The organism is Pantoea sp. BL1, assembly GCF_000963985.1.
GTDB classification, from domain to species: domain Bacteria; phylum Pseudomonadota; class Gammaproteobacteria; order Enterobacterales; family Enterobacteriaceae; genus Pantoea; species Pantoea rwandensis_B.
The window spans coordinates 115,343-346,028 of sequence record NZ_JZRH01000003.1 but is presented as its reverse complement, the minus strand read 5'-3'; the positions used below and the strand labels follow the sequence as shown (position 1 = coordinate 346,028).

Sequence of the window (230,686 nt, the reverse complement as noted above, 5' to 3'; positions counted from 1 at the left end):
TACTGGATGAGGCAGCGGTGGTGATGCGCGAATGCGGCACCGAAGGCATTGGCGTGGCGGCGCTGATGAAGCGCGCGGGCTTAACTCACGGCGGCTTCTACGCCCATTTTGATTCGCGAGAAGCGCTGGTTGAAGCGGTGATTGCCGAGATGTTTGCTGATTCGGCGCAGCGCTTTGCGGCCATCACCAGCCTTGCCGATCCCGCCGAGCGACTGACACAACTGATCGATAACTATCTCTCTGAGCATCATCGCAACACGCCGGGAGAAGGCTGTCCGATGCCTGCGCTGGTGAGTGAGATGGCCCATCTGCCGATTGAAACACGCACGCTGTTCTCGCAACGTCGCGATGCGGTGCGGCAACGGCTGGCGCAGGCTCTCAACGAAATGCATCATCCTCAGGCTGATGACGTCGCCGCTAGCATGCTGGCGGAAATGGTCGGTGCGGTGGCGCTGGCGCGTGCCTGTCCGGATGATGAGGAAGCGCGCAATATGCTGGCGGTGAGTCGTCGGTTAGTGAAGCAAAGGGCGGGGCTGGAGAGCGCATGAGCGAGCACGATATTCAGGACATTATTGCGCCGGATTTGCAGGTATTGTTTTGTGGTATCAATCCGGGAAAGTCATCGGCGCACACCGGCTTCCACTTTGCTCATCCGGGTAATCGTTTCTGGAAGGTGATCCATCAGGCCGGTTTTACCCGCGAATTGCTGAAACCAGAACAGGAGCAGCGGCTGCTGGAAACCGGTTGTGGCATCACTATGCTGGTTGAGCGTCCCACCATTCAGGCCAATGAGTTGGCGGGTGATGAGCTGCGCGATGGCGGGGCGCGTTTGCGGGAGAAGATCTTACGCTATCAGCCGCGTGCGTTGGCGGTACTGGGCAAAGATGCGTTCCAGAAGGCGTTCCGACAGCGCAAAGTGGAGTGGGGCGAGCAGCCGCAAACCTTGGGCGAAACGCGTTTGTGGGTGCTGCCCAATCCCAGCGGTTTGAACCGCGCCACGATAGAGGAGATGGCGGCAGCTTATCGCCAACTTCATGATTGGTTACAGAATAACACGTGAGCGTGCTCCGCTTAACGCGGCCCTGAAGTTGTTCAATCTGTGGTTTCTGACTAAACCCAAATCTTTATGGCAAATAAAGAGAGGGAAGATGAAACGCACAATCGCGTTAGCGGCGCTGCTGGTGATGGCGCAACAGACGGCACAAGCGGAAACGCTGAAAGTATTTAGCTCCGGTGGCATGTATCCGGTGATTGAGAGCCTGAAGCAGGATTATCAGCAGCAAACCGGCAATACCCTACAGCTGGAAGCGGCACCCTCAATGGGCGATACGCCACAGGCTATCCCTAATCGTCTGAAGCGTCAGGATAATGCCGATGTGCTGGTGATGGTCGATTACGCCATCAAGCCGCTGGAGCAGGCTAAGTTTGTGGATAGCAACAGCCTTCAGGTGCTGGCGCACTCGTATATCGCGATGGCGGTGAAGCAGGGCATGACGCCGCCGGATATCAGCACGGTGGCGAAATTCAAACAGGTCCTCACGGAAGCCTCCAGCATCGCGATATCAGACAGTGCCAGCGGCAAATATATTCAAGGCAAGATGCTGAGCAAGCTGGAGTTGGGGCCGAAGACCGCCAGCAAAGTGTCAGTGATCCCCGCCACGCCGGTGGGTGAAGCGGTGGCGCAGGGGAAAGCGGAGCTGGGCTTCCAGCAGAACAGCGAATTGCAGGCGGTGAAGGGGATTACCATTGTTGGGTTAATCCCGCCGGCGGTGCAGCAGGATACTTTGTACGGCGCGGTGATTACGCGTAGCACGCAGCAGAAGCAGGCGGCGGCGCAGTTTGTGAAGTATTTGCAGAGCGATAACGCGCGCAAAATGATGCAGGAAAAAGGGCTGACGCCGTTTTAAGGCAATAAAAAACCCCGGCAAGCCGGGGTTTTTCGTCTTAACGAGGATTAATCGTCAAGGAAGCTACGCAGCACTTCGGAGCGGCTTGGGTGACGCAGCTTACGCAGCGCCTTGGCTTCGATCTGACGAATACGCTCACGGGTAACGTCAAACTGTTTGCCAACCTCTTCCAGCGTGTGGTCGGTGTTCATATCGATACCGAAACGCATACGCAGGACTTTCGCTTCACGCGCAGTCAGACCCGCCAGCACGTCGTGGGTGGCTGAACGCAGGCTTTCTGAGGTAGCAGAATCCAGCGGCAGCTCCAGCGTGGTGTCTTCGATAAAATCGCCCAGATGTGAATCTTCATCATCACCAATCGGCGTCTCCATAGAGATCGGCTCTTTAGCAATTTTCAGCACTTTGCGGATCTTATCTTCTGGCATCAGCATACGCTCAGCCAGCTCTTCCGGCGTTGGCTCACGGCCCATCTCTTGCAGCATCTGGCGCGAAATACGGTTGAGTTTGTTGATGGTCTCAATCATATGCACCGGAATACGGATGGTACGTGCCTGGTCGGCGATAGAACGGGTGATAGCCTGACGAATCCACCAGGTCGCATAAGTTGAGAACTTATAACCACGACGGTATTCAAACTTATCAACCGCTTTCATCAGGCCGATGTTACCTTCCTGAATCAGATCGAGGAACTGCAGACCACGGTTGGTGTATTTCTTGGCGATAGAAATAACCAGACGCAAGTTTGCTTCAACCATCTCTTTCTTCGCACGACGCGCTTTGGCTTCGCCGATCGACATGCGACGGTTGATGTCTTTAACCTGCTCGATGGTCAGGCCGGTCTCTTCTTCAATCTGCTGCAATTTCTGCAGTGAACGCGTCACATCATCTTCAACTTCAAGCAGTTTCTCTGACCAGGGCTTATTCATGGCCAGCGCCGCTTTGAACCAGCTTGGGCTGGTTTCGTTGCCGGTGAACAGCGTGATGAAGTTCTTCTTCGGCATTTTGCAGATTTCAATACACAGCTTCATGATCAGGCGCTCTTGCGTACGCACGCGCTCCATCATGACGCGCATACTGTTCACCAGGTAGTCGAATTGCTTCGGCACCAGGCGGAACTGTTTGAACACTTCAGACAGGTTATTGATTTCTGCAACGGCATCAGCGTGGCTGCGGCCTTTGGCTTTGATCACGGTACGGGTGGTTTCGTACTGGGTGCGCAGATCGTTGAACTTCTCGCGCGCCAGTTCTGGATCGATGGAGTTATCATCGTCAGAGCTGTCATCGTCGCCATCTTCGTCTTCTTCATCGTCGTCGTTACGGTCTTCTTCAGACAGTTCAGAACCCACGTGAGTGGCGGTTGGCGCGATATCTTCTTCCGCGTTCGGGTCAACAAAGCCGGTGATCAGGTCAGACAGGCGAGATTCGCCCGCTTCCACACGATCGTACTGATCGAGCAGATAGGTGATGGCTTCCGGATATTCGGCAACCGAGCACTGAACCTGGTTGATACCGTCTTCGATACGCTTAGCGATGTCGATTTCGCCTTCGCGCGTCAGCAGCTCAACGGTACCCATTTCGCGCATATACATACGCACAGGGTCAGTAGTACGGCCAATTTCAGATTCAACGCTAGAGAGTACCTGCGCGGCAGCTTCTGCGGCATCTTCGTCAGTATCAGTACTGTTCTCATTCAGCATCAGATCATCGGCATCAGGTGCTTCTTCAACAACCTGAATACCCATGTCGTTAATCATCTGGATGATGTCTTCGATCTGATCGGAGTCGACGATATCTTCCGGCAGATGGTCATTGACCTCAGCATAGGTCAGATAGCCCTGCTCCTTACCACGGGTGACAAGCAGCTTAAGCTGTGACTGCGGGTTTTGCTCCATAAGACGGTATCCACACTTCTGTTAATTAGATTGGTGTCGGTCGGCAGCGAGCCAACTATAACAGTGAAGGCGTTGTTCTTTTGCCGCTGCCTTCAACGCGGCCAGGGTATCGACCCTTCATATATCGGCACTTAAGCCGCTTGAATTCTTGCTTTGCGGGCCTGGCTTACTTGCCATTTTCGTCCCCGGCAGTGCTCGTAATCCTCACGTACTTCAGTACGCTCCGGTTACTGCGCGCTGGCGGTAACGAAACTGGCTTCGACGCCGACGGCCCTCGTACGGTGCGCTTAAAACCGAACCGAACGATCAAACCAAAACGGCGGCTTTAACAGCCTTCAACGTTCTGGTCTGGTAAAAATCTTATTTTTTCGCTAATGCCTGGCTTAAGGCCCAGAACTCGCGGCGTTCGGCGGCGCTCAGGCCTTCGGTACGATCGCGTGCGATAAGCGCTTCAAGGCGCTGTTCAAGGGCTGAGTCGTAAAGACTCGCCAGTGAATCCTGGAACACGGCTTCTGCTTCTTCATCCACTATCATGTGGTTCCAGGTGGCCAGCGTTTCAAGGGGCTGGCTAAATTCTGTCCCGCGATATAACTCTAGTAGCTGTCCGGTCGTCAGGCCAGGATTCTCAGTACAACGACTGACTAACTCCACAAACAGCGGTAAACCCGCCATTTTTGACTGCTCAAGCCCATCCAGCGTAGGAACGATGGCGGCAAATTGCGGATTCTGCACCAGTAACGCAATCAACACGCGCATGGTGGTGCGCTTCAACGGGGGAGCCGTTGGCGCAGTGCCGATTTCTGCCTGCTTTGGCATCAGCTTGTCTAACTGGTTATCGTCCAGAATGCCGAGTTTATTACCCAGATTCTGACGCATATAAATGCGTAAAGTTTCACCGGGGATCTGGCTAATCAACGGCAGCGCCAGCGTTGCCAGCTTGGTTTTACCGTCACGCGTGCTCAGATCGACCTGTGGCATCAGGCTGTCGAATAAAAACGTGGAGAGCGGTAAAGCCTGCTCCATCCGCGCTTCAAACGCCTCTTTGCCTTCTTTACGCACCAGCGTGTCCGGATCCTCGCCATCAGGCAAAAACATAAAGCGTAGCTGACGACCGTCATTCATGTAAGGCAATGCGGTTTCCAGTGCACGCCATGCGGCTTCGCGCCCCGCGCGGTCGCCGTCGTAACAGCAAATCACCGTGTCGGTAGAGCGGAACAGCAGCTGAATGTGCTCAGCGGTGGTCGAGGTGCCCAGCGAGGCAACGGCATAATCGATGCCAAATTGCGCCAGCGCCACCACGTCCATATAGCCTTCTACAACCAGCAAACGCGCGGGCTGCGGATGATTCTTTTGCGCTTCATACAGGCCATATAACTGACGGCCTTTATGGAAAATCGGTGTTTCCGGCGAGTTCAGGTACTTCGGCGTATCGTTGCCCAGTACACGTCCACCAAAACCAATGACGCGCCCACGCTTATCGCGAATCGGGAACATCACGCGATCACGGAAACGATCATAAGTGCGGCCGGAATCGTTACTGACCAGCATGCCCGCTTCCATTAAGGATTCGCGGTCTTCTTTCTGCTGACCAAAACGTTTCAGCACGTTATCCCAGCCTGCTGGCGCATAACCAATCGCGAAGTGATCGATCACTTGCTGGCTGAGACCGCGTGTGGCGAGATAATTTTGTGCAGATGTCGCTTGCGGGTTACGCAGGCTTTGCTGATAGAAACCGTCGAGGCCTTCCAGCAGCTGATACAGACTTTGACGCTGATGACGTTCCATCGGGCTGGGGCCGTTGCCCGCTTCATACGGCACTTCTAAGCCGTGTTGCGTGGCCAGCTCCTCAACGCTTTCGACGAAATCCAGACGATCGTGATTCATCAGGAAATCGATGGCGTTACCTTTGGCGCCACAGCCGAAGCAGTAATAGAACTGCTTCTCACCGCTTACGGTGAAAGAGGGGGTTTTCTCGTTATGAAAAGGACAGCACGCGTGATAGTTCTTACCCTGCTTTTTCAGCTTAACGCGGGCATCGATAAGATCCACGATATCCGTGCGGGCAAGTAAGTCATTAATAAATACGCGTGGAATTCGTCCAGCCATAAGCCCCGGTTTTTCAGCTCATAAACGGCAACAAGCCGCGCTTCCTTTCGGAAAGCACGGCCTCTTACTTGACTCTGTCTGCGTTTAACACGCGGCGGAAGCGAACTTCCGAAAGAAATTAGTACAGACGAGTGCGGCGTGCGTTTTCGCGAGCCAGTTTCTTGGCGTGACGCTTAACAGCAGACGCTTTAGCGCGCTTACGCTCAGTCGTTGGTTTTTCATAAAACTCACGACGACGAACTTCCGCCAGAACACCTGCTTTCTCGCAAGAACGCTTGAAGCGACGCAGTGCTACGTCGAAAGGCTCGTTTTCACGTACTTTAATTACCGGCATGTAACTCTTACCTCGATAAATTCGGTTTTGCTGCTGACTGCGGCGCCAGCACTTTTAAAATGGTGCAGCATTTTACTCCAGCCGTAGCCGAGTTGTAAAGCACCATGAACAATTTAGAACCAACAGAGACATATGCCATCGCGGCTGCCGGTTTTTTCAGGCCGTGGAGTATAGCGCACTCTTTGTGCGACAGAAAAACACTTTTTCCTGGCAAAGTCGTCCAGCGTGTGATTCGCCTGTGCTACACTGCGCGCCGCAAGAAGAGGGTGATAAAAGCTATGCGAGTTCTGGGTATTGAAACGTCCTGCGATGAAACCGGCATCGCGATTTATGACGATGCGTCCGGTCTGTTGGCGAATCAATTATATAGCCAGGTCAAACTGCACGCCGATTACGGTGGCGTAGTGCCCGAACTGGCCTCACGTGACCACGTGCGCAAAACCGTTCCGCTGATTCAGGCTGCGTTGAAAGAAGCCGGATTAGCCGCAAAAGACATTGATGCCGTGGCCTATACCGCCGGTCCAGGTTTGGTCGGTGCGCTATTGGTCGGGGCGACTGTCGGCCGTGCACTGGCGTTCGCGTGGAATGTGCCTGCCGTGCCAGTCCATCATATGGAAGGCCATCTGCTGGCACCGATGCTGGAAGAGAATCCACCGGAGTTTCCGTTTGTGGCACTGCTGGTCTCCGGCGGTCACACGCAGTTAATCAGCGTCACTGGCATTGGTGAATACACTTTGCTGGGCGAATCGATTGACGATGCGGCGGGTGAAGCTTTCGATAAAACCGCCAAACTGCTCGGTCTGGATTATCCAGGCGGGCCGATGCTGTCACGCATGGCGCAGCAGGGCACGCCGGGTCGCTTCAAATTCCCGCGCCCGATGACCGATCGCCCAGGGCTGGATTTCAGCTTCTCGGGTTTGAAAACCTTCGCCGCTAACACCATTCGTGAACATAACGGCGATGAGCAGGCGCGTGCCGATATCGCTCGTGCGTTTGAGGATGCAGTGGTGGATACGCTGATGATCAAGTGCAAACGCGCGCTGGATCAGACCGGCTTTAAACGCCTGGTGATTGCCGGTGGTGTCAGCGCCAACCGCACGCTGCGTGAGCGCATGGCCGAGATGATGCAAAAACGCGGTGGTGAGGTGTTTTACGCGCGTCCGGAGTTCTGCACCGATAACGGCGCAATGATTGCCTATGCGGGCATGGTGCGGCTGAAAGGCGGTACGCGTGGTGGATTGGGCGTCAGCGTCCGGCCACGTTGGCCACTGGCAGAATTGCCCGCCATTTAAAACGAAAAAACCGGCATCGCGCCGGTTTTTTTATTTCTTCTTCCGCTTCCAGATCTTATTTTCCTGGCCGCGCCACAAGCGCTGGATGTTGTCGTGATGGCGCAACAGAATCAAACAGGAGAGCATCGAAACCGGGAAGGTGAACTGGGGTTTGAACCACCACACGTAAAACGGCGCGATCAGCGCACTGACTATCGCACCCAGCGAGGAGTAGCCGCTCAGCAGTACCGTCAGCAGCCAGGTGCCGGTCATCAATCCCGTCAAATCCCAGCCAATCGGCGCAATCGCACCAAACGCCGTCGCCACGCCTTTACCGCCACGAAAACGGAAGAACACCGGATAGATATGGCCGAGGCAGGCAGCAATCGCGGTCAAGCCGAGATACATCGGCGTGACGTGCAGCAGATAGGCGATCCATACCGGAATCATCCCTTTTGCCACGTCGAAAATCAGTACCGCAGCCGCAGCGGCTTTGCCACCAATGCGCAACACGTTGGTCGCGCCTGGGTTGCCGGAGCCAGCGGTACGCGGATCGGGTAAGCGCGCGAGTTTACAAACCAGGATCGCACTGGAAATCGAGCCGCAAAGATACGCGAAAATAATCATACCAAGCGCGATAGCACTCATAGCGTCGTACCGTTCCTTTTTGGTCGTTTTGTTCTCGATAAGCGTGGATAATACGCATAATCCGCCGGAAGTGGTATCCGGCTTAGCCAAAAACAGAGACTGACATCATGGATATCGTATTTATAGAACAACTCACCGTGTTCACCACCATTGGCGTTTACGACTGGGAACAGGGCATGCAGCAGAAGCTGGTGCTCGATGTCGAAATGGCGTGGGACAACCGTCGTGCCGCGGTGAGTGACGATGTGAACGACTGTCTGAGCTATGCCGATGTCACCGAGGTTATCCTCAATCATCTGCAGGGCCAGCGCTTTGCCTTAGTCGAACGCGTGGCGGAGGAAATTGCCGATCTGTTGATGAATCGTTTCAAAACTCCCGGTGTACGTATCAAGGTCGGGAAACCTGGCGCGGTGGCCCAGGCAGCGACCGTTGGCGTGCGTATTGAGCGCGGGACTATTCCTAAATAAATCATCCGTGATTGCCATCACAATGAAACCAAACCAAATTATGGTGTGTCTCACTTGAGGCCGTTGCGCTAACGGACGCGAAGTTGCCGATTTTCTTAAGGTTTCCTTCAGCGTGGCGCAGGCATAATTTTAGGCGGTAGCACCTTGCGACCGCCTTTTTACTGTTTAAAACGGATAGAGGAAAAATTTTGATGGCAGATATTCACCAGCTTTGGGTTGCTGCAATCCTGGGGGTTGTGGAAGGCCTCACGGAATTCCTGCCGGTCTCTTCTACGGGCCATATGATCATTGTTGGCCATCTGTTGGGTTTTGAGGGTGATAAAGCTGAAACCTTTGAAGTTGTCATTCAGCTGGGTTCAATTTTAGCGGTAGTGGTGATGTTCTGGCGCCGCCTGTTCGGACTGATTGGTATTCACTTCGGTAAGGAGCCGCATGAAGGCACCGGAACCGGGAAACTGACGCTGATTCACATCCTGTTAGGTATGGTTCCCGCGGTGGTGATTGGTCTGGTGCTTCACGATCAAATCAAAAGCCTGTTTAATCCGATTAACGTGATGTACGCGCTGGTCGTTGGTGGCGTGTTGCTGTTGGTCGCGGAGTACTTCAAGCCGAAACAGCCTAAAGCGGTAGGTATCGATGATATCACTTACCGCCAGGCGTTTATGATTGGCTGCTTCCAGTGTCTGGCGCTGTGGCCGGGCTTCTCGCGTTCGGGTGCCACCATTTCTGGCGGTATGCTGATGGGCGTGAGTCGTTATGCCGCATCGGAGTTCTCGTTCATCCTTGCGGTGCCGATGATGATTGGTGCGACCGGCTTGGATCTCTACAAGAGCATGGGCTTCCTGACGATGCAGGATTTCCCGATGTTCGCCGTCGGCTTCGTGACCGCCTTTATCGTTGCGCTGCTGGCCATCAAAGTGTTCCTGGAACTGATTAAGCGTATTTCGTTTGTCTCGTTCGCTATCTATCGCTTTATCGTGGCGGCGGCGGTTTACGCCATCTTCATGTAAGCGCGGCGTGCGGCCAGTTATGCTGGCCGCACGTTGATCAACCCTTCCTGTACCGTCATCACCCGACGACGCGTCAACTCTTCCCGCACGGCTGGGCCTTTAAAACCTGCTGCAACTACCTCCTTCGTCGGCACCGCCTGAGACAGTGCAAACGCCTGACGTAGATAATCGCCTTGTGGATAGGCCAGGCTTTCCATTCCGGTGCGACCGCGCGCATCAGCTTCGCTGGTTAGCGCCATCTTCTCAACGCGATCGGGCTTACGCCAAGCATCAATGCGATCAAACAGAGCCACCAGTGACTCCGCAGACTGACGCTCAATGGTGTGGACGATATCGTGGAATTCGGTGACGATTAACGCCAGGTCGCGCACCTGATTGGGTACGCGCAGCCGCTGGCACAGTGCTTCGACAATCGGGACGCCAGCTAAACCGTGACCATGATGGCTCGGCCATTTTTCCGGCGGCGTCAGCGCCTTACCGACATCGTGGAACAGCGTGGCAAAGCGCACGTCCAACTCATCTGAAAGGGCGGCAGATATCGTCAGCGTCATTAACGCGTGCACGCCGGTATCAATTTCGGGATGCCATTTGATCGGCGCCGGAATGCCGTACAGGTTATCCAGCTCCGGGAACAGCACCTGCAACGCACCGCAGTCACGCAATACCTGAAAATAGACCTGCGGGTTGCGGGTCAGCAGGGCTTTTTCGGTCTCTTTCCACACGCGTTCGGCCGTGAGGTCAGCTAACTCGCCGCTCTCCACCATCTCACGCATTAAGGCCTGAGTTTCATCTGCGACACGGAAATTGAGGTGGGCAAAACGGGCAGCGAAACGCGCCACGCGCAGGACGCGCAGTGGATCTTCGTTAAAGGCGGCGGAGACATGGCGCAGGGTGCGATTCGCCAAATCCTGCTGCCCGCGATAAGGGTCGATTAAGCTGCCGTCGTCGGCCTGCGCAATGGCATTGATGGTGAGATCGCGACGCTGCAAATCCTGCTCCAGCGTCACGTCCGGGGCAAATTGTGTGACAAAACCGGTGTAGCCTTTGCCATTTTTGCGCTCGGTACGCGCCAGTGCATACTCTTCACGACTGCGTGGGTGCAAAAAAACCGGAAAATCCCGGCCCACCTGCTGATAACCTTGTGCCAGCATCGCTTCAGGTGTGGCACCGACCACCACCCAATCTCTATCTTTTACCGGCAAACGCAGTAAGGCATCACGCACCGCGCCACCGACCAGAAACGTCTTCACTCAACCACTCCAGAGGCAATGTATTCTGCGCGCCGTGCACGCATGTTGCGTTATTGTTGCATACTTTGGCTAAATATCGGGCACGCCAAAAGGGGCATCTTACGATCCCCTTGAAGAAAAGAACAAATCGGCGTGGTGGTTTAGTTCATCCAGCGATCGTTTTTGTTACGGCGTGGCACCATGTGCGGCAATACCAAACCAAGCAGCAAGCCGACACCCAACACGCCGCCACCATACATAAACCACTGCATGATGATGGTGCGCTGTTTGTCATCCAGCTGGACGTTCGCGGCGCTGACTTTCTTCTGCGCGACAATCAGCTCATTTTTCAGCTTCTGATTTTCCGCTTTCAGGCCGTCAATGGTGCCGTCGCTGTTCGCCACTTTGCTCTGCATTTCAGAGGTGCGCTGATTCCAGCTGTTGTCGATATTCGCCAGCTTAGCGGTGAGATCTTTGACCTGTTGCTCCAGCTGCGGCACGCGGGTGCGCAGGCTAGGTTCGGCACTCAACTGGGACAGTGGGATCCAGTTGGTTTTCCCTTCGGCATCACGAATCTGACCATATTGGGAATCGTTGTTGACCTGCAACAGGGTGACTTCCTCTCCGGCATTCAGCTTGCCAATCAAGCGATATTGATCGCCCGGACCGCTGCGTACCCAAGTGGATAATTCATCGGAGATATAACGCTTTTCGTCAGCAGCATGAACGGGGGCGATGGCGCTAAATGCCAGCAAAGAAAGGGCAGCAAGTGTGATTTTTTTCATTCGATGTCGTTTTTTCTTAATGGCGTAAAATTACCGGCACAGTCTGGAGACGCTTCTCAAAAATCTGAATGAGAACTATCCTGGTCTCAATCTGGTGCGAAAAGGGTCGTAAAAGCACAAGAAAGCGGAGACAGCGGGCTTCCGGTGCATTACTCTTCGCCAGATTAAACTCGTAAGTGCCAGCAGCGTATTGAATAAAAAATTATGACCATCGAAATCGAATTAAAGTTCATTGCCACACCACAAGCCGCCGAAAAACTCGGTGAAACCCTTGCCGCGTGGCCACATCAGCACTTCGCCGCACGCGAGCTGACTAACATCTATTTTGAGACCGATGACAATCAGCTACGTCGTTGGGATATGGGCCTGCGCATCCGCGGTGTCGATCAGCGTTATGAGATGACGCTGAAGGCCGCCGGAAAAACCGTGGGCGGTCTGCATCAACGCCCGGAATATAACGTCGACCTCGCTGAGCCTACGCTGGATATCGCCCAGCTGCCGGCCGAAATCTGGCCAGAAGGCACCGATGTCGCGGCATTACAGCAGCGCCTGCAACCGCTGTTCAGCACCCATTTCCAGCGTGAAGCCTGGCTGGTGCAGTTTGGTGAGAGCGAAATTGAAGTGGCGTTTGATCGCGGAGACGTCGCCGCAGGCGAATTGAGCGAGCCGTTGTATGAAGTCGAGCTGGAGCTGAAAAGCGGCCAGCGTGCCGACATGCTGCAGTTCGCAGAAGCCTTGATCACCGCTGGCGGCCTGCGCCTGGGCAGTTTGAGCAAAGCGGCGCGCGGTTATCAGCTGGCTCAGGGCAATCCTGCCCGCCCACTGCGTGCGTTAGCGCTGCAAAAAATCGGTGCCAAAGCCACGGTAGAGCAGGGCATGGTCAATGCAATGACCGCCGGTCTTAACCAGTGGCAGTATCACGAAGAAGTCTGGCTGCGCGGAAATGCCGATGCCAAAGAAGCGGTGATGGATGCGCTGGAAACCCTGCGTCAGGCGTTTTCGCTGTTTGGTGCGCTGGTACCGCGCAAGGCGAGCAGCGATCTGCGTCAGAAACTGACGCGTCTGGATGAGCTGTTAGCGGATGCGGAAATTGATGCGGAAACCGCCTGTTTCTCGCCTGTCTCTGTTGGTGCTCAGTTAGCACTTACTCACTGGCTAGTGGAGTCGCAATGGCAGAACTGGCTGGATGATAAGAGCAAAAGCAAGCTGCAGGGTTCGTTCAAACGCTTCAGCGACATCATGCTCAGCCGTATTGCTGCCGATCTGCGTGAGACCTTCGTCGATGTGCAGCTGTTTAACGAATTCCAGGACAAATCCACGCGCCTGAATCGCCAGCTGCTAGCGGTGCATCTGCTGGCAGGGGCTTACCCAGCGGAAGAGGTGAATGTCTGGCTGGCAGGCTGGCAGGAACTGCAGCATGCGATCCGCATCCAGCAGGATCGCGGGTTGATTCAACTGGTTAATCTGGCCATTCGGCCATCGCCGTTCTGGCTGAATAGCGGAGTGAAACGCTAAGCCGGTCGCACAATCGGATCAGGGAGGGAAGATGTTGTTACCGTTACCGGCGCTGATGCAGGCGCAGTTAGCTATCGTGGCCGAGCGCCTGAATATGCCGCCTTCCGCCTTTACGGCAGAGCAGGCGGGCGCGCTGACCTTTAGTGACTTTATCGTTGATAACCTGCAGCAGCATCCGGAGTGGTGGCAACAACTCCAGCAGCAACCGCCTGCACCAGGTGAGTGGCAGCACTACAGCACCTGGCTGAATCAGGCGCTGGCGGGCGTGGAAAATGAAACTTCCCTGATGCGCGAACTGCGTCTGTTCCGCCGCCATATGCTGGTGCGTATGGCGTGGATGCAGGCGCTACAACACGCCAGCACCGAACAGAGCCTGACGCAACTCAGCACGCTGGCGGAGATTCTCATCGCTGCCGCTCGTGATTGGGTGTGGCAGGATTGCAGCCGCGATTTCGGCACGCCGAGCAATGAAGCCGGTGAAGCGCAGCCCATGCTTATCCTCGGCATGGGCAAGCTGGGCGGCGGCGAACTCAACTTCTCTTCCGATATCGACCTGATCTTTGCCTGGCCGGAAAACGGCGTGACGCAAGGTGGCCGTCGTGAACTCGATAACGCCCAATTCTTTACCCGCATGGGCCAGCGCCTGATCAAAGTGCTGGATCAGCCGACCGTGGATGGTTTCGTCTATCGCGTGGATATGCGCCTGCGCCCGTTTGGTGACAGTGGCCCGCTGGTGCTGAGTTTTGCTGCGCTGGAAGATTACTACCAGGAGCAGGGGCGTGACTGGGAGCGCTATGCGATGGTTAAAGCGCGCCTGATGGGCGACGATCAAGGCCGCTGGAGCCAGGAGTTGCAGCAGATGCTGCGTCCGTTCGTCTATCGCCGTTACATCGATTTCAGTGTGATTCAGTCGCTGCGCAACATGAAAGGCATGATTGCCCGTGAAGTGCGGCGTCGTGGCCTGAAAGACAACATCAAACTCGGCGCGGGCGGCATTCGCGAAACCGAATTTATCGTGCAGGTGTTCCAGCTCATTCGTGGTGGACGTGAGCGCTCACTTCAGCTCCGTTCCCTGTTGCCAACGCTGCAGGCGATTGGTGAACTGGCCTTGCTGAGTCCGGCGCAGGTGGAACATTTGCGTGCGGCCTATCTGTTCCTGCGTCGTCTGGAAAATCTGCTGCAAAGCATCAATGATGAGCAGACGCAAACCCTGCCGGAAAACCCGCTTGATCGTCAGCGTTTAGCCTGGGCGATGGGCGCGGCGGATTGGGATGCGCTGATGGTGCAACTTGAACAGCAGATGGCGGGGGTGCGCAGCATCTTTGATGAACTCATTGGTGATGATGCGCCAGACGTGGACGATCAACCGCAGCTGGCAGAATTTGCTGGTCTGTGGCAGGACACGCTGGAGGAGAGCGATCTCATTCCTGTTGTGCCACAGCTGAACGAAGCGCAACGTCATGCGCTCTTCGAATCGCTGAACAGTTTCCGCCAGGATGTCAGCCGCCGTACCATCGGCCCGCGTGGGCGTCTGGCGCTTGATCAACTGATGCCGCGCCTGCTGAGCGAAGTCTGTCCACGTGAAGATGCTGATGTGGTGCTGGGCCGTTTGACACCGCTGCTGCTCGGTGTATTGACGCGTAGCACCTATCTGGAGCTGCTGACAGAATATCACGGGGCACTTCGCCATCTGATCCGCCTGTGTGCCGCCTCGCCGATGGTCGCCAGCCAGCTGGCACGTTATCCGCTGTTGCTGGACGAACTGCTCGATCCCGCCACGCTGTATCAACCCACGGCCACCGATGCGTATCGTGATGAACTGCGTCAGTATCTGCTGCGCATTCCCACCGATGATGAGGAACAGCAGCTGGAAGCGCTGCGGCAGTTCAAGCAGGCGCAGCATCTGCGCATTGCCGCGGCCGATATCGCTGAAACGCTGCCGGTGATGAAAGTGAGCGATCACTTAACCTGGCTGGCAGAAGCCATTATCGAATCGGTGGTGCAGCAAGCGTGGCAAATGATGGTGCAGCGCTATGGTCGTCCTTCGCACCTCACCAGTGACAGCGAGCGTGGTTTTGCCGTGGTCGGCTACGGCAAACTGGGCGGCTGGGAGTTGGGTTACAGCTCGGATCTGGATTTGGTGTTCCTGCATGACTGCCCGGACGATGCGGAAACTGATGGCGAACGCGTGATTGATGGTCGCCAATTCTATCTGCGGCTGGCGCAGCGCGTGATGCATCTGTTTAGCACGCGCACCTCCTCTGGCATCTTGTATGAAGTCGATGCGCGCCTGCGTCCGTCTGGCGCGGCGGGCATGCTGGTGAGTACCTTTGCCGCCTTCGATGATTATCAGCGTAATGAAGCCTGGACCTGGGAACATCAGGCGCTGGTGCGCGCGCGTATTGTGTTTGGTGAGACGTCGCTCTGCGATCGTTTCAATGAGATCCGTCGCGGCATTCTTTGCCTGCCGCGTGAGCGTCCTGCACTGCAAAAAGAAGTGCGAGAGATGCGCGAGAAAATGCGTGCCCATCTGAGCAACAAACACAAAGGACGCTGGGAGATCAAAACCGATGAAGGCGGCATCACCGATATTGAATTCATCGCGCAATATCTTGTCTTAGGCTACGCGGCAGAGCAGCCTGCGTTGACGCGTTGGTCGGACAATGTGCGAATTTTTGAATTGATGGCGCGTCAGGAGATCATGGATGCAGAGGAAGCGCAGGCGCTGACTCACGCATATGTCACGCTGCGTGATGCATTGCATCATCTCGCATTGCAGGAGCTGCCGGGGCACGTCGCGCCGGAATCTTTTGCTATTGAGCGGGCTGCCGTGCATCGCAGCTGGCAACGCTGGCTAGCTGCCACCGAATCTGATAGCGCGGAAGCGTAAAATAACGCTTCGTCCCCTTAGTGACCCGGCATACAGGAAGGCGCGCAGCCCACGCACCTGTGGCTCGAAGTATCATCGGGGTATGTTATTATCCGCGCATAATTTTGACCGTAGTCTGGAGTCTTTGGAATGAAAGTAACGCTGCCCGCTTTTGGCAAAGCCGCTGTGCTGGTTGTTGGCGATGTCATGTTAGATCGCTACTGGTATGGCCCAACCAGCCGTATCTCGCCTGAAGCCCCGGTACCGGTGGTGAAAGTCGATACCATCGAAGAGCGTCCTGGCGGCGCGGCCAACGTGGCGATGAACATTGCTGCACTGGGTGCGGGCTCGCGTTTGATTGGCCTGACGGGTGAAGACGATGCGGCACGTGTGCTGAGCGAGACGCTGGAAAAGGTCAACGTCGATTGTGATTTTGTCGCGGTGAAAAGCCATCCCACCATCACCAAACTGCGTGTGCTTTCGCGCAACCAGCAGCTGATCCGCCTCGATTTCGAAGAGGGTTTCGAGCAGGTTGATCCACAGCCTATCCACGATCGTATGCGTCAATCGCTGGCGCAGGCCGGTGCACTGGTGCTGTCAGATTACGCCAAAGGCGCGTTGAGCAGCGTGCAAACCATGATTCAGCTGGCGCGTGAAGCCAACGTGCCGGTGTTGATCGACCCGAAAGGCACGGATTTTGAGCGCTACCGCGGTGCGACTTTGCTGACGCCTAACCTGTCTGAGTTCGAAGCCGTGGTGGGTAAATGCAAAACCGTGGAAGAGATTGTGAGCCGCGGCATGCAGCTCATCGCCGATTATGAGCTCTCCGCGCTGCTGGTCACCCGCTCTGAAAACGGCATGACGTTACTGCAACCGGGCAAAGCGCCGCTGCATCTGCCGACGCAGGCGCAGGAAGTGTTTGACGTCACCGGTGCAGGTGACACCGTTATTGGCGTGCTGGCCGCCGTGCTGGCGGCCGGAGACAGCCTGGAAGAAGCCTGTTTCCTCGCCAATGCGGCAGCGGGCGTGGTCGTGGGCAAACTCGGAACATCAACCGTGAGCACCGTTGAGCTGGAAAACGCCATTCATGCTCGCCCCGACAGCGGGTTTGGTGTGATGACCGAAGCCGAGCTTAAAGCAGCGGTGGCGCTGGCGCGTCAGCGCGGTGAGAAAGTGGTGATGACCAACGGCGTGTTCGACATCCTGCACGCGGGCCATGTTTCCTATCTTGCCAACGCACGTAAGCTGGGCGACCGTCTGATTGTTGCGGTAAACAGTGATGCTTCCACCAAACGTCTGAAAGGCGAAACCCGTCCGGTTAACCCGCAGGAAAACCGTATGATCGTGCTTGGTGCGCTGGAAGCGGTGGATTGGGTGGTGCTGTTTGAAGAAGACACGCCACAGCGTTTGATTGCGGGTGTGTTACCGGATCTGCTGGTGAAGGGCGGCGATTACAAGCCGGAAGATATTGCGGGCAGTAAAGAGGTTTGGGCCAACGGCGGCGACGTGCGGGTGCTGAATTTCGAAGACGGTATCTCCACCACCAACATCATCAAGACGATTCGCAGCCACTAACGGCGAGCACTGAGATCCCAGATGATTCGCCGTCACTACAAGCGAGCACTGGGATTTCCAATGATTCGCAGCCACTAACGGCAAACTCTGAGAGTTCAGACGATTCGCAGCCACTCACGGCGAGCGTAGGGCAAGTGGATACTAACTCAACAGGCGGCCAAAAGGCCGCCTGTTATTGTCTGCGAGCAATGTATGCTCAACGGGTGCTTGCAAGCGATATACGCCGGCGAGTCAGTGGTTTACTGCGGAGTGTCGATTTTACCCGCCGGATCCGGTGTCACTACCGCGGGTGCCGGTGCGGCTGGGCTCTCACTTTCCAGTTTTGCCAGGCGCTGTTCCAGTGCGGCCAGCTTCTCACGCGTGCGCAGCAGTACCTGCGTCTGCACATCAAACTCTTCACGATTAACTAAATCTATGCGGGTTAACTGCGCCTGCAATACCTGACGAATTTTCTTTTCGACATCGTCGCCAAAGTCGCGAATCCCTTTTGGCATGGCTTCATGGACCTGGCGAGCCAGTTGTTCAATTTTTTTCGTGTCGATCATGATGATTTCCTGGTTGCGGTGGCTGATAACAGCACGTGTTCCGACTCAACAAAGGTTAAGTGTAATGCCTGAAACGAAAAGGTTAAACCTGAATTCCGCATCGCAGTAAATGCAAAAGCATTTGCGCTTTTGTCGATTGCCCGTCCAGATGATTGGCGTTATAGTGACCTCGCTTATTCTCAGGGCGGGGCGAAATTCCCCACCGGCGGTAAATCAGCTTCGGCTGAAAGCCCGCGAGCGCTTTCGCTGCAAAGTGAAAGGTCAGCAGATCCGGTGTAATTCCGGGGCCGACGGTTAGAGTCCGGATGGGAGAGGGTAACGACATCAGCCGGGCTTACGCCCGCGTCACGTTTTTGCCATGTGTATTATTTGCGCACTCCTAAGCACGCCCTGGTTCTGGTAACTCATATATTTTTTATAAGGTTTTTTACCATGAATCAGACGCTTCTTTCTGAATTTGGCACGCCGGAACAGCGTGTAGAACGCGCCATCGATGCGCTGCGTAACGGTCGCGGTGTGATGGTGCTCGACGATGAAAATCGTGAAAACGAAGGTGACATGATCTTTGCCGCCGAAACCATGACCGTAGAGCAAATGGCACTGACTATTCGCCACGGCAGCGGCATTGTCTGCCTGTGCATCACTGAAGAGCGCCGCCAGCAGTTGGATCTGCCGATGATGGTAGAAACCAACACCAGCTCTTATGGCACTGGCTTTACCGTCACCATTGAAGCCGCGGAAGGTGTCACCACCGGTGTTTCTGCCGCTGACCGCGTCACCACGATTCGTGCCGCTGTGGCAGATGGCGCTAAGCCGAGCGATCTCAACCGTCCAGGCCATGTCTTCCCGCTGCGCGCGCGCGAAGGTGGTGTGCTGACGCGTGGTGGTCACACTGAAGCCACCATCGATTTGGTGACGTTAGCAGGTTTCAAACCCGCCGGTGTGCTGTGTGAATTGACCAATGACGACGGCAGCATGGCGCATGCGCCAGAAGCGATTGTGTTTGCCAAACAACACGATATGCCGGTCGTGACGATTGAAGATCTGGTGGCTTATCGCCGCGAGCGTGAAACGCGCCAGGCAAGCTAAGCCTCAGTTATCGTCATCAAAAAATCCGCGGCTTCTCCAGGCTGCGGATTTTTTATAGCGCTAAAGTACGTTTTAAACCCCATTTTCACCGCCCATTCACCGCACAAATTCTTATTCAAATTCCCTGATAGAGATCATCACAGTTATCAGCGTTAATCCCGGCACGAAAGCGCGTATCGTAGCGGCTAATAAAGCGACACTTTCGTCAGAGGAACCATCATGAGCCACAACCGTATGCCCGCCCTGTTTTTAGGTCACGGCAGTCCGATGAACGTACTGGAAGACAATACCTATACCCGCGCATGGCAGCATCTGGGGGCAACATTGCCACGTCCGCGCGCCATTCTCGCAGTGTCGGCACACTGGTACACACGCGGTACGGCGGTGACGGCCATGCATAATCCCCGCACCATCCATGATTTTGGTGGCTTCCCGCAGGCGCTGTTTGATGTGCGTTATCCGGCTCCGGGCTCGCCAGAACTGGCACAGCAAGTGATCGATCTGCTGGCACCGATTGACGTCCATGCCGACCAGGAGTGGGGATTTGATCACGGCTCATGGGGCGTGCTGGCAAAAATGTATCCGCAAGCCGATATCCCGGTGGTGCAGTTAAGTATCGATGGGACGCAATCGGCGCAATGGCACTTCGAATTAGGTCGCAAACTGGCGTCACTGCGTGACGAAGGCGTGATGATCGTCGCCAGCGGTAACGTGGTGCATAACTTGCGGATGCTGCGCTGGCAGGGTGCCGCCACAAGCTATCCATGGGCAGAAAGCTTCAATGAATTTGTGCGTGAGAATTTGAGCTTTGCCGGTGAAGCAGCAGATCATCCGTTGGTGAATTATCTGCAGCACGAAGGTGCAGAGATGTCCAACCCAACGCCAGAACACTATCTGCCGTTGCTGTATATCCTCGGTGCGCGTGCAGCTGAGGAGTCGATCAGCATTCCGGTGGAAGGGATGGAGATGGGCGCAATCAGTATGCTTTCGGTGCAGGTAAGTTAATGAACTGGCCGCCCGCGTCTGACGGGCGGCACAGCATTTATTCGATAAAGGTATGCGGGTAGAAGCGTGACAGATCCTGAGTGATCAGCGCGCGATCTTCACGAATGCCGATACCAGCGGGTTGATCGTCAATCAGCCAGCTGCCGATCAAGGTGTAGCTGTCGCCGAACTTCGGCAACGGATGGAATTGCTGGATGATCATTCCCTCTTCGCCGTACGGACCTTCAGCACGGGCGATCTCCTGACCATTTTCGATGATGCGAATATTGGCACCTTCACGTGAAAACAGCGGTTTCACCACGTACTTGTCCATCTGCGGGGCATTTTTGTCGTCGGCAAAGTAGGCGGGCAGCAGGTTGGGATGGTCAGGGAACATCTCCCACAGCAGCGGCAGCAGCGCTTTATTCGAGATAATGCTTTTCCACGCCGGTTCTAACCAACGCACACCGGCATCTGCTAGCTTGGTGGAGAACACTTCACGCAGCATAAATTCCCACGGATAAAGCTTAAACAGGTTGCTGATCACCTGGTCATGCTGATCGGTAAACTGGCCTCTTTCACCCAACCCAATATCATCGATATACAGGAATTCATTCGGCAGGCCGGCTTCGGTGGCGCAATCCTGCATATACTGCACTGTGGCACGATCTTCTTCGGTGTCACGGCAGCAGGCAAAGTGCAGCCAGTTAAAACCGTGCTCCTGATGCAACGCGGCAAAGCGCTCAATCAGCTTTTCCTGCAGGCTATTAAACTGGTCACTGCCTTGTGGCAGGTTGCCCGCATTGACTTGATCTTCCAGCCAGATCCACTGGAAAAAGGCCGCTTCATACAGAGAGGTCGGCGTGTCGGCGTTATTCTCTAGCAGCTTGGCATCGCCTTTACCGTCCCAGGCTAAATCCAGACGGGAATAGAGCGACGGCTGGTGCAGTTTCCACGAGTCTCGTACGAAGTCCCAGGTGTGTTTGGGGATGCAGAAGCGGGTGAGCAGTTCATCACTGTTCACCACTTTTTCCACCGCCTGCAGACACATCTGATGCAGTTCAGCGGTGGTATCTTCTAATTGCTCAACCTGTGCGAGGGTGAACTGGTAATAAGCGTCTTCACACCAGTAAGGTTCACCGTACATGGTGTGAAACTGGAAGCCATATTCGTTGGCTTTTTCGCGCCAGTCCGGACGTTCGCTGATAGCAATACGTTGCATACTGCGGCTTAGCCTCCCATCGAGCGGCTGCTGCCAGTGCTGCTGCGATTGGTGCTGGTGGCATTGCTGCGCTGCATGGTGTTTTGTTTCGCAACGCTCTCACCGAAGCCACCACGCGTGATGGTGGAGGTGGTCGCTGGCTTAGGTGCCATGGCGGTTTTCGGTACGTTCATGCTGCGGCCTGAGGTCGCGGCACCATAGTTTTTGCCTGAAGCATCGACAAACTGACCGTTAGCCGGGCTGTTCGGGGTTTTCGGTGAGAACAACGGTTGCTGCGCAAAGCCCGCGCCGCCGCCCATCATGCGACCCATCATGTAACCGGCCATCAACGGCATCCAGAAGCTACCGCTCTGCTGCGCTTCGGCATTGTTAGTGGTGCCGACACCGGCCTGAGCAGGTGTTTGCTGGCACTGATTCTCACCGAACTCTGCGACGCAATCTTCGCGCGTGGCGTATTTCGGTGCGGTGCGTTCGGCTTCTTTCTTCGCATTGTTATATGCAGTGGTACATTGTGCGCTCTGGCTAGGGTTAGCTTTCGCACAATCATCCGCGTTTTGGTACAGCGATACTGTCTCATCGCTCTGTTCGCAGCCAGCCAGCATAAACACTGCGGTCACCGCGAGTGCAACTGGCGTTAAATGGCGTGCCTGCCAGCTTTTACGAAAAGCGGCATGACGAATATGTTTAGTCCGTTTCATTATTTTCATCCTGTGCCCAAAGGTGGGGCTTAGGATAGGTGATGAGTGGTGGAAAATGAAGCGAGAAGCCGGATGGCTGGGGGATCTTTACGTTGTTATACGTTTGAATGCGAAAGGGGCCGCAAGCGGCCCCTTAAGGGATTAATTACCGAAAGGATTTCCGCTGCTGTGTGCGGCAGCCGGTCGCGCTTTCGCGGCGGCTGAAGGTGCCGAAGTTTTCGGACCATTATCGACACGTGAAGCCTGCTGGCTGTTTTCCGGTGCCACCACTTCTGGAGCGGTGGTGATTTCCTTGCCCAGTGTGCTGTTCAGCTGCTGCAGGTCCTGCTCATTCAAGGTACCCAGCGCATATTTGATGTTCAGCTGGTTAATCAGGTAGCTGTAACGCGCATCAGAAAGCTGCTGCTTAGAGTTGAACAGGGTCGTGGTCGCATCCAGCACATCAACGATGGTACGGGTACCCACCTGATAACCGGCTTCCATCGCATCCAATGAGCTCTGAGCAGACACAACGGCCTGTTTGTAAGCATCGATGCTGCTGATAGACGCGTTAACGTTGTTGAACGAAGAACGCACGGTCTGGATTGCACTACGATGTGCGCCTTCCAGCTGTTCGCTGGCGGCAACAAAGTTGTACTGCGCCTGTTTCACCTGCGAGGTCACCGAACCACCGCTGTACAGCGGCAGGGAGAAGCTCAGGCCAACCTGGTTGGAACCCGTGATGGAGTCAGTGGTGCCAGCGCTCTGGTTAGCACGGCTGCCGCCATATTTGCTGTTAGACACACCGGTAGAGGCCGTCAGATCCAGCGTTGGCATATGACCCGACTCAGCAGAGCGAATTTGCTCGCGCGCCAGGTCCTGGCTCAAACGTGCAGATAACAGGCTGAGGTTGCGGCTTTCAGCCTGCTTCAGCAAGGAAGCAACGGCATCCGGGCGTGCGGTTTTGAAACGATCGATATTCAGTGAAGCCAGTGCCAGATAATCCATACCGGTGATCTGACGCAGCGATTCCACCGCATTATCGAGGTTGTTACGCGCGGTCACTTCGTTGGCCAGCACGCTGTCGTACTGCGCACGGGCGTTCTGCACGTCAGTGATCGCCACCAGACCCACGTTGAAGCGTTGGGTGGTTTGATCCAATTCGCGGTAAATCGACTGTTTCTGCGCTTCCGTGTAAGAAAGGGTATCAATCGCCTTCAACACGTTGAAATACGCGGTTGCGGTGTTCAGAATCAGATCCTGTTGTGCGACCTGATAGGTGACATCCTGAATCCCGGCGGTTTTTTCCTGCAGCGACAGCGCACGCCATTTCGACATATCGAAAATGGTTTGTGTTAATTGCAGAGAGGCGCTGGTCGTGTTGGAATGAAGACCGCTGCTGTCACGGTAACCATTATTATAGGTATAATCTGCGCCCAGACCGAGCTGTGGTAATAAAGGGCTACGCGCTTCGTTAATTTTCTCAAAGGCTGCATCACGGTCAGCGGCAGAAGCACGCAGATCCGGGTTGCTAAGGCGCGCCTGCTGGTAAACCTGCAACAGGTTCTCTGCCTGGCTGGCAAGGCTAAATCCGCCCAGGCTCAACCCAATAAAAAGTGGGAGCAGTTTTTTCATTTGCATTCCTTTTGTTGCAGCAAATTGCACTGGTAGTGCTGCAGGTAAGCCAAAAAATAATCGCCGATTCTACAGAGGCGGCGTCAGAGATAAGTTGGCTGAACGTGCCTTCTTCCCCTAATTTACGTAAATAATTCAGAAAGAACCACTCGGACGGAGCACAAGGGTTGGCTTTTCTTCGCTCCATCCCAATCTGCATAAGGAACCAGATGATGGCGGGTGAAAAAAAATCCCCTGTGACTTTCACAAAAAACGATGTAGAAATTATTGCACGCGATACACGCTACGATGGTTTTTTTTCCATTGTCCGCTACCGTTTCCGCCATCGCCGCTTTAATGGCGAGATGAGCGGTGAGGTAGTACGCGAAGTTTTTGAGCGCGGACACGCCGCCGTGCTGCTACCCTATGATCCCTTACGCGACGAAGTGGTGCTAATCGAACAGATTCGCATCCCGGCTTATGATTCCAGCCCAACGCCCTGGCTGCTGGAAATGGTGGCCGGTATCATTGAACCCGGTGAAACGCCGGAAGATGTGGCGCGACGTGAAGCAGTAGAAGAAGCAGGCCTCAAGGTCGGGCGTGTGAAACCGATAGTGAATTACTTAGCCAGCCCAGGCGGAACGTCTGAACGTTTGTCGGTGCTGGTGGGCGAAGTGGATGCCAGCCTGGCAGAGGGAAATCACGGGCTGGAGGAAGAGAATGAGGATATTCTTGTCCATGTGGTGAGCCGCGAACAGGCTTATCGCTGGGTGGAAGAGGGGATTATTGATAACGCGGCATCTGTCATCGCCCTGCAATGGCTGGCGTTGCACCATGAAAAACTACGACAAGAGTGGAAGCTAAAATGAAACAGCGCTATACCCCTGACTTTCCCGAAATGATGCGATTGTGCGAAACCAATTTCGCCCAACTGCGTCGCCTGCTGCCGCGTGATGACGAGGCAGGCGCGTCGGTGATCTATCAGGTGAGCGGCGCCCGTTATCAGCTGACTATTCAAGAGTCGACGCGTTATACCACGCTGGTGGAGATTCGCCAGGTGGCCCCGGCAGTGAGTTACTGGAGCCTGCCATCCATGTCCGTTCGGCTGTACCATGATGCGATGGTCGCTGAAGTGTGTTCCACTCAGCAGATCTATCGTTTCAAAGCGCGCTATGATTACCCTAATAAAAAACTGCATCAGCGCGATGAAAAACATCAGATTAACCAGTTTCTTGCAGATTGGTTGCGCTACTGTCTGGCGCACGGTGCTGTAGCAGTGCCGGTCTGCTGATAGCATACAACTATGGCGTGGAGAGAAAGGAAACGCTTTGGATAGCCTGCTTACTCTTCCTGCGGCAAATGGGGCCGATATCAGGATTTTACAAATCACGGACACCCATCTTTTTGCAGGAAAACATCAATCGCTGCTTGGGGTAAATACCTGGTCGAGTTTTGATGCGGTGCTGGACGCCATCATGGCACAACAGCGCGATTATGATTTGATTATCGCCACCGGCGATCTCGCCCAGGATCACACCGTCGAAGCTTATCAACACTTTGTAGCGGGCATTTCACGCCTGCCAAAGCCGTGTGTCTGGCTGCCGGGGAATCACGATTTTCAGCCCGCGATGGTCAATACACTTGCCGATGCCGGAATCGCTTCCGATAAACATGTGCTGCTGGGCGAACACTGGCAGTTGGTGCTGCTGGATAGCCAGGTCTTTGGTGTGCCGCATGGCATGTTGAGCGAATACCAACTCGAGTGGCTCGACAAGGCGCTGCGCCAGCATCCTGAGCGCCATACGCTAGTGCTGCTGCACCATCATCCGCTCGCTTCCGGCTGTACCTGGCTGGATCAGCATAGCCTGCGTAATCCCCATCAATTAGAAGCGGTGCTGCAACACTTCCCGCGTGCGCGTAATCTGGTGTGTGGCCACATTCATCAGGAATTAGATCTCGACTGGCATGGTCGTCGCGTGCTGGCTTCTCCTTCGACCTGCGTGCAGTTCAAACCGCATTGCACCAACTTCGCCATCGATGATGTGGCACCGGGTTGGCGCTGGTTAACCCTGAAGGCCGACGGCGTACTGGAAACTGAAGTGAATCGTTTGCAAAGCGATCTGTTCCGCCCCGATTTAGATTCCGAGGGCTACTAAGCGATGGCGGCGCTGATCTATCTGCACGGATTCAACAGCTCTCCGCAATCGGCCAAAGCCACACAACTGCAGCAGTGGGTAGCGCAACAGCATCCGCACATCAACGTGTTGGTGCCGCAGCTGCCCACATTTCCCGCCGAAGCCGCCAGCATGCTGGAAGAGCTGGTGATGCAGTACGCCGGTGAGCCACTTGGCCTGGTGGGATCGTCGCTCGGGGGCTACTTCGCTACCTGGCTGTCGCAATGCTTTATGCTGCCTGCGGTGGTGGTCAATCCAGCGGTGAGGCCGTTTGAGCTGCTGGTCGATTATCTCGGCGAGAACCGTAATCCCTACACCGGCCAGCAATATGTGTTAGAGTCACGCCACATTTACGATCTGAAAGTCATGCAGATTGACCCTCTCGAAGCGCCCGATTTACTCTGGCTGCTGCAACAGACCGGCGATGAAGTGCTCGATTACCGCCAGGCGCTGGAATACTACAGCGCATGCCGCCAAACGGTCGAAGAGGGTGGCAATCATGCTTATATCGGATTCGAACGCCATTTTGCGCAGATCATTGATTTTCTGGGATTAAATGCTCCCTGATTGCTGCGAGATGGACCCCTATTCCTATTGCTAATCAGACAGTTACGATGAGCCAATCAAGTTATAATGCCGATGCCATTGAGGTCTTAACCGGCCTTGAACCGGTGCGTCGTCGTCCGGGGATGTACACCGATACCACGCGCCCAAACCATCTGGGCCAGGAAGTGATCGATAACAGTGTCGATGAGGCGCTGGCTGGTCACGCCAAACGCGTGGAAGTGATCCTGCATGCCGATCAGTCACTGGAAGTTATCGATGACGGTCGCGGTATGCCGGTGGATATTCACCCGGAAGAGGGTGTACCAGCGGTTGAGCTGATTCTTTGCCGTCTGCATGCAGGCGGTAAATTCTCCAACAAAAACTACCAGTTCTCCGGCGGCCTGCATGGCGTGGGGATTTCGGTGGTCAACGCCCTGTCAAAACGTGTTGAAGTCACCGTGCGCCGTAATGGCGAGGTATACGATATTGCCTTCGAAAATGGCGATAAAGTGCAGGATCTGACGGTGACCGGCACGGTCGGCAAACGTAACACTGGCACGCGCGTGCATTTCTGGCCGGATGAGAGTTTCTTCGATAGCCCACGCTTCTCGGTGTCGCGCCTGACGCATGTGTTGAAAGCCAAAGCGGTGCTGTGTCCGGGCGTGGAGATCGTGTTCAAAGACAAGGTCAATGATACCGAGCAGACCTGGCTCTATCATGGCGGCCTCTCTGATTACTTAGCTGAAGCAGTCAACGGCCTCCCCACCTTGCCGGAAAAACCCTTTGTCGGCAGCTTTGCGGGTGATGTTGAAGCGGTGGATTGGGCGCTGCTGTGGCTGCCTGAGGGTGGCGAGCTGTTGATGGAAAGCTACGTCAACCTGATCCCCACCATGCAAGGCGGGACACACGTCAACGGTCTGCGCCAGGGCTTGCTGGATGCGATGCGTGAGTTCTGCGAGTTCCGTAATATCCTGCCACGCGGTGTAAAACTGTCTGCGGAAGATATCTGGGATCGCTGCGCCTACGTGCTGTCGGTCAAAATGCAGGATCCGCAGTTCGCCGGTCAAACCAAAGAGCGTCTCTCTTCGCGTCAGTGCGCGGCATTTGTCTCGGCTATCGTGAAAGATGCCTTCAGCTTGTGGCTGAACCAGAACGTGCAAGCCGCCGAAATGCTGGCCGAACTGGCAATCTCCAGTGCTCAGCGCCGTATGCGCGCGGCCAAGAAAGTGGTGCGTAAAAAGCTCACCAGCGGACCGGCACTGCCGGGCAAACTGGCAGACTGTAGTGCACAGGATCTGAATCGCACCGAACTGTTCCTGGTGGAAGGGGACTCCGCAGGTGGATCGGCCAAGCAGGCGCGCGATCGTGACTATCAGGCGATCATGCCGCTGAAGGGTAAGATCCTCAATACCTGGGAAGTGTCGTCAGACGAAGTGCTGGCATCGCAGGAAGTGCACGACATCTCGGTGGCGATCGGTATCGATCCCGACAGTGAAGATCTGAGCCAGCTGCGTTACGGCAAGATCTGTATCCTTGCGGATGCGGACTCCGATGGCTTACACATCGCCACCTTGTTGTGTGCGCTGTTTGTGAAGCACTTCCGCTCGCTGGTGCAACATGGCCATGTTTATGTCGCCATGCCACCACTGTATCGCATCGATCTCGGCAAAGAAGTCTTTTACGCGTTAGATGAAGACGAGAAAGAGGGCGTGCTGGAGCAGCTGAAGCGTAAGAAAGGCAAACCGAACGTGCAGCGCTTCAAAGGTCTGGGTGAGATGAACCCGCTGCAGCTGCGTGAAACCACGCTCGACCCTAACACCCGTCGTCTGGTGCAGCTGACGGTCAGCGATGATGATGTTGAGCAGACGCTGCGCGTGATGGACATGCTGCTCGCGAAAAAACGTTCTGAAGACCGCCGTAACTGGCTACAGGAAAAAGGCGACCTCGCCGACCTGGAAGCTTGATGACCTGGGACGCTACGGCGTCCCAGATTATTTAGGCCAAGCCAAATTTTTTTACGGGGAAAGGAACGTGAAAATCACACTGGAAGAACTGCGCGCCTGGGTGGCGGTGGTGGATACTGGCTCAATCACGGCGGCGGCCGAGCAACTCGATCAAACCAGTTCTGGTATCAGCCGGGCGCTGAGTCGGCTGGAAAGCAAATTACAAACCACCCTGATGCACCGCACCACGCGGCGTCTCGCCCTGACTGAGGAAGGGTTAATCTTCCTCGATCATGCGCGCCAGATCCTCTCGTCGGTAGAATTGGCGGAAGAGCAGATTGCCCAGCGCCGCGATATTCCCTCCGGCAGATTGCGCATCAATGCCAACGCCCCCTTTATGCTGCATGTGATTGTGCCGCTGGTGGCGGAATTTCGACAGCGCTACCCGCTGATACAGCTGGAGTTGAACACCGACGACATCATGATCGATTTGCTGGAGCAGCAGACCGATATTGCGATTCGCGTCGGGGAGTTGCGTGATTCCACGCTGCGTGCCCGCGTGCTGGGGAGCAGTGCTACGCGCTTAGTGGCGAGCCCGGCTTATCTGAAACAGCATGGCGAGCCTGAAACGGTTGAGGCGTTGTCAGCCCATCAGCTTTTGGGATTCAGCCAGCTGGATGCGCATAACGTTTGGCCAGTGTGGCAGCGTGAAGGTGAGTTCTTACAAATTAAGCCGACCCTATCGGCCTCCAGCGGAGAAACCTTACGTCAACTGGCGCTGGCAGGGCAGGGTATTGCACGCTTGTCTGATTTTGTCAGCCGCAAAGACCGCGAGCGGGGCGATTTAGTGCAGGTGCTGGAGCAGGAAACGCGCGAATGGCGTCTGCCGGTTCACGCCGTGTATTACCGCAACCAGTCTCTTACCTCGCGCATTACCTGTTTTCTCGATTTTCTGCGCGAAAAGATAGAGCAAGATAGCTTGCTATAAAAAAGCCCCTGCACAGGCAGAGGCTTGGGCGATTAACGCGCTGGCTCTAACACCAGGATTTTCACGTCCACCACATCATCTTTGATCGTGGCGCGATGCGCGTCCATGTGCGGCATCTGCTGATGCTGCTCAAGATGGCGCAGTGATTCCCACTGCTCCAGCATAAAGATCGAATCCGGTGAATTCTGCTTCCACGGCACCTGCGCCTGATGGTCAACCAGCGCGTCGTACTGATGGCAACCCTCCTCTTCCAGCACGGTAGGGATCAGTGTCTTGATGGCTTCCAGCACCACATGACGGCGGCCTGGCTTGACGCAAATTTCTGCAACGACGGTTAACATAGCGCTTCCTCTTTTCCCGGTGTGCTTACAGTTAAGCAAAGATCTGGCTGAGATGAGTCCGATAACGTTCGATATCGCGCGGCACGTCCGGCATCTTGATCACATCGTTACAGATAAAGGTCGGTAAACCTTCCATACCGAGGAACTGGTTGGCTTTGTGGAAGTGCAGATAGAGACCGTCCACGCCTACGCCTTCAAAGAACTGCTCAGGATCGGTAAACGCCTCCAGCGGCGCATTCCACGTCAGCGACAGCATGTATTTTTTGCCCTGAATCAAACCGCCAGAACCGTACTTTTTGCCCGCGTCGCTGCGCGTACGGCCATCGCTGGCATACAGTGAGCCATGACCTTCAGTGAACACGTCATCAATGTATTTTTTCACCGTCCACGGCTCGCCCATCCACCAGCCAGGCATCTGATAGATCACCACATCGCTGTCGAGATATTTCTGCACTTCTTCTGCCACGTTGTAGTCGCTGTCGGCAAGAGTGACCACCACGTTATGGCCCAAATCGCGCAGTTGGCTGGCCGCCACCTCAGTGAGGGTGTGGTTCAGTTCGCCTTTCGAGTGGGCAAAGGTTTTTCCGCCGTCGATGATTAAAATATTGCTCATGGATGATTCGCTCTGTTTCCCGTTGATGGCGCACACTCTACGCGCGCAGGCGGAACAAAAAAATGCGTGATTGATCACAAGACTTTTGCTAATAAAGCAACAATGCGCAGGGCTATGCAACAATCCGCGCGCAAACCGACATCAACATAAAAAAGAAGAAATCATGAAAACCGCGATACTGAGTGCATTACTTCTGGTGAGTGGCGCTGCGTCGGCGCAATCCCACCTCGACGAAATTCGTAGCAGTAAAACCCTGAAAGTCTGTACCACGGGCGACTACAAGCCTTACAGCTATCTGCGCAGCGATGGGCAGTATGAAGGGCTGGATATCAGCATGGCGCAGTCACTGGCGGCCAGTCTGGGCGCCAAAGTGCAGTGGGTGCCAACGACCTGGAAAACCATGAGTGACGATTTCGTGGCGAAGCAGTGTGATATCGCGCTGGGTGGCGTGTCCGTGACCTTAAAACGTCAGCAGATTGCCTGGTTTGCCGAGCCGCTGGGTGTGGATGGCAAGATCCCGCTGGTGCGCTGTGATGATAAAGACAAATACCAAACCGTCGCGCAGATCAACAAGCCGAGCGTGCGGGTGATTGAACCGGCTGGTGGTACCAATGAGGCCTTTGTGCACAGCCACTTGCCGCAGTCGACACTGCAACTGGCCGATAACGTCGGTATTTTCCAGCAGCTGGTGGATAAGAAAGCCGATGTGATGATCACCGATGCGTCCGAAGCATTGTTCCAGATGAAGCACTACCCGACGCTGTGCGCCATTAATCCGGATAAGCCGATGCAGTATGGTGAAAAAGCCTACATGATTCCGCGTGATGATATGAGCTGGAAACTGTATGTCGATCAGTGGCTGCATCTCAGCACCGCCACCGGCGAATATGCGCAAATCGCCTCGCAGTGGCTGGGTGTGATTAAGTAATATCTTCCAGACGGAAGCGCGCCGCTACCCTTCATGGCGATAGCGGCGCGATGGATTACGTCAGGTTAAAGGGGCGCGGTTGCCCCCTTGCTGCCCTCAGCGATACAAACTCGCTTTACCCAATCCACCAAACAGATTCATCTTGTAGCGAATCACTGCTTTGGCGGCAGTAATGGCTTCCGGATAAATCACGTTGGGATCCCACCAGGTTTCACGCGCCAGAATTTCGCGCAGTTTGGCGAAGTAGGCGTACTTCATATCGCTGGAAATATTGATTTTGCCCACGCCGAGGGTCACCGCTTCAGCAATCTCCGCATCCGGGTTAGCAGAACCCCCGTGCAGCACCAGCGGAATATCGGTGCGCTGAGCAATATCTCTCAGAATATGCATCTGCAGTTCCGGCTTCATATCTTTTGGATAGATACCGTGCGCGGTGCCAATCGCTACCGCCAGGGTATCGACGCCGGTGCGCTGGATAAAATCTTCTGCCTGCGCCGGTTCGGTATAGATCACTTTGCTGACGCCGCCTTCCACGGTGGTGCCGGTATCGCCAATGGTGCCGAGTTCACCTTCCACCGACACGCCTACCGAATGCGCCAGCTTTACCACCTCTTTGGTTAGCGCTACGTTCTCTTCGTACGGCAGCAGCGATCCATCGATCATCACCGACGTGAATCCACACTGGATGGCGCGCAGCACCTGCGCAATCGATGCGCCGTGGTCAAGGTGAATGGTGAAGGGCACTTTGCTTTTCAGCGTACGTTCACGCACATAGCCAAAGAATTCATCGGTCACGAACTCCAACTCACTCGGGTGAATCGAGATGATCGCCGGAGTATTGGTGGCCTCGGCTTCCTCCACTACAGCACGAATAAAGCAGCTGTCTGCTACGTTAAATGCGCCGATGGCGAAGCGGTGTTCACGAGTCGGTGCCAACATCTCTTTCATAGAAATCAACATGTTAATATTTCCTCAACGTGAGTTTTACCAGAGCCGACGCGTGCGCCGACCCGATGATGGATAAAAAGGGAAATGCTTCTGCATCCTGTTGCTGCGCGACTTATCGCGCTGTATCTTGCCGCTGCTTTACATCGCGATGATCGAAGCGGCTTTTCAGGTGCGTGTTAATGCGTCAAATCACGAGTGTTCTTTTCCACGCGTACCCTACGGGGCCCCGTAGGGGTGCCATTTATGGCGTCCGCGCCCTACGCTTTGCCAGCCGATCCCGACCAGCTCAGATACTCAATCACCACTTCACGGCAGGCGGATTCCATCAGCCCGAGCAGATCGGCCAGATCCGCGTGCGGATGCTGTTTCAGCGCCTGCTCAACCGCGTTTTTACCGGCATCAAACACTGCGGCGCCGACGTTAATCTTCGCCACACCATGCTGACTGACGCGGCGAATATCCTCGGCGGGTGTGCCCGAACCGCCATGCAGTGCTAATGGGCGTGTTGAGACTGCATGCAGCTCCTGCAAACGCTGGAAGTCGATCTTCGGCTTCACGCCAGCCGGGTAGAGCCCGTGCGCGGTGCCCACCGAAATCGCCAGCAAATCGATATCGGTTTGCTCAATAAACGGCAGCACGTCAGCAACCTGCGTCATTTTCACCGACGCATCCGCCAGCTCATAAGTGGGTGCATCGGCGATATGCCCCAACTCGCCTTCGACGCAAACGCCAGCGGTGTGCGCCATCTTCACTACCGCTGCGGTCTGGCGAATATTTTCGGCTAGCGGATCGGCAGAGGCATCGATCATCAGGCCGGTAAAGCCGGCGCGAAATGCCTGGCCAATCAGCGGAAAGGCCTTGCCGTGGTCCAGCGCCAGCGCAACGGGTACCGTGGCAGCATTCGCCAGTGCCTGCACCAGCGGCACCGCGACGGCAGGTGGGAAGTGCGTGCTGTGGCCCTGATAGACATTTAATATCAGCGGTGCGCGCTGTTGCTCGGCGGCCTGAATCGCCGCCCGCGCGGTTTCAAGGTTGAAGCAGTTGATCGCTAGCACGGCATACTGCTGCTTAGCGGCGGCCTGAATCAGGTCATTCATCATGGCAAACATGGTGGCTCCTTATTCCAGTGTGAATTTGATCTCTTCGTCGCGGACGCCAGGGGCTTCCACGTCATCGAACTCTTCATCTGCCTGCGTCACCGGTTTTTTCATCAGCGACAGCATCACGCCGCACACCACGGTGCCGATTCCCAGCGCCAGACAGAACATCAGTGGTTTGGTGAACAGCGGCACCACAAACATCCCGCCGTGCGGCACCGGTGCTTCTACGCCCCACACCATAATCAGCCCACCGGCGATGGCAGAGGCCACCACGCAGCTGCCGACCACACGCAGCAGGTCACGCGCCGCAATCGGAATCACCCCTTCGGTAATCATGCAGATACCCATCGGGAAGGCGGCTTTCAGCGCCTCTTTCTCCGCTTTGGTGTACTTATGGCGCGTCAGCAGATACGACAGCGTGATGCCAAACGGTGGAATCATTGAGCCGACAAACTTCACTGCTTCCGGGCCATAAATTCCGTCGACCAGCATGCCGTCGGCGAACAGCGACATGGTCTTGTTGATGGGGCCGCCGAAGTCAAAAGTCGCCATCGCGCCCAGCACCGCACCCAGCACAAACTTCGATCCGCCCTGCATCGATTCCAGCAGATGAATCAGCGCCTTTTGCAGCCAGACAATCGGCTGGCCAATAAAGGTCATCATCAACAGCCCGGCGATGATGGTGCTCAACACCGGTAGCACCATAATCGGCATCAACCCCTGCATCGACTGCGGCAGCTTAATGGTGCGGCGCAACAGCAATACCGTGTAACCCACCAGGAAGCCGCCGAGCATACCGCCGATAAAACCGGTGCCGATCTGCCCGCAGATAAAGCCGACGATCAAACCTGGCGCAAAGCCGGGACGATCGGCGATCGAGTAGGCAATCGCCGCGCTGATCAGCGGCACGATCAACCCCATGCCCCAGCCGCCGATCTGATTCAGCATCCAGGCGATAGTGCCGGTTTGCTTGCCGACATCCGGCCCGCCAATCACCTGACCGAGTGCGATACAGATCCCGGCGGCGACGATCAGCGGGATCATCCAGGAGATCCCGGTGAGCAGATGACCTTTGATCTCTTGTCCGTACTGACGTTTGTTGTCGTTCATGATGGATCTCCTCAGGCACGCGCCAGTGAATCCGCCACTTTTTCGAGGAATTTCACCGGTGACTTGATCACCACTTCGGTTTTCACTCGCACAATGGGTTTGCCCTGGAAACGTTCTTCGCCGTTGATCTTCACATCAATGGCGAGGATCACTACGTCAGCGGCGGCGATGTCTTCACGCGTCAGCGCGGTTTCAGTGCCAATGGTGCCCTGGGTTTCAACGTGGATGGTGTGGCCCAGTGCATGAGCGCCTTTGATCAGTTTTTCACGCGCAATATAGGTATGCGCGATGCCTGCCGTGCAGGCCGCTACACAGACGATATTCATGTGTCACCTCAAAGAGTTAGGGGATTAACAGAGGTCGGTTTCGGCGTACTGGCTAAACAGCCGGATGATATTGCTGGGGTCGTTTTCCACCAGCAGTTGGGCAATCACCTCATCATCGGCCAGCGCGCTGGCCACCTGCGACAACAGGCGAATATGGGTGGTGTTCTGATCTTCCAGTCGCACCGCGAACAGGATGATGCAGCGCACCTGGCTGCCATCGAGCGTCTCCCAGGGGATATCCTGCTGGGTACGACCAATGGCTAATGTGGTGTGTTGGACGGCGGAAGACTTGCCGTGCGGAATGGCAACGTGGTTTTCGAACCCGGTTGAGCCTTCAGCTTCACGCAGCCAGACATCTTCAATAAAGGCTGCGCGATCGGTGATGGCGCCGTCCTGATACAGCAGATCGGTCAGTTCGTTGATCACTTCTTCTTTGGTGGTGGCGGTGAGCGCCAGGTTAACGCGGCGTGGCGTCAGAATGCGGGAAATGTCCATGGGTTTTACCTCATTCAATTAATGTTCAGCCAACGCGCAGTGCGCGCCGTCCGGCAGCTGGCTGCCAATCATGGCGTCAGTCACCCGCCGAATATCGTCATCGTTAAAAAATGCACTCACATACACTGCCGGAATAGGCCCGGCGCTGAGATGGATAGTGGTGATCACTAAATCCACCGTCTGGTTCTGACAAAACGCGGCGTGATTGCTGGCAGAGACCACGCCCGCAATTTCCCAGTCAGGGAACGCCCGCAAGATGCGGCTCTTCAGCAGATGCGATGTCCCCACGCCGCTGGAACACACCACCAGAATGCGTTTATGGGCAATTTGCCGCTCCAGCGCGGCCTGGAAATGCACGCAGAGATAACCGATTTCGTCGTCAGCCACTGGCGAAAGCCCATAAGTGCGAGCGGTTAATTGCATCGCCTGTTGCGTTAACGAAAATATTCCCTTCATTTCCTGCTGAATATCCTCCAGCAGCGGATTGCGAATATGAATGTGATATTTGAGTCGATTTAATAGTGGCTTTATATGCACCAGTAAGCCGTCAAATAATAATCGGTCCTGCGTTAAATCTTGCTGAATAAAGGCTGCGAAACGATCAATTAATTCACAGGTTATTTTTACGGACTCTGCGGTGGAGAATTGATTATGCATCGGCGCATTATCGCCGCGCTCTTCCACCACAATGCCGGATGACACAATATATTGATAAATAAACCCCACTTCATCGGCGGGCAGGGCGCAGCACATCCGCTGTTCAATCTGCGTCACCATTTGCTGGGCAATCAGTAAAATGCGCTGATCGAGATCCTGCATTGTGGCCAGCGTTGCCAGTGCCAGCGCATTCCCCTGCGCCATGCGGTGCATCATGATCAGAATATGGGTGCAGAGATTCAGATACCAGGCATCGCCTAGCGGGTAACTGAGTTGCTGCTCCATCTGTTGCAGCAGCGTCTGCACAAAAGCCACATCCTCATCGCCAAAATAATGCACCAGTGCCTGCTGGCTGCCGGGATCGAGGCGCGGTAACAGCGGCGTGCCAGCGACGTTTTGCTGCATCACATCATTGATCAGGGAGACCATTGCCTGACGCAGCGCCTGTTCGTTGCCTTCGATATGGGTGCCACCTGGCCCACGTTGCAGCGTCAAACCCAGCGGCTGCAGCCACTCTTCAATCACCTTCAGGTCATTCACAATCGAGGCGTGGCTGATAAAATAGCGTTCCGACAGCTTACTGATAGAGGTTGCACGCGGCGCGTCACTCAGCAACTGCGAGGCAATTTTTACTCTGCGGCTGTTTTGCCCCAGCGCATCGGCACTGCTTTCATCGCCGTTGAGTTGCTGCTCCAGTTGCAAGCGCTGCTGGATATCATCAACCCGCAAACGCACGCCGCGCCCTGGGGTTTTCTCCAGCGTCAGTGACCAGCTACCAAGCCAGCTTTCCAGCCACTGCAAGTCGCGCTGAATCGTCTTTTCTGACACGCCCAACTGTAGGGCTAATTCTCTGATCGGCTGCGGTGCAGCATGTTGCAACAGCAGTTTGACTAAACGGTGTTGTCGCGAAGTCAGTATTTGCATTCGGTCACCCTTTATTTTGGCAAAGCGTTTTTAAGATTATTTCCTCGTTATCTATTTCTTCATGCCAGAAATCAGGAGCGCAATATTGATGTCTTATGGAGTATAAATTTAGGAAAGGACGGTGTAAGCAACAATACTAAATGTTGTCCATGATTACGGACAGCTTTAATACACCTGAAATCGTTAATAATTAATTGCGATCCTGCTCACATATTAATTGGGATATTCATTGTGATATTGCTCTCATTCCTTTTTCATTTTCCAACCGACATCACGTTATTTAATGCCCTACGATTCTGCCTGCGGCCATTGGCTTCCCTGTGACTAACTCGCACGAATAAGGTACTATCCTCGCCAAATGAGCGCCGGATGCCCCGCCGTTGCGGGCCACGAAGTGAGGATGCGAGCTTAATGAGCGAATTGACGCAGGATGGTGCAGAGCGTCTTGCCCTGCACAAATTTACGGAAAACGCGTACCTGAACTACTCCATGTACGTGATCATGGACCGCGCACTGCCGTATATCGGCGATGGTCTGAAACCGGTGCAGCGTCGTATTGTTTACGCGATGTCGGAACTGGGCCTCAACGCCAGCGCCAAATTCAAAAAATCTGCCCGTACCGTGGGTGACGTATTAGGTAAATACCATCCGCACGGCGACAGCGCCTGCTATGAAGCGATGGTATTGATGGCACAGCCGTTCTCCTATCGCTATCCGCTGGTGGATGGACAGGGTAACTGGGGTGCACCGGACGATCCCAAATCCTTCGCCGCGATGCGTTACACCGAGTCACGCCTGTCCAAATATGCCGAGATTTTGCTGGGCGAGCTGGGACAAGGCACGGTGGATTTTATCCCCAACTTCGACGGTACCATGCAGGAGCCGAAGATGTTGCCGGCGCGTCTGCCGAACATCCTGCTGAACGGCACCACCGGTATCGCCGTGGGCATGGCCACCGATATTCCTCCGCACAACCTGCGTGAAGTGGCGGAAGCGGCGGTGAAGCTGATCGACAAACCCAACACCACGCTGGATGAGTTGCTGGATATTGTGCAGGGCCCGGATTATCCGACCGAAGCCGAGATCATCACGCCGCGCAGCGAGATCCGCAAAATCTACCAAAGCGGGCGCGGTTCGATCCGTCAGCGCGCGGTATGGAAGAAAGAAGACGGCGATGTGGTGATCACGGCACTGCCGCACCAGGTTTCCGGTGCGCGCGTGCTGGAGCAGATCGCCAACCAGATGCGCAATAAAAAGCTGCCGATGGTGGAAGATCTGCGTGATGAATCCAACCATGAGAACCCAACGCGTCTGGTGATTGTGCCGCGCTCCAATCGCGTGGATGTGGAGCAGGTGATGAACCATCTGTTTGCCACCACCGATCTGGAAAAGAGCTATCGCGTTAACCTGAATATGATCGGACTGGATAACCGTCCGGCGGTGAAAAACCTGCTGGAGATCCTGTCTGAATGGCTGGTGTACCGTCGCGATACCGTGACGCGCCGCCTGAACTATCGCTTAGAGCGCGTGCTGCGCCGTCTGCATATCCTCGAAGGTTTGCTGGTGGCGTTCCTCAACATTGATGAAGTGATTCACATCATCCGTACCGAGGACGAGCCTAAGCAAGTACTGATGTCGCGCTTTGAACTCAGCGACACGCAAGCCGAATCCATTCTGGAACTGAAACTGCGCCATCTCGCCAAACTGGAAGAGATGAAGATTCGCGGTGAGCAGGCGGAGCTGGAGAAAGAGCGCGATCAGCTGCAGGCGATTCTGGCGTCCGAACGCAAGATGAGTAACCTGCTGAAGAAAGAATTGCTGGCAGACAGCCAGACCTACGGCGACGATCGCCGTTCACCGCTGCATGAGCGTGAAGAAGCTAAAGCGCTGAGCGAAACCGAGCTGGTGAGTGCCGAGCCGGTGACGATTGTGCTGTCGCAGATGGGCTGGGTGCGCAGCGCCAAAGGCCACGATATCGATCCAACCGGTCTCAGTTACAAAGCCGGTGACAGTTACCTCGCCGCCGCCCGCGGTAAGAGCAATCAGCCCGTGGCCTTTATCGACTCCACCGGCCGGAGCTATACACTGGACCCGACCTCGTTGCCGTCGGCGCGCGGGCAGGGCGAGCCGCTAACCGGCAAACTGACGCCACCGCCAGGTGCCGCGTTTGAACAGGTGCTGATGGAAGCGGACGACCAGAAACTGTTGATGGCCTCCGATGCGGGTTACGGCTTTATCTGTACCTTTGCCGATTTGATTTCGCGCAACCGCGCCGGTAAAGCGCTGCTAACGTTGCCAGACAATGCCAAAGTGATGACGCCAATGGCGGTGCATTCGGGCGATGATATGCTGCTGGCGATTACCCAGGCCGGACGTATGTTGATGTTCCCGGTGGGCGATCTGCCACAGATGTCGAAAGGCAAAGGCAATAAAATCATCTCTATTCCATCAGCGGATGCCGCTGCGGGCGTGGATAAGCTGCAGTGGTTGCTGATTCTGCCGCCGGGCAGTTCGATCACTCTGTATGTCGGCAAACGTAAGCTGATCATGCGTGATGAGGATCTGCAAAAAGTGCGAGCCGATCGCGGTCGTCGTGGCAGCGTGTCGCGTGGCCTGCAGCGCATTGATAGCGTAGAAGTGAATGCGCCAGCGCGCCCGAAAAGTGACGCCAGTAGCGAAGAATAAGACTGACCAGGCAATGGATTGCCCAACTTGAGGAAGCTATGTTACTAATTTTACGCACGATTATTGTTATCGTTTATTCGATTTTGGTGTGCATCTTCGGCAGTATCTGGTGTTTGTTCTCACCGCGTAATCCCCGCCATGTGGCGACGTTCGGCCATATGTTTGGTCGCCTGTCGACGGTGTTTGGCGTCAAAGTCGAACTGCGCAAACCCGCCGACGCGGAGAACTATGGCAATGCGATTTACATTGCCAACCATCAGAACAATTACGACATGATCACGGCGGCGAAGATCGTGCAGCCGACCACGGTCACCGTCGGTAAAAAGAGCCTGCTGTGGATCCCGTTCTTTGGTCAACTCTACTGGCTGACCGGTAATTTGCTGATTGACCGTGATAACCGCGCCAAAGCGCATGGCACCATCGGTGAACTGGTCGAGCAGTTTAATAAAAAGAAGATTTCATTCTGGATGTTCCCGGAAGGCACCCGCAGCCGTGGCCGTGGTTTACTGCCGTTTAAAACCGGTGCGTTTCATGCTGCAGTAGCAGCAGGTGTGCCGATCATCCCTGTGGTGGTGTCGAATACCCACGGCAAAGTGAAACTTAATCGCTGGAACAATGGCCTGGTGATTGTTGAAATGCTGCCGCCAGTGGATACCAGGCAGTTTGAAACCACCTCGGTGCGCAAGTTAGCCACCCACTGCCGCGAATTAATGTCTGCTAAGCTGGAAGAATTGAACGCCGAAGTCGCCGAACGCGAAAAAAACGGTAAACTCTAGCCATCCACGGGGCAGAAACGCTGCCCCGTGCTCATCACAGCAAAAACTCACTAACAAGAACAACATGGACACGGCGTCTTCACGCCCCGCTCAAAAGGTCTGAAGTTTTATGTCTTGCAGCAGACGTCAGTTTATTCAGCTTTCCGCCGGTGTTGCGCTGGCGACCAGTAGCATGCCTTATGCCGCCTACGCTGCGGCCCCGATGGGCGATGTGCCGCTTCCTGTTCCGCCACTGCTTGAATCTCGCCGTGGCCAGCCGCTCTTTCTGACGCTGCAACGCAGCCATTGGTCATTTAGCGGTAATAGCAATAAAGTGCCGGTCTGGGGCATTAATGGCATGTACCTCGGCCCCACGGTGCGCGTCTACAGCGGCGATGATGTGAAGCTGATTTACAGCAACCGTCTCAACGAACCGGTGGCGATGACGGTCAGCGGATTGCAGGTGCCTGGCGCCTTAATGGGCGGTGCGCCGCGCATGATGTCAGCTGGCGTTGACTGGGCGCCGGTATTGCCGGTTCGTCAGGGTGCATCGACCTTGTGGTATCACGCCAATACGCCAAATCGTATGGCGCCACACGTCTACAACGGCCTGGCGGGCATGTGGCTGATTGAAGATGACGTCAGCAAAGCGCTGCCGTTACCTAAGCACTATGGCGTTGATGACTTCCCGCTGATTATTCAGGACAAGCGTCTCGATAACTTTGCCACGCCGGTTTATAACCCACCCTCAGATGGCGGTTTCCTCGGGGATACGTTGCTGGTCAACGGCGTGCAGAATCCTTATGTAGAGGTGTCGCGTGGTTGGGTGCGTCTGCGCCTGTTGAATGCTTCGAACGCGCGTCGCTTTGATTTGAGCTTCTCGGATAATCGTCCGTTTACCGTGATTGCCAGCGATCAAGGCTTCCTGCCTGCGCCCGTTGCGGTGCAAACGCTGTCGCTGGCACCCGGTGAACGCCGTGAAGTGCTGGTGGATATGTCGCAGGGCGATGAAGTCTCGATTACGGCAGGGACTGCGGCGGGCCTGATGGATCGCCTGCGGGGTCTGTTTGAACCTTCCTCAATTCTCGCCAACACGCTGGTTCTGAGCCTGCGTCCGACCGGCTTACTGCCGCTGGTTACCGACAATCTGCCGATGCGCTTATTAGCGGATCAGATTCTGGATGGTGTGGCGGTGCGCACGCGCGAATTCCGCATTGGCGACAGTGTGCCGGGCATCAATGGCGCACTCTGGGACATGAGCCGCATCGACACCACGGTGCAGCAGGGCACCTTTGAACGCTGGATTATCCATGCCGATCGCCCGCAGTCGCTGCATATTCAGGGCGTGATGTTCCTGATCAAGAGCGTCAATGGCGCGCAGCCGATGGGCGAGGATCGCGGCTGGAAAGATACGGTGTGGGTGGATGGTGATGTCGAATTGCTGGTGAGCTTCCCACAGAGTTCGTCGGATCACTTCCCGTTTGTCTACTACAGCCAGACGCTGGAGTTAGCCGATCGCGGTACGGCGGGGCAGCTACAGGTCAATCCCGTCCCTTAAGAAAAAAGGTGCGCAGCGATGCGCACCTTACAAGAGATCGCCAAATGGACAGGGTCACGATGCATAGCGACCCGCACATGACCGCACGACTATTGTGAAGCCAATGCAGGCGAGCACGCGCTAGCCGTATCCGCCTGGCGGTTAAACTGTGCCGGCTTACCCGTTAAAGTTCTCGGGATCCGGCCCCAAACGATTTCCTTTATCGAGCTTAGTAATCTCGCTGATCTCAGGTTTTTCCAGTCTGAAGTCGAACACCTGGAAGTTTTCACGAATACGTTCCGGCGTCACCGATTTAGGAATCACCACTAATCCGCTATCCAGATGCCAGCGAATCACAATCTGCGCTGGCGTCTTACCGTATTTCTTCGCCAGTTCGCGGATGATCTCCTGATCGAATACTCCTTTACCGCCTTGCGCCAGCGGGCTCCAGGATTCGGTCTGAATCTGATGCAGTGCGTTCCAGGCATGCAGCGTGCGCTGTTGCAGCATTGGATGCAGCTCAATCTGATTCACCACCGGCGAGACGCCTGTTTCATCGATCAGGCGTTTGAGATGGGCTTCATGGAAGTTACAGACGCCAATGCTTTTGGTTAAGCCCTGCTGCTGCAGCTCAATCATCTTTTTCCAGGCTTCAACGTAGTGATCTTTTTCCGGGCACGGCCAGTGCATCAGATAGAGATCGACACTCTCCAGTTGCAGCTTCTTCAGGCTGGTCTCTATCGCCTGCTGGCCGTTCTGCTGATCGTCATTCCACAGTTTGGTGGTAATGAAAATGTCTTCGCGTGCGACATCGGTGTCCTGCAGTGCCTGACCGACGGCTTCTTCATTTTTGTAGATGGCGGCGGTATCAATCGAGCGATAGCCTACTTTTAAGGCCTCGACAATCGCCGCCCGGGCATCCTCGATACTCGCTTGCCAGACACCAAGTCCGAGTTGCGGCATCATATTGCCGTCGTGCAGTTTGATAATGGGTTGCTCTGCCATAGTTGCTCCTTATCTGTCGCAGTGACTTACCGTAAAAGCGCTGTGGTTAAGTCTAGTCAACAAACTCAACCGCAGGATCATTGTGGCAATCACCTCGCCCTTTTACCCTGGTCATTTCTGCCAGAATCTTGCCTGATTCTGCTGAAGGGTGGAGCTTTGAGCAGCATTGCGGCACACTGATTTTTTTTGCTGCCTGAGAGTGAACCATGCCGAACGATGCCCTTTGCCGCCAGCTGGCGCAGCGCGTGACCGCGCTAATGAATGATGCGCGTAAACCGCTGTGCGCCGTGGAAAACGTCAAGCTCATCTACGCCTGCGAAACACTTCCGCGCACGCCGATGATGTATCAACCTGGCATTGTGATTCTTTTTCAGGGGCGTAAAACCGGTTATCTCGGCAGCACAGTGTTTCATTACGACGCCACGAAGTATTTGATGCTGACCGTACCGCTGCCGGTGGAATGCGAAACCGAAGCCACCCCGGAAGAGCCGCTGGCCGGCATGTGCCTGAGCGTGGATATCGCCAGCTTGCAGGATCTGTTGATGGATATCGGCGACGACGAACAATTTCAGCCGCAGTTGCATACTTCCGGCATCCATTCGGCGTTTATGAGTGAAGAGATGCTGTGCGCTGCCGAGCGTTTGCTGGATGCGATGAGCCATCCGCGTGATGCGCGCGTGCTGGGACCACAGCTGGTGCGGGAAATTATCTACTATGTGCTCACCGGCCCGATTGGCGGTGCGCTGCTGTCGCTGGTGAATCGTCAGACCCAGTTCAGTCAGATTGCGCGCGCCTTACGCCGCATCGAAAGCCATTTCGCCGAAAGTCTCAGCGTCGATATGCTGGCTGCTGAAGTGAACATGAGCGTTTCGGCGTTCCATCACAACTTCAAAGCCGTCACCCAGACCTCGCCGCTGCAATATCTGAAGCGCTATCGTCTGCATCAGGCACGATTGATGATGTTGCAGGATGGGATGAAAGCCAGTGCGGCAGCGGTGCGCGTGGGCTATGAAAGCCCTTCGCAATTCTCGCGGGAGTTTAAGCGCTATTTCGGCGTGACGCCGGGAGAGGAAGCCAGCCGTGTGCGCCAAACGTTGCCGTTTGACGCTGCCTGAACCAATGCAGATCAATGTGCATTGAAAGAAATGGCACTGCGCTATGGGTTGCTGTTTGACGCCATCTGAACGGCCAAATGTGCATGAATGCGCGCGCGACGAAACGGCACTGAACCCTTGAAGGGTTGCCATTAATGGCAACCCGAACCGAATTAGCTCGTTTTCTGGCTGCGTTTTTTCCAGATCACCACGATGCTGCCGGTCAGACCGACAAACAGCAACACCATCGGCAGCACCATCAGCACTGCCATCACCTGATCTTCGTGACGCTTGATAAACGGCACCTGACTGATGCCATAGCCCATGGCGACCACAATCCCGACCCACAGCGCGCCGCTCAGCCAGTTAAACAGCTGGAAGCGACCATTCTGTAAACCCGAAATACCTGCCATGGTCGGCAGTAATGTGCGAACAAACGCCAGGAAACGCCCGACCAGCAGCGCCATCAAACCGTGGCGGTTAAACAGATTCCAGGCGCGCTGATGATATTGCGCCGGTAAATGCATCAACCAGCTTTTCACCATCCGCGTATTGCCCAGCCATCGCCCCTGTAAATAACTCAACCAGCAGCCCAGGCTGGCGGCAGTGGTCAGAATCACCATGGTGGGCACGAAATCCATCACGCCCTTGGCAATCATGGCACCTGCGAGCAGCAACAGGCTGTCACCCGGCAGAAAAGAGGCAGGCAACAAACCGTTTTCCAGAAACAGCGTTAAAAACATTACGCCGTAGACAATCCACACGACATCCGGATTGGCCAGCGCGGCAAAATCCTGATGCCAGAGCGCGTGAACAATCTCATGTAAAACACCCATCTGCTATCCCATCGAGTCACAAGGATTCTATTTTAACCATCTGTGGCATCGCAGACGTTGATCTCACCGATGCGGCACGAAATGGTTTAGGTTTTGTTTAAATATTTACTGTTTTAAGCGCGCAAAGCCCGCTTTCAGGTCGTTCAGCAGGTCATCAACGTGTTCAAGACCAATGTGCAAACGCACCAGCGTACCGTCGAAATCGACGCCGCCTGCCGGGCGAATCTCCGCCAGCTCTTCCGGCTGGTTGGCCAGAATCAGGGATTCATAGCCACCCCATGAATAAGCCATGCTGAAATGGTGGAAGTGATCGAGGTAATTAGCCAGCTGCTCACGGCTCAATTTTTCATGCAGGATGAAGGAAAACAGTCCACTGCTGCCGTTGAAATCACGCTGCCAGAATTCATGGCCTTTACTCTGTGCCAGCGCCGGATGGTTGACGCGCGCCACTTCCGGTTGTGCTGCCAGCCATTCCGCGACCTGCAAACCGCTTTCTTCATGCTGGCGCAAACGCGTACCAAGTGTGCGCAAGCCGCGGCTGGCCATGTACGCCGTATCGGCATCCACCATCTGGCCCATCAGGTACGAATTCTCTCGCAGCTGCGGCCAGCAACGTTCATTGGCGACGGCGGTGCCAATCATCGCGTCGCTGTGGCCAATAATGTATTTGGTGCCTGCCTGAATCGAAATATCGATGCCATGCTCCAGCGCGTTAAACAACACGCCCGCCGCCCAGGTATTATCGATCATGATGATCGCATCTGGTGCTTTGGCGCGCACAGCGGCCACGATGGCAGGAATATCCTGCACTTCCATGGTGATGGACGCGGGAGATTCGAGGAACACCACGCGAGTATTTGGCTGAATCAGTTCACCGATCTCACTGCCAATGCAGTGATCAAAGAAGGTGGTGGAGACATTCAGCTTACTGAGAATTTTGGTGCAGAAATCCTGCGTTGGCTCATAGACCGCGCCGCTCACCAGAATGTGATCGCCCGCTTCGACAAAAGAGATAATCGCATTGGATACTGCAGCCGCACCACACGGATAAAGCGCGCAACCCGCGCCGCCTTCCAGTTCGGTCATGGCGTCTTGCAGCGAGAAGTGGGTGAGGGTGCCACGGCGGCCATAAAAAAGCTCGCCCGATGCACGACCCGCGGTCGCCCGTTTTTTGTCAGCAACCGTGTCAAAAACCAGTGAAGATGCGCGTTGAATGACGCTGTTAACTGAGCCCTGAGTGTAACGTTTGCTTCGTCCCGCGCTAACCAGCGTGGTATCAATTTTATTAGTTGCCATCACTGCCTTTCCTGACACTTACCACAAAACATCCACGTTACCACGAAACACCGCAGTGGGTTGCGCCTGATTGCGGATTATCAGAGTGACGCCAGTATTCTGTAAATCATTTGCCAAATTGTGGAAATAAAAGACACTTTTGGATTGTAAATAGTAATGAGAACTACTATCACTTCGGTCAATTTTTTTGCTATGATCCGCGCTTCAATCGTGAACTGTGCAACAGAAGTTGGAGACGCAGCGTGGTAGCCAGTGATTTGATGCAAACGGACCTCTCCGTTTGGGGCATGTATCAGCATGCCGATATCGTGGTAAAAGTGGTGATGATTGGCCTGTTACTGGCCTCGGTTGTCACCTGGGCGATTTTCTTCGGCAAGTTTGCTGAGCTGAGCGGGGCGAAACGTCGCCTGAAACGCGAACAGCAGGCGCTGGGCGAAGCACGTTCGCTTAATGATGCTTACCGCGCCGCTGAAAGCTTCAAAAGCAACAGCCACAGTGCGGTGTTGCTGAACGATGCGCAGAACGAGTTGGAACTCTCTGCGGGTACCGAAGACCTTGATGGCATTAAGGAACGTACCAGCTTCCGCCTTGATCGTCGCGTTGCGGCATTCAGCCGTCATGCCGGCCGCGGTAACGGCTTCCTCGCTACCATCGGTTCTGTTGCTCCCTTCATCGGCCTGTTTGGTACCGTGTGGGGCATCATGAACAGCTTTATCGGTATCGCTAAAACTCAGACCACCAACCTCGCTGTTGTGGCGCCGGGCATCGCAGAAGCGTTGCTGGCGACCGCGATTGGTCTGGTTGCCGCTATTCCTGCTGTTGTTATCTACAACGTCTTCGCGCGCATGATTGCCAGCTACAAAGCCTCATTGGGTGATGTTGCGGCGCAGGTGATGCTGCTGCAGAGCCGCGATCTGGATCTCGGGAATGTGGAAACCGCGAAAGAAGCGACCCGTCCGGCGGCGGCACAGAAACTGCGCGTAGGATAAGTATTATGGCGATGCGTTTAAACGATGATTCGGTAGGCGATGGCGAAATGCATGAAATCAACGTGACGCCGTTTATCGACGTTATGCTGGTTCTGCTGATCATCTTTATGGTCGCCGCGCCATTAGCCACGGTGGATGTGCGCGTTAATCTGCCTGCGTCCACCAGCGCACCGCAACCGCGTCCGGAAAAACCGGTTTATCTTTCTATTAAGGAAGATAAGCAGATCTATATCGGCAACGATGCGGTGACCAAAGAGACGCTGGTGAATGCGCTGACGGCGCAGACTGAAGGCAAGAAAGACACTACCATCTTCTTCCAGGCGGATAAGTCAGTGGATTATGAAACGCTGATGAGCGTGATGGATCAATTGCGTGAAGCGGGTTATCTGAAGATTGGTTTGATGGGCATGGAGACGGTGAAGAAATAATTCCCCCTCTGAACGCTCACAAGGGCCGCTATCCATAGCGGCCCTTTTTGTTTGCTCTCGCCGCCAATGTTAATTTCTTGTTACTTTTGGTCTTACTTTTGTAAACTGCAATGGTGAAGCGGATCACATCTATTCCTGGCACAACCCGCTACAACGGAAGAAAAACCCAGGAAGGACAATATGAGCGCGAGTCAATCTTTACAAAAACCATCGCAAGGCGGTGCCAAGACCATCTTTAGCGTTACCAGCGGTAACTTTCTTGAGATGTACGATTTTATGGTGTTTGGCTATTACGCTACGGCGATCGCCAAAACCTTTTTCCCCGGAGATGATCCCTTTGCTTCACTGATGCTCACGCTGATGACCTTTGGCGCGGGCTTCCTGATGCGTCCACTTGGCGCGATTATTCTGGGTGCCTATATTGACCATCACGGACGCCGTAAAGGGCTGTTACTGACATTAGGCTTGATGGCGTTGGGCACACTCACCATCGCTCTGGTTCCGGGCTATGCCACGCTGGGGGCTGCCGCGCCGATTCTGATTCTGCTGGGTCGTTTGCTGCAGGGCTTCTCTGCGGGCGTGGAGTTAGGCGGTGTGTCGGTTTATCTGTCTGAAGTGGCGCCAAAAGGACGCAAAGGTTTCTATGTTAGCTGGCAGTCCGGTAGCCAGCAGGTCGCGGTGATCTTCGCTGCGCTGCTTGGCCTCGGTCTTAATCATCTGCTGGCGAAGGAAGCGGTCACCGAGTGGGGCTGGCGTATTCCGTTCGTTGTCGGTTGTATGATTGTGCCGTTCCTGTTCTGGATCCGTCGCATGCTGGAAGAAACCGAAGCGTTCAGCAAGCGCAAACAACATCCTTCCATGGGACAGATCATGCGCTCGGTCGGTGAGAACTGGGCATTGGTGCTGGCGGGTATGCTGATGGTGGTGACCACCACGGTGATGTTCTACATGATCACCGCCTTCACCCCGACCTTCGGTAAAACCGTGCTGATGATGAGCGATGAGCAGAGTTTTATGGTGACGCTGTTCGTCGGTATCTCTAACCTGATTTGGTTGCCGGTGATGGGCGCGCTGTCAGACCGCATAGGGCGTCGTCCGCTGCTGATCACCTTCACCATCCTGATGATTCTGACCACCTGGCCGGTGCTGCACTGGCTGGTGGGATCACCTACGTTTGCGCATCTGGTGGAAGCGGAGCTGTGGTTATCGTTCCTGTATGCCAGCTATAACGGGGCGATGGTGGTTTACCTGGCGGAAATTATGCCGACTGAAGTGCGCGCCACCGGCTTCTCACTGGCGTACAGCCTGGCGACCGCGCTGTTTGGTGGCTTCACGCCAGCGGTTTCAAGCTACCTGATCCATGCCACGGGCGATAAAGCGATGCCCGGCGTGTGGTTGTCATTCGCGGCGGTGTGTGGATTGATCGGCACGCTGCTGATTGGCCGCATGGTGAAACAGTATCAGGCGCGCCATGGCGGCACGCCGGTGGGGGCTTCGCTGTAACGTCCCGGCTGACAACGGATCACATGTCAGGCCGTTGAGAAGCCATTCAAATAAAGCAGCCTCTTTCTGAAGGGGCTGCTTTTTTGTTTGTGTAGGGGGACTCATTCATCGGGCCCTTATCAACAGACTAGATCGTCGCCAATGTCCTGCCTAAAACGACAGGTCCACCACCACGCTGTCCGTGTAACTCCCCGCCGCTGGCGTATTCTGCGTCGTCAGAATCTGCGCGGTATAGGTGAAGTTGCGCGTCACCAGATCCGCGTTCAGAGAGGTGGCACTGGCGCTGCTCCAGCGGTCGGTGCCGGTCGGTCCCCAGCGTGTTGTGGTGGTGGTGCCCTTGTAGATGTCGTACGCCAGTCGGTTGGTGCCGCTCGCCATCTGGCGCGTGGTGCCGCTGTAGTAACTGCCATTGCTCAACCCCACAGTGAAGGTGCTGCCTTTTGAACACACCACGTTAATGGTCTGCTGCACCGTGGAGAAACTCCCCACCAGCGGCGCGCTGCCAAAACTCACGTTAGGGGCGGTGATGGTGGTGCAGTCATTCGTCACTATCAGGTTAACGGTAATCGGCATCGCGGTGCCGGTACTGGTTTGCACCGTACCTACGCACGCACCTGCAACGTTCAACCCGGCACATACCGTATAACTCACCGTTATGGTTATCGTCGTGGTGTAAGTGCCGGCTGCAATCACTTGCCCCGTCAGGGTGCGGAAGTAGAGCGGAATATTAAAGTTAAGGCTGTTCCCTAGCGCGAGTAGCAAGGCCGAGCTCCAGCGATAGCTGCCGCCCTGCTGCAACTCTGTGGCGCAGGCGCTGTCGATGCACATCTGAATCGGAATGCTGTCGGTGCCGGTGCTCGAACTTTTCAACACCGCGCGTGTGCCGCTGAGATAGGTCGCAGTGGTGAAGGCGTAAGTGACGTTATCGGTGCCCAACAGCGAAAGCGTGCCGGAACCACAGTTGACGTTGGTGGTGCTGGAAGTGTTCTGCACGGTAGAGCCAACCGCGAAGGTGGTCACGGAGCCGAAGGTCGCCGCTGGAGCCGATAAACTACAAAGCGCATAGCTGGTGCCCGGCAAGATAAACAGCGCCAGCAGCAAAAAAATCTTTCTCATGGTGAAATTCCTGACTGTGAATTATTGGCCGTGCTGACCGCCGAACCCGGTGCCGGCGGTGGCAGATCGCACGTCAGCGGACCGTAGGTTTCCAGCGCTTTTGGCTGGCCGTCTGCAATGGTCAGCGTGGTATCACAACTGCGCCCATCAGGCGTCACGACATGAATTGGGTTTTCAGCGCTCAGGTTCTCCATCCAGACAATGCCATCCCATCCGATATATTCCGTACCCTGATTCGGGCGCAACACCTGGCTGGAGATTGGCAACGGTTGCCCCTGTTTATCATGCAGCACCACGCTGGCGGCGCGCAGGCGCTCCACCGGGAAGTTCAGCAGGTAACCACTTTTCCGTTTCACTGCAAAACGCTGTTCCACCTTTGGCGCGGTGCGGTCAGCCGGTAAATCCAGGGTATCGATGTCATATTTCGCGCCGTAGTAACTGCTGATCGAGGGCACCAGCAAATAGCCCTGATGATCGGTGCGTCCCATTGCCTGGTTTTCATAGCGCACCGTGACATCGGGGTAGTCGGTTTTCACCACCACAAACGCATCATTGATATCGTTGGCGGCAAACACGCGGTTATCCATCAGCACCAGCGAACCGGTGAAATCGGCCCACTGCGTGGTGTTATCGTTATCGCCGTAGAATCCGGCGGAGGTGTCAATTTTGTTATTGCGATAGCGCAGGCTCGCCTGACGATAATTACCGCTGTCGCTGCCCTGATTGGCCCAGGCCGCATCGTACGCAAAGCCACCATCCGTCGGCATGGCGCGTGACACATAGAGACGCTGATTGTTGTTGCCCTGCTGATCGCGCTCGTAGCTCACCGAAGCGCTGCTCTGTTCGCCGAACGGGATCACCAGAGAGATAGCACCGCTCCAATCGCCCTGTTCCTGATCGCGGCTGGCGGAAATATACAGGCTACTGTTACCCCACAGGTTTTTACTCCAGGACAGGTTCCATAAACGGGTGCGATCGCCCGATCCTCCGGCAATATCAAAATAGGCCAGACCCAGACTGCCATATTGATTAAGTGACACGCTGGCGGTGTATTGTGCACTGCGTCGCGCCAGTGAATAGCTGGTGTTAGCGCTGTCGCCCCGGCTGCCGACCAGCGCCAGATTGCCGTAATCTGCAGTGCGTAAAATATGCTGCGTGCCGAGGCTGAACCAGCTGTTGTTATATTGATAACCCCAGCTGTATTGCGTGCCGGGTTTTCCCTCCATCTGGCTTTGTGCCAGGGCACCATTCACCACCCCCCAACTGCCGAGCTTCACTAAGCCTCCTGCGCCGCCGGTGGCCACGTTGTCGCTGCCTTCCGCATGGCTCTCCAGCGTCAGCCAGTCGGTTAACCCGTAACGATAAGATCCGCTGGCTGCCGCTGCGCCATAGTCAAAGTTTTCCAGTCCGTAGTTTTCACGCAGGGCACCGGCAGAGAAGGAGTAATCCGACAAACCCTGTCGCAGCAGGCTGCTGGAGACATAAAACGGCAGCGTGGTGGTGACCTGACGCCCCACGGCATTGGTGGTGGTGATCACCGCATCGCCCGCGCCATTGACGAACGGCACATTGGTCAGCGACCACGGACCCGGCTGCACATTGGCTTGCGTACTGCGATAGCCGTTAATAAACAGATCGACGGAAGAGGGCACCGCGGCCTGGCCGGAAAACGCCGGGAGAGGGTAAGTGACCAAATCCGGTCGCACGCTGAAATCACGCGCAATCTGCACGCCACCCAGACGCACGCTGTTACTCCAGCTCAGCGCATCGGTCACCAGGTCTCCGGCACGCCAGCTGATCGCATCGTTCTCATCTTCATGGCTAAACCAGGTGTCGTAGCGAATATATCCCTCTTGCTGACCGCTTACGCCGCCTTCAAGTTGTTGGGTGTAGACGCCATTGGTGGAGAACTGCCCGCTGGGGCCAAACACGCGCAGCTCATTCCAGCTCGACAGGCGGGAACCGGCATTATCGGTACGGGTGGCGTAAAAGTCATAATTGAGCAGCGCACCGTTACTGGCGCGCCCCGGATAGCGTGGGCCGCGCTGATCTTTACCGATCACCTGGCCGGGAAGCCAGGCGGGCGGAACGGTGAGCAACAGGCGCTGACGGCGCTCGTCATATTCGGCTTTCACCTCCGCCAGTTGATTCACATCGATTTGCTCGCCCTGAAGTTTCTCCGCAGGAATACCGGCACGCTGTAAATCGCCACTGCGCAGCCAAAAGTCCCCGTTTTTACGCTCCACCGGCACGATATCGCCGCGAGCGTTCTGATTCACCACCAGCTCCAGCATGTACTGCTGACCGCTGGCGTTGTTCTCCAGCGCAGGGGGCGGTGGTAGCTCGGAAAAGGTCTCCGCGCTACTAATTTGAGGTAACAGGCATAGCACGCTAGTCACTGCCAGCGTGCAGGGATGCAGCGAAAACGTCATCAACGCGCGGCCGCGCTGCTCCAGTGCCCTTTATTCACCTCCGCTGACAACTCTCCGCTCACGCTGCTGGTTAATGGCCAGCGATTGCTGCTGTTTGCCAGTACGTAGCCAAACAGACCATTGCCCAGGCGGCGACCCCCAATGGTGACGTTACTCAGCCGCGCATGGCCGTTGCCATGGTTGGTGAGCTCCAACCAGCGCTTGCCACCACTGTCCACCTGTTGCCAGCTGAGTTGCGGCTTCGCACTGTCGCTGGTAATGCCGTTACCATAAACAAACAGCGGTACCGAATAGCGCATCTGGAAGGTCAATCCCGCCTGATTTTCGCCGGGTGTGCGTGGCGTAGGGATTTCATCCAGCACCACGCGGTAGGACATTTCGCGTCCCGCTTCCGGCGCGCCTTGCTTAATGAGTCGCACCAGCTGTTTCTGACCCGGTTCGAGGCGCACCATCGGTGGACTGGCGACCACTTGCTGTTGGGTTTGATACTGCTCCTGGCCGCCCACTTGCAGCCAGCTAAAGATGCGCACCTGCATCATGGTGGTGACATTCCCACGGTTTTCCAGCCACAGCTCACTGGCTTTATCATCGGGATTGATGGCGGGATCGATGGGCCAAATCATCAGCGAATTGGCGGCATGGGCAGCAGGCATTAGTGCCATGATAAACAACAGTAACAGGGCGCGCAGGTTCATGATTATTCATCCTTATTTATCACTGCCGTCACCAACTAAGCGTAACGGTTAAGGTGTCGGTATAAGTGCCGGCGCGCGTAGGGCCGGGCAGCGTTAACAGGCCATAAATAGGCAAAGTAATGTTATTGGCGTTGCTGTAACTCAGTGCCACGGCGCTATTCACTGGGATAGCCGAGGTGTGTGCCGCGTTGGTGTAAAGGGAATAGGGCACAGTATTGGTGTTGCCCGAGACCTTGAGATTGCGGGTCGTGGAGTAATTGGAGCCGCCATTGATACTCATGCTAACGGCGGTGCCTGGCGTGCAGGCAAGGATGATGGTGGTGCTTTGCACATAGCTGGCGCTCACGATGCTGGAGGACACACCCGATTGCGTACCGAAATTAAGCGTGCCAAAGACCCCGGTATTGGTACCGGAGACCACACAGCCTGCCACTACTGATGCAGAGACCTGGAAGGTTGCGGTTGGCAACCCCCAGGCAGAGACACTCCCTATCAGCAGGGCAACGCCGCCTGCACTGTGCGCCCAACGCTGCACCACGGCCACCCTGATTACCCCACAACTGACCTCAGTAGTTCACCGCAACGTTAATGGTGTCGGTATAAGTCCCTGCCGGGATCAGTGGGTTAAACCCGCCCCCCACGACACGACCGTAAATGGCGTAGTTGGTGCCTAAGGTCGGGTCCGTGGTGCCGCTGGCGGCAATGTTGGTGTTATTGGCGATGGCGGTGGTGAATGCCGCATCGCTATACAGGGTATAGGCAATGCCTTGGGTGTTATTGGAACCGAGGATCAGATAGCGCGGCTGGCCGCTAACGGTGCCGTAAATGGTCGCCGGTGCAGCATTACTGCTGGTGACCTGCACGTTGAAAGTCTGGCCGGTGGTGCAGCGAACATAAATACCGTTGCCCGATGCACCGACCAACGTGGCGTTGAGGGTATCAAAGGTTGCGGCGCTGCTACCAAAGTTCAGGGTACCGAAGTTGACTCCCGTGGTGGCAGACTGACCATTCACCAGGCAACCGGTGGTCAGGGTCAGGGTCGCATTAATGGTTCCCGTTGTGGTGGCGGCAAAAGCCGCGTGAGGGGCGAGCACGACGCTCAGGCTGGACGCCAAAAGAAAAAGCTTGAGTTTCATAATCATTCCTTACTGATTATCCAAGGTCAGTGCTTTTTCACCTGGTGATTCATTTATGTAACGAATCTGAAGTCAAACAAGAGCCACGATCGGCTTTACCGCGTAAGTGCCCGACATCTAGGAATATTCTTAGATGGTGGGTTTAGGATTTATATCAGTTTTCTTTACTATAGATCAGCAAATCACCACTGGAAGCGTTGCGCTTAGATTTTTCATTAATCAATTCACACTTTTCGCCGATAACGCAGTAATCGCAAGGGATGACAACCGGTTAAAAAAACTAAACAGCGAGTGATTTAACCCTCTACCGCGATTAACCGTTCAATGCTATGTTCGTGCATTAATCAGATATTATTAATTTTTCTTACTGCGACTGACCATGAAAAACCAAAAACATAGCGCGGTGTTTCCAGAATTATCTGGATCGGTTACTCCCTCTGCCTCACTGCGTGCGGTCATGACTCACCTTTAATCAATGTTCTCGAACACTTTGAACTTTTTTGACGATACAGCACCTGCTCCGCAGCGGGCTGAGTTTAGGAGCGCACATGCTGCTGGTTACCTGGGATAGCGTTCTGGTCACGGTTTCATTGATCGTGGCCTTCATTGCTGCGTTTACCGCACTGGATACGGCGGGACGCGTCGCGGTTTCACGCGGCTGCCTGGCGAAAATGTGGCTGATTGGCGGTGGCACCGCGATGGGCATTGGCATCTGGGCGATGCACTTCATTGGCATGCTGGCGATGATGATGCCGATGACCATGCGTTATGACATTACCCTCACCACGGTTTCTCTGCTGGTAGCGATCCTCTCTGCCATCTTTGCTTTCGCGCAGGGCGTGCAGGGCAGCCATTTAACTCCACGTCGGCTGGTACGTGGCACACTGATACTCGGCAGCGGTGTCGTGGCGATGCATTACATCGGCATGAATGCCCTGATGATCGAACCGGCGATTCGCTGGGACATGCCGCTGGTCGCGCTCTCCGTGGTGATTGCCTATGCCGCCTCAGGTGCGGCCCTGTGGCTGGCGTTTCATCTGCGCCAGGGCGAAAGCGTGTGGATCATGCGCGTTTGTGCTGCGCTGGTGATGGGCATTGCCATCGCCGGGATGCACTACACCGGCATGGCTGCGGCGGAGTACAGTATGCCGAGCACCATGCAGCAGCATCATGGCATCAGTGAAGATGGATTGGCGGTGTGGGTGACCATTATCACATTGTCCATCCTCGGCCTCACGCTGTTAGTTTCCATGCTGGATGCCCAGCTGCGCGCGGCTCGTCTGGCCGCCAAGCTCAAACGCGCCAACAGCGAACTGCGCCAGCTGGCGATGCATGACAATCTCACCTCGCTGCCCAACCGCGTGCTGCTGGAGCAACAGCTGACGGCGCAGATCAAGCAAGCCACTTTGCAGGATGAACATTTTGCGCTGATGTTTATGGATCTCGACGGCTTCAAGGCGGTCAACGATACCTGGGGCCATCATGTGGGCGATCGTCTGCTCATCGCGGTAGCCGAGCGACTGCGCGTACAACTGGGCGAAGGCGTGTTACTGGCGCGACTTGGAGGCGATGAGTTCGTGTTGCTGTGTCCGCAATACAATGATTTGCAGGCCTCGGCGCTGGCACAACAGCTGGTCAATGCCATCGATGCACCGTTTGAACTGGATCGTTATTCGCTGCGGGTGTCACTCAGTATTGGCATCGTAGTGTTCCCACTGCACGGTCGTAGCCAGCAGGAGATGATGTTCAACGCCGATTCCGCCATGTACCACACCAAACACAGTGGCCGTAACGGCTGGTGCTTGTTTGAACCGGTGATGAGCGCGGTGGCGCAGCATCAGCTGGCGCTGGCGAATGATCTGTGGAATGCGCTGGAGTATCAGGAAATGTGCCTGTTCTATCAGCCAAAATTCCGCGCGGGTGGCACGGTGCTGATGGGCTTCGAAGCGTTGTTGCGCTGGCAGCATCCACGTCGGGGATTGCTGATGCCAGATATGTTCCTGCCGCGCGCGGAGAAAACCGGGCAAATCGTGGCGCTGGGCAATTGGGTGATCAACGAGGCGTGCCGCCAGTTGAAGCAGTGGCACGATGAAGGTCACCGCGACTGGAGCGTGTCCGTCAACCTTTCGGCGTTGCAATTCCATCAGCGTGATCTTATCGACAGCTTACGTCATGCACTGCAGCGTTATCAGCTGCCGGAGGGCGCGCTGATGCTGGAGATCACCGAGAATATCGCGATGCGCGACCCGCAGTTCAGCCAGCAGCGCATTGCTGAATTGCACCAGTTGGGCGTGAAAGTGGCGATCGATAACTTCGGTATCGGTTATGCCAATTTGCTGCATCTGAAACATCTGGAAGCCACCGAACTGAAAATCGACCGCGCCTTTATTAACAGCCTGCGTGCCGACAGCGAGGACGCCACCGTCGTGAGCGCGATGCTGACGCTGGCCCAAAGTCTCAATCTGCGCATGGTCGCCGAAGGGGTGGAAACTGAGGAGCAGCAGCGTTTGCTGACCGGACTCGGTTTTGACACGCTGCAGGGCTATCTGCTCGGCAAGCCGACACCAGCGGAGCGTATCGGTGAATTCACCGCTGCGTTTAATGCACCGCCGCTGTTTGCTGAGCACCCGCTGCCTTTAACCAGCGCCTGATAAACAATTTTTATTTTCTTCCGCATCGGAAGGTTTCATCGTTCAAAGACTCAAATCGGCAGGTTATCTGCCGATAAATCACACAATAAAACCAATGAAATTGACTTTTTCTTTATAACACCACAGCTGAATGACAACGGCTTTAACTTGGGAAATCACTATGTTAGTGACTTCGTACGATTCGTTTACCGTCATCGTTTCCATTCTGGTGGCGATGCTGGCTTCGTTTACCGCGCTGGATATGGCGGGCCGCGTAGCTTCTTCAACCGGCAAGGTGGCGCTGGTTTGGTTATTAGGCGGTGGATTCGCCATGGGCGTGGGCGTCTGGGCGATGCATTTCATCGGCATGCTTTCGATGACCCTGGATATGGTGATGAGTTACGATCCGCTGCTGACGGCGATGTCGATGGCGGTGGCGATCCTGGCATCGATTTTTGCCTTGTGGCTGGTGTGCTCATCCCATGATTTATCCTGGCGGCGTTTAGCGGGTGGGGCTTTTGTGCTGGGTTCCGGCGTGGTCGCCATGCACTATATGGGCATGGCCGCGCTGATGTTTGCGCCCGGCATCGTCTGGAATTGGGGCTGGGTTGCCGCTTCGGTGGTGATTGCGCTGGTGGCATCGGGCGCGGCACTGTGGCTCGCCTTTAACCTGCGCGAAGGACATGGCCGCGTGACGATGCTGCGTCTCGGTGCTTCGGTGGTGATGGGGTGCGCGATTGCCGGCATGCACTACACCGGTATGGCCGCTGCCAGCTTCCCGATGATGAGTCATGCCACGCACATGGGCGTTAACAGCAACTGGCTGGCGATTGTGGTCACCGTGGTGACGCTGGCGATCCTCGGTATCACCTTGCTGGTTTCGATGCTGGATGCGCGACTGCAAGCGCGCACCTCTATTCTTGCGCACTCGCTGGCGGAAGCTAACCGTGAACTGGCGCAGCTGGCCCTGCACGACAACCTGACACGCCTGCCAAACCGTATTTTGCTCGAGGACCGTTTGGAACAATCCATCAATAAGGCCAACCGCGAAAAGTCGCAGTTTGCGCTGATGTTTATGGATTTGGATGGCTTCAAAGCGGTCAACGATGCTTTTGGTCACCATGTCGGTGACAACCTGCTGATTGCCGTGGCCGAGCGTATGATCGGCCAGATGAAAGGTCACCACACGCTGGCGCGCATGGGCGGCGACGAGTTTGTGCTGCTGATCGAAATCGATGAGCCCAATGATGCCGCTGCCGTAGCGGATGCGCTGGTGAAAGCGGTCGATCGCCCGTTCGATATTTCGCGCTATGAACTGATGGTGTCTCTGAGTATAGGCATCGCGGTCTACCCTGGCGACGGGAAAGATGAGCGCGAGCTGATGTTTAACGCCGATGCCGCGATGTACCACACCAAGAACAACGGCCGTAATGGCTACAACTTCTTCCAGCCATCGATGAACACCCTCGCGCAGTCGCAGCTGCAGCTGAATAACGACCTGTGGCAAGCGCTGGATAACGAAGAGTTACGTCTGTTCTATCAGCCTAAATATTGTGCGCCGAGCGGTCCGATTATTGGTTTTGAAGCCCTGTTGCGGTGGGAACATCCTTCGCGCGGTTTGCTGGCACCGGACAAATTCCTGCCGATTGCCGAGAAGACTGGCATGATCATCAACATCGGCAATTGGGTGATCAACGAAGCCTGTCGTCAGTTGCATAGCTGGCATCTGCAGGGCCATCCACACTGGTCGGTAGCGGTGAATCTCTCCGCGCTGCAGTTTGAACAGAGCAACCTGGTGGAAACCGTGACGCAGGCGCTGGCGAAGCACCAGATCCCGGCCGAATTGCTGACGCTGGAAGTGACGGAAACCACCGCGATGCGTGATCCGGAAGAGAGTGTGCGTATCCTGACACAACTGACGGATATGGGCGTGAAAGCCTCGATCGATGATTTTGGTACGGGTTACTCCAGCCTGCTCTATTTGAAACGTTTGCCCGCCAGTGAGTTGAAGATCGACCGAGCGTTCGTCAATGAGCTGCAGGCGAAATCAGAAGATGCCACCATCGTTTCCGCCATTGTGGCACTGGCGCAGTCACTGGATCTCAAAGTGGTCGCAGAAGGGGTGGAAACACAGGATCAGCAAGCGTTCCTTACCGGTCTGGGTTGCGATACGTTGCAGGGTTATCTGCTGGGTAAACCGGTGCCGCCGGAACGCATCCATGAGTTGCCGAATTTTGTCGAAAACGAGCAGCAGCTGGTGCAGCTACCCTAAGGCGAGGGGGCAGTGATTGCCTCCATGCCAACCTCTCCTGCAAGCAGGGAAGGTGCACGCCTGCGCGCGCAGAAAGTGAGTACCTGAGTGTGATTCCCTCCCCTGTATGAGTCTCTCAGCTCAACCCCCCATCTCCCGTCAGCAGGAGATAGGGGGTAAAGCCTGAGTACAGCGTCAATTCCCTGCCCAACGATGCTTTCTCTTGCTTGCGGGACAGGCCCAGGGTGAGGGAAAATAGCCGCTTCTTTCTCCCATATCGGAGCCAGGGTGGCGAAATATCAGCAGTTGGTTGATCAGCTTCGGACGCAGATCGAAGCGCGCATCTGGCCGCCGGGCGAAAAGCTGCCGTCGTTGCGCCAGCAGGCGGAACAGAGCGGCCTCAGCCTGATGACGGTGATGCACGCCTATGAAGTGCTGGAAAGCCAGGGCTGGATCCTGTCAAAACCGCAATCCGGATACTACGTAGCGCCGCGTGCCGCCGAAAGCCGTCCACGTTTGCCCACACAGGCGATTGCCAAAACCGAGCAGGCGGATACCAACAGTTTCGTTTTTGATGTGCTGCAAGCCACGCGTGACCCTGGCATCATGCCGTTTGGCTCTGCCTTTCCCGATCCCGAACTCTTTCCACAGCGTCAGCTGATGCGCTCGCTGGTTAAGGTCTCACACAATCTGAAACCCAGCGATGCCCTGAATAACCTGCCGCCTGGCAACGAAGCGCTGCGTAAAATTCTGGCGCAACGTTATGCCCAGCAGGGCATCACCTTGTCGCCGGACGATATCGTCATCACCAACGGTGCGATGGAAGCGCTGAACCTCAGCCTGCAAGCGGTGACTGAACCCGGTGATTGGGTGGTGATTGAAAATCCTTCGTTTTACGGTGCCTTGCAGGTGATTGAGCGGCTGAAACTGAATGCGATTGCTATCGCCAGCGATGTCGAGCAGGGCATCGATCTCGACGAGCTGGAGCAGGCGCTGCAACGCTGGCCGGTCAAAGCCTGCTGGCTGATGACCAACCGACAAAACCCGCTGGGCTTTACCCTGAGCGCTGAACGAAAACAGCAGTTGGTGTCTTTGCTGGCGCGCTATCAGGTCGCGATGATTGAGGATGATGTTTACAGCGATCTCTACAGCGGCCACGACAAGCCTTTGCCCGCCAAAGCCTTTGATCGCGAGGGGAATGTGCTGCACTGCGGCAGTTTTTCGAAGAATCTGGTGGCGGGATTTCGCGTAGGTTGGGTGGCTGCCGGGCGCTACGCGCAGCGCGTACAGCGTATTCAGCTCATGAGCACGCTCTCCACCAGCGCGCCGATGCAGCTGGCATTGGCTGACTTCCTCAGCACCCGCAGTTACGACACGCACTTAAAGAAACTGCGCCAGACGCTGGCTAAGCGTAAGCAGCTGGCGCAGCAGGCTTTACGTCGCGTGCTGCCTGCTGACGCGCAGATCAGCGATACTCCGGGCGGCTATTTCCTGTGGATTGCGCTGCCGCCGCAGATCAACACCACGCAGCTCTATCATCTGGCGCTAAAAGAGGGCATCAGCATCGCCCCCGGCCAGCTGTTCTCGGGCAGTGAAGGGTTCAGCCACTGCTTCCGCTTCAACACCGCCTGGCCGTGGGATGCCCGCGCTGAGGCGGCGGTGGAGACGTTAGGGAGATTGATTGCTCAGCTGGAGTCGTCCTAAGTGACGACGCTATAAATGCGGCTGACTTTAATCGCGGCATACAGAAGCGGCCTGATAAATGCCGCTGCCGTATTAGGCGAACCAGCACAATCGCGAGAATTTTGTAGGGTGCGCATTAATGCGCACCTCCAATAAATGGCAATGAATCAGATGGATGCCGCCTGCTTATTTCCCCATGTCAGGTAATAAACATCATAAAAATCCACTTCGCCTTTCTGCTTCATCAGGCGATCGATGCCGCTGCGCACGCGGTCAGGCGTGCCGGGATTTTCCACGATTTTATCCAGCGCCTGCTGAGACACAGGCTGCACGTAATACCACTCACCGTTGTAGCACACGCGCAGATCCAGCGTGTCGATATCCTCAAAGCGGTATTTGGGGTTGATATCCATCAGCATCAGGAAGCTCATCACCAATACAAAGGCGGTGGCGAACCAGAACGCGGGCCAGCCGAGCATCTCAGTGGAGAAGATCAGCGCCACGCACAGCGCGTAGCACAGGTACATGATCGCCCACAGCCCCGGATGGGTTTTGAGGAATGAAAAGCTAAAGCGTGGCAGATTATCGCGCTGGCCTTCACGGTTCAGCGTGGCGATTTCATCGAGCAGGATTTGTTTGATCGCTTCCATAGTTCACCTCTAAATGTTACTGCCTGCCAGTTAATCACATAACAGTAAAGCGAATCAGACACAGATCCTGAGTGTTTTTTTATAACAGTTTGCTGGCGGTTTTATCGGCCCCACAAAATGTTAAATATGTTGCTAACTAATTTGGCTTTAGTAAGGTAAATCATTCTTTTATGTGAATTTTGTCGGCGGGCGCACATTGCAATGCCATCGGGGTTTGCCACAATTATGCAACGTGGCTTCCCGGAGAAAGAGTATGACTGCCAACACTTCCAGCCTGCTGTTACTGATGTCTTTCGCCGCCGGTACCTTTTCTGCAGGTTCATCCAATAATCCGCAGCATTTGATGCTGTCGCAGCCCTCAGGCGGCGTGCCTAACAATCTGCTGCCGCTGATCATCTGGCCGGGCATCGCGCCTGACTATGATGAAGAGCTGCAAAGCAATAGCGCCGAATGGTTTGAAAAAACCTTCACTGCCAACGGCTGGCCGGCCGCGTGGCGCGCACCGATCTTTCCTTACACTCATTACCATCCGAATACCCATGAAGTGCTGGGTGTGGCGTCCGGTTGGGCGGAAGTGCTGTTTGGTGGTGATAGCGGCCGCATGGTGACGCTGCGCGAGGGCGATGCGGTGCTGATCCCCGCCGGTGTCGGCCATAAACAGGTGTTCGCCTCAGACGACTTTTTCGCCGTTGGCGCCTATCCTGAAGGCATGTCCCCGGAAACCGTGCGTGATGAACCTTCTCGTTTACGCGCGGGGAAAGATCAAATCGCGCGCGTACCTTTACCGCATCGCGATCCTTTCACGGGGGGCGATGGGGCGATGACGGATATCTGGCTGCCAATTGCGCAGCAGTTGATGCACCAGTAAGGTGCAATCTGAGGGTTATCCGGCGCTGCTCCGCAATCGGGGCGCGTGTGCCGTTTGGGGCGTGAGCCTCTGGCACACTTTGTGCAGGAGAGGATTCAGGTCCTCTGACAAGCGCCGGGTAAATCATGAAAGAAAGCTATCAGATAGCGTCACACTTCTATGATGAGATGTTATTGAGCAACGGCGAACACCGTGCGCACTATCAGCATTACTGGGAGTGGTTACAACAGGCGGACAAAGAGGCCGTGGCGCGTAAGCGCGAAGAAGCGGAACTGTTGTTTCATCGTGTGGGCATCACCTTCAATGTCTATGGTGACGATGGCGGCGCGGAACGGCTCATCCCGTTCGACAGCGTACCGCGTATTATTCCGGCGAGTGAATGGGCGATGCTCGATCGCGGCATCCGCCAGCGCGTGCAGGCGCTGAATGCCTTCCTGCATGACATCTACCATCAACAACACATCCTCAAGGCGGGGATCGTGCCTGCCGAGCAGGTACTGGTAAACGATCAATATCAGCCCTGCATGCAAGGTGTCGATCTGCACCGCAACATCTATGCGCACATCACCGGTGTCGATATGGTGCGCAACAACGACGGTGAGTACTACGTACTGGAGGACAATCTGCGCACGCCTTCTGGCGTCTCCTACATGCTGGAGAACCGCAAGATGATGATGCGCCTCTATCCCGAGTTGTTTGTCGAGCAGCATGTGGCACCGGTAGAACGCTATCCTTCGCATCTGCTGCAAACCCTGCGCGAAAGCTCACCGGTCAACGATCCGGTGGTGGTGGTGCTGACGCCGGGCCGCTTCAACAGCGCCTACTTCGAACACAGTTTCCTGGCGCAGCAGATGGGCGTCGAGCTGGTGGAAAGTGCCGACCTGTTTGTTAAAGACGGTGCGGTGATGATGCGCACCACCGCCGGGCCGTGCAAAGTCGATGTGATCTATCGACGTGTTGATGATGCCTTCCTCGATCCGCTGGCGTTCCGTCCCGATTCAATGCTCGGCGTGCCGGGCCTGCTGTCGGTGTATCGATCCGGCAACGTGGTGCTGGCCAATGCGATTGGCACCGGCGTGGCCGATGACAAATCGATCTATCCTTACGTGCCCGACATGATCCGCTTCTATCTGGATGAAGATCCGATCCTCAACAACGTGCCGACCTGGCAGTGCCGTAAGCCGCAGGATCTAACTTACGTCCTCGCCAATCTCAGTAAAATGGTGGTGAAAGAGGTGCACGGCGCCGGCGGTTACGGCATGTTGATTGGCCCGGTGGCCAGCCAGCAAGAATTGAGTGATTTCCGCGAACGGCTGAAAGCACGCCCGGAAAATTACATCGCGCAGGACACGCTATCGCTCTCCACCTGTCCGACTTTTATCGACAACGGCCTGGCGCCGCGTCATATCGATTTGCGTCCCTTTGCCTTATGCGGAGCGGATATTCGTTTAGTACCGGGTGGCTTAACCCGCGTGGCGCTGACTGAAGGTTCGCTGGTGGTGAACTCGTCGCAGGGCGGTGGCACCAAGGACACCTGGGTTCTGGAGGATGACGCATCATGCTAAGCCGCACGGCCAGTGGCCTCTATTGGATGGCGCGCTATCTGGAGCGCGCAGAACAACTTGCCCGGGTGCTGGATGTCACCAACCGGCTTTCGCTGATGCCGGTGCGTAACAGCCAAACCGATGAGCTGCTGTTGCCGCTCAACCTCACCGGCACGCGCCAGCTGTTTGAAACCCTCAACGGGCGTTTCACCATGCCGCAGCTGTTTAACTTTTTCGCCCTCGACGATCGTAACCCCAGCAGCATTTTTAGCTGCTGGCAGGAGGCGTGGAACAATGCGCACGCGGTGCGCGGCAGTCTGTCGTCTGAGGTGTGGGAGAGCATCAACTCGACGTGGATTGAGATGCGAAACATGCGGCGACGCGGCATCACCAGCGCCAACGCTGACAGCTTTTTTGACTGGGTTAAAGAGCGCTCACACCTGTTTCGCGGCGCGATGTTCGGTACATTGCTGCGTGGCGATGCGATGTGTTTTATCCGTATCGGCACGCTGATGGAGCGCAGCGACGGCACCGCGCGCTTGTTGAGCGTCAACCAGCAACTGCTGGAGCAGAACCCTGATTCGGTGCGGGAATATTACTGCCTCGATACCTTGCTGCGTGCAGTGTCGGCGCGTGAAGCCTATAACGCCATCTTTAAGCAGCAGCTGATGCCGGATCTGGTGAATGAGATGCTGATCCTGCGTAACGAAAGCCCGCGTTCGCTGCACTCCTGCATTGAGGAGATCGCCAACCAGCTGGAACAGATCGGCAGCAGCGGTGAGGATCGTCCACGCTATCTGGTGACGGTGCTGTTGGCTGAAATGCGCTTCAGCACCTGGGAAAGTCTGACGCGTGACGGGTTGTATAGCTGGCTTAATCACTTTCTCTCGCAGACCAACGCGCTGGCAGAAAGCATCAATCAGACCTATCTGGAGGCGAAATGAGACTGAACATCGAGCACAAAACCTGGTATGCCTATGAGCATCAGGTCAAACTCAGCACCCAGTATCTGCGCCTGACGCCGCAAAACTCGGTGCACCAGCAGATTTTGTCATGGGATCTCGATTTACCGTGCGAAGCCACGCGCACCCTGGATGCTTATGGCAACGTGTTGCACGTGCTGACGCTGGATACGCCACATCAGCAACTGGAGATTGCCGCGCGTGGCGTGGTGGAAATTCTGGATGAAGGGGAGTATGCCCCCGATCCTGAATCGATCCTTTCGCCATTGGTGTTTCTGCGCGCCACGCCATTAACCCTGCCTGATGCGGCGATTCGCGATTTCGCACAGCGCCACTGGCACGCAGAAAAACCGCTCGCCAGCCTGGAAAAACTGATGGATGAGCTGCTGTTGAAAATGCCGTACCAGCCTGGCAGCACGCAGGTGAGTGATACCGCAGCGAAAGTATTTGCGGCGGGCAGCGGCGTTTGCCAGGATCACAGCCATGTGTTTCTGGCTTGTTGTCGCAGTCTCGGGATCCCGGCGCGCTATGTCAGCGGCTATCTTTATACGGACAATGTCGAACACGTTGCTACTCACGCCTGGGTTGAAGCCTGGCTGGATGGCAGTTGGCACAGCTTTGATATCACCAACAATACGCGCAGTACGCGCCAGCATTTACGTCTGGCGGTGGGTGTGGATTATCTCGATGCTTGTCCGGTGCGCGGTATGCGGCTGGGCGGCGGCGGTGAGGATATGCTGGCGATGGCCGCGGTGCAGCAGGTGCATGCGCAGCAGTGATATTTTTTTGCAGGCGTGACTATGACTTATTGTGTGGCAATGCGTTTATCGTCAGGGATGATTTTTGTATCGGATTCACGCACCAACGCGGGCGTCGATCATATTTCCTCGTTCCGTAAATTACACGTGTTTCAGGTGGATGATGAACGCACGCTGGTGCTGCAAAGTGCCGGTAATCTGGCGACCACGCAAAGCGTGATGAGTTTGCTACGGCGTAATAACCACGACAGCGATCAGCCCAATCTGCTGAATGGGCGCTCGCTGTATGACATTGCGCTATTGGTGGGGGAAACCCTGCGTGAAGTGATCAAGCGTGATGGCGAAGAGTTTGGTGGCACGCTGCTGTTAGGCGGACAGATTCGCGGTGAAGAGCCGCGCCTGTTCCAGATCTATCCGCAGGGCAACTTCATTGAAGCCAGCGTGGATACGCCTTATTTCCAGATTGGTGAAAGCAAGTACGGCAAGCCGATTATTGATCGCGTATTGCGTTATGAAACCCCGCTTAGCCAGGCAATGCAGTGCGCGCTGATTTCCATGGATTCAACACTGGCGAGTAACATTTCGGTAGGCCTGCCGCTGGATGTGATGGTCTATCACACCGACAGCTTTAAAGATAACGAACAGCATCATATTACCGAACAGCACCCTTACTTTTCGCAGATTCGTCAGCTGTGGAGCAAAGGCTTGTTGAGCGTGTTCTCACAATTGCCGCCGTTAAAACTATAGAGCAACGCCGCGAGAGACATCACGCCGCTACCCTAAAGCGCCCCATTCGGTAGCGGCGTCACTCCTTGCGCATTTTCCCACAATAACGCCGTGTCAGTCCCGCGTGATAAACCGCGTTGCTGCAATGAATTGATCAATTCAGTCGCGGCGCACTGTAGTGCTTCTGCTTTCCGCTCCTGCTTTTTCCGTTCCGCTTCGGTACTGGTCATAAATCTGAAAACAAGCCTGTTTAACTTCGGTGCCATAAACCTCTGCGCACAAAAGGTGAATGATGTTTTCTGTTGATCAGCTTCTCGATACTTACTGGCCAGGCCATCACCCCGCGAACTGGCAAAAAAGCCTGTTGAAATGGGCCGTTCGCGAACATGAATTCCAATCTTTTGCTGATCATTATCGCCACCTGAAAGGGGTGGATATGGTCGAGCAAGTGCTGGAGCACCTGGATGTGCGCTGTGAATTAAGTGAACGCGATTTGGAGCAGATCCCGACCAGCGGCCCGGTGGTGATTGTCGCCAACCATCCGCTCGGTGCGCTCGACGGCCTGGCGCTGCTGGCGGCCGTTTCTCAGGTACGTCGTGATGTGAAAATCGTGGCGAACCGCATGTTGATGATGCTGGAACCGATTAACAACCTGATGTTGCCCGTGGATAACATGGGCAACCGTACCAGTCGCGAACAGCTGACGCGCATGCAACAGCATCTCGACAATCAGGGGGCGCTGATTATCTTCCCGGCAGGTGAAGTGTCCCGTCTCTCCAGCCGTGGTGTGCGCGATAACCGCTGGCATCACAGCTTCCTGCGCCTGGCCGCCCGTGCTCGTGCGCCGATTGTTCCGGCACACGTCGTCGGGCGTAATAGCCTGGCGTTCTATGCCGCCGCCAAAATCGCCTCACCACTGGCGCTGCTGATGCTGGTGCGCGAAATGTTCCGCCAGCGTGGATCGCGCATCAAGCTGCACATTGGCGAGCAGATCCCGTTTGCCAACTGGCACGACGGCCACACGCCGGGCAAAGAGCTGGCGAAACGGCTGCGCAAGCATTTGTATCGCATTGGTCAGGGCCGTCGGGGTCTGTTCCAGACTGAAGCGGCGATTGCGCGTCCGGAAGACCGTGCCGAACTGAAAAAAGCGCTGATGGAGAGTGAGCGTCTGGGCTCGCTGCCGGATGGCAAACAGATCTACCTGTGGCGTCGTAACGGCGCGACCTGGGTGCCGCTGCTGCGTGAACTCGGACGCCTGCGTGAAATCGCCTTCCGCGCCGTGGGCGAGGGCAGCGGTCGCCGTCGTGACCTCGATAAATACGATGACGATTACTATCACCTGATTCTGTGGGATGACGATGCGCTTGAAATTGTTGGCGCTTATCGCTTTATTCCGGGTGCCGAGCAGCTGGAACGTCGTGGTCTGGAAGGCATCTACAGCGATAGCCTGTTCCACTACGACGAGCGCATGCTGCCGATCATCAATCAGGGTCTGGAACTGGGTCGCAGCTTTATCCAGCCCGCCTACTGGGGCAAACGTGGTCTGGATTATCTGTGGATGGGCATTGGTGCCTATATCGCCAAATACCCGGAGACCCGCTATCTGTTTGGCCCGGTATCGATCTCCGGCGGCATGCCGCTGGCGGCACGCGATCTGTTAGTGGCGTTCTACCGCATGTACTTCCCAACCGAGTTGCCGCTGGCGAAGTCGCGTCGTCCCTATCCGGCCTCGCTGCCAGAAGTGCTGGCGCAATTTACCGGTGATAACTACGCGGAAGACTTGCGCCGCCTGAAGCATCTGCTGGCGAACCTCGGCACCGCGATTCCCACGCTCTACAAGCAGTATTCCGAAGTGTGTGAGCCGGGCGGGGTGCAGTTTATCGATTTCGGCAGCGATCCCGATTTCAACAACTGTATCGACGGGCTGGTGCTGGTGGATCTGTCACGCGTGAAGCCATCGCGCTATGAGCGCTATATCGGCATGCATTTGCAGGCTGATCGCGTGGAGTCAGTTGCTGCCGTTGATTACGCAGATTAGAAGGGCTGGGTTGGAGCTTACGCAGGCTGGGGCCGCTTAGGGACGGGCGGTCCTCGCGCCGCTAACGCGGTGCCCTCACGTCATTCGTCTGCCTGACGGACCGGCTCAGACGGGACATTCCCTGTCCCGGCTGAGCCTTTCGCCAGCATCCATGCTGTCTCTCCTGGCATACTCACTCTGTTCGGCGCTGCGGATTACCCGCCCTAAGCGGCCCCAGCCTGCTCCTAACCAACAGTGCGGTGTGTGGGAAAAACAGCGCAATTGCCAAAGAGGATGTGTTTCTAACAAACGTGATAACCACGCATTAGCTTCGGTGAGGTTTGTCAAAAAGGGCACGATGGTGGAGGCCAGGGCGTCTCTGATGCTGCAAGGGCTATCCGCAGCGCTGAGGCTTTTACGTTGGGCCAGGAGCCAGTTGCATGGATGCGACTGGCAGTTCGGGTTGGCCTGGATGGCCTTACCCGAACGGTCCGTAGGCACGACGTGGAAGCCGAAGGCACCGCGTCAGCGGCGCGAGGACGGCCCGGCAGCAGCAGAGACGCCCTGGCCCGCATTCCCGTCCCACCCGCCCGATACCCATGTCATGCAATCGTCATCGACGTGACGTAGGGTCTTAGCCGGACTGTCAGATAAAGGCCAGAAACATGGCAACGATCACACTTCGCGGGTTAAGCAAAGCCTTTGCTGCCCAGCCGGTACTTCAGGATATCTCGCTGCAGATTGCGCAGGGAGAGTTCATCGCCGTTCTGGGTCCTTCGGGCTGCGGAAAAACCACCTTATTACGTCTGCTGGCGGGCTTTGAAACCGCTGATGCCGGTGAAATCCACGTCGGCGAGCGCTGCTTTGCTGCGCCGGGCGTGCACCTGCCGCCAGAAGATCGCCAACTTGGCGTGGTGTTCCAGAGCTATGCGCTGTGGCCACATATGACGGTGGCGGAAAACGTCGCCTACAGCTTGAAGGTCAACGGTGTTGCCCGCCATGAGCGTGACAGCCGCACGCAGCAGGCGCTGGAGCTGGTGGGATTAGAACATTTTGCTTCACGCCGTCCGGCCGATCTTTCAGGCGGCCAACGTCAGCGTGTAGCGTTAGCCCGCTGCCTGGTTGCCAAACCCACGCTGGTGCTGCTCGATGAACCATTGGCCAATCTTGATGTGCACCTGCGCGCCACCATGGAAGAGGAGTTCCGCCGCTTCCATCGCCACAGCCACGCCACCTTGCTCTACATCACCCACGACCAGCACGAAGCGATGGCGCTGGCCGACCGCATTATGGTAATGGACGGCGGCCGCGTGATGCAGTTTGCCACGCCGCAAACCCTGTGGCGTGAACCGGCGAATGCAATGGTGGCGGGTTTTATCGATGACGGCAAAGTACTGCCGGTCAGCGATATCGAACCGACAGGCGAGGGCAAAGCGCTCGCCACGCTGTGCGGTCTGCGCGTCACCTTGCGCTGTGCGGCCGAACAACGCCCGATGCCTCACGGCAAAGCCAGTTTTCATGCGGTGGATTTCCGCCTCGCTGAACCGGATGAACCGCAGTTTGCGGTGCGCGTGCAGCGGGTGATCTATCGCGGCAGCCATTACCAGATTGATGTTGCGCCACTTGATGCGCCAGACCACAGCATCACGCTGCAGCTGGCGGAGACCGCTTTACCCGTTGTGGATGCGACCCTTGGGGTGGCGCTGCGCGACGGTTGGATCCTTCCTTCATAACATTCAGATACTTAGGGAAATTGCTATGCGCACGTCTTTTAACGCTTTGATGTTAGCCAGTGGATTAGTGTTTGCCGCCACCAGCCACGCCGATGATGCCCCGTCCGGCAAGCTGGTGATTTACACCTCACAGGCACCGGAAATCGCGCAGCAAACCGTGGATGCGTTTAAAGCTGCCTATCCGAACGTGCAGGTGGAGTGGACGCGTAACGGCACCACGCAGCTGATGAACGTGCTGCAGACCGAGATGATGAGCGGTGGCGCTAAGCCCGATGTACTGCTGATTGCCGATGCCATCAACCTCGGTGCCCTGAAAAATCAGAACCAGCTCTACAGCTACAACGATGCGCCGTTGAGTCACATCAATCCGTCGTTCTACGACAAAGACAAAACCTTCTTTGGCACCAAAATCATCGCCACGGTGATTGCTTACAACACCCAGCACGCACAGCCGATTGACAGCTGGAACGCACTGGCGGTGGAGGCCAACAAAGGTCAGATCGCCATGCCAAGCCCACTTTACTCCGGTGCGGCACTGTACAAACTGCACACCGATATCAACACGCCAACCATCGGCTGGAATTTCTACAAGAAGCTGGCAGCGATTGGCGTGGCTCCGCAGGGCGGCAACGGTCCGGCGCTGAAAGCGGTCGCCAGCGGGCTGGATAAGTACGGCATCATCACTGACGCTGACGTGATTCTGGCGAAGAAAAAAGGCTCGCCCGTCGATCTGGTGTACCCGAAAGAGGGCGTGTCTTACGTGACGGAACCGGTAGCGATCATGAAGTCGGTGCACAACCTGCCAGCCGCTAAAGCCTTTGTGAACTTTATGCTGTCTGAGGAAGGTCAGAAGCTGGTGGTCGAGCAGGGTAACCGTCCGGTGGACGATCGTGTTTCTGCACCGGCGGGCTTCACACCCATCAATAAAATCAAGCTGCTGACGCCTGACGTCGCGAAAGCCATCAAGGAAGATGCCACGGTGCGCGATCAGTTTACCGCGCTGTTTGGCGGATAAGCATGAGCGTGGTGAGCAACGAGTGGCGTAACGCGACGCGTGGCGGCCAACGCTGGCGTCTCAACAGCGAAAAGCTGATCCTGGCACTGATGGTGCTGCTGATTGGCTTATTGTCGGTGGCGCCACTGCTGCGACTGGTGTGGACGGCGATTGCCCCGCAAGGCGTGCCGGATCTGGCGCGCTTGTCGCGCCTGATAGCCAGCGACCGCGTGCTGATTGCCAGCGGCAATACGTTGCTCATCGCCTTGAGTTCGACCCTGATTTCAGTGCTGCTCGGCACCGCCGCCGCCTGGCTGGTGGCGCTGAGCGATCTGCGCGCCAAAACCGCCTGGGTGTTTGCCTTTATCCTGCCGCTGATGATTCCGCCGCAGGTCACGGCGCTCGCATGGCTACAGGCGCTGGCACCGTCCAGCCCGTTAGCGCTGCTGTTTGGTTCACTCGGCTTGCCATGGTTTGCACCCGGCGAGCAACCGCTTTATTCGCTGAGTGGCATCGTGCTGCTGCTCGGTACACACAACGCGCCACTGGTGTTTCTCACTGTGCGTGCCGGTTTGCGTCGTTTACCGGCTGATTTAGTCGAAGCGGCGCAGATCAGCGGTGCCTCGCGGATGCGCGTGTTGTTGACCATCATTCTGCCGCTGGCGCGCCCGGCGATCTTTGCCGGGGCTGCACTGACCTTTGTTGCGGCCGCCGGTAACTTCGGTATTCAGGCGATGCTGGGCATTCCAGCCCGCGTGCCAACGCTGATTACGCTGGTTTATCAGCAGCTTAACGGCATTGGCCCGAGTGCCTTGCCCAATACCGCCGTTTACGCGCTGCTGATTGCCGTGATCACGCTGGCGGGTATGGCGGCCAGCGCCTGGCTCGGCGGTCGTCACGATGTGCGCGTCAACGGTGCGCCGCGTCTGTGGCAGCAACCATTAGGACGCGGGCGGTTGGCGATTGAAGGCGCGGCCTGGCTGTGGATGGCGCTAACGCTGCTGCTGCCGGTCAGTGCGCTGCTGATCACTGCACTCACCAGCGGATATGGTCAGGCGCTCACCTGGCAAACGCTGACGCTGGAGAACTTCCGCAGCGCGCTATGGGGCTATCCGGCGGTGCGCCATGCCTTTATGACCAGCCTCGGGCTGACTACGCTGGCGGCGATGATTCTGACATCCATCGCGCTGTTCCTGGCGTATTTCCTCAGCTGGCGCCGGACCAAACTGGTGCGCGGCCTGTGGCTGGCAAGTGAACTGACTTATGCCTTGCCGGGCATTGTCACCGGCGTAGCGGCGATGCTGTTCTTCCTGCGCCCGCTGCCGATCATCAATGTGTCGCTGTATGGCACGGTGTGGATCATCCTCGCCGCTTATCTGGCGAACTTCCTTGCGCTGGTGTTGCGTCCAACGCTGGCCGGATTCGCGCAGCTGGAACCGGCGATGGATGAGGCGGCACGCTTGTGTGGTGCCAGCTTTATACGCCGCATGCGCGATATTTTACTGCCGCTGGCGGCGCCTTCTGCCCTGGCGGGTACGGTGCTGGTGTTCCTCACCGCACTGAATGAAATCCAGGTTTCGGTATTGCTGGTGACCTCGCAAACCCAAACCATCGGACCCACCATCGTATTCCTTGACGAAGGGGGCTCCGCCTCGCTGGCGGCCGCGGTAGGCTGCCTGATGATTCTGGTCGTGTGTTTGCTGATGGGACTGGCAACGCGGCTAGCGCGGCGTCTGCCGCAAGGGGTTTTACCATGGCAAGCTTAACGGTTATCAGCGGTGTGGGTGGCAAGCTGCCCGCAGCTTTTTTGGTCGAGATGGAAGGCTATCGCCTGCTGTGGGATCTCGGGGCCGGTCCACAACCCGGCGTGCGCCCGGATATCCGCGCCATTGGCCGCGTTGATGCGTTGTGTTTGACCCACTCGCACATTGACCACGCGGCCTCGCTCGACTGCTGGGCGCAAATCGGCTCGCCGCCGGTGTACGCCACCGAGCAAACCTGGTTACAGTTGGCTAACGTCGCCGTGCCGATGTATGCGCGACGTTTGTTACCGCTGCGCGGGCAAACGGCCATTGGCCCGTTGCATCTGTTTACTGGCCGCAGCGGCCATTCACCGGGCTCGGTGTGGTTCCATCTGCCCATGGCCGGTGGCATCACCTACATGGGCGACTGGAGCCGTGAAGCGCTGCTGTTGCCGTTTGACTGCCCGCCGTCGGCAAAACTATTAATCACAGATGCTTCCTACGGCGACCGCACGCAGCGGTTGCGCGATCAAATGGATGCGCTGGCGATGGCCGCCACCCACGGCGCGGTGATTGCCGTGCCAGAACACGGACGCGGGCCGGAAGTGGCCTTACAGCTCACCGCGCGGGGTCTGGCGGTTCAGCTCTGCCCACAAATTCGCAGTGAGGTCGCGCAACTGCTGGCGATGGACAAGCTGCCCGCCACCACGGCGCTGGAATTGGTGCGCTTGTTGAAACAGCCGCAGCCGCAACAATGGCAACCTGCAGATGTGATTGTGGCGGCTGATGCGGTGGCCGACAGCGGCTTAGCCGCGCAGCTGAGTGCTCAGCCAGGCTTTAAGCTGATCTTCAGCAGTCACGTTGCGCCCGGCACACGCGCAGCCAGGTTGCTGGCCGATCAGCAGGCACAGTGGCTGCCGTGGAATGTTCATCCGCCGATTGACGATCAACTGTGGTTGATCGAGAAAACCGCTGCTCAGCGCGTGATACCAGCCTTTGTTGCGGCGGCGGAGTGCCCGATTTTAGCGGCGCGCGCCCCTTTGTGCTGGCAAGCGCATTTTCCCCTGCAATGCCATCTTGATAGCCCCCGTTTCCCCCACGAGCAGCGTCAACGCAGCAGGATAAATTGAGTATCCCGCTGAATGTTTTTTCGCCATTGCCGATAACCTGACTACCAACTTTTGTCTGTGGACGATTAACGCTTGTCAGCGCTGTGCTTTTGCGTTTAAGTCTCCACAGCAATTAGGATTTTTCTTAAGAAGCAATTTTTACCAGGCCAGCAATAGGCGAACAACAATGAATAATAACTCTGACGTCATGTACCGGCTGCTGGTGCAGAGCGTGGTGGATTATGCCATTTACATGCTCAAACCCGATGGCACCGTCGCCAACTGGAATGCAGGGGCACAACGCGCCAAAGGTTACACGCCCGACGAAATCGTCGGTAAAAACTTTGCGCTGTTCTACAGCGAAGACGATCGTAAAAACGGTGCGCCACAGCGTGGACTTTCCGTCGCGACAGCGGTGGGGCGCTTCGAGACGGAAGGCTGGCGCTATCGCAAAGATGGCAGCGCCTTCTGGGCACATGTGGTGATTGATGCGATTCGTGACGACTTCGGCGAACTGCTCGGCTTCGCCAAAGTCACGCGTGACTGCACGGTTCAGCAGGAGCAGCAGCGTAAGCAACAGGAACAGGAGCAACGTTTCCGTTTATTAGTTGAAGGCGTAACGGACTACGCCATCTACATGCTTGATCTCGACGGCAACGTCGAAAACTGGAATGCCGGCGCGCAGCGTGCCAAAGGCTATGTGGCTGAAGAGATTGTCGGTCAGAACTTTGCACGTTTCTACAGCGCGCAGGATCGTAAAAATCATATTCCGGAAAAGAACCTCAGCACCGCTTTCAAAACCGGCCGCTTCGAAGATGAAGGCTGGCGCTATCGCAAAGATGGCAGTGCGTTCTGGGCACATGTGATTATTGATGCGATTCGTGATGATGCGGGCAAGCTGATTGGCTACGCCAAAATCACCCGTGACTGCACCGAACAGCGTGAGCTGCAGCGCAAGCAGCAGGAGTACGAGAAAACTTTCCGTCTGCTGGTGGAAGGCGTGACTGATTACGCCATCTATATGCTGGATCTGCAGGGCCGCGTAGTGAACTGGAACGCCGGTGCGCAGCGTGCAAAGGGTTACCTTTCTGACGAGATCGTCGGCCAGCACTTTTCGGTGTTCTATGGTTCGCAGGAGCGGCTGGCCAACACGCCGGAAGCCAACCTGGGTATCGCGCTGAAGACCGGTCGCTTCGAGGATGAAGGCTGGCGCTATCGTAAAGATGGCTCGGCGTTCTGGGCGCATGTGGTGATCGATGCCATCCACAATGAAGATGGCAAGATGATCGGCTTCGCTAAAATCACCCGTGATGTAACCGAACGTCGTGAGAATGAACAGCAACTGCTGCGCGCGCGGGATCTGGCGCAGGCGCAGAGTGCCAAAATGTCCGAGCTGTCTGGCTTCCTGGACACCATCATCAGCAATATCCCTTCATGCGTCATTGTGGAAGACGCCATCAGCCGCGAAATCCTGATGGTCAATGACAAAGCCGAACAGCTGTTTGGTGTCAGTAAATCCTTGATTATGCACAAGCGTCCGCACGAATGTATGTCGGCGGAGCTGAGTGACTATTTCAACAGCCTGGCGGATATCGCGCTGCGCAGCGAAGGCATCCATTCACGCGAGCAGCTGCTGCTCACCGCAGGCGGCGACCGTATTCTGCATACCCGCGCCACCACTATCAGTGGCAAAGATATGCGTCAGAACTACGTGATGCTGATTGTCGAAGACGTGACCGACCAGCGTGAAGCCGATGCGCGTATTCATCATATGGCGCACCACGATAACCTCACCAGCCTGCCAAACCGTATTCTGTTCCGGCAGAAGCTGAGTGAAGCGCTGCGTCAGGATAACCAACACCATGCGCTGAGCGCCACGCTGTGTCTCGATCTCGATAACTTCAAGAACGTTAACGATGCGCTGGGTCATCAGATTGGTGACGATCTGCTGCGCGTGGTGGCAAAACGCCTGCGCAGTGCGCTGCGCGACCATGACACGCTGGCGCGGATTGGTGGCGACGAATTTGCTATCGTGCTGCCAAACATCAATAACGCGCAGGAAGCGGCGGTGGTGGCACAGCGCCTGATTGAAGCGATCCGTCCGCCTGTCAATGTTGAAGGGCACAACCTTTCCGTTGGGTTGAGCGTGGGCATTGCGTTGACGTCACAGGTCACCAACACGCCAGAGCACATGCTGCGCTGTGCGGATATGGCGCTGTACGAAGCCAAACGCAACGGGCGCAACCGCTATGAACACTTCACCATGGAAATGGATGATGTGGCGCGCAGCCGCCGCGTGATTGAAAACGATCTGCGTGAGGCGATCACCGGACGTCAGCTGAAACTCTACTATCAGCCGATTACCAATGAGGACGAAATCATTGGTTATGAAGCGCTGATGCGCTGGCACCATCCGGTTAAGGGCTTGATCATGCCAAATGATTTTATCCCGATTGCCGAAGAGACCGGGCTGATCCACATGCTGGGCGCTTATGCGCTGTATGAAGCCTGCCGCGAGGCACAGAGTTGGGGCACCGAGCAGTCAGTGTCGGTTAACCTGTCGCCGCTGCAGTTCAAGAACAGCTCGCTGGTATCGGTGGTAGAAGGCGCATTGCGCGAATCCGGATTGGCTCCACAACGCCTCGAAGTGGAGATCACTGAATCGGTATTGCTGGATGACACGCTGGGCAATATCCGCACCCTGCAAAGCCTGAAGGCGATTGGCGTGCAGATTGCGCTGGATGATTTCGGCACGGGCTACTCGTCGCTCAGCTATCTGCGATCTTTCCCGTTCGACAAGATCAAAATCGACAAGTCGTTTATCAACGATATGGGTGACAGTCGCGAAGCGCTGGCGATTATCCGGGCGATCACCGGCATGAGCCGCAGTCTGGATATTCAGATCACCGCCGAAGGGGTGGAGAGCAGCGAGCAATTCGCCAAGCTGCGTGAAGAGGGTTGTACGCTGTTCCAGGGCTATTTCTTTGGCCGCCCGCAGCCTTCGGAACTGCGTCTGAAAGAGCTGGAATAAGCTCGCCATAAATGGCGACGTTACAACCCAGGGGCGCATTGATACGCTCCTGGTTGTTTATAAGCTCGTCGCAATCCAGGCGTAAGATTTCAGCATAAAAAAACGCCCGGCATTGCCGGGCGTTTTGCTGTTTGCTGTGTGAAATCTTTATTATGACTGGCCGTGGCCTTCGACGTTCATGCGGCCCAGGTCTTTGTCCACCAGGAACAGGCCTTCGCCTTTGTTGCCGACCAGCGCCAGTTTATCCAGTACGGTTTTGAACAGCTTCTCTTCTTCGTGCTGCTCAGCCACATACCATTGCAGGAAGTTGAAGGTTGAGTAGTCCTGAGATATCAACGCGGTGTGTACCAGGTCGTTGATGCGCTGCGTGATCAGCTGCTCATGCTTCAGTGCTTCTTCCAGCACGTCATTCAGTGAGTTCCAGCTAACGGCAGGGGCGGCAATGCTGCCCAGCACCGGCAGAGAACCGGCATCGCTAACGTAATCGAACAGACGCTGCATATGTTCCATTTCTTCGCGAGAGTGCATTTTCAGGAATGAAGCGGCACCTTCAAAACCTTTGTCGCTGCACCATGCGCTCATCTGCAGATACAGGTTGGCAGAGAAGAATTCGAGGTTCAGTTGATCGTTCAGGCGAGAGGTCATTTCAGCAGTTAACATGGCTGAGTCCTTTTTAATTTGTCAGGTGAAGTACGGTGAATTATGCATCAATCTATACTTTTTTGTGAAGGCTTTTTCGTCAAAAAGTTGAAATTATCTTATTGATTGTAAATGGAATTATTTCATTTATTGAATGCGAAGAGTTCTCAGTTTTGACTCATTTTCATTCACGCTGGATTGATTATAGCCGTACATCGGCGGATGCTGTGGCGAGCCTTTACTTGTCAGGAGCTTAGCGGTGTCGAACGTATTAGATCATTACCATTACCTGCATGAAATCCCGGAACTGGGATTCGAAGAATTCAAAACTTCCGCCTACATCGCCGACCAGCTTGAGCAGGCTGGCATCAGCGTGACGCGCGGCATTAATCACACCACCGGCATCGTGGCGGAAATTGACAGCGGCGTGCCGGGACCGGTACTGGCGCTACGTGCAGATATGGATGCACTCGGCCACATCATTAACGGCGTCGCCTGTGCACGCCATACCTGCGGCCACGATGGGCACTCTTCGGTGGTGCTGACGGCGGCACAGGAGTTGCTGAAAGAGGGCGCGATCAAGCGCGGCAAGCTAAAGCTGCTGTTCCAGCCTGCGGAAGAACTCGGTGCGGGCGCGTTATCGATGATTGAGGGCGGTGCGCTGGATGATGTCGAGATGATCCTCGGTTTCCATGTGCGTCCACTGGAAGAGTGCCATGTCGGACAAGCCACGCCAGCCGTGCTCTATTCGGCGTGCAGCACGCTGGAAGCGACAATTAAAGGTGTGCCTGCTCATGCCGCGCGCCCACATTTGGGTGTCAATGCGCTGGATGCCGCAGTACAAGCGGTACAGGCGGTGAACAGTATCCATCTGGCGCCGGGCCTGACATGGAGCGTGAAAGCCACCCGCTTCCTGTGTGATGCTGGTGTCACCAACTCGGTGCCGGATGAGGCGCGCGTGGTATGGGATCTGCGTTCGCAGGAGAACGCGCCGATGGAGGTGCTGAAACAGAAAGTGACGCAGGCGATTCAGCACAGCGTGGCTGCATTGGGTGCGAGCGCTGAAGTGGTGTTACTGAAAGAGATGCCCGCCGCAGAAATCCACGAGGAAGCCACGGCGGTGATCCGGGCTGCGATCGTGGATGTGCTGGGGGAAGAAGGGCTGCTCGACACCAAATCCACGCCAGGCAGTGAAGACTTCTTCTACTACCCGGTGAAAAAACCGCAGGTGAAAGCCGGTTTCTGGGGTTTGGGCACCAATCTGGTGCCGGGCCTGCATCATCCGGATATGCGTTTTGAACTGAGTTCGCTGGAGATCGGGGTGAAGATCTTTAAGGCGGCAGTGGTGCGCGTGCTGGGTTAGCCATGTGTTGTTTCCCACATTCCAGCCTCTCCCGCAAATGGGAGAGGCTGTTACCCTGAATGAAAACCTCGCTCGACCTTCTTACTCCTCACTTGCAGGACAGCGGTCGAGTGAGGCTGTCACCCGGAATGAAAGCCTCACTCAAACACTCCTTTCTGCTCATTTGCAGGAAAGCGGCTGAGTAAGACTGCCAACTGGCATCAAAGCCTCACTCGATAGCCTCTTCTCCTCGCTTGCAGGAAACTGGCAGGGCGAAGGTGCATACAGGTCCCATCCCACGATTTCCCCGCCTGCTGAAATATTGTATGCTATGCCGCCTTAATGCTGACTGGATAACCGGACTGCCGCCAATGTAGATCGCGCACATCTTGCTGTGAACTGACGCCACTGCGTCACCATTGGTTCCGTTATCCCCCGGCTTTGCCCGGAACGATTTATTCGCAGCGCGCCGCCCGCGCGTTGCCCTTGAAGAAGAATTCACACATGTCTATTGCTTCCTTTTTAGATGAAGTGGCGCGCCGCCGTACGTTTGCGATCATCTCGCACCCGGATGCCGGTAAAACCACCATTACCGAAAAAGTGCTGCTGTTCGGGCAGGCGATCCAAACCGCCGGTACCGTCAAAGGCCGCGGCTCCAGCCAGCATGCTAAATCTGACTGGATGGAGATGGAGAAACAACGTGGTATCTCCATCACCACCTCGGTGATGCAATTCCCGTATCGCGACAGTCTGGTGAACCTGCTGGATACCCCAGGGCACGAAGACTTCTCTGAAGATACCTACCGTACGCTGACGGCGGTTGACTGCTGTTTGATGGTGATCGATGCCGCGAAAGGTGTTGAAGATCGTACCCGTAAGCTGATGGAAGTGACCCGTCTGCGCGATACGCCGATCATCACCTTTATGAACAAACTTGACCGTGACATCCGCGATCCGATGGAACTGCTGGATGAAGTTGAGAGCGAGTTGAAGATCGCCTGCGCGCCAATCACCTGGCCGATTGGCTGCGGTAAGCTGTTCAAAGGCGTGTATCACCTCTACAAAGATGAAACTTACCTGTATCAAACCGGTAAGGGCCATACCATTCAGGAAGTGCGCATTGTCAAAGGTCTGGCGAACCCGGACCTCGACGCGGCGGTCGGTGAAGACCTGGCACAGCAACTGCGTGATGAGCTGGAACTGGTGCAGGGCGCGTCCCACGAGTTCGATCAGGAGCTGTTCCTGAGCGGTGAAATTACCCCGGTGTTCTTCGGCACCGCGCTGGGTAACTTCGGCGTCGATCATATGCTCGATGGCTTAGTGGCTTGGGCACCGACGCCGATGCCACGTAAAACTGATGCGCGTCTGGTGGAATCCAGCGAGGAGAAATTCAGCGGCTTCGTGTTTAAGATCCAGGCGAATATGGATCCAAAACACCGTGACCGTGTTGCCTTCATGCGTGTGGTTTCCGGCAAGTACGAGAAAGGCATGAAGTTGCGCCAGGTGCGTACTGGCAAAGACGTGGTGATCTCGGATGCGTTGACCTTTATGGCCGGCGACCGTTCGCACGTAGAAGAAGCCTTCCCCGGTGACATCATTGGTTTGCACAACCACGGCACCATTCAGATCGGCGACACCTTTACCCAGGGTGAAACCATGAAGTTCACCGGTATTCCGAACTTCGCCCCGGAGCTGTTCCGTCGTATTCGTCTGCGCGACCCGCTGAAGCAGAAACAGCTGCTGAAAGGGTTGGTACAACTGTCGGAAGAGGGCGCGGTGCAGGTGTTCCGCCCGGTGCACAACAACGATCTGATCGTGGGTGCGGTCGGTGTGCTGCAGTTTGAAGTGGTTGTGGCGCGTCTGAAAAGCGAATACAACGTTGAAGCGATTTATGAAGCTATCAACGTCGCAACCGCTCGTTGGGTTGAGTGCAGTGATGCGAAGAAATTCGACGACTTCCAACGCAAAAACGAAGTGAACCTGGCGCTGGATGGCGGTGATAACCTCACTTACATCGCCCCGACCATGGTGAACCTCAATATCACGCAGGAACGCTATCCTGACGTGACGTTCCGCAAAACGCGCGAACATTAATCCCGCCTCACAAACAGGGCCAGTGATTTTTACTGGCCCTGTTTTTATCCTACAGACTCCTCCTAATTGCGCTGCGTTTATCGCTTTTTGGCGAGATATCAACCACAAAAGCCAGCAAAACCTGTAATCCCTACTATGATTATCCTGTCGGACGAGAAAAGAGACCCAAGGGTTTCATTACGTCTATAAATGCAGCGACGCCGTTTGTTGCTGGCGCATTCGCGGTTGCGAGTGAGTTAACTGATAGAAGGATGATATCGATGAATAAGACTAAGATTGCTAAAACCCTGATCGCCGCTCTGGCTACCACTGCTCTGATGGGCGGCGCAGCCTACGCTGCGGACACCAGCAGCACGGGTTCTAAAATCGATAGTTCTATGAATAAAGTCGATGGTTTTATGGATGACAGCGGCATCACGGCCAAGGCCAAAGCGGCACTGGTGGATGATGAAGCAATTAAAAGTACGGATATCTCAGTGAAAACGCATCAGGGCGTGGTCACGCTGAGCGGCTTTGTCGCTTCGCAGGATCAGGCGGAAAAAGCCGTGGCGCTGGTGCAAAAAGTTGAGGGTGTGAAATCCGTCAGTGACAAACTGCACGTTAGAGACAGCAAAGAGACCACACTGAAAGGTTATGCGGGGGATACCGCAACCACCAGTGAAATCAAAGCTAAGCTATTAGCAGATGACATTGTGCCATCGCGCAACGTGAAGGTGGAAACCACCGATGGCGTGGTGCAGTTATCAGGAGAAGTGGCGAACCAGGCACAGTCCGACCGTGCTGAGAAAATCGCCAAAGCCATTGAAGGCGTGAAAAGCGTGAAGAATGACCTGAAGGTGAAATCTTAACGCGAGCGAAGCGGTACTGTTTCGGTACCGTTTCGTAATAAAAACAATGTGGTATGAATAAGCAGTTCGATTTTCACTACGGTAAGGAGAGGCTTATGTTTCGTTGGGGTATTATCTTTCTGGTCATCGCTCTGATTGCTGCAGCGTTAGGTTTCGGCGGTCTGGCGGGTACGGCAGCATGGGCAGCTAAAATTGTCTTCATTGTCGGTATTATTCTGTTCCTCGTAAGCCTGTTTACCGGGCGTAAACGACCCTGACCGATTGCGTTAACACAACGCTAACCCGCGAGTCACTAAAGCGGAGACCAGTCATTTGCGGCATAATAGGCAGCCGCACCGATTGCACGATGCAATAGGTCAGGGAATGACAATGACTGGTTCTCCGGGATGCTGCCGTCAGCGGTTCCCTCAGAGCAGGAAAACTGAGGGACATCCATTGGGAATACGCATCCCGGTGTCACTGGACACCTTTGAGCCACTGGCGCTCACCCCATTTAAATCCAAAAAAATTGCCCTGGTCTGTGAAGGCGGCGGTCAACGCGGCATCTTCACCGCAGGCGTCCTTGATGAGTTTCAACGCGCCGGTTTTAACCCATTTCAATTGATGCTGGGCACCTCCGCTGGAGCACAAAACCTGTCTGCGTTTGTTTGCGCCCAACCGGGCTACGCGCGCCGCGTCATCACGCGTTATACCACCAGCAAACTATTTTTTGATCCGTTGCGCTTTGTGCGCGGCGGCCATCTGATCGATCTCGACTGGCTGATTGACATCACCAAACAAGAGTTTCCCTTATCGCTCAGCAACGCCGAAGGGCTGTTTGCCAAAGGCAACGAGTTCTATATGTGCGCCTGCCGGGGAGATGATTACCGCGCCGAATATTTCAATCCCACCAACCTGAACTGGCATGACGTGATCAAAGCTTCCAGCGCCATTCCGGGATTCTATCGCAGCGGCGTGCTGATGGATGGGGTGAACTATCTGGATGGCGGTATCAGCGATGCGATACCGGTGCGCGAAGCGGCACGGCGTGGCGCCGATACCATTGTGGTGATCCGCACCGTGCCGTCACAAATGTCTTATACGCCGAAATGGTTCAAACGCATGGAGCGCTGGCTGGGTGACAGCGCGCTGCAGCCGATGATCAACATCCTGCATCACCATGAAGAGAGCTATCGTGAGATTCAGCAGTTTATCGAACAGCCGCCAGACGACCTGCGCATCATTGAAATTTACCCGCCGAAACCGCTGGCGAGTATGGCGCTGGGCAGTCGTTTGGCTTCATTGAATCAGGATTACCATTTAGGGCGCCGCAGCGGCCGCTATTTCCTCGCGACGCTGGGTCAATGGCTGAGCGATGCCGAACCGTTCCTGCGCCAGACCACCGTGACACCGCCGGCCGCCGTGGCGAATGCGCCAGACAATCGTGCCGTGCATACGCCGCCGCTGGCGGATAATGATGCCGATTTTGATGCAGGATCGCTGGCATGAGATTTATCGACACCCACTGCCATTTCGATTTCCCGCCTTTTGTCGATGACGCCACAGGCAGCATCGCCCGCGCGGCGCAGTCAGGTGTGGAACGCATTATTGTGCCGAGCGTCGATGCCAGTCGCTTTGCACTGGTCAGCCAGCTGGCGCAACAGCACGAGGCGCTGTATGCCGCATTAGGGCTGCATCCGATCAATATTGCCGCGCATCAGGATGCGCACCTGGATCAGCTGGAACAGTGGTTGAAAACGCCGGATAGCAAACGCGTGGCGATCGGCGAGATCGGCCTCGATCTGTACATGCAAGACGCGCAATTTGATAAGCAGACGCGGTTACTGGATGCACAGCTCAAACTGGCGAAACAGTATGATTTGCCGGTGATCCTGCATTCGCGTCGCACCCACGATCAGTTGGCGCTGCATTTGCGTCGCCATGATTTACCGCGCCGTGGTGTGGTACACGGTTTTGCGGGCAGCCAGCAGCAGGCAGAACGTTTTATTCAGCTTGGCTATGCGATCGGCGTGGGCGGCACCATCACCTATGAACGCGCCAGTAAAACCCGCAACACCATTGCTAACCTGCCGCTCACCTCGCTGTTGCTGGAAACCGATGCGCCCGATATGCCGTTGCAGGGTTATCAGGGGCAGCCCAACCGTCCTGAGCGCGCGCGTAACGTGTTTGATGTGCTGTGTCAGTTGCGCAGTGAATCACCCGATATCATTGCCGATACGCTGTGGCAAAACAGCCTGCGCGTGTTTGCCCTGCCTGCCTGATCCCCTCCCGACACAATCTGGATTTCCCGCGGTTTTGGCGGGCATTGGCTACAGTAATAAAATCGGCATTACCCTTTTTTGCCCTGATTTGTGATAATATTCACAACCTGTATTGCGCCTGAAAACGGGTGTGCTGGCGGTTATTTGTGACTTAAATCACTAAATAATTGTATTCATATGACGAATTTTCTTTTTTCATGTGACATGAAGCGCAATTCATTCAGGTGTGGTTTGTTAGAATTATCACATTATCCGGTGGGCACAGTCTGCCGGTCACCTTTTGGAGAGCATCATGACCGATCTTAAAGCGGCCGCACAACGCGCCCTGCAACTGATGGATTTGACCACCCTGAACGACGATGACACCGATGAGAAGGTGATCGCGCTGTGTCATCAGGCGAAGTCGCCAGCCGGTAACACCGCGGCCATTTGCATCTATCCGCGTTTCATCCCTGCGGCACGTAAAGCACTGCGCGAGCAGGGCACGCCTGATATCCGCATCGCCACGGTCACTAACTTCCCGCACGGCAACGATGACGTAGAGATCGCGCTGGCAGAAACCCGTGCGGCGATTGCATACGGTGCAGACGAAGTGGACGTGGTCTTCCCGTATCGCGCGCTGATTGCTGGCAATCGCGACATCGGTTTTGCGCTAGTGAAAGCCTGTAAAGAAGCCTGCGCCGCTGCCAACGTGCTGCTGAAAGTGATCATCGAAACCGGTGAACTGAAAGAAGAAGCGCTGATTCGCGCCGCTTCTGAAATCGCTATCGATGCCGGTGCGGATTTCATCAAAACCTCCACCGGTAAAGTGCCGGTGAACGCCACGCCAGAGGTGGCAGCCATCATGATGCAGGTGATTCACGATAAAGGCGTGCAGCAGCAGGTGGGCTTTAAGCCTGCGGGCGGCGTGCGTACGGCGGAAGATGCCGCGATCTATCTGAAGCTGGCGGATGACATTCTGGGCGAAGGCTGGGCGGATGCACGCCACTTCCGCTTTGGTGCTTCAAGCCTGCTGGCGAGCCTGCTGAACACTCTGGGCCACGCGACTGCGACCAGCAAAGCGGGCTACTGATCCCAGCCTCAGGGTCGCCATCAATGGCGACCCAAAGAATGTTTGGTGCATTTCACAGCAATCCCTCGGGGAGGCAACCTTGTTCCTGCCACAAGAAATTATTCGAAAAAAACGCGACGGCCAGCCACTGAGCGAGGCGGAGATCCGTTTCTTCATCAATGGTGTGCGCGACAACAGCGTATCAGAAGGTCAGATTGCCGCACTGGCAATGACCATCTACTTCCACGATATGAATCTGGAAGAGCGTGTGGCGCTGACCATGGCGATGCGCGATTCCGGTTCGGTGCTTAACTGGAAGTCGTTGAATCTCAACGGCCCGATTGTTGATAAGCACTCCACCGGCGGCGTGGGCGACGTAACATCGCTGATGCTCGGCCCGATGGTGGCCGCGTGTGGCGGTTATGTCCCGATGATCTCCGGGCGCGGCCTCGGTCACACCGGCGGTACGCTGGATAAGCTGGAAGCGATCCCCGGTTTCGATATCTTCCCGAGTGACGATCGTTTCCGCCAAATCATCAAAGATGTGGGTATTGCCATCATTGGCCAGACCAACTCACTGGCGCCTGCCGATAAGCGTTTCTACGCCACGCGTGATATCACCGCTACCGTTGACTCGATCCCGCTGATTACCGCCTCGATCCTCGCCAAGAAACTGGCGGAAGGACTGGATGCGCTGGTGATGGATGTGAAAGTCGGTTCCGGTGCCTTTATGCCGACCTTTGAAGCTTCAGAAAATCTGGCGCAGGCGATTGTTGGCGTGGCGAACGGTGCGGGCTGTAAAACCACCGCGCTGCTCACCGATATGAATCAGGTGCTGGCATCCACCGCCGGTAACGCGCTGGAAGTGCGTGAAGCGGTGCAGTTCCTCACCGGTGAGGCGCGCAATCCACGCCTGCTGGAAGTGACCATGGCGCTGTGCTCGGAAATGCTGATCTCCGGCAAACTGGCAGAGAACGACGCCGAAGCGCGGCAGAAACTGCAAAACGTGCTGGATAACGGTAAAGCGGCGGAAGTGTTCGCGCGCATGGTGGCGGCGCAGAACGGCCCGGTTGATTTTATCGAGCGTATGGATAGCTATCTGCCTGCACCGACCCTGAGCAAAGCGGTGTATGCCGATCGCGCCGGGATTGTCAGCGCCATGGATACCCGTGCGCTGGGTATGGCGGTGGTGTCGTTGGGTGGGGGCCGTCAGCGTGCCAGCGACAGCATTGATTACAGCGTGGGCTTAAGTGACATGACCACGCTCGGCACGCAGGTTGATGCACAGCGCCCGCTGGCGGTGATTCATGCCGCGTCGGAAGCGCAGTGGCAGCAGGCTGCGGAAGCGGTCAAAGCGGCTATCACGTTGAGTGACAGTGCGCCTGCGGAAACGCCGGTGGTCTATCGCCGCGTCAGCGAGTAACGCTTCTTCGTGCCAGGGAGCGGCCATTCGGGTATACTGATCTGATCGCTTTTTTTTGACTTGTCATCGCGCCATTGCGCAGGAGACTTGCATGAAACGTGCTTTTATTATGGTTCTCGACTCCTTCGGGATCGGCTCCAGCAAAGACGCCGATAAATTCGGTGATGAAGGATCGGATACGCTCGGCCATATCGCCGAAGCGTGCTTCGAAGGCCGCGCCAATGAAGGTCGCGAAGGCCCGCTGCATTTGCCAAACCTGACCGCGATCGGTCTGGGTAAAGCCGCTGAACTCTCTACAGGCCGCTTCCCGCCTGGCCTCGACGCCAATGCTGAAATCATTGGTGCCTACGCTTACGCCAGTGAGCTGTCATCCGGTAAAGATACGCCGTCAGGCCACTGGGAAATCGCCGGCGTGCCGGTGCTGTTTGACTGGGGCTACTTCAGCGACAAAGAGAACAGCTTCCCGCAGGAGCTGCTCGACGTGCTGGTAAAACGCGCCGATTTGCCGGGTTATCTTGGTAACTGCCATTCGTCCGGTACGGTGATCCTCGACCAACTGGGCGAAGAGCACATGAAGTCCGGCAAGCCGATTTTCTACACCTCGGCGGACTCGGTATTCCAGATTGCCTGTCACGAAGAGACCTTTGGTCTGGATCGACTGTACGAACTGTGCGAAATCGCGCGTGAAGAGCTGACCAACGGCGGTTACAACATCGGCCGTGTGATTGCGCGTCCGTTTGTCGGCGACAAAGCGGGCAACTTCGAGCGTACCGGCAACCGCCACGATCTCGCCGTGGAACCGCCTGCGCCAACCATGCTGAAAAAGCTGGTGGACGAGAAGGGCGGTGAAGTGATTTCAGTGGGTAAAATTGCGGATATCTACGCCGAGCAGGGCATCACCCAGAAAGTGAAAGCTACCGGGCTGGATGCACTGTTTAACGCCACCATCGAGCAGATGAAAAAGGCGCCGGACAATTCCATCGTCTTCACTAACTTCGTTGATTTTGACTCCACCTGGGGACATCGTCGCGATATCGCCGGTTATGCCGGTGGTTTAGAGTTCTTTGACCGTCGTTTGCCGGAGCTGATGGAGCTGGTGAAAGAGGGGGATATTCTGATCCTCACCGCCGACCACGGTTGTGACCCAAGCTGGAAGGGCACCGAGCACACGCGCGAGCACATCCCGATTTTGATTTATGGTCCAAAAGTGAAGCCAGGATCGCTGGGTTATCGCGATACCTTTGCGGATATCGGCCAGACCATTGCGAAGTATTTTGGCCTGTCCAGCATGGACTACGGCAAAAGCCTGCTGTAAAACAGCCCACCAATTTTAAAAAGGAAAATAACCATGGCAACGCCTCATATTAATGCAGAAATGGGTGACTTCGCGGACGTGGTGCTGATGCCAGGCGATCCGCTGCGCGCTAAGCACATCGCAGAAACCTTCCTGGAAGATGCGGTTGAAGTGAACAACGTGCGCGGCATGCTGGGTTACACCGGGACGTACAAAGGTCGTAAGATTTCGGTCATGGGCCACGGTATGGGTATTCCATCCTGCTCGATCTACACCAAAGAGTTGATCACTGATTTCGGCGTGAAGAAAATCATCCGTGTCGGTTCCTGCGGCGCGGTGCGTGCCGATGTGAAACTGCGTGACGTGGTGATTGGTCTGGGTGCTTGCACCGATTCCAAAGTGAACCGTATGCGTTTCAAGGATCACGACTTCGCGGCGATTGCGGACTTCGACATGGTGCGTAACGCGGTTGATGCCGCCAAAGCGCTGGGTGTGGACGCGCGCGTCGGCAATATCTTCTCTGCTGACCTGTTCTATACGCCAGATCCGCAGATGTTCGATGTGATGGAGAAGTACGGCATTCTGGGCGTGGAAATGGAAGCCGCCGGTATCTACGGTGTGGCAGCGGAGTTCGGGGCTAAAGCGTTGACCATCTGCACCGTGTCGGATCATATCCGCACGCACGAGCAGACCACGGCTGCTGAGCGCCAGACCACCTTCAACGATATGATCAAGATCGCGCTGGAGTCGGTGCTGCTGGGGGATTAATCCCGGCTGTTTTGTTCGGTGCGCTGCAAGGCGCACCTGACGAAACGCATCAGCGCACAGGGTCGTCATTGATGGCGACCTTATTCTTCACCCTGCCATTTATGACGACCTCGTGAGTCACCGCTCGGAATCAGCGATACCACTCAGGGCGACCTGAACCTCTCCTCGTAAACATCTGACACACTTTTACCCAGGCTTGTGCATCTTCGTGCTGGCTCTAAAGCAATCTCTGCTTATCATTAGCGTGATAACAAAGAGACTAAGCCCCCCTGATGAATTTCCGTAATTTCGAAGCTGAAGAAAAACTGTTTGTCCGCCGTGCGCTTGTCGCTTTTGCTCTGGTCGTCATCTGTTTCATTATCCTTGGCGTTAACCTGTATCGTCTGCAGGTGGATCAGCACAGCTATTACCAGACGCGGTCCAACGAAAACGACATCAAAATGATCCCCATCGCGCCGACGCGAGGGTTGATCTACGATCGCAACGGTATTCCGCTGGTGCGTAACGTCACCTGGTACGACATTCTCGTGACGCCGTACAAAATCGACAATATGCAGGAAACGCTGAAGCAGCTGACGCCGATTGTCGACCTGACACCGGAAGAAATTGAAACCTTCGAGCACGAACTCAAACAGAACAGCCGCTATAAGCCGGTCGAGTTAAAAGCAGAACTCACCGATGAGCAGGTGGCGCGCTTCTCCGTCAATCAGTTCCGTTTCACCGGCGTGGCCATCGACACCTATGAGGATCGCGAGTATCCCTATGGCGCCGATTTAGCCCATGTGGTGGGCTATGTTTCCAAGATCAATGATAACGATTTTAAACGCCTGAATGCCGAAGGCGTCGGCGAAAACTATGCTGCCGACCACAACATCGGTAAGCAGGGCATTGAAGGCTATTACGAGTCAATTTTGCACGGCAAAACCGGTTATCAGGAAGTGGAAGTGGATAACCACGGTCGTATTGTGCGCGTGCTGAAAGAAGTGCCGCCGGTTGCCGGGCAGAACGTCTATCTGACGCTGGATCTGCATCTGCAACAGTACGTTGAGAGCCAGCTGGTGGGCCAGCGTGCAGCGGCCTTGATCGAAGATCCGCGCGATGGCAGCGTGCTGGCGATGGTATCTGCACCGAGCTATGACCCGAACCCGTTTGTAAAAGGCATCAGCTACAAAGCCTACAAAACACTGTTGGCGGACAAAAACCTGCCACTGATCAATCGCGTCACGCAAGGCCTGTATCCACCGGCTTCGACGGTCAAACCTTATATGGCGATGTCCGCGCTGCTGACCAAGGTGATCACCCCCAGCTTTACCATCTTCGGCGCACCGACCTGGACACTGCCAGGCACCGATCGTAAATATCGTGACTGGAAAAAATCGGGGCATGGCACGCTGGATGTCACCAAGGCGATTGAGGAGTCGGCGGACAGCTTCTTCTATCAGGTGGCGTTTATGATGGGCATCGATCGTATTCATACCATGCTGAGCCAGTTTGGCTATGGCAAACCGACCGGCATCGATCTCAATGAAGAGTATGCCGGACTGCTGCCAAGCCGTGAGTGGAAGCAGAAAGTACACAAACACGCGTGGTATCAGGGCGATACGGTTTCGGTGGGAATTGGGCAGGGTTACTGGATTGCTACGCCGATTCAGATGGTGAAAGCGCTGGTGGCACTGCTCAACAATGGCCGGGTGATTAATCCGCACCTGCTGGAGAAATCGCAGCGTGGCACTGAGCAGCAGCTATATCAGCCGAAAGACCCGCAGCCGCAGATTGGCGATCCAAAATCACCTTACTGGTCGCTGGTGCGTCATGCGATGTTTGGCATGGCCAATGCACCGAACGGCACCGGTTATAAGTACTTCCACACCGCGCCTTACGGCATTGCGGCGAAGTCGGGGACGTCTCAGGTGTTCAGTCTGAAGCAGAACCAGGTCTACAACGCGAAAATGATCCCGACGCGCCTGCGTGACCACATCTTCTATACCGCCTTCGCACCCTTTAATGATCCGAAAGTGGCGGTGGCGTTGATTCTGGAAAACGGGGGAAGTGAAGGGGTGACGGCCGCGCCGTTGATGCGCAATATTCTCGATCACATCTTCCTGCCGCCACCGTCTGAGCCGCCGGTGGAAACAGCGCAGAAAAATTAATTTGCGCGAGACCGCACCCATCTTTGCGGTGCGATTTATCGCGCGAACTTGATAAAGCAGTATTGCTAATCTCTGCGCTATAAATGGTGCCGCGACAAGGCTCTTCTAGCGGAAGAAAACCCGGTTGCGACCGTGGTTTTTCGCATCATATAGCGCGGCATCAGCATTGTTATACAGGGTTTCGAAATCAGAACCCGGTTTGCCGTAGCTCACGCCGAGGCTGGCCGTGACTAATTGACCCGGCAGCACCGCCAATGGCGAGGCGTTCAGTGAGGCGTGAACTGCGCCCGCGACAATCACCGCGTCTGATAAACGGTAGTGCGGCAACAGCACGGTAAACTCTTCACCGCCAATACGGCCAATGCTGGCTTCTTCCGGACAGTGCGTCTGAATACGCGACACCAGGCCGCAAATCACCTTATCACCCATTGGATGACCGAACTCATCGTTGATCTTCTTGAAGTGGTCGATATCGAGAATGATCAGTGCCGCCGGGCCATTGCTCAACGTATTCGTAATACGCTGAATGATGGCACCGCGGTTCCAGACAGCGGTGAGAGGGTCGTGGCTGGCTTTGTATTCCAGCTCCTGAGCCAGTTGATGCAGCTGCTCATTGACGCGGTTCAGCTCGCGTTCAGCACGGTCACTGCGCGAGATCATGCGATAGGTCTCGCGCATCAGGCGCTGATAGTGGCGATTAACGTTCAGCAACGCATTACGATAATCGTCTGCACTGAGCGAGGTCTGAGCCGCAACATCCTGAGCGCGCGTTAGCACCTCGCTCTCTTCGCGAAACAGCTCATTCAGGTCCATCATGAGGCCATTTCCGCTCGCAGATTGACCTGCAGATCGGTAAAGTCCAGCGCCAGTTCCTGACCGAACTCTTCAGACACATCATCTTCTTCATCAAAGAACCAGTTGAGTTCAACCTTCTGGCCTTTCTGCGCCAGCTGATTGAACAGATCAAACAGGCTGAACAGCATTTTGGTGCTGGAGCTGTTGAAATAGCGTAGGGCAATATTGGCTTCGGTCTGGCCGCTTTGTGCGGGCTGCCAGCTTTCCAGCGCATCCAGCAACGGACGGTAGAAGGCGGCGGCGTTTTCTGGCCAGGACTCTCCGCGCAGGGAAAAATGGCCGCTTTCGAAGTCAAAATTGACCTCGGGAGTGCTTTCTGTGGCAGCAATAACAAGGTTTTGCATAAACAATTCAATCCTGGTGAATGGTGGCTTTGAGCCAAAACGTGGCGTAACCACTGGACTCCAGCGGACGCAGTTCATACTCCAGCGGTTCACTGACATCGCGGGCAAGTGTCAGTAATCCTATGTTGGCCCCTTTGCTTGTGGCAGGGCTCTCAGCTCGCAGACCTACGCGGTAGGCCTGTTTGATCTCTTCATTGCTCATGGTACGCAGCAAATCCAGCCAGTAACGCAGCTGCTCACAGGCGACTTCATCGACCTGATTGCTGCTTTCCAGCACGTAGTTGTCGCCATCTACGCGCAGCGTAACGGTGCCAAAGCGAAAATCCTGCTCGGCGTGGTTCATGACGCGGCTATCCTGCGAATAACGCAGGATATTCTGTACGATTTCAACAAAGCTGGAGAACAAGCGGCGGCGCACTTTTACCGGCGCCTGCTGGTTCTCCAGAAAGACCTTAATCACCTCGCCCATGGCGGTGATGTTCTGCGGCGAGAAGAAGCCAGTATAGTGCAGTGCAACGCTTTCTGGCGGTACGCGGCTAAGGGTTGAACCTGAGTTCATAGGGTGCTCATTCAATAACGGAAGCCAAACCAGGTGACGTCATCGCGTCGCGGCTGGTTGCCTTGCCAGTTGAGAAATTCCCGCTCAAAGGTCGCTGACAGCTCGCCCATCGGCAGGGTTTGATATTGTGTTACCAGCGTCTGAATGCGCTTTTTGCCAAACATAATATGGCGTTCACCGCCGGGCTGATCGGTCACGCCATCGGTCATCACCAACAACATATCGCCGGGATGCAGCGTGCGTTGATGTTCCGGCCAGATGTAATCCTGCGGCGTATCGGTGTAACCCACACCGACGCGATCGGCCTTTAGCGATTCCGCTTCGCCAGCAGCCGGATGTAACAGCGCATGCATGCGTGCGCTGGCCCAGCTGAGTTGATGTTGGTGAGTATCAAGACGCAGCGCGATAGCATCACAGCCGTCGTTGGAGAGCGACGTCTGCTGCGTGGCATTGAGCTGCCCAAGGGTTTGTTTAATATGACGATTCAGTGATTGCAGCAGATCGGACGGTGCCCGACGGTTTTTCTGCAGCGCGTTTTCCAGCGCGGATTGCAGGATCACCGTCATGAAGGCACCCGGAATGCCATGGCCGGTGCAGTCGGCAATCAATGCCAGCCAGCCGTGTTCATCCTGATGGAATGCATAATAGTCGCCGCCCACGCCATCGCGCGGCTGCCAGTGCAGGCACCAGTCATTGAGTTGCTGGGCCATTTGCTGTTTTGAGCGATCAAGCATCGCGTCCTGAATCACGCGTGCATAATCGATACTCTGCAAAATTTGTTGATGCTGTTGCGCCTGCAAATCGGAGACGGTGCGGATCAAATCGATCCCCAAACCGATGCCGATATAGCGGCCTTGTTCGGTCAAAATAAATCCGTCGGTGACCGATTTATCACCGGTTGCCACCACCTGATGCGCCACCTGATCCAACTCGGTATCGGCATCAATCACCAGCGGCTCTTTATCCATAAAAGCGATGCAGCTTTTGCGGTCATAGAGTTCGCGGAAGAACGGGCGCGTCATCTGTGACAGGAAGATATGGCGGTTGATCATGCCAAACGGCGTGCCGTTCTCGATGACCGGCAAACCGATCAAATCTTTGTGCTCGGTAAACAAAGCCATGACCGCTGTGTTGTCCATGGCGGGACTCACAAACGGTACCTCAATGCACAGCGAACGCGCACGGGAACGGCTCGACAGGGAGGTTAATCCTGCGCGTAAATCAGGCAGCTGCATAAGAATTATTCTGGCATTGATTAGGATTTATCCTAGATTACTGCACTGTTATGACAGTTTTATGTCACAGCAGTGCAATAGAAGAAGAGATAAGACAAAAATCACTCTTCTTTCAAGGCTTCAGCCACATGACTGATGGCGCGCACCACTTCGCTGGAGCTGCCGCGAATCTCTGAGATCACGCCACCCGCTTCTTTGGCTAACACGACGCCATGATCGGCACGTTTCAGGTTAGATTCGATGCCCTTCAACGCTTTTTCGGCGAGAGTGTGATTATGTTGCACCATATTCTCAATCTCGGTGGTGGCGCGGTTGATGTTCGCCGCCAGCGTGCGAACCTCGTTAGCGACCACAGCAAAGCTGCGACCATGTTGCCCGGCACGCGCGGCTTCCACCGCGGCGTTGAGCGCCAGCAGATTGGTCTGATCGGCGATGCGGCGAATGCTCTCGACAATCGCACCAATGCGATCTGAGGATTCGCTGAGGTTACTGATATCGCCGGAAATACCGTGCAGTTCGCCCGCTAGCTCATTGATGGTTTGCACACTGTTTTCAATCACCGTGGCACCGAGGCGTGTGCTTTCGCTGGTTTGCAGCGCCGTTTGATACGCCTGCTGTGCCGCCTCGCGCTCCAGATGGTTCTTCTCCACCTGTGCAGTGACATCGGTGGCGAATTTCACCACTTTGTACAGTTCGCCCGCTTCATTGAACACCGGGTTATAAGTGGCACGCAGCCACACGGTGCGTCCCAGTTTGTTAACGCGCTCAAACTGGCCGGAGATATATTCGCCCTGATTCAGCTTGTGCCAGAAGCGGCGATACTCGTCACTGTTGCGCATCTGCGGCGGGCAGAACTGGCTGTGATGAACGCCAATCACTTCATCGCTGCGATAACCCATGGTTTTAAGGAAATTGTCATTGGTCATCAGCACTTCGCCTTTGAGGTTAAAGGCGATGACCGCCATCGAACGCTCAATGGCGGTGGTCATGGCGCGCTGCTCTTGCGCATCAATAATCCGTGCGGTGATATCGCTCGCCAGCTTAACGATTTTAATCACCCGGCCGCTGCGGTCCTGCACCGGCACATAGTTGGCTTCCAGCCAGATTGGGCGGCTGTGTTTTGCCACGCGCAGGAATTTGTCGCTAAAGCCTTCGCCACGGTTCAGGCGGCGCCAGAAATCGCGATACTGCGGAGACTGGACTAAATCAGCCGTGCAAAACATGCTGTGATGCTGGCCAACAATCTCCTTCAGCTTGTATCCCATCCGTTCAAGGAACAGTTCATTGGCGGTGAGTATGTGGCCTTCCGGCGTAAATTCAACCATCGCAATCGCATCCTGCAACGAACTGAGCGTTGCACTGCTGCGAGCGCGTTTTTGCCACGCCAGGCGTGACAGGATTCCCGATGTAATTGTGCTAAACATGGTGGACCTTATTATTGGTATTTGTCGTCACATCGGTTATCGGCGGATGCGGTTAAAAATTCACCGCTAAAGTTGGTAGTTGCAGAAATTTTTTACCGGATGGTCTGAAGGTTGCTGTAAAAGCCAGCAGTCAGCGGATTTTTGCTGAAAAGCGTTTGACGGTGCGGCCTGAGTAGGGTTTAATGCGCCCCGTTGCCCGGATAGCTCAGTCGGTAGAGCAGGGGATTGAAAATCCCCGTGTCCGTGGTTCGATTCCGCGTCCGGGCACCAACATTCTGAAAACCCAGCCTTTATGGCTGGGTTTTTGCTTTTTTGGGTTTCTAAATATCTCCCTGCTTTTACCCCATCAAAATCGTTACTCTTGATTCTTGCGCTTTAATATTAGGCAGATCTACCTGCTAGATTAATTCTCTAAAGCCATGGGCGCTTACCGTGCGGCTTCTTACGCGATTATTTAGCCAACGTCAGTGAGTAAAGTGATTAAGCTGGAACGCCGTGTTGCAGAGCGACTTTCTGATAACCCGACGGTACGCTTTGCATACTGGTTGACGCCACAGAGCTGGCGGCACTCAGCAACAAAGCTACGGTTAGAACGCTGCGATATGCCATCCGCTTTCCCTCTGCTGGAGAAGGACCTGCATAATGCCATTGCCTTAACGCAACCAGCGGCCTCCATCGTGGTTCAGTGTGATGCGGAGTTCGCGGATTTGTTCGGTGGGAATGCGGTGCTGCTGCGCCCAGTTGCGGAGTTTCTGATCGCTGCCTCGCTATCGACAAAGTTGATATCAACGGGGAGTTTATCGGCGAGAACGGCTGAGAGTCTGGCATCGCAGCGCTGGCAATCTGCCTCACGCACGAATAGTGCGAGCCGACCGCCTGAGTCATGCGCGATACCTGCGGAGTTGCCCATGCTAACCGGCAACATGTTGGGCATCAGGCGTTTCCAGGCAGCATCAACTTCGCGCTGGAATTTGAGCTATTTTTCGGTGCGCTCGTATTCCTGTTTTACCCAGAGTTCGGCGTAATGACGGCGTTCAGCGTCGTTGCGGGCTTCAATACCTAATGCTGTGAGTTGATCAATATCTGGTGATAGCTCCCTCTTGATCCTTTCACCAATTTTTCATATCTAAGCGAATCATTGAAATTAGCATGTTGGCTAATTTCAATTGAAGAAAGAGGTTCGGCACCTGAGTATTCAACTTCTAGAGCTTTTGACTCTGCACATAAAATGAACGTTAAAGTATAAAATAACGTACTAAAGGGTTTAATCATTCGTTCCTCCTGAATCATATAGCGAGATGTAAACGCTTTACGCAAACAAGAGAAAGAATTAATAGCTACCACATTAAATAAATTTATTGATTGTGTACTCCGTTTCTTGCCAGTATGTAGGGGGATTGGTATATTGAAGTTCATCTAGTTAACCGACTTTATTTCTATAACCAATTGATAAATATTAAGATCTATGAAATAACGCAGGTGAGTGTTTTTCATAATCAAGGTTATTTTGATTATTTTAAAAAAGTTATTAATTCTTCTTCTTGTGTTGTTGGTATAAATTTATAGGTTTTTTATAAATGGTTAAATGTTTGTTGATTACTTTAAGGAGAAAATTACGTGTCAAGGAGTCAATACACTTTTGAAAGATGGACCCCGCAGTCTAAATCATCTTGGGCATGGTCTGTTTTTAAAAAACATAATAATGAGTTATTAAGAATGTTTACTACATTTGATAACTCATATAGATACACATTTACTAATTTGAAGTCTAACGGTGCGAATTTAACTGATACACCAGAAGTGCATTTTAAATTTCGTGAAAAAAAAGATATCGAAAGGTTTGAGAGCCTCGAGCAGTGGGTTGCTTCGTACAATCAACTTGAAAATTGGGTTAATTTAAATGCTCTCGTTTCAATTATGTCAAACCTTGAAACTTACATGGCGACAATTATACCGTTAGCAATTGAGTCTGACATTGGGGTTTTATATGGCATTTCTAATCGAATAGATGGAATCGAAATACTTAAGCATAATAAAAAGAAACCTCATGGAATTGAAGAAATAGTAACATCATGTACTAAAGGCACCTGGGGTAGTCGTGTAAATTCTTATCAAAAAGTGTTTGATCGGATCCCGAAGTATTTAGAAGGTCATATATCTGAATTGGATAAGATGAGGAACTTAAGAAATAATGTTGCACACGCTTTTGGAAGGGATATTGAGTCTTCGAGAGAAAAAGGAGTTTTATCTATCTTGCCAAGTGAAAAATTGACAAGAGTTAAACTTCTCGAGTATCAAAGTATTGTCTGGAAAGTTACGAAGGCTATCGATGCTCACCTGTATAACTTTCATATTGGTGAGTATTCGCGCGTTCTTTTTTATCATAATTTACAATCAGAAATTGATCCCTCTAGGCACCCGAGCGAAAAAGCTATGTTGCTAAAAAAAGCAATCGGTCGATTTGGTGATGTGGCCGCAGGAAAAGAGTTTTGCAAGGGACTAGTTAATTACTACGAATCAATTTAGTTTAATCAGGAGATGAAAATGAAATACGGATATGTTACAAATGACAATAAATATGACTTCTACTATGATGAGAGTAATAACATAAGGGTGTTCTCCTTGAGAGGCCATAAGTATAATACCGATTACAATCCACAGAACCCCTATTCTCCTATTTTCGTTATAGGTGGAATTGTTACTGATGAGGGTGTCTACGACAATACTCTAAATGAAATGCTTACCGCATTATCTCTGCCAAAAAACATAAATGAAATAAAGTTAAAACACATAATAAAAGGTGACTTCCATGAAATGCTTGACTCAAGGAAGATAGAGGTATTTTTAAATTGGTTATTAAAGAGCAAATATAACATTCATTATTTTGCAGTTAATACTGTTTATTGGTCTTTTCTTGATTTAATTGAAGACGCTGTAGATTATCTTCTGAAAAACAATGCTGCTGAATACATTTTAATAGGAAGTAAAAGTGAGGATGATGTAAGGGCTAAAATTGATTATTTTAAAAGTTGCCTTTACACTTTAATCAGGGTGGATAAAGAAGGGTTTCTTAAATACATAAAAAGCTTTGATTACCCATCGATATCCAACAAAGATGCATCGCGTTTTTTTAGAGGGCTTCATAAACTTGCAAGAAAGAATTCAAACGCATCCCGCTCTATCGAAAATAAACTACCAAAACATGACGATTATAAGCTAATCGACTTAACGCGATTTTTATCAAAGTGTAAAGAGGCTGACAGCATTGAATTAACCTTTGATGATGAAATTGATATGTTAATCGGCTCATTTTCATCTTTTTATATGAATAGAATGATGGGATTTAAAAACTCTCATCATTATTTAGATAAAGAAGACTCGATTGAACCGACTATAGAGGCTTTAGTTAGTTATGAACCAGAGGGAAATGAAGTTAATGAGTTTTCAGAATTAAAATACAGCTTCATAGACTCAGAGAATAAGTTGGAAATTCAACTATCTGACGTTGTTTCTGGAATCATAAGATTGCTATATTCTTATGTTGAGTTTTCAGATCAGCTAGGTATTGAGAGTTTTCTGATGACAGCAAATCAGCAGCAGAAAAAAAACTTGAAATTGTTACACGAAAATATCTTAATGGCAGAGGCCGAGTGTGAAGGGTTTATATATAGAGTTCAGGTGCCAGAGGATGAATACAAAATGAGCGTATTATTTTCTAAGAATGTTTAATTAATTGCCACCCTGAGGTTTTTATCTACAGGCTTCAGGGGGCATTAATAATTAGTCAGAGTTTAAATGAGGTTGATTTTAATATCTCATTAATAAGACTCATTAATGAGATATTAATTTAATTGCTAATTATTGAAAATGATTTCAACAAGATTTCTTTTAGCACTTAAATTATAAAAGGCACTGTCATGGTGTTGAAGAGTGTAGAAGACAAAGCCTTTTAAAAGTGAATGTATATTCATATGGCGGATTGTGATACCCAGAGATTTTCACACTTTTTATTAAAAATGATTTCATTTTAAATGCATCAGGAATTGGACTGGGTTTACCAGTGTTCAATGGTGAGCACATCATTAAATTGAGATGTTTTCAAAGTTAACATGAGGCATCCTTTCACCGTTTAAATATTTATTAAAGGGTTTTCTTAATTTTCACAAGGAGTAAGGCAATGAATGATGTAGAATTTAAAGATCATGCAGTGTTGCATTTTGATGAGTCTGGTTTCACAGGTAACAATTTACTACAAAAGGAACAGAGCGTATTTTGCTATGCTTCTTTAGAATGCCATCATGAAGAAGCCAAGGATTACGTGGAATATATTTTAAAAAAATATAGAATACAAAGCAGTGAAATTAAAGGGAGTAGTTTGTTAAAAGGAATGCGCGGAAAAAAAGCCATTGATGAAATATTAACGAAATTTAAAGGAAGGTTCAAGGTTTCTGTATCAGATAAAAAATATGCCTTGGCCGGAAAGTTTTTCGAGTATATATTTGAACCGGCAATCTCCAGTGCAAACTCAATTTTTTATGAGATTAACTTTCATAAATTTATTAGCAACATCCTTCACCTTGAGCTTTCTACAAGAGGGGAAATGGCTGAGGAGATATTTGAAGACTTTGAAAGATTAATGCGCCAAGGTGATTTTAGTTCTCTTAATACATTATTCTCAAATTCAAATCAAAATGGAATATCACCTGTTTTAGAAAAAATATGCGCTTTCGCAATGTATAATAAAGAATCAGTGATAGCCGAGTTAGATGGATACATTGGGGAAAGATCGGGTAAGTGGGCTCTAGATCTGACTAATACTGCTTTGTTTAGTCTTCTGGCCGCTTGGGGACAAGAATATATTCAATTAACAGCTTATTGTGATCAGTCAAAGCCATTAAGTGAAGACCAGTCAATATTCGAAGCCATGATAAACCGCGAAGACAGGCTTACCTCAAACTTCTCTGGAGTAAATTCCCCAATCACATTCAACTTGAAAGAACCCCTTCACTTAGTTGATTCTAAAGTTGTTCATGGAATACAACTTGCGGATGCAATTGCTGCTGCATTTGCGTACTTGCTCGATAAGGATAATCAAGATGAATACGCGATAAAATGGCGTGACATGATTGAGGAAAGTGTAATTTTTGGTAGTGTTTTCAATGAATATGACTATCTTGATCTAAGTAAGTTAGAAGTTCAACGAAATGCTATTTTACTACAAGAGTTAGTGGAACGTAGTAGAGAAGGAATTAGCTTAACCGAAAACATTGGATCATATATTCAATGGCTTACAATTGAATTAAAAAAATCGCCACTTCAATTAAAATAATTAAATAAAATAAATGAGATTCGATTTTTATCAAGGTGCTTTTTACGACATTATTAACCAATTGATTCTTAAGAGGGGGTGAATGAATAGGTAAGGATAAATTTAAATATCGTTCGTCTAATTTGGGGTATAGCTTGGTAATATTTATTATCTATTGATGAAGTATAAAATCAAGAATTCTAGTCCATGTGATTTAAGATGCATTCTAGTAAAAGCCCTGAAATCTTCAGGGCTATGTTAGTTAAAACGAATTATTCGCATAGTTTTGGCTAGGTTTTGGTTGTGACGGAGGGATAGATTCCACACGTTCAGCCTTATAAACCATCGCCTGACCAATCTTGATCCAATCGACCTTCATCAGTCTGGCTTTCAGGCTAACGCGCTGTTCGCCTGCATGATCACCTTTATTTAGCGTGAAAATGTCAGACGTCAGGTTGCTGAGAGTAAAACCAAGCAGTACTTTCTTGTCCTCGTCTACGGCTTTCTGGCAGCGGCTTATAAGGTCCGTTGCTTCTTTACCGGCGACAGTGACATCAAAGCGCACATAGGTAGGGCTGTAAGTGGGGCCGCTCAGCGCATTAATCACCACGCTGAGGAAGCTGCCAGTGAGGGTTTCAATTCTGCGAATATTGCTCAGATAACCCAGGCCCTTGATGTTGAGAATTAAGTATTCAGCTTTAGCAGAAGTGTTGTTGGTGTTGTTTGCAGCGTTGTTGGTAGTGGTAGCAGTCATGATGTTTACTCCAGGAGTGGGAAAGAGTGACGGAGAAACATTCATCCCTGACGGATTAATGCCTTCCGTCAGGAAGCGCGGATAGCTATGCTGCGCTGGCTGGTCAGTACAAATAACCTCATCGCACAGGTGACATCCGCACTATGATGTTGAGCGGATCGACCACCACTAAAGCAGCGCTTCTCTCAGGTCATGAAGTTTCAGATGGCAACAACGGAAGCGTCTCTCTCAGGTTGCTGAAACATTGGCTGGTTGTTGAGACAACAACAATAATGCCGTTCCAGTGTCCTGCCGCTAAAAGCGGATGTCAGCGATAAAGTGGTTTTGTGGAGATGAACATAAAAAAGCGCCAGCAATTGCCAGCGCTCAGGGCCTGCACGCAGACCGGTGGTGTATTCGTTACTCCGGGAGTTGAAGCTCCGGCGCAGTCCTCACGGAGGGCATGCGGCTTACAGACTAAATCAGATGTGCGGTGATTTGCCTGCAGGACTGATGATTTTCTGTCCCCGTAAAAGACATCCACTCATGCCACAGTTCCTACTGACCTTGCCTTAATTCAGCAGCAGCGCACACAAAGCCCGCGTTAAGCTGTAGGACGTTCGTTCCATGAATCGGCATATTGAATGTTGCCATCTACAATGCGCCAGGTGATCTTCTCATATTGCATACTGACGCTTTCCGAATGATTCATCTTGTCGTTACCAGATAATTTCACATTGGGGACGCCACAATGAACGCTGGTGATCTTCACGTTTTCCAGCAGAACCGTGTAATAGCAGACCTCTTGCCCCGCATCGCTAATATTGTAAAAACGAATTTCAGCACTCTTCAACGTCTGGCCGGTAGCTGACGCTTTATAAAGATAGGGCGTTGAACTATCAACTTCCTTTTCAATACGCATTGATGAGTGCTGGCGTGTGCCGGTTATTTTTCCAGCGGCGGTATCAACCGGAAGGCTGATACCGTGGCTTAATCCGATGATTTCAATACTACCTTCACGGTCATGCACATCAACAGAGCCTCTAATATCTGCGCCGCCATCGTCTTTAAGCCACATGTACGGAGGGATTGGCATTTAACTACTCCTTATTTTTCGTAGTAACTTCATTGTTAAAATGTAAATTGCTGTAGTGATAGAAAATACTGAGATCACGGAGATGTAGAAATATAAATCATAAAAATTGTCTGCTCCAATCTCACCCTCTCCGTAAAAAAAATGTGCAATACGGGTTGCCCATGCATAATTAAACCATATTTCAGGACTACCTAATGTTCGCCCGACGACCAACGATAAAGCGAAATAGAAGATGACTTTAGCTATCTTACGGGCAAGTGTTGTTATTGCCACTGGCAATTACCTCAATCCATCCGCGTGCCATCAATGATTTCATGCAGGGAACTCGTATTAATGAAGTCTGCAATAATGCATTACGGATCAATGCATAATCGGAGTTATGAACTAAGGTGATGCAACCTTCCGATACACGCCCGGGATGAAGTCTGAATAATCCACGTTTGACTCCATCAATCCAAGTGTGATCATCTATAGTCCAGTCATCTCTGAACAAAGCAAACCATTCATCACGGTCAAACTCAGCACCTTCGTACATTCTGTTATAGAAATCCTGGGACTTTGCTTTCAACCTTGATAAGAGGCCGCCGCTACCACGCTCTACAATCCAGTACTTACCCGGTGGTATTGGACCTTCATTGAGAATTGCACCACATGCAGCGTTGTTCATGTAAACACCTTTGCCTGAGAACGCCATAAAAACGCCAACGCCGTAAAGGTTAAAAGGCACATAATCTGCGCCATTTAGAATCAATGTTCCCTGAAGTGCCATTATCTGTCCCTAATTAACAATCATGTAATAACTATGGGTAATGTTACATATGATGAATTTTTAGAGCCAGTAAGAATAATGGCGTGTTTTCATTTTTGCGTAGTCGCCCACATTATATGATGGTCTGAATGCCAGATTCGGTATGGATGCTGCTTAATCCCTAATAACGAAATAACGGTTTAAACACTTGTTTTGTCATTTGCCTAAAATGCTTGTTAACTCTTTAATTGGTGATTAATTTTATCAACCTGAAGGATGTCCTGACATTAATGGAAGTTGTCAGGATTTCACTACAAAAATTTAATCAAAAAATGATAGTAATGAGATGGTTCGTCATGTTGTCTTCAGTTATGTATTTAATTAATAATTTATCGCATAAGCGCTGTAAGGTTCTTATATTCTGTTGCTCGCTATTCTCAGTGATTTTTTGATTTCTAGCTAGTGGGATTGGTGATTCAACCTCTTCGAAATATTTTTAACAAATGGACTCGTTATAATGAATAAACTTATTAAATTTTCAATTGCCGCTGCGGCAATCGCGTTGCTGTCTGGATGTACTGGAAGTGTGTACAACAAAGAAAAGAATTGTGACTACGATTACTTACTTCATCCGGCTGTATCAATATCTAAAATCATCGGTGGTTGTGGGCCGGTTGATAAATAATATTTAGTGTCATGCGCGGCTGGTTTTAACGTCATGCCAGCCGCGATATTTATCATCTTGTTCGGTTTTCTCGCCTTAATTTCACTTCAACTACAATCTCAATGCTCAAACTCAAAAGCATTACGCATGTCGCTAATAGTAATAAACCTCAAGGTAAGCATTATGCGCACCTGTGGCGGGCATACGATGTAAAGTCAGTTGGCCGTGGGTTTCACCGGGTTTACCCCTGGCAGCGGTCATGTCGATCTTCGCTCCATCAGGTGTATAAGCCTGGCGTAATACCGCATTATTTCCCGGCTGGCACTGAAACGTATACGACGTACTGAGTGATGATGCCGAAAGTGTTGGCTGAATGAACTGCGTTTCGCAACCTGACGGTTGAATGACGCCCGTGACGCGTAATTAAACACTTTGCGCGAGGGTCAGCCCGCTCGTGCACATGGATAGTAGTATAATCAATGGTTGCATACGCATCGTACTGCTCCGATTCAGGTGATGATTCTGTTATCGGTTACTGCGCGTTATGACTTTAATTTGAATATCGATCCGTCGTGCACCCTTAAATATCCAGATGAATTTCTTCAATGCCCCCATCCTGCTGGGCGGGAACCGCGCAGCAGATCAGCACCTCATCCTTAGCCACACTGGCACTCGGAAGGGTTGTGTAAGTGACTGCACCTCGCAGCAACCGGGTTTTGCAACTGCCGCAATGCCCTTCACGACAGCTGTACTCCGGGCTTAACCCACGCGCTTCGGCCAGTTCCAGCAGTGAACCACTTTGCGGTGTCCAGCGCGCCTCTTTCAGCGACGTCATAAATTTAATCGGCACGTCATGAGTTGCAACCGCTGGCAGCGCCAGTTCGGGCTCAGCTTCATCTTTGTGGCGCTGCAGTGATGAGGGACCAAAAGCCTCCGCGTGAATGCGCTGGTCGGCGATATTGTAGCTGCGCAGCCCGTCATAAATTGCCTGCGTAAACTGCGGCGGGCCGCACAGGTAAAAGTCGTAGTCGTTGAACGGCAGCACCTGGGAAAGCAGCGCCTTATCGATGCGGCCGGCGATATCGTAATCAAAACCCTGTTCCGCCTCTTCCGTCTGGCTCAGCACACGCACCAGCTTGAATGCGCCCTGTGACGCGGCCAGCAGCGCATCCAACTCTCGTACAAAAGGGCGCTCAGCTTTATGGCGCGCGGACTGAATAAAGTAGGTCGGGCGCATGCGCTGTTTGCGGCGTCCTTCATAAACCAGATGACGCAGCATCGCCAGCATCGGAGTAATGCCGACGCCCGCCGCCATCAAAACGGCTGGGCGCGTCTCTTGTACATCGATGGTGAAATCACCGGCTGGTGCGCGTGTTTCAAGCCGATCGCCAACCTGCAAATGATCGTGCAGATAGCGCGAAACCACGCCATCGCGTTTGACGCTGATGCGATAAAAACCGTCTGACGGCGCGACGGACAGGGTGTAGTGGCGAATAAGTGGTTTCTCAGCATCGGGCAATGGCACACGAATCGGCAGATGTTGTCCGGCCTGGTGCGGCAGCAAACCCGCGCCATCATCTGGCATCAGATGAAATGAGCGAATCGACGCGCTCTCATCAACAATCTTCGTCACTCTGAATGGCCGCCAGCGCTGGGCCAGTTCGCTGGCGCGCAGGCGTTCGGCAGCCGATTGCCAGTCGCCGGTCATTTCTGAAGCCGGTGAGATACCGCCCGCTTCCGTTTCCCAGCGCAAGGCGAGGGCGGCATGACGGCGCACGATGCGGCGCGGGCGGAAGGTCCACAGCCGTTCGGCACCCTGGAATGCAGCGATCTCCGGCGAATCGAGGATCACGCTGGCATCACCGGTCATTTGCAGCGTATCGCCGTTGCGGTAATCGATAAACAGCAGCCCGGCTTTACCGTTCTGGTGGATGTTGCCGAGCGTGGAGAAAAACAGGTTGCCGTTAAAATCGGGAATGGTCAGCAGGCCATCGTCATTCACGCGCACAAAGCCGGGTTTGCCGCCGCGATGCGAGGCATCCACCTGCCGTTCATTGTAGGTAGCAACGTAAAACGCATCTGCGTTGGTAACTGTGGTGAGAGCCGACTGATCCAGCGTGCTAAGTACTTCAATCTCACCTGTCGCAGGCTCATCGGGCGAGCGAGCAAAGCGGAAGTCGCGCAGCTGAATATAGCGCGGGCAGTTGCCGAAACTCTGCTCTACCTGTACCCGAAAGCCACCGCCAATCGCGCTCAGGACGCCGTTCATGCGGTTGCGGCGGCGGGTGTGCAATTCGATGCCGAGCAGGCCAACCGGTGCGCCGTCAGTGAACCCGGCAGCCGCCGGATCGCGGGGATCGGGCTGGGCGGCAATATCCAGCGTGGTGGCGTTGGGCGAGAAAATAAAACCGGGTTGGCCTTCCAGCAGCGTAGCCCAGGCATCGCCTTGCGCGTCCACGCTGCCTGCCACGATAAACGGCAGCTGCGCGTAGAAGTCACGATGCTGATCGGGCATGTAGTCGCGAATCACGCGCTGGCCGACTTCCGCCATGCGTTCGGCTACGCCCGCCTGTTGATGCAGGGCTATTTCACCTGCATGCCATACCGGAAGTTTCTCGCCCATGATGGTTATCTCACGCGATGCTGCGCAGACCGGCAGCGGTTTGTGGGAAGGGAACAAAGCCCGGCAGCGCTTCGATACGGCGTAACAGCGCATTGACCGCCGGATAGCCAGAGAGATCCACGTTGCCTTCCGGCGCGCCGATCAGGTAGCTGTACTGCGCGATATCCGCGATGGTCGGGCGATCACCCACCAGCCATTCACGCCCGGTAAGATGTTGATCCATCAGCGCCAAAATGGTGTGCGCACGGGCGATCACTTCGTCAGGGTTGAACGAGCGGCCAAACACGGTAATCAAGCGTGCCGCGCAAGGGCCATAAGCCAGTTCACCTGCCGCGACAGATAACCAGCGCTGCACCTGCGCCGCACCCAGCGCATCTTCAGGTAACCACTCACTGCGGCCTGATTTTTTCGCCAGATAAACCAGAATGGCGTTGGAGTCGGAGATATACACGCCTTCATCTTCCAGCACCGGCACCTGACCGAACGGGTTGATGGCGAGAAACGCCGGGGATTTGTGTTCACCGTTAGCGAGATCAACATCAATCACCTCGTGCGGCAGGTCGAGCAGGGACAGGAACAGACGTGCACGGTGCGCATGACCAGAAAGCGGGAAGTGGTAGAGTTTCATCATTAATGTCCTTTAGTGGTGGATGGGGTGATCCCAAACGCTGTCTAAAGGTTGTCATAGCCTGTGACGCAGCAGAATAGCCGGGTTTGCGAAGTCATTATTGCGGAAAATGGAAGAATGGCGGGCAGTGCTGAAACACGGCGGCCCTGCAAAATCGTTAAACCTATTTTGCAGTGCGCGCAGTCATGCGTATCGCTATTGCCGAGAGGGGTTGGCCGGGAACGATGAAACCACCGCACTCCCTGTCACGGCCTGAGCCTGCTGTTCGCTTTGCTGTTCTTCGCGCTGTTTCAAACGATCCCATACGCGGAAGAACGGATAATAGATCACCATCGAGATCGCCAGGTTGACCACCTGTAACACCGTGCCGGAAATGTGCCCAACCAGGCTGGATCTGGCGAGTCAGGCCGACATTTGGTTGCCGCTGCCGGATGATCCACAGGCGCGTAGCTATGGCACTCTCTGCGCGCTGGATCGGCTGGAAATGGCGCTTACGTTATTTTAGCGCGTAGATTTCTGACATAAGCGTGCTGCCATCTTGCAGCACCACTTCAACGGGTACACGCTGATAGCCTTCGCCTTCAAACTCATCAAGCATTGACCAGTTTGCCGGAAGATTTTCCGAACTGAAGACAAAGCCGTTGACCTGCGTGCCTTCAGCAGAGAGTTCAATACCTGGAAAACCCATTGCTGCGCCCCAGCCCGCTTCACGCAGGTTGCCCAGCACATAACCTTGCTGCCAGCTTCCACCTATATTTTCCATAATATGTGCATTAGGACGGCCGGGACCGAGCGTGCCGTAAACGAAGAGACTATGCATTAACTACCTCAGTAATAAGGGAAAGGCTTTGAATCTATCGCGGGAGGCGGGGTAAGCCAATGGCGTGTAACGTCTGCCCGTTTCTTGTTGAGTAAAGCAGACGTTACAGTCACTTGATTTACAGGTAATTCAGTATGAAGGTGGCGGTCGCCGTGAATTGTCCATGTCCAATTCGTCGGTTAAGAATGGCATCGGGCTCTCCCTGCACATAGGCCTGGAATGCCAGCACCATATTGCCTGCTTGTAATGCTTTTGCCGGGGCAGGTTTATTAATTTTCACGGCAGATCCATCTAAACCCTCAATGCCGATGGCAACACCGCGTGCTGAGCTTCCTGCATCAAGGCGCAATAATCCAGGCAACGAGGAATTCTCTGTGCCTTGAAACGTTACTTCGACTCCTTTAAATACGCTGACATCGTAGTCCTCTAAATGAATAAGCAACGGACGACTGGGTGTGCGTGTGTAGCGATAAAGAAACTTATCAATGACCTCTTCAAAATCAAGTTTAATTAAGTCGTCACCCGGCCGTATAAAACAAGGTGCATCGACAAGGCTGCCACGCATAATGAGGTTTTCCGCGGCCTTGACCGCAGAGGATGTGAGCATTCCACAGCTTAACGTGAATAGGATGCTTAACAATGTGATGATTCGCTTCATGGTTAATCCTATTGGTAATCTGCAATGATTGTGGCTCGCGACGTAAAGTCACCGGCATCGGGCAACGCTGCTGGATTAGCAACAGGAACAACCGTTAAGGTGGGGGGGCGCAAAAGGTTAATGGCAATATATTGGTTTATACGCAGCGGAGAACCATTCTGCTCAACCCTTATTCCCAAACCACTTTTGTTAGTCACAACAGCGGTATTATCAAAGCTTGCTGGCGTTCCTTGCACGCTTAAACGTACGCTTCCGGTACCCGTGCAGGCCACTGAATAAGGCACGGGACGACGGTATTTATCGCCATCGATACCACGAATAATTAAGGTGTCGAAATCGATGGTAATCGTTCCGCCACTATTTATTTCGCAGGGAATAGATTCCACAAGTGTGCCCTTAAAGGTGACATCTGTTGCTTGTGCTGATGGAAGCGCCATATATAAACAAGCCAATAACATTGCCTGCTGTCCCTTAAGGCATTTGACGTATCTCATTGTTCTTCCCTATTGATACTCAACCAGCAGCGTTGACGTCGCGGTAAATGTCCCACCTGTGACAGCGCCGCTGCGATTTTTGACTAATACCGCGCTAAGTAACGGTCTTGCGGGGTCGGTGAAGTTATGCCAACTGTTAACCGCCATCTTGGTACCGTTGCTTTTTAATTCAATCGCAAGATTGGCTTTACTGGTACCCAGGACAGTGGTGTCGAATGAGGCACCGCCTCCGCGTAATTGCATTTTTAGCGCTTTTGAAGTGGCTGCTGAGCAATCAAGTACATAAGGTATTGAGCGTTCATAAATCCGGCTATCAATTCGCGAAATAATAATGTCATTGCCAAAATCGATCGGTATATCCCGATTACCATTAACGATACAGGGCGGCGCTAATACTTTGACCTTCACCGTGGCGGTGGTTGAAAATGCTTGCACAGAACCGGTCAAAGGAGTAAAGGCGAGTGATATCGCCAACGCGCTGCTCAATAGCAGCGCATTTGTTCTTTTGTTTGAACGTGAATTAATCATAATTCAACCTAAAATTCACATTGGCGGAATAACTTCCGGCGCGCAGATTATCGCGTGTGCGCTCTGGAGCAATGTAATAGATCACTACGTTGCTGGCCGGTTTCAATATCAGCGGTTTACCCTTTTGCCCAAGTACGACGTTTTGGCGAAACGCATCTTTCAAGCGCAATCCCATGCCGTCTACGCCCTGTGCTTTTATCAGCTGCGGGTTCGCATCATCTTCTATTCCGGTAAAAGTGAAGGATACTGCAGGCTGAGAGGCACTCCAGACTAAGTTTCCTCTCACATCACGGTTTGCCGATGACGTGCGCAGGCAGTCATGCAAATAGAGTGCAACGGGGACTAAGTTGCCATTATCACCCGGAAGCTTTAGCTTGCCCGTGGCAATATTACCTAAGTCAACAGACTGATCGGCTGAACGCATATCCAGCCGGCAGGCGCTTTCGGTTAAAGTGCCGTAAGCACGGATGACACCGTAGTTGCCATCCACCAGGCCATCATCAAAACCTGCCTGCGCCATTGAAGAAAATAGCAATGCGCAGGACAGCAATGCGGATCCCTGAATCTTTCTACATTCCGTTACTGAATGTGCAGCGATGATTATTTTTCGCATCTGATCACTTCCCTGATTATTTTGGCGTTGCGCGTTTGCTGGTATCAACAGTGCAAACATTACCGCTGCATTTAAAAGTCAATGCGGTTTGTCCGCCGTAATCATTGACGTAAACCAATACCGGCGTTGGGCCTAACGCCGCGGCGCTCCCGCCTAATTCCGACTGACTCTTTGGTGAAACCATCAATGCATCAAATCCTTTAATAACATCGCCTTCCTTTTTCGCGCTGGCACCAATCAACGTGACGTAATAAGGCGTCGGATTGATAACGGTATATTTATCACCACTTTTACTTAGCGTAATATTTTCCTGGAATGGCGACGCATGTTGTGCCGCCGCCGCTTCTGCTAATGCAGCAGGGCGATAAAACATTTTGATGCGTGTTTGTAGGGCGATTTGTAATACATTGGGCTTATCACTTTTTGGTGGTATCTCTCGCAGGTTGAAATAAAACAGTGATTCCCGATCTTGTGGCAGTTTTTTAAAGGCTTCAGAAGAGGAGAGAGCCTGAATTTTAACCTGGCTTTCTGCTTTAGGCTCGATGCGTTGTACTGGCGGTACCACTGTTAATGGGCTGCTGTTATCCAGTTTTTCACCTTGCTCATCTTCCAGCCAGCCCTGAGCGAGATAAGGTAATTCGGTATTTTGGTTGCTGACGGTCAAACTCACCGATTTCTCTGAGCCGGGAAAAACAACGCGCGTTCTGTCCAATGAAATGGCAGCGGAAACCGAGTGAGCAATAAAGCTCAATGCTGTTGCAGTGAAGACATTAAGTAATATTTTTCTTTTCATTATTAACCTACAAAATAAAATGACTGGTTTAAGTTTATTTATAAGCTTGCGATTTCTTCGCAAGGAAGTAATAGATTGTTCATCATGTTTTCAGGCAGACTCTTTGGCAGAGAAATTTTGCATTGCTCTGCATTATTCCAACGCACCGTCATGCTATCGCCTGCATTGATTCCGCTCAGATACACACTGCCATCATCATTAACGATGCCCGTTTGCTGGTTTTTTATATTCAGCACGGTGGCACCAAACGGCGGTGCACTGCCATCAGCCAGGCGTATCACCGCCATGGCTTTTTCACCGGAGATGACTTTGAAGTTACGATAGCCAATCGCGCCTTCCGTCAACGTACCTTGCACCACGGATTGGCTGGCTTCGACGTTATCTGCCAACTTATCGAGGTTGATTCGCACGCTGTTGCGGTAGTAGCTACTAACATCGCTCACCACAGCGTTACCGTAACGGTTGGTGTAAACCGGATTGCCATAACCGCCGACAGGCACACCGGCAACACCATCGGTATCCACTAACATCCTTGTCCCGCCCATAATATTGCTGCGATGTAATGCACCGCCTTTAGGGGTCAGGGTTGCACCACCCTGCATGGAAACACCTAAGGCGCTATATTGACCTTCGCGATAGCTGGCCGAGGTGTTTACCTGCGCCAGCGTGCCGTTATGGGTGTAGTAGCCACTCAGATCCGCGCCCTGGCGAGCCACTCCAGCACTCACCTGATATGAGTCCGACTCGCCCACGCGGCTGTAGTAACTCGCACTTTGACGGTTATCCCCTTTGGCATAGGAGCCGTTGTAACTCACCGTTCCGGAGGCGCCCCAGGGCAATGACAGCGACATATACATGCCGTCATCATTGGTGTTATTGAATTTGTTGCGATAAGCCGTCAGCGAAAGACTCAGGTTTCTGAAGCGGCCAAGATCGAAATATCGAGAAAGTGATAAGTCATAACGATCGTTAGCTGGCTGGTTCCAGTACGTCTGATGGTTGTAATTCAAATACGCGGTCAAATTCAGCGATTCAAATTGTTGATTCAGCGAGATGGTGTACATCTCTTTGCTGCGCCCAGCGGTGATATCACCATCCAGTGAATCCAGGTATTCGGCCATGGAGCGAAAGCCGCTATCAGAAAAGCGATAGCCAGCGAACGTCACCTGACTTCCGGTTTGATCAAAACGTTTGGCGTAACTCAGGCGATAAGACCCTCCGCGCTGCGTATCCTGAGCCGGTACCTTAGCTTGCGACATCGTGACGTCTGATGAAATGGCGCCAAATGCCAGCAGATCACGGCCCACACCAACGGAAAGGGCATTGTAATCTTCTCCGCCAATGCTGCCGCCATACAGTGACCAGCCATTACTCACCCCCCATGAAAGCTCACCGGTGGCAAACATCGGGCCATCGACACGATGCTTCCAGTCTGATGGTTTACCCACGGCGGTTTTAAAACGCACTTGTCCTGGTCGGGTGAGATAGGGAATGGTGGCAGTACTGACCTGATATTGCTTTACGCTGCCATCCTGCTCTTCAACGCGCACATCAAGATTACCGGACACCGCACTATCAAGATCCTGAATACGGTACGGACCCGCAGCGACCTGAACCTCTTTGATAATGCGGCCTTGCTGGCTGATCGTAATCCTGGCATTACTGTTTGCGACACCGCTGACTTCCGGCGCATAGCCCCGCAAGTTAGGGGGCAACATGTTGTCATCGGATACCAGACTGAATCCGGTGAAACGGAAGCTGTCGAAGATGGCCGAGCTTAGGTAATCCTCACCCATGATAAACCTGGCGCCGAGTTTGCTCAGGGCGCGATAAGCGTAGAATCGGCTCCAGTCCCAGCTTTGCGTTCCCGATTCATGATTATTGCCGCTGCGGCGATCGTAGCGGGCCTGCCAATCTGCGCGTACACGCCAGGCATCAAAGTTGGCGCCCGTCGTGCCGTTACCCGATAAATTGGTGCCGCTTCCGCCTCCAGCCCCGTTTTGCTGCAGAGATTGCAGGCTGAGGTTGTAGTCAAATAACGCTCCGGTAATGCCTTCTTCCCAGCGAGCAGGCGGATCCCAATAGGGGCTGCTGTACTCCAAATAAGCTTGTGGAATACTGACGAACAGCGCTGACTTGCCTAAATCACCACGGGCTTCCATACCCTTTATGCTGTCCAGATTGAGACACTGCTGGTTATGCCACCACGTAAGGCCCGCCAATGCGGTCTCTTTCAGGCCAAACTGTTCCACCATCTCCGGTGAAATGCAGGCTACGGTCTCATTAACGTCATTCTCTGCGGGATAAAAGTGAATCTGACGCTCAGGCAAGGTGTTCGCATTAAGATTAATCGTGAGAGTATAGGCTCCCGGCAAAATAAATCCCTTACGCGAAAACTGGCTTAAATCGATATTGCTTCGATCTTTGAGATCAAGGACATCTGTATTGAACTGCACATCACTGGCAGCTTTAGAGGTCGATAATTCCCCAATGAATAATGTTGTCCCAACTGCGGTGATAAAAAAAAGAGAAACCGCATTGCGCGGAAAACGTAACAGCATGATGGCGTGCCCCGTTAGTTATAATCTATTCTGAAACGGATAGTTAATTGATGATCGCCAGCTTGTAATATTTCCTGGTTACCGACTAAGTTAAGCGTGTACTTAAGGTGCATATTCTCAACGATCAGATCGCCATCAGGAAGATGTACACCTGGCGTTGCAATATTTCCATTAAGATCGCTTATTTTGACGGAAACCCCGCTAGCTGTTCCTGCTGTTTTGAAGTGGCCTTTGTCATTTTCACCATCAAACATGACTTTAAAGTTTTTCCAGTCTGGCTTACTGGGATCCAGGCGGGTCAGGACGCAACCAAATAAACGAATGGAGAACTCTTTTTTCGGCCCTTGCCCATCCCTGATAATTTTACTAATTGGATGGTTTCCCATATACAGGGTCTGATCGCGATCGCCAACTTCAATTGCACAAGGCGTTTCTACAATTGAACCTGACATATTTACACGACCAAAACCTTCGTCATTCGCGAAGGTGAGTTGGGGTGTGCCCAAGGTGCTGCACAATACCAGGAATGGGGCCGCATAACGTAATAATAAGGGCTTCCAATACATCAATATGCTCCAGAATACGGTACAGATTAAAATACCTGCGACAGGCACGCCGCAGGTAAATAGGTCATGCGTTTTATTAGTTGTAATTCAGCACGAAATTAGTCGGTACCTGGAAGCTACCCGGTACGATGGTCGTCGTTGCACCACCACCTTTAAGACGTGCTGCGAAGCTCAGGGTGTTGTTGCCATTGATCACCGTCTGGCCTGAAGAAGCGGTGTTCAGTTTGACCTTAACACCATCGCCATCAGTCAGGACAACGGAGGCACCGCTGGCATCACCACCGACCAGCGCCAGGCTTTCAGAATCATGAGGTGAGGCTGCGCCGGTAAACGTGACAGTTACTTTGTCTTTGGTGCCAGGCGTAGCGATAACACAATCTTCCAATTCAATGTGGAAGGGTTTTGGGCTAGATGAACCTGTATTTCCGTTCGCCGCCAATGCTACGTTGGAAATAGCACCAAGAGATACCGTTTGATCTAATGAACCCGGCGCGATAGAACAAGGTGCATCAATAATCGAGCCAGTAAAGGTTACCTTTCCGGTACCACTTGCAGCATGGGAAGAGGAAACAGCAAACAGGCTTAACATAGATAAGGCAATAATACTCTTTTTCATTTAATGTCTTCCATTTGATTTAGTACCCATATTTTTATTATTGATAAATATGGTGTTCACTAATATTGCATCAGGCGCATGCGTGATGATTTACGCTTTTGATTTGATAAAATATTAGTATTTGCACACTGCTATCAGGTGCTCCTGGAACATGCAAATAAAGATCTGCATGTTTCATTCTGCTCAGCCTTTAATTTATTTTTAGTGGCGTCGTTGGGGAGCATTATGGAGGGAGGGTTGCTTGATGAAAATAAGATTTGTTTTGTGCTGGTGTAGTGAGTGAATGGGCTATTTGTCAGGGATGTATTACATGTGAAGAAATAAGGGGGTTTTCTTAGGGTTTTGAATAAGAGTGAACAATGGAACCCATTGCTAAAAACTATAACATTGCGAAATGAGTGTTACTGTGAGCAGTGTCGTAATTATTACGAGAGTAATTAATGGTTGTTGCTAATAATATAAAAATATCTTCACTTGCTGAATCTTAACAGGAATGCCCACACCCATACCTCGTGTGGGCAGAGTTGCTGTTATCGGCTCAACACCTGCGCACCGGCGTTTTTCTCCAGCCGCCAGACATCGAACAGAGACATCAACACCAACAAAGCCACACCCGCGAAAGCGATACGAATATCACTATGTTGAATGGTGGCATGCTCCTGCCACAGCATCGAACCACGTAAGAACAGAGCGGCTAATGCAATGCCGGCGCTCATGCTGAACTGGAAGAAGATGCTGAACACCACGGAGGCATCACTCATTTTGGCCTGGGGCACATCGGCAAAGCCTAAACTGTTGTAGCAGCTGAACTGAAGCGAGCGCGACAACCCGCCAATAAAAAGAATGGCAGCAATTGCGAAATAGCCGAGGGAAGGGCTGAGCAGCAAGCAGCCAAGCATCGTTACCAGGCTAATGATGCCATTCAACATCAACACCTTGCGGAAACCAAAGCGTCTCATCAGCCAGGTGGTGGCCGGTTTCATTGCCAGATTTCCGGCAAACACCCACAGCACCATGGCACCGGCTTGTGCCGCGCTCCAGCCGAATCCTAATTGGAATAAAAGCGGCAGAAGGAAGGGCACTGCGTTGATCGACGCGCGGAAAAACGAACCACCCACCACCGCGTTGCGGAAGGTGTTAATGGTGAGCGCGTTAAACGGCAGCAATGGTTGCGGATGGCTGAAGCTGTGACGATAGGCCATAACGCTACTCAGTATCCCGACCAACAGCAGCGGGATTCCGAGGCTGAGATGCATTTGGCCGAGTGCTTCCAGCGCGATGATCAACGCCGTACAGGCGGTGGCTGTGAGGACGAAACCCCGCACATCAAAGGGGCGTAACTGCTCTGCTTTGAACTGCGGCACCAGATAGCCAGTGGCGATAATGGCGAGGATACCGAGAGGAATATTCAGCCAGAAGATCCAAGGCCAATGCCCGTAAGTCACAATCAACCCACCCAATGGCGGGCCGAGTACGGGGGCGATCAATCCAGGCCAGGTAATAAAGGCAATGGTTTTCACCATGTCTTTCTTTTCGGTGACAAGCAGCACCACCATGCGCCCCACTGGCACCATCATCGCACCGCCGATACCCTGCAAAATACGGCTCAGGGTGAACATCGTTAAGGTGTCGCTGAGGCCGCACAGCACGGAGGCGAGGGTAAAGATCAAAATGGCGCAGGCAAACACGGTACGTGCGCCGAAGCGCTCCGCCAACCAGCCGCTCATGGGAATACCCACGGCGACAGCCAGTAAATAGGCACTGACTCCCACATTCAGCGCCACCGGGCTTGCCGTAAAATCCCGCGCCATTTGTGGGATCGCGGTGGTAATCACCGTGGCGTCGAGGTTTTCCATAAAGAAGGTCACTGCGACCAGCAGTGCCAGCAGTATTGTGTGATTCGATTTAATGCCACTTTGTGTCATAACGTCATACCCTGGTCTTCCTTGGTTCGTGAGGATGCTGGAGTGTTAGTTTTGAGCACAACTATTTCACATGCAAGGTACAGGTATAGAAAAACCCGGCGATAGCCGGGTTGTGGGAGGTGACTGTGTAAGTGCGAATTAGCACATCTTTAACGTTAGGGAAGATTTATCACAATGGTACCGCTGCCGCTTTTGTCTCCCGCAGTAGGATTGGTCGCTTTAAGCGTGGAAGCCACTCTATGGCTTGAAGTGCCGCTGGGGAGTGAAATCCCTCCAGAGCTTCGGCCATCAAATGTAAGGGTTGATGTCACGCCACCACCTAAGTTGATAGTGCCCCCCAAACTGCTGATCGTGGCTGAAGTCGCGCGGTTGCAGTACACGTTGATGTTGACGCCGTCCTGTTTCCCATTGACCTGTCCAGCCTGCAGTGTGCCGTGGTCTATGTTGGGAGAACCTGAGAAGGAGCAACTGGTTGGGACGGGGGGAACAGATACAGTCCGGCATGAAGTACCGGGTTGATTTCGATATTGTGCGCCTGCGTTATTTGTTGCCCCGCCAACACATACAGAATAAGGTCCTGGCCCAAATACGGAAAACGAAGAATTAAATGAACCGTTAGCAGGATAGTTATTTTGAAAGACAATATTCGCATTTGACCATGTGTCGGTCGGGGGGGTACCGCCACTTCCACCACTAAGCACTATTCGAGCAGGTCTTTCAACCGCACCTGTCGCATTTAATACCCAAATACCAAATTGACAATAACGCGTTGCACATCCGATTGAAGCCGTAGAGTTGCTGCCAGAAGAGCTATAACTAATCTCTAAGGTATTGGTCCCCGCAGGAACATTCGCTCGTGTGATGGTGATGACTGCATTCGCGGTGCTTGATAGGAGTAAAAAAATAAAGGTGGTAAGTAAATATAGTGATTTCATGTTATTCCTGGTGAAAGGATTTATTTGAAGGAAGAATGTGAATGGGTGATCTTGAGTTTTCTTACTGTGATAATCTCAAACTATTATTATCTATTTTAATTGTTAACTTGATTTATATAAGTCAGTTTGGGATAGGTTTGTAGTAATGTTCAACTGCTAACCATGTAATAAATCCCTTACGAATAAATTACATATACTCTTCAGGGTTGATTTTATATTAATTAACGAGGGCCGATGTTTAGCTGACATGGGATGGGGGGGCGGATTATTTTTATTGTACTGGACATGAAACGAGCGTTTACGCCTTTAACTCAGACGCAAAAGCATCAACACCTTACTTCTTATTCACAGCCATCGACTCGCGTACCTTCTTCACCTCTTTTGCCGAAACCGCCGGCGCATTATTGCTCCAGCCGCTGCGCACAAACGTAGCCAGTTGCGCACGGCATCGGCAAACTCCTGCTCGGTGTATTCACCAATACCCGCTTTAGAGTTTGGGGAGATATTGGTGGAGTACATCACCCCCATCGGGCTGGCAATCGCCAGACCCCCGCCTAAGTCTTTCCCACCGTCTGTCTTCCAGACGGTAGCGGCGATATCAGGCTATCAATATGGCGCGAATATCATTCACATTGGTGAGCGTCGGGCCCGTGATCACTAAATCCCCGGTGGAGTGAAAATAGCTGTAGCTGTCATGGGCATCCAGGTAGGCCGAGGCACTTAGGCCGTTGAGCTTGCCGCGCGCCAGCGTATCAGGGAACACCATTGCACCCGCCGCATCTTCGGTGCCATCGATACCATCGGTATCACCCGCCACCGCCCAGATGCCACTTTCACCCTGCAATGCGCAGGCCAGGCTGAGCAGAAACTCGGTATTGCGTCCGCCTTTGCCCGCCCGCCCGTTTGCCACAGTGACCGTGGTTTCACCGCCGGAAAGCAGTACAGCGGGCCCGACAACGGGATGACCGTACTGTTTTACCGATCGGGCAATACCGGCCATCACTACCGCCACTTCACGGCTTTCCCCTTCAATGGCATCGCCGAGAATCAAGGGTGTCAGTCCATGCGCGCGGGCGGTCAAGGCTGCTGCCTGCAACGCGAGCGCAGGTGCCGCAATCAGCCTGACCTCACTGTTTGCGGCATTTTCCACAGGGCGGGTCGGCTGGTTCAGCACCTTACGCACCGCTTCCGGCACCGCGATGCCATAGCGCTCTAACACCCTGAGCGCATCGCGTGGCGTACTCTGGTCGGCAACGGTAGGGCCAGAAGCCACATCCGTCGGGTTATCACCCGGCACATCGCTGATAATCAGTGACACGATGCGCGCCGGTTGGGCCAGCGCCGCCAGCTTGCCGCCTTTCACCGCCGAGAGATGACGGCGAACCAGATTCATCTCTTTGATGTTGGCGCCGCTGTGCAGCAGGGCGCGGGTAATCGTCTGCTTATCGGCCAGCGTTAATCCCGGTGCGGGCAGCGCCATCAGCGCCGATCCTCCACCGGAAATCAATGCCAGCACCAAATCATCTAGGGTTAACCCGCGCAGCGTCTCCACAATCAGCATCGCGGCGGTTTCGCTCATGGCATCTGAAACCGGATGTGCCGCCTCAAGAATACGGATGCGGCCCGCGGGCACGGCGTGGCCATAACGCGTTACCACCACGCCCGAGACATCCACATCTGGCCAGGCCGCATCCACCGCTGCCGCCATCGCAGCGGAGGCTTTACCGGCACCGATCACCACGCAACGTCCGCGTGGCTTTTCCGGCAGGTTGGGGGGGATCACCGGTCCGGCGCGGGCGCTGTCGACAGCGTGCTGAAAGATATCGCGCAGGATCTCTGCGGCCTGTTCATTTCTCATGATTATGCGGTCTCGGCGACGTTGGCTTTGGCTTCGATGAATTGCACGACGGCACGCGTCACGTCAGCGGTATTGGCGGTACCGCCGACATCCGGCGTCAGAATGCCCTGTTCGCACACATACTCAATGCCTTCCATGATCAGCGCAGCTGCATCAGGTTCGCCGAGGTGCTCCAGCATCTGCACCGCAGTCCAGAAGGTGGCAATCGGGTTAGCGATGCCTTTGCCGGTGATATCAAACGCCGAGCCATGAATCGGTTCGAACATGGAAGGGAAACGGCGTTGCGGATCGATATTGGCGGTCGGTGCCACACCCAGACTGCCCGCCAACGCTCCAGCCAGATCGGAAAGAATATCGGCGTGCAGGTTGGTGGCGACAATGGTATCCAGCGTCTGCGGGTGCAGCGTCATGCGGTGCGTCATCGCATCGACCAGCATTTTGTCCCACTGCACATCCGGGAACTCCAGCGCCACTTCAGCGGCAATCTCATCCCACATCACCATGCCGTGACGCTGGGCGTTAGATTTAGTCACCACGGTCAGCAGTTTGCGTGGACGTGACTGTGCAAGTTTAAAGGCATAACGCATGATGCGGGTGACACCAACGCGGGTGAAGATCGCCACTTCGGTGCCCACTTCTTCCGGCAAGCCACGGTGCGCACGACCGCCGTTACCGGAATATTCACCTTCTGAGTTCTCACGTACGATGACCCAATCCAGATCGCCGGGACCACGGTTGCGCAGCGGCGAGGTGACGCCCGGCAGAATTTTGGTTGGACGCACGTTAGCGTACTGGTCGAAGCCCTGGCAAATCGGCAGACGCAGGCCCCACAGCGTAATGTGGTCAGGCACATCCGGTGCACCAACCGCGCCGAAGTAAATCGCATCGAATTTTTTCAGCGTGTTCAGGCCATCTTCCGGCATCATCACGCCATGTTTTTTGTAGTAGTCCGAACCCCAGTCAAACGTTTGCACATCGAACTTCAACTGTGGATTTTGACGCGTCAGCGCATGCAGCACTTCCACGCCCGCTGAAATCACTTCCGGGCCGATACCGTCGGCAGGAATCGCGGCAATTTTGTAGTTACGCATAGTTACTTCTCCAATCAATGAGTATGAGGATGAGGAATCTCTGCCGTTTGCGGTTTATTCGCTTTGGCAGACAGAATCAGAACGACGAGAGCAGAGAGCGCCAGCAGTCCGGCGACGAAATACAGGCCCCAGGTGTAGCTACCGGTTTGCTGGCGGATAACACCGATCATCATCGGGCCGACAAAACCGCCGAGGTTGCCGATGGAGTTAATGGTGGCGATACCCGCTGCGGCGGCCGGGCCGCTGAGGAACAGGGTTGGCATGCTCCACAGTGGCGGTTTCGAAGCGCTGATCCCCACGGTGACCAGCGTCAGGGCGATAATCACGGCAAACAGCGTGCTGACGTTACCGGCGTATATCAGCCCGGCAGCGGCCAGTAAACAGGCACCAATCACGTGCCAGCTGCGCTCTTTGGTGCGATCCGAGTGACGTGCCCACAGGATCATGGCGATGACGCCGATCACTGCCGGGAAAGCGTTAAGGAAACCAATCTCCAGCGAGGAAGCACCAAAGCTGCGAATAATTTGCGGTGACCAGATGCCGAGGGTGTACAAGCCTGCGGACGTGCCGAAGTAGACCAGCGCTAATGCCAATACTCGTTTATCCGCCAGCCCGCGCCAGGCGCTGCTGTGGCTCTGTTTTGCCGCACGCGCCAGCTCCTCAGCCTGCATGGTGTTTTCCAGCCACGCCCGCTCTTCATCAGTCAGCCATTTGGCCTTGGCTGGACGGTCGGTGAGGAAGAACAGCACCACCACGCCAAGCAGCAATGCGGGAATGGCTTCCAGCACAAACATCCACTGCCAGCCTGCGTAGCCCAGGAAGCCATGCATCTCCAGTAAGGCAGCGGAAATCGGCGATCCCAGCGCGGTCGAGAGTGGCGCCGCAGCCATAAAAATGGCCGTGACCTGCGCCCGTTTAGCCGCCGGGAACCAGTAGCTGAGATAGAGGATGATGCCGGGGAAGAAACCGGCTTCTGCCACGCCGAGCAGGAAACGCAGGGTGTAGAAACTGGTGGTACCTTGCACAAAGGCCATGCAGCCGGAGACCAATCCCCAGGTGATCATCACGCGGGCAATCCAGATCCGCGCACCGACTTTATGCAGAATTAAATTCGACGGTACTTCGAACAGGAAATAACCGAGGAAAAAGATTCCCGCACCCAAACCAAATACCGTGGGTGAGAAACCTAAATCCTGATTCATGGTTAACGCGGCAAAACCAATGTTGACGCGATCGAGAAAGGCGATGAAGTAGAGCAGCATGATGAAGGGCACAATGCGTAACGTCACTTTACGCATCACCCTTTTTTCGAGGTGAGAGTTCATATTAAAGTGCTCCAGATTGTGTAGGGTGGTGTTATTTTTTTGTAATCGAGTTCAGTATGCAGTTTTGACTTGGCGGATCATCAAGAGTGGATTATATAAAGTATTTGAATAATCGAATGGCGAGGGAAATGTGGATATAAATCAACTGCGTTGTTTTGTGGCAGTGGGTAAAGAACTCCATTTTGGTCGGGCGGCCCAAAGAATGGAAATGATGCCTGCGTCACTTTCTCGCTTCATTCGATTACTCGAAGAGGACCTTGGCGTACGTTTGTTGAACCGTTCAACACGCAACGTTTCTTTAACGGCAGAGGGCGCGATATTTTTTGACGAAGCCAGCAAATTGATCGATCAATTTGATGCGCTGGCCCTGCGTTTTAAAGTGGGATTAAAAGATGAGCGCCGAACATTACGTATTGGCGCGATAGATAGCGCGGCGCGAGGATTAGTGCCCGCTTTGTTAAACTTATTTATCCCACTGCATCCCACCAGCGATATTCATATTATCGAAGATAAAACCATCAATCTGATTCCGAAATTAAAATCCGGCTGGTTGGATATGATTATTATTCGTGCGCCGCAGGTGATTGATGCCTCACTGGCCATGCGCTTTATTACCCGCGAAAGTTGCGTGCTGGCGGTGCCACGCAATCATCCGCTGGCAAGGAGAACGCAGGTCGCCGTGGAAGATTTTCAGCATGAAGCGATGATTATCCCTGACCGCCGTACCCGACCACACAGTCACGATCTCACCATGAGTTTGTTTAAACAGGCGGGATTAACGCCTCACATCGCGCAGTTCGCTGAAGAGAAACAGACCATTTTAAGTTTGGTTGGGGCGGGATTAGGGCTGGCAGTGGTGCCCGCATCCTATCGCACCATGAACAGCGAAAGCGTCAGCTATATTGCATTGGCCTTGCCAGAGCAAATAAAAGGTCTGCCGCTGAGTATTGCCTGGCAAAAAGGCAATGAAGATGATTATCTGCGTGAGATGCTGCGCCTGTTAAATGACAACAAGCGCGAGCTGACTGAAAAACTGTGATGAATGCTTAACTAAATTCCGATTCCGGCGGGCAGTTCTCGCGAATATAAATATTAAACGGCGTATAGCTGCCCGGACTTTTATCACTTTCCACCCGATTGAAATGCACGGCAATAATTTCCAGCGCACGGCGTGCTTCTTCATGCGGGTTCTGGTCGATAATCACATCGATGACCCCTTCACGCAGCATACGACGACGCTCGGTAGTCAGCTCATGGGTAATTAATACCATTTGCTGTTCCAGTCCAAGGGATTTAATCGCTTGAGTGATATTGGTATTACCTGCTGAAACATTATAAATGCCGCGAATATTCGGATTGTTTTGTAATGCTCTGCGCACCACTTCACCGGCACGGGTTTGATCTTCACCACTCTCCAGTGTTTCGCTGATCGCAAATAACGGGAAGCGCTCACGCAGCACTGAGCGAAACCCCATCTCGCGCTCCTCGTGCCCAATCATGTGCTGCATCCCCAACACCACCAACACCTCTCCGCCCTGACTGCCGCAAAAGCGGCCCATGAGTTCCCCGGCGGCGCGGCCCATTTGGCGGTTGTCCGGCCCCACATAAGCGATTCGCCCGCTGGTGGGAATGTCCGTAACCAGCGTCACCACCGGGGTTTTGGCGGATATCTGTCTTAGCGCCTCTGCAACGTCAGGATCGTTGGGACAGACCACAATCATCGCGTCATTCACCGAGGCAATCTGGTGAATCTGCTTGATGGTGCCCTGCGGTTTAGTCAGGTCGAGATAGTGAATAAAACAGTTAAGACGCATTTCCGACAGCGTGGCGCCGATATCGGCGAAGGCATTACGCAGGCCGCGATAAAAGGGATTCTTCGGCGACTGCATCAGTACCGCCACGCGGAGCATCGGCAAATAGCCGCGAAACAGCACGCGATCCACATTGAGCTTATTGGCCCACTCCAGCACTTTGGCTTCCCGCGCGGGTGAGACACCGCCACGTCGGTTCATCACCCGATCAACGGTACTTAAACTGACGCCTGCGGCGGCAGCTATCTGATCCAACGTGGTTTTTTTGATGTCGCTCACATTAATTATCCGTTTTGAAGGGAAACCATCATTGCGTGAATGTTTACCGCCAATTCAGCATTTGATCAACATTTATGCATCAATTAATTTCAAAGGGTGATGTGCGTAGAGTTTATTTAACGATTCGATGAATTTCGCAGGCCAATAATCAGCGCAGAAACCTGTCTTTATTTAAAAGATAAAGATAAAAGCGCGGGAATTATTCAGCCAATGCCACACTTTTTATTTCAGGAGTTAAACATGACGCAATTAACAGGTATCGCGCTGCTCGGTGCAGGCCGGATGGCGAAAGTACATGCGGCAGCGATTCGCCAGGCGGGTGGGCAGATTGTGGCGGTGTACGATCCAGTTAGCGCCGCAGCAGATGCGATGGCAGCAGAAACCGGGGCGGCAGTAGCATCGAGCGCGGCGGCGGCCATCAGTCACCCTCAGGTCAGCGCCGTGGTAATTGCCACCTCGTCAGATACCCATGTGGAACTGATCATTGCGGCCGTCAATGCCGGTAAACCAGTACTGTGTGAAAAGCCGATCGCCAGCAGCCTGGCGGATGCGCGGCATTGCATTGAGATCATCGGCTGCGAGGCCGCTCAGCGGGTGTTTCTTGGCTTCAATCGCCGTTTTGACCGTGGACATGCCTCGGTGCGCCATGCGGTACAAGCCGGTGAGATTGGTCGTCTTGAGCAACTGACCATCACCAGTCGCGATCCCTTCCCGCCACCGCTGGAATACATTCCACGCTCCGGCGGCCTGTTCCGCGACATGATGATCCACGATTTCGATATGGCACGCGGCATTGTCGGCAAAGAGTTTGTCAGTATCACCGCGCACGGATCGTCGATTATCGATCCCGAAATCGGTCGCCTGGGGGATGTGGATACTGCCAGCGTGACGTTACTGGCGGAGGACGGCACACTCGTCACTATCCTCAACTCCCGCCGCTGCAGCTATGGCTTCGACCAACGCATTGAAGCCTTTGGTGCCAGCGGCATGGTGATGTCCGATAACCCGCGCCAGTCTGGCTTTACCCGCTATGCAACAGATGCGCCGGGCTGTGCCGCACCGATTCTTGAATTCTTTATGGAGCGCTACGGGCCCAGCTATGTGGAAGAGATGCGGCTGTTCCTGGAGTGTGCACAGAGCGGCAAACCGATGCCGGTCAATGCATTGGACGGACTGAAAGCCGCACTGCTCGCAGAAGCTGCCACCGAATCACTCAGACTCGGCAAAACCCTGCACCTCACTGGATTAGATCAGGAGTTCCATCATGCATAACACCGCTGGCCGACATACGAATACCATTGCCATCGTGACCGGTGGCGCACAGGGCGTGGGTTTTGCCATCGCACGTCAACTGGTACGGGAGGGTTGCACACGATTGATCCTTGCCGGACGTGATGCAGAGAAGGGCGCGCGTGCCAGTGCCGAACTGGCTGAACTGGGCGCCACGGCGCAGTTCGTCGCGCTGGACTTGCAGGATGTGGATGCGTGCCTGGCATTAACCGAGCGGGCGGTCGCTGCCTTTGGCGACGTGAACGTGCTGGTGAATGCCGCCGCACTGGGCGCACGCGGCAAACTGGTGGATACCCCAGTGGCACTCTGGGATCAGATGTTCAATACCAACGCGCGCGCACCTTTCTTTCTGATGCAAGGCTTTGTGCGCCATCGGCTGGCTCAGGGCGGCAGTGGGGCGATCGTCAATATCCTGTCGCAGTGCGCGCACTGTGGGCAATCCTATCTGGCACCCTATTCCGCCTCCAAAGGCGCGCTCGCCACGCTGACTAAAAACGTAGCCAACGCCTATCGCGGCAACCGTATTCGCTGCAATGCCATTTTGCCCGGCTGGATGGACACGCCTGGCGAGGATCTCACCCAACGAAAATATCACGGCGCGACAGATGGCTGGCTGGAACGTGCCGAGGCCTCGCAGCCGATGGGACAGCTTTGTAAGCCGCAGCAGTTGGCAAGCCTCGCCAGCTATCTGCTCAGTCAGGAAGCCGGTGTGATGACCGGTGCATTAATCGATTACGACCAGAATGTTGCCGGTGCTTATCCCGAGTAAGGATGCGCCGATTCTGCCCCCTACAAATCAATACAATAAGGTCAGATTATGCAATTGAAAAAACACCTTACCGCGCTGGCACTGCTGTGCGCGTTACCCGTGAGCGTGATGGCGAAAGATCTCAGCATTGGGGTCAGCATGGATCACTTCGACGATAACTTTCAGACCATCCTGCGCCAGGCGATGGCGAGCAAAATGAAACAGCTCGGTGATGTTCAGGGACAGTTTGAGGATGCGAAAGGGGATTCCGCACAGCAGTTGCAGCAGGTGGAATCCTTTATCGGCCAGGGCGTTGACGCCATCATCGTCACGCCTACCGATACCCAGGCAATGAAACCGATTATCGCACTGGCACAGCGATCTAACGTGCCGCTGGTATTCGTTAACCGTCGGCCAGAAACCCCGTTGAGTGATCGCATGGCCTATGTTGGATCGGATCCACGTCTGGCTGGAAAAATGCAGATGGAAGCACTGGCGAAGAAGATGGGGGATAAAGGCAACGTGATGATCCTGATGGGGAATCTGTCGGGCGAAGATACCCGCGAACGCACCAAAGGGGTAGAAGAGGTGATTGCGCAGCATCCGGGTATGAAGGTGCTGGATAAGCAATCCGCGCTGTTCTTCCGCAAAGAAGCCAATGATGTCACCACCAACTGGCTGCTTACCGGCCAGGATATCAACGCCATCGTCGCCAACAATGATGAGATGGCGATCGGTGCCATTCTGGCACTTAAGCAAGCGGGTGCGAAGAACGTGCAGGTGGCGGGCATTGACGGCACACCGGATGCGCTGCAGTTCATCAAGAGTGGTGAGATGAGTCTGACGGTGTTTCAGGATGCCAAAGGTCAGGGCGATGGTGCGGTGCAATCGGCGGTTGCGCTGGTGAAAGGCGATAAGGTGGCGAAGGATACCTTTATTCCTTATCAACTGATTACCCGGGAAAATTACAGTGAGTTTGCGCAGAATAAGGTGCGCTAAATATTAAGGTGCTGCTTCCGGTGCGCACTAATGCGCACCCTGTACGACACCAGACTGCGTTATCACCCGTCGCTTAACTGACGAGCATGACGACCACCACGCAGTTTTTCCCGCAGTGGCTAATTCACGTAACTCTCTCTATGATGGATTTTTTCCCGCGTGATTGTCGGGAACGATCAGTGACTTAGGGAAGTAACCACGCGATGACTCTGTTAAATGACCTTGATCTGCGTCAGCTGGAAGCCTTCTCGGCGGTGATTTCAGCGGGCAGCGTGACGGCGGCCGCCAAAGCGCTCAATCGCTCGCAGCCCGCCGTCTCCCGCCTGATTCAGGAGCTGGAGCAGTCGCTGGGTTATCCGCTGTTTATCCGCAACGGCCCGCGTATTCACCCCTCGGAAGAAGCACTGCAGCTGCATCAGTATGTGCAGAAAGCGCTGCTGTCACTGCAGCAGATCCGCTTACGCGCACAAGAGATTGCCCATCAGCAGCATCGTCCGCTCAGTATTGCCGCCACGCCGGCACTGGCCGCCGGATTGCTGCCCCAGGCGCTGGCGGCATTGAACCTGCAAAACAAAGTGCAGATTATCAGCGAATCGGCGGAGCAGACCGCGCATGCGGTAATCACCGCTGAAGCCGATATTGGATTATGTAGCTTGCCGCTGGAGCATCATGCGGTGGAGTTGCATTGGATTGGGCAATCACAGTGCGTGATTGCCTTGCCGGAAGAGGATGAACTGGCGGCACACAGTACGCTCTCGCTGAGCCAGCTTGCTGGACGCCGTTTGATTGCGCCATGGAGTCCGCAACGCCTGCGTGGTCGTTACGAAAAAGCGCTGAAGAAAGTCAAAGCCCCTCTGCTGGAAACCATCGAAACCAACTCCTCGGCGAATATTCTGGGCTGCGTGCGTGCCGGATTGGGCGTGGCGATCCTCGAACCGGTGACGGGCTGGGGCATGCCACTGGCCGGGGTGGCAATCCGTCCGATTCAAGAAGAGATCCCTTACTTCTTTGGCGTGATCACGCCGCAAGGTCGGCAGATTTCCAGCGCGGCCCAGGCGCTGGTGGAAGCGCTGGCAGACGTTGCGGCCGAGTTGCTGCCAGGATTTGAACGCCTGCCCGCCAGCGAACATCCGCGCATCATGCGAGTGATCAACCAGGAGTCATAGCGGCACGCAACACGGCACGGGATGTTCCTTCCTGATCGTCGCGGCACGATTTATCGTGCATTTAACAGCAGCATCATCGCTTCAACAAGCGCGATAACTCGCGCCGCTACGCATCAGAACGGCATGCAACTCGGCACGGGATGTTCCTACCTAATCGTAGCGGCATAATTTATCGTGCAATTAACAGCGGCATCATCGCTTCATCAACCGCGAAGGATTACCCGCCATTCAACGCTTATAACTTTTTCGGCATAAGATATAAGAAATCCATTGGTCAAATCCTGAGCGAAAATCTTGACTCACATTTAGGGCAAGAGGATTATGCGAAAACTTAGCTCTTACTATGCGTATTGATGATTGTTAGCTACCTATTATGCGTTTTATAGATAATAAAAAAGGTAGGGTCATCGGCGTGTTTTCATCGTTTTCGCTCGCTCTCAACGCGATCGCTGACACCAGGGAAATCTCTCTATGACATATGCCGCCAACGGTCTTGCCGCATTAGAAGCTCAGCTTCAGCAGGATCTGGAATTTCTGGAACTGCCCGCCAAATCCTGGGTACCGGAACGCACCTTTCAGAGTGCGCCGGTCCGCGATGTGGTGGTGATTGGCGCAGGCATGTGCGGTCTGGCGGCACTCGCCAAATTGCAGTTCACCGGCATCAGCAATGTGGTGGCTTATGACGCCGCACCCGCTGGGCTGGAGGGTCCGTGGATCACTTTTGCGCGTATGGAAACCCTGCGCTCACCGAAAACGTTGCACGGCCCGGCACTCGGCCTCGCACAGCTGACCTTCCGCGCCTGGTTCACGGCGCAGTGGGGCAAAGAGGCGTGGCAGGCGCTGGACAAGATCCCTAAAGCGCAGTGGATGGATTACCTGATTTGGTATCGCAAGGTATTGAATCTGCCGGTACAGAACAATGTGCGCGTCACTCACATTGCGCAGGCCGGGGATTTGATTGCGCTGGATCTGGACGGTGCCGAAACCGATCGGGTTTACACGCGTCGCCTGGTGCTCGCCACCGGACGTTCTGGTCTCGGTGGTTTCGCCGTACCGGATTTCCTGCAGGGCATTGATCGTCAGTTCTGGGCACACTCCGCTGATGACATCGATTTCACGGCCTTAAAAGGCAAGCGCATTGCCGTGATTGGCGCAGGCGCATCGTCGATGGACAACGCGGCTACCGCGCTGGAGCAGGGCGCGGGCGCAGTGGATCTGCTGATTCGTCGTAAAGAGATGCCGCGCATCAATAAAATGACCGGGATTGGTAGCCAGGGCGTGGTGCACGGCATGCATCAGTTGCCAGACGCGTGGAAATGGAAATTCGTCGATTACACCGCCGCCACCCAAACGCCACCGCCGCGCTCTTCAACCCTGCGTGTGTCACGCCATGAAAATGCGCGCTTCTTCCTTGACTGTGGGATTAACGCCGTCAAACAGGAAGAAAACGGTCTGGTGATTGAAACCACCCAAGGTGCACTGCACTACGATTTTTTGATCGCCGCGACGGGCTTCACCAACGATTTCCACGGCCGCCCGGAGTTTGCCGCCATTGCGCCGCATATTCGCAGCTGGTCTGACGGTCGCTATCAACCTGAGATGGGCAATCCGCGCCACAGCCTGCTGGAAGCGCCGGATCTCGGCCCTTCGTTCGAGTTCCGCGAACTGACGCCTGATGCCTGCCCAATGTTGGCACACATCTACTGCTTCAACGATGCCGCGATGCTGACGCACGGTAAAGTCTCCGGCGATATTCCTGCGGTGAGCGCCGGGGCCGATCGCCTGGTGCGCGGTATCACTGCCTCACTGTTTGCCGAGGACGTCGAGCAGCACTACGCCAACTTACAAGCTTTTGACACCCCTGAACTACAGGGCGATGAATGGGTGGATTCAACCCCGTTACTAAAACAGGAGAACGCGTTGTGAGCGACGCTATTGATCAAGCAGCCGGATTAACACCAGAAGAGGCGTTGTATCAGACGCGCCGCCTGCGTCCCGAATTTGTTGAGGGTGCGGAAGCGTGCCGTGTGTCTGTACTGACGCCGGAAGACGATCAGGGTTTACCTGCGGATCTGCGTCTGGCACTGGCGCAGCGTATGGCGGTGTTGAACTACGATGCGCCGCTGCAACGTGATTACCAGGCGCAGCTGGCGGCGTTAAATCCGTCTGAAGCCCTGCTGGCGCTGGCCTCGGGTTGCGCCGTAGCGGAAGAGCCGCTGGCCACGATTGCGCGCCATGCCGACATGGTCACGCAACAACCCATTCAGGCTACCGAACAGCATATTCGTTTGCTGGAGCAGGCCGGTTTGAGCAACCCGCAAATTGTTGCGCTCTCTGAGCTGATCGCCTTTGTTAACTTCCAGACGCGCGTGGCGGCTGGCTTACGTTTGATGAGGTCCGCATGATTCCATCGGTAAATCTCAAGCCGCTGCACTGGCATCCGTACATCACACCAGTCGATGTAGAACAGGCGACACCGGCGCAGCTGGATGCGATGAAAGTCACGCCGTCCAACAAGAAAATCTCAGAGTACGTGCGCACGCTGGTGCACGATCCCGAGAGTTACACCGCACGTACCGGGCTGTTCAACGCCATTATGTATGTCGAAGGTGGCCTCGATCGCGCCGATCGTGAGCTGGGCGCGCTGGGGGCTTCGATCGTCAACGGCTGCCGTTATTGCGCGGTGGTGCATGCGCGCCGTCATGCACAGCTGGCCGACAGTGACGCCGTGGTCAGTGCCATCTATTTTGATAGAGCGGATGTATTAGGTGAACGCGATGCGGCGATCTATCGCTTTGCTCGCCGTTTATCGGTTACGCCTTCTGAGGCCACACCGGAAGATGTGGCGGCACTGCGTGCCGTCGGCATGAACGATCAGGAGATTATCGATCTGATCCACGCCATCGCCATTTTCGGCTGGGCCAACCGTCTGATGCATGTGATCGGCCATGCTGACCTGAACAAATAAGGGCTGCACCGGATGTTAGAACTCAACAATATTACGCTCTCTTACGGCAGCAATCCGATCCTGAAAGGGGTTGATCTGTCGGTAAAACGCGGCGATGTGGTATCGATCATCGGGCCAAGCGGCACCGGTAAAACCACGCTGCTGCGCTGCATCAACTATCTGGCGAAGCCATCAGCCGGGACGATTCAGCTGGATCAGATCCGCATGGATTATCAGTCACCGGATAAAGCGGCGATCCAGGCGATCCGCTTGCGCACCGCCATGGTATTCCAGCAGTTCAACGTATTCAAAAACATGACGGTGCTGGAAAACGTGATGGATCCGCTGATCGTCATCCAGCGTAAAACCAAACAGCAAGCGCGCGACATCGCCGTGCAGGAGCTGGAACGCGTGGGTCTGGGTGCCAGGCTCGATCACTATCCGTCGCAACTCTCTGGCGGCCAGTTACAGCGTACCGGTATCGCCCGTGCTTTGGCGGTGCGTCCGGATGTGATGCTGTTTGATGAACCGACCTCATCGCTCGATCCTGAGCTGGTGGGTGAAGTGCTGAAAGTGATTAAAGACGTGGCGTCATCCGGCATTACCTCGCTGCTGGTGACGCATGAGATGCAGTTCGCGAAAAGCATTTCGAATCGCATCGTGTTTATGGATCAGGGTGTCGTGGCCGCGCAGGGCAGTCCGGCAGAGATGTTTGATAACCCAACCCTGCCGCGCCTTGCACAGTTCCTCAGTTCAGAACGAGCATTCTAATAATTAAAGGAATCAAAGACATGCCTGCAATCAAAACCACATTACGTCGCCTGGCCGCGCCTGGCATCATCGCCCTGGCATTGATCAGCGGTAACAGCTTTGCTGACGCGGTTCGTACCATCAAAATTGCCACCGCTGCGGAATCCAAACCGCTGTCATGGGGCGCGATCGGTCACGAACCTGAGGGTTACGAGCCGGACGTGCTCAAAGCCATCAACGCTAAATTGCCACAGTACAAATTTGTGATGGAAGGCGCGGCGGATATCGCGCAGGAAACGGGCCTGGTGACCGGCAAGTACGACATGGCGACCGGCGGTTACTACAAAGCGCCAGCGCGCAGCAAACAGTTCCTGATCCCGGATGCACCGATCGGTGCCAGCCTGATGAAGATCTACAGCCGCAGCGACAGCAATATCAACGGCATGAAGGATCTGGTCGGTAAGAATATCGTACCGGTCACCGCAGGCGGCGGCGTGTATAAATTCGTCACTCAGTGGCAGCAGGATAACCCGAACGACAAAATCACCATCAAAGCGTCCAGCGCGGGCGTGCCTTACCCGGATCGCCTGAAAGAAGTGCAGAACGGGAAATACGATGCGTTGATCCTGCCTTCAAACCTCGGTGAGCAGACGGTGATCGACAACCAGAAACTGGCGATCAAAGCCAGTGAGCCAGTGGTGATTAACAACACCTATGTGCTGATCCACCGTTCTGCCGAAAACCAGGCCCTGAACGATGACGTGAACAAAGCGCTGAAAGAACTGAAAGATGACGGCACGCTGGATAAGCTGGCGCAGAAGTGGTTCGGCGAAGAAGTCACTAAGTACATGAAGTAATAGATTCACTGTGCCCGGTGTTGAGCCGGGCGCATGCTGTCCTTTTAAGCAGGAGTGTTTCACCGTGAATCTATCCTCCATGATTCCAGAACTGCTGTCGGCGCTGCCACTGACGCTCGGCATCATGTTTGTCGCGATGATTGCCGGGTTCTTTCTGGCGCTGATCGCCACCGTTTTTCGCGTGCGCCGTATTCCCGTGATCAGCCAGCTGGCCGATCTCTATGTTTCCTATGCGCGCAGCGTGCCGGTGGTTTTACAGCTGTTTGTCGCGTTTTACGGCATGCCGCTGATCACTGATAACTTTGGTTTTGGCGACTTCTTTACCGCCAACGTGGCGGCGATGATTGGCTTGAGCCTTTACCACGGCGGCTATCTCTCTGAAGTGATGCGCCCGGCGTATCTGGCGGTGGAGCGCGGTCAGCACGATGCCACTGACAGCCTCGGCTACAGCTTCCGCCAGAAAATGCTGCGCGTGATTGGGCCGCAGGCGGTGCATTTTGCACTTCCGGGCTACGGCAATGCGATTATCTATCTGATTCATAACGTGGCGCTGGTGATGTACATCGGGGCGGCGGATGTGATGGCAACCGCGCACCTGATCATGGAACGCGATTACAACCAGTATCAGTTCGGCACCTATCTGGTGTTGGCCGTGCTCTATTCACTGCTGTGCGGTGTGGCGTGGCTGGTGATCCGCTTCTTTGAACAACGCCATGCGAAGTACAGCTCGAAGTCTGCGCCGCGCGTGAAGTTCACTACCAGCGTCTGAGAAGGGGAGACAAACCATGTTTGATGCTGAGGTTTTGCTGCCGGACTTCTGGAGCATTCTCGATGCGGTACCGGTGACGCTGCTGATGGCGGTCACGGTGTTTATTTGTTCGACGCTATTGGGCGGGCTGTTTGCCTTTATTGAGCATCGCCGCATTCCGCTGCTGCGCCAGTTGGTGATCACCTACAAAATCGCTTTCAAAGGCGTGCCAATGGTGGTGGTGATTTTCCTCGCCTATTACGGCTTGCCACCGGCGCTGCACTTTGTTGCCACGCTGTTTGGCGTCGAGGTGAATGCCCACTCACTGCCGAACTGGGTGATCATCATTGTGGCGCTGAGTGCCTGTGTCGCGGCATTCCAGGCCGAAGTGTGGAAAGGCGCACTGAACTCGTTCGACAGCGGACAATCCGATGCGGCTTTATCGCTGGGCTACAGCGGCGGACAGCTGTTCCGTCGGGTGATGTTCCCACAGATTATTGTGGCGGCGATCCCCGATCTGGCGAATGCCTTTATGGTGATCATGAAAGCCCTGTCGCTGGCGTTTGCCATCGAAGTGGTGGATATTTTTGCCCAGGCACAGCTGACGGCGGCACTGAATTTCTACTACCTCGAAGCCTTCCTGATTGCAGTGGTGTTCTATATGGTGATTGCCTATGTGGTCACTAAGATCGCCGACAAGATCGAGGCGGCGCTGCGCGTGCGCACCTAGAGATTGCTCAGTGGTGATGAAACGGCAGCCCAGTGTGGCTGCCGTTTTTTTTGGCAAATTTGCGCGCGCTACCGGGCTTGCTGCTCTCTGATAGCGGCGAAATGTTATGCGTTTCACAATGAACACTCCTTGCTTTCATTTTGCAAGTTACTTGCAAAATGAAAGTCACTCTGCAACAGTACTCCGCATCAGACCTTTGCGGAATACTTCCCATGAAAAACGAACCGCTTTACCACATGCCTTGTCCTATCGCCCGCAGCCTGGGCCGCGTCGGCGATGGCTGGAGCATGCTGATCATGCGCGATGCGCTGGCTGGCTTCACCCGCTTTGATGAGTTCCAAAAAAGCAGCGGCGTGGCACCCAACATCCTGTCACGTCGCCTGAAAGAGCTGGTGGAAGACGGTTTGCTGGAAAAGGTGTGCTACAGCACTACGCCCGCTCGTTACGAATACCATCTCACCCCGGCCGGACGAGATTTTCGCGGTGTGATTCTGGCGCTGGCCGAGTGGGGCAGCAATCACTTCTCGCCGGAAGGACGTCAGATGCAGTTGGTGGAAACCGCCACGCAGCGCCCGGTGAAGCTGCAACTGGTCGACAGTGAAAATGGCCAACCGCTGACGCTCGACAAATACCAAATGGTGCCGGGTCCAGCGGCGGTGCCGATGATGCACTATCGCCATGATTACCTGCAGAAAAAGCGCGCCGGCGATACCACACAGAAATTCGCGCCGCCCGCGCTGTCAGAGAAGCAATCATGACGCTGACACGCAAAAAATCGGCGCTGTTGCTGGCACTGACGATCGGCGGTTTAGCGGCGGCAGGTTATGGCTATTACTGGTGGCACACCGCGCGCTTTATGCCTTCCACCGATGATGCCTATGTCGGCGCCGATATCAGTGCCATCTCGGCGAAAGTCTCCGGCTATATCCACACGCTGGCGGTGCAGGATAACGCATGGGTGAAAAAGGGTGATCTGCTGGTACAACTGGATAACCGGGATTATCTGGCCGCGGTGGATCAGGCCGCAGGAGAAGTGGCGGCACAGCAAGCCGCGTTAAACGACATTGCTGCCACGCGGCAGCTACAGCTCGCGACCATCGCCGGCACGCACGCTTCTCTGCTGGCGGCGCAGGCAGTGACGCTGAAAACCACCTCAGATCAGCGCCGCTACAGTGCGCTGGCCAGCAGTTCAGCGGTCTCACAGCAAATCCGCGATCATGCACAAGCGGACTACCATCAGGCGATGGCGGAAGAGAGCAAAACCCGTGCGGACAAAACCGTCGCCGAGCGTCAGTTGCAGGTGCTGGATGCGCGTGAGCAGCAGGCCAAAGCAGCTTTGGCCCAGGCACAAGCGGGATTGGCGATGGCGAAGCTCAATCTCGAATACACCGAGATCCGCGCCCCTTTTGATGGTGTAGTCGGCAATCGTCGTGCGTGGTCAGGTTCCTTTGTCAGCAGCGGTACACAATTGCTGTCGCTGGTGCCAGCGCAGGGGCTGTGGATCGATGCCAACTTCAAAGAGAGCCAGCTGGCCAATATGCGGCCCGGACAAACGGCGCATATCGTGGCGGACGTTTTACCCGGCCGTACCTTCGACGGTCATGTTGGCAGTTTGTCACCGGCCACCGGCTCGCGTTTTAGCATTCTCCCGGCGGAAAATGCCACCGGCAACTTCACCAAAATCGTCCAACGTGTGCCGGTGCGCATTGTGCTGGACGGTGATGCGGCAGTGCTCGGCCTGTTACGGCCGGGTCTTTCCGTCACGGTGACGGTGGATGAGAGAAGCGCGCGATGAGCAGCGTCACCGCGCTGCTGGCGCCGGCGGAGATGCCGATCAGCAAAAAGGTCTTTGCTTTCGCCACGATGTGCATCGGCATGTTTATCGCCTTACTGGATATCCAGATTGTCTCCGCCTCGTTACGGGATATCGGCGGGGGGCTGTCGGCAGGCGATGATGAAACCGTGTGGGTGCAAACCAGCTATTTGATTGCGGAAATCATCATTATTCCGCTTTCCGGCTGGCTGGCGAGCGTGATGTCTACGCGCTGGCTGTTTGCCGTCTCCGCCTGTGGCTTCACGCTGATGAGTTTACTGTGCGGCTGGGCGTGGAACATCCAGAGCATGATCGCCTTCCGGGCGTTACAGGGATTGGCGGGCGGCTCGATGATCCCGTTGGTGTTCACCACGGCTTTTGCCTTTTTTCAGGGCAAGCAGCGAGTAATTGCGGCCGCCACCGTTGGGGCGTTGGCCTCATTAGCACCGACGCTGGGGCCGACGGTCGGCGGTTGGATCACCGATAACTTCAGCTGGCACTGGCTATTTTATATCAACATCATCCCCGGCATTTATATTGCCATTGCGGTGCCGATCCTGGTGAAGATCGACAGCCCCAACCCTGACCTGCTACGTGGAGCGGATTACTTCAGCATTCTGTTACTGGCACTGTCGCTGGGCTGTCTGGAGTACACGCTGGAAGAGGGGCCGCGCTGGGGCTGGTTTGACGATAGCACCATCAGCACCACAGGCTGGATCGCCTTGGTGTGTGGCGTGCTGTTCGTGATCCGTACCCTGAATCACGCGAAGCCGATCATGGATCTCCGCGCCCTGAAAGATCCGGGCTTTACCCTCGGCTGTTATTTCTCGTTTATGGCTGGCGTGGGGATCTTCGCCACCATCTATCTCACGCCGCTGTTTCTCAGCCAGGTGCGCGGCTTTAGTGCGCTGGAGATCGGTTTAGCGATCTTCTCTACCGGCATCTTTCAGATCCTGTCGATCCCGTTTTATGCCTGGCTGGCGAATCGCGTCGATCTGCGCATTTTGCTGGCGTTTGGCCTGATAAGTTTTGGCGTATCGATGTTTTTCTTTGTGCCGATCACCCATGACTGGGGGGCGAAAGAGCTGCTGTTCCCGCAGGCGTTTCGCGGCATGGCACAGCAATTTGCCGTCGCGCCTACGGTGACGTTGACGCTCGGCAGCTTGCCGCCCGCACGACTAAAATTAGCGTCAGGACTGTTTAATCTGATGCGTAATCTCGGGGGGGCTATCGGCATTGCGCTGTGCGGCACCGTGCTGAATGACCGCACCAATCTGCACTTCAGCCGCCTGGCCGATCACCTCAACAGCGCCAGTTTGTCCTTGGGCGACTATCTGCAATCGCGCACCGCAGCCCTGATTTTCAACGGACTCAGCCCGGATGCGGCGCACACGGCGGCGCTGCAATCGCTGGCTTCACTCACGTTGCGTGAGGCGCGCACCCAGGCCTTTTCGGACGCATTCTGGCTGATTATGGTCGGATTTTGTATCGCTGCGCTGCTGGTCCCTTTTATGAAAAAGCCCGCAGCTTAAGGAGTTATCAATGAAACGTATTGTGATTACAGGTATGGGCATGGTGTCCCCGCTTGGCTGCGGCACAGAAGCCGTGTGGCAGTCACTGTTGGCAGGAAAATCGGGCATCAGCGCCTTACCGGAAGAGACGGTGCAAGACATCAGCTGCAAAGTCGCAGGACAGGTGCCCACGCTGGAGCAAGATCCTCAGCATGGCTTCGATCCCGAACGCGTGATCGCACCGAAAGATCGCAAGAAAGTGGATCGCTTTATTGAGTTCGCGCTGGTGGCGGCGCACGAAGCCCTGACGCAAGCTAACTGGTTCCCTCAGGATGAGACGCTGCGCCAGCGTACCGCCACGGTGATCGCCACTGGAATCGGCGGCTTCAACGAAATTGCCAATGCGGTGGAAACCACCGCCAATCGCGGGCCGCGCCGCTTATCGCCGTTTACCATACCTTCCTTCCTCGCCAATCTGGCGGCGGGGCATGTATCGATTGCCCACGGCTTTCGTGGCCCGATTGGCGCACCCGTCACGGCCTGTGCGGCAGGCGCGCAGGCGATTGGCGATGCGGCACGGTTGATTCGCAGCGGCGAAGCGAATATCGCGCTGTGCGGCGGTACAGAAGCGGCGATCCATCGCGTGAGTCTGGCGGGCTTTGCCGCCGCGAAAGCGATGTCGGGTGGATTTAACGATCATCCCGAACAGGCATCTCGTCCGTTTGATCGCGATCGTGATGGCTTTGTCATGGGAGAAGGCGCTGGCCTGCTGGTGATTGAATCACTGGAGCATGCGCAGGCACGCGGTGCGACACCGCTGGCTGAGTTAGTCGGCTATGGCACCAGCGCTGATGCCTATCATCTCACCGCCGGACCGGAAACCGGTGAGGGTGCTCGTCGTGCAATGGAGACTGCACTGGCGCAGGCGGGCATCACCCCAGCCGAGGTGCAGCATATCAACGCGCATGCCACCTCCACGCCGGTGGGTGACAAGGGCGAGCTGGCGGCCATTCGCACGCTGTTTGCGGACAGTAATGTGGCGATCACCTCGACGAAATCTGCCACCGGGCATTTGCTGGGGGCAGCGGGTGGCGTGGAGGCGATCTTCTCAATCCTTGCGCTGCGCGATCAAATCGCCCCGCCGACGCTCAATCTGCTGCACCCTGACGAAGCCGCAGCAGGGCTGAATTTGGTGGCGTTAAAACCACAGCCGCTGGCGATGCAGTATGTGTTGTCGAACGGTTTTGGTTTTGGTGGCGTGAATGCCAGCCTACTGTTTAAGGGTTGGGATGAGGTTTTCCGTTAACGTGTTGGGAAGACTGACGGCAATAAAATAGGCCGCTGTTAACAGCGGCCAGGAGGGCGGGATGAATTAACGCTTATCCAGTGCTTCCCACAGACCCATCAGGTAAGTGGTGCCGAGTGCACGGTCATACAGACCGTAGCCCGGACGTCCGGTTTCGCCCCAGATAAAGCGGCCATGATCGGAACGGATGTAGCCATCGAAGCCGTTGTCGTGCATCGATTGCAGCACTTTGTACATATCCAGCGAGCCGTATTCGGTCGGGTGTGCACACTCGTAGAAGTCTTTGTCCTGAATAATCTTGATGTTACGCACGTGCGCAAACGGAATGCGTTTGCGGCGCGAGAACTCGGCCAGAATACCGTACACATCATTCTGCGGATCTTCTGCAATCGATCCGGTACACAGCGTGATGCCGTTAGACTCCGAATCCACAACGTTACAGATCCAGTCGAGGTCTTCGCGATTCTTCACAATGCGTGGCAGACCGAAGATCGAGTACGGTGGATCGTCAGGATGGATCGCCATTTTCACGCCCACTTCTTCACACACCGGGATCACCGCTTTCAGGAAGTATGCGAGGTTTTCACGCAGCTTGTTGTCATCAACGTCTTTGTATTGCGCAAACAGATCCTGCACCTTCGCCAGACGCTCTGGCTCCCAACCCGGCAGGGCGAAACCGTTTGAGTTGCCCAACACCTCCTGCACTACTTCGTCGAGGCTCTTATCAATGCCTTTCTTCTCGAACGCCATGGTGAGTGAGCCGTCTGGCAGCACGTAGTTCATGTCGGTCTTCATCCAGTCAAATACCGGCATGAAGTTGTAGCAGATCACTTTCACGCCCACTTCGGCGAGGTTGCGGATGCTCTGCTTGTAGTTCTCGATATATTGATCGCGGCTCGGCAGGCCGATTTTGATGTCGTCGTGAATGTTGACGCTCTCGATCACTTCCACCGTCAGACCGGCGGCATGCACCTGATCAACCAGCGCTTGAATCTTATCTTTCGGCCAGGTTTCCCCGACCGGCACGTCATACAACGCGCCCACCACGCCACGGACACCCGGCACCTGGCGAATATATTCCAGCGAAACTTTATCTTCTTTGGGACCAAACCAACGCATTGTCAGTTGCATAATCTCATCCACCGTCATCGTGTTGCTGCGATAACTGTTAAACTACCATTCTAGTAAACATGATCCCAGCATCGACTCGCGAATATCTGTTGATCCGCGTCACAGAACACAATTTCTTAGTCGAGGCAGGGGAGTGGAGGGTTTATGCGGCCTGACTTTAATGCGGACGCTCACGCAAAGAGAACTATAAGGAGACATGCGTCATTTTAGCAGCGCGTTTTCCACTGCTTTGCAGGAAAAAAGAAAGTTTTGTTAGCTGAAATAACCTCAATGCTTCGCCGTTCCCTCTGAGCTTGATGCAATTTTCCGCTACTGATCGGCTTTTCATTTGTTTTATTTATCAGAAACTTCCTGGCAGGCAGAATAACCCTTATTTCCTCTCCGTCAGCCATCATGTCCGAAGAAGCGCTGCGTCAGCAGATTCAGAACCTGAAAAAGCATAATGCGCGCTTAAAGCGCATAGCGCATGACGCGCGAAACAAGCTGAGTGCGGCGCTGGACGGAACCGGTTTATGTTTGTGGCAGCTGGATATTCCCAGCGGCAAGCTGGTGATTTTCAATCGACGCTGGGGGTCGATGCTGGGTTTTCAGCCGAAAGAGACCAAAGCGCAGTTTGAGGTCTGGCGCGAGCGCCTGCACCCCGAGGACGCCGATGAAGTGCTCAGGGCGTTTTACGATCACATCGAAGGGCGTGCGCCTTACTATGAAGCGCTGCATCGCATGCTGGGTAAGAACGACAAAATTACCTGGGTGTTGGATCGCGGGCGCGTGACCGAGTGGGATGAAGAGGGGAATCCGCTCAAAGTTACCGGCACGCATATCGATATGACCAAAGAGAAGCAGTATGAAGCGCAGCTCTCTTCATTGGCTCATCACGATCCGCTAACCGGTCTGACCAACCGCCATGCGCTGCAAACGCATTTCAGCAAAATGAAAACGCAGGGGCCGCTGTGCGTGGCATTTATCGATCTCGATAATTTTAAGCATGTTAACGATACGCTGGGCCATCGCAGTGGCGATGAAGTGCTGATTCAGCTCAGCCAGCGCATTCTTGACCAGGTGCCGCCAAACGTGGTGGTGGGTCGCCTGGGCGGGGATGAGTTTGTGCTGCTGATGCCGTTCCTGATCGATTTCCCCAAAGTGCGCATCATGATGCAGGCGGTGCTGGATGCCGCACTGACACCGTTCGATGTCGATAACGGCCATGCGCAGATTGGTGCTTCCATCGGCGTGGCGACGGTGCAGCCGCACTTTAGTTTTGATGACGCGCTGACGCGTGCCGATGAAGCGATGTACCAGATTAAGAAGAACGGCAAGCAAGGGTTTGGCCTGGCGGGGTAATCTTTTGCGGTTGGGGAAACAGACCCGCGCCATCGCCAAAGTCGGTGTCCCAATTTGCAGCAAAGCCCTCTCACCAGGAGAGGGCCATAAATCACCTTTAACTCAAAACGCGAAGCACGAACAGCCCAGCGCACCCCAGAAGGCATGGTTATCCGACACCGGCACCGAAGACTGGCGTGCCACATCGTGCGAGTGGCTGTGTACACCACAAGGGCCGCTGCACTGGTGCACTTTCGGCATCATCGCCGCACGACCACTGGCTTGCGGTGGCGCGCTACGGTAGTGGCCCGGCACGGTGACCACCGGAGACCACTCTGGCAACACTGGCACCGGTGGCGGCGACAGCGGCGTGAAGCCACCTGCGGCATACACCACTTCGCCATCGACCAGCGTCAACACCGATTCAATCCCTTTAATCTCCTCTTCCGGCACGCTGAAGAAATCTTTCGACAGCAGCACCAGATCCGCTAACTGACCCACTTTGATTTCACCTTTGGCGTTTTGCTCGCTGGAGAACCAGGCGCTGCCTTTGGTCCACAGCATCAGCGCGGTTTCACGGTCAATACGCGCATTGTCATCGTATAACTGCATGCCGCCGACGGTGCGGCCAGAAACCAGCCAGTAGAGCGCGGTCCACGGGTTGTAGCTGGCGACACGGGTGGCATCCGTGCCCAAACCGACGGGCACTTCCGCATCCAGCATGCGCGCCACTGGCGGCGTCTGTTTGGCGGCTTCTTTGCCGTAGCGATCGATAAAGTATTCACCCTGGAACGCCATACGATGCTGCACGGCCAGCCCGCCACCCAGCGCTTTGACGCGCTCAATATTGGCTTCGGTGATGGTCTCGGCGTGGTCAAAGAACCAGTGCAGGCCGTTAAACGGAATATCTCGGTTTACTTTTTCGAACACGTCCAGCATGCGGCTGATCGATTCGTTGTAGGTGGCATGCAGACGGAACGGCCAGCGATGCTCAACCAGATGGCGCACCACGCGCTCCAGTTCATCTTCCATGCCGGGGGCCAGATCGGGGCGCGGTTCGAGGAAGTCTTCGAAATCTGCCGCCGAGAACACCAGCATCTCGCCCGCACCGTTGTGACGCAGGAAATTGGTGCCCTGGCCCGGCTTCAGCATGTCGGTCCACTTCTCGAAATCTTCCAGCTCATGGCCGGGACGCTGGGTAAACAGATTGTAGGCAATGCGCACCGTCAGCTGCTTTTTGGCGTGCAGTTCCGAAATCACATCGTAATCATCGGGATAGTTCTGGAAGCCGCCGCCCGCATCAATCGCGCTGGTCAGGCCGAGGCGGTTCAGCTCACGCATAAACTGACGTGTGGAGTTAACCTGCTGCTCCAGCGGCAGCTTCGGTCCTTTCGCCAGCGTGGCGTACAGCAGCATGGCATTCGGACGCGCAATCAGCATACCGGTGGGATTACCATTGCTGTCGCGCTGGATTTCACCGCCTGGCGGGTTCGGCGTGTCTTTGGTGTAACCCACCACCCGCAGTGCGGCGCGGTTCAGCAGGGCGCGGTCATACAGGTGCAGAATAAACACCGGAGTATCGGGCGCGGCGGCGTTGATCTCATCCAGCGTTGGCATGCGGCGTTCAGCAAACTGGAATTCGCTCCAGCCGCCGACGACACGGACCCACTGTGGTGAAGGGGTGCGCAGGGCCTGCTCACGCAACATGCGTAGTGCATCGGCCAGCGACGGCACGCCCTCCCAGCGCAGCTCAAGATTGTAGTTGAGGCCGCCACGAATCAGGTGCAGGTGCGAGTCGTTGAGGCCGGGAATACCGGTGTGCCCTTTGGCATCAATAATTTGCGTATCGCTGCCGGCAAAGCGCATCACTTCCGCTTCGCTGCCCACCGCGAGAAACTTGCCGTCTTTGATCGCCACAGCGGTGGCTAAAGGGTTGGCGCGATCCACGGTGTGGAATTTGCCGTTGGTAAAAATCAGTGAGGCCGTTGTCATTATCTCTTCTCCAGTTAGATTACGCGTTGCGGCCAATAAGCCACTGTTTTAAAACACGAGTTACCATCGGCATCCACAAGAACACCACCAGTGCCACCACGCTGGCATCATTCAGTAAGTGGCCCCACAGCGTGCCGTGCGCGGCGGGCAACACCTGATTCCATAACCACGGCACCAGGTTGGTAGAAGGAAAAATGACTCCCAGTGTCAGTAAGTATTGTTTCCATTTCGCCGGTTTGACCTGGCCCTTTTGCGTGGGGGTGAACCAGAACGCGGCGCCAGGACGCACTTCAATATGTTCCGGCTGTGCCAGCATCGTCGGCAGGTCTTGGATTAACGCGTTGCGTTGGTCCGATTTCAGCCAGGCGTACAGCTCATCCAGCCCGGTAAAGCGAATCAGCACGGTGTAAGCGTTGTCGCCGTGCACCGGGCGCAGCACGTTGACGCCGAGATGGCCGGGAAAGCTCGCGGCCTGCGGCATAATGGTGTCGAGCCACAGCTCATAACGGGCCTGCTGTTCTGGCAGGATGCTGTGGGTAATCACCAGCGTCACGTGGTTGGCTTGCTGTGAGTAATTCATCGTAAGTTCCTGAGTTTCCGCTGGTGAAAGTGCTTGCGTCGTTGAGTAAAAAAATACGAAATGAGAGCGTTTATTGATAACGGATAGATTTTGGGTTGTTGTTCAACAATTTTTGGGGAGGCATGGGGAATGCGTTTAAACCTTGAGGCGCTGCTGATTTTGGATGCGTTGGATCGCCACGGCACCTTTGCCGCTGCGGCTGCGCGACTGTTTAAAACCGCATCGGCGTTGAGCTATACCGTGCAGAAGATGGAGAGCGATCTGAAGATCACACTGCTCGATCGTTCCGGCCATCGCGCCACTTTCACCCCAACCGGGCGTTTGATGCTGGAAAAAGGCCGCACTCTGCTTCGCGCGGTCAACGAGTTAGAACAACAGGCGCGCTATGTTGAGAGTGGCTGGGAAAGCCAGCTGGTGATCAGCGTGGATGCCTCACTGCCGTTTCGTATTCTCACGCCGCTGATTGATCGGTTTTATCAGGAGCATCCGCATACTCAGCTGCAATTCCGTCAGGACGTGCTGGCTGGCTGCTGGGAAGCGCTCAACTATGGCGAAGCGGACATTGTCTTTGGCGCGGTGCAGGAACCCGCCACGCGCAAAGAGATTGTCTGCCAATCGCTCGGCTGGCTGGAATATGTGTTTGCTGTCGCGCCGGATCATCCCCTCGCTTCAGCACCGGAACCGCTGCTGCGTGAGCAGATCCGCCAGTACCGCGCCGTTACCGTACACGACTCGTCTCGTCACGGTGCAGGTATCGATTTGCGCGTGCTGGATGAGCAGAAAACCCTGAGCGTGCATGACTTCCCGGCGAAACTGCAGGCGCAGCTGGATGGTTTGGGCTGTGGTTATCTGCCGCTGTATCTGGCGAGACCGCACCTGGAGAGCGGCGCGCTGGTGGCACGCCAGCTGGATAGCGAATGCCGCCGCGATATGGCGTATCTGGCGTGGAATGAGAGTGCTACCGGAAATGCCGCCACCTGGTGGCGTGAGCACCTGCTCACGCTGCCGGGTTTACAGGAGATTTATTCTCCCGCGTAAAGCGTCGTTATATCGCAATGTGGTGACTGACCTGCGGGGCTTCCTCGCCCTGATGATATTGCAAAACCGCTTGCTGCAACTCAGCATCGGCGTGCGACACACGCTGGTGCTGACGCATATGCTCCTGCCAGGACTCCACCATAAACCACTCCAGCAATGCCGTCGGATCGTCGGTTTGTTCCATCAAGCCCCACGAATAGGCGCCATCACGACGGCGTGACTGTGCCAGTTTGTGAATCGCTTTTTTGAAGGCGGCGCGATCTTCCTGCGGTACGCGGTAGCGAATCTGAATCAACACCGGCCCATGCCGCACATCGACATCGTTGTGCACCACCGGTGCGGCCCAATGCTCAGCGGGTTGCAGATCTGCTTCGCCCGCAGGCAGCGCCAGACGTTTCAGCAGTACGCCAGTGATCACCAGACCGGCCCCGGCAATCAGCAAAGTGGTGGCCAGCCCCAGTTGCTGCGCGATCAGGCCCCACGCCAGACTGCCACCGGCCAATGTGCCGTTAAACACCATCAGATACACCGCCAGACCACGACCGCGCACCCAATCCGGCAATACCGCCTGCGCTACGCCGTTCAGTGTGGTCAGCGCAATAATCCAGCCGACGCCCAGCACCAGCATCAACAGCAGCGCCAGCCACTGCGGCGGGCTCATCGCTAATGCCAGCATGACCAGCGCGCTCAGCACCGCAGAGAGCAGCAGCAAACCATCGTTGCTCAGTTTGCTGCGCAGACGCGGCAGCAGCAGCGCACCGGCAATCGCACCAGCGCCCACCGCACCCAACAGCAAGCCGTAAAACCCTGCGGTACCGTGCAGCATGGTGCGTGCCACCAATGGCAACAGCGCCCAGATGGCACTGGCAAAGGCAAAGTACATCGCAGCACGGAGCAACACTCGGTGCAGTTCACGGCTGGCTTTGACATAGCGCAGCCCTGCACGGAAGGCACCAAAGAAGTGCTCATTCAGTTCGGTTTTGGCTTTCGCCGGACGTTTCCAGTACAGCAGGGCAGCAATAACGAAAAAATAACTCGCCACATCGGCACCGTATGCCGCCATGGCGCCTAAACTTGCCAACAGTAAACCGCCGGTAGCGGGGCCAATAGCGCGGGCAATATTTATCCCCAGAGAGTTGAGCGCAACGGCGTTTTTTAGCTCATGGCGCGGCACCAGTTCGGGGACAATCGCCTGCCAGGCCGGGCCAAACAGCGCGGCACCAATGCCACCGACAAAGGTCAGGCCGATCAGCCACTCTACGGTGAGCCAGTGATTGTGCGACAGCACCAGCAGAGTGCCGCTGACGCTGGCCATCAGGATTTGCACCACGATGAGTAATCGGCGGCGATCGACGATATCAGAGAGCACGCCCGCTGGTAGTGCCAGTAAAAACACCGGCAGGGTGGCCGCCGTTTGCATCAACGCCACGGCGGTCGGGTTATCGGATAATCCGGTCACCAGCCAGGCGCTGGCAACGTCGCGGATAAAGCTACCGGTGTTGCCGAGTACTGAGGCCGTCCAGATCAGGGCGAACAGCCCGTAGGCGAAGGGAGAAAAAGCGCCGCCGCGTGGCGTCGTGGGGTTTTGCTGGCTCATCATCGTGTTCCTGTAAATGTGCGATGTATGCACCTTACGAAGCCCGTGAGACGCTTGATAGCGGAAAAAATCGGCCAACTTGTTCAGGCTTTTTTGACAGCCTCGCAGGGCAAAAATCTTTGAACAAGTTGTCAAAATCTCTGCTTTAGGTTTTTCAGTTAGCCCGATGTAGTTTGATTGGCAGACACAACATCACTCACTAACGGAGTTAAAAAAATGAGCACATTCAAAACGAAAGACGGCGTTAACCTCTACTACAAAGATTGGGGCAAAGGTCAGCCAGTCCTGTTCAGCCACGGCTGGCCGCTGGACGCAGATATGTGGGAGAGCCAGCTCAATTTTCTCGCCGAACGTGGCTATCGTGCCATTGCGTTTGACCGTCGCGGCTTTGGTCGCTCTGAACAGCCGTGGGAAGGCTACGATTACGACACCTTCGCCGATGATATCCATGCGCTGATTGAGCATCTGCAACTGGATGACATCACGCTGGTGGGCTTCTCAATGGGCGGCGGTGACGTTTCACGTTATATCGGTCGTTACGGCACGGGGAAAGTGAAAGGGCTGGTGCTATTGGGTGCGGTGACGCCCATCTTGGGCAAAACCGATGATCATCCGGAAGGCGTTGAAAAAGCGGTATTTGATGGCATCAAAGCGGGCCTGCGTAAAGACCGTGCGCAGTTTATTAAAGACTTCGCCACACCGTTTTATGGCGCCAATGCCGGACAGACCATTTCTGAGGGCGTGATGACACAGACGCTGAATATCGCGCTGCTGGCCTCACTGAAAGGCACGATCGATTGTGTCACGGCGTTTGCGGAAACCGATTTCCGCGCTGATATTGCCAAAGTGGATGTGCCAACGCTGGTGATCCACGGCAGCAATGACCAGATCGTGCCGTTTGAAGCCACCGGTAAGCTGGTACACGAGATGATCGAAAGTTCAGAGCTGAAAGTCTACGAGAACGGCCCGCACGGTTTTGCGGTGACGCATCAGGACCAATTGAACGACGACTTGCTGGCGTTCCTGCAGGGAAATAAATAATCGCAGGTTTCGATGCGCCGCGATTGATTGCGCTAACTGGCAGCGGTGTTGCTGCTATCAAATGCGCCATACATTGCGCGGCTGGTCATAAAAAAGGGCGCTGAGGCGCCCTTTGTGTTTTTTAATCCGCCAGCAGATGCCCGTACATGGTCATCAACCGACGCGTCACGCCGTTGGTCCAGCCGAAGCCATCCTGCAGCGGATACTCACCACCGCCACCTGGACGGGCACGATCGCCGCTGATGTCATACTTCTCCACCAGCTTGTGATGCAGTGAATAGAAGTTCTTCACCGTGGTCAGCCAGTTAACGGCAATCTCTGTCGCCAGCGTCTCTTCGCCGTAATGATTCAGGCCGACTATCGCCATCCACTGCAGCGGCGCCCAGGCGTTGGGTTTATCCCACTGTTCGCCGCTTTCCACCATCGATGTCAGCAGTCCGCCCTGGGTCAGCAGCAATTGACGCAGCGCAATAGCTTGCAGATGCGCCTGTTCAGGCGAAGCCAGGCCAAGGAACAGCGGCACCACAGCCGCTGCCGTGAAGGCACCAAAGCGTTCATCGCGCCAGTTGTAATCACGGTACACGCCTGCGGTGTCATCCCACAGGTAACGATGAATCGCCTGCTTACGCGTATCGGCTTTTTTCTGCCATGCCAGCGCCGTTAGCTCTTCACCTTTGGCGTGTGACAGCGTGGAGATCATCAGCTCCAGCTTGTAGAGAAACGCATTCAAATCCACCGGAATAAACTGGGTAGTGCGAATGCTGGCCAGACGCTGCGGATCGCGCAACCAGCGTGAGGAGTAATCCCAACCGGATGCGGCACCGGCACGCAAATCGCGGTACACCTCATTCGCCGGACGGCTGGATTTGCTGGCGGTTTCTACGTCTTCCATCCACGACTCATCACGCGGCGTGTCGCGGTCATCCCAGTAACGGTTGAGCAGTGAGCCATCCGGCATACGCACCACGTGGCGATACGCCTGATGTGGCATCAGCTCGCCCGCGCCATCCATCCAGAACTGATACTCTTTCATCAGCTGGTCGAGATAACGCTTGGCACCGCGAATCCCATCCTCTTCAAACAGCTCAACCATCAGGGCAAACACCGGTGGCTGTGAGCGGCTGAGATAATAAGTCCGGTTGCCGTTTGGCACGTGGCCGTAGTTATCGATCAGCCATGCGAAGTTATCTGCCATGTCGCGCAGCAAATCGTCACGCCCGGCATCGGCAAGGCCGAGCATGCTGAAATAGGAGTCCCAGTAATAGGTCTCACCAAAGCGTCCGCCGGGCACCACATAGGGTTTTGGCAGCGGCAGCAGCGATGAGTGCGGTAAATGCTGTTGCGGCATTTTGGTTAACACCGGCCACAGCTCGTCAATATGTTCCGTCAGCGATTTATCCGGATTGGAAACATAAAAACTTTCATTCACCTGTGGCAAATAAAAATGGTCGTGCACGAATTTTTCGAGATCGAATTCGGCCGAGCGACGCGTGCGACGATAGCGGATTAATATATCCAGCGGATCATATTTTGGCGCGCAGTCCGGGAATGTTTTTCCATCCGGAAATATGCGCGACATCTGCACATGCTCGAACAGTTCAAGATAGCGATCGGCAGGGGTGAGCGCATCTGGCGCGGGCAGACCCTGGATCAGCTCCGGTTCCGGCTCGGAATCCTCCATGCCTTCGCGGATAAATTCGTGAGGATCGTATTGATACCCCAAATCAGCATGGGCTTCGTGTTCCCCGAAAGCTTGACGTTGCTGGTGGTTAGTATTAATAGCGGCCTCCTGAAATTGCCTGGTTGCTCAAAGCACAAATTATAGAGCTTTGAATAGCTGAGACAACAATGCGAAATATCTATGAACGTAATAAATCTTGTCGATTGATCCGGCTTTTTAGTGAATTTACAGCGATTACAACAAGCTATATTTCAGGAAGTGAAAGCAGTGTTTTAAATGGTGGTTCAAATCAGCGCACAGAATTATCTGTAAATAAGAAAATCGCCATTATTTGGCTTAAATAGCGCGCTTTGCTTTGATCATTTGGTGGCATACGAGACGGGAATCAGGCCAGCGTGCGCTGGCCTGATGAGACATTACTTCGCCAGTGTGGCTTTAATCACTTCAGCATAGGGCGTGGTCGGGCGGCCAATCAGTTTGCTCAGTGCATGACTGTCATCGAACAATCCGCCTTGTGCAGCACCGGCATCAGAATCCGCCAGCAGTTCTGCTAATGCATCCGGCAAACCAGCCCCTTTCAATGCTGCCTCGAACTCAGCAGGCGGCAGGTTGATGTAATCCACTTGCTCACCAGACTGTTTAGCAATCTCGGCGCTGAACTCGGCCAGCGTATAGCTCACATCGCCAGCGAGTTCATACACTTTACCTGCCTGATCGTCACGGCTGATCACTTCAGCGGCAGCAGCGGCATAATCCACGCGGGCGGCCGATGAGATGCGGCCTTCACCCACTGCGCCAATAAAGGCGTGATGTGCCAGCGCTGGGGCAATGCTGGCGGCATAGTTCTCGGTGTACCAGCCATTACGCAGCAGGGCATAGGGCACGCCTGAGGCCTTGAGCATCGCTTCCGTGGCGCGGTGCTCGACGCCCAGACCCAGCGTGGTGGTATCTGCATGCAGCAGGCTGGTGTAGGCGATAAACTTCACGCCCGCCGCTTTTGCCGCATCAATCACCGCCTGGTGCTGCGCTTCACGCTGACCCACTTCGCTGGAAGAGATCAGCAGCAGTTTATCGACGCCGCTGAACGCGCTTTTCAGCGTGTCTGGTTTACTGTAATCCGCCGCGCGCAACGTTACGCCCAGCGCTTTGAGATCGTCTGCTTTCTCAGGTGAACGCACTGCCGCAATCACTTCGCTGGCAGGCACTTTTTTCAGTAACTCGTTAATCACCAAACGGCCCAATTGGCCTGTGGCACCGGTAATCGCAATCATGATGTTCTCCTTCAGTTTGAGCTGGAATGAAATCAGCCTAAGGGATAAACTAACTTTTAGTAAGTACTTACAGATTTGTTAGTTTGGGAGAGGCAGCATAAATGTCTGAAAAATTGAGTAATAAATTTATCCGTGGCGAGCTGCTCAATGTAAATTGCCCTTCACGCGACGTGCTCAAGCGCATCACCAGCCGCTGGAGCGTATTGGTATTATTAGCGCTGCGCGAAGAAACGCTGCGTTTTAGTGAACTGCGCCGCAAGATCGGTGGCGTTAGTGAACGCATGCTGGCGCAAACGCTGCGCTATATGGAAGAAGATGGGTTTATCGAACGCATCGCCTATGAAGTGGTGCCACCGCATGTGGAATACCACCTGACGCCACTCGGGCGTGAAGTTGAAGGGCATGTGATTGGCCTGGCCGACTGGCTGGAAAGCAATGTGCACCGTATTGTGAAGGAGACGCCATCCGCCTGATGCGCAAGGTCGGCGCGCGGCGCTGACCCGGTCATTTTTTCACTTCGATCATCCTCACATTTTTTCCTGATCTCACCCTGAATCCCTCGATCCTTCTCACACTTTATGAGCAAAAAACAGCGGTTACCCGTAACCCCGGTGGCGCGCTCTCCAGCCTGTATCTACGTTGTATACAATCCGCATCCAATTTGAATGTGATGCGTTACGCGGCCGAAAACACCACGGCCTAAAGGTTCATGCTGTCGTCATGAGGTACGTCATGCCACAGGGACAATCTAAATCGATAATGCTGGATAAGGCGATCAGTGCACGCAGAACCAACGTGCGCTGGCTGGTGGTCGCCGTGCTGTTTTTTGTCACGCTGATTAACTATGCCGACCGCGCCTCGATCTCGCTGGCGGGGCCGGGGATGGCAAAAGATCTTGGGCTCAACGCCGTAGACATGGGCGTGATCTTTTCGGCATTTGGCTGGGCCTATGTACTGTTTCAGCTGCCGGGTGGTTGGTTGCTGGATCGCTACGGCTCGAAACTGATCTACAGCCTGAGTATCTTTTTCTGGTCGCTGTTCACCCTGATGACCGGCCTCGCGGGCTTTGTCACTGGTGCGGCGGCGGTCGTGGTGGTGTTTTGTCTGCGATTTTTAGTCGGTGCAGCGGAATCACCGTCATTTCCGGCGAACAGTCGCCTGGTGGCAGCGTGGTTCCCGGCTTCTGAGCGCGGCACGGCGGCGGCGATCTTTGCCTCCGCGCAATACGGTGCCACCGTGTTCTTTGCGCCGCTGATGGGCTGGCTGGCACATACTTACGGCTGGCACTCGGTGTTTACCGTGCTGGGCCTGATCGGCATCGCCTTTCTGCCGTTGTTCCGCAAACTGGTGCATGACCCGCTATCGCATCCGATGACGAACCAGGCTGAGCTGGATCATATGCAGCAGGGCGGGGCGCTGGTGAATATGGATGGCGATAAGCATAAGCCGCGCCTCAGCTGGCTGAAGCAACTACTCAGCAGCCGCATGATGCTGGGCATCTACCTTGCGCAATATTGCTTAAACGCGATTGGCTTCTTCTTCATCACCTGGTTTCCGGTTTACCTGGTGCAGGAAAAGCACATGACCATCATGAAAGCGGGGTTTGTCGCTGCCATTCCGGCAGTATGCGGATTCCTTGGCGGCATTATGGGCGGTTTCCTGTCAGATGTGCTGATTCGTCGCGGGATGTCGTTGTCACTGGCGCGCAAACTGCCGATTGTCTGCGGCATGCTGCTGTGTTGCGTAATGGTGTTGTGTAATTACACCGACTCAGAAACCGCAGTCATCGCGATTATGGCGGCCTCTTTCCTCGGCAAAGGCATTGGCGGCATGGGCTGGACGGTCAACGCTGACACCGCGCCAAAAGAGATCGCGGGCTTATCCGGCAGCGTGCTTAACACCTTCAGCAATGCGTCGAGCATCACCACGCCGATCATCATCGGCTTTATCCTGCAACTCACCGGATCTTTCAACGGCGTGTTGTGGTTCGTGATCGCGCATGCGGTGGCGGTGATCCTTTTCTATCTGTTCATGGTCGGCAAGATCAAACGTTTTGAACTGCGCGATGTTGGGGAGGAAGCGTAATGGAGAGTCCTGGCTACAAGCCTTCGCTCAGCGAAATAGCCTATCGGCGTATCAAAGAGATGATTTTGTCACTGACGCTGGCACCGGGTAGCTCATTGACAGAAATGGGATTGATTGACCAGCTGGGCATGAGTCGCACGCCGATTCGTGAAGCGCTGTATCGCCTGCAGCAGGAGCGTTTTGTGGAGTTGACACCGCGCAAAGGCTGGTTCGTCAGTGAAATCAAATTGCAGGATATTCAGCAGCTGTTTGTCATTCGTGAGGCGCTGGAAGGGATTGCCACGCGGCAGGCGACGCAGCGAACGCCCGATCATGAGCTGGCGGTGATGGCAGATAAGCTGGCCGCGCTGGAACAGGGCCTGCGTGATGATGAACTGAATGCCACCGATGCCGGTGATGAGATCCATACGCTGATCTTTGCACACGCCGACAACCCTTACATCAGCAGCATCATGACGCTTTATCTGGATCGTCTTCAGCTGTTTCACGTTATCGCGATGAATCTACCGGGCCGTAAATGGCAATCCTGGCTGGAGCATCGTCAGATTTTAGCGGCCATGCAGTCGCGCGATGCCGATGCGGCCGAACAGGCGATGCGACAACACATCCGCAGTAGTCTGCAAAGTATTCTGGAAGGGCTGATGCAGCAGCCCGGCTTTCCCTCTCCCGGCGTGCGACTCACGCCCTCTCTTTGATAGGAGTCACGATGCGCAAGGCGATTATTTTTGGCGTTGACGGCCTGACGATGCCGCTGCTGCAACGCTATGTGGCACAGGGCGCGCTGCCCCATATTGCCCGTATGCTACAGCAAGGCTCCGCAGCGGAGTTGCTGCCCTTTATCTCGGCATGGGGCGATGTCAACTGGGTGACCTTTCTCGCCGGGCAGAGCCCTGGCACCAGCTGGATTGGCCAGGGATTGCCGCCCGACAACCAGCAAAGCCGCAACTTACTGGCAACGATGCAGGAGGCTGGGCAGCGCGCGGCACTGGTGCATTTTCCGGAAAGCGTCAAAGCCGATGGCGATCACTTCAGCTTTGCGCCCTATTGGGGACGTGCACAGCCGTGGCCGGGCGAGATATTCCGGCCAATGGGACACACCACCCGTCTCACCGAACGTTTAGGCCAGGGCGGTGCGAAGCAACAAACGCTGGGCTGGCCACCCAAAAGTGCGCTGGCGTATCACAACAAAGGCGCCTGGCAGGCACTTGAGGCGAGCGAAGAGGGTTATGTCCTGTGGTTACGCGGCGGACATGGCGATGAGCTGGCGTTAACGCTGCGGGTTGAGCAGGGACAGCCATCCCTGCAATTCGGTGAACAGCGCGTTGTTCTGCCGATCGGGCAGTGGTCTGCCTGGCTGTCTCTGGCTGCTTATGACATTCCCGGCAGCGTGCGTTTTTACTGCGGCGAATGTGATGTGCGGGGCAATATCGAAATTTTGCAAAGCCAGGTGACGCGAACCGATGCCCTGAGCAGCGATGCGCGTTATTTACAGCAGCAATCACCTTTCTTCAGCAAATGGGTGGCAAAAGCGGCGCCGCAAACGCCTTATCTGGCTGCAACCTGGCAGGAGGGCGATGAACAGTCGCAGTGGCTGGTAGATAGCGCGCTGGAACTAACGCAACGCCAGGGCTTTGCGTTATGGGCGACGGTGCATCGGCTGGTGGACGAATCGCACCACAACTGCCTTGGGCAGACCGATCCGGATTCCCCGTTCTTTGATGCACAGCAGGCAGAGCAATATGACGCGGTGATGCGCCGCAGTTATCAAATTCTTGATGACAGCATTGGCCGTTTGCTGGACGAAACGGACGAGGAAACACTGGTGGTGCTCGCATCCGATCACGGCGCTGTGCCCAACAGCTATATGTGCGACATCTATCGTTATCTGCAAAAGCAGTCGCTGGCTGTGCTGGATGCGCAAGGCCTGCCGGATATGGCCCGTTCGCCGCTTTATCTCAAGGCAGAGCGCGGCGGTTTGGAAATCTTCGTGAATCATGACGTCGTTGCGCCACAACAGGTTGACGATCTCTGCGCGCGCACCCTGCAGGCACTGAGCGGCTGGCAGGTGCAGGAGGGCGATGGTGTGCGTAACGCGGTGAGTATCGCGCTGCGACGTGACGATGCAGCGGCTCTGGGATTCTGGGGCGACTGCGCAGGCGACATTGTCTTTGCCTACAACACCGGTTTCGTTTGGGGCGTTAGCCAGACGGGTGAAGATATTTGTGCTGTGGAAGAACCCGGCGCAAATCATGGTCCGCAGAAACCTACCGCAGAAACCGCTCTCGGGTCCAACTATGGCGTGATGCTGGCATCGGGCAAAGGCATTCGACAAGGTTACTACCATCCGCGCCAGCAGCGTGGGCCTTACCGCATGACCGATCCTGCGGCGACGCTGGCGCACTGGCTTGGCCTTAACACACGCGATCTCGATGGACGCATCATGAGTGAAATTTTTGACACCCCGCAGGAGCCCCAATCATGAAAATCACCGCCGTTAACACGCACCTGCTGAGTGCCAAACTTAGCCAACCGTTCGCCTATTCACGTGCCCGTTATGATACCCGCACCGCGATGCTGGTGGAGATAGTGACCGATCAGGGGTTGGTTGGCTGGGGAGAGTGCTACGGTCCGGCGCGCATCACCAAAGCGGTGGTGGATGAACTCGGGCAGATGTTGATGGGCGAAGATGCACTGCGCAGCGAGTTTCTCTGGCAGGAACTTTACGCCAGGCTGCGCGATCACGGCCAGAAAGGCGTGGTGATTCAGGGATTGAGCGGCATTGATATCGCGCTGTGGGATCTGCGTGGCAAATATTTTGGCGTCCCGACTTATCAACTGCTGGGTGGCGCCACGCGAACCGAAGTGCAGGCTTATGCCACTGGATTGTATCGGCGTGACAGTGGCGACCCGCTGCATTATTTGTGCAAAGAAGCAGCGGGTTACATTGAGCAGGGTTTCAAGGCCATGAAGCTTAAAGTGGGATTTGGCGTGCGCGAGGATGCAGCGGTGACTCGGGCCATTCGCGACACCATTGGCGAAGACGCCGCGCTGATGATCGACGCCAATCACGCTTATGACGCGGTTGCTGCCATTCGGCTTGGTCGGGAAGTGGAAGAGCTGGATATTGGCTGGTTTGAAGAGCCGGTGCCGCCAGAAGATTTAGCCGGCTACCGTGCGGTGAAAGCGGCGATCGATATCCCGGTTGCCGGTGGCGAATGCGAGTTCACCCGCTATGGTTTCCGCGAAGTGCTGACACAACAGGCGATGGATATTATCCAACCCGATATCTGTGCGGCCGGGGGCTTATCGGAGTGCAAGAAGATTGCCGATATGGCACAGGCGTTTGGTGTGCGCGTTAATCCGCACGTCTGGGGCAGCGGCATTGGTATTGCCGCTTCGTTACAGTGGATGGCGACAGTGCCGACGCATACGCCCACATCGCTACAGCCGGTTCAGCCTCTGCTTGAATTCGACCAAACCGAGCATCCGATTCGACAGGCCATTATCGCCGAACCTATTGTGCAGCAAAATGGATGGGTGCAAATCCCGAACGGGCCGGGATTAGGCATTGAAATCAATCGCGATGCATTGAGGCATTTCGCACTGTAGAGGTGGCAAGAAGGGCGGTCATAAAGGCCGCCCTCGATGAACATCAGTCGACAGCGCGTATCCCTGCTCAGCCGTGCAGATACTTCTCAAACCACCCCAATGTCCGGCTCCACGCCAGTTCGGCTGCCGCTTTGTCATAACGCGGGGTCGAGTCGTTGTGGAACCCATGATTCACGCCGGGATAGATATAGGCTTCATAGGTTTTGTGGTTGGCCTTCAGCGCCTCTTCATAGGCTGGCCAGCCTTCGTTGATGCCTTTGTCTAACGCGGCATAGTGCAGCAGCAGTGGGGCGTTAATGCGCGGCACGTCTTCCGCTTTAGGCTGGCGGCCATAAAACGGCACCGCACAAGCCAGTTCCGGGAAGGCCACGGCAGCAGCATTCGCCACACCGCCGCCGTAACAGAAACCGGTGATGCCAACTTTGCCGGTGCCCTCTTCGTGGTGCATCAGGAAATCGACGGCGGCAAAAAAGTCGTTCATGAGCTTAGTTGGATCGACTTTGGCCTGCATCGCACGGCCCTCTTCGTCATTGCCGGGATAGCCGCCCATTGAACTCAGGCCGTCCGGTGCCAGCGCAATATATCCGGCTTTCGCCACGCGGCGTGCGACATCCTCTATATAAGGATTCAATCCGCGATTCTCATGCACCACCACCACTGCACCCACTTTGCCGCTGGCTTTGGCCGGGCGCACCAGATAGCCTCGCACCTCACCGTGGCCTTGTGGTGAGGGATAGTGAATGTATTCGGGTTTAATCTCGGGATCGGTGAATTCAACCTGCTGCGCCAGCGCGTAGTTGGGGCTCATGGCGCTGAGCAAGGTGGCACCGGTCATGCCGGCGATGGTGAACTTAGCAGCAAGGGTGATGAACTCACGTTTGCTGATCCTGCCGTGTGCGTAATAGTCATATAACTCAAGCAGTTCCTGGGGAAAATCTTGTGCGGTAAGACGGGTCATAACCTCTCCTTCGCTGATTAACCGATGGCTTTGCTGCTCTAAAAAAGCACAGCGGGTTAACGCTTGCAAACGCTATGCCGCAAAGCGTTAAGCGAGAGAGGAGCGCAATGTGTCTGGCCCAGGCCTGTAAAAAATATATCCTTTGGTTTTAAAAGAGGGCTATTTTAATTAACAATCGAGATAACATCATATTGTCTGGAATTATTGATACGCTATCTGACGAAAGATTTAATTAACCTTCCTGTTATCCGCACTAAAAAATAATCAAATGAGAGAGTCAACGGGTAACGATGAGATCTTAGCGCGAAGGTTAATAACAATATCGCTACAATAACCGAGGGTTGTTAACCTTAGGTCTGTGATATCAATCAATTAGTCTTTGATGAAGACAATGATCGTTATCAACAAACACTGTTATAGTTTTAAAGACTTCCTCTGTTTATTTTCGTTCTGACTGCTTCCTTTTACATTAGTGCGACCTTTCATCCGATAAGACGAAATAGATTCCCGCACGCTGTTGTTCATTATAAGTAAAAATTCCAGTGCACTTTGTGGCAATGAGGTAAGCAATGTTTGGATTAGATGCCTTTCACCTGGCAAGGATACAGTTCGCCTTTACTGTCTCCTTCCATATTATTTTTCCGGCTATCACCATCGGCCTCGCCAGTTTCCTGGCGGTGCTCGAAGGGATGTGGCTGAAAACCCGTAATGAGACCTATCGCGATCTCTATCATTTCTGGTCTAAAGCCTTTGCCGTGAACTTCGGTATGGGCGTGGTCTCCGGGCTGGTAATGGCTTACCAATTCGGGACTAACTGGAGTGGTTTCTCTCAGTTTGCCGGCAGTATCACCGGGCCACTGCTCACTTATGAAGTGTTAACCGCCTTCTTCCTTGAAGCCGGTTTCCTTGGCGTGATGCTATTCGGTTGGAACCGCGTGGGGCCGGGGCTGCACTTCTTTGCTACCTGCATGGTGGCATTGGGCACCATCTTCTCAACGTTCTGGATTCTGGCCTCTAACAGCTGGATGCACACCCCTCAGGGTTACATTATTGAGAATGGGGTCGTGGTGCCGCAGGACTGGTTGAAAATCATCTTCAATCCGTCATTCCCGTTCCGTTTACTGCACATGTCCACCGCGGCTTTTCTGGCCAGTGCCTTCTTTGTCGGCGCCTCTGCGGCCTGGCATCTGCTGCACGGCAATGACAATCCCGCGGTGCGCAAGATGTTCTCCATGGCATTGTGGATGGCATTAATCGTCTCGCCAGTTCAGGCATTTCTCGGCGATGCGCACGGTCTGAATACTCTGGAATACCAGCCTGCGAAAATTGCGGCGATTGAAGGGCACTGGGAAAACAAGCCGGGTGAGCCCACGCCATTGATTTTGTTCGGCGTGCCGGATATGGAGCAGGAGCGCACCAAATATGCGTTGGAGATTCCCTACCTTGGCAGTCTGATTCTGACCCACAGTCTGGAGAAGCAAATTCCGGCACTGAAAACCTTCCCGAAAGAGGATCGCCCAAACTCTACCGTGATTTTCTGGTCGTTCCGCGTGATGGTGGCGCTAGGCCTGTTAATGATCGGCATGGGCGTGATCAGCCTGTGGCTGCGGGTGAAGAAGCGTTTGTATCAGTCGCGACCATTCCTGTGGTTCTGTTTGTTGATGGGGCCATCGGGACTGATCGCCATTCTGGCTGGCTGGATTACCACCGAAATGGGCCGCCAGCCGTGGGTAGTGTATGGCGTGCAGCGCACTATTGATGCGGTCTCTGCCCATGGCAATCTGCACATGAGCATCAGCCTGATGGCCTTCATTTTGGTCTACTGCTCGGTGTTTGGGGTCGGCTATCACTACATGATGCGGCTGATTAAAGAAGGTCCAGTGACCGGAGAAGGCAGAGAAGTAGCGCACGGTGGTCCCGGAGAGCAGCACACTCCAGCTCGCCCGTTATCTGCTGCCAATACTCATAAGCGCGGGGAGCAGTAACCATGATCGACTTTTCTATTATCTGGTTCGCCATCATCGTGTTTGGCACCCTGATGTACATCGTGATGGATGGCTTCGATTTGGGCATTGGTCTGCTACTGCCGTTCAATAAAGATCCGATTGAGCGCGACATGATGGTCAATACTGTGGCTCCCGTTTGGGACGGTAACGAAACCTGGCTGGTACTGGGTGGTGCTGCGCTATTTGGTGCATTCCCACTGGCCTATTCGGTGCTGCTGGATGCGTTATCGATCCCATTAACCACGATGCTAATCGGCTTGATTTTCCGCGGTGTGGCATTTGAGTTCCGATTTAAGGCCACCGAAGAGCATCGTCCGTTCTGGGATAAATCGTTCATAGCCGGTTCGCTGCTGGCGACTTTTAGTCAGGGCGTTGCAGTGGGCGCCATTCTTAATGGCTTCCCGGTATCAGGTCGTGAATATGCCGGTTCAGCAATGAGCTGGCTGGCACCGTTCCCACTGTTCTGCGGTGTTGGTTTAGTGATCGCTTATGCACTGCTGGGCTGCACCTGGCTGATTATGAAAACCGAGCACGACCTGCACCGCAAAATGTCAGCATTGGCTACGCCACTTACCCTGACGTTACTAGTGGTAGTCGGCATTATCAGTATCTGGACGCCGCTCACCCACGCGGATATCGCGCAACGCTGGTTCTCACGGCCAAACCTGTTCTGGTTCCTGCCTGTTCCGCTGCTGGTAGTGCTCTGCTCGTGGGGGATTGTGCGTGCCATCAAACGTGAGGCGCATTACTCACCGTTTCTTTTAACGCTGGCGCTGATTTTCCTCGGCTTCTCCGGCCTGGGCATTAGCATCTGGCCAAACATCGTGCCACCGTCGATCACCATCTGGCAGGCCGCGTCTCCGGCCAGCAGCCAGGCGTTTATGTTGGTGGGCGGTTTACTGATTATCCCGGTGATTCTGGGTTACACCTTCTGGAGTTATTACGTGTTCCGCGGAAAAATCAAAGCCGACGAGGGGTACCATTAATATGCCAATCGAAGTCAGCAAAATGAAAGACGGAGTAACGCCGTCCCCATGGTGGAAGCGGGTGATGTGGCTGGTCATCATTTATGGAGCCAGTGTGCTGGCACTCGCTGTAGTGGCATCACTGTTTCGTATGATGATGAACGCGGCAGGCATGCATACACACTGAGTTTACGGAGTAACAAGATTTACAACAGTGTGCACTCCATTACAAAAATCGCGTGAAGGTCGCCGGTAATGGCGACCTTATACACATTATCGCAGCGTAAAATTGACCTGAAAACGTTAGTAACCTAAGCAATTAATGCTTTTCCCGCCTCGCTGCCTTTACTCTTCCTTACGTTAGTAATACGTTTTTGTTATATTTATGTGACTAATCGCGCAAATTCATTACCTTCACACTTATCACTCGATTGAAAAAATCATGCTCAGCCTGAATCTTAAAAAACAGTACATCAACGATCTGGTGGACTGGATAGAGGCGAATCTGACCGATGAGCTCAATATCGATCTGATTACCCTGAAATCTGGTTACTCCAAGTGGCACATGCAGCGCATGTTCAAAGAGATGACCGGTCAAACGCTGGCCTCATATACGCGTAAGCGTCGCCTGACCATGTCAGCGATGGCGCTGCGTTTGACCAGCATGCCGCTCATCGATATTGCCGTGCGCTTTGGCTTCGATAACCAGCAGAATTTCACGAGGGTATTCAAAAGCCACTTCTCCATGACGCCCGGCGCCTATCGTCGCATCCCGGACATGCTGATGAAGGATTTCCACAGTCGTATTTCCACGCAGCGTTCGTGGGTCAACGCGCGTCTGGCCGAGAAGCCGGAGTTGCAACTGTGTGGTGAAGTGATTGAGTGGGAATGCCGCTTTGGCGAGTACATCGATCATCATAATCAGGTGGTCGCGCAGCATACCCGCGATTTTGTCCGCTTTGCCGGTAAACATGTCAGCCGTGGCTGGCTGGGATTCCAGTTCAGCCCAGGCGTGAATTCTGCCGACCAGCAGCACATTAGCTTGTTCCAGGCGCTGGAAAGCCAGTATGCCGATGTGCTGCCGCGCAATGTGCAGAACTGGACCGGAGAAAGCGGCTTGTATGCCGAGATTGACTGGCATGGCGCACCGGAAGAGATCAATGCATTTACCGCAGAAATTTACTACAACCACTTGCCGGCACTGGGCGTGGCGCGTCGGGCAGGTAAAGATCTGCTTAAACTGGATCTGAAATACAGTACGCCTGATTTGTTGCAGGGCACGTTCTATATCCCGGTCTCCACCTGCTAATGCATAAATCGTGCGGTTAACTGTGACTAACCGCACGATTTTATAAAATATTCGCCGTAACTGGCGTAAAATCCTTCATCGAAACCTGATTGGCCGCGTAAAACACCAGCCGTCATACATCAGGCTGGATAATCACCTGCATTCCTGGTCCGCTCTGGACCGTCAAAGTGAAAAAGAAAAAATTATGCGACTTTTACCGTTGTTCCTCATGACAGCGCTTGTGGCGTTTTCCTCGCTGGCAAGTGCACAGATGGCTGAGCCTTTCTCTCCGCCGGGCGGCCTGCATCCTCATCAGACTCACTGCCAGCAGCATGAAATTTTGGGCGATAACCCGCTGCCGCAGCACAGCCAGGATGACAATAGCTTCGTTAACTGCGGCAATCATCAGGCCTGATTTCCCTCTCGTTTTACCCCGCTTTACCCCATGACTATCGATGACACGCCGCACGTTTGTTGCGGCGCGATCGTTGCCTGCCATTGCCCGCTCATCGAACGCAATCCTCTTTAACTGCATTAACTGCGGATCTCTCCTGAAATTCAGTTGGCGCTAGTCCCTGCTCCAACCGGTGCAAGCCACGCCGAAAATTCTGCCACTTTTCCCAATAGCATTTTTCGGCATTGCATCGAAGATATATCATAACTATGCTAGCCAACGTCAGATGAGAATGATTTTCGATAACGTTTGGCGTGAACGACTCTCAAGCTGCGGTAATCTCAGTTTAGGGGAGGCATCTTGCCACTCAGGATAAGTCATCGCAGGGGCACACTCATTCACGCCTTTGCCTGGAGAGAACACTTGCAAAAAAACATTAACGATCGCGCACCCAAGCGCGTACGCAACGAATTACGCTTCCGCCATATCACCGTGGCGAGCAAAACCTTAATCGCGGGGGAGTTTTGGCGCATTGAGTTTACCGGCAGCGATCTGGCGGGCTTTAATTCACCGTCATTCGACGATCACATTAAAGTTTTCTTCCCGGACAATGCGGGCAGCGCGTTGGATTTGCCGCAAATGACCGAAGAGGGGATCGTCTGGCCGGGCGGCGTTCGCCCGGCAGCTCGCGATTACACCCCGCTGGCGTTCAACGGCACCGATTCACTGACGCTCGATTTCTATATCCATGATGGCGGCGTCGCCAGCAACTGGGCGAATGAGGCGAAGCCAGGCGATCAGATCGCCATGGGCGGCCCGCGTGGCTCCTGCGTAGTGCCCGTGGATTATGCCTGCCAGGTTTACGTGTGCGATGAGACCGGGCTGCCAGCCTTTAAGCGTCGTTACGCTGAGATGCAGGCGCAGCAGATCCATCTGCTGGCCTACGCCGATGAAACCACCGGGCGCGATTACCTCGGTGATCTGCCGAATGTACAGGTGACCTGGCTCGGCAGTGGCAGCATGCAGGTGGATAACCTCGGCCCGCTGATTGCGCAGCTGGATAAGATCTCACTGCCAACAGAAGAGTATTTCATCTGGCTGACGGGTGAAGGTGAGGCGGTAAAACTGCTGAGCGACTACTTCACGCAACGCCGTGGTGCCCACACCGACTTCGTGCGCGCGGTGGCGTACTGGCATCAGAAATAACTGACTTCGCCGCGCCCGCTGCCGCCTGTGTTGAATTTTGCCAGGCGGCAGACTACTATCAACCTCCCTTAATTGACCTCAGGGAAGGCAATGAAACAGCAGCGGGATTTTCCATGGCAGTCCGATAATGCACAACGTGCAATCTGTGCAGGTGCGCGTAAAAAGCGCCGCGAAAGGATGCTGGATGCCAGTGATATTCGCCTGTTAATGATGCACTTCCTCGCCAACGGTTCTGCGCATGGCTATGAGCTGATCAAGTCAGTGGAAGAGCTGTCCAAAGGGGAATACTCTCCCAGCCCTGGCATCATCTATCCTAACCTCACGTTGCTCGAAGAGATGGATGCGATCCGCGTGGTGGATGCGCATGCGTCGCGTAAAGCTTATGCGCTCAATGATGGCGGTCGCGCGTTATTAGCTGAGAACGGCGAGAATATTGCCAATATTATTGAGCGGCTGACTTCGCTGGCGATATTGGTCAATAATCGCAGTATTCCAGAAGTCGAGCAGGCCATTCATCATATTCGCCACACGCTGAATCATCGTTTATCACAGGAAGATATTTCGCCTGAGTCGCTGGAAATTGTGATAAATGCACTGAACGAAGCGACAGAGAAAATCGCGAATAGCTAATCGTACCTGGCCAGCAGAATAAATGCCTTCCGCGCCGATTAGCCATCTCACTTTCTGACATGGCCACGTTAGCCATCGCGAAAAATCGCCCGTCATAACCGCTGAAACAGCAGGCCGATAATTAAGCCATGGATCGCAATAAATCGCCGTTCTGGAATGTTCATTGCCATTCGAATGTGCGCGTCTATCCGCTCTGGGATTAGCCCGGCTTCTTCTTATCCACATGTCCTAACTCGCGGTCCGGCCAGCAGAAATCACGCACGCGCTGTTTCAGCGCCGCTGCATCCGGGAATCCGCCTTCCTGTTTACGCTCCCAAATCACCGTGCCATCAATGCTGATTTCGAACACACCGCCGGTGCCGGGTTTTAGCGTCACTGCGCTCAAATCTTCGGCAAAAGTGTGCAGCAGTTCTTGTGCCATCCACGCCGAACGCAGCAGCCAGTTGCATTGAGTGCAGTAGTAAATGGTCACAGCCGGTTTTTGCGCCATCAGGAGCCTCTTCTTAATTATTGATTATAAACAAGTTAACAAAATGTGCGGTCTAAGATACATCTTAGTGTAAAGTTTATTGATAATGATTACCAATTGCATTACATTCCTGACGAAATTATTTATTACATAAAATAAGTCCACACATTTTACGGTTTATTAACGCACATCGCGTTTTTTTGGCGGCAATCCAGTGAGCGAATACTAACAATTAACCAGGTATTTCGCGCATGTCTTCACTCTTTCAGGGAATGACCCAGCAACGTCTGTTTAAAGTTGCCATTTTGTCTTCCGCTATTCACGCCGCTTGCAGCTACGCGGCCAGCGATAACACGACACTTGCTTTATCTTCTGACAAATCCACCACTGCAGAGTCGGTCATGACGGTCACTGCACCGAAGCTGGAGAAACAAGCCGGTAGCAAAAGCACCATTACCGCCGCCGATATGCAGCGTGATGGCGGCAATGATTTCGGTACCATCATGCGCTACGAACCCGGCGTAACAGCAACCGGTGCCAGCGGTGGTTCTTCTGCGGGTAAAAGTGGCTTCGACCGTGCGGGTTACACTGGCTACAACATCCGTGGTCTGGAAAGTAACCGCGTCGATATCAACGTTGACGGCGTTTCTCTGCCGGATGCTACCGGACGCAGCTACGTCAGCCGCGCCGGTTTAGATACCTTTGGTATTGGCCGCGATTACATCGACCCTTATATGTTTGGTCGCGTGGATATCGATAAAGGCGCGACGTCTGTCTCTCAGCCCAACACCGCGATTGGTGGTGCGGTCTCGTTCCGTAATAAGACGCCAGACGACTACTTACATCCGGGTAAAACCACCTATTTTGGCTACCAGAGCGACTTCGATTCTTCCAATCGCAGCTGGCACAACGGCATCACTGCGGCAGCAGGTGATGAGGAACTGCGCGGTATCTTTGTCTACAGCCGCCGCGATGGTCAGGAAACGCAAAACAACGATGCGAGCCGTGGGGCATATCCAGCCAACTGGCACTCTGACGCACTGCTGGGCAGCGTGGTATGGGAGCCGAATGATGCGCACAAAATCACCGGTACCGCCGACTTCTATCACAAAACCAATCACACCCATTACGACAGCTGGGATACTTCAGGCAATACCGTTTACGGCACGGCACAACAGCAGAGCGATACCCGTCGCTTCGGCCTGAGCCTGGCGGACGAATACACGCCGTACAACGATTTTATCGACAGCCTGACCTCACGTGTCTACTGGCAGCACACCGAAGCGCATGACAATACTTATATGCCTTCAAGCGCGACAGCCTATGAGACGGTCTACTCTGACTACAACACGGACAGCTACGGCTTTGAAACCAATCTGGCTAAAACGCTGGGTCGTCATGAGCTGACTGCCGGTTTGAATGGACGTCTGGAAAAAACCGAACGCCCATTCCGTCAGTCACCAACACCAAGCACATTCAGTGTGATCATGCAGCCTGAAGCAGATAGCCGCAGCTATACGCTCGGCGGTTTTGTGCAGGATAAGATCAACTTCGACCTGGATAGCCACAACTTTGCGGTGGTGCCGGGCGTGCGTGTGGCGTACCAAAATACCAAGCCCGAGAACCTCAGCAGCCTGACCAGCGGCAGCTCCGTGCTGACCGAATCAGGAGTCGATACGCTGTACGGCTCTGGCAACAGCGATACGCAAGTTCTGCCATCGCTGGCATTCCAGTATGAGCTCACGCCAACCCTGATGACTTATCTGCAATACAAACGCGGCGCGCAGTTCCCGAACGCCAGCCAGCTGTATGGTTCATGGAACCTGGGTTCCAGCTATGCGGGTAGAGCGCAATATGCGCTGATTGGTAACGCGGATCTGAACACTGAAACCAGCAACAACTTCGAATGGGGTCTGAAAGGACAGCCGACCGAAGGCGTGGTGATGAACACGGCGGTTTACTACAACGCCTACAAAAACTTCATCGCCTATAACCGTTACACCCGTTCCGGCAACCCGGATAAATTCACTAACGTTCCGAGCAACATTTACACCACTTATCAGGCAGAGAACCGCGATAAAGCCTATATCTATGGTGCAGAGTTGAGTGGAAAAGTGAATTTCGGCACCTGGTATGAAGATGTGCAGGGCCTGAGCGCACGCTTTGCCTTTAGCTATAACGAAGGTAAATCGAAGTCGAGCTACCTCGGCGACCGTTACGTCGATCTGGAAAGCGTACCGCCAATGAAAGCGGTGCTGGGGCTGGGTTGGGATGCGCCACAGAACGAGTATGGTGCAGCGGTGACGGCAACCTTCGTGAAGGGCAAAAAGGCGACGGCGACCAACCGCCAGAGCTATACCAATACCGGTTCTGCACTGACCGATTCCACCACCGATTACGCGCGCGTGCCGGGTTATGGGATGGTCGATCTGACGGCGTACTGGCAGGTGGCGAAGAACGTCAAGCTGAGCGGTGGCGTGTATAACCTGACAGATCGTAAATATTGGGATTACCTGAGCAGCCGCGAAATGACCAGCGATACCGCACAGGATCGCAACGATATCGCACTGGCAACTCAGCCAGGCCGCACCTTCCAGCTCGGTGTGAACGTCGACTTCTAATCACATTTTCGCCCTGCGTTCGCGCAGGGCCTTTTCATGGAGCAAGTGCAATGAACCCACGTTACGATCACTACCTGGCGCTGAAAGGCGAACATCCGAAGAAGTATGCCCGCGATCTGGCGGCCCTGATGGGCATTGGCGAAGCGCAGCTGTGTGAAGCGCGCGTCGACCAGGATGCGCAAGCGTTAAAAGCGGATTTCCCGGCGTTGCTGAAGGCACTGGCAGCCGTCGGCGAAACCAAAAGCATCACCCGCAACGAATATGCGGTGCATGAGCAGGTGGGCAAATATGAAAACCTGCACCTCGGCGAACATGCCGGACTGATCCTTAACCCACGCGCGCTCGACCAGCGTCTGTTCCCGGCACAGTGGCACAGCGCCTTCTTCCTGCGTGAGCAGACCGCGCGCGGTGAGCGTCAAAGCATCCAGATTTTTGATCGCCATGCGGATGCGGTGCTGAAAATCTACACCACCGACAATACCGACATGGCGGCCTGGGATGCGCTGATCGCAGAATTCACCGTCGAAGCCGCTGCGGCACTCGATCCACAACCTGCCGCCGCACCAGAACATAGCCGCGCCATTGATGCCGATAAAGTGGAAGCCGAATGGCGCGCCATGACCGATGTGCATCAGTTCTTTGGCCTACTGAAGCGCCACAATATTTCACGCCAGCAAGCGTTTCACGCGGTGCCCGAAGATCTGGCACGCCAGGTCAGCAACGATTCACTGGCTCAACTGCTGGAGCAGGCGCAGCAGGATGGTAACGAAATCATGATCTTTATCGGCAACCGTGGTTGCACGCAGATCTTCACTGGTGCGGTGGAGAAACTGATGCCGATGGACAATTGGGTCAACATCTTCAACCCAACCTTTACGCTGCACCTGATGGCCGATCACATCGCCGAGAGCTGGGTAACGCGGAAACCGAGTGGCGATGGCTTTGTCACCAGCCTCGAACTGTTTGCCGCCGACGGCACGCAGATCGCGCAACTGTATGGTCAGCGCAGCGAAGGGACGCCAGAGCAGGCGCGCTGGCGTGAACAGGTCACCGCGCTGGGAGCGACAGCATGAAACGTCTGACCCTATTACTGCTGGGCGCGCTGGCGCTGCCGGCATTTGCTGCTGAACGGGTGATCTCCATCGGCGGTGATGTGACACAAATCATTTATGCGCTGGATGGGCAGGCCGATCTGGTGGCGCGCGACAGCACCAGCCAGCATCCGGCGCAGGCTAACAAGCTGCCGGATATCGGCTATATGCGCCAGCTCAATGCCGAAGGCATTCTGGCCATGAAGCCCACGCTGGTATTGACCAGCGAGCTGGCGAAACCGTCGCTGGTGTTGCAGCAGATTGAGAGCGCTGGGGTGAAGGTGGTGGATGTCACCGGCAAAACCAGCCTCGACGCCATCCCGGAAAAGATCGCCACCATCGGCAAAGCGCTGCATCGTGATGCCGAAGCGAAGGCGCTGATCGAGAAAGTGAACAAGCAGCGTGCGCAGATTCCCCAGCAGCCGCTGCCGGTGAAGGTGCTGTTTGTAATGGCGCACGGTGGCATGCGCACTCAGGCAGCAGGCAACCAAACGGGCGCTGATGCCGCAATCCGCAGTGCCGGCCTGGTCAACGCCATGGCGGCGATCCCGCATTATCAGCAGCTGTCACAGGAAGGTGTGGTTGCTGCCGCGCCGGATCTGGTGGTGGTGGGTGAAGATGGCCTGCGCACCCTCGGCGGCGAAGAGAAAATCTGGTCGCTGCCGGGGCTGGCGTTGACGCCAGCGGGCCAGCACCACGCGCTGCTGGTGGTGGATGAGATGGCCATGTTGGGCTTTGGTCTTGATACGCCGGAGACCATCGTGAAGCTGCGCAAAGCCGCCGAAGCGGTAAAACATGACTAACAGTGCCGTGATGCGCTGGCTGCTATTGATGGGCATCAGCATGGTGGTTTGCATGCTGATGGCCGCCAATTTTGGCGCCATGCCGCTGTCGATGCGCACGCTGTTCCATGCGCCACTCAGCGATATGGCGTGGCAAATCTGGCTGAACATCCGCCTGCCGCGCGTGTTGCTGGCGGTGTTGCTCGGTATGGCATTGGCAGTCTCTGGCGCGGTGATGCAGGGCCTGTTCCGCAATCCGCTGGCCGATCCGGGGTTGCTCGGCATCAGCAGCGGAGCCGGCCTGGCCGTCGCGTTTTCTATTATCGTTCCGCTCAGCTTGCCGCCTTTGCTGGCGCTGTGGCTGCCTTCGATTGCCGCGTTTATCGGCAGCCTGATCGTCACACTGCTGATTTTTAGTTTTAGTCGGCTGGCGCTGGGGAATTTGTCACGTTTGCTACTGATCGGTATCGCCATCAACGCCTTGTGCGGTGCGGCGGTGGGCGTGCTCTCCTGGCTCAGTAATGATCAGCAGTTACGCCAGCTGGCGCTGTGGGGCATGGGCAGTTTGAGCGCGGCACAATGGCCGAGTCTGGTGGTGTGTGCTGTACTGATTCTTCCTGCGCTGATTGCCATCCAGACCCGTGCGCGCCGTCTTAATCTGCTGCAACTCGGTGAGGAAGATGCGCATTACATGGGGATTGATGTGAAGCGCACCCAGCGTGAGTTACTGGTACTGAGTGCGCTGCTGGTGGGCACGGCGGTGTCGGTGAGCGGGATTATAGGGTTTGTCGGATTGGTGGTGCCGCACGTGATGCGTTTCTGTGTCGGGAGCGATCATCGCTGGATGTTGCCGGGTTCGGCGCTGGCGGGAGCCATCTTGCTATTGCTGGCGGATACACTGGCGCGCACGGTGGTGATCCCGGCGGAAATGCCGGTGGGATTGATCACCAGCCTGATCGGTGGTCCATGGTTTCTCTGGCTGATTCTGCGCCAGAAAAGGGGGATGAATGAGTGATTCAATGCAGGCTCGCGGCCTGCGCTTTAGTCATGGCACGCGTGCGCTGATTGATGATGTCTCTATCACCTTACAGCCAGGCGAAATGATCGCTTTGATCGGCCCCAACGGCGCGGGTAAATCCACGCTGTTGCGCCTGCTGACTGGATTTCTGGCGCCCGAAGCGGGTGAGTGCTGGCTCGGCGATCGCCCGTTAAGCGATTGGCCGCGTGAACCGCTGGCGCAACGACGTGCGGTGATGCGCCAGCAAAATAGCGTGACTTTCCCGCTGCCTGCTGAAGAAGTGGTGGCGATGGGCCGTGCGCCCTGGCCTGCCAGCAAATCCAAAGCGGTGATTGAGGAAGTGATGCAGATTACTGGCAGTCTGGAACTGGCAAAGCGCGATTATCGTTCGCTTTCTGGCGGGGAACAGCAGCGCGTGCAGCTGGCGCGAGTACTGGCACAGTTATGGCACGATGACGGTCCACGCGGCTGGCTGTTTCTTGATGAGCCGACGTCGGCACTCGATCTGTATTGGCAGCAGTACAGTTTGCGATTGCTGCATAAACTGACGCGTAACGGCCGCTTTAGCGTCTGTACCGTGCTGCACGATCTCAATCTGGCGTCGCTGTGGTCCGATCGCATTCTGCTGTTGCATCAGGGCAAGCTGGTGGCGCAGGGTTCACCGCAAGAGGTGATGACGGAAAATACGCTGACGCGCTGGTATCAGGCTGAGCTGCACGTGGTGATGCCGCAAGAGCAGGGCAGGCCGCAAATTCAGCTGCGGGCTTAAAGCCGATTCAAATCGTAGCGGCGCGATCTATCGCGCATGTCTGAAGCGATGATGCTGCTGACAAACGCGCAATAAATTGCACCGCTATACGTTCTTAACGGCAATCCACAATCAAACGTCCGCGCACATTCCCAGCCAGCAACGCTTCGGCACCTTCACGTGCCTCACTGAGCGGTATCACCTTGGTGAGCTGCTCCAGCAGCGCGCCATCCACTAACTCCGCCAGACGCTGCCACGCTTGCTCACGCAACGGCTTAGCGCACATCACGCTATCCACACCGGCTAACATTACACCGCGCAGAATAAACGGTGCCACGCTGGTGGGCAGATCCAGACCTTGCGCCATGCCGCACGCAGCGACCACGCCATCGCGCTTGATGCCCGCCAGCACATTGGCCAGAGTATGGCTGCCGACGCTATCAATCGCCGCAGCCCAGCGCTCTTTCGCCAGAGGTTTGCCGGGCGCGCTCAGCTCAGCACGATCGATAATCGAGGAGGCGCCGAGGGTATTGATCAGGTAGTCGCTGTCGCTGGCGCGACCGCTGGAGGCCACCACGTCATAGCCTAAACGAGCCAGCAAACTGACGCTGAAGCTGCCCACGCCGCCGCTGGCACCCGTTACCAGCACCGGCCCCTGTTGTGGCGTGATGCCCTGTTTTTCCAGCGCCAATACGCACAGCATGGCGGTGAACCCGGCCGTGCCGATGGCCATGGTTTGTAACGAGCTGAGCGCAGCAGGCACTTTCACCAGCCAGTCACCGGAAACGCTGGCCTTTTGTGCCAATCCGCCCCAATGTTTCTCACCTACGCCCCAACCGGTGAGCAGTGCAACATCGTTCTGCTGCCAATCCGGATGGCGGCTGTTAATCACCCGACCGACAAAATCGATGCCCGGTACCATCGGGAATTGGCGCACAATCGGCCCTTTGTTGCAGATGGCCAGCGCGTCTTTATAGTTGAGCGTGGAGTAACTGACTTTGAGGGTGACATCCTGATCGGGCAGTTGTTGCTCTGTCAAATCCTGCAGAGATGTGCGGTAACCCTGTTCATCATTTTCAATGACCAATGCCTTGAACATGCAGCCTCCGGCTGATTGAGGAAAGTGCGGGTCATATTACTCCTCTGGAAACAGGGAGCAACACGAAGGCGGACACACCTTGCATAAATTCGCATAACACAAGGATATTTAAGCGTTTTTATCAAGCGTTGATTTAATATTAACTTATTAATCAAATGGTTGTTGAATGTTGCTTATGCGTATCAATCTCGTTGCAACGGGTTGTTCCAGCAAAAAAAAGATGCCATCATTGCGCCGCAGTTTTCCACCGATTCCATTCACACTGAGGACGCCGCCATGCTCGGTACAATGCGCTTTTGCACTTGTCTCCGTTCGCTTTACGATAAGCGTCCCTCCGTCATCTGTTGTTCGCATTTCTCGCTCACCATGCGGTGAGGCCAGCTTAACGCGCTATGCTGTTGGACATGACTAAAGACAGACGCGATCTGACTTTACTGATGTCTATCGGTTGCGGCGGTTGATCCGCCCGAAGACGTTATTCGCCGGGGAATTTTCCTCATTGCTGTGCCACTGGCACCCACTCATCCTTCATTACGGGGATTTGTGTTATGAATCCATTGAAAATCGCTGCCAGCGTTGCGGTAGCGCCAAGCCTGAGCCTGAACACCGCGCGTGATGTGGTGACACTCGACAATACTGATTTTACCGATGTGGCGGCTGTGGTCGTCTCACTGGCGGATACACGCAGTGGCGTGTTAACGCTGTTGCGTCAGACCGGCTTTAATCTGCCGGTGTTTGTCGCCAACGCGTTCGATGAAGAAGTGCTGAAGCTGCCGGGCGTGACCGGTGAAATCAACGGTGCACCGGAAGAGTGGGAAGCGCTGGAGGAGGCCGCGCAGGCGTATGAGTCTGACCTGCTGCCGCCGTTCTTCGATACCCTGACGCGCTATGTTGATATGCAGAACAGCACCTTCGCCTGTCCGGGCCATCAGGGCGGGGCGTTCTTCCGTAAGCATCCGGCCGGGCGCCAGTTCTATGAATTCTATGGCGAGAACGTGTTTCGTTCCGACATGTGCAACGCCGACGTCAAGTTGGGCGACCTGCTGATCCACGAAGGTTCAGCGAAAGATGCGCAGAAGTACGCAGCGAAAGTCTTCAACGCCGACAAAACCTATTTCGTGCTGAACGGCACCTCCAGCGCCAACAAAGTGGTGACTAACGCCATGTTAACGCGCGGCGATCTGGTGCTGTTTGACCGCAACAACCATAAATCCAACCATCACGGCGCGCTGATTCAGGCGGGCGCGACGCCGGTGTATCTGGAAGCGGCACGTAACCCGTTCGGCTTTATCGGCGGGATTGATGCGCACTGCTTTGATGAAGCTTACCTGCGCGAACAGGTGCAGAAAGTCGCGCCGCATCGTGCCAAAGATCAGCGCCCGTTCCGCCTGGCAATCATCCAGCTCGGCACCTACGATGGCACCGTCTACAACGCGCGCCAGGTGGTGGATCGCATCGGCCATCTTTGCGACTACATCCTGTTTGATTCTGCGTGGCTGGGCTACGAGCAATTTATCCCGTTAATGGAAGGCTGCTCGCCACTGACGCTGGAGCTGAACGAGAATGATCCCGGTATTTTCGTCACCCAGTCGGTGCACAAACAGCTGGCGGGCTTCTCGCAGACCTCGCAGATTCACAAAAAAGACAACCATATCCGCGGTCAAAAACGCTTCTGTCCGCACAAGCGTCTCAACAACGCTTTCATGCTGCATGCTTCAACCAGCCCGTTCTATCCGCTGTTTGCCGCGCTGGATATCAACGCACGTATGCACAAAGGTGAAGCCGGGCGCAGCATGTGGCACGAATGCGTCACCATCGGCATTGATGCGCGCAAAGCGATTCTGGAACGCTGCGAGATGATTCAGCCGTTCCTGCCGGAGAAGGTGCACGGCAAGCTATGGCAGTCGGCGGAAACTGACGTTATCGCCGCCGATCCGGCTTACTTCAGCCTGGAGCCAGGCGAGAAATGGCACGGCTTTGAGGGGTATGCCAGCGAGCAATATCTGGTCGATCCCTGCAAGCTGCTGCTGACCACGCCCGGCATTGATGCCGCCAGTGGGGAATACACCAGCTTCGGTATTCCGGCAACCATTCTGGCGAACTACCTGCGTGAGAACGGTATCGTGCCGGAGAAGTGCGATCTCAACTCCATCCTGTTCCTGCTGACACCAGCGGAGAATCCGGAGAAGATGGCGCATCTGGTGGCGATGCTCGAGCAGTTTGAACACCATGTGAAAGAGGATGCGCTGCTGGCTGAAGTGCTGCCGAGCGTTTATCGCAAAAACATGGAACGCTACAAAGGCTACACCTTGCGCCGCCTGTGCCAGGAAATGCACGATCTCTACGTCAGCTATGATGTGAAAGATCTGCAGAAAGCGATGTTCCGCGAAGCCTGTTTCCCGAAAGTGGAAGTGAATCCACAGGACGCGCATCAGGCTTACATCCGTGGTGAGGTGGAGCTGGTAGCGATTGCGCAAGCCGAAGGGCGCATTGCTGCTGAAGGTGCGCTGCCCTATCCACCGGGCGTGCTGTGCGTGGTGCCGGGAGAAGTGTGGGGTGGCGCGGTGCAGCGTTACTTCCTCGCGCTGGAGGAGGGCATCAACTTGCTGCCGGGCTTCTCGCCGGAACTGCAAGGGGTTTACACCGAGGAAGATGACAGCGGTCGTAAACACTTAGTGGCGAACATGATGGTGCGCTAATAGACACCATTCATGTGCAGTGATGCCTCTTTTATATCGCCCATGGCAATAAAAAAGAGGCAGTCAGATTCAATCAATATCTCTCTGTCTGCCTCTGCAATAACGGATACGTCATCTCATTCGGAGACGATTAATACCGATGATAACTACGCTGTGCTTGGTTCACCTTATACAGATAGCGGCGTGACTCGCCCGATGGGTGGTTGGTGGTCAGCGTCTGATACACTTCATTCGGCGACATGCCATTAATCAGCGAGAAGGCACGATCTTTATCGCTGGAGAACACGCGCAGTACGCTACCCGCACCGCCGTTGTAGGCGGTGATCACCGCGTAACGGCGTGACACCGGATCCTGAATTCCGCCTAAATAGCTCTTCTGCAGCAGTGACAGATAGGCCGTGCCCGCATCGATGTTATTGGCCGGGTCGAGCAGATAGCTGCGGCTTGGTTTACCCCATTTGCCCTTCATGCGGAACACGTCCACGCCAGCGGTGTGCTGAACCACCTGCATCAAGCCCAGCGCATCAGAGTTGCTGACCGCATAGGGGTTGAAGCTCGATTCTGTCTGCATAATCGCCAGAATCAGGGATGCATCTACGCCGTACTCTTCAGCGGCTTTACGCACCAGCGGCAGATATTTATGCGCACGTTTGTCGAGGTGGTTCGGCACCATCGGAATGGTCACCGACCAGATGACATGCAGGCCAGAAGTGCGTTTTTGCAGTTTGTTCTGAATCAGATAATCGGCAAAGCTGGCAGCACGGCCCTGCCAGCGAATCGGCTGACCGGTGTTATCCAGCACCTGGCCGTAAAGCAGCGGCTCTTTACTGATCTGAATATCATTGGCATCGGAGTAGAGATCGACATTACCGGGATCGTCACCAATCAACAGCGTGGTGATGATCGCCTGACGTAGGCTGGCCATCGGATCGGTGCCGGCAATGGTCTCAATGGTGATGCTACCGCTGTCAAAGTTGATGTGACTGCGGGTGTAATAGCTGTCGCTATATTTGACGTAATCTTTCGGTCCGGCGATCAGGACCTCGTTGATTCCCCAAATATTTTCAATGTTGGCGGCGAACTGCCCCATCAGGATGTCGAAACCGTTGGTGTCCTTGACCCACTCTTCGTGATACTGCGATTTTTTTTGTCCGGAGCAGGAAACCAAAAGTGGGGCAATCACTAACAGCGCTATCAGTTTTTTATTCATTGTAAATGCGTGCCTGATTCGAAAAAGAGGGCCTCAAAGGAAGGCCCTGAACGATTATTTTTCTGGCGGGGTGAAACCTTCGATGTGCACATCTTTGCCTTCAAACAGGAAATTGATCATCTCCTTTTCCAGCACTTTGCGATCTTCCGGATTCATCATGTTGAGCTTTTTCTCGTTGATCAACATGGTCTGCTTGGACATCCACTGCTGCCAGGCTTCTTTGGAAATATCATTGTAGATGCGTTTACCGATCTCACCTGGATAGAGCTGGAAATCCTGCCCTTCAGCGTCGCGTTGCAGAAACGTACAAAAAATGGTGCGGCTCATTACTCTTCCTCTTGGATCACGCGCGTGTGCAGTGCCAGTTGCTGGGGATGGCGCAATTCGTGCAGCAAACGCTCAACGGGCGCTGCCAAACCCACTGACGGTGGTTGCGCTAAGTTATACCAGAGACCGCTCGCTTCATCCATCAGCGACCCGGCAGAAGGCCACGCCAGCCACATAGGCACAATGTCTAAGTGGAAATGGCTGAAGGTATGACGAAACGCCGTTAGCTGCTGCGGTTTAGCGTGAATGCCGCGTTCGGCCAGCCAGTCAGTTAGCGCTTGCTCACTAGTGAACTGCGGGAAACAGAACAGGCCGCCCCATAATCCCACTGGCGGACGTTGCTCCAGAAACACGTCGTCGCCGTGCTGCATCATCAGGAACCAGCCGGTGCGCTCGGGAATCGTTACTTTGGGCTTCTTACCTGGGTACTCCGCCCAACTGCTGTTGGCATACGCTACGCAGCCGTTGCTGACCGGGCAAATCTCACACTTGGGACGTGAGCGAGTGCACACTAACGCACCGAGATCCATCATCGCCTGGTTAAACTGGCTGACGCCTTCGGCAGGCGTCACTTCTTCGCTGATCTGCCACAGACGTTTCTCAACGTCTTTTTTGCCCGGCCAACCGCCGACGGCATAACAACGTGCCAGCACGCGCTTGACATTGCCATCAAGAATCGGGAAATGCAGGCCCAGCGACAGGGACAGCACGGCACCCGCCGTGGAGCGCCCAACGCCGGGCAGCGCGGCGACGTCATCGAAATTGCGCGGGAACTCGCCACCGTGCTTATCGACCACCTGTTTTGCCGCTTTATGCAAATTGCGCGCGCGGGCGTAATAGCCGAGGCCGGTCCACAGATGCAAAACTTCGTCCAGCGGTGCAGCGGCCAGATCGGCAATCGTCGGGAAGCGCGCCATAAAGCGTTCAAAGTAAGGGATAACGGTGGCAACTTGTGTCTGCTGCAGCATCACTTCGGAGAGCCACACCTTATAGGGTGTTTTCTCCTGCTGCCACGGCAGGGTTTTGCGGCCGAAGCGCTGATACCACTCCAGCACCTGTTGCGCGAACTGCGGCGCTTGCATCATTTGAGGAAATATTCCGTGTTTGCTCTACAATCAGGCAGGAATTCCAGCACAGAGACATCGGGGTGTAAACCGGAAGATTGCAAAGGCTTGCTTCTGCTATCTAACTTTGCATAATGCCCGTTTCCCAGAAAAGGCTAACCAGCAGGCTTCAACATGATTAATGACGTCATCACCCCGGAATTTGATGAGAACGGGCGGCCATTACGCCGTATCCGCAGTTTTGTGCGCCGCCAGGGGCGCTTAACGAAAGGACAGCAGCTCGCGCTCGATAATTACTGGCCGGAGATGGGCGTCGAGTTCCAGCAGGAGCCGCTGGATTTAGCTGCACTGTTTGGTCGCGAAGCGCCAGTGGTGCTGGAAATCGGTTTTGGTATGGGCGCCTCACTGGTGACTATGGCGCAAAACAATCCCCATCAGAACTTCCTTGGACTTGAGGTCCATGCGCCGGGCGTGGGCGCTTGCCTGGCTTCGGCAAAAGAAGCTGGCGTGGAAAACCTGCGCGTGATGTGTCACGACGCAGTGGAAGTGTTGCAGCAGATGATTCCGGATAATTCACTGCGCATGGTTCAACTGTTCTTCCCGGATCCATGGCATAAAGCGCGCCACAATAAACGTCGCATTGTGCAGGTACCCTTTGCTGAGCTGGTGATGCGTAAGCTGAAACTGGGCGGCGTGTTCCATATGGCCACCGACTGGGAAGATTACGCGACGCACATGCTGGAAATCATGAGCAGCGTGGATGGGTATAAAAACCTGTCAGAAGCTAACGATTACGTGCCGCGTCCGGAAACGCGCCCGTTAACGAAATTTGAGCAGCGCGGGCAGCGACTGGGCCACGGCGTTTGGGATCTGATGTTTGAGAGGATTAAATAATGGCCGTACAGCGTAGCCGTCGTTTACGTAAAAAACTGCATATCGATGAGTTTCAGGAGTTAGGTTTCTCTGTTGCCTGGCGTTTTGCCGAAGGCACCACCGAGGAGCAAATTGATGCCACGCTGGATCAGTTTATTACTGAAGTGATTGATCCGAATGGCCTGGCGTATGACGGCAGCGGTTATCTGGTGTGGGAAGGCCTGGTTTGCCTGCAGGAAACCGGTAAGTGCACTGATGAGCACCGTGAGCTGGTGCGTAAATGGCTGGAGAAACGCGAGCTGTCAGATGTTCAGGTGACTGAACTCTTTGACGTCTGGTGGGACTAACTATTTTACCAGCCTGAGAGATCGCTTCAGGCTAGCTCACTTGCGCTTTGGGCGCCGGGCAGTGCATGCACAAATTGCGACAGCAATCTGAACGCCCACAGGGCGGCTCCGAAAGGGGCGAGCATCACGAGTCATTCTTATGTACTCCGATGCGCGCCAGTTGCTGTGCGCTGACCGTTTTCCAATTCGCTGCGCCGCCAACGCCTGACCTGTTCTTACAGCAAGGCGTGGGCGGCTTTTCATTTTAGGGAGATTTCATGGTTCGTAAGGCGCTTCTTACCGCACTGCTGCTGGCTGCTGCATCACAGGCCCAGGCTGATTATCAGTGCAGTGTTAATCCTCAGGATGATGTGATCATCAAACCGCAGAGTGTGCAGGTGGTGGGCACTAACGGTAATCTTGAAATCTCACCGCAGGGCGATGTGACCTTTAACGGGCAGAAAGCCAACGTGGATAACGCCACGCGTCAGAAGGCCATCGACTATCAGAATGCGTTACGCCGTGATTTGCCGTGGGTTGATAACGGTGCATCAACGCGTCTGGAGCGCAGCCGTGTAGCGCTGGATAAAGTGATTGTGGAAAAGCTCGGAGCCAACAGCAACGTGCGCAATCGTCTGACCAAACTGGATGGACAGCTAAAGCAGCAGATGAACCGAATCATTGAGCATCGCCCGGATGGTTTGACCTTCCACCATCAGGCGATTGAACAGGTGCGCGCCGATGGCGAAAAGCTGGTGCAGAGCACGCTGGGCGGCATTATGCAGGACAGCCTGAACGAGATGGGCAGCAGCCAGGCCGCGAGCGGCAGCAATCCCCTGCAGGCGATTATGGGCAACCTTGGCGGTTTGCAGCAGGCGGTTCAGGCGGAATGGAATAAGCAGGAACAGGACTTCCAGAATTTCGGTCATGAGGTGTGTAATCGCGTGACGGATCTGGAAGCACAGCGTAAAGGTTTGGTGCAGAACGTAAAGTAAGTTGTGTCGCGGCCTTCGAAAAGGCCTCGCCGTGAGGACAGCGAATGTCTTCGGGAACGGGTCACTACAGCAGGTGCGCCGCTGTGCACAGGCGGCTTAGCTGCTTTGATTGCCTGGTTGCGATGCCGTTTTGAATTAGCCGCCGCCTTGAATGTCAGGGGGGCGGCTAAGCCGTTTCGAATTAGCCGCCGCCTTGGATGTCAGGGGGGACGGCTAAGCCTTTTTGAACACTAAGGGTGGCTCAACATAGGGGCGGCTCAGTGCGGCTTCGTACTAAGGTCTAAGCGTATGGGATCTGGCCTACATAAACAGTTCAAGCAGCGAATTCAGGAACAACTTCCCTTTCTCGGTTATCTGCCACTGCTCTGCGGTTTCCACCACGTAACCCGCTTTGATCGCTTCATCCATCTGCGCACGGATCACTTGCTCATCCAACCCGGTATAGCGGTTGAAATCTGCACGCGGTGCGGCTTCCAGCAGACGGAAGCGGTTCATAAAGAACTCAAACGGCTTGTCATCGTTCTCCACGTTGTGCTGCTTGTCGAGATACTTACCCTGCATAAAGCCGCGCGGATGACGGGTTTTCACCGTACGCACAATTCTGCCATCCGGTTGCGTCAGTTTGCCGTGGGCACCACAGCCGATGCCAAGGTAATCACCAAAGCGCCAGTAGTTGAGGTTGTGTTCGCAGCGATAACCCGGCTTGGCATAGGCTGAAGTCTCGTACTGCTGATAACCAGCAGCACTCAGCAACTCATGGCCTTGCTCATAGATATCCCACAGCGCATCGTCATCCGGCAATACCGGCGGACGCGAGCTGAACATCGTATTCGGTTCGATGGTTAGCTGATACCACGACAGGTGCGGCGGATTCAGCGCAATCGCCTGACGCAAATCGTCCAGTGCCTCTTCCAGTGACTGATCGGGCAAACCGTGCATCAGATCGAGGTTAAAGCTGCGCAGGCCAAGACCGGCGGCGAGATGGGCGGCACGTATCGCTTCATCAGGGCCGTGAATGCGCCCTAAGCGCTCCAGCTTCTGCGGGCTAAAACTCTGCACGCCAATCGAAATACGGTTAATACCGGCTTTCTGGTAGCCGCTGAAGCGATCCGCTTCCACGGTGCCCGGATTGGCTTCCATGGTGACCTCTGCATCGGCCGCCAGCGGCAGGCGCGCGCGCACGCCATCCATCAACATTTGCATGGCGTTGCTGCTGAGCAGGCTCGGCGTGCCGCCGCCGATGAAGATGGTGCGCACTTCACGGCCAGCGGTAAGCGGCAGGTCCTGTTCAAGATCGCTGAGCAGGTGCTGCACATACTCGATGTGCGGCACCTCGCCTTTTAACGCGTGAGAGTTGAAATCACAGTACGGGCACTTCTGTACACACCACGGAATGTGGATGTACAGGCTTAACGGAGGTAACTCAGGCATCGCGCATCGCATCCAGTAACAGCGTCAATGCTTTGCCACGGTGAGAAACAGCACGCTTTTCATCTTTACTCAGCTCTGCTGCGGTTTTGCCCAATTCAGGAACATAGAAAATCGGGTCGTAACCAAAGCCGCCTTCACCTGCGGCTGCACGGGTAATTTCACCCGCCCAACTGCCGTGGAACACCAACGGTGTCGGATCTTCAGCATGACGCACATAAACCAGCACACAGTGGAACTGCGCCTGACGTTGCCCCTCCGGCACATTTTCTAACGCGACCAGCAGCTTATCGAGATTTTGCTGATCGCTGGCGTCTTCACCGGCATAGCGCGCAGAGTAGATGCCTGGCGCGCCGCCGAGCGCATCCACCGCCAGACCAGAGTCATCGGCAATCGCTGGCAAGCCAGTGATCTGCGCCGCATGACGCGCCTTAAGAATGGCATTTTCAATAAAGGTTAGGCCGGTTTCTTCCGCTGACTCAACGCCCAGCTCGGTTTGCGCCACGATATCGAGGCCGAAGGCCGCTAACAAATCGGCCAATTCACGAACTTTGCCCGGATTACCGGTGGCGAGTACGACTTTTTGCATAACAGTTCCAGATTAACGAATTACAGCAAATACCAGAGACCTGGGAACAGGTCCATGCCGAGGAAATTCAGCGCGTACAGCACCAGAATCACAATCATGGCAGAGAAATCGATGCCGCCCATCGCAGGCAGAATACGGCGAATCGGTGCCATCAGCGGTTCAGTCAGCTGAATCAACACGTAATCAATCGGGCCACGTCCCTGGCTGATCCAGCTCATCAGTGAACGAATGATAATCACCCAGAACACCAGATAACCGGCGGATTTCACCAGTGACAGCAGGCCGACTAACAGATTGGTGGGATCTACGGAGAACACGCCAACCTGAATTAACAGTAGCACCGGATATTTCAGGGTGGTCAGTACAAAGGCCAACACCAGCGAGGCCGTGTCAATCGGGCCTATTGCTGGCAGCACGCGACGCAGCGGCTTGATAATCGGCTGTGTAATCTTCACCACAAACTGTGACAGCGGGTTATAGAAATCACAGCGTGACCACTGCATCCAAATGCGCAGCAGCAATACCATCACGTACAGGTCGATCAGCGTTTTGACTAAAAACGTCATTGTTAACATGAGGTTCCTCAATTATTGTTGTGAAGGTCGCGCATAATCCCGCGCGCCAAATACGGCGGTGCCAATACGCACCATGGTGCTGCCTGCGGCGATTGCCGCATCCATGTCGTCGCTCATTCCCAGAGAAAGCGTATCGACGTCAGGGTAATTCTGTTGCAGGGCGCGAAACGCGTCAGCCATCTGCTGACATACCGCGAACTGTCGATCGTAATCAGGCTCCGGCGCCGGGATCGCCATCAATCCGCGCAAGCGCAGACGTGGCAATGCGGCTATCTGCGCCGCCAGCGCCGGAATCGCCTCCAGCATGATGCCAGATTTGCTGTTCTCGTCACTGATATTTACCTGAATTAACACGTTAAGCGGTGCTAACGCTGCCGGACGCTGATCGTTCAGACGTTGTGCGATGCGTTCACGATCCACGGTGTGACACCAGGCAAAATTCTCCGCCACCAGGCGGCTTTTATTGGATTGCAGCGGCCCGATAAAGTGCCACTGCAGATCAGGATGTGCGGCCAGCTCAGCCACCTTTTCAACCCCTTCCTGTACGTAATTTTCACCGAATGCCTGCTGACCCGCAGCAATCGCTTCTGCGACTGCGCTCGCAGGTTTGGTTTTGCTCACTGCAAGCAGAGTAATTTGTTCTGGCGCGCGGCCGCAGCGTGCAGCGGCAGTGGCGATACGCTCACGCACTTGCTGTAGGTTGTGCTCAATGGAAGTCATAGTCAGGAGAAGTTAAATGGATTTGGATGAAGTTGTGGCCCTTAGTGTAAAGCATAACGCCGCCGATCTGCACCTTTGCAGCGGACATTTACCGCACTGGCGACGGCAGGGCGTGCTGGAGCCGATCCCACATCAAACCGCATTGGATGGTGACTGGCTGGAAACCTTCTTGCAACAGTGGCTCAGCGGCGTGCAGCAGGATGAGCTGGAAGCGAGCGGGCACGTTGATTTTGCCATCACCCTGGAAAGCGGCGTGCGTTTGCGTGCCAACCTGTTTATGCAGCGCCACGGTTTATCGCTGGCGCTGCGCTTGATTGCCAGCCAGGCACCCAACATCAACCAGTTGCAACTGCCCGATGTGGCACAGCAATTGTTGCAGCTGGAAGAGGGGCTGATCTTAATCACGGGTGCCACCGGCAGCGGTAAATCCACCACGCTGGCGGCGATGGTGGATAGCCTCAATCGCGAACAGGCACGCCACATTATCACGCTGGAAGATCCGATTGAGTTTGTGCATCACAGCCAGCGCTCGTTGATACAGCAGCGGGAAGTGGGCGCACACACGGCGTCATTCCAGCAAGGATTGAAAGCGGCGCTGCGCGAAGACCCGGATGTGATTCTGCTGGGTGAGCTACGGGACAGCGAGACCATTCGGCTGGCGCTGACGGCGGCAGAGACCGGGCATCTGGTACTGGCAACGTTGCACACGCGCGGTGCCACGCAAGCGGTGGATCGGCTGGTGGATGTGTTTCCTGCCGAGGAAAAAAACCTGGTGCGCACCCAGCTGGCGGGCAGTTTGAAAGCGGTGCTGGCACAGCGTTTGGTGCCGGCAAAAAATGGCGGGCGGATTGGCTTGTTCGAGGTGCTGGTGGCCACGCCTGCGGTGGTCAATTTAATCCGCGAGGGCAAGATGCATCAATTGCCTGGCGTGCTGCAAACCGGCGCGCAGGCAGGGATGCAGACGTTCGCGCAGAGCGAACAGGCACGTCAACAGGCGGGATTGATTTGAGTGTGTGCGAGTCGATTCAAAAGGGCGGGATTGATTTGCCAGGTGCGCATTCACGCGCACCTGGATTTTATTCAATGCGTGTCGAACCAATCTTCCAGAATGATCACCGCCGATTGTGAATCGACCTGGCCTTTCTGTAATGCACGGAAGCCACCGCGTTCGAACAGGTCGGCGCGCGCTTCCACGGTGCTTAACCGCTCATCCTGCAACTCAACGCGCACGCCAAATCGGCCATGAATGCGATTGGCGAACTTGCGGGCGCGTTCGGTTAACGGCTGCTCGGTGCCGTCCATGTTCAATGGCAAGCCCACCACCACGTAATCAGGCTGCCACTCTTTCAGTAGTTTCTCGATCAGCTTCCAGTCTGGCGTGCCGTCTTGCGCTTTAAGCGCGGTCAGAGCGCGTGCGGTGCCGGTCAGCTGCTGGCCAACAGCCACGCCGATGCTTTTGGTGCCAAAATCGAAGCCCAGTAAAGTTTCACTGGCCATCAGGCGTGCCCTGCATCGCTGGTCATATTATGAATATCTATGCCCATGCTGCGCGCGGCTTCGCGCCAGCGTTCGGCGATTGGCGTCTGGAACAGAATATTGCTGTTCGCCGGGGTGGTCAGCCAGGCATTTTCCAACAGCTCGTTCTCCAGCTGATCTTTCTCCCACGCGCAGTACCCTAACGCGACCAGCACGTTGTCAGGCTGTTCTGCGGTGCCGATCGCTTCCAGCACATCTCGTGAAGTGGTGATCACGGTGTTATCAGAGATACGGATACTGGAAGAGTAAATTTTCTGGGCCGAGTGCAGGATAAAGCCGCGATCTTCCGCCAGCGGGCCGCCAGCGAACACCGGCTTGTCCAGCTTAATGGCAGGGTCACGTTCTGTTGGGCTGATTTTAAGTTTCTTCAGAATGCCTTCGACCGTCAGGTTTTCCATCGGCTTATTCACGATCAAGCCCATGGCGCCATCTTCATTGTGCTCGCAGATATACACCACCGAGCGTTTGAACAGCGGGTCCTGCAGCGACGGCATCGCAATCAAAAAATGGTGCTGTAAATTCATTCTCACTCGTATACCAAAAATAACCGGCGCGGCCGCAGCCACGTCGGTTTTGGGTTCTCACGGCGCTTACACGCCGTTGACATCAGCCCAGGCGTTTCTCAATGGCATCCATCAGCATGCCGGTGATCGAGATCGGGAATGCAGCCTCGATTTCACGCACGCAGGTTGGGCTGGTTACGTTAACTTCGGTGAGTTTATCACCAATGATGTCCAGACCGACAAAAATCAGCCCTTTAGCTTTCAGCGTTGGACCCACGCGACGGGCGATTTCCCAGTCGCTGTCACTCAACGGGCGTGCTTCACCGCGACCACCCGCTGCAAGGTTACCTCGGGTTTCGCCACCCTGTGGGATACGCGCCAGGCAGTAAGGCACCGGCTCGCCATCCACCACCAGCACGCGTTTATCGCCATCTTTGATCGCTGGCAGATAGTTTTGCGCCATGCAGAAGTTCTGGCCGTGGTTGGTCAGGGTTTCGGTGATGACGCCAAAGTTCGGGTCGTCCTGCTTCACGCGGAAGATCGAGGCACCGCCCATACCGTCCAGCGGCTTAAGGATCACATCACCGTGCTCCTGCCAGAAGGCACGCAACTGCTCTTTGTTGCGGGTCACCAGCGTATCTGGCGTCAGGTCGGCGAACCACGCGGTGTAAAGCTTCTCGTTACAGTCACGCAGGCTCTGCGGTTTGTTGACGATCAATGTGCCTTGCTCTTCTGCACGTTCCAGCAGGTAGGTGGCATAGATGAATTCGGTATCGAACGGCGGATCTTTACGCATCAGCACTACGTTGAGATCGGCCAGCGGGATGACCTGCTCACTGCCGAACTCGTACCATTTGTCGTAGTTTTGCTCCACGCTCAGCAGGCGCGTGCGGGCGTAGGTCACGCCACCGCGCAGGGAGAGATCGCCCATCTCCATGTAATGAATTTCGTAACCACGGCGCTGTGCTTCCAGCAACATGGCGAAGCTGGTGTCTTTTTTAATGTTGATGGACGAAATTGGGTCCATAACGATGCCAAGCTTAATCATTATTCTCTCCTCAAAGGGGGATTTTCTTGCCCCGTTCCGTGACAGCGCTGCGGCTTTTCACGTGCGTAGTTTTACAACCCGAAAGTATCCCTTAACCGAGGTCACCAAACCTCACCTGAAGTGCCGTAATGGCCGTGAGCGCAGTGGTTTCTGTGCGCAGCACGCGTGGGCCTAACAAAATATCGGTGAAACCCTGCTGCGCCGTCATGGCAATTTCGTCCGCTGAGAGACCACCTTCCGGACCAATCAGCAGGCGAACACGTTCAACCGGCTGCGGCAGGGTGTTAATACTGTGGCTGGCACGCGGATGCAGATTGAGCTTTAAGCCACTCTCCTGCTCAACACACCAGGCTTCCAGCGTCATCGCTTCACGGATTTCCGGCACACGATTACGGCCGCACTGTTCGCAGGCGGCAATCGCAATTTTTTGCCATTGCTGAATCTTTTTCGCCAGTCTTTCAGCATCCAGCTTTACGCCGCAGCGCTCCGAAAACAAGGGTGTAATCACGTTCACGCCGAGTTCGATCGATTTCTGGATGGTGAATTCCATTTTTTCGCCGCGCGACATCACCTGCCCAAGATGGAGATGGAGCGGAGATTCACGGTCATCAGGCTGACTGGCAAGGACCCTTACTTTTACACGCTTTTTATCAGCCTGGGTGATTTCGGCGTTAAAAGTCAGATTACTGCCATCAAACAGCTCAATTTGTTGACCGGCGGTCATGCGCAGCACGCGCCCGACGTGGTTAGCGGCATCTTCGTCGAGGAAGACTTCACTGTTAACTTCAAGAGGTTCGGGATGATAAATGCGAGGTATGCGCATGCGGTTCCTGCCAGCGTTATGCCGTGTCATCGGACACGGCCCAATCGGAAAAAAGCTAGTGTAGGTTAGCGCTTTTAGCGCTGGCAAGCCTGTTGTACATAGGGATTGTGATTTCCCTGCACCTGCGCGATGCGGTTGTCGCGTTCGCACTCCCATTGGCTTACCGGATATTGCTTGTTCCAGGCGGTAAACAACTGGGTCTGCTGGCGTGACAGACGCAGCTGATATTGGTCACGCATGTAGAAGTAGGTACGGGCGATGGCGCCGCGTGCACGCTCGGGTGGCTGTGCCAGCTTCTGCTTGAAATCGACTTTCATTGCGCACTGACCATATTGCGCGTCGCCGCCGTTCCACTGACTGTACTGGAAGTTATTGCGATCGCCATTCACTTCACCAATCGCTGGCTGCAGATTATGCAGGTCGCTTTCAATGCGGCGGTAATCGGCATCTTTACTGCAGTTTTTACGACCGCCGTTTTGCCAGCACTGGCGCTGATGGCCGAACTCCCATGCCGGCATCACATGTTCCCACTCAATACGTTCAGCGCGATTGGCATTTTTACGGACGCTGTAGCCGCAGCTACTGAGATCGGGCACGCCTTTCTTGCCGTGCCAGCTGATTTTGCAGCCGCAGTAAAATTCTGCCGGAGCATCGGCATTGATCTGCGCGGCGACCACTTTGGCCTGCTGGAAGTTATTTTGATTGTAGTGGGTAATGCTGAGGCTGAAGGCGCTAATGGGGGCAACTAATAAGGAGAGTAACAACAGCGTTTTGCGAGACATATTCCAAAAATTACCTGATGCGTAAAAAGGCGGCAGGGTAGCAGAATGGCGCAGGATGGGATATCAGATAAACGGATTAACCTGCTGAAAATTCACCAGGTTGCAGCAGAGTACCGCATTGCACGCAGCGGTATTCACTTTCACCCCGTAACACGCGGTTGTGACGGCGCACGGTGAGCTGGTGCTGCTGACATCGGCAGCGATAGGGGAAGGTGTTGCTGCGCACCGAAGCGATTTCGAACTGATGGGTACGACGCGCGGGAACGCCGAGCACGCTCTCCATCATCCACTTCCACTCTTTGCCATGCGGCGGCACGCGACCAAAGGTTTTCCATACCAGCAGGTGCGCCAGCTCGTGCGGCACCACCTCATCCACAAAGGCCTGCTGATTCTCCAGCAATAGCACCGGGTTAATGCGAATCTCCCATTTCTCCAGCCAGGCCGTACCGGCAGCGGTACCGCGCTGCTGATACACCAGCTTCGGCTCGTCATAGTGACGCTCCAGCTTTTCATTGGCGAGCTGCAAATGGTGACGCAACGAGCGCATCACGGCTTGTTGCAGGGCTATGGGAAGGCGAGGTGTTTTCATGCCGGGCAGGATAACCTGGTACGCACAAATGCGCACCTGACGAAACGCACAAAAAAAGGGCCGCCAATCGGCAGCCCTTCGTATCGCTTATCGACCTTATTGCTGGCCGATATCGCGCAGTTTTTTGCCTTTCATCAGGTTGCGCTCGATGTGTTCCAGCGAGACGTTTTTGGTCTCGGGAATCAGCGCCACGGTCAGCAGGATAAAGAATACGTTCAGACCTGCGTACACCCAGAAGGTCGGCGCGTTGCCCAGCGTGTTGAGCATGGTCAGGAAGGTGGCACCGACGATCATGTTGGCAATCCAGTTGGTTGCGGTCGACACGGTGATACCAAAATCGCGGCCTTTCAGCGGCTGAATTTCTGAGCACAGTACCCAGATCAACGGACCCGCAGACATCGCAAAACCAACGATGAACATCAGCAGCATGGCGACAGCAAAGTACTGTGCGGATGCAGAGTTGATGCCGATGTGCAGCATGGTACCGAGGATACCCATACCGGCAGCCATCACGATAAAGCCCAGCACCAGCGTCGGTTTACGGCCCCAGCGATCCACCAGACCAATCGCAATAAAGGTCGCCAGTACGTTGACCAGACCGACAATGACGGTGCCCCACATCTGCTGAGTGGTATTAGCGAAGCCCGCAATCTCAAAGATTTTTGGCGCGTAATACATGATGACGTTCATACCAGTGAACTGCTGCATCACCTGCAACAGCACACCCAGGAACACCGCACGGCGGAAGTTACTGTTGCTCTGGAACAGCTGCCAGCCAGACTGTTTGATCTTCAGGCTTTCACGAATCTCATCCAGTTCACGTTTAGCTTGTTCGCTGGTATCACGCAGACGAGCCAGCACGCGTTCTGCACTGCGGAAATCGCCTTTCGCCGCCAGCCAGCGTGGGCTGTTTGGCAGGAAGAATACGCCCACCAGCAGCAGCACTGCCGGAATGGTGATGATGCCCAGCATCCAGCGCCATGCGCCAGCGTCACTGAAAGCGGTATCAGACAGATACGCGCCAAGGATACCGATGGTGATCATCAACTGATACAGAGAAATCATGCTGCCACGAATCTTTTCCGGTGCGATTTCAGAAAGATACAGGGGAGCAGTGTAAGACGCGACACCCACAGCCAGGCCGAGCACCACACGTGCAGCAATCAGCATGTCCGGGCTGACCGCCATGGCTGACCACAGTGAACCGATCACGAACAGAATCGCACCCGCCATCAGGCTCTTTTTACGGCCGAGATGTGAAGACATCCAGCCGCTACCAATCGCACCGACAGCCGCACCGAACATCATTGAGCTGACAATCCACTCTTGCTCATGTGCAGTCACGTTGAAATCTTTGGCGATGAAGGGCAGGGCACCAGCGATAACGCCGATATCCAGACCAAACAGCAGGCCGGCCAGAGCCGCTAAGAAGCAGACAAACAAGGTCATCATCTTGTTCGACGTTCTGCTCTTATGAGTATTACCAGGCATAATGCCTCCGAAGTTTATCTATCATTGTTTTTATCAATGTTATGAAACCTGCCGACGGAAAAAAGTGAGGATGATCACATCAGTGTAATCGGTTACACACGCTGAAACCCTGCAATCCAGCATTTTCCGCCTGAAGTAGTTACGTAACCAGTAAGGTATAGCACCCTTTAAGTTTCTGACATCTCTCTAAATATCGGCTATCAGACGACGCTGAAAATAACGCATTTTAATGCGAATAACTACGCTGAAAATTCTCTAAATGACAGATTACAAAAGGTTTTCAAAATGTAATCGTTAACACTTTGTTGTAAACAGAGAAAATGAAGTGTAGACGGCGGGGAAAAATGTGCTGGCTGGTTAACGGGCGAGGTATCAGAAGACATGAAGAGCCCCACTCATGAGGGAGTGTTGGGCAAACCATTGCAGTTTTGATGAGCCGACAGCAGGGGCAGTAAAAAAATGCCAGTCAGGTTTAACTGGCTGGCATGTCGCAATAAGCGGACCCTATACAGAGAAATACGGGGTTAATTAATTGAATAACTCAGGGAGTACGGGCCGGATTTGTTTTCCATACCGTATACCTTACCGCTGTAATCAACATGTATCCTGTCGCCATCTACCGCAACAGAGGATATTGTTCCTCCCCCTGTCAGGAATGGGAATTCTGCGTTTAGCGCCTTCACATCGGCGCCGCCTGTATTATGAAAGTAATAACGGAAAACAGTTGGCACTGTTGCCCCACCATCATTGTTTTGCGTAGTGTAAAGCCATAGTTCCGCACTGACCTGCCGCACACTCTGAAGTGAATCATTCGCGCGGGGATCTGGTTGATAAGTAAACCAAACGAAAGCCAATAGCATGATCGTGATTAGCCAGTGGATACCATTAATAACCGTTCTGGCGCGCATAATCGATGCCCTCCCGGATAGCACGTTGGTCTTCGGGGTCATCACTATAAGGCGGGCCACCTCGCCAGTTTCCCCATTCAGGACGTGAAGTTCCGGCACGAGACTGCGCCCATCCGGCTCCCATGAGTAAAATCTCAGCTGGAATACCCGCTGCAGTACCCGTCGCACCAAAGTTAAAGTTACCAAATGCGGCCCAGTACGGATCAAATTGTTTGTAATCCCATGGTCCACGCCCGCGAACTTTTGGTAGAACCAGTAATACGTTTGCGGCAATGCCATGTTGCATCCATAGCCGCGACTGCGTGCTTCTCTCATATTGTTTTGTAAGATCTGAATTGCGCCGCTGGGGGCAATGCCTGGTGGTGATGCCATATCCAACTCCCTTTGCAGTTTCCATGTTATTAATGTGGGATTATGTAATAAATAGAAACAACTTAAAAGGTCGCCACGGGCACAATTGCGGGCAGTTAAGGATTAGCTGAAAGAGTGGCCCTGTCCGTACGAAGAACCATCACCGGGTCACATTATTAAACGGACAAATGACGTTAGCTCGAAAGTTTAGATGGTGAGTCTGTTGGGAAGACAGCAACAAAAAAATGCCAGTCAGACTTAACTGACTGGCATTACTGTTTAAGCGGCTTGTTTTTCGCTTAAGCGGGCTGAATTACAGGCCCGCAGCCTCACGCAGTTGAGCAGCTTTATCCGTCTGCTCCCACGGGAAGTGTTCGCGACCAAAGTGACCGTAAGCCGCGGTCTCTTTGTAGATAGGTTTCAGCAGGTCCATCATCTGAATCAGGCCGTAAGGACGCAGGTCGAAGAACTCGCGTACCAGCAGGGTCAGCTGTTCGGTAGGGACTTTCTCAGTACCGAACGTTTCCACCATGATGGAGGTTGGCTCAGCCACGCCAATCGCGTAAGAAACCTGAATTTCGCAACGGTCAGCCAGACCTGCCGCGACGATGTTTTTCGCGACATAGCGCGCTGCGTAGGCAGCAGAACGGTCAACTTTAGACGGGTCTTTACCAGAGAACGCACCACCACCGTGACGCGCCATACCGCCGTAGGTATCAACGATGATTTTACGACCCGTCAGACCGCAGTCGCCCATTGGGCCGCCGATCACGAAACGACCGGTTGGGTTGATGTGGTATTTGGTGCTGGCATTTACCCACTCAGTAGGCAGTACCGGCTTGATGATCTCTTCCATTACCGCTTCACGCAGATCGGCTGTCGAAATTTCTTCAGCGTGCTGAGTTGAGAGTACAACTGCATCGATACCGACAATTTTGCCGCCATCGTACTGGAAAGTGATCTGGCTTTTCGCATCCGGACGCAACCACGGCAGTGTACCGCTTTTACGCACTTCAGCCTGACGCTGCACCAGACGGTGCGCATAGGTCACCGGAGCGGGCATCAGCACGTCAGTTTCGTTGGTGGCATAGCCAAACATCAGGCCCTGGTCGCCTGCGCCCTGTTCCAGCGGATCGCTACGGTCAACGCCCTGGTTGATATCAGGAGACTGCTTGCCAATCGCGCTCAGTACGGCGCAAGAGTTTGCATCGAAGCCCATATCGGAATGGACATAGCCGATTTCACGTACGGTATTACGGGTGATCTCTTCGATATCAACCCATGCGCTGGTGGTGATTTCACCGCCAACCAGCACCATACCGGTTTTAACGTAAGTTTCGCAGGCCACGCGTGCTTTAGGATCCTGTTCGAGGATCGCATCTAACACGGCATCGGAAATTTGGTCAGCGATTTTATCAGGATGTCCTTCTGATACGGACTCAGATGTAAATAGGTGTTTAGCCATTCTGTTCTTTACCTTACAAATGGTTTGAATTCGACTGCATAGCGTAAGTGGACCAGGCCAACTCGACGCCCCTTCAGGCAAAGCCGCGAGCAGTAGGGAGTATGGGCGCATTCGCCGACACCGCCTGGATGTTAACCAGTTTAGATGGAAAACCATCTGGACGGCTATTCTAGGTCACACAGTGAGCACTTTTCCAGTGCTTTTTCGGATTCCGCACGTTTACGCAAGTGGGCAGATGGAAGAAATTCCTGACACCTTCCACAGAATCCAGACAAAGATTTTGCTTTTTCACCCTGCAGACTGTATAAAACGCCGCTGCTGTCGACCACAGTACAAAAGGATGACGCCACCGTGCGTCGCGCCGTCAGAGCTGTTCTCTGATTTTCACCCAGGCCGTTTCTCGTTTGCTGTTTGCAGGCGTTGGAGGTGATAAAAGTAATGAACCACACTTCTCTTCTTCCCGGTTCACTGCGCTCAATGGGCGCGCTGGCAATCCTATCCCAATCCAGTTTTATTCTTTTCTCTCGTCGAAGTTTTGCGCGTTGCGGTAATTATCCCGACACGAGCGCCGGCTAAGCTATTCCCTCATTTCTGTCACTGTGTTTCACTCGTCTTACGCGGTACAAGCGTTGGCTTTTGGCCCGTTTTTTACTGACTGCGGCGTGGTGTTTTACACTTAGAGTCAGCAACGTGCACGGCAACCCGATAATCGGAGCTCAGCAGGATGGGGAAATGTTTACACGGACTCACAACAGCAAGACCCGGCAACTGTTTCATATTTCAACGGAAAATTGAGGTTCGCGATGTCTGACGACATGAAGAATATCAAGGGTTCGTCAGCTGGCGAACAGGGTGTACTCCGCTCCATGCAGGAGGTGGCGATGAACGATCAGGAAGCAAGCAGAATGCTGCGTACCTACAATATTGCCTGGTGGGGTAATAACTATTATGACGTCAACGAGCTGGGCCACATCAGCGTGTGCCCGGATCCGGATCAGCCGGAAGTGCGCGTTGACCTGGCGAAACTGGTCAAAGAGCGTGAAGCCGATGGCCAGCGTCTGCCTGCGCTGTTCTGCTTCCCGCAGATTTTACAGCACCGCCTGCGTTCGATTAACGCCGCCTTTAAACGTGCGCGCGAATCTTACGGCTATAAAGGTGACTACTTCCTGGTTTACCCAATCAAGGTTAACCAGCATAAGCGCGTAATCGAGTCGCTGGTGAACTCCGGTGAACCACTGGGTCTGGAAGCCGGTTCGAAAGCGGAGCTGATGGCAGTACTGGCGCACGCCGGTAAAACCCGTTCCGTGATCGTCTGCAACGGCTACAAAGACCGTGAATACATTCGTCTGGCGCTGATTGGTGAGAAGCTCGGTCACAAAGTTTACCTGGTCATCGAGAAGATGACTGAGGTTCGCCTGGTGCTGGAAGAGGCGGAGCGCCTGAATGTGATCCCGCGTTTGGGGATCCGCGCACGTCTGGCATCGCAAGGCTCCGGCAAATGGCAGTCGAGCGGTGGCGAGAAGTCTAAATTTGGTCTGGCAGCTTCGCAGGTATTGCAGCTGGTGGACATTATGCGCAAAGCCGGTCGTCTCGATAGCCTGCAACTGCTGCATTTCCATCTCGGTTCGCAGATGTCGAACATCCGCGACATCGCCACCGGCGTGCGCGAATCGGCGCGCTTCTATGTGGAGCTGGCGAAACTCGGCGTCAACATCAAATGCTTCGATGTCGGCGGCGGTTTGGGCGTCGATTATGAAGGTACGCGTTCGCAGTCTGATTGTTCGGTGAACTACGGCCTGAACGAATACGCCAACAACGTGATTTGGGCGATTGGCGATGCCTGTGAAGAGAACGGTCTGGAGCATCCAACGGTCATCACGGAGTCAGGTCGTGCGGTGACGGCGCACCACACCGTACTGGTCTCCAACATCATTGGGGTTGAGCGCAACGAATTCAGTACGCCAGTGGCACCGGATGTGGATTCACCGCGTCCGATTCAGAGCCTGTGGGATACCTGGCAAGAGATGCACGAGCCGAACGTCCGTCGTTCGCTGCGTGAATGGCTGCACGATAGCCAGATGGATTTGTTCGATATCCATACTGGCTACTCTTCCGGCACTTATGATCTCGGTCAGCGCGCCTGGGCAGAGCAGCTCTATTTGAGCATTTGTCACTATATCCAGCAGCATCTGGACCCAAGCAACCGCGCGCACCGTCCAATCATTGATGAATTGCAGGAGCGCATGGCGGATAAGATTTACGTCAACTTCTCGCTGTTCCAGTCAATGCCGGATGCATGGGGTATCGATCAGCTGTTCCCGGTGCTGCCGCTGGAAGGGCTGAACAAGATCCCTCAGCGTCGTGCGGTGTTGCTCGACATCACCTGTGACTCCGACGGCACCATCGATCACTACGTGGATGGCGACGGTATTGCGACTACCATGCCGATGCCAGAGTACGACATTGATAACCCGCCGATGCTGGGCTTCTTTATGGTGGGCGCATATCAGGAAATTCTCGGCAATATGCATAACCTGTTTGGCGATACCGAAGCCGTTGACGTGTTTGCCTTCCCGGATGGCAGTGTAGAAGTGCAGTTGTCAGATGAAGGCGATACCGTGGCGGACATGCTTCAGTACGTACAGCTGAACCCGAACGATTTGATGACGCTGTTCCGCGATCAGGTTACCCGGCAGTATGATATCGACGAAGACCTGCGCGCGCAGTTCCTCGAAGAGTTTGAAAGCGGTCTGTATGGATACACTTATCTTGAAGATGAGTAATCGTTAATGCGCTTAGCGGGCCCTGGTCAGGGCCCGTTTCATTCCCCTGCCATTCTATTTTCTTATTTCTTCTTTATTTATTTAAAATGTGATGAAGATCATCTTCAAAGAATCTTAACCTTGCGTTTTAAACTCGCGCTTTAAATACGTCTTTTCTATCTTCTTTATTTTCATTCATTAAGCCAAAAGCACACAGTGCCTCACGTCTTAATACCCCTCTATTAGCTACTGATTTCGTAAGGATTAGGTAGTCTGGCTGTTATGTTTTTCTTGCAATGCATAATCAAAATTTAAACATTAAGAGTTGAATAGTACCGGTTTGAAATTGAGTTTATTGGAATCTTTTGGATTCGATTGATTCCAGAAGAAAAAAACACATTTTCGGGTAAAAATAAACTTACACATTCATTGATTTAATTTTTATGATTTTAAATCAATTGGTTATATTTTTCTTCATCTGTCAAGGTTAGCGATAGGTTAAATTTTTCTAGGAATTATCTGATCGTTATCTGAAATTAAAAGAAATTCACTCACGAAATTGATAGTTTTAAACGATTAAATCTGAGGTCGGCATTTACTAAAATCTATTTTTCAAACTGTAAGGTGTACGTTAGGCTTCAGTTAAGGTGTTAAGTTTTATCGATGTTTCCCTTACCTCTTACATGAGTAATCCTGACAATTCAGGAGTATCAGTTAGTTGCAGAAGGGACCGTGAAATGAGCAATCAACCCGAATACATTTTTTTGTTAGAACCGGTTCACGACATCACCGGGGAGTTGATTGCATGGGAGTTGCTTACACGATTCTCAGATGATGCAGATATTAATAATAAGCGTAACCCTTGCAGGGATGAAGGGTTCTTCAATCGGCTTCCTGCTGACGAGAAATGGCAGTTATTCCTCCACCAGATCGGAAAACTTATTCAGCTATACCAGAAAGGGTTTGATCAGATAGTCAGTGTAAATGTGGATAGAGATATCGTCGCCGGTATTTTTGAAGATGCTGAAATACAAAAAAACTGGCGAAACTGACGTTGTTGCGTTTAGAGATATCCGCCTTCTTTACCGCGCGCTTTAACAGCGCAGACCTGCTGATATTAAAAGGTGTCGCGAAGGTGACACACGCCCCTTTATGGCTTGATGACTTTGGTCCGGGTTATTCCAACCTGACCATGCTTGATAGCGGAATATTTGAAATCGTCAAGATTGACAAAGATTTTTTTTGGCAATTTGGCGACGGTCTCATTTTTGACACGCTGCTTAGCCACCTCAACCAATTATGCAAAGGCGTGATTGTTGAGGGCGTTGAAAGCCAATCACACCTCGACCTGCTCGCGCACAAAGCAGTCTACGGTATGCAAGGCTATCACTGGCAGAGTGTCTATCTGAATGATTTTATTAAGCAATCCTGAATTGGCATGGGTTCGGCCAGGACAGTCGGGGGCAGATAAAATGTCTAACAATGGGTTTGTTGCATTCAACTTGATTTGTGCTCTCCCACTGGAAAATAGAGGCATTTCCCCCTTTGTTTCGCTGAAAAATAAACCCAACCCTCTCTCGGGATGGAGGCTTAACTCGGCTCAGCGCGATTTCGTCAAGAGTTTTTATGAAATCGACCAAGAGAAGAAGTGAATAGTCATCTGGATTATTCGCCATTGAAGCCGGTATCTGCGGATACCGGGCGTTTTTATGGAATTTAATAACTGCGCGGGATTTCGATAACATGAATAATATCTCTATCACTCCTAAAGGTGGGACAGTTGCTTCTGAAGTCAGTGGCAGCCAGGTCAATTTATCTGCGCCAAGCGTAGTTAAACTTCACCTTAATCAATCAGATATTAAGTCTTTCACACGCAATGGTAATGATTTAGTCGTCACCACAAAGTCTGGTGAAGTGGTTGTTATTCATAACTTTTATACGGCAGCAGGCGACAGTGACCTGGTGCTGCAGGACGACAAAGGTGCGCTGTGGTGGGTTGAAGATTCGGGCACTGATGGGTTCCAGTACGTCAACATCGACAGCACCGAAGGGCTGCTGGCTGAGAACACCACCAATGATGGCACCATCGCGGCCTTCGGTATCGGTGGTGCAGCTCTGGCAGGCTTGGGCGCGATGTTTGCCGGTTCGGCGGGCGGTGGCGGCGGTAATGCCGCAGTCAGTGACGGTAGTACCGGTGGTGGTAATAACGGCGGTGGTAACAACGGCGGTGGTAACAACGGCGGCGGTAATAACGGTGGCGGCAACAATGGTGGAGGCGATACCACTCCTCCAGCCGTAGTCACCAACCTGGTGGTCAGTGATAACGTTGGTCCCTATCAAGGCGCAATCACCACGGGATCAGTCACTGATGACAACACTCCAACCTTAAGTGGCAACGGCGAAGTCGGGGCCATTATTCGCGTTTATAATGGCACAACGTTGCTGGGTTCCACCGTGGTGGGCGCGAATGGCACCTGGACTTTCACTTCCCCAACGTTGCCAGACGGTTCACATAGCCTGACCGTCACCGCGACCGATGCGGCTGGAAATACCAGCGCCGCCAGCGATCCGATCACCTTTACCGTGGATACCACTGCGCCAGAAGCGGTGAGTGATCTCAATGTCGGGAATAACGCCGGCTCGGTGGTGGTTCCTATCACGAACGGCGGCGCAACCAATGACACCACACCAGTGCTGAGCGGCCGAGGCGAGGTGGGGAGTATTATCACTATTCGCGATGGCGATACCGTTCTGGGCAGCGTCACCGTAGGCAGTAACGGCAGCTGGAGTTTCACCAGTCCCGCGTTAAATCAGGGGAGTCATACCCTCAGCATCACCTCAACAGACGCGGCGGGCAACACCAGCGCAGCGACCACTATTACCTTCACCGTCGATACCGAAGCACCGGCCAGCGCCACGGGTCTGGCCTTAAGCGGAAATGCTGACGGTACTGCAACACAGGTTTCCAGCGGCGGAACAACGGATGACAGCACACCAACCCTGAGCGGAAATGGTGAAGTAGGCGCGGTGATCAGTGTTTATGACAACAACATTCTGATTGGCACGGCGGTGGTCGGTAGCGATAGCACCTGGAGCTTCACTACGCCTGCTCTCAGCAACGGTCCACACAGTCTGACCGTGACGCAGACCGATGCTGCCGGCAATGTCAGCTCGGTTTCTGATGCGTTTGATTTTAATGTGCAGGCTGGGCTGCCTCCAGCCACCACCTCACTGGAAATTACCGACGACACCGGCAACACTCTGGTGCAGCTGACTGACGGCGCCAGCACCCATGACAGCACGCCAACGCTGAGTGGGCTGGCCATTGCCGGTGCTCTGATCACCCTCTACAACGGCACGACAGAAATTGGCAGTGTGGTGGCGGGTCCGGATGGACAGTGGAGCTTCACGCCAGCTGCACTTGCAGATGGCACTTACAGCTTCCATGCCTCTGTCACCGATACCGATGGCGATGGCAGCGTGACGCAAACGCCGATCATTGTCATCACCATCGATACAGTGGTGCCGAGTGCTGCAGCGGGCTTGCAGTTGAGTGATAACGACAGTGGTACCGTGCAGCCCATTGCTTCAGGGGGGGCAACCAATACTTCTCATCCAGTGCTGAGCGGCACAGCGGAACCTGGCAGCACCGTTACCGTTCGTGATGGTACGATCGTACTTGGCACCGCCACAGTGGGCAGCAACGGCAGCTGGAGCTTTACCTCCCCAACCCTCTCAGAGGGTAGCCACAGTCTTACCACCACCGTGACCGATCCTGCAGGTAACACCAGCGCAGCATCGGATCCTATCACTTTCACCGTCGATACCCAGGCGCCAGCGGCTGCCAGTAATCTGGTCGTCACTGACGATGTCGGCGCCAGCACCGGGCCGCTCACGGCCGGAGCAACGACTGACGACAATACGCCGACCCTTAGCGGTAACGCCGAAGCGAACAGTATCGTAAAAATTTACGATGGCACGACGCTGTTGGGAAGTGTTGCAGTCGGCAGCAGTGGCAGCTGGAGTTTCACCACGCCAGTTCTGAGCAACGGCAGCCATACGTTAAGCACCACGGTGACTGATGCGGCGGGAAATGTCAGCCAGGCAACCACCGGATTTGGCATCACTGTTGCAGCGGGAGTGCCACCGACCACCAGTACGCTGCAAGTCACCGATGACAGTGGCAGCACACTGAAAGTCTTGTCAAATGGCTCCAGCACGCATGATAAAACACCAGTCCTGAGCGGCCTGGCGGCGGCCGGGGAAATCATCACTCTTTACAACGGCACTACACTGCTGGGCAGCACCACGGCGGGTTCAGATGGACAATGGAGCTTCACCCCGGCTTCGCTGGCGGATGGAACTTATGCCTTCCATGCCGTGGCGACCGATAGCACCGGAAACCCCACCAATTCCGTTACCATCAACATCACCATCGATACCGTCGCGCCCGCAGTGGCAGGCGATCTGCAACTCAGTAACAACAACGGAAGTGTTGTTACGCCAATCGCTGCAGGCGGCACGACCAGCGACAATACCCCCGTACTCAGCGGCACGGCAGAACCGGGAAGCATCGTCACAGTGAGTGATGGTAGCAATGTGCTGGGTACGGCGACAGTGGGGACTAATGGCAGCTGGAGCTTCACCTCGCCAGCTTTGAGTGACGGTAGCCATAGCCTGACCACGAAGGTCACTGATGCGGCGGGTAACACCGGCCCAGCGTCGACACCCGTTACGTTAACTGTAGACACCACACCGCCTGCCGCAGTAAGCGGTTTAGTGGTCACCGATAATGTTGGCGACTCACAGGGTGCATTGGCATCAGGAGATATCACTGATGACAATACGCCGACGCTGAGTGGCACGGGTGAACCGAACGCGCTGTTAAGTATTTATGATGGCACCACTTTGCTGGGCAATGTGACCGTGAATACGGACGGCACCTGGACCTTCACCACCCCAGCACTGAGTAATGGCAGCCACACTTTCACCATCACCGCCACAGACACAGCCGGTAACGTGGGGCCAGCCAGCCCGCCGTTTACGGTGAATATCGAAGCCGGATTGCCAGCAGCGACCACTTCACTGCAGGGTGTTGATGACAATGGGAATACTGTCGAACCGTTGACTGATGGTGCCAGTACCAATGACCCTACACCGGTGCTGATTGGTGTGGCGAGTCCCGGGAATATCATCACTCTGTATGATGGAGGTACGCTGCTCGGTAGCACAACGGCGGGTAGCAATGGCCAATGGTTATTCAGAGTTGGCACGCTGTCGGATGGTGCGCACGCGCTGCATGGCACCATTACCGATGCGGCAGGTAACGTAACGCCAACTACCACACTCAATATCACGGTCGACACCATTGCACCGGATGCCGCCAGCGGATTGCAGCTGAATAACGATGCAGGCAGCACCGCCGTCCCTATCACCGCAGGTAGCGTCACCAATGATCCGACTCCCGTGCTGAGCGGTAGCGCAGAGGCGGGTAGTGTTGTCACGGTTCGTGACGGCAGCACCGTTTTGGGTACGGTGACGGTCGGCAGTAACGGCACCTGGACTTTCACTACCCCGGCACTGGGTGAAGGCAATCACAGTCTGACCACCACCGTAACGGATGCAGCAGGTAACGCCAGCCCGGCAACCACGCCGATCTCCTTCAGTGTAGATACCACTGCACCCGCAACTGTCAGTGGCCTGGTGGTGACCGATGATGTGGGTAGTAGCACGGGGCCACTGACATCGGGGGCAACCACCGATGACAGCACACCAACCTTGAGTGGCACTGCGGAAGCGGGCAGCATCGTAAAAGTTTACGATGGCACCACTCTGCTGGGGTCGGCTGCGGTAGGCAGCAATGGTAGCTGGACCTTCACACCAGCATCACCGCTGACTAACGGCCAGCATAACTTCACTACCACGGTGACCGATGCAGCGGGCAACGTCAGCCCAGCTTCACCGGCCTTTACGGTCAACATTGATGCGGGAGTGCCTGCAACCAACGATCTGATCGTCGTGTCGGATGATAGCGGCAGCACCATTGTTCAGTTGACGGATAACTCCAGCACTCATGACACCACGCCGGTGTTAAGCGGTCTGGCGAGCGCGGGCGACTTGGTCACTATCTTCAATGGCTTGACCGTGTTGGGCTCGGTGACGGCAGGCAGCGATGGGCAGTGGAGCTTTACGCCATCTGCTTTAGTTGACGGCACATACGCCTTCCACGCTCAAGCGACAAATCCAATAACCGGCGCGATAACGAATACCCCTACCATTAATGTCACTATCGACACCACTGTTCCGACGGCACCAACCAATGTTGGACTGACGAATGGGGATGGCGATCCGATCCCTTCAGGCAGCAGCACTAACACCAACACGCCAACCCTTACCGGCAGTGGTGGAGAGCCTGGCAGTACCGTAACCATTTCCGATGGCACCACGGTAATTGGTACCACCACAGTCGGTGGCGATGGCACCTGGACATACACCACTCCGCCTCTAAGCGACGGCAACCATAGTCTGACGTCAACGGTGACGGATCCAGCGGGCAACACCAGCCCGTCCTCAACGCCAGTGACAGTGACCGTGGATACTCAGCCTCCGGCAGCGGCTGGCAATGTCCAACTCACTAACGAGGGTGGCACGCCAATTACTTCTGGCGGCAGCACTAATGACAACACGCCAACCCTGAACGGCACCGCAGAACCGGGCAGTACGGTAACCGTTTCTGATGGCGGCGCGGTATTGGGCACCGCCACGACCGGTAGCGATGGCACCTGGAGCTATACCCCAACTACGCCGCTGGGCGATGGCAGCCATAGCCTGACCACAACCGTCACCGATCCGGCGGGTAATACCGGACCGGCTAGTACGCCCGTCATTGTAACAGTCGACACTACCGCGCCCGCTGCAGCATCCGGTGTGCTGCTGAGCGATGATTCCAGCGGCACCGCAGTACCGATCACTGGCGGCACCACCAATAACACCACGCCGGTGCTGAGTGGTCGTGCCGAACCTGGCAGCACGGTTAACGTGTCTGATAACGGTACCGTGATTGGCTCGACTACGGTGGGTAATGACGGCAACTGGAGCTTTACGCCATCGGCCCCGTTGAGCGATGGCAGCCATAGTCTGACCACGACCGTGACTGACCCTGCGGGCAATACCGGCGCGGCAAGCGCACCCATCTCAGTCACCGTGGATACCACTATCCCTGCTGCACCGGGTAATGTGGCGTTGAGTAATGATGAGAGCGGCACCCCTGTACCGATTACCTCTGGTGCGGCGACCAATGATGTCACGCCAGTTCTGAGTGGCTCGGCAGCGGCAGGCAGCACGATCACCGTCTCTGATGGTGGCACGGTGCTGGGTAGCGTGGTGGTGGGCAGTGGTGGCACCTGGAGCTTTACGCCAACGACGCCGTTAGGCGAAGGCAGTCACAGTATTACTGCGACCACCACCAGCCCGGCAGGCAATACCAGTGCGCCATCTTCGCCAATCGTCATCACGGTCGATACCACAGCACCTGCAGAAGCGAGTGGGCTGCAGCTCAACAATGACAGTAGCGGCACGCCAGTACCTATTGCCGCAGATGGCACCACCAATGACACCACTCCAGTCCTGAGTGGTACCGCTGAACCGGGCAGCACGGTGAAAGTTTCTGACAACGGCACGGAGATTGGTTCGGTCACCGTTGGCAGCAATGGTAGCTGGAGTTTCACCCCAACGACGCCGCTGGAGGCGGGTTCGCATAGCCTGACGACCACCGTGACGGATCCGGCCGGCAACACCGGTCCGGAAACCACACCGATTACCTTTAACGTGGACACCACGCAGCCTGAACCTGCAAGTGGGCTGGTGCTGAACAATGACACCAGCGGTACGGCGGTACCGATTACCAATGGCGCGACCAATGACACCACACCGGTGTTAACCGGTTCAGCCGATGTTGGCAGCACTGTTACCGTGCTGGATGGCACCACGGTTCTGGGCACTGTGGTTGTAGGCGCTGGCGGGACCTGGAGCTTCACTACGCCAGCGCTGAGCCAGGGCGATCACAGTCTGACCACGACGGTGACCAGCCCGGCAGGTAACGTGAGCGAGGCTTCACCAGCCATCACCTTCACCGTGGATACACAAGCCCCTGCAGCGGCAGGAGGGCTGCAGTTCACCACCGACGACGGCACGCCAATTGCCACAGGCGGATCCACCAGCGATACCACGCCAACCCTGAGTGGTACGGCGGAAGTCGGCAGTACGGTTACCATCTCTGAAGGGACCACCGTGCTTGGCTCTGTCGTGGTCGGCAGCGGTGGTACCTGGAGCTTCACACCCACAACGCCGCTGGAGGAGGGCAGCCACAGTCTGACCACCGTGGTCACTGACCCGGCAGGAAACAGCAGTGCGCCAACCTCTGAGGTGATTGTCATTGTCGATAGCACCTCTCCGGGGGAAGTCGGCGATCTGCAACTCAGTAATGATTCAACGGGTGTGGCGGTGCCTATTACTGCAGGCAGTGCCACTAACGACGCTACACCAGTACTCAGCGGTACCGCTGAAGCAGGCAGTATCGTCACAGTGAAAGACAATGGCACCACGATTGGTACCGCGATTGTTGGCAGCGATGGTAACTGGAGCTTTACGCCAGCGGCCGCATTGGCTGAGGGCCCACACAGTCTGACGACCATCGTCACCGATTCAACCGGCAACGCCGGTCCTGAATCACCTGCATTTGAATTCAGCGTGGATACCGTTGCGCCTGATTCGGCCAATGCAGTGGTACTGAACAATGACAACGGCGGTGGTGCGATTCCGATCACATCAGGTGGCGCTACCAATGACACCACGCCGGTACTGAGCGGAACAGCAGAGGCGGGTACCATCATCACCGTGCGTGATGGCGATACCGTGCTCGGCAGTGTGCAGGTCGCAGTGGGTGGCGCCTGGAGCTTCACTTCACCTGTGCTAAGTCAGGGTTCGCACAGCCTCACCGCAACCGTGACAGATGCAGCAGGCAACAGCAGTGCACCTTCTACGGCGATCACCTTTACTGTCGATACCCAGGCACCTAACACCGCCGGTGCCGTGCAGTTAAGTAATGACAGCAGCGGCACTGCTGTACCCATCACCGCGGGAAGTGTCACCAATGACAATACGCCAGTACTGAGCGGAACCGCTGAAGTGGGCACTACTGTCACCATCCTTGATGGCAGTAATGTGCTGGGCACTGTAGTGGTGGGCACTGGCGGCACCTGGACCTTTACACCCACATTGGCACTGGGCGAGGGGGTGCACAGTATTACCACCACCGTTACCGATGCTGCGGGCAACGTCAGTGCACCATCAGCGGCGATTGGCTTTACCGTGGACAGCACACCACCAGCGACTCCGGTGGTGACCAGCCTCAGCAATAACAACGCCGGTACTGCCGTGGTGATCACAGCGGGCAGCACCACCAATGACTCCACACCTGTTATTCGCGGAACGGGCGAAATCGGCGCTACCGTGACCATTCGTGATGGCAGTACGGTTCTGGGGACGGCGATTGTCGGTACCAACGGCATCTGGCGCTTCGAGCCGACTACAGCACTGGGCCAGGGTAGCCATACTCTGACGGCTACCGCAACAGACACCGCAGGCAACAGCAGTGCACCTTCTGCTGGCATCACTTTCAGCGTAGATACCATCGCACCTGACGCTATCAGTGATTTGGTGGCGAAAGATGACAGTGGCAATACGCTAACCGGAGTGACCAACGACAATACACCATCCCTGAGCGGCACGGCGGAAGCGGGCAGTATCATCAAAGTTTACGATGGCACCACCCTGATCGGTTCGACTCAGGCTGGCACCGGCGGTACCTGGAACTTCACGACTCAGACCCTGACCGACGGCGCTCACACGCTGACTGCCACCGCCACCGATACGGCGGGCAACGTCAGTGCTGCGGGTAATGCGGTGACGATAACGGTGGATACTTCTGTTCCGTCTACGCCAGATTTTGTGGTCACCAATAACGATGTCTTGCCAACGGAGACAGTAGCGAACAACGGCTATACCAACGACAACACGCCAGTGTTGAGTGGTACCGCTACGGCTAACAGCCTGGTGACCATTTATGATGGCAATACGGCGATTGGTAGCGTCACCACCAATGCGCAGGGCGTGTGGAGCTTCACAGCGGATACGCTGAATGATGGTGCGCATCCACTGACCATTACGGTGACTGATTCAGCGGGCAACGTCAGCCCGGCTTCTGCTGTGGTCACGATCAATATTGACACTGAAGCGCCGGATGTGGCGCAAGGCGTGACCGTCAACAACAACGAAGGCAGCACGTTGGTGCCGATTGCAGCAGACGGCTTTACCAACGACACCACGCCACAACTAACCGGCAGTGCCGAGGCTGGCAGTATCGTAAGAATTTATGACGGTGCTGGCGAAATCGGCTCGGTGTTGGTAGGCAGCAGTGGTAACTGGAGTTTCACCACCGACACCCTGGGTCAAGGTGAACACAATCTGAGTGTGACGGTGACGGATGCGGCAGGTAATACCAGTGCTAATTCCCCAACCCTGACCTTTACCGTGGACAGTGAAGCACCGGATGCAGCGCAAGGTCTGACGCTCGCCAATAACAACAGTGGCACAGAAGTGCCTGTTACGAACGGCAGCACGACCAATGACAGTACACCGGTTCTGCGCGGTACAGCGGAAGCCAACAGCACCATTATTATCTCTGATGGCAATACCGTTCTCGGTACGGTTATCGCGAACGGCAGTGGTGACTGGAGTTACTCACCAACATTGACAGATGGTACCCATAATCTGAGCGTGGTGGTGCAGGATGCGGCCGGCAATACCAGCCCGATCAGCGACGTTGTGAACGTCACCATTGATACCGTGGCACCGCCATCGGTAACCAACCTGGTGCTGACCAACAACATTGATGGTGCGATTAACATTCCAAACGGCGGTTTGACCAACGACAGCACGCCAGTGCTGAGCGGCAACGGGGAGGTGGGCAGCATCATTACCATCTCTGATGCCAGTGGGGTATTGGGATCCACAACCGTTATTGCCGGTGGCACATGGATCTTTACGCCACCCGCTGCGCTGGCGGACGGTTCTCATACCTTCAGTGTCAGTGCATCTGATGCGGCGGGTAACGTGAGCGGTACCACCACCATTAGTGCGGTGATTGATGCCACACCTCCTGCGGCACCAAGTGCGATTACTGCCAGCAATGACAACGGAACGATGCCGGTGGCGATTGCAAATGGCAGCACCACCAACGACAGTTCGCCGTTCCTCAGCGGTAGTGGTGAAGCGGGTAGCATTATCCGCATCTATGATGGCACCACGGTGTTGGGCAGTACGGCGGTGGGGAGTAATGGTCAATGGAGCTTCAGCGTGCCAGCACTGGATGACGGCACCTATACGCTGCGCGTGACGGCAACGGATGCCGCAGGTAACACCAGCCAGGCCGCGAACACCGTTGACTTCACCGTTGACGCCACTCCACCAGCAATCCCAACGCTGTTGGTGACCAACGACATCACCTCTACGGTCGTGGACAACAACGGATTAGCCAATGACAACACGCCTTCACTGAGTGGTAGCGCCGAGGCGAACAGTCTGGTGACCATTTATGATGGCACCACGGTCATCGGCTCAACCACGGCGACCAGCGGCGGTACCTGGACCTTTACTTCACCAACGCTGACCGACGGTTCGCATACGCTCACTGTCACCGTGACCGATGAAGTGGGTAACGTGAGTACTTCGGCGCCGACTGTCGTTCGCATCGATGCCACACCGCCGCAGCCGGCAGGTGAACTGCTGTTGCAGAACAACGATGGATCGCCAGAAACCACGATTCCGAATGGCGGTACCACCAGCGACAATACCCCGGCAATCAGCGGTACGGCAGAAGCGAATGCTATCGTCCGTGTTTATGACGGCACGACGCTGGTAGGTTCCACTACGGCGGGTTCAGACGGCAGCTGGAGCATTACGACCAGCGCGCTGTCGAACGCGACTCACACGCTGAACGTGACGGTAACCGATGCGGCGGGCAACGTGAGTGCGGAGTCGTCGGTATCGTTGACCGTGGATAACACCACACCAGCGGAAGTCCTGACGTTTGCAGTTTATAACAACGCCAATACTACCCCGGTGCAGGTGGCGAACGACGGCTTCTCCAACGACAATACGCCGGTCTTGCGCGGAACCGGTGTGGCAGGCACCACCATCAATATCATCATTGATGGTGTGCAAGTTGCGACCACCACGGTAGCGAGCAACGGTGTCTGGCGCTATGAAACTGCCGTTGAAGGCGATGGTGTGCATACCTATGCGGTATCGGTGACCAACGCAGCAGGCACCACCGGGCCAGCAACCACGCCTATTGAAATCACCATTGATACCAGTGCACCAACAACGGTGAGCGCGCTGGTGGTGAGTGATAACGAAGGGGGATCTACCGGTAATTTGTCATCGGGTCAAACCACCGATGACAACACTCCAATCTTCACTGGCTCAGCGGAAGCGAACAGCACGGTATCGATCTACGACGGTACTACGCTGCTTGGCACCGTAACGGCAACGGGTGGCAACTGGACCTTTACGCCGCCTGACGGGCTGTCAAACGGCACGCACAACTTCACCTTCACCGTGACGGATCAGGCGGGCAATGTCAGCGCACCCAGCTCCCCGGCCTTCACGTTGAACATCGAAGCGGGCTTGCCAACGGCCAGTGGTACGCTGGTTATCACTGATGACAGCGGCAGTATGCCTGTGACGCTGGCAGATGGTGCGAATACCAAAGACAACACGCTGGTATTGACCGGTTCAGCTACTGCTGGTGACGTTATTACAATTCATGACGGCAGCGGTACCGAGTTGGGTACCGTAACCGTGGGTGCGAATGGACAGTGGAGCTTTATTACACCAACGCTGGCGGATGGTGCTCATGCTATTTACATCACCAATCTTGCGGGTACCCCTTCCGACACGTTCAACATCAACGTCGATACACAAGCGCCAGCAGCCGTAATCGACCTCGCAGCGGCAAATAACAATGGCAGCACACCGGTTGCGATTGCTAACAACAGTATTACCAATGACAGCACGCCGCTGCTCACCGGTAACGCGGAAGCTAACGGTATTGTCACCATCTACGACGGCAACACCGTAGTGGGTTCGACGACAGCCAGTGCTACGGGTGCGTGGAGCTTTATTTCGCCTACCCTGAGCCAGGGCGCGCATACTTTAAGCGTCACAGTCACCGATGCTGCGGGTAACGTTGGACCGCGTTCTTCTACCGTGAGCTTCACCATTGATAGCATTGCGCCTAATGCGAGTACGCTGGTGGTCACTAATGACGTCAGCAACACCACGGTGGCCAATGGCGGTTATACCAATGACACCACACCAACGCTGAGTGGTGTGGCGGAAGCGGGAAGCCGTGTGTCCGTCTACGATGGTGCGAATCTGTTGGGCACTGTCATCGCGGGCAGCAATGGTGCATGGACTTACACCACGGCGGTATTGGCGCAGGGTAATCACTCGCTCAGTGTCACTGTCACGGATGCCGCGGGCAACGTCAGCGGCACCACATCCGCCACTGTGATTGTCGATAACGTCGCACCAGCAGCCGTCTCCAGCCTGGCTGCCGCCAACAACAACGGCAGTACGCCAGTGGCGATTGCCGCAGGCAGCAGCACCAACGACAACACCCCGGCGCTAAGTGGTACAGCAGAAGCAGGCAGCGTCGTCAAAATTTATGACGGCACAATTCTGCTGGGTTCGGTGACGGCGAACGCCACCACCGGTGCGTGGAGCTACACCTCAACGCAGCTGTCTGACGGTAGCCACACCATCAACGTGACGGCGACCGATGCGGCGGGCAACACCAGCTCGAATGCCTCGATTACCTTTACCGTGGTGACAGGCGCGCCGAATCCGGTGACAGGCCTGGTGGTGAACGACAACGTGGGCTCCTCACAGGGTCCGTTGACGAGTGGTGCATCTACCGATGACAACACGCCAACCCTGAGCGGTTCCGCGACGGCGGGCAACATTGTGGTGATTTCTGAGGGCACCACCGTGCTCGGCTCGGTCGTCGTCGGAAGCGGTGGCACCTGGACCTTCACCACTGCAGCACTGAGTGAAGGATCGCATCCACTGAGTGTCACCGTGCGTGATGCGGCGGGCAACACCAGTACGGCCACTAACTTCACTGTGGTGGTGGATACCGTGGCGCCAGCAACGACGTCACTGGTGGTCACCAACGATAACACCACGGCCGTCGTCCCCAACGGTGGCTCGACCAACGACACCACGCCAACACTGAGCGGTGTGGCGGAAGCCAACGGTCGCGTCTCGATTTACGATGGCACTAACTTGCTGGGCACGGTGATTGCCAGCGGAACCGGCGCATGGACCTTCACCTCAACGGCACTGGCGCAGGGCTCTCATACGCTGAACGTCACGGTGACCGATGCAGCAGGTAACGTCAGTGGTACCACCTCTTCTGTGGTGGTGATCGATACCACACCTCCGGCGGCGGTAGCGAGCCTGGCAGCGGCAAACAACAACGGCAGTACGCCGGTGGCGATTCTCGCAGGCAGCAGTACCAACGACAACACGCCAGCCATCAGCGGTACGGCGGAAGCGGGTAGTGTGGTGAGAGTCTACGATGGCGGAACCCTGCTCGGTTCTGTTATCGCAGGCAGCAACGGTGCCTGGAGTCTGACATCCACCACGCTGGCTGACGGTAGCCACACCATCAACGTGACGGCGACCGATGCGGCGGGCAACATCAGTCCGAATGCGTCCATCACCTTCACGGTGGATACCGCTGCGCCTGCCACGGTCACTAACCTGGTGGTCACCAACGATGTCACCAGCACCACGGTGCCAAACGGCGGTTCAACCAATGACAATACGCCAACCCTTACCGGTACGGCTGAGGCGAATGCGATTGTCACGGTGTATGACGGCACGACGGTATTGGGCTCCACTACGGCCAGCGGCACCGGCGCATGGAGCTTCGTCAGCCCGGCATTGAGCAACGGGACACATCCGCTGAGTGTCACAGTGAAAGACGCAGCGGGTAACGTCAGTCCGGCATCGACCCCGGTTTCCGTGATTGTCGATACCGTGGCGCCGAATGCTTCGACGCTGGTCATCACCAACGATGTCACTAACACCCCGGTCGCCAGCGGCGGTTCCACCAATGACACCACGCCAACGCTGAGTGGTACGGCGGAAGTGGGTAGTCTCGTTAAGATTTACGATGGTGGCACGCAAATCGGTTCGGTCACGGTTGGCGCCAATGGCACCTGGACCTTTACCACCGCAGTACTGGCCCAGGGCTCGCACACCATTAGCGTGACCTCAACAGATGCAGCCGGTAACGTCAGTGGTAGCACCAATGCCACCGTCAACATCGACTCCGTGGCACCAACGCTTACCCTGGCGGCAGCCAATAACAACGGCAGTACGCCGGTGACGATTAACGCAGGCACCAGTACCAATGACAACACGCCTGCGCTGAGCGGCACCACGGAAGCGAACAGCGTCGTGAGAATTTTCGATGGCGGCGTGCAGATCGGTTCTGTGACGGCCAGCAGCACGGGCGCATGGACCTGGACTTCAACCACGTTAAGTGAAGGTTCGCACACCATCACGGCGACGGCGACAGATGCAGCGGGCAACGTCAGCAACACGCCATCTATTACCTTCACCGTGGATACTGTCGTCCCTAACACCGTCACTAACCTGGTGGTTACCAACGATGTCACCAGCACCACGGTGCCAACCGGCGGTTCCACCAACGACAACACGCCAACCCTCACCGGTACGGCTGAGGCGAACGCGATTGTCACGGTGTATGACGGCACGACTGTGCTGGGTTCTACCACCGCCAGCGGCACCGGCGCGTGGAGCTTCGTCAGCCCGGTATTGACGAATGGTACTCACCCACTGAGTGTGACGGTGAAAGATGCGGCGGGTAACGTCAGCCCATCCTCAACACCGGTCACCATCACCGTGGATACCGTGGCGCCAAATACCGCAACGCTGGTGATCACCAATGATGTCACCAACACCACGGTCGCCAGCGGGGGTTCCACCAACGACACTACGCCAACGCTGAGTGGTACGGCGGAAGCCGGTGGTCGTGTGACTATCTATGACGGTACAACGACGCTGGGTACTGCTATCGCCAACAGTTCGGGAGCGTGGACCTTCACAACCTCGACCTTGACGCAAGGCTCGCACACCATCAGCGTGTCGGTGACGGATGCAGCCGGTAACGTCAGTGGCAGAACCAACGCCACCGTGGTTATCGACACAACGCCTCCGGCAGCGGTTACCCTGGTGGCGGCCAATAACAATGGCAGCACGGCGGTGACGATTCCGAATAACGGGGTCACCAATGACAGCACGCCGCTGTTGAGTGGTACCGGTGAGGTCGGGGCTAAGGTCAGTATCTATGACGGTACAATCTTGCTGGGCACCACCACCGTCGCCAGCAACGGCACCTGGAGCTTCATCTCCACCACGTTGAGCAACGGCAGCCATACGCTGAATGTCACCCAGACCGATGCGGCGGGCAACGTTAGCCCGAATGCCTCAACCGTGATGACCATCGACACTGTGGCACCGAATGCGGTCACCAACCTGGTGATCAACGATGATGTTGGTGCGAGCCAGGGACCGTTGGCCAATGGCGCCGTTACCGACGATGCGACGCCGACCCTGAGCGGTACCGCAGAAGCGAATGCCATTGTCACCATCTATGACGGCACAACGGTGCTGGGTTCTGTAACTGCCGGGACCAACGGTGCATGGACCTTCACCACGGCCACGTTGAGTAACGGTACCCATCCGTTGAGCGTCACGGTGACCGATGCAGCGGGTAACACCAGTGCAGCTTCCGCCACGGTCTCCATTACCGTGGATACCGTGGCTCCAGCGGCATCAACCCTGGTGATTACCAACGACATCACCAACACCACGGTGGCAAACGGCGGTTACACCAATGACACCACGCCAACCCTGAGCGGTACGGCGGAAGTGGGCAGCAAAGTGTCGATCTACGACGGCACGACGCTGCTGGGCACGTTGACGGTGGGCAGCAGTGGCGCATGGACCTACACCACGACGGTATTGACGCAGGGTAGCCACCCGATCAATGTCACCGTGACGGATCCAGCAGGCAATGTCAGCGGCACCACGTCAGCCACGGTGATTGTCGATAGCGTGGCTCCAGCGGCAGTAACCAGTCTCGTTGCGGCCAACAACAACGGCAGTACGGCGGTAACCATCCCGAACAATGGTTCCACCAACGACAATACGCCGCTGTTGAGTGGTAATGGCGAAGTCGGCGCGAAAGTCAGCATCTATGACGGCAGCACGCTGCTGGGCACAACGACGGTGGGCAGCAATGGTACGTGGAGCTTTATCTCCACCACCTTGAGCAACGGTACGCACACCATCAACGTATCGCAGACCGATGCGGCAGGTAACACCAGTCCAACGGCCTCGACCACGCTGCGTGTGGACACCGTAGCTCCAACGGCAAGTACGCTGACCATTACCGACGATACCGGCACCACGCCGGTGACGCTGGCCAATGGCGCCTACACCAAAGACACCACGCCAACCTTGAGTGGCACGGCAGAAGTGGGTGCGATTGTCACCATCTATGATGGCGCGACCGTTCTTGGCTCCCTCACCGTAGGCAGTTCCGGTGCATGGACCTACACCACTGCGGTTCTGGCGAACGGTGCGCATCCATTGAGCACCACCGTCACGGATGCGGCGGGTAACGTCAGTGCCGGCAACACTACAGCCACGGTGAACATCGATAATGTGGCACCAGTCGCGGTGACCAACCTGGCGATTAACTCGGCGGGTACCACCGTAACCGGTAGTGGTGAAGTGGGCGATACGGTGACGGTGCGTGATGCCAACGGTAACTCGCTCGGTACCACGACAGTCGGCGCGGCGGGCACCTGGTCGGTGACCCTCAGCACCGCACAAACCACCGGTGCTTCACTGTCCGTTATCCAGACTGACCGTGCGGGCAACGTCTCACCATCCGCCTCGTTGACCGGGGTGATTCGTATCGTGGCCGCCAACGACACCAATGAGGTGGACTACAGCACAACCACGCAAACGGTGAATAACGGCACCACCAGCGTCTCCCATACGGCTCTGGCCACGGTGAACCTTGGCACGCTGCTGGGCGTAGGTGTGCTGTCTAGCGGTAACGCTTATACCTTTAGTGTGGGTACGGGTGATACGCGTTCGGTGGTGCTGCACGGTTCGGTCGGTGGCATTTCGCTGATATCGACTTACTCACTCTACCTCTACCAGCAGAACTCAGATGGTTCCTGGACGCTGAAGAGCGTGACGTCGAACTATCTGTCGACTGGGCTACTGTCGCTGGGAACGCAGACCGGTGCCAACGTTAGCTATAGCGGACTCGGCGCGGGTACCTATGCGGTGGTGATTGGTTCGAGTGGCGGTATTGCTCTGCTGCCAAGCACCACCATCACCACGGTGACAGATACCACGCTGGATGCGGTGACAGTTTCCTCAACGGTAACGGGCAATCTGCTGACCAATGACACCAGCTCAGTCGCGGGTACGGTACCAACCGGTACTGCGGTGACTACGGTGTCGGGCAGTGCCGTTGCCGCGACGGGCAACACGGTGATCAATACCACCTACGGTACGCTGACCATCGATTCGCACGGTAACTACACTTACGTGCTGAAGGCGGGGCTGGACGTCAGTACCTTGCCAACCACCGACACCTTCACTTATTCGGTGAGGGATTCCAGTGGTGCAGTTACCTCTGCTTCCCTGACGGTCACGTTGCATAACGGTGCGGCGACGTCGCTCACCGTGAACAGCCTGCTGGCGGAAACCACTTCAACTGGTGATCACGATGCCAGCGGCAGTATCTACGGTGACTCGACGACGCATACCGGAACCTTGAGTATCACTAATGAAAACGGTGATGTCACAACGGTTCACAGCGTGGGTACCACGTCAATTGCCGGGGACTATGGTGTGCTGAGTATTGCAGCCAACGGTAGCTACACCTATACGCTTAATGCAGGGGTTGATGGACAAAGCCTGCTGCATAAAGAGGTGTTCAGCTACACGCTGGCAGCAAGCGATGGCACCATCACCACGCACTCCTTCACCATCGATCTGCATCCGACCATCACAGGAACGGCGGGGGCTGACACTATTACCGGCGGTGCGTATAACGACACCATCACCACCGGTGCGGGTGCCGATACCCTGGTGTATCACCTGTTGGCGAGTGCCGACTCAACGGGAGGGAACGGTCACGATACCTGGACCGACTTCAATGTTGCGCAAGGCGACAAAGTTGACATCAGTAACTTGCTAATTGGCTGGAATGATTCCACAAGTAATATTAATGATTTCGTGAAAGTGGATCATACTTCAGATGGCAATACCGTGCTCTCAATTGACCGTGACGGTACCGGTACGGGTTACAGCAGTACCCAGTTGATTACGCTGGAAGGCGTCAACGTTTCACTGGAGGAATTACTGCAGCAACCGCACCAGACTCACACGGCATAAGGGGCCGCGCTTAGCAAGGATGCAGTAAGGGCTCATGGATGAGCCCCTTTCCTTTTACTGACTGGTGGATTATCGATGGATTTGATGCAATCAGGCGCTCCAACTCGCCGTTACTCTAAGCTCAGCGTCTTCTGTGCGGGCATCGCTTTATTTCATTGTTCACAAATCATGGCTGCCAGTGATGCGCTCACCTCGGCCAGCCGAATCACCTCCGCAGGCCTGGCGCAACAGCAGCAGGATCTGCCGTCATTAACCGGTGAAGTGGCCGAACCCGCATTGGCTCACGTCCCGGATTCACTCACCATCAACCAGGCCGTACAGCGTGCCATTCAGTGGCATCCGGATATCGCGCAGGCGGTGGGCAAAATGCTGGAACAGGCCAACCAGGTGGATGTGGCGAAAGCCAAATATTATCCGCAGATCAGTGGCGGGATGAACAACGGCTATAGCAATGCCTATACCGAAAAGGGGTTCAGCCCATCGTTTGTGTTATCGGTTTCGCAGATGTTGTATGACTTCGGCAAAGTCAGCAGCTCGGTGCGATCCGCTGAAGCCGGCGTGGCGATGGAACAAGCCAACGTGCTGGTGAGTATTGATACGGTGGCACATGACACGGCTTCCGCGCTGGTGGAAGTGCAGGGCTATCAGCAACTGGTGAAGATTGCCCAGCAGCAGCTCGATGCACTAAGCAAAATTGGCGATCTGGCCCGTCAGCGAAATGATGAAGGCGCGGCTTCGCTCTCCGATGCCACGCAAACGGATGCGCGTATTGAAGGTGCACGCACCACGCTAATTCAGTATCAGGCCAACCTCGATCGCTGGCGTGCCACGCTGGCGACCTACCTCGGTTGGCCGCTGGTGAAGAAAGTAAATGAAGATTTTCCGGTGAACCTGACGCGCTCCTGCTCGGTGGGTAAAGCGGATGACAAACTCAACCCGGCGGTGCTGTCGGCATGGGCACAGGCCAATCAGGCACAGGCAAAACTGGATAATGCTAACGCGCAGAACCTGCCAACGATTTCGCTGGAACCCCAGGTGACGCACTACCTCAACAATCATTACTCCGGCAGCGAAACGCTCGATCGCACTCAGTATCAGGCCTTCGTCAAAGTGGAGATGCCGATCTATCAGGGAGGCGGGATCACTGCCGCGCGTGACGCCGCTGCCAACGCCTTGCAAGCCGCCAACGCGGCCGTCAATTCCGCGCGCTTGAAAGCACGGCAGCAACTCAGTGAATCGCAAAGTGCAGCCCTTAGCTTGTCGCAAAGTCTGGCGATTATGGGGCGGCAACAGACGCTGGGTGAGAAAACCCAGCAGCTCTATCAGGATCAGTATTTGCAACTCGGCACCCGTCCGCTGCTGGACGTGCTTAACGCCGAGCAGGAAGTGTTCCAGACCCGTTTCACCCTGCAGCAAACCATCAGTCAATTACGATCGTTGCAACTCGATTGCTTATACAGCACCGGGCATATCCGATCGGCGTTCGCGTTGAATAATCAGCGGATCCAGAATGTGGAGATCCAGCCATGACCCAGTTACAAATTCCCGATGCCCCGAACGGTGATACCAGCAGTGGTGCCGACGGGCTCGTTCCGTTAAATGGATGGGCGACGGCGATCATCCAGATCGCCACCCATTATCGTTTGCCCTGTTCTCCGGGCATGATCATGGCCGCCGCCGAATGGCAGGGTAAACAGACGCGCGACAAAGCGCTGCGCCATTTAGCGCGCCAGGCGGGGTTATCGCTCCAACTGTACGAAGAGAACAAGTGGGAAATCACCAGCTGGCGTTTGCCACTGGCAGTGGAGCTGGCCGACGGACAGGTCGGTGTTATCACCAACTTCGATGGTGAAGATGAAGTGCGTGTGCACTTTTCGGGAGATGAGCAACCGGCGCCCGTTGCGCTGGAAACGCTGCTGCCGGAGATTCGTTTTGCCGCCGCATTACGTCCGGTCACCGCTGCCAAAGACAGCCGCGTCGATCGCTATCTGGCAACGGTCAAGCCGGATTGGCTGCGGCGTTTGGTGCTGCACGACCTGCGGCCTTATGGCCACGTGATGCTGGGCTCCTTCCTGCTCAACCTGCTGGCGATGGTTGGCATTATCTTCTCGATGCAGGTGTATGACCGCGTGATTCCGGCGCAATCTTATCCCACGCTGTATGTCCTCTATATCGGGGTGATTATCTCCGTGGTGTTCACCTATGTCCTGCGTGTCGGGCGCGATCATGTCACTGACCTGCTGGGTAAACGTGCCGATATGCGTGTTTCGGATCGCGTGTTTGGTCATGCGCTGCGGCTGCGTAATAGTGCGGTGCCGCGTTCCACCGGTACTTTTATCTCGCAACTGCGCGAGCTGGAATCGATCCGCGAAATGGTGACCTCAACCACCGTTTCCGCCATTGTTGATATGCCGTTCTTCCTGCTGTTTATGCTGGTGATGGCGATCATTGCGCCACAGCTGGCGTGGATTGCGCCGATTGCGGTGATCCTGATGGTGTTGCCCGGCATTCTCAGCCAGAAGAAGTTGTCAAAGCTGGCGCAGCAAAACCTGAAGGAATCGACGCTGCGTAATGCGGTGCTGGTGGAGAGCGTGCAGGGGCTGGAGGACATCAAGCTGATGCAGGCGGAAGACCGTTTCCTGCAACAGTGGAACAGCTACATTCGCATTACGGCGCAATCCGGTGTGGAGATGCGCAAAGTGATGCATTCGCTGATCAGCTGGGGTGTCACGGTGCAGGGGTTGGTGTATGCCAGCGTGATCGTGGTCGGTGCGCCGATGGTGATCAACGGCGATATCACCACCGGTGCGATTGTTGCGGCTTCGCTGCTCTCTTCGCGCATGATTGCCCCCATGGCGACGTTGTGTGGTGTGCTGGCTCGCTGGCAGCAGGTGAAAGCCGCCAAAGGCAGTCTGGATGCATTGATGAATCTGCCGGTGGAGAACAGTAAAGACGAGACGCGCATCCATTGTCCGGTGCTGTTTGGCCATTATCAGTTCAATGATGCGATGTTCCGCTACTACACCGATTCCCTCACCATCGCGCTGCGCATCAAAAGCCTGACCATCAAACCGGGTGAACGTATTGCCGTGCTGGGTCGCAACGGTTCGGGCAAATCCACCTTGTTGCAGGCGATGATCGGCGGCATGGATCTGGTGGGCGGTGAGCTGCGTCTGGATAACCTCAGCTTGCCGCATATTGATGTCTCGGATGTGCGGCGCAACGTGGGTTTGATGACGCAAAACGCACGCCTGTTCCACGGCACGCTGCGTGAAAACCTCACCATGGGCGCGGCCCACGCGACTGACGATGCCATCTTCGGTGCATTAACGGTCAGCGGCGGGGCGGATTTCATTCGTCGTTTGCCACTCGGTCTCGATCATCCGGTGATGGAAGGCGGGATAGGCTTATCGGGCGGTCAGCGCCAGTCAGTGCTACTGGCTCGCATGCTGTTGCGCGATCCCAACATTATCCTGCTGGATGAACCTACGGCGGCGCTGGATGATCATACCGAGAAGGAGTTCATCGAACGTCTGGGCGCGTGGCTGAATGGCCGCACGCTGATCGTGGCGACGCACCGTGCGGCGATCCTTGCGCTGGTGGATCGCGTGCTGGTGCTGAAAGATGGGCAACTGGTGATGGACAGCCCGAAAGAGAATGCGTTGCCGCCACCGCGTGCCGGCGGTAATCCATAGGAGGTGCGCCCATGATGAAGCAACTTCCCGGCAAACTGCGGCTGGTCACCGCGGCAGAAGTCGATTCCTCTGACGACCTGTTGGGGGAGCTGAAATCCGAGACCCACTACACCGGAGCGGTCAGGCTGATCACCATCAGTGCCGCGTTGATCCTGATATCGCTGGTGTGGGCCTGGTTCGGCACGCTGGATGAAGTCTCAACCGGCACGGGTAAAGTGATCCCGAGTTCGCGTGACCAGGTGCTGCAATCCTTAGAAGGTGGGATCCTCACCGAGCTGTATGTGCACGAAGGCGATCGGGTGAAGGCGGGGCAGGTGGTGGCGCGTCTGGATCCCACGCGCTCGCAATCCAGCGTCGGTGAAAGTGCGGCGCGTTATCGTGCGTCACTGGCAGCGGCCTCGCGCCTGAGAGCCGAGGTCAACGACGATCCCCTTACGTTCCCCAATGAGCTCAAAGCTTATCCTGATTTGATTGCCTCTGAGACGCGGTTGTACAAAACCAAACGCGCTCAGCTTGCTGACTCGACGAAGCAGTTCAACGAGTCGCTGGCGTTGGCGAACAAGGAATTGGCGATCACACAAAAGCTGGCCAAAACCGGTGCCGCCAGTAGCGTCGAAGTGTTGCGTTTGCAGCGTGATAAATCGGATCTGGAGCTAAAACTCACCGACATGCGCTCGCAATACTATGTGCAGGCGCGTGAGGAGTTGGCAAAAGCCAGTGCCGAAGCGGACAGCCTGGCTGAGGTGATCAAAGGGCGCGAAGATACGGTGACGCGCCTGACCATCCGTTCACCGATGAACGGCATCGTGAAAAACATCAAAGTCTCCACCGTCGGCGGGGTGATTCCTCCCAACGGGGAACTGATGAACATCGTGCCGTTAAACGACCGGTTGCTGATTGAGGCGCGCCTGTCACCGCGTGATATTGCCTTTATCCATCCCGGCCAGCGTGCGGTGGTGAAGATCTCGGCCTATGACTACGCGATTTACGGTGGCATGAATGGCGTGGTGGAAAGCATTTCACCGGATACCATCCAGGATGAGGTGAAGCCGGAGATTTACTACTATCGCGTGTTTATCCGCACTGATAACGACTACGTGCAGAACAAAGCCGGTAAGCGCTACTCGATCAGTCCGGGGATGGTTTCTACGGTCGATATCAAGACTGGCGAGAAGACCATCATGGATTATCTGGTGAAACCGTTTAATAAAGCCAAAGAGGCGATGCGCGAACGTTAATCGCATATCGTGCATGTTTAAAAGCCGCCGCTGAGGAGTCAACGGCGGCTTTTATGTGTCTGCAAGGTACATTACTTAAGTTTGGCTAATATTTGATGGCAGGATTAATGCATTGAATAAAGCGTAATACAGCCCTCTTTTACAAAGCATTAGCAGTAATCTTTTACCTCATTTTTTGCAGATATTAATGACAGAAAAACAAGACCGGTCTTAGGGCTTTTCTACTTTTTTATTGATTTAATTAGTTGAAGTAGCAATTGCTGGAAGCTTTTTGATATTTTTAGAAACCTTTAGTGCAACTTAGTGTAATGTGTCGCACCGTTAACTTAATCGACCATTAACTTGCTTAAGTCAGGTGTTTTATACCAGTTTTGTTTGTTTTTAATGCAAGGATAGTCTGTTAATGTCAGGATTTGAATAGAGGTTTACTGACAAAAATTGTGCGGGCTAGTGCCATGTATTACAAAGCGTATCGAATTTCCACCCCTTGCTTATTTCAGGCTTCTCCGTGAGTAACGCAGTGCGAAAAATTAAATATCGCTAACCTCCTGACTCGTTAAATGTACGCTTACGCTCGTGCTTTGACTCGCCTCACGGTGTGAGGGGTCGGTCTGGTTTTAAGTGAATTAGGATAGAAATTTTAATGTAATGAGTGCGTCATGATTCCACCTGTCTGGAAGCATACCGATGGCATTTGCTCCATGACTTCATGCAAAAGAACTTAATCCAAAACCTTTGTGCCGACTCAATGTCAGCGCTCAAAGAGTTCCGCATTGAAGTTTTTTGGGCGTTGCCTGGCGTGAGTAACCCATTAGCAACAAATAAATTACCGAATAATACGGGTTAGCTGTCTGCCAGAGGGTATAGGCAGGAAAACATGGCGAACATCTCTTCAAGCGGATCAATTCCGTGCGGTAGCTATGGATATACAGCAACGTGTAAGCCTATTTCTGCATTTTAAGCCGCTCCTGCTCTGGTAATACCTCGCAATAGTTTGGCAAATAATCACCGTTGGGTGCCTTCAGCGGCTATTTCGCCTTCCAGAATTTAAATTGTTGGAAAACTGATCTATGAACAACGTAACTCGTCTTCTGGTGATTTCATTTGCCCTCATCTTGAGTGGATGCGCATATTCACCGAAGCAGGTTAAGGCATCAAGGCCGCTTGTTAATCAAGCTGCGACACCCGGTCTCCAGGCTATGCCAAATAATCTGCAGCAATCCCTGAATGTCCTGCAGCAGGGTGCCACGCTAAACGCCAACAGCCGTACCTATACGCTGGGGCAGCGTTATGTCTCTGCTTTGGGGCAGGAATGTATCGAATTAGTGCGTAACCGCAACGACAACGCGTCGCCGCTCGGCGTGACCTGTAAAAACGACGAGACATGGTATCAGGTACCGCAACTTGAGCAGGCTTCTGCCAGTGACCTCCTTGTCGTGCAATAAATTTAAAGAGAAATGTTGTGAAGATAACGAAATTTCGGCCATTGAGTGCCATCTTACTGCTGATTTGCACCTCTTGCGCTGTGCTGGCCGCACCGACGAAAGAAGAGGCGCAAGCCTTCGGCATGAATAGTCCGGCAGATACTGGCGATGGTCGAATGCACTTGGGCGGCCAACAGGCAATGAGCGGACAGGCGAATACCACCTCCACGACCGGAACTTTTACGCAACAAAACCGGCAGGGAATGCTACTGCCGGGTGAGAGTGATGTACGTAAATTATTGCCGCAGTCTGAATCTGGTCTGCCTCCCCCTTACGGCGCCAACTTGTTTGCCGGCGGCTATGAAACCGAACGCAGTGACGGGCTGAACGATAATTATCTGATTGCACCCGGCGATAAGATCAACATATGGATCTGGGGCGCAGTCAATTTCTCAAACGTGGTAACCGTTGATAATCAGGGAAATATTTTCATTCCTGACGTTGGGCCGATTAATGTCCACAACGTGACCGCCAGCAAAGTGAATGCACTTGTCACCAGTCATATCAGCGAAGTATTTACTAATAACGTCAATGTCTATGTCAATTTACTGACGGCGACGCCAGTGAGTGTATTTGTTTCTGGTCCGGTTATCCGTCCGGGTCAATATGCCGGACAATCTTCTGATAGCGTGCTCTATTTTCTGAAGCGCGCAGGCGGCATTGATTCCGACCGTGGTAGCTATCGCCATATTAAGGTACTGCGCCAAAATCGTGTCATTCAGGAAATTGACCTGTATGAATTTATGCAGCAGGGCAGGATGCCGAAGCTGTCGCTGAAAGATCAGGACGTGATTCTGGTCGAGTCGCAGGGTCTGATGATCAGTGTGGCCGGTAAAGTACGTAATCCGTTTCGCTTCGAATTAAAGAACAGCAGCGCGCTGGGCTCTGAACTGGTGTCATTTGCCTTGCCCCTTGCCAAGGTGAGTCACGTTGGGGTGATTGGTGATCGTCCAAACGGTCCGTTCTCGGTGTATATGCCGTACAGAGATTTTGATCGCATCCAGCTAAAAGACGGCGACAAAGTGCTGTTTAATGATGATATGCATGCGCAGGTTTACGATGTGCAAATTATCGGCAGTTATCGCGGGCCATCTTATTTCACCGTACGTAAAGAAACGCGTCTTCACGATCTGTTAAACCACATCCCTATTGATCCGAACATGGCGGATTATGGCTCGATCTACATCATGCGTAAGAGCGTGGCGGCACGGCAGAAAGAGATGCTGGAAGATTCACTCAACCGCCTTGAGCGCAGTGTGTTTACCGCACCCGCCAACTCTGACGGTGAAGCCTCTATTCGTACTAAAGAAGCTGAGCTTGTCATGCAGTTTGTGGAGAAAGCGCGTAAGGTCCAGCCACTGGGTAAAGTGGTGGTGTCGGATAAAGGCGTGATTGCCAATATCATGCTTGAACAAGGCGACCAGATTGTTATCCCGTACAAAACCGACCTGATTCAGGTGGGTGGCGAAGTGATGATGCCGCAAGCGGTGGTGTACAACGAAGGCGCCAGGCTTGACGATTATGTTGCCTGGGCAGGGGGGTTCACCGACCGCGCGAATGACAAACGTATTGCTGTGGTGCATGCCAACGGTCTGATGGAGTTCCAGGACGCTGGTAGCGTGATGCCGGGCGATCAGATTCTCGTCATGCCGAAAGTGGACAGCAAAATGATGCAATCCATCAAGGACATTACTCAGGTCATCTATCAGGTTGCTGTAGCGGCCAACGTGGTCCTGAGATAAAACTAACTTCGGGCTCGCTTGAGGTGAGCCCCTCCTGTGATACCGGCTTTCTATGTTTAAACCCATACTTAACCAAACACCTCGTAGTCCATTTCAGGTTCTCCGCGATGTGACGTTTGGCCTCTTGATTCGTGAACTGAAAACCAGATTTGGTAGTTATCGGCTGGGGTATGCCTGGGCGCTGATAGATCCGTTACTGATGATTAGCGCATTTAGCCTGATATTTGGTATGCGCGGACATAGCGGTTTTGGCGGTGCGCCAGCACCGTTGTTTATTACTGCCAGTTATTTGCCCTTTCTTTTTTTTAGAAATGTGGTGAGTAAACTGCAATCGGCAGTCAATGCCAATATGGGGCTGTTCTGTTATAGGCAGGTAACGCCTTTTGCTACGTTTGTGGCTCGCTTTATCCTGGAAGCCATTATTGGGCTGGTAGTTGGTTGTGTGCTTGTATTGGGATTACTTTGGCTTGGTTTCGATGCAATTCCTAATGATCCCTTACAAGTTATTTTTATTTATTTCTTGTTGATGATCTTATCATTTTCATTAGGTGTTATTTTTTGCATCTTAATTAATTTATTTAAAGAAACAGATAAATTCCTCAACTTTATAATGATGCCATTAATGTTTATTTCATGCGTAATGTACCCACTGGCAACGGTACCTGTCCAGTTCCAACACTGGTTTATATGGAATCCATTGGTGCATGCCGTCGAATTAATGCGAACTGGTTGGATAGCAGGTTATGTAAGCCCTGATGTTAGTTGGAACTATTTAGCAAGTTTGACATTGGTCTTACTAACGTTTGCGATGAGCTGTTATCGCCTAAGCCATCGCAGATTGATTGCTAGCTAAAGCTAAATAAACATGATTATTCTTGATAACGTTTCGAAATATTATCCCACTAAGTTTGGCCGTAATTATGTGCTGCGTGATGTAAACGTAACGCTGCCACGAGATCGTAATATAGGTATTCTCGGTGCCAATGGGGCGGGGAAATCAACCCTTCTGCGTCTGCTGGGTGGGATGGATATGCCCAGCAGGGGTAAGGTCACTCGTCAATGTCGTGTTTCCTGGCCATTAGCGCTTAATGGTGGTTTTCAGGGTAGCATGACTGGACGGGAAAATACCCGATTTGTCTGTCGCATTCATGGAGTACGTGATACGCAAGCCATTGAAGAGTGGGTGAAGGAATTCTCGGAAATTGGTCAGCATTTTGAACTGCCAATTAAAGCTTACTCCAGTGGTATGAAATCAAAATTCTCATTTGCCGTTAGTATGGCATTCGATTTTGATATCTATCTGACCGATGAAATTACTTCAGTGGGTGATGCTAGCTTTAAGCAGAAATGTATTGATACGTTCACGAAAAAGCGCGAGACCGCTAGTTTAATCATGGTTTCGCATGATATGAAAAATTTACGCCAACAATGCGATATGGGTATTCTACTGCGTAATAGCAAGCTAGAAATATTCGAAAATATCGACGATGCCATCCGTATTTATCAGAGCCTGTAACAAGCCTAAAACAATGACTCAGCCAATTCACCCCCACAAACCTTCAAGTTTGATGCGCAAGCTGCGCAAATTAAAAACCAAACCTAAACATTTTATTGTCGACTCCAGTGGCTATCGCCTGACTCATCGCTCCTGGAAAAAAAGCCATAGACTTGGTGGATTTCAGTGGGTAGTCGCCTGTTTTGTTATTGCCACAATCTACTTTGGGTTTATTGCATCGGATCGTTATGTAAGCCGGGCAGATATAGTGGTTAAGCAAGCAGATCAAATTAAGATGCTACCTGATGCTTTGTCGATGCTAGGGCTAGGTGGTAGTAATCACGAAGATGTGCTGTTAATCCAGGACTATCTGAAATCAGCAGACCTTCTCGATAAATTAGATAAAGAATTGGCTCTTAAAGTACACTACCAAAGCCACAAGGTAGACTTTTTTTCTCGTCTACCGAAAGAAGTTAGCCGAGAACAATTCCTGAAGTATTACCGTGATCACCTCTCATTGCATCTGGATGATTTATCCGGAGTACTCACTATTGAGCTACAAGCCTTTGACCCTGCCTACGGTCAACGAGTGGTCAATCAGATGCTTAAGGAATCTGAGGGCTTCATCAACAGGCTGGGGCATCAGGTAGCCCTGGAACAACTTACTTTTATTGAGAAGGAAGTTGATCGTTCCTATCAGCGTCTGCAGAGCGAGAAAGCGAAAGTTCTGGAGTTCCAAAACACCCATCATCTCATCAGCCCAGAATCATCCAGTACCGCCCGCATGGGCGTGGTCAGCCAGATCGAAGCCCAGTTGGCTCAACAGCAGGCTCAGTTAAAACAACTGCAAAGCTATATGAAAGAAAGCGCACCTTCAGTTGTATCTGTGCAGACCAGGGTCGATGCCTTAACTCAGCAATTGGCTCAGGAGAAATCCAAACTGACCGGCGTGGATAAAGATGCGATGAACGAAGTGATCGCCAACTATATGGGTGTTGAAACACAGGCAACCTTGGCTGCGGATCTCTACAAAACTGGCTTGATTAGTCTGGAGCAAGCCAGAATAGAGGCGTACCGCAAACTAAAACATCTGTTAATTATTAGCAAGCCGACGTTGGCAGAAGAAGCAGAGTATCCACGCCGGGTTTATAATTTGGTAACCGTAGGTGTATTGCTATGTCTTTTATATGGTTTGATTGTAATGGGGCTTGCCACCTTGCGTGAGCATCAAGACTAATATTTTAAATTGGCAACTATACTTTATGAGATATCTTCAGAAAAAATTGATAACCAAAAAACCAAACGACCTAAGAAAGTAAAAATTCGTCATTCGAAACATGCTAAATCACATGCAATGATAAATTAAATGAATCTCATTTCTTAAGAGTGCTGATTTTGTGGGTTTTGTTTACCTTTTCAATAAGCTTTTCAAAATTATGAGTTGCAATTTCATGTTTAAACGTAAAAAGAAAAAAACATTTTCGCCAGAATTAGATATAAATTTTTATGGGCAGTATTATAGTGATCTTGCAGATATAGATGATGAAGGGTTACATCGGCATTGGCAGAATTTTGGGAAAAAAGAAAATCGCCATCCTAGCTTACGAAAGTTGTTAGAATTTAGTAATGTTGATTCCTCTCAGGAAACTGAATTTGATATCGAACCTGATTTTTACTGTAGAAGCTATCCTGATGTTAGCAAGAATGGGAAAATTAATAAAACTCAGGCGAAAGTACATTGGTTGCTTCATGGGAAAAAAGAAGGGCGTGCCAGAACACTTGTCGAATGGATGAAGATGCATGGTGGATACAGCACTCTTGACTTGAATGAAAATGATATAGCTAATGTTATTGAACGTAATAAGCAGAGTGGCCTAGAGGTATCGATTCAGCTTATTCAGGATATCCTTAGTGGTAACTTTTCTCAACCCATAAAATTTGCCGATTGCCCTGTAGGTAACTCGTTGTTCTACGAGAGACTTGGGAAATCTTTCTATCTAAAGTATAAATCGAGTGGATCAAAACATGAACAGCAGGCGAGTCGTTCTGCATATCGGTTAGCATTATATTTTCACCTTACTCCGCGCGTTTTGGAGTTACTGGGAAATACTTATTTAGACGCTGGAGATTTTAGAACTGCGGCTGATATTTATTATGAAGCAGCTAAAAATATTTCTTCGGAATCGAGTAATAATATTAGCCGTTGGTTGTTCGTTTTACTAGCCCAAGCTGAGAGTGCCAATAATTTGCACTATGAGGCTCTCACGGCCATTACGAAAGGATTACAATTCCATCCGGAGTTTACTGATCAAAAAGAAATGTTAGATCAGTATGTTAATAATTATTATTCATCTTTTTCTGGAAAGATACAAATTTTAGCTTCATTAGATAAGCGGGAAGAATTAAAAGATCAGACTTGGATTTACACTGAGAATATTTATAAATCTTATCTCGCTTATAATGGTGTAAATGATATTATAAAACCTAAGCTTGAAATAAACCATGATAAAATACTTATTGTGGGAGATTATCATGTACCGCAATGTCAACGTTATCGAATTGAACAAAAAACTGAACAACTTGAAAGTCAAGGGAAGGTTGTTACATGCGTTGACTGGACAAAATTAAATGATCACGCTAATGAATTGGCATTGCATGACATAGTTATTTTTTATCGCGTTCCAGCAGTGCCAGAAGTAATAAAATCAATTGCAAAAATAAATGCGGCTGGAAAAATATCTATTTACGAGATTGACGATTATATTTTTGACAGTGTCTATCCAGCAGATCTTGAGACATATGGCGGTTACCTTTCTCTAAATGTTCACATTGAACTTCGTAAAGGGATGGCCTTATTTAATTCGGCTGCACGACTATGCACATATGGATTGGCATCTACACTCCCATTGTGTGACAAACTTAAAGGATTGGTATCATCTGGAGTTTGTTTTTTGCATCGTAATGGTTTAGATAAACTAAGTATAATCAAGCCTGTTGAACGTGATAGTCGAGAATATATTGATATTTTCTACGGAAGCGGAACTCAAGCTCACAATAGTGATTTCATTGAGCAAGCGCTTCCTTCTTTAAAACGAATTCTAACTAAATATCCTCAGGTACGTTTAGTTATCGCAGGTTACTTGAAACTACCATCAAGCTTTGTCGATGGCTTTGCAAATCAGCTTAGGCAAGTTCCACCGCTGTCCAGTATCAAGGCATATTTGAGTATTTTACAACAAGCTGATATTAATTTAGCAGTTTTACATGATGACGTAATTAATGCATGTAAAAGTGAGTTAAAATGGTTTGAAGCTGCTTGTTTTGGCATTCCATCCGTAGTCAGTAGCACCCAGAATTATAGAGATGTGCTGGAAAATGGGGTAGATGCTTATCTGGCAACTAACGAAGAAGAATGGGTTATTGCTTTAAGTAAGTTAATTGAAGATGCAGCGTTACGTAAGGAAATGGCTGAAAAAGCATTGTACAAAGTAGAGCAATGTTACAGCATAAAAGTGCTTGGTAAAGAACTTGTTGACAAATTGAATTCACTTGTTCCGTATAAAAAGAAAAAGCGAAAAATAGCACTGGTAAATGTTTTTTACCCTCCACAGGCTATTGGTGGTGCCACGCGTGTCGTTGCCGACAATGTCGAGATATTAAAGTCTCATTACGGAGATGAAATTGACGTTGTTATTTTTACCTCTGACGAGCGTTGTACTACTCCTTATCAACTTGATATATATCAACAAGAAGGCATCACTGTTTATCGATCGACAGTTCTTCACCGTGAGAATATGGACTGGCATCCTCAAGATCCCAAAATGTATGATCTTTTTAAACGTTTTCTAGAAATTGAGAAACCAGATTTAGTTCATTTCCATAGCGTACAGCGACTGACAGGATCGGTAGTAGAAGCTGCTCGTGATATGAGCACTCCTTATATGGTAACAGCACACGACGCCTGGTGGATTTCAGATTATCAGTTCCTTGTTGATTCAGAGGGTAAATTATACCCTGAAGGACATCCGGATCGTTTCTCTCCTCGATTATTACCGAATAATGTGACATTTTCACAATCTATCGAACGTATTGAATATCTATCAGAGTTATTATCTGACGCTAATGAGATATTAACTGTTTCGGAGTCTTTCGCGCAGATTTATCGAAAAAATGGCCTCAGTAGAATTCGAGTAAATAGAAATGGTATAAGTTCAAATCAATTATGGGATCTTAAAGATACAAGTGACAATGAACGTATTGTGTGTGGCCATATTGGTGGTATGTCCGCACATAAGGGATTTTTTTTATTCAAGAAAGCGATTGAGATAGTACAACCAATCAATATCAGTATTATGCTAGTTGATCATAGTAAAGATGATAGTTACTCTCAAACAACAAAGTGGGGAGATGTACCAGTAACTGTTATTGGACGTGTACCACAAAATCGGATTGTTGAACTATACCGTCAATTGGACGTTATTTTTGCTCCATCTATATGGCCTGAGAGTTATGGTCTCGTAACAAGAGAAGCAGCAGCCTGTGGGTGCTGGGTAGTAGCAAGTAATCTTGGCGGGATTGGAGAAGACGTTATAGAAGAAAAAACAGGTATGATTATTAATCCTGATTTAATCAGCATCTGTGAAGCGGTCAGGAGGATTGATAAAAATATCAGATTATTCAAACAGCCTATTGACGCGAATAAGATAAGAACTGTAAATGAACAAGTGAAAGAGCTAATGGAAAATTATAGATGAGCTTTATTAAAAATGTAGTTTTTGTCATTGGACCTTCAGGGGTTGGTAAGTCATCGATAATTAAAAATATAAATTTAGACGAGGTGGTTAATATTTATGAATTGGATGATGTAGTTTATCAAGCCGCACGGAAGTATAATTTAGTCGATTCCGGTGGGGCTTATCGTGTAATGCAAGAACTAGGCACCCAAGCATTTTTCATCTTGGGTATGAATTATCTATTTGAAATTATCGGAACTAAGCCTACTGAGCGTCATATAATTGATGTGGGGGCTGCTTTCCAGAATGTTAGTCTTCTTGAAAAATATTCAAATATATATAACGTAATCTGTATTGATGCCAAACCAAAAGTATCACATGAACGTTACATTATTAATAGGCCAAAAGATCCTAGAGATTTTTTTACTCATTGCTCAATAGAATACTCACCAATAAGAATTGAAATCTATAATTCAGCAACATTTACTATTGACACCTCTTTCGACGGCATAGATAAAACAATAAATAAATTTAATGAGATCCTAAAGAGAATATGGAATGAATAACGTTTATTTTTTGAAAGATGCGAAAATAATTCCTTATACTTTAGATTGCAGGGATGTATACGATAATTATATACATGGAATTGTTCATGATGAATTAACTAGCTCTGTTCGCGGTTTAGTTCGTGGAGAAAATAAAAAACTCCTTATTAATGAAGTTCGTCTATCTGAAGTTAAAAACAAATTATCTTATAAGTATGAATCAGGAACCTTCTTTTATCTCGGTCCATTTATTAATCAATTTGGTCATTTGATCACTCAAACTCTTAGTCGCGCATGGGCCTATAATGAATATAGAGAGGTTGTTGATAAGATAATAATTTTAGGTCGAAGTGATAAAGATACTATAGAAAGTTTGCCAAAGCATATATTAGAGTTGTTTGAGTTTTTTAATTTGGATCTTAATAAAATTATCTTTGTGAATGACTCAATTCAAACTGAGAATCTAATTGCTCCAGCACAAAGTCATGGTATTGGATTCAGGGAAGTATGGCATACCAAAGAATATCTACCATTTTATAAAAATGGCAGATATAAAGATGATAGTTATCCAAAGAAAATTTTTATTTCACGGCGATTTTTCAAGTTGAAAGGAAGATTAGCTGGTCTGGACGCTCTCGCAGAGATATTGAAAGGCAATGATTACACTGAGGTTTTTCCGGAGAATTTATCCGTTGAACAGCAAATAAAACTTTTCTTTAATGCTTCACATATAGTTGCTGAGGAAGGTAGTGCTTTACATACCTTAGATCTGATTCCAGAAATAAAAGCAAAAATATTTCTGATATCAAGAAGAAAAAACTACCCGACTTTTAAGGGGTTAGTTAATAGGGCAACTGTTGAGTCTTATTTTTTTGATGATGTAATGACGTTAGATACAGAAGATAGAGAGGCAAATGCCTTATCTGTTTCATTTTCCCTGAGCAGTTTAATTCATCGATTAAGAGAAACATCCTTTATAAGTTCCGATTGTTTCTCTCAATCTCATCTTAATGATGAGGTTTTGAAGGATATAGTGGATTTTTACAAGGTTAAGTTGAGTAAAGTGTGATGGCATCAGTTGATGCTAATTATAGTTTTATTGTGCGTTTTTTTTATTAATTTTAGCTTGTTGATGAGAGTTGACATTGAAACTATATATTGCTGCGATTATTAAGGATGAAGTTAATTCACTTTTAGAGTGGATTTCCTATCATAAAGTAATTGGGGTGGATGGCTTTATCATTGCTGATAACGATAGCAAGGATGGGAGTCGTGAGATTTTAAGCTCTTTGTCTAAAACTGAAAATATAATTGTAGTCGATTTCCCCACTGTCGCTGGGCAGAAGCCACAATTGCCAGCGTACTCAAAAATATTAAGTTTTTGTTCCCCGGATGTTGATTTGCTTGCGTTTATTGATGCTGATGAATTTCTAGTGCCGTTATGTGCTGGAATATCTATTAAAGATTTTCTTGAAGCGCGTTTCTCAGATGAAAATGTTAGTGCTGTTGCTTTAAATTGGGCTAATTTCGGTTCTAACTCTCATGTTTTTTCAGAAGATAAATTAGT

The 230,686-nt window shown here is 54.0% G+C and carries 191 protein-coding genes, 1 tRNA gene, 2 pseudogenes and 1 riboswitch (2 of these 195 cut by a window edge); of the genes and pseudogenes, 113 read left to right on the top strand and 81 right to left on the bottom strand.

Translation table 11 applies throughout. From position 1 onward, the window contains the following. The 3 genes from VH86_RS03015 to VH86_RS03005 all read left to right on the top strand — a co-directional run. Nucleotides 1-548 carry the 3' portion of a TetR/AcrR family transcriptional regulator gene (locus VH86_RS03015; RefSeq protein ID WP_045831832.1) on the top strand. Its footprint begins 40 nt before the window's first position, so the window shows 548 of its 588 coding nt (coding positions 41-588); the start codon falls outside the window, past its left edge; its stop codon occupies nt 546-548. Beyond that, nucleotides 545-1,060, top strand: coding sequence for a G/U mismatch-specific DNA glycosylase (mug, locus tag VH86_RS03010; RefSeq protein ID WP_045831831.1), 516 nt, complete (start codon nt 545-547; stop codon nt 1,058-1,060). Before VH86_RS03015 ends, mug begins: the two co-directional genes overlap by 4 nt. 88 nt (nt 1,061-1,148) lie before the next feature. Then, nucleotides 1,149-1,907, top strand: a complete 759-nt coding sequence (locus VH86_RS03005) for a substrate-binding domain-containing protein (RefSeq protein ID WP_045831830.1) — start codon at nt 1,149-1,151, stop codon at nt 1,905-1,907. A gap of 47 nt (nt 1,908-1,954) precedes the next feature. On the opposite strand, the gene rpoD is transcribed toward VH86_RS03005, so the two are convergent. The 3 genes from rpoD to rpsU all read right to left on the bottom strand — a co-directional run bounded on the left by rpoD (nt 1,955) and on the right by rpsU (nt 6,239). Beyond that, nucleotides 1,955-3,799, bottom strand: coding sequence for an RNA polymerase sigma factor RpoD (gene rpoD, locus VH86_RS03000; protein ID WP_034828348.1), 1,845 nt, complete (start codon nt 3,797-3,799; stop codon nt 1,955-1,957). A gap of 360 nt (nt 3,800-4,159) precedes the next feature. Continuing rightward, nucleotides 4,160-5,905, bottom strand: coding sequence for a DNA primase (gene dnaG / locus VH86_RS02995; protein ID WP_045831829.1), 1,746 nt, complete (start codon nt 5,903-5,905; stop codon nt 4,160-4,162). 118 nt (nt 5,906-6,023) lie between these two features. After that, complete coding sequence (gene rpsU, locus VH86_RS02990) at nt 6,024-6,239, bottom strand: 30S ribosomal protein S21 (protein ID WP_001144069.1); 216 nt, start codon at nt 6,237-6,239, stop codon at nt 6,024-6,026. Between the two features lie 278 nt (nt 6,240-6,517). Here rpsU and tsaD point away from each other — a divergent pair, with 278 nt between their 5' ends. Next, nucleotides 6,518-7,531, top strand: a complete 1,014-nt coding sequence (gene tsaD / locus VH86_RS02985; RefSeq protein WP_045814812.1) for a tRNA (adenosine(37)-N6)-threonylcarbamoyltransferase complex transferase subunit TsaD — start codon at nt 6,518-6,520, stop codon at nt 7,529-7,531. A gap of 30 nt (nt 7,532-7,561) precedes the next feature. On the opposite strand, the gene plsY is transcribed toward tsaD, so the two are convergent. Next, nucleotides 7,562-8,158 carry a glycerol-3-phosphate 1-O-acyltransferase PlsY gene (gene plsY, locus VH86_RS02980; protein ID WP_045814811.1) on the bottom strand — a complete coding sequence of 199 codons (597 nt, stop codon included), beginning with the start codon at nt 8,156-8,158 and terminating at the stop codon, nt 7,562-7,564. Nucleotides 8,159-8,265: 107 nt separating this feature from the next. On the opposite strand from plsY, the gene folB reads away from it, so the two are divergent. Together folB and bacA are read left to right on the top strand one after the other, a co-directional pair. After that, entirely contained in the window at nt 8,266-8,625 is a 360-nt protein-coding gene (gene folB / locus VH86_RS02975; RefSeq protein WP_034828354.1) for a bifunctional dihydroneopterin aldolase/7,8-dihydroneopterin epimerase, read from the top strand. A gap of 191 nt (nt 8,626-8,816) precedes the next feature. Further along, nucleotides 8,817-9,635 (top strand): undecaprenyl-diphosphate phosphatase, encoded by an 819-nt coding sequence (gene bacA, locus VH86_RS02970; protein ID WP_038644661.1) that lies wholly within the window; start codon nt 8,817-8,819, stop codon nt 9,633-9,635. A 17-nt stretch (nt 9,636-9,652) separates the two neighbouring features. Here the strand turns inward: bacA and VH86_RS02965 are convergent, their stop codons facing one another. Both VH86_RS02965 and VH86_RS02960 read right to left on the bottom strand, forming a co-directional pair. Continuing rightward, the gene (locus tag VH86_RS02965; protein ID WP_045831828.1) at nt 9,653-10,885 is read right to left on the bottom strand and encodes a multifunctional CCA addition/repair protein; all 1,233 of its coding nucleotides are present in this window, start codon (nt 10,883-10,885) and stop codon (nt 9,653-9,655) included. Between the two features lie 140 nt (nt 10,886-11,025). Continuing rightward, entirely contained in the window at nt 11,026-11,649 is a 624-nt protein-coding gene (locus tag VH86_RS02960; protein ID WP_045831827.1) for a TIGR04211 family SH3 domain-containing protein, read from the bottom strand. 204 nt (nt 11,650-11,853) lie between these two features. Here VH86_RS02960 and VH86_RS02955 point away from each other — a divergent pair, with 204 nt between their 5' ends. From VH86_RS02955 to hldE, 3 genes are all read left to right on the top strand, one after another. Continuing rightward, nucleotides 11,854-13,164 (top strand): inorganic triphosphatase, encoded by a 1,311-nt coding sequence (locus VH86_RS02955; protein ID WP_045831826.1) that lies wholly within the window; start codon nt 11,854-11,856, stop codon nt 13,162-13,164. A gap of 31 nt (nt 13,165-13,195) precedes the next feature. Continuing rightward, nucleotides 13,196-16,054, top strand: coding sequence for a bifunctional [glutamate--ammonia ligase]-adenylyl-L-tyrosine phosphorylase/[glutamate--ammonia-ligase] adenylyltransferase (gene glnE / locus VH86_RS02950; RefSeq protein ID WP_045831825.1), 2,859 nt, complete (start codon nt 13,196-13,198; stop codon nt 16,052-16,054). 129 nt (nt 16,055-16,183) lie between these two features. Next, the gene (hldE, locus tag VH86_RS02945; protein ID WP_045831824.1) at nt 16,184-17,608 is read left to right on the top strand and encodes a bifunctional D-glycero-beta-D-manno-heptose-7-phosphate kinase/D-glycero-beta-D-manno-heptose 1-phosphate adenylyltransferase HldE; all 1,425 of its coding nucleotides are present in this window, start codon (nt 16,184-16,186) and stop codon (nt 17,606-17,608) included. Nucleotides 17,609-17,847: 239 nt separating this feature from the next. On the opposite strand, the gene VH86_RS02940 is transcribed toward hldE, so the two are convergent. Continuing rightward, nucleotides 17,848-18,153, bottom strand: a complete 306-nt coding sequence (locus VH86_RS02940) for an accessory factor UbiK family protein (RefSeq protein WP_045831823.1) — start codon at nt 18,151-18,153, stop codon at nt 17,848-17,850. 171 nt (nt 18,154-18,324) lie between these two features. Next, nucleotides 18,325-18,474: riboswitch (FMN riboswitch) on the top strand. Nucleotides 18,475-18,585: 111 nt separating this feature from the next. Here VH86_RS02940 and ribB point away from each other — a divergent pair. Then, nucleotides 18,586-19,242 carry a 3,4-dihydroxy-2-butanone-4-phosphate synthase gene (gene ribB / locus VH86_RS02935; RefSeq protein WP_034828370.1) on the top strand — a complete coding sequence of 219 codons (657 nt, stop codon included), beginning with the start codon at nt 18,586-18,588 and terminating at the stop codon, nt 19,240-19,242. A 219-nt stretch (nt 19,243-19,461) separates the two neighbouring features. Beyond that, nucleotides 19,462-20,247, top strand: coding sequence for a 4,5-DOPA dioxygenase extradiol (ygiD, locus tag VH86_RS02930; RefSeq protein WP_045814805.1), 786 nt, complete (start codon nt 19,462-19,464; stop codon nt 20,245-20,247). A 37-nt stretch (nt 20,248-20,284) separates the two neighbouring features. Here the strand turns inward: ygiD and VH86_RS02925 are convergent, their stop codons facing one another. The 3 genes from VH86_RS02925 to tolC all read right to left on the bottom strand — a co-directional run bounded on the left by VH86_RS02925 (nt 20,285) and on the right by tolC (nt 23,760). Then, nucleotides 20,285-21,448: a glutathionylspermidine synthase family protein gene (locus VH86_RS02925; protein WP_045831822.1), complete on the bottom strand. Its 1,164-nt coding sequence runs from the start codon at nt 21,446-21,448 to the stop codon at nt 20,285-20,287. Nucleotides 21,449-21,456: 8 nt separating this feature from the next. Continuing rightward, nucleotides 21,457-22,146, bottom strand: coding sequence for a DUF1190 family protein (locus VH86_RS02920; RefSeq protein ID WP_038644673.1), 690 nt, complete (start codon nt 22,144-22,146; stop codon nt 21,457-21,459). Between the two features lie 141 nt (nt 22,147-22,287). Continuing rightward, nucleotides 22,288-23,760 (bottom strand): outer membrane channel protein TolC, encoded by a 1,473-nt coding sequence (gene tolC / locus VH86_RS02915; protein WP_038644675.1) that lies wholly within the window; start codon nt 23,758-23,760, stop codon nt 22,288-22,290. A gap of 212 nt (nt 23,761-23,972) precedes the next feature. Between tolC and nudF the strand changes: the two genes are divergently transcribed. The 6 genes from nudF (at nt 23,973) to VH86_RS02885 (ending at nt 29,390) form a co-directional block, all read left to right on the top strand. Next, on the top strand, nt 23,973-24,608 hold the full coding sequence (gene nudF / locus VH86_RS02910; RefSeq protein ID WP_034828380.1) for an ADP-ribose diphosphatase: 636 nt from the start codon (nt 23,973-23,975) through the stop codon (nt 24,606-24,608). Next, entirely contained in the window at nt 24,605-25,030 is a 426-nt protein-coding gene (locus VH86_RS02905) for a DUF1249 family protein (protein ID WP_034828381.1), read from the top strand. Before nudF ends, VH86_RS02905 begins: the two co-directional genes overlap by 4 nt. A gap of 37 nt (nt 25,031-25,067) precedes the next feature. Next, complete coding sequence (gene cpdA, locus VH86_RS02900; RefSeq protein WP_038644678.1) at nt 25,068-25,895, top strand: 3',5'-cyclic-AMP phosphodiesterase; 828 nt, start codon at nt 25,068-25,070, stop codon at nt 25,893-25,895. A gap of 3 nt (nt 25,896-25,898) precedes the next feature. Then, on the top strand, nt 25,899-26,480 hold the full coding sequence (gene yqiA / locus VH86_RS02895) for an esterase YqiA (RefSeq protein WP_045831821.1): 582 nt from the start codon (nt 25,899-25,901) through the stop codon (nt 26,478-26,480). 47 nt (nt 26,481-26,527) lie between these two features. Continuing rightward, on the top strand, nt 26,528-28,423 hold the full coding sequence (gene parE / locus VH86_RS02890; RefSeq protein WP_045814801.1) for a DNA topoisomerase IV subunit B: 1,896 nt from the start codon (nt 26,528-26,530) through the stop codon (nt 28,421-28,423). Between the two features lie 67 nt (nt 28,424-28,490). Then, complete coding sequence (locus VH86_RS02885) at nt 28,491-29,390, top strand: LysR substrate-binding domain-containing protein (protein ID WP_045831820.1); 900 nt, start codon at nt 28,491-28,493, stop codon at nt 29,388-29,390. A gap of 32 nt (nt 29,391-29,422) precedes the next feature. Here the strand turns inward: VH86_RS02885 and VH86_RS02880 are convergent, their stop codons facing one another. Further along, a complete protein-coding gene (locus tag VH86_RS02880; protein WP_038644686.1) occupies nt 29,423-29,731 on the bottom strand; it encodes a putative quinol monooxygenase in 309 nt (102 codons plus the stop codon). A 31-nt stretch (nt 29,732-29,762) separates the two neighbouring features. Then, on the bottom strand, nt 29,763-30,344 hold the full coding sequence (locus VH86_RS02875; RefSeq protein WP_038644688.1) for an NAD(P)H-dependent oxidoreductase: 582 nt from the start codon (nt 30,342-30,344) through the stop codon (nt 29,763-29,765). Between the two features lie 163 nt (nt 30,345-30,507). Here VH86_RS02875 and VH86_RS02870 point away from each other — a divergent pair, with 163 nt between their 5' ends. Next, nucleotides 30,508-31,272 carry a transporter substrate-binding domain-containing protein gene (locus tag VH86_RS02870; protein ID WP_045831819.1) on the top strand — a complete coding sequence of 255 codons (765 nt, stop codon included), beginning with the start codon at nt 30,508-30,510 and terminating at the stop codon, nt 31,270-31,272. A 96-nt stretch (nt 31,273-31,368) separates the two neighbouring features. Here the strand turns inward: VH86_RS02870 and VH86_RS02865 are convergent, their stop codons facing one another. The 6 genes from VH86_RS02865 to VH86_RS02840 form a co-directional block, all read right to left on the bottom strand. After that, entirely contained in the window at nt 31,369-32,232 is an 864-nt protein-coding gene (locus VH86_RS02865) for a ketose-bisphosphate aldolase (protein WP_045814797.1), read from the bottom strand. Between the two features lie 245 nt (nt 32,233-32,477). Continuing rightward, nucleotides 32,478-33,329: a class II fructose-bisphosphate aldolase gene (locus tag VH86_RS02860; RefSeq protein ID WP_045831818.1), complete on the bottom strand. Its 852-nt coding sequence runs from the start codon at nt 33,327-33,329 to the stop codon at nt 32,478-32,480. A gap of 9 nt (nt 33,330-33,338) precedes the next feature. Next, on the bottom strand, nt 33,339-34,430 hold the full coding sequence (locus tag VH86_RS02855; protein WP_034828408.1) for a PTS fructose transporter subunit IIC: 1,092 nt from the start codon (nt 34,428-34,430) through the stop codon (nt 33,339-33,341). 11 nt (nt 34,431-34,441) lie between these two features. Further along, the gene (locus VH86_RS02850) at nt 34,442-34,756 is read right to left on the bottom strand and encodes a PTS fructose transporter subunit IIB (RefSeq protein ID WP_034828411.1); all 315 of its coding nucleotides are present in this window, start codon (nt 34,754-34,756) and stop codon (nt 34,442-34,444) included. A gap of 24 nt (nt 34,757-34,780) precedes the next feature. Further along, nucleotides 34,781-35,251, bottom strand: a complete 471-nt coding sequence (locus VH86_RS02845; RefSeq protein WP_034828413.1) for a PTS sugar transporter subunit IIA — start codon at nt 35,249-35,251, stop codon at nt 34,781-34,783. An 18-nt stretch (nt 35,252-35,269) separates the two neighbouring features. Further along, a complete protein-coding gene (locus VH86_RS02840) occupies nt 35,270-36,832 on the bottom strand; it encodes a transcription antiterminator (RefSeq protein WP_045831817.1) in 1,563 nt (520 codons plus the stop codon). Between the two features lie 411 nt (nt 36,833-37,243). Here VH86_RS02840 and parC point away from each other — a divergent pair, with 411 nt between their 5' ends. The 3 genes from parC (at nt 37,244) to ftsP (ending at nt 41,830) form a co-directional block, all read left to right on the top strand. Next, on the top strand, nt 37,244-39,517 hold the full coding sequence (gene parC / locus VH86_RS02835; protein WP_045814794.1) for a DNA topoisomerase IV subunit A: 2,274 nt from the start codon (nt 37,244-37,246) through the stop codon (nt 39,515-39,517). A gap of 38 nt (nt 39,518-39,555) precedes the next feature. Beyond that, nucleotides 39,556-40,293, top strand: coding sequence for a 1-acylglycerol-3-phosphate O-acyltransferase (locus VH86_RS02830; RefSeq protein WP_045814793.1), 738 nt, complete (start codon nt 39,556-39,558; stop codon nt 40,291-40,293). Between the two features lie 109 nt (nt 40,294-40,402). Next, a complete protein-coding gene (gene ftsP, locus VH86_RS02825) occupies nt 40,403-41,830 on the top strand; it encodes a cell division protein FtsP (protein WP_038644703.1) in 1,428 nt (475 codons plus the stop codon). A gap of 156 nt (nt 41,831-41,986) precedes the next feature. Here the strand turns inward: ftsP and dkgA are convergent, their stop codons facing one another. Further along, complete coding sequence (dkgA, locus tag VH86_RS02820) at nt 41,987-42,814, bottom strand: 2,5-didehydrogluconate reductase DkgA (protein WP_045831816.1); 828 nt, start codon at nt 42,812-42,814, stop codon at nt 41,987-41,989. A gap of 206 nt (nt 42,815-43,020) precedes the next feature. On the opposite strand from dkgA, the gene VH86_RS02815 reads away from it, so the two are divergent. Further along, entirely contained in the window at nt 43,021-43,929 is a 909-nt protein-coding gene (locus tag VH86_RS02815) for an AraC family transcriptional regulator (protein WP_038644707.1), read from the top strand. A gap of 152 nt (nt 43,930-44,081) precedes the next feature. Here the strand turns inward: VH86_RS02815 and VH86_RS02810 are convergent, their stop codons facing one another. Together VH86_RS02810 and metC are read right to left on the bottom strand one after the other, a co-directional pair. After that, nucleotides 44,082-44,744, bottom strand: a complete 663-nt coding sequence (locus VH86_RS02810; protein WP_045831815.1) for a DedA family protein — start codon at nt 44,742-44,744, stop codon at nt 44,082-44,084. A 105-nt stretch (nt 44,745-44,849) separates the two neighbouring features. Further along, complete coding sequence (metC, locus tag VH86_RS02805) at nt 44,850-46,040, bottom strand: cystathionine beta-lyase (protein ID WP_045831814.1); 1,191 nt, start codon at nt 46,038-46,040, stop codon at nt 44,850-44,852. A 260-nt stretch (nt 46,041-46,300) separates the two neighbouring features. On the opposite strand from metC, the gene exbB reads away from it, so the two are divergent. The 3 genes from exbB to VH86_RS02790 all read left to right on the top strand — a co-directional run bounded on the left by exbB (nt 46,301) and on the right by VH86_RS02790 (nt 48,960). Continuing rightward, nucleotides 46,301-47,029, top strand: a complete 729-nt coding sequence (exbB, locus tag VH86_RS02800) for a tol-pal system-associated acyl-CoA thioesterase (RefSeq protein ID WP_072050559.1) — start codon at nt 46,301-46,303, stop codon at nt 47,027-47,029. Nucleotides 47,030-47,034: 5 nt separating this feature from the next. Beyond that, entirely contained in the window at nt 47,035-47,457 is a 423-nt protein-coding gene (exbD, locus tag VH86_RS02795) for a TonB system transport protein ExbD (RefSeq protein ID WP_034828432.1), read from the top strand. A gap of 180 nt (nt 47,458-47,637) precedes the next feature. Beyond that, nucleotides 47,638-48,960 (top strand): MFS transporter, encoded by a 1,323-nt coding sequence (locus VH86_RS02790; RefSeq protein ID WP_045831812.1) that lies wholly within the window; start codon nt 47,638-47,640, stop codon nt 48,958-48,960. Between the two features lie 150 nt (nt 48,961-49,110). Here VH86_RS02790 and VH86_RS02785 read toward each other — a convergent pair whose 3' ends face one another. Genes VH86_RS02785 through VH86_RS02765 form a run of 5 tightly spaced genes read right to left on the bottom strand, consistent with a single transcriptional unit; the run spans nt 49,111 to nt 54,339 of the window. After that, complete coding sequence (locus VH86_RS02785; protein ID WP_045814788.1) at nt 49,111-50,076, bottom strand: spore coat protein U domain-containing protein; 966 nt, start codon at nt 50,074-50,076, stop codon at nt 49,111-49,113. Then, a complete protein-coding gene (locus tag VH86_RS02780; protein ID WP_197080183.1) occupies nt 50,073-52,511 on the bottom strand; it encodes a fimbria/pilus outer membrane usher protein in 2,439 nt (812 codons plus the stop codon). The genes VH86_RS02785 and VH86_RS02780 overlap by 4 nt, the downstream gene beginning before the upstream one ends. Next, the gene (locus tag VH86_RS02775; protein ID WP_197080187.1) at nt 52,508-53,206 is read right to left on the bottom strand and encodes a molecular chaperone; all 699 of its coding nucleotides are present in this window, start codon (nt 53,204-53,206) and stop codon (nt 52,508-52,510) included. Before VH86_RS02775 ends, VH86_RS02780 begins: the two co-directional genes overlap by 4 nt. Nucleotides 53,207-53,231: 25 nt before the next feature. Beyond that, a complete protein-coding gene (locus tag VH86_RS02770) occupies nt 53,232-53,741 on the bottom strand; it encodes a spore coat U domain-containing protein (protein WP_369800292.1) in 510 nt (169 codons plus the stop codon). Nucleotides 53,742-53,769: 28 nt separating this feature from the next. After that, entirely contained in the window at nt 53,770-54,339 is a 570-nt protein-coding gene (locus VH86_RS02765; protein WP_045814784.1) for a spore coat protein U domain-containing protein, read from the bottom strand. 548 nt (nt 54,340-54,887) lie between these two features. On the opposite strand from VH86_RS02765, the gene VH86_RS02760 reads away from it, so the two are divergent. From VH86_RS02760 to VH86_RS02750, 3 genes are all read left to right on the top strand, one after another. Continuing rightward, the gene (locus VH86_RS02760) at nt 54,888-56,990 is read left to right on the top strand and encodes a bifunctional diguanylate cyclase/phosphodiesterase (protein ID WP_045831808.1); all 2,103 of its coding nucleotides are present in this window, start codon (nt 54,888-54,890) and stop codon (nt 56,988-56,990) included. A gap of 160 nt (nt 56,991-57,150) precedes the next feature. Continuing rightward, nucleotides 57,151-59,241 carry a bifunctional diguanylate cyclase/phosphodiesterase gene (locus VH86_RS02755; protein WP_045831807.1) on the top strand — a complete coding sequence of 697 codons (2,091 nt, stop codon included), beginning with the start codon at nt 57,151-57,153 and terminating at the stop codon, nt 59,239-59,241. A gap of 267 nt (nt 59,242-59,508) precedes the next feature. Continuing rightward, nucleotides 59,509-60,924 (top strand): PLP-dependent aminotransferase family protein, encoded by a 1,416-nt coding sequence (locus tag VH86_RS02750; RefSeq protein ID WP_045831806.1) that lies wholly within the window; start codon nt 59,509-59,511, stop codon nt 60,922-60,924. Nucleotides 60,925-61,070: 146 nt separating this feature from the next. Here VH86_RS02750 and VH86_RS02745 read toward each other — a convergent pair whose 3' ends face one another. Further along, the gene (locus tag VH86_RS02745; protein WP_045814780.1) at nt 61,071-61,553 is read right to left on the bottom strand and encodes a YlaC family protein; all 483 of its coding nucleotides are present in this window, start codon (nt 61,551-61,553) and stop codon (nt 61,071-61,073) included. Nucleotides 61,554-61,806: 253 nt separating this feature from the next. Here VH86_RS02745 and VH86_RS02740 point away from each other — a divergent pair, with 253 nt between their 5' ends. The 11 genes from VH86_RS02740 to VH86_RS02690 all read left to right on the top strand — a co-directional run bounded on the left by VH86_RS02740 (nt 61,807) and on the right by VH86_RS02690 (nt 77,037). Continuing rightward, nucleotides 61,807-62,421, top strand: coding sequence for a cupin domain-containing protein (locus VH86_RS02740; RefSeq protein WP_045831805.1), 615 nt, complete (start codon nt 61,807-61,809; stop codon nt 62,419-62,421). A 125-nt stretch (nt 62,422-62,546) separates the two neighbouring features. After that, complete coding sequence (locus VH86_RS02735) at nt 62,547-63,986, top strand: circularly permuted type 2 ATP-grasp protein (protein ID WP_045831804.1); 1,440 nt, start codon at nt 62,547-62,549, stop codon at nt 63,984-63,986. After that, the gene (locus tag VH86_RS02730; protein ID WP_038644735.1) at nt 63,980-64,909 is read left to right on the top strand and encodes an alpha-E domain-containing protein; all 930 of its coding nucleotides are present in this window, start codon (nt 63,980-63,982) and stop codon (nt 64,907-64,909) included. The genes VH86_RS02735 and VH86_RS02730 overlap by 7 nt, the downstream gene beginning before the upstream one ends. Further along, nucleotides 64,906-65,706, top strand: coding sequence for a transglutaminase family protein (locus VH86_RS02725; RefSeq protein ID WP_045831803.1), 801 nt, complete (start codon nt 64,906-64,908; stop codon nt 65,704-65,706). Before VH86_RS02730 ends, VH86_RS02725 begins: the two co-directional genes overlap by 4 nt. Nucleotides 65,707-65,727: 21 nt before the next feature. Further along, nucleotides 65,728-66,432: a proteasome-type protease gene (locus tag VH86_RS02720; protein WP_038644739.1), complete on the top strand. Its 705-nt coding sequence runs from the start codon at nt 65,728-65,730 to the stop codon at nt 66,430-66,432. A 271-nt stretch (nt 66,433-66,703) separates the two neighbouring features. Next, nucleotides 66,704-68,449 (top strand): lysophospholipid acyltransferase family protein, encoded by a 1,746-nt coding sequence (locus tag VH86_RS02715; RefSeq protein WP_045831802.1) that lies wholly within the window; start codon nt 66,704-66,706, stop codon nt 68,447-68,449. A gap of 644 nt (nt 68,450-69,093) precedes the next feature. After that, entirely contained in the window at nt 69,094-70,161 is a 1,068-nt protein-coding gene (locus tag VH86_RS02710) for an ABC transporter ATP-binding protein (RefSeq protein WP_045831801.1), read from the top strand. Between the two features lie 25 nt (nt 70,162-70,186). Then, the gene (locus VH86_RS02705; RefSeq protein ID WP_045814775.1) at nt 70,187-71,176 is read left to right on the top strand and encodes an ABC transporter substrate-binding protein; all 990 of its coding nucleotides are present in this window, start codon (nt 70,187-70,189) and stop codon (nt 71,174-71,176) included. Nucleotides 71,177-71,178: 2 nt separating this feature from the next. Then, nucleotides 71,179-72,921 (top strand): iron ABC transporter permease, encoded by a 1,743-nt coding sequence (locus tag VH86_RS02700; protein WP_045831800.1) that lies wholly within the window; start codon nt 71,179-71,181, stop codon nt 72,919-72,921. Continuing rightward, the gene (locus tag VH86_RS02695) at nt 72,909-74,027 is read left to right on the top strand and encodes an MBL fold metallo-hydrolase (RefSeq protein WP_082082817.1); all 1,119 of its coding nucleotides are present in this window, start codon (nt 72,909-72,911) and stop codon (nt 74,025-74,027) included. Before VH86_RS02700 ends, VH86_RS02695 begins: the two co-directional genes overlap by 13 nt. Nucleotides 74,028-74,193: 166 nt before the next feature. Next, on the top strand, nt 74,194-77,037 hold the full coding sequence (locus VH86_RS02690; protein ID WP_045831799.1) for a bifunctional diguanylate cyclase/phosphodiesterase: 2,844 nt from the start codon (nt 74,194-74,196) through the stop codon (nt 77,035-77,037). Nucleotides 77,038-77,187: 150 nt separating this feature from the next. On the opposite strand, the gene ftnA is transcribed toward VH86_RS02690, so the two are convergent. Beyond that, nucleotides 77,188-77,697, bottom strand: coding sequence for a non-heme ferritin (ftnA, locus tag VH86_RS02685; RefSeq protein WP_034828474.1), 510 nt, complete (start codon nt 77,695-77,697; stop codon nt 77,188-77,190). Between the two features lie 238 nt (nt 77,698-77,935). Between ftnA and VH86_RS02680 the strand changes: the two genes are divergently transcribed. The 11 genes from VH86_RS02680 (at nt 77,936) to mrdA (ending at nt 90,907) form a co-directional block, all read left to right on the top strand. Further along, the gene (locus VH86_RS02680; RefSeq protein ID WP_045831798.1) at nt 77,936-79,039 is read left to right on the top strand and encodes a M20 peptidase aminoacylase family protein; all 1,104 of its coding nucleotides are present in this window, start codon (nt 77,936-77,938) and stop codon (nt 79,037-79,039) included. Nucleotides 79,040-79,522: 483 nt separating this feature from the next. Beyond that, nucleotides 79,523-81,112 (top strand): peptide chain release factor 3, encoded by a 1,590-nt coding sequence (gene prfC, locus VH86_RS02675; RefSeq protein ID WP_038644754.1) that lies wholly within the window; start codon nt 79,523-79,525, stop codon nt 81,110-81,112. A 260-nt stretch (nt 81,113-81,372) separates the two neighbouring features. Then, on the top strand, nt 81,373-81,960 hold the full coding sequence (osmY, locus tag VH86_RS02670; RefSeq protein WP_045814771.1) for a molecular chaperone OsmY: 588 nt from the start codon (nt 81,373-81,375) through the stop codon (nt 81,958-81,960). 95 nt (nt 81,961-82,055) lie between these two features. Continuing rightward, complete coding sequence (locus VH86_RS24850) at nt 82,056-82,217, top strand: DUF1328 domain-containing protein (RefSeq protein ID WP_007893192.1); 162 nt, start codon at nt 82,056-82,058, stop codon at nt 82,215-82,217. Nucleotides 82,218-82,395: 178 nt separating this feature from the next. After that, entirely contained in the window at nt 82,396-83,448 is a 1,053-nt protein-coding gene (locus tag VH86_RS02665) for a patatin family protein (protein ID WP_045831797.1), read from the top strand. Beyond that, complete coding sequence (locus tag VH86_RS02660; RefSeq protein WP_045831796.1) at nt 83,445-84,221, top strand: TatD family hydrolase; 777 nt, start codon at nt 83,445-83,447, stop codon at nt 84,219-84,221. Before VH86_RS02665 ends, VH86_RS02660 begins: the two co-directional genes overlap by 4 nt. Before the next feature lie 292 nt (nt 84,222-84,513). Beyond that, entirely contained in the window at nt 84,514-85,293 is a 780-nt protein-coding gene (deoC, locus tag VH86_RS02655; protein ID WP_038644761.1) for a deoxyribose-phosphate aldolase, read from the top strand. 79 nt (nt 85,294-85,372) lie between these two features. Continuing rightward, nucleotides 85,373-86,695, top strand: a complete 1,323-nt coding sequence (deoA, locus tag VH86_RS02650; protein WP_038644763.1) for a thymidine phosphorylase — start codon at nt 85,373-85,375, stop codon at nt 86,693-86,695. A 91-nt stretch (nt 86,696-86,786) separates the two neighbouring features. After that, complete coding sequence (deoB, locus tag VH86_RS25865; protein ID WP_045831795.1) at nt 86,787-88,010, top strand: phosphopentomutase; 1,224 nt, start codon at nt 86,787-86,789, stop codon at nt 88,008-88,010. Between the two features lie 33 nt (nt 88,011-88,043). Next, a complete protein-coding gene (deoD, locus tag VH86_RS25860) occupies nt 88,044-88,757 on the top strand; it encodes a purine-nucleoside phosphorylase (protein ID WP_034828492.1) in 714 nt (237 codons plus the stop codon). A 272-nt stretch (nt 88,758-89,029) separates the two neighbouring features. Then, the gene (gene mrdA / locus VH86_RS02635) at nt 89,030-90,907 is read left to right on the top strand and encodes a penicillin-binding protein 2 (RefSeq protein ID WP_045831794.1); all 1,878 of its coding nucleotides are present in this window, start codon (nt 89,030-89,032) and stop codon (nt 90,905-90,907) included. A 105-nt stretch (nt 90,908-91,012) separates the two neighbouring features. Here the strand turns inward: mrdA and VH86_RS02630 are convergent, their stop codons facing one another. The 5 genes from VH86_RS02630 to VH86_RS02610 all read right to left on the bottom strand — a co-directional run bounded on the left by VH86_RS02630 (nt 91,013) and on the right by VH86_RS02610 (nt 95,324). Then, nucleotides 91,013-91,723 (bottom strand): GGDEF domain-containing protein, encoded by a 711-nt coding sequence (locus VH86_RS02630; protein WP_082082816.1) that lies wholly within the window; start codon nt 91,721-91,723, stop codon nt 91,013-91,015. Beyond that, nucleotides 91,720-92,106 (bottom strand): DUF1987 domain-containing protein, encoded by a 387-nt coding sequence (locus VH86_RS02625; protein WP_045831793.1) that lies wholly within the window; start codon nt 92,104-92,106, stop codon nt 91,720-91,722. Before VH86_RS02625 ends, VH86_RS02630 begins: the two co-directional genes overlap by 4 nt. A gap of 7 nt (nt 92,107-92,113) precedes the next feature. After that, a complete protein-coding gene (locus tag VH86_RS02620) occupies nt 92,114-92,665 on the bottom strand; it encodes a SiaB family protein kinase (protein WP_038644769.1) in 552 nt (183 codons plus the stop codon). A gap of 11 nt (nt 92,666-92,676) precedes the next feature. Then, nucleotides 92,677-93,900 carry a SpoIIE family protein phosphatase gene (locus VH86_RS02615; protein ID WP_045831792.1) on the bottom strand — a complete coding sequence of 408 codons (1,224 nt, stop codon included), beginning with the start codon at nt 93,898-93,900 and terminating at the stop codon, nt 92,677-92,679. A 101-nt stretch (nt 93,901-94,001) separates the two neighbouring features. Then, nucleotides 94,002-95,324: a PAS domain-containing methyl-accepting chemotaxis protein gene (locus VH86_RS02610; protein ID WP_045831791.1), complete on the bottom strand. Its 1,323-nt coding sequence runs from the start codon at nt 95,322-95,324 to the stop codon at nt 94,002-94,004. 194 nt (nt 95,325-95,518) lie between these two features. On the opposite strand from VH86_RS02610, the gene VH86_RS02605 reads away from it, so the two are divergent. Further along, nucleotides 95,519-95,594 (top strand) — tRNA-Phe (locus VH86_RS02605). Nucleotides 95,595-95,911: 317 nt separating this feature from the next. Here VH86_RS02605 and VH86_RS26020 read toward each other — a convergent pair. Continuing rightward, a pseudogene (locus VH86_RS26020) lies at nt 95,912-96,593 on the bottom strand (TIGR03759 family integrating conjugative element protein). A gap of 348 nt (nt 96,594-96,941) precedes the next feature. Here VH86_RS26020 and VH86_RS02590 point away from each other — a divergent pair. The 3 genes from VH86_RS02590 to VH86_RS02580 all read left to right on the top strand — a co-directional run bounded on the left by VH86_RS02590 (nt 96,942) and on the right by VH86_RS02580 (nt 100,653). Beyond that, a complete protein-coding gene (locus tag VH86_RS02590; protein WP_156150548.1) occupies nt 96,942-97,850 on the top strand; it encodes a hypothetical protein in 909 nt (302 codons plus the stop codon). Between the two features lie 18 nt (nt 97,851-97,868). Next, entirely contained in the window at nt 97,869-99,053 is a 1,185-nt protein-coding gene (locus tag VH86_RS02585; protein WP_045831787.1) for a DUF3800 domain-containing protein, read from the top strand. 448 nt (nt 99,054-99,501) lie between these two features. Next, nucleotides 99,502-100,653 carry a DUF3800 domain-containing protein gene (locus tag VH86_RS02580; RefSeq protein ID WP_045831786.1) on the top strand — a complete coding sequence of 384 codons (1,152 nt, stop codon included), beginning with the start codon at nt 99,502-99,504 and terminating at the stop codon, nt 100,651-100,653. Nucleotides 100,654-100,894: 241 nt separating this feature from the next. Here VH86_RS02580 and VH86_RS02575 read toward each other — a convergent pair whose 3' ends face one another. The 3 genes from VH86_RS02575 to VH86_RS02565 all read right to left on the bottom strand — a co-directional run bounded on the left by VH86_RS02575 (nt 100,895) and on the right by VH86_RS02565 (nt 103,230). Further along, complete coding sequence (locus tag VH86_RS02575) at nt 100,895-101,386, bottom strand: STY4534 family ICE replication protein (protein WP_045831785.1); 492 nt, start codon at nt 101,384-101,386, stop codon at nt 100,895-100,897. Nucleotides 101,387-101,969: 583 nt separating this feature from the next. Further along, complete coding sequence (locus VH86_RS02570) at nt 101,970-102,461, bottom strand: type VI secretion system tube protein TssD (RefSeq protein ID WP_045831784.1); 492 nt, start codon at nt 102,459-102,461, stop codon at nt 101,970-101,972. A gap of 247 nt (nt 102,462-102,708) precedes the next feature. After that, a complete protein-coding gene (locus tag VH86_RS02565) occupies nt 102,709-103,230 on the bottom strand; it encodes a DUF2778 domain-containing protein (protein WP_045831783.1) in 522 nt (173 codons plus the stop codon). A 496-nt stretch (nt 103,231-103,726) separates the two neighbouring features. Between VH86_RS02565 and VH86_RS24830 the strand changes: the two genes are divergently transcribed. After that, nucleotides 103,727-103,894 carry a DUF4223 family protein gene (locus VH86_RS24830; RefSeq protein ID WP_072050557.1) on the top strand — a complete coding sequence of 56 codons (168 nt, stop codon included), beginning with the start codon at nt 103,727-103,729 and terminating at the stop codon, nt 103,892-103,894. Nucleotides 103,895-104,453: 559 nt separating this feature from the next. On the opposite strand, the gene VH86_RS02560 is transcribed toward VH86_RS24830, so the two are convergent. The 3 genes and pseudogenes from VH86_RS02560 to VH86_RS24825 all read right to left on the bottom strand — a co-directional run. Next, entirely contained in the window at nt 104,454-106,496 is a 2,043-nt protein-coding gene (locus VH86_RS02560) for a pyridoxamine 5'-phosphate oxidase family protein (RefSeq protein WP_045831782.1), read from the bottom strand. A 10-nt stretch (nt 106,497-106,506) separates the two neighbouring features. Continuing rightward, on the bottom strand, nt 106,507-107,124 hold the full coding sequence (locus VH86_RS02555; protein WP_045831781.1) for a glutathione S-transferase family protein: 618 nt from the start codon (nt 107,122-107,124) through the stop codon (nt 106,507-106,509). Nucleotides 107,125-107,319: 195 nt separating this feature from the next. Further along, nucleotides 107,320-107,505 (bottom strand): annotated as a pseudogene (locus VH86_RS24825) (oligo-beta-mannoside permease IIC protein); the annotation flags it as partial. On the opposite strand from VH86_RS24825, the gene VH86_RS25615 reads away from it, so the two are divergent. Next, nucleotides 107,471-107,629: a hypothetical protein gene (locus VH86_RS25615; RefSeq protein WP_156150547.1), complete on the top strand. Its 159-nt coding sequence runs from the start codon at nt 107,471-107,473 to the stop codon at nt 107,627-107,629. The pseudogene VH86_RS24825 and the gene VH86_RS25615 sit on opposite strands and share 35 nt — an antisense overlap. On the opposite strand, the gene VH86_RS02550 is transcribed toward VH86_RS25615, so the two are convergent. The 14 genes from VH86_RS02550 to VH86_RS02490 form a co-directional block, all read right to left on the bottom strand. Next, nucleotides 107,621-107,944, bottom strand: a complete 324-nt coding sequence (locus VH86_RS02550; protein WP_045814759.1) for a gamma-glutamylcyclotransferase family protein — start codon at nt 107,942-107,944, stop codon at nt 107,621-107,623. The two genes, VH86_RS25615 and VH86_RS02550, sit on opposite strands and share 9 nt — an antisense overlap. 118 nt (nt 107,945-108,062) lie before the next feature. Continuing rightward, the gene (locus tag VH86_RS02545) at nt 108,063-108,602 is read right to left on the bottom strand and encodes a fimbrial protein (protein ID WP_045831780.1); all 540 of its coding nucleotides are present in this window, start codon (nt 108,600-108,602) and stop codon (nt 108,063-108,065) included. Between the two features lie 8 nt (nt 108,603-108,610). Further along, entirely contained in the window at nt 108,611-109,096 is a 486-nt protein-coding gene (locus VH86_RS02540) for a fimbrial protein (RefSeq protein ID WP_045814757.1), read from the bottom strand. Between the two features lie 9 nt (nt 109,097-109,105). Continuing rightward, nucleotides 109,106-109,624: a fimbrial protein gene (locus VH86_RS02535; RefSeq protein ID WP_052696529.1), complete on the bottom strand. Its 519-nt coding sequence runs from the start codon at nt 109,622-109,624 to the stop codon at nt 109,106-109,108. Beyond that, the gene (locus tag VH86_RS02530; RefSeq protein WP_231647077.1) at nt 109,617-110,297 is read right to left on the bottom strand and encodes a fimbrial protein; all 681 of its coding nucleotides are present in this window, start codon (nt 110,295-110,297) and stop codon (nt 109,617-109,619) included. The genes VH86_RS02535 and VH86_RS02530 overlap by 8 nt, the downstream gene beginning before the upstream one ends. Beyond that, nucleotides 110,254-111,030 (bottom strand): fimbria/pilus periplasmic chaperone, encoded by a 777-nt coding sequence (locus VH86_RS02525; RefSeq protein ID WP_045814755.1) that lies wholly within the window; start codon nt 111,028-111,030, stop codon nt 110,254-110,256. Before VH86_RS02525 ends, VH86_RS02530 begins: the two co-directional genes overlap by 44 nt. Before the next feature lie 38 nt (nt 111,031-111,068). Continuing rightward, on the bottom strand, nt 111,069-113,591 hold the full coding sequence (locus VH86_RS02520; RefSeq protein WP_052696527.1) for an outer membrane usher protein: 2,523 nt from the start codon (nt 113,589-113,591) through the stop codon (nt 111,069-111,071). A gap of 14 nt (nt 113,592-113,605) precedes the next feature. Continuing rightward, nucleotides 113,606-114,157 carry a fimbrial protein gene (locus VH86_RS02515; protein WP_045831778.1) on the bottom strand — a complete coding sequence of 184 codons (552 nt, stop codon included), beginning with the start codon at nt 114,155-114,157 and terminating at the stop codon, nt 113,606-113,608. A gap of 76 nt (nt 114,158-114,233) precedes the next feature. Further along, on the bottom strand, nt 114,234-114,773 hold the full coding sequence (locus VH86_RS02510) for a fimbrial protein (protein ID WP_045831777.1): 540 nt from the start codon (nt 114,771-114,773) through the stop codon (nt 114,234-114,236). Nucleotides 114,774-115,303: 530 nt separating this feature from the next. After that, nucleotides 115,304-116,698, bottom strand: coding sequence for an MFS transporter (locus VH86_RS02505; protein ID WP_045831776.1), 1,395 nt, complete (start codon nt 116,696-116,698; stop codon nt 115,304-115,306). Between the two features lie 155 nt (nt 116,699-116,853). Beyond that, entirely contained in the window at nt 116,854-117,633 is a 780-nt protein-coding gene (locus VH86_RS25610) for a hypothetical protein (RefSeq protein WP_156150546.1), read from the bottom strand. Between the two features lie 598 nt (nt 117,634-118,231). Next, nucleotides 118,232-119,491 (bottom strand): glycerate kinase, encoded by a 1,260-nt coding sequence (locus VH86_RS02500; protein WP_045831775.1) that lies wholly within the window; start codon nt 119,489-119,491, stop codon nt 118,232-118,234. A gap of 2 nt (nt 119,492-119,493) precedes the next feature. Further along, nucleotides 119,494-120,582, bottom strand: coding sequence for a tartrate dehydrogenase (locus VH86_RS02495; protein WP_045831774.1), 1,089 nt, complete (start codon nt 120,580-120,582; stop codon nt 119,494-119,496). Between the two features lie 14 nt (nt 120,583-120,596). Continuing rightward, entirely contained in the window at nt 120,597-121,907 is a 1,311-nt protein-coding gene (locus VH86_RS02490; protein ID WP_045831773.1) for an MFS transporter, read from the bottom strand. 130 nt (nt 121,908-122,037) lie between these two features. Here VH86_RS02490 and VH86_RS02485 point away from each other — a divergent pair, with 130 nt between their 5' ends. Beyond that, nucleotides 122,038-122,946, top strand: a complete 909-nt coding sequence (locus VH86_RS02485) for a LysR family transcriptional regulator (RefSeq protein ID WP_045831772.1) — start codon at nt 122,038-122,040, stop codon at nt 122,944-122,946. 7 nt (nt 122,947-122,953) lie between these two features. Here the strand turns inward: VH86_RS02485 and VH86_RS02480 are convergent, their stop codons facing one another. Next, on the bottom strand, nt 122,954-123,997 hold the full coding sequence (locus VH86_RS02480; RefSeq protein WP_038644805.1) for a LacI family DNA-binding transcriptional regulator: 1,044 nt from the start codon (nt 123,995-123,997) through the stop codon (nt 122,954-122,956). A gap of 240 nt (nt 123,998-124,237) precedes the next feature. Between VH86_RS02480 and iolG the strand changes: the two genes are divergently transcribed. The 15 genes from iolG (at nt 124,238) to fabF (ending at nt 138,862) form a co-directional block, all read left to right on the top strand. Beyond that, nucleotides 124,238-125,269, top strand: coding sequence for an inositol 2-dehydrogenase (gene iolG / locus VH86_RS02475; RefSeq protein ID WP_045831771.1), 1,032 nt, complete (start codon nt 124,238-124,240; stop codon nt 125,267-125,269). Continuing rightward, nucleotides 125,262-126,056: an SDR family oxidoreductase gene (locus VH86_RS02470; protein WP_045831770.1), complete on the top strand. Its 795-nt coding sequence runs from the start codon at nt 125,262-125,264 to the stop codon at nt 126,054-126,056. The genes iolG and VH86_RS02470 overlap by 8 nt, the downstream gene beginning before the upstream one ends. A gap of 48 nt (nt 126,057-126,104) precedes the next feature. Then, the gene (locus VH86_RS02465) at nt 126,105-127,034 is read left to right on the top strand and encodes a sugar ABC transporter substrate-binding protein (RefSeq protein WP_045831769.1); all 930 of its coding nucleotides are present in this window, start codon (nt 126,105-126,107) and stop codon (nt 127,032-127,034) included. A gap of 203 nt (nt 127,035-127,237) precedes the next feature. Further along, nucleotides 127,238-128,200 carry a LysR family transcriptional regulator gene (locus VH86_RS02460; protein WP_045831768.1) on the top strand — a complete coding sequence of 321 codons (963 nt, stop codon included), beginning with the start codon at nt 127,238-127,240 and terminating at the stop codon, nt 128,198-128,200. A gap of 471 nt (nt 128,201-128,671) precedes the next feature. Further along, the gene (locus VH86_RS02455; RefSeq protein ID WP_045831767.1) at nt 128,672-130,126 is read left to right on the top strand and encodes an NAD(P)-binding domain-containing protein; all 1,455 of its coding nucleotides are present in this window, start codon (nt 128,672-128,674) and stop codon (nt 130,124-130,126) included. Further along, complete coding sequence (locus tag VH86_RS02450) at nt 130,123-130,605, top strand: CMD domain-containing protein (RefSeq protein ID WP_045814739.1); 483 nt, start codon at nt 130,123-130,125, stop codon at nt 130,603-130,605. The genes VH86_RS02455 and VH86_RS02450 overlap by 4 nt, the downstream gene beginning before the upstream one ends. Continuing rightward, nucleotides 130,602-131,168, top strand: coding sequence for a peroxidase-related enzyme (locus VH86_RS02445; RefSeq protein ID WP_045831766.1), 567 nt, complete (start codon nt 130,602-130,604; stop codon nt 131,166-131,168). Before VH86_RS02450 ends, VH86_RS02445 begins: the two co-directional genes overlap by 4 nt. Before the next feature lie 12 nt (nt 131,169-131,180). After that, nucleotides 131,181-131,918 (top strand): amino acid ABC transporter ATP-binding protein, encoded by a 738-nt coding sequence (locus tag VH86_RS02440; protein WP_045814737.1) that lies wholly within the window; start codon nt 131,181-131,183, stop codon nt 131,916-131,918. A 20-nt stretch (nt 131,919-131,938) separates the two neighbouring features. After that, the gene (locus tag VH86_RS02435; protein WP_034823325.1) at nt 131,939-132,754 is read left to right on the top strand and encodes a transporter substrate-binding domain-containing protein; all 816 of its coding nucleotides are present in this window, start codon (nt 131,939-131,941) and stop codon (nt 132,752-132,754) included. Nucleotides 132,755-132,833: 79 nt separating this feature from the next. Continuing rightward, nucleotides 132,834-133,523 carry an amino acid ABC transporter permease gene (locus VH86_RS02430; RefSeq protein ID WP_197080186.1) on the top strand — a complete coding sequence of 230 codons (690 nt, stop codon included), beginning with the start codon at nt 132,834-132,836 and terminating at the stop codon, nt 133,521-133,523. A 16-nt stretch (nt 133,524-133,539) separates the two neighbouring features. Further along, nucleotides 133,540-134,232, top strand: a complete 693-nt coding sequence (locus VH86_RS02425; protein WP_038644824.1) for an amino acid ABC transporter permease — start codon at nt 133,540-133,542, stop codon at nt 134,230-134,232. 212 nt (nt 134,233-134,444) lie between these two features. Beyond that, nucleotides 134,445-134,990 (top strand): helix-turn-helix domain-containing protein, encoded by a 546-nt coding sequence (locus VH86_RS02420; RefSeq protein ID WP_038644826.1) that lies wholly within the window; start codon nt 134,445-134,447, stop codon nt 134,988-134,990. Continuing rightward, complete coding sequence (locus VH86_RS02415; protein ID WP_045831764.1) at nt 134,987-136,027, top strand: HlyD family secretion protein; 1,041 nt, start codon at nt 134,987-134,989, stop codon at nt 136,025-136,027. Before VH86_RS02420 ends, VH86_RS02415 begins: the two co-directional genes overlap by 4 nt. Beyond that, nucleotides 136,024-137,577, top strand: a complete 1,554-nt coding sequence (locus VH86_RS02410; RefSeq protein WP_045831763.1) for a DHA2 family efflux MFS transporter permease subunit — start codon at nt 136,024-136,026, stop codon at nt 137,575-137,577. The genes VH86_RS02415 and VH86_RS02410 overlap by 4 nt, the downstream gene beginning before the upstream one ends. A gap of 10 nt (nt 137,578-137,587) precedes the next feature. Next, nucleotides 137,588-138,862, top strand: coding sequence for a beta-ketoacyl-ACP synthase II (fabF, locus tag VH86_RS02405; protein ID WP_045831762.1), 1,275 nt, complete (start codon nt 137,588-137,590; stop codon nt 138,860-138,862). A 66-nt stretch (nt 138,863-138,928) separates the two neighbouring features. Here the strand turns inward: fabF and uxuA are convergent, their stop codons facing one another. Next, a complete protein-coding gene (uxuA, locus tag VH86_RS02400) occupies nt 138,929-139,993 on the bottom strand; it encodes a mannonate dehydratase (protein WP_045831860.1) in 1,065 nt (354 codons plus the stop codon). 393 nt (nt 139,994-140,386) lie between these two features. Between uxuA and VH86_RS02390 the strand changes: the two genes are divergently transcribed. Further along, on the top strand, nt 140,387-141,334 hold the full coding sequence (locus VH86_RS02390) for a sensor domain-containing diguanylate cyclase (RefSeq protein ID WP_045831760.1): 948 nt from the start codon (nt 140,387-140,389) through the stop codon (nt 141,332-141,334). A gap of 102 nt (nt 141,335-141,436) precedes the next feature. Here VH86_RS02390 and VH86_RS02385 read toward each other — a convergent pair whose 3' ends face one another. Together VH86_RS02385 and VH86_RS02380 are read right to left on the bottom strand one after the other, a co-directional pair. Next, the gene (locus VH86_RS02385) at nt 141,437-143,305 is read right to left on the bottom strand and encodes an amidohydrolase (protein ID WP_045831759.1); all 1,869 of its coding nucleotides are present in this window, start codon (nt 143,303-143,305) and stop codon (nt 141,437-141,439) included. 19 nt (nt 143,306-143,324) lie between these two features. Continuing rightward, nucleotides 143,325-143,885 carry an antibiotic biosynthesis monooxygenase gene (locus tag VH86_RS02380; RefSeq protein ID WP_045831758.1) on the bottom strand — a complete coding sequence of 187 codons (561 nt, stop codon included), beginning with the start codon at nt 143,883-143,885 and terminating at the stop codon, nt 143,325-143,327. A 129-nt stretch (nt 143,886-144,014) separates the two neighbouring features. On the opposite strand from VH86_RS02380, the gene VH86_RS02375 reads away from it, so the two are divergent. Then, nucleotides 144,015-144,923 carry a LysR family transcriptional regulator gene (locus tag VH86_RS02375; protein ID WP_045831757.1) on the top strand — a complete coding sequence of 303 codons (909 nt, stop codon included), beginning with the start codon at nt 144,015-144,017 and terminating at the stop codon, nt 144,921-144,923. A 7-nt stretch (nt 144,924-144,930) separates the two neighbouring features. On the opposite strand, the gene VH86_RS02370 is transcribed toward VH86_RS02375, so the two are convergent. Then, nucleotides 144,931-146,520, bottom strand: coding sequence for an MFS transporter (locus VH86_RS02370; protein ID WP_038644844.1), 1,590 nt, complete (start codon nt 146,518-146,520; stop codon nt 144,931-144,933). Nucleotides 146,521-146,736: 216 nt separating this feature from the next. Here VH86_RS02370 and VH86_RS02365 point away from each other — a divergent pair, with 216 nt between their 5' ends. Further along, the gene (locus VH86_RS02365; RefSeq protein ID WP_045831756.1) at nt 146,737-147,561 is read left to right on the top strand and encodes an alpha/beta fold hydrolase; all 825 of its coding nucleotides are present in this window, start codon (nt 146,737-146,739) and stop codon (nt 147,559-147,561) included. Between the two features lie 121 nt (nt 147,562-147,682). Here the strand turns inward: VH86_RS02365 and treF are convergent, their stop codons facing one another. Next, nucleotides 147,683-149,341 carry an alpha,alpha-trehalase TreF gene (gene treF / locus VH86_RS02360; protein WP_045831755.1) on the bottom strand — a complete coding sequence of 553 codons (1,659 nt, stop codon included), beginning with the start codon at nt 149,339-149,341 and terminating at the stop codon, nt 147,683-147,685. A gap of 317 nt (nt 149,342-149,658) precedes the next feature. Continuing rightward, complete coding sequence (locus tag VH86_RS02355; RefSeq protein WP_045831754.1) at nt 149,659-150,513, bottom strand: SDR family oxidoreductase; 855 nt, start codon at nt 150,511-150,513, stop codon at nt 149,659-149,661. A 101-nt stretch (nt 150,514-150,614) separates the two neighbouring features. On the opposite strand from VH86_RS02355, the gene VH86_RS02350 reads away from it, so the two are divergent. The 5 genes from VH86_RS02350 to VH86_RS02330 all read left to right on the top strand — a co-directional run bounded on the left by VH86_RS02350 (nt 150,615) and on the right by VH86_RS02330 (nt 156,207). Further along, the gene (locus tag VH86_RS02350) at nt 150,615-150,986 is read left to right on the top strand and encodes a helix-turn-helix domain-containing protein (RefSeq protein WP_038644852.1); all 372 of its coding nucleotides are present in this window, start codon (nt 150,615-150,617) and stop codon (nt 150,984-150,986) included. 259 nt (nt 150,987-151,245) lie between these two features. After that, nucleotides 151,246-152,598, top strand: a complete 1,353-nt coding sequence (locus VH86_RS02345; RefSeq protein ID WP_286191942.1) for an MFS transporter — start codon at nt 151,246-151,248, stop codon at nt 152,596-152,598. Then, nucleotides 152,598-153,293, top strand: coding sequence for a GntR family transcriptional regulator (locus tag VH86_RS02340; protein ID WP_038644856.1), 696 nt, complete (start codon nt 152,598-152,600; stop codon nt 153,291-153,293). The genes VH86_RS02345 and VH86_RS02340 overlap by 1 nt, the downstream gene beginning before the upstream one ends. 11 nt (nt 153,294-153,304) lie before the next feature. Beyond that, on the top strand, nt 153,305-155,080 hold the full coding sequence (locus VH86_RS02335; protein ID WP_045831753.1) for an alkaline phosphatase family protein: 1,776 nt from the start codon (nt 153,305-153,307) through the stop codon (nt 155,078-155,080). Then, complete coding sequence (locus tag VH86_RS02330) at nt 155,077-156,207, top strand: mandelate racemase/muconate lactonizing enzyme family protein (RefSeq protein WP_045831752.1); 1,131 nt, start codon at nt 155,077-155,079, stop codon at nt 156,205-156,207. The genes VH86_RS02335 and VH86_RS02330 overlap by 4 nt, the downstream gene beginning before the upstream one ends. A gap of 67 nt (nt 156,208-156,274) precedes the next feature. Here the strand turns inward: VH86_RS02330 and yghX are convergent, their stop codons facing one another. Beyond that, nucleotides 156,275-157,165, bottom strand: a complete 891-nt coding sequence (yghX, locus tag VH86_RS02325) for a YghX family hydrolase (protein ID WP_045831751.1) — start codon at nt 157,163-157,165, stop codon at nt 156,275-156,277. 569 nt (nt 157,166-157,734) lie between these two features. Here yghX and VH86_RS02320 point away from each other — a divergent pair. From VH86_RS02320 to VH86_RS02295, 7 genes are all read left to right on the top strand, one after another. After that, complete coding sequence (locus VH86_RS02320; protein ID WP_045831750.1) at nt 157,735-159,150, top strand: cytochrome ubiquinol oxidase subunit I; 1,416 nt, start codon at nt 157,735-157,737, stop codon at nt 159,148-159,150. A 2-nt stretch (nt 159,151-159,152) separates the two neighbouring features. After that, complete coding sequence (cydB, locus tag VH86_RS02315) at nt 159,153-160,157, top strand: cytochrome d ubiquinol oxidase subunit II (RefSeq protein WP_038644865.1); 1,005 nt, start codon at nt 159,153-159,155, stop codon at nt 160,155-160,157. Nucleotide 160,158: 1 nt separating this feature from the next. After that, a complete protein-coding gene (locus VH86_RS24820) occupies nt 160,159-160,323 on the top strand; it encodes a DUF2474 domain-containing protein (protein WP_071845593.1) in 165 nt (54 codons plus the stop codon). Between the two features lie 255 nt (nt 160,324-160,578). Beyond that, complete coding sequence (locus VH86_RS02310) at nt 160,579-161,445, top strand: helix-turn-helix domain-containing protein (RefSeq protein WP_045814716.1); 867 nt, start codon at nt 160,579-160,581, stop codon at nt 161,443-161,445. Nucleotides 161,446-161,629: 184 nt separating this feature from the next. Continuing rightward, a complete protein-coding gene (locus VH86_RS02305; protein ID WP_038644869.1) occupies nt 161,630-161,839 on the top strand; it encodes a hypothetical protein in 210 nt (69 codons plus the stop codon). Nucleotides 161,840-162,241: 402 nt separating this feature from the next. After that, nucleotides 162,242-163,024 (top strand): siderophore-interacting protein, encoded by a 783-nt coding sequence (locus tag VH86_RS02300; protein WP_045831749.1) that lies wholly within the window; start codon nt 162,242-162,244, stop codon nt 163,022-163,024. A 90-nt stretch (nt 163,025-163,114) separates the two neighbouring features. Continuing rightward, nucleotides 163,115-163,654: a PadR family transcriptional regulator gene (locus VH86_RS02295; RefSeq protein WP_052696526.1), complete on the top strand. Its 540-nt coding sequence runs from the start codon at nt 163,115-163,117 to the stop codon at nt 163,652-163,654. Nucleotides 163,655-163,853: 199 nt separating this feature from the next. Here VH86_RS02295 and VH86_RS02290 read toward each other — a convergent pair whose 3' ends face one another. Next, nucleotides 163,854-164,144 carry a SelT/SelW/SelH family protein gene (locus VH86_RS02290; protein WP_045814714.1) on the bottom strand — a complete coding sequence of 97 codons (291 nt, stop codon included), beginning with the start codon at nt 164,142-164,144 and terminating at the stop codon, nt 163,854-163,856. Between the two features lie 230 nt (nt 164,145-164,374). Here VH86_RS02290 and VH86_RS02285 point away from each other — a divergent pair, with 230 nt between their 5' ends. Genes VH86_RS02285 through VH86_RS02265 form a run of 5 tightly spaced genes read left to right on the top strand, consistent with a single transcriptional unit; the run spans nt 164,375 to nt 170,404 of the window. Next, nucleotides 164,375-166,744: a TonB-dependent receptor domain-containing protein gene (locus VH86_RS02285; RefSeq protein WP_045831748.1), complete on the top strand. Its 2,370-nt coding sequence runs from the start codon at nt 164,375-164,377 to the stop codon at nt 166,742-166,744. 50 nt (nt 166,745-166,794) lie between these two features. Beyond that, the gene (locus tag VH86_RS02280; protein ID WP_045831747.1) at nt 166,795-167,817 is read left to right on the top strand and encodes a hemin-degrading factor; all 1,023 of its coding nucleotides are present in this window, start codon (nt 166,795-166,797) and stop codon (nt 167,815-167,817) included. Next, a complete protein-coding gene (locus VH86_RS02275) occupies nt 167,814-168,638 on the top strand; it encodes a hemin ABC transporter substrate-binding protein (protein ID WP_045831746.1) in 825 nt (274 codons plus the stop codon). Before VH86_RS02280 ends, VH86_RS02275 begins: the two co-directional genes overlap by 4 nt. Continuing rightward, entirely contained in the window at nt 168,631-169,632 is a 1,002-nt protein-coding gene (locus tag VH86_RS02270; RefSeq protein WP_045831745.1) for an iron ABC transporter permease, read from the top strand. The genes VH86_RS02275 and VH86_RS02270 overlap by 8 nt, the downstream gene beginning before the upstream one ends. Next, nucleotides 169,625-170,404 (top strand): heme ABC transporter ATP-binding protein, encoded by a 780-nt coding sequence (locus VH86_RS02265; protein WP_045831744.1) that lies wholly within the window; start codon nt 169,625-169,627, stop codon nt 170,402-170,404. Before VH86_RS02270 ends, VH86_RS02265 begins: the two co-directional genes overlap by 8 nt. 94 nt (nt 170,405-170,498) lie before the next feature. Here the strand turns inward: VH86_RS02265 and VH86_RS02260 are convergent, their stop codons facing one another. Further along, on the bottom strand, nt 170,499-171,482 hold the full coding sequence (locus tag VH86_RS02260; protein ID WP_045831743.1) for an MDR family oxidoreductase: 984 nt from the start codon (nt 171,480-171,482) through the stop codon (nt 170,499-170,501). 548 nt (nt 171,483-172,030) lie between these two features. Here VH86_RS02260 and VH86_RS02255 point away from each other — a divergent pair. Further along, complete coding sequence (locus tag VH86_RS02255; protein ID WP_045831742.1) at nt 172,031-174,181, top strand: ornithine decarboxylase; 2,151 nt, start codon at nt 172,031-172,033, stop codon at nt 174,179-174,181. A gap of 130 nt (nt 174,182-174,311) precedes the next feature. Here VH86_RS02255 and mltC read toward each other — a convergent pair whose 3' ends face one another. The 3 genes from mltC to mutY are packed head-to-tail and all read right to left on the bottom strand — an operon-like array spanning nt 174,312 to nt 176,803. After that, entirely contained in the window at nt 174,312-175,391 is a 1,080-nt protein-coding gene (gene mltC / locus VH86_RS02250; RefSeq protein ID WP_038644890.1) for a membrane-bound lytic murein transglycosylase MltC, read from the bottom strand. 54 nt (nt 175,392-175,445) lie between these two features. Further along, nucleotides 175,446-175,718: an oxidative damage protection protein gene (locus tag VH86_RS02245; protein WP_038644892.1), complete on the bottom strand. Its 273-nt coding sequence runs from the start codon at nt 175,716-175,718 to the stop codon at nt 175,446-175,448. Next, the gene (gene mutY / locus VH86_RS02240) at nt 175,718-176,803 is read right to left on the bottom strand and encodes an A/G-specific adenine glycosylase (protein WP_045831741.1); all 1,086 of its coding nucleotides are present in this window, start codon (nt 176,801-176,803) and stop codon (nt 175,718-175,720) included. Before mutY ends, VH86_RS02245 begins: the two co-directional genes overlap by 1 nt. Nucleotides 176,804-176,956: 153 nt before the next feature. On the opposite strand from mutY, the gene trmB reads away from it, so the two are divergent. From trmB to VH86_RS02225, 3 genes are all read left to right on the top strand, one after another. Beyond that, entirely contained in the window at nt 176,957-177,676 is a 720-nt protein-coding gene (gene trmB, locus VH86_RS02235) for a tRNA (guanosine(46)-N7)-methyltransferase TrmB (protein ID WP_038644896.1), read from the top strand. Continuing rightward, nucleotides 177,676-178,002: a YggL family protein gene (locus VH86_RS02230; protein ID WP_034823275.1), complete on the top strand. Its 327-nt coding sequence runs from the start codon at nt 177,676-177,678 to the stop codon at nt 178,000-178,002. The genes trmB and VH86_RS02230 overlap by 1 nt, the downstream gene beginning before the upstream one ends. A 257-nt stretch (nt 178,003-178,259) precedes the next feature. After that, on the top strand, nt 178,260-178,976 hold the full coding sequence (locus VH86_RS02225; RefSeq protein WP_045831740.1) for a DUF2884 domain-containing protein: 717 nt from the start codon (nt 178,260-178,262) through the stop codon (nt 178,974-178,976). Nucleotides 178,977-179,276: 300 nt separating this feature from the next. Here the strand turns inward: VH86_RS02225 and hemW are convergent, their stop codons facing one another. From hemW to VH86_RS02205, 4 genes are read right to left on the bottom strand one after another with little or no spacing between them, the layout of a single operon-like run. Next, nucleotides 179,277-180,407, bottom strand: coding sequence for a radical SAM family heme chaperone HemW (gene hemW, locus VH86_RS02220; RefSeq protein ID WP_045831739.1), 1,131 nt, complete (start codon nt 180,405-180,407; stop codon nt 179,277-179,279). After that, on the bottom strand, nt 180,400-180,993 hold the full coding sequence (locus VH86_RS02215) for an XTP/dITP diphosphatase (protein ID WP_045814703.1): 594 nt from the start codon (nt 180,991-180,993) through the stop codon (nt 180,400-180,402). The genes hemW and VH86_RS02215 overlap by 8 nt, the downstream gene beginning before the upstream one ends. 20 nt (nt 180,994-181,013) lie before the next feature. Beyond that, a complete protein-coding gene (locus VH86_RS02210) occupies nt 181,014-181,568 on the bottom strand; it encodes a YggT family protein (protein ID WP_034823271.1) in 555 nt (184 codons plus the stop codon). Between the two features lie 12 nt (nt 181,569-181,580). Beyond that, nucleotides 181,581-182,288, bottom strand: a complete 708-nt coding sequence (locus VH86_RS02205) for a YggS family pyridoxal phosphate-dependent enzyme (RefSeq protein ID WP_045831738.1) — start codon at nt 182,286-182,288, stop codon at nt 181,581-181,583. Between the two features lie 16 nt (nt 182,289-182,304). Between VH86_RS02205 and VH86_RS02200 the strand changes: the two genes are divergently transcribed. Then, a complete protein-coding gene (locus tag VH86_RS02200; RefSeq protein WP_045814701.1) occupies nt 182,305-183,297 on the top strand; it encodes a type IV pilus twitching motility protein PilT in 993 nt (330 codons plus the stop codon). Between the two features lie 71 nt (nt 183,298-183,368). Here VH86_RS02200 and ruvX read toward each other — a convergent pair whose 3' ends face one another. From ruvX to metK, 10 genes are all read right to left on the bottom strand, one after another. Then, complete coding sequence (gene ruvX / locus VH86_RS02195; RefSeq protein WP_038644908.1) at nt 183,369-183,785, bottom strand: Holliday junction resolvase RuvX; 417 nt, start codon at nt 183,783-183,785, stop codon at nt 183,369-183,371. Further along, nucleotides 183,785-184,348, bottom strand: a complete 564-nt coding sequence (locus VH86_RS02190; protein WP_038644910.1) for a YqgE/AlgH family protein — start codon at nt 184,346-184,348, stop codon at nt 183,785-183,787. Before VH86_RS02190 ends, ruvX begins: the two co-directional genes overlap by 1 nt. An 82-nt stretch (nt 184,349-184,430) precedes the next feature. Next, nucleotides 184,431-185,375, bottom strand: a complete 945-nt coding sequence (gshB, locus tag VH86_RS02185) for a glutathione synthase (RefSeq protein ID WP_045814700.1) — start codon at nt 185,373-185,375, stop codon at nt 184,431-184,433. A gap of 91 nt (nt 185,376-185,466) precedes the next feature. Then, nucleotides 185,467-186,198 carry a 16S rRNA (uracil(1498)-N(3))-methyltransferase gene (gene rsmE, locus VH86_RS02180; protein ID WP_045831737.1) on the bottom strand — a complete coding sequence of 244 codons (732 nt, stop codon included), beginning with the start codon at nt 186,196-186,198 and terminating at the stop codon, nt 185,467-185,469. 74 nt (nt 186,199-186,272) lie between these two features. Continuing rightward, nucleotides 186,273-186,980, bottom strand: a complete 708-nt coding sequence (endA, locus tag VH86_RS02175; RefSeq protein WP_034823262.1) for a deoxyribonuclease I — start codon at nt 186,978-186,980, stop codon at nt 186,273-186,275. Nucleotides 186,981-187,056: 76 nt separating this feature from the next. Continuing rightward, nucleotides 187,057-187,569 (bottom strand): SprT family zinc-dependent metalloprotease, encoded by a 513-nt coding sequence (locus VH86_RS02170; protein ID WP_045831736.1) that lies wholly within the window; start codon nt 187,567-187,569, stop codon nt 187,057-187,059. Between the two features lie 96 nt (nt 187,570-187,665). Continuing rightward, the gene (locus VH86_RS02165) at nt 187,666-189,060 is read right to left on the bottom strand and encodes a sugar porter family MFS transporter (RefSeq protein WP_045814697.1); all 1,395 of its coding nucleotides are present in this window, start codon (nt 189,058-189,060) and stop codon (nt 187,666-187,668) included. A 524-nt stretch (nt 189,061-189,584) separates the two neighbouring features. Continuing rightward, nucleotides 189,585-189,968: a hypothetical protein gene (locus VH86_RS24815; RefSeq protein WP_045831858.1), complete on the bottom strand. Its 384-nt coding sequence runs from the start codon at nt 189,966-189,968 to the stop codon at nt 189,585-189,587. Then, the gene (locus VH86_RS24810) at nt 189,946-190,254 is read right to left on the bottom strand and encodes a polymorphic toxin type 44 domain-containing protein (protein WP_231647082.1); all 309 of its coding nucleotides are present in this window, start codon (nt 190,252-190,254) and stop codon (nt 189,946-189,948) included. The genes VH86_RS24815 and VH86_RS24810 overlap by 23 nt, the downstream gene beginning before the upstream one ends. 378 nt (nt 190,255-190,632) lie before the next feature. After that, nucleotides 190,633-191,784, bottom strand: a complete 1,152-nt coding sequence (gene metK, locus VH86_RS02155; protein WP_038644924.1) for a methionine adenosyltransferase — start codon at nt 191,782-191,784, stop codon at nt 190,633-190,635. Between the two features lie 803 nt (nt 191,785-192,587). Here metK and speA point away from each other — a divergent pair. From speA to VH86_RS02075, 16 genes are all read left to right on the top strand, one after another. Next, nucleotides 192,588-194,567, top strand: coding sequence for a biosynthetic arginine decarboxylase (gene speA, locus VH86_RS02150; RefSeq protein WP_072050556.1), 1,980 nt, complete (start codon nt 192,588-192,590; stop codon nt 194,565-194,567). A 716-nt stretch (nt 194,568-195,283) separates the two neighbouring features. Beyond that, entirely contained in the window at nt 195,284-195,598 is a 315-nt protein-coding gene (locus VH86_RS26010) for a hypothetical protein (protein WP_045831735.1), read from the top strand. Between the two features lie 2 nt (nt 195,599-195,600). Continuing rightward, on the top strand, nt 195,601-195,978 hold the full coding sequence (locus VH86_RS26005) for an EAL domain-containing protein (RefSeq protein WP_231647076.1): 378 nt from the start codon (nt 195,601-195,603) through the stop codon (nt 195,976-195,978). A 311-nt stretch (nt 195,979-196,289) separates the two neighbouring features. Next, complete coding sequence (locus tag VH86_RS02135; RefSeq protein WP_045831734.1) at nt 196,290-214,187, top strand: Ig-like domain-containing protein; 17,898 nt, start codon at nt 196,290-196,292, stop codon at nt 214,185-214,187. 75 nt (nt 214,188-214,262) lie between these two features. Beyond that, nucleotides 214,263-215,717, top strand: coding sequence for a TolC family outer membrane protein (locus VH86_RS02130; protein ID WP_045814691.1), 1,455 nt, complete (start codon nt 214,263-214,265; stop codon nt 215,715-215,717). Beyond that, a complete protein-coding gene (locus VH86_RS02125; RefSeq protein WP_045831733.1) occupies nt 215,714-217,882 on the top strand; it encodes a type I secretion system permease/ATPase in 2,169 nt (722 codons plus the stop codon). Before VH86_RS02130 ends, VH86_RS02125 begins: the two co-directional genes overlap by 4 nt. A 14-nt stretch (nt 217,883-217,896) precedes the next feature. Continuing rightward, nucleotides 217,897-219,120: an HlyD family type I secretion periplasmic adaptor subunit gene (locus VH86_RS02120; RefSeq protein ID WP_369800291.1), complete on the top strand. Its 1,224-nt coding sequence runs from the start codon at nt 217,897-217,899 to the stop codon at nt 219,118-219,120. Between the two features lie 1,199 nt (nt 219,121-220,319). Further along, nucleotides 220,320-220,565: a hypothetical protein gene (locus VH86_RS02115; RefSeq protein WP_231647075.1), complete on the top strand. Its 246-nt coding sequence runs from the start codon at nt 220,320-220,322 to the stop codon at nt 220,563-220,565. Nucleotides 220,566-220,582: 17 nt separating this feature from the next. Continuing rightward, complete coding sequence (locus VH86_RS02110; protein ID WP_045831730.1) at nt 220,583-222,346, top strand: polysaccharide biosynthesis/export family protein; 1,764 nt, start codon at nt 220,583-220,585, stop codon at nt 222,344-222,346. A gap of 52 nt (nt 222,347-222,398) precedes the next feature. Beyond that, entirely contained in the window at nt 222,399-223,199 is an 801-nt protein-coding gene (locus VH86_RS02105; protein ID WP_045831729.1) for an ABC transporter permease, read from the top strand. A gap of 12 nt (nt 223,200-223,211) precedes the next feature. Then, nucleotides 223,212-223,862 carry an ABC transporter ATP-binding protein gene (locus tag VH86_RS02100; protein ID WP_045831728.1) on the top strand — a complete coding sequence of 217 codons (651 nt, stop codon included), beginning with the start codon at nt 223,212-223,214 and terminating at the stop codon, nt 223,860-223,862. Between the two features lie 13 nt (nt 223,863-223,875). Then, nucleotides 223,876-225,078, top strand: coding sequence for a sugar transporter (locus tag VH86_RS02095; protein ID WP_045831727.1), 1,203 nt, complete (start codon nt 223,876-223,878; stop codon nt 225,076-225,078). A gap of 214 nt (nt 225,079-225,292) precedes the next feature. After that, nucleotides 225,293-228,595: a glycosyltransferase gene (locus tag VH86_RS24800; protein WP_197080182.1), complete on the top strand. Its 3,303-nt coding sequence runs from the start codon at nt 225,293-225,295 to the stop codon at nt 228,593-228,595. After that, on the top strand, nt 228,592-229,140 hold the full coding sequence (locus VH86_RS02085) for a hypothetical protein (protein WP_045831726.1): 549 nt from the start codon (nt 228,592-228,594) through the stop codon (nt 229,138-229,140). Before VH86_RS24800 ends, VH86_RS02085 begins: the two co-directional genes overlap by 4 nt. After that, complete coding sequence (locus VH86_RS02080) at nt 229,133-230,188, top strand: DUF563 domain-containing protein (protein WP_045831725.1); 1,056 nt, start codon at nt 229,133-229,135, stop codon at nt 230,186-230,188. The genes VH86_RS02085 and VH86_RS02080 overlap by 8 nt, the downstream gene beginning before the upstream one ends. A gap of 76 nt (nt 230,189-230,264) precedes the next feature. After that, nucleotides 230,265-230,686: the start of a glycosyltransferase family 2 protein gene (locus tag VH86_RS02075; protein ID WP_045831724.1), read on the top strand. The gene runs 490 nt beyond the window's last position; the window shows 422 of its 912 coding nt (coding positions 1-422); it begins with the start codon at nt 230,265-230,267; the stop codon falls past the right edge of the window.

Excerpts from the sequence above, each read along its gene's own strand:
- VH86_RS02625 (WP_045831793.1), bottom strand. The coding sequence starts at position 92,106 with ATGCAAAACCTTGTTATTGCTGCCACAGAAAGCACTCCCGAGGTCAAT.
- VH86_RS02810 (WP_045831815.1), bottom strand. The coding sequence starts at position 44,744 with ATGGGTGTTTTACATGAGATTGTTCACGCGCTCTGGCATCAGGATTTT.
- VH86_RS02210 (WP_034823271.1), bottom strand. The coding sequence starts at position 181,568 with ATGTTAACAATGACGTTTTTAGTCAAAACGCTGATCGACCTGTACGTG.
- VH86_RS02530 (WP_231647077.1), bottom strand. The coding sequence starts at position 110,297 with ATGTTTGCACTGTTGATACCAGCAAACGCGCAACGCCAAAATAATCAG.
- VH86_RS02785 (WP_045814788.1), bottom strand. The coding sequence starts at position 50,076 with ATGAGAAAGATTTTTTTGCTGCTGGCGCTGTTTATCTTGCCGGGCACC.
- ribB (WP_034828370.1), top strand. The coding sequence starts at position 18,586 with ATGAATCAGACGCTTCTTTCTGAATTTGGCACGCCGGAACAGCGTGTA.
- exbB (WP_072050559.1), top strand. The coding sequence starts at position 46,301 with ATGCAAACGGACCTCTCCGTTTGGGGCATGTATCAGCATGCCGATATC.
- speA (WP_072050556.1), top strand. The coding sequence starts at position 192,588 with ATGTCTGACGACATGAAGAATATCAAGGGTTCGTCAGCTGGCGAACAG.
- VH86_RS02435 (WP_034823325.1), top strand. The coding sequence starts at position 131,939 with ATGCCTGCAATCAAAACCACATTACGTCGCCTGGCCGCGCCTGGCATC.
- ruvX (WP_038644908.1), bottom strand. The coding sequence starts at position 183,785 with ATGGCCAGTGAAACTTTACTGGGCTTCGATTTTGGCACCAAAAGCATC.
- mug (WP_045831831.1), top strand. The coding sequence starts at position 545 with ATGAGCGAGCACGATATTCAGGACATTATTGCGCCGGATTTGCAGGTA.
- VH86_RS02370 (WP_038644844.1), bottom strand. The coding sequence starts at position 146,520 with ATGAGCCAGCAAAACCCCACGACGCCACGCGGCGGCGCTTTTTCTCCC.
- VH86_RS02470 (WP_045831770.1), top strand. The coding sequence starts at position 125,262 with ATGCATAACACCGCTGGCCGACATACGAATACCATTGCCATCGTGACC.
- VH86_RS02550 (WP_045814759.1), bottom strand. The coding sequence starts at position 107,944 with ATGCATAGTCTCTTCGTTTACGGCACGCTCGGTCCCGGCCGTCCTAAT.
- hldE (WP_045831824.1), top strand. The coding sequence starts at position 16,184 with ATGAAAGTAACGCTGCCCGCTTTTGGCAAAGCCGCTGTGCTGGTTGTT.
- VH86_RS02725 (WP_045831803.1), top strand. The coding sequence starts at position 64,906 with ATGAGACTGAACATCGAGCACAAAACCTGGTATGCCTATGAGCATCAG.
- VH86_RS02335 (WP_045831753.1), top strand. The coding sequence starts at position 153,305 with ATGCGCAAGGCGATTATTTTTGGCGTTGACGGCCTGACGATGCCGCTG.
- ygiD (WP_045814805.1), top strand. The coding sequence starts at position 19,462 with ATGAGCCACAACCGTATGCCCGCCCTGTTTTTAGGTCACGGCAGTCCG.
- VH86_RS02410 (WP_045831763.1), top strand. The coding sequence starts at position 136,024 with ATGAGCAGCGTCACCGCGCTGCTGGCGCCGGCGGAGATGCCGATCAGC.
- deoB (WP_045831795.1), top strand. The coding sequence starts at position 86,787 with ATGAAACGTGCTTTTATTATGGTTCTCGACTCCTTCGGGATCGGCTCC.
- VH86_RS02440 (WP_045814737.1), top strand. The coding sequence starts at position 131,181 with ATGTTAGAACTCAACAATATTACGCTCTCTTACGGCAGCAATCCGATC.
- VH86_RS02330 (WP_045831752.1), top strand. The coding sequence starts at position 155,077 with ATGAAAATCACCGCCGTTAACACGCACCTGCTGAGTGCCAAACTTAGC.
- VH86_RS02925 (WP_045831822.1), bottom strand. The coding sequence starts at position 21,448 with ATGCAACGTATTGCTATCAGCGAACGTCCGGACTGGCGCGAAAAAGCC.
- iolG (WP_045831771.1), top strand. The coding sequence starts at position 124,238 with ATGACGCAATTAACAGGTATCGCGCTGCTCGGTGCAGGCCGGATGGCG.
- VH86_RS02285 (WP_045831748.1), top strand. The coding sequence starts at position 164,375 with ATGTCTTCACTCTTTCAGGGAATGACCCAGCAACGTCTGTTTAAAGTT.
- VH86_RS02620 (WP_038644769.1), bottom strand. The coding sequence starts at position 92,665 with ATGAACTCAGGTTCAACCCTTAGCCGCGTACCGCCAGAAAGCGTTGCA.
- VH86_RS02525 (WP_045814755.1), bottom strand. The coding sequence starts at position 111,030 with ATGAAAAGAAAAATATTACTTAATGTCTTCACTGCAACAGCATTGAGC.
- VH86_RS02445 (WP_045831766.1), top strand. The coding sequence starts at position 130,602 with ATGATTCCATCGGTAAATCTCAAGCCGCTGCACTGGCATCCGTACATC.
- VH86_RS02660 (WP_045831796.1), top strand. The coding sequence starts at position 83,445 with ATGAGATTTATCGACACCCACTGCCATTTCGATTTCCCGCCTTTTGTC.
- VH86_RS02940 (WP_045831823.1), bottom strand. The coding sequence starts at position 18,153 with ATGATCGACACGAAAAAAATTGAACAACTGGCTCGCCAGGTCCATGAA.
- VH86_RS02425 (WP_038644824.1), top strand. The coding sequence starts at position 133,540 with ATGTTTGATGCTGAGGTTTTGCTGCCGGACTTCTGGAGCATTCTCGAT.
- plsY (WP_045814811.1), bottom strand. The coding sequence starts at position 8,158 with ATGAGTGCTATCGCGCTTGGTATGATTATTTTCGCGTATCTTTGCGGC.
- dkgA (WP_045831816.1), bottom strand. The coding sequence starts at position 42,814 with ATGGCAGAGCAACCCATTATCAAACTGCACGACGGCAATATGATGCCG.
- VH86_RS02815 (WP_038644707.1), top strand. The coding sequence starts at position 43,021 with ATGCCGAACGATGCCCTTTGCCGCCAGCTGGCGCAGCGCGTGACCGCG.
- VH86_RS02560 (WP_045831782.1), bottom strand. The coding sequence starts at position 106,496 with ATGGGCGAGAAACTTCCGGTATGGCATGCAGGTGAAATAGCCCTGCAT.
- VH86_RS02500 (WP_045831775.1), bottom strand. The coding sequence starts at position 119,491 with ATGAGAAATGAACAGGCCGCAGAGATCCTGCGCGATATCTTTCAGCAC.
- VH86_RS02690 (WP_045831799.1), top strand. The coding sequence starts at position 74,194 with ATGAATAATAACTCTGACGTCATGTACCGGCTGCTGGTGCAGAGCGTG.
- parE (WP_045814801.1), top strand. The coding sequence starts at position 26,528 with ATGAGCCAATCAAGTTATAATGCCGATGCCATTGAGGTCTTAACCGGC.
- VH86_RS02170 (WP_045831736.1), bottom strand. The coding sequence starts at position 187,569 with ATGAAAACACCTCGCCTTCCCATAGCCCTGCAACAAGCCGTGATGCGC.
- VH86_RS02740 (WP_045831805.1), top strand. The coding sequence starts at position 61,807 with ATGACTGCCAACACTTCCAGCCTGCTGTTACTGATGTCTTTCGCCGCC.
- VH86_RS02505 (WP_045831776.1), bottom strand. The coding sequence starts at position 116,698 with ATGACACAAAGTGGCATTAAATCGAATCACACAATACTGCTGGCACTG.
- VH86_RS02565 (WP_045831783.1), bottom strand. The coding sequence starts at position 103,230 with ATGGCACTTCAGGGAACATTGATTCTAAATGGCGCAGATTATGTGCCT.
- VH86_RS02105 (WP_045831729.1), top strand. The coding sequence starts at position 222,399 with ATGTTTAAACCCATACTTAACCAAACACCTCGTAGTCCATTTCAGGTT.
- metK (WP_038644924.1), bottom strand. The coding sequence starts at position 191,784 with ATGGCTAAACACCTATTTACATCTGAGTCCGTATCAGAAGGACATCCT.
- VH86_RS02275 (WP_045831746.1), top strand. The coding sequence starts at position 167,814 with ATGAAACGTCTGACCCTATTACTGCTGGGCGCGCTGGCGCTGCCGGCA.
- VH86_RS02715 (WP_045831802.1), top strand. The coding sequence starts at position 66,704 with ATGTTTTCTGTTGATCAGCTTCTCGATACTTACTGGCCAGGCCATCAC.
- cydB (WP_038644865.1), top strand. The coding sequence starts at position 159,153 with ATGATCGACTTTTCTATTATCTGGTTCGCCATCATCGTGTTTGGCACC.
- VH86_RS24850 (WP_007893192.1), top strand. The coding sequence starts at position 82,056 with ATGTTTCGTTGGGGTATTATCTTTCTGGTCATCGCTCTGATTGCTGCA.
- VH86_RS02460 (WP_045831768.1), top strand. The coding sequence starts at position 127,238 with ATGACTCTGTTAAATGACCTTGATCTGCGTCAGCTGGAAGCCTTCTCG.
- rsmE (WP_045831737.1), bottom strand. The coding sequence starts at position 186,198 with ATGCGCATACCTCGCATTTATCATCCCGAACCTCTTGAAGTTAACAGT.
- VH86_RS02080 (WP_045831725.1), top strand. The coding sequence starts at position 229,133 with ATGAATAACGTTTATTTTTTGAAAGATGCGAAAATAATTCCTTATACT.
- VH86_RS24830 (WP_072050557.1), top strand. The coding sequence starts at position 103,727 with ATGAATAAACTTATTAAATTTTCAATTGCCGCTGCGGCAATCGCGTTG.
- VH86_RS02540 (WP_045814757.1), bottom strand. The coding sequence starts at position 109,096 with ATGAGATACGTCAAATGCCTTAAGGGACAGCAGGCAATGTTATTGGCT.
- rpoD (WP_034828348.1), bottom strand. The coding sequence starts at position 3,799 with ATGGAGCAAAACCCGCAGTCACAGCTTAAGCTGCTTGTCACCCGTGGT.
- VH86_RS02545 (WP_045831780.1), bottom strand. The coding sequence starts at position 108,602 with ATGAAGCGAATCATCACATTGTTAAGCATCCTATTCACGTTAAGCTGT.
- VH86_RS02465 (WP_045831769.1), top strand. The coding sequence starts at position 126,105 with ATGCAATTGAAAAAACACCTTACCGCGCTGGCACTGCTGTGCGCGTTA.
- VH86_RS02260 (WP_045831743.1), bottom strand. The coding sequence starts at position 171,482 with ATGTTCAAGGCATTGGTCATTGAAAATGATGAACAGGGTTACCGCACA.
- rpsU (WP_001144069.1), bottom strand. The coding sequence starts at position 6,239 with ATGCCGGTAATTAAAGTACGTGAAAACGAGCCTTTCGACGTAGCACTG.
- VH86_RS24800 (WP_197080182.1), top strand. The coding sequence starts at position 225,293 with ATGTTTAAACGTAAAAAGAAAAAAACATTTTCGCCAGAATTAGATATA.
- VH86_RS02415 (WP_045831764.1), top strand. The coding sequence starts at position 134,987 with ATGACGCTGACACGCAAAAAATCGGCGCTGTTGCTGGCACTGACGATC.
- VH86_RS02100 (WP_045831728.1), top strand. The coding sequence starts at position 223,212 with ATGATTATTCTTGATAACGTTTCGAAATATTATCCCACTAAGTTTGGC.
- VH86_RS02320 (WP_045831750.1), top strand. The coding sequence starts at position 157,735 with ATGTTTGGATTAGATGCCTTTCACCTGGCAAGGATACAGTTCGCCTTT.
- VH86_RS02200 (WP_045814701.1), top strand. The coding sequence starts at position 182,305 with ATGGATTTGGATGAAGTTGTGGCCCTTAGTGTAAAGCATAACGCCGCC.
- VH86_RS02585 (WP_045831787.1), top strand. The coding sequence starts at position 97,869 with ATGAAATACGGATATGTTACAAATGACAATAAATATGACTTCTACTAT.
- VH86_RS02790 (WP_045831812.1), top strand. The coding sequence starts at position 47,638 with ATGAGCGCGAGTCAATCTTTACAAAAACCATCGCAAGGCGGTGCCAAG.
- VH86_RS02840 (WP_045831817.1), bottom strand. The coding sequence starts at position 36,832 with ATGCAAATACTGACTTCGCGACAACACCGTTTAGTCAAACTGCTGTTG.
- mrdA (WP_045831794.1), top strand. The coding sequence starts at position 89,030 with ATGAATTTCCGTAATTTCGAAGCTGAAGAAAAACTGTTTGTCCGCCGT.
- VH86_RS02385 (WP_045831759.1), bottom strand. The coding sequence starts at position 143,305 with ATGACAACGGCCTCACTGATTTTTACCAACGGCAAATTCCACACCGTG.
- VH86_RS02230 (WP_034823275.1), top strand. The coding sequence starts at position 177,676 with ATGGCCGTACAGCGTAGCCGTCGTTTACGTAAAAAACTGCATATCGAT.
- VH86_RS02520 (WP_052696527.1), bottom strand. The coding sequence starts at position 113,591 with ATGCTGTTACGTTTTCCGCGCAATGCGGTTTCTCTTTTTTTTATCACC.
- VH86_RS02340 (WP_038644856.1), top strand. The coding sequence starts at position 152,598 with ATGGAGAGTCCTGGCTACAAGCCTTCGCTCAGCGAAATAGCCTATCGG.
- VH86_RS02270 (WP_045831745.1), top strand. The coding sequence starts at position 168,631 with ATGACTAACAGTGCCGTGATGCGCTGGCTGCTATTGATGGGCATCAGC.
- VH86_RS02610 (WP_045831791.1), bottom strand. The coding sequence starts at position 95,324 with ATGTTTAGCACAATTACATCGGGAATCCTGTCACGCCTGGCGTGGCAA.
- VH86_RS02905 (WP_034828381.1), top strand. The coding sequence starts at position 24,605 with ATGAAACAGCGCTATACCCCTGACTTTCCCGAAATGATGCGATTGTGC.
- VH86_RS02955 (WP_045831826.1), top strand. The coding sequence starts at position 11,854 with ATGACCATCGAAATCGAATTAAAGTTCATTGCCACACCACAAGCCGCC.
- VH86_RS02755 (WP_045831807.1), top strand. The coding sequence starts at position 57,151 with ATGTTAGTGACTTCGTACGATTCGTTTACCGTCATCGTTTCCATTCTG.
- VH86_RS02375 (WP_045831757.1), top strand. The coding sequence starts at position 144,015 with ATGCGTTTAAACCTTGAGGCGCTGCTGATTTTGGATGCGTTGGATCGC.
- VH86_RS02730 (WP_038644735.1), top strand. The coding sequence starts at position 63,980 with ATGCTAAGCCGCACGGCCAGTGGCCTCTATTGGATGGCGCGCTATCTG.
- VH86_RS02135 (WP_045831734.1), top strand. The coding sequence starts at position 196,290 with ATGAATAATATCTCTATCACTCCTAAAGGTGGGACAGTTGCTTCTGAA.
- trmB (WP_038644896.1), top strand. The coding sequence starts at position 176,957 with ATGATTAATGACGTCATCACCCCGGAATTTGATGAGAACGGGCGGCCA.
- VH86_RS24810 (WP_231647082.1), bottom strand. The coding sequence starts at position 190,254 with ATGCAACATGGCATTGCCGCAAACGTATTACTGGTTCTACCAAAAGTT.
- VH86_RS02700 (WP_045831800.1), top strand. The coding sequence starts at position 71,179 with ATGAGCGTGGTGAGCAACGAGTGGCGTAACGCGACGCGTGGCGGCCAA.
- VH86_RS02350 (WP_038644852.1), top strand. The coding sequence starts at position 150,615 with ATGTCTGAAAAATTGAGTAATAAATTTATCCGTGGCGAGCTGCTCAAT.
- VH86_RS02850 (WP_034828411.1), bottom strand. The coding sequence starts at position 34,756 with ATGAATATCGTCTGTGTAGCGGCCTGCACGGCAGGCATCGCGCATACC.
- VH86_RS02765 (WP_045814784.1), bottom strand. The coding sequence starts at position 54,339 with ATGAAACTCAAGCTTTTTCTTTTGGCGTCCAGCCTGAGCGTCGTGCTC.
- VH86_RS02870 (WP_045831819.1), top strand. The coding sequence starts at position 30,508 with ATGAAAACCGCGATACTGAGTGCATTACTTCTGGTGAGTGGCGCTGCG.
- VH86_RS02255 (WP_045831742.1), top strand. The coding sequence starts at position 172,031 with ATGAATCCATTGAAAATCGCTGCCAGCGTTGCGGTAGCGCCAAGCCTG.
- VH86_RS02920 (WP_038644673.1), bottom strand. The coding sequence starts at position 22,146 with ATGAAACGGACTAAACATATTCGTCATGCCGCTTTTCGTAAAAGCTGG.
- nudF (WP_034828380.1), top strand. The coding sequence starts at position 23,973 with ATGGCGGGTGAAAAAAAATCCCCTGTGACTTTCACAAAAAACGATGTA.
- VH86_RS02710 (WP_045831801.1), top strand. The coding sequence starts at position 69,094 with ATGGCAACGATCACACTTCGCGGGTTAAGCAAAGCCTTTGCTGCCCAG.
- glnE (WP_045831825.1), top strand. The coding sequence starts at position 13,196 with ATGTTGTTACCGTTACCGGCGCTGATGCAGGCGCAGTTAGCTATCGTG.
- VH86_RS25610 (WP_156150546.1), bottom strand. The coding sequence starts at position 117,633 with ATGAAATCACTATATTTACTTACCACCTTTATTTTTTTACTCCTATCA.
- VH86_RS02130 (WP_045814691.1), top strand. The coding sequence starts at position 214,263 with ATGGATTTGATGCAATCAGGCGCTCCAACTCGCCGTTACTCTAAGCTC.
- VH86_RS02355 (WP_045831754.1), bottom strand. The coding sequence starts at position 150,513 with ATGATTGCGATTACCGGTGCCACAGGCCAATTGGGCCGTTTGGTGATT.
- VH86_RS02125 (WP_045831733.1), top strand. The coding sequence starts at position 215,714 with ATGACCCAGTTACAAATTCCCGATGCCCCGAACGGTGATACCAGCAGT.
- mltC (WP_038644890.1), bottom strand. The coding sequence starts at position 175,391 with ATGAATAAAAAACTGATAGCGCTGTTAGTGATTGCCCCACTTTTGGTT.
- VH86_RS02365 (WP_045831756.1), top strand. The coding sequence starts at position 146,737 with ATGAGCACATTCAAAACGAAAGACGGCGTTAACCTCTACTACAAAGAT.
- VH86_RS02390 (WP_045831760.1), top strand. The coding sequence starts at position 140,387 with ATGTCCGAAGAAGCGCTGCGTCAGCAGATTCAGAACCTGAAAAAGCAT.
- VH86_RS02580 (WP_045831786.1), top strand. The coding sequence starts at position 99,502 with ATGAATGATGTAGAATTTAAAGATCATGCAGTGTTGCATTTTGATGAG.
- VH86_RS02535 (WP_052696529.1), bottom strand. The coding sequence starts at position 109,624 with ATGATTAATTCACGTTCAAACAAAAGAACAAATGCGCTGCTATTGAGC.
- fabF (WP_045831762.1), top strand. The coding sequence starts at position 137,588 with ATGAAACGTATTGTGATTACAGGTATGGGCATGGTGTCCCCGCTTGGC.
- VH86_RS02495 (WP_045831774.1), bottom strand. The coding sequence starts at position 120,582 with ATGCGTAACTACAAAATTGCCGCGATTCCTGCCGACGGTATCGGCCCG.
- VH86_RS02310 (WP_045814716.1), top strand. The coding sequence starts at position 160,579 with ATGCTCAGCCTGAATCTTAAAAAACAGTACATCAACGATCTGGTGGAC.
- VH86_RS02720 (WP_038644739.1), top strand. The coding sequence starts at position 65,728 with ATGACTTATTGTGTGGCAATGCGTTTATCGTCAGGGATGATTTTTGTA.
- VH86_RS02555 (WP_045831781.1), bottom strand. The coding sequence starts at position 107,124 with ATGAAACTCTACCACTTCCCGCTTTCTGGTCATGCGCACCGTGCACGT.
- VH86_RS02705 (WP_045814775.1), top strand. The coding sequence starts at position 70,187 with ATGCGCACGTCTTTTAACGCTTTGATGTTAGCCAGTGGATTAGTGTTT.
- VH86_RS24820 (WP_071845593.1), top strand. The coding sequence starts at position 160,159 with ATGCCAATCGAAGTCAGCAAAATGAAAGACGGAGTAACGCCGTCCCCA.
- osmY (WP_045814771.1), top strand. The coding sequence starts at position 81,373 with ATGAATAAGACTAAGATTGCTAAAACCCTGATCGCCGCTCTGGCTACC.
- ftsP (WP_038644703.1), top strand. The coding sequence starts at position 40,403 with ATGTCTTGCAGCAGACGTCAGTTTATTCAGCTTTCCGCCGGTGTTGCG.
- gshB (WP_045814700.1), bottom strand. The coding sequence starts at position 185,375 with ATGATTAAGCTTGGCATCGTTATGGACCCAATTTCGTCCATCAACATT.
- folB (WP_034828354.1), top strand. The coding sequence starts at position 8,266 with ATGGATATCGTATTTATAGAACAACTCACCGTGTTCACCACCATTGGC.
- VH86_RS02630 (WP_082082816.1), bottom strand. The coding sequence starts at position 91,723 with ATGATGGACCTGAATGAGCTGTTTCGCGAAGAGAGCGAGGTGCTAACG.
- bacA (WP_038644661.1), top strand. The coding sequence starts at position 8,817 with ATGGCAGATATTCACCAGCTTTGGGTTGCTGCAATCCTGGGGGTTGTG.
- hemW (WP_045831739.1), bottom strand. The coding sequence starts at position 180,407 with ATGCCTGAGTTACCTCCGTTAAGCCTGTACATCCACATTCCGTGGTGT.
- VH86_RS03005 (WP_045831830.1), top strand. The coding sequence starts at position 1,149 with ATGAAACGCACAATCGCGTTAGCGGCGCTGCTGGTGATGGCGCAACAG.
- VH86_RS02120 (WP_369800291.1), top strand. The coding sequence starts at position 217,897 with ATGAAGCAACTTCCCGGCAAACTGCGGCTGGTCACCGCGGCAGAAGTC.
- VH86_RS02280 (WP_045831747.1), top strand. The coding sequence starts at position 166,795 with ATGAACCCACGTTACGATCACTACCTGGCGCTGAAAGGCGAACATCCG.
- yqiA (WP_045831821.1), top strand. The coding sequence starts at position 25,899 with ATGGCGGCGCTGATCTATCTGCACGGATTCAACAGCTCTCCGCAATCG.
- VH86_RS02845 (WP_034828413.1), bottom strand. The coding sequence starts at position 35,251 with ATGGACATTTCCCGCATTCTGACGCCACGCCGCGTTAACCTGGCGCTC.
- VH86_RS02510 (WP_045831777.1), bottom strand. The coding sequence starts at position 114,773 with ATGAAAAAGAGTATTATTGCCTTATCTATGTTAAGCCTGTTTGCTGTT.
- VH86_RS26010 (WP_045831735.1), top strand. The coding sequence starts at position 195,284 with ATGAGCAATCAACCCGAATACATTTTTTTGTTAGAACCGGTTCACGAC.
- deoD (WP_034828492.1), top strand. The coding sequence starts at position 88,044 with ATGGCAACGCCTCATATTAATGCAGAAATGGGTGACTTCGCGGACGTG.
- VH86_RS02420 (WP_038644826.1), top strand. The coding sequence starts at position 134,445 with ATGAAAAACGAACCGCTTTACCACATGCCTTGTCCTATCGCCCGCAGC.
- VH86_RS02760 (WP_045831808.1), top strand. The coding sequence starts at position 54,888 with ATGCTGCTGGTTACCTGGGATAGCGTTCTGGTCACGGTTTCATTGATC.
- VH86_RS02205 (WP_045831738.1), bottom strand. The coding sequence starts at position 182,288 with ATGACTTCCATTGAGCACAACCTACAGCAAGTGCGTGAGCGTATCGCC.
- parC (WP_045814794.1), top strand. The coding sequence starts at position 37,244 with ATGAGCGAATTGACGCAGGATGGTGCAGAGCGTCTTGCCCTGCACAAA.
- VH86_RS02305 (WP_038644869.1), top strand. The coding sequence starts at position 161,630 with ATGCGACTTTTACCGTTGTTCCTCATGACAGCGCTTGTGGCGTTTTCC.
- VH86_RS02880 (WP_038644686.1), bottom strand. The coding sequence starts at position 29,731 with ATGTTAACCGTCGTTGCAGAAATTTGCGTCAAGCCAGGCCGCCGTCAT.
- VH86_RS02295 (WP_052696526.1), top strand. The coding sequence starts at position 163,115 with ATGAAACAGCAGCGGGATTTTCCATGGCAGTCCGATAATGCACAACGT.
- VH86_RS02515 (WP_045831778.1), bottom strand. The coding sequence starts at position 114,157 with ATGTATTGGAAGCCCTTATTATTACGTTATGCGGCCCCATTCCTGGTA.
- mutY (WP_045831741.1), bottom strand. The coding sequence starts at position 176,803 with ATGATGCAAGCGCCGCAGTTCGCGCAACAGGTGCTGGAGTGGTATCAG.
- exbD (WP_034828432.1), top strand. The coding sequence starts at position 47,035 with ATGGCGATGCGTTTAAACGATGATTCGGTAGGCGATGGCGAAATGCAT.
- yghX (WP_045831751.1), bottom strand. The coding sequence starts at position 157,165 with ATGACCCGTCTTACCGCACAAGATTTTCCCCAGGAACTGCTTGAGTTA.
- VH86_RS02855 (WP_034828408.1), bottom strand. The coding sequence starts at position 34,430 with ATGAACGACAACAAACGTCAGTACGGACAAGAGATCAAAGGTCATCTG.
- uxuA (WP_045831860.1), bottom strand. The coding sequence starts at position 139,993 with ATGCAACTGACAATGCGTTGGTTTGGTCCCAAAGAAGATAAAGTTTCG.
- VH86_RS02745 (WP_045814780.1), bottom strand. The coding sequence starts at position 61,553 with ATGGAAGCGATCAAACAAATCCTGCTCGATGAAATCGCCACGCTGAAC.
- VH86_RS02345 (WP_286191942.1), top strand. The coding sequence starts at position 151,246 with ATGCCACAGGGACAATCTAAATCGATAATGCTGGATAAGGCGATCAGT.
- tolC (WP_038644675.1), bottom strand. The coding sequence starts at position 23,760 with ATGAAAAAACTGCTCCCACTTTTTATTGGGTTGAGCCTGGGCGGATTT.
- dnaG (WP_045831829.1), bottom strand. The coding sequence starts at position 5,905 with ATGGCTGGACGAATTCCACGCGTATTTATTAATGACTTACTTGCCCGC.
- deoC (WP_038644761.1), top strand. The coding sequence starts at position 84,514 with ATGACCGATCTTAAAGCGGCCGCACAACGCGCCCTGCAACTGATGGAT.
- VH86_RS02860 (WP_045831818.1), bottom strand. The coding sequence starts at position 33,329 with ATGTTTGCCATGATGAATGACCTGATTCAGGCCGCCGCTAAGCAGCAG.
- VH86_RS02225 (WP_045831740.1), top strand. The coding sequence starts at position 178,260 with ATGGTTCGTAAGGCGCTTCTTACCGCACTGCTGCTGGCTGCTGCATCA.
- VH86_RS02115 (WP_231647075.1), top strand. The coding sequence starts at position 220,320 with ATGCCAAATAATCTGCAGCAATCCCTGAATGTCCTGCAGCAGGGTGCC.
- VH86_RS02380 (WP_045831758.1), bottom strand. The coding sequence starts at position 143,885 with ATGAATTACTCACAGCAAGCCAACCACGTGACGCTGGTGATTACCCAC.
- VH86_RS02190 (WP_038644910.1), bottom strand. The coding sequence starts at position 184,348 with ATGAATTTACAGCACCATTTTTTGATTGCGATGCCGTCGCTGCAGGAC.
- VH86_RS02865 (WP_045814797.1), bottom strand. The coding sequence starts at position 32,232 with ATGTTGATTTCTATGAAAGAGATGTTGGCACCGACTCGTGAACACCGC.
- VH86_RS02290 (WP_045814714.1), bottom strand. The coding sequence starts at position 164,144 with ATGGCGCAAAAACCGGCTGTGACCATTTACTACTGCACTCAATGCAAC.
- prfC (WP_038644754.1), top strand. The coding sequence starts at position 79,523 with ATGTCTATTGCTTCCTTTTTAGATGAAGTGGCGCGCCGCCGTACGTTT.
- VH86_RS02615 (WP_045831792.1), bottom strand. The coding sequence starts at position 93,900 with ATGCAGCTGCCTGATTTACGCGCAGGATTAACCTCCCTGTCGAGCCGT.
- VH86_RS02490 (WP_045831773.1), bottom strand. The coding sequence starts at position 121,907 with ATGAACTCTCACCTCGAAAAAAGGGTGATGCGTAAAGTGACGTTACGC.
- VH86_RS02165 (WP_045814697.1), bottom strand. The coding sequence starts at position 189,060 with ATGCCTGGTAATACTCATAAGAGCAGAACGTCGAACAAGATGATGACC.
- VH86_RS02695 (WP_082082817.1), top strand. The coding sequence starts at position 72,909 with ATGGCAAGCTTAACGGTTATCAGCGGTGTGGGTGGCAAGCTGCCCGCA.
- VH86_RS02095 (WP_045831727.1), top strand. The coding sequence starts at position 223,876 with ATGACTCAGCCAATTCACCCCCACAAACCTTCAAGTTTGATGCGCAAG.
- VH86_RS02735 (WP_045831804.1), top strand. The coding sequence starts at position 62,547 with ATGAAAGAAAGCTATCAGATAGCGTCACACTTCTATGATGAGATGTTA.
- metC (WP_045831814.1), bottom strand. The coding sequence starts at position 46,040 with ATGGCAACTAATAAAATTGATACCACGCTGGTTAGCGCGGGACGAAGC.
- VH86_RS24815 (WP_045831858.1), bottom strand. The coding sequence starts at position 189,968 with ATGCGCGCCAGAACGGTTATTAATGGTATCCACTGGCTAATCACGATC.
- VH86_RS02265 (WP_045831744.1), top strand. The coding sequence starts at position 169,625 with ATGAGTGATTCAATGCAGGCTCGCGGCCTGCGCTTTAGTCATGGCACG.
- tsaD (WP_045814812.1), top strand. The coding sequence starts at position 6,518 with ATGCGAGTTCTGGGTATTGAAACGTCCTGCGATGAAACCGGCATCGCG.
- VH86_RS02960 (WP_045831827.1), bottom strand. The coding sequence starts at position 11,649 with ATGAAAAAAATCACACTTGCTGCCCTTTCTTTGCTGGCATTTAGCGCC.
- VH86_RS02430 (WP_197080186.1), top strand. The coding sequence starts at position 132,834 with ATGATTCCAGAACTGCTGTCGGCGCTGCCACTGACGCTCGGCATCATG.
- VH86_RS02570 (WP_045831784.1), bottom strand. The coding sequence starts at position 102,461 with ATGCCAATCCCTCCGTACATGTGGCTTAAAGACGATGGCGGCGCAGAT.
- VH86_RS02085 (WP_045831726.1), top strand. The coding sequence starts at position 228,592 with ATGAGCTTTATTAAAAATGTAGTTTTTGTCATTGGACCTTCAGGGGTT.
- VH86_RS02455 (WP_045831767.1), top strand. The coding sequence starts at position 128,672 with ATGACATATGCCGCCAACGGTCTTGCCGCATTAGAAGCTCAGCTTCAG.
- VH86_RS02575 (WP_045831785.1), bottom strand. The coding sequence starts at position 101,386 with ATGACTGCTACCACTACCAACAACGCTGCAAACAACACCAACAACACT.
- VH86_RS02215 (WP_045814703.1), bottom strand. The coding sequence starts at position 180,993 with ATGCAAAAAGTCGTACTCGCCACCGGTAATCCGGGCAAAGTTCGTGAA.
- VH86_RS02830 (WP_045814793.1), top strand. The coding sequence starts at position 39,556 with ATGTTACTAATTTTACGCACGATTATTGTTATCGTTTATTCGATTTTG.
- endA (WP_034823262.1), bottom strand. The coding sequence starts at position 186,980 with ATGTCTCGCAAAACGCTGTTGTTACTCTCCTTATTAGTTGCCCCCATT.
- VH86_RS02245 (WP_038644892.1), bottom strand. The coding sequence starts at position 175,718 with ATGAGCCGCACCATTTTTTGTACGTTTCTGCAACGCGACGCTGAAGGG.
- VH86_RS02875 (WP_038644688.1), bottom strand. The coding sequence starts at position 30,344 with ATGAGCAATATTTTAATCATCGACGGCGGAAAAACCTTTGCCCACTCG.
- ftnA (WP_034828474.1), bottom strand. The coding sequence starts at position 77,697 with ATGTTAACTGCTGAAATGACCTCTCGCCTGAACGATCAACTGAACCTC.